Below are 230686 nucleotides of genomic sequence, written 5' to 3'. Positions count from 1 at the left end.
TATTGAGTCTTTCACTCAAATAGGTGTAGGTGACCCAAAAATGGGAGACCCGGCGGTGCGGGCCCTCTGCTTCGGCCAGGCGAGCACGACTCGCGGGCGCAGGTCCGACTTCACCTCCTTACCGGCGTTGGCCTCCCGCACCGACAGCAGCTCGCTGATTTCCTCCAGCAGGAGACGCAAGTGTTTGGCGGCGCCGATGAACGCCAGGCGCTTGACGGCATCGTCAGCCGTGCTGAGGCCCCGGCGCGCGACCAGCGATACCGTCCGGTCGGCCACCTCGGCGAGGACCGGGGTGCGGCATCGGCGGCGGCCGGTTCGGCCGAACGACACAGGACCCGTTCGGCCACCGCCAGTTCCTCGCGCTCGGCGTTGACCTGCTCCAACTGCTCGGCCGGCTTCGCGGCCAGTGTGTCCAGCTCGGCTCGGCGGGCGGTGATCCGCTCCCGCACCTCGCCGCCCCCTGCCCACGCCCGTGTCAGCACACGGTCATGGATCGTAGAGACGATGCCCGTCCTTCCGCTGCCACTCCCGACATCGTCCGCGACGACTGCCGGGTCCATCCGGTCCAGGACGGCGCGGTAGGCGTCGGCTGCAGGCTTGGTCTTGGCCAGCGGCAGGTGGCCGAGCCCTGGTGGCCGACATCGTCCTGATGGGCCCGGGCGTCCTTGCGCATGGCTTCGAGGCGACGCCGCTGGTCCGCCGTGAGGTTGCCGTTGCTGCCCAGGCAGTCCAGGACGTCGGCCTTGTCGGCGTGGAGTACGCGATGTTGTGGTTCGTGATCGCAATGAGGCCAATCCGCACTGACAACCGGGCCATCCCTTCAGGGCCGCTCGCGAGGCCCGCTCGGGCGAGCCTCGCGCCGATCCAGTGTTGTTGGAACTCGTGAACAATCCGATTCCCTCCAGCTTGCAGTTGCCTCCCGTACTGGGGTCGAAGTGCTGCCCGTTCTCATGGCCAGAGCCACATCGTCGGAGGGCGAGGTACCGGATGAAGGTCGACCGTCGTGTGAATCAGTGCACCCACCCGACGCCCGCCCGGTGGTGACGGCGGGGACACGATCACGCGCGGCCCGGGCGCGCCACCAGGCTCAGCAGACCGTCCGGATCCCGATCTGCGCAGGTGAGGAACATTTCGAACGGGATCGAAATCATATTCACGGCCAATCTGTTCGTGTCACGGTGCATCCGCTACCGCGCAGCGCCCCACACGTCGCGCGACACTTCACAACCCGCAGAGACCACCCATACCGGGGGAACGATGAAGCACCGCGCCAAGGCCCTTGCCGTCGCAGCACTTGCGGTCGGCTGCCTCACCATGGCAACGAGCCCGGCATCCGCCGCCTCCATGGTCACGACTTACGAGGTTGTCAATGTCCGCGACCTCCCTGACTCGCACAGCCACAAGGATGACGTCTATCCGGCGAACTACACGGTTCTCGGCCTGTGCTGGCAGTGGGGCGAGTCGATCACGGACAACGGATACACGAACGATGTCTGGGTCAGCACTGGCGTGAAGAGTGGCCGCTACTCGTACTGGATCAGTGCCGTCTACCTGAAGGGCGACACCCTCTCTGTCAAAGTAGATCGAGTCAGGTATACTGGATGATTCATTGAGTCGAGGGCGGAGAAGGAGTAGTGCCCGGGTGGCCAGCACGAATGACCACGGGACCCCTGATCCGCAGGTAGAAGCCCGTTCGGCCGGTCCGCGCCGGTATACCGCGGAGTACAAGGCGAGGATCCTCGCGGAGTACGAGACGTTGGACAAGAAGGGCAAGGGTGCTCTGCTGCGGCGGGAGGGCCTGTATTCGTCGCTGATCACGACGTGGCGGCAACAGCGGGACAAGGGTGCCCTGGACGCGCTCGCCGCGTCGGCCGGACGGCCGAAGGCGGACCCCAGGGACAAGGAGATCGAGAAGCTCAAGGCGGAGAAAGCCCGCCTGGAAGCCGACCTCGCGAAGGCCCGCACCGTCATCGAGGTCCAGGGAAAACTCTCCGCGCTGCTCGACCAGTTCGCCACGGACAGCGCCCCGACCCGGAACGGCGAGAAGAACCAGTGACCGAAGCCCAGCTCGCGGCCGTGGCGTTCAACACCGCCCGCAATCAGGCCCTTGAAGAGCTCAGCGGGCTGGTCGGACGCGTCCAGGCATGCGCCGCTCTCGGCGTGAGCCGTGCCACCTACTACCGCCAACACCGCCGAAGCCCCGCCCCGGCCAAGCCGCGGCCAGAACGGCGCCGACACGCCCGCGCTCTCACACCCGAGGAGGAGATACGGGTCCTCGACGTGCTCCATTCCCTGGAGTTCGCCGACATGGCGCCCGCCGAGATCTACGCGGTGCTCCTGGACCGGGGTGTCTACCTGTGCTCGGAGTCGACGATGTACCGGCTCCTGCGACGGCATGGCGAGGTCCGTGAACGCCGCCGCCAGGCCGTCCACCCGCCCCGGACCGTTCCCGAGCTGGTCGCCGAGGGCCCGAACCGGGTATGGAGCTGGGACATCACGAAGCTGAAGGGGCCGGTCAAGGGCGTCTACTACTGCCTCTACACGATCATCGACATCTTCAGCCGCTACACGGTCGGCTGGATGATCGCCGCCCACGAGAACAAGGACCTCGCCGAGCGGTTCCTGTCCGAGTCGATCGCCAAGTACGGTATCGAACCAGGGCAGTTGACGATCCACTCGGACCGCGGGTCCCCGATGGTCGCGCAGAACGTCGCCCAGATGATGGCCCATCTCGGCGTCACCAAGTCGCATTCGCGGCCGAAGACGTCGAACGACAACCCGTACAGCGAGAGCCAGTACAAGACCCTGAAATACCGGCACGACTTTCCCGAGCGTTTCGGATCCCTCGAGGACGCCCGGGCGTGGTGCACCCAGTTCTTCACCTGGTACAACGAAGAGCATCGGCACTCCGGGATCGGCCTGCACACGCCCTACGACGTGCACTTCGGTCTCGCCGAGCAGCTCCGCGAGATGCGTGCCGACGTCCTCCAGACGGTCTACGCGAAGCACCCCGAACGCTTCGTCCGCAAACCACCCGAGCCTCCCAAGCTCCCCGCAGCGGCCTGGATCAACCAGCCGGCACCAGACGGCCCACTGATCCCAGCACAGCGTTAGAACGATCTACCTGCCTTGATCGCTTTGACAGGTTCCGCTTCGTTCGGGCGGGCTCAGGCAGTGGCAGCGAAAGCGCCCTGCGCCCAGTCGGCGAAGCTGGTCCAGGGGATCTCCGGGTGCGCCGCGTGCAGGGCGGGGATGTCGACGCGGTAGCCCGGTCCGTTGAGGAACGTCCACATGGCGTGCATGTCCGGGTTGCCGATGGCCTCCAGCGGTACCTGCTCGTGCCGCACCTGCCGCCCCAGCGTCGCACCCAGCGCAGTGGCCATCTGCGCGGGGGTGGGCGCATCGCTCGCCAGCTCGATGCGCTGCCCGACGTAGCGGGCCGGATCGAGCATGACCCCGGCCGCGAAGGCGCCGTGGTCGTTGCGGTGCAGTTGCTGCAAGGGCCGGTCGGACGGCAGCGGCAGGTCGAGCACCCCGCCGGCGATCCGCCGCGCCCCGCCGAGGGCGTTGTCGAAGAAGTACGTCGGTCCCAGGATCGTGTACGGCACGTCACCGGACGCCAGCTCGGCCTCGATGCGGGCCTTGCTGTCGAAGTGCGGCACACCGCTGTGCTGGTCGGCCCCCGCCACCGAGCTGAACACCAGGTGCGGGACGCGCTTCTCACCGGCCGCGGCCAGGATCGCCCGGCCCTGCGCCACCTCGGCGTCCACACCGGTCTCGAAGGGAGTGGTGAAGGCGAACACCGCGGCTGCCCCGTCCATCGCCGCGGCCATGGACTCTCGATCACTGAGCGAACCGGCGACCAGCTCGACCCCCCGGTCGGCCAGCCGGCGTGCGGACGCGTTCTGCGGATCGCGGACCATCCCCCTCACCCGCGCCCCACGAGCCAGCAGCGCGCCGGTCACGGCCCCGCCCTGCCCACCAGTCGCGCCCAGCACCAGAATCGGCTGATCAACCATCGAGAAACTCCTTCACAACAGGCACACCGGGCACCGTCGCGACCCGGTCACCTAGTAGGGCTTTGTTAGGTCCTGTGGTGGGGTTCGGGTGTGGGGGCGGGGTGGCCGCATATCGAGCAGGCGCCGGTCCAGGTGGCCAGGATCTTCTGTAACGCGCGCAGAACCGCGTAGAGGGTCAGGCCGGCGCAGGGACTTTTGGGTCGAGGCGGAGCATGGTGCAGAAGGCCTGGGCGAGGGCGGCCAGGGTCACGTGCCGGTGCCAGCCGAGGTAGCTGCGGCCTTCGAAGTGGTCCAGGCCGAGGCCGTCCTTGAGCTCACGGTAGTCGTGCTCGACCCGCCAGCGGATCTTGGCGATACGGACGAGTTCGCGTAGCGGGGTGCCGGCGGGCAGGGTGGAGAGCCAGTAGTCGGTGGGCTCGGCGGCGCCGGGTGGCCATTCGGCCAGCAGCCAGCACTCGGGCAGACTGCCGTCCAGGTCACGGGGGATGTCGCGGTTGGCCGGGCGCACGCGCATGGCCACGAAGCGCGAGCGCATGTCGGCCCGTGGGTTGCGCGGACCGCTCTTGGTGCCCTGGCGCCAGGTGACGGTGCGGGCGGCGCCCCGCCCGGCGGCCAGGACGAGGTCACGCAGGGTGCTGTGCGGCATCGGGTAGGCGGGCCGGGGCGGGCGGCCGCGGCCGCTGTAGGGCGGACGCTCGGGCAACGCCTCACCGGGGTAGGCGGTGGTGGTTCCTTTGACGGCGACCGCGTAGGCGAGACCGCGTTCGGTCAGGCCCAGGCGGAAGCCGGTGGCATCGCCGTAACCGGCATCGGCGACCACCGGCAGACCGGGCAGTTCCCACTGGCCGCGGACCTCGTCGAGCATCTCCAGCGCCTGGCGCCACTTCTCCTTGTGGCGGACCTGGTCGGGGATGCCCGCCCGCTGGCGGCGTCGGCGGATCGCCTCGGCCAGCAGCGGGTCGTCCCCGGATGCGGCGTCGTCCCAGCTGTCGGGGATGAACAGCCGCCAGTTGACGGCCGCTGAGGCGTGGTCGCTGACCAAGTTGACACTGACCGCTATCTGGCAGTTTCCGCGCTTGCCCAAGGCGCCGCAGTACATCCGGGCCACCCCAGGGGAGTCGTACCCGTCCTTTGGGAAGCCCGTGTCGTCGATCGCATACGCCTCCGGGGTGATGTGCGCCGCTGCCCACCGCGAGACCCGGCGCCGCACCTCGACGTAGTCCCAGGTGGAGGAGGAGATGAACTGCTGCAGCTGCTGGTGGTCCACGCCCAGACGCTCGGCCATCGGCTGCATCGACTTGCGCTTGCCGTCCAGCATCAGCCCACGCACGTACAGCTCGCCCTTGGCCCGCTGGTCCCGGCGTTTCACCGTGCCGAGCATCTCGGCTGCGAACGCCTCCAAGCGGGGGCGGATCTCGTCCATCTCCTCAGGTGTCACACCTGACAGGACATCACGAGACTACCTCGGAACGATCAACCAGGGTACGTAACAAAGCCCTACTAGGACAATGACTTCAGTAAAGACATGATCCAGACCTCAGACGTGACACGAGGGCAGCACACGCGGACCGCAGACCCGACGCGCGTGTCCACGCCCGACGGCAGCGGCCGGAACCGATCCAACGCGTGGCTGTGCTTCGCGGATGAGTCGGGCCAAGTGCTGCGGCCGCCGAAAGCACAGACCTGGTCCCAGCGCGCCCACACGCCTCGCGTCACCGTCCGGGGCGGGGGCTCGCCCGACCCCTCCACGAGGCTGGTCACTGGCTTCGCTGGTCCCACTGGAGGCGTCGTCATCAAGCCCGTTCCCAGGCCAGCCACTACAAACGTCAGGCCGCGACCCAAACGAACCGGAAGCTGCTTCGACAACGCCGCCGCGGAGAGCTTGTCCTGAGTTCCACAGTTAGCGGTGTCGACTAGGGAACGAAAACGTGGGTTGACCTGCGGAAACGCCTGTGAGCACGCCGAGATGGCGTGTCACTAGGCGGGGGGATAGTGCCTGGTCAGCGGCCTGCGGTCAGATCGATGATCTTCTTGGGCGGGGTGACGTTCAGGGCGGTGAAGATGTCGCGCTGGGGCTTGGTGAGGTCGGTGGACTGGCGGAAGGTGCCGGCCGGGCCGGTGTAGGTGACCGCGTGCAGGCGCTGGAGTTCGGCGCGCAGGCGGTTCCAGGTCTGGCCGGTGGAGGTCTCGGCGACGCGGATCAGCAGCAGGGCGAGCCAGCAGAGCAGGACGTGGGCGCGGATGCGGTCCTCGCGGCGGTGGTAAACGGGGCGGAGATCGAGAATTTGCTTCATGTCGCGCCAGCCGCGCTCGACTTCCAGGAGCTGTTTGTAACCCAGGGCGATGTCCTCGGCCGACAGCTTCGGATCCGAGGAGCGCAGGAGGTACTTCCCGTCGAGGTTGGCCTCGGCGGCGATCTTCTTCTTGTCCACCCGCAGCAGCCCGCTCGGGGTGGTGCGCAAGAACCGTTTCAGACCGGGCTTGGTGGACAACACCCCAGCCAGCTTGTCGCGTTCGGGCCTGGGCAGCTTGTCCGTGGCCTCGATCGCCTCGGTGAGCTGGGTGACCATCCGCTGACGGATCGCGGCGTCGCGGGTGGCCTGGTCGGGGTTGAAGCAGATCACGAACCGGTCGTCGGTTCCGATGTTGACCTCCTTGACCTGGAGGTTGTCGCGCACGGACGCATAGCGGCCCTGCCGCGAGAGGGCGGCGCGTACTTCGGGTGATCCGGTGCGGAGTTTCTCGCCGATGATGTAGCCGCCGCCTCCGCGCATCAGCGCCCGGCGGTTGGCGGCGGAGGTGAAGCCGCGGTCGGCGACCCACACGATCTTCGACAGCGTCCACTCGCGCAGGTCGTCGCGGACCTGCCGGATCAGGGCCTGGTCACCGGTGTTGCCGGGCCAGGACCACACCCGCACCGGGATCCCGTCGCGGGTGACGGCCATGCCGATGACGACCTGGGGCAGATCGTCGCGGGAGTCCTTGGACTTGCCGTGGGTGCGGAACCCGTCGTGTCGCACCGCGTCTTCGGCCGGCGCGTCGGCGGCCAGGCGCTCGCCGTGTTCGTCGCGGGCGACAGGTTCGTCGGCGTCCTCGGTCTCGAAGTACGTGGAGCTGGTGTCGAAGAACAGCAGGTCCACCTCCAGGTTGAGCAGGTCGGTGACCTGGAAGTACGTCTCCTTGGCCAGGGCCGGCTCGATGGTCAGCAGGTAATCCATGGCTCGGTAGCAGGCTTCGTCACTGATCGCCTCCAGGCCGTCTATGTGGACGTCGTCGGCGATCCACTCGGTCGCGGCGAGCTTGCTGGAGGCGGCCAGGGCCCGGTTGGCGACCAGCGCGAACAGCACCCGTTCGACGCGCGGATCCAGCCGCCGCCCGGCCAGTTGGCGGTGCACGACACCGTCGAGGCCGAGCCGGTGCCAGAGTCCGTCCAGCGCGTGCACCCCGCCGCACGGCCTGGAACTGATCAGTGACAGGTCTCCCGAGCCGGTCGCGGCCAGCGCGGACGCGGGGTCCAGCAGCTTCGAGAGCGCGCCGACCAGTCGGCGCACCGCCTCGCGGTCGAGCTCGTCCTCCCGGCCGAAGGAGTGCAGCACCTTCGTACGCGAACGCCCCACGGCCGGGTCCCACTCGTTGTGGGCCAGCTGCAGATACCGGACCGTCTGCCCGTCCTTGTTCCGCCGGGACGTCGTCTTCACATACATGCCGCTAGACGATACGCACATCATTCCATGTCACAGGCATGGGGGTGACAACATCGTGCCACTAGGCGTTTTCGGCCTTTCGCGCTAGGTGCAACCGCCTGACCTGCACCGATGCCCTGCCACACCCCCGAGAACCCCGCTCAACTGTGGAACGCAGGCTTGTGGGCCGTCCTGAAAGAAGAGATCGGCACCCGCTTCTGGACCGACCGGGCCACCGCCCGAGCCGGCATCTTCGACTTCATCGAAACCTTCTACAACAGACGCCGTCTACGCAAGCACATCCACTTCGGCTACCTCACACCCCACGAAACACGCCTGCGCTACCGGCAAGACCAGGCCCTCGCGGCGTAACAACACCGTGTCCAAGATCTCGGGGAAACTTCACCACCAACCGGGCATCGATCCTGGACTGACACAAGCCCTACCTGCACAGGCGCTGGCGCGAGGGCTGCCACGACATCCCGCAACTGCACCGCGAACTGCGCGCACGTGGCTTCACCGGAGACATCCAGTGCGTCCGCCGCTACTTCCGCCCCTTCAAAAAGCCGCACAGCCCCAGGCCGAACAACCTGCCCGTGCCTGCCCCCGAGCTGCGGGCCGCCCCGAAACCCCGGCGCATCGTCCGCTGGATCATGACCAACCCCGGACACCTCGCCGAGACCGACGCGGCCGAGCTCAAAGAGATCCGGGCCGCCTGTCCGCACCTCGACGCCACCGCACGCCACGTTCGCGACTTCGCCGACATGATGCGCGATCTGCGGGGCGAGGAACTGTCCGCATGGATGGACCGCGTCCTCGCAGACGACCTGCCCACCCTGCATTCCCTGGTCAACGGCGTGAAGAGGGACATGGACGCGGTCACAGCCGCCCCGTCCACGCCCTGGAGCTCTGGCCAGGTCGAGGGACACGTGACCAGAGCCAAGCTCCTCAAGCGCATGGGCTTCGGCGGGGCCAACCTCGACCTCCTCCGCAGACGCATCCTTCACAGCCCGTGACACCCCACTGACGTCACAAGATCCTCGACAGAGCCGAATTACCTGACCGTCGACACCACCACAGTGCGCAGTGCGGTGACGAAGTACAGGACTCGGACTCGTTCGATCTCGTCTGCGTACTGGCGCAGTTCGGGGTGAGTGGTGTCGCCCGGGATCGGCTCGCCGATCTCCGGGTCGACGGAGATGGCGACCAGGGCGCGGTCCAGGGCGTGGATCTGGTGTTCGTCAGTGAGGTTCTCCTGCTGCTTCGCGGCGGAGTCGCTGAAGGCGATCTGTTGACGCGAAGGTATTCGTAGTCCTTGGACAGGCGTCGGCACCGTCCCAGCCAGGCGAACGTCCGCTCTGCCACCCGCCAACGTGGGACGACGCCCAAGCTGGTTGGGACGGGCCGGGCCGCTGGCGGGATGGTGCTCAGAAGAACCTGAGAGGTTCCTGTGTCAGGCTGGCGCGCCCGAACACGCGGACGCACGAGAGGGCTCCCCCGAACACCCGATCCGGGTTCGCGTCCCCTCACGGCTGCCCCTGGAGGAGCGCCTGATGAGTTTGATCAACGGCCTGCCCGCGCACGTGCTGCTGGTCCATGCCGTCGTTGTCCTGGTCCCGCTCAGCGCGCTGACGCTCGTGATATGCGCGCTGTGGCCGCAGGCCGCCCGGCGGCTCGGACTGGCACTGCCGCTGCTCGCCCTGGTCACGCTGGCGACCGTGCCGCTGGCCACCCAGGCCGGGGAGTGGCTGGAGCGACACGTGGACAGCGACCCGCTGGTGCGGCGCCACGCCGAGCTGGGCGACGGAATGCTGCCCTGGGCGCTGGGCCTGTTCGTGCTGGCGGCCGGCGTGTGGTGGATCTCCCGCCGTACGGGCGCGCCGCAGTCGCGGGAGCTTTCCGGGGCTCGGTCGGGAGCGCGGTCGGGGTCGGTGCTCCACGTCGCCGCGGCCGTCCTGTCCGTGGTGGTGGCCGCGGGCGCGGTCGTCGACGTGTACCGGATCGGCGACTCGGGCGCGAAGGCCGCCTGGCACGACGCGTACTCCAAGACCGCCACGAAGTCGAGCGACGGAGACTGACCGACGAAACCGGCCGGCCCGCACCGGCCAGCCGACCCACCGCGGCCCGCCCGGAAACTCTCCGGCCGGGCCGCACCCGCATGTGAGGCGGGTGGTGGACGAGGCGCTGTGACTGATGATGCAGCCCTGGCCAGCGTCGGCGCCGCCACGGCCAGTAGGGCAGCTGCGCGTGCCGGACGATCACCCGGCGGGCGCCCCATCGGGAAGGCGGGCACCGAGATCGCATGAGGCTGCGACCTGACCACCAGCCCACACCACTCGGCCCCCTCGCCACGTCCGGCAAGAGGGAGCCCGGCCCGCAACGCGCGGCACCCGTACGCTGCCGCGCTCGTCATCGGCCGCCTTGACTCTCACCGCAGCGGTGCCCGACAGCGGCGCGAGCTGGCGCAGCGTCAAGTTGGTGCGCCAGTAGGCCGCAACCAGCATGACGCGGTCCTCCAGAGGCGGGCTCCACGGCCGCGGACAGTGTCTGCTCCCTCGCGGCGCAGGGCGGGCTCAGCCCGGTGAACGGGCCTATCCAAGACGGCTGTGACGCCGTGAGCACACCAGCCACGAGAAGATCGTCCCACCGCCCTGCGAACTGCCCGAGACGGAGGCACACATGGAGACAGACTTGGTCAGTCGTCTGGAAGAGGCGGCGGATCGTTTCGTGATCCCCCTGCGCTTGAACGAGGGGTTCGATGAGCAGGCGCTCCTTCAGCTACAGGAGGAGATCGATCGCTGCGGGACGGCCTGGAGGAAAGAAACCCACGTACCGAAGCGTGCGGCGTTGATTCTCGCCGAACTCTTTCCAGCGATCGAGGCTTGCGCCTGGCTGTACGACCGGAACATGCGTCAGCGGATCCAGGAGGCGGGAGCGATGGTGTCTGAGGCGGTGACCGCCGCTCTGGACTGAGCGCCTCCCACGGCGCCGTGCAACGTACCTTCCCGGATGGCCCAGCCCGAAAAGGCGCGAGTCGGCAGCACAGCAGGCGCTGGGGAGGAACCCAGTGTTGCGGGACAACTCTTAGAACTCCTAACAAAGTGAGAGGTTCCTCAGTCGTCGCCAGCAGATGATGCTGCAGGCCAGGCTGAGGAAGGCTTCGTGGATGTCGTCGCGTATCTCCCAGCGGATGCGTAACCGGCGGAACCAGTGGAGGAGTGCGAAGCTCTGCTCGACGACCCACCGGTGGACACCCAACCCTGAGCCGTGTTCGGTGCCGCGGCGGGCGATGACGGGGGTGATCCCGACCGCCCGGACCTGCTTGCGGTACTTGTCGTGGTCGTAGCCCCGGTCGGCGTAGAGCTTCTTCGGACGTCGGCGGGGCCGTCCGCGTCGGCCGCGCACCGGCGGAACAGCCTCGATCAGCGGCATGAGCTGGGTGACGTCGTTGCGGTTGCCGCCGGTCAGCGATGCGGCCAGCGGGATGCCGTGCGCTTCGGTGATCAAATGGTGTTTAGAGCCTGTTCGGGCACGGTCGACCGGGCTCGGTCCGGTTTTGGGCCGCCCTTCATGGCCCGCACGTGGGAGCCGTCGATCACCGCCCTCGACCAGTCCAGGGCGCCGGCGGCGTTCAGCTCGGCCAGCAGCGATTCGTGCAGACGCTGCCAGACACCCGCGTCGTTCCAGTCACGCAGACGCCGCCAGCAGGTCATCCCCGAGCCGAAGCCCAGTTCCTGGGGCAGGAACTCCCACGGAATGCCCGTATAGAGCACGAACAGGATGCCCGACAGCACCTTCCGGTCGTCCAGACGCCTGCGCCCCGGGTGATCCACGCGGCGCGGCACCACCGGAAGCAACGGCTCGATCCGCGCCCACAGCTCATCCGACACGATCCACGGCAGCTGCTCAACCCTTCTCATGTGCAGGCTAACGCCCCATCAGACGGCAACATTCCAAGGCAAGTTGCAGTATTCTGTTAGGAGTTCTTAGTCGCGGTGATGCTGGTTCTTACCTGAATCAGCGATAGCACAACGCCTGTTGCATCCGATACGCTCAGCCGCGCTGGCGCTGAGCTGCACAAATCTCCCTATTGCGCCTCACGCCATCCTGCTTGCCCCAGAGAAGGCGCCGGGACGCCTGCGACATCACCGAACTCATTCAGTTGCGCGCGCTCGCCCTGTACGGGGTACGCAGTGGTGCGGGGGCCGCCCCCAACCGGCTGCTCGCCGCCATGGCTTGCGCGCTCACCCCGCCTGGTCGGCGCACCGTCATCGACGACTCCCCCGAGGCGATCACCGCGTTCCTGCGACCGCGTCCGGTCCGGGAGCTGCCCGGGGTGGGCGCGAAGGCGGCCGCGACGCTCGCGGAGTACGGCCTCCACACTGTCGGAGACGTCGCCGACGTCCCCCAGCTCACGCTGCAGCGGGCGACGGTGCAGGCGCGGCCTTCGATGGCCGTGGCCAGTGCGGACCACGGGTGCGGGCAGATGTAGTCTCCTCGGGCGTGTTCGTGGTCTTTGGTCATTGCCGGTCTCCGTGCGACCGGGACCGGTGACTGTCCGGCGTCCGGTCGATCTGGCGGGCCACGGCTTCGACTTCACCGCTGCTGTAGGCGGTGCGGATGCCGGAGGGGGTCATGCCGCTCGCCTCGGCGAGGGGGTCGAGCTTGTAGGGGCGGTTGCCGTGGAACTCCCGCCCGTAGGCGAGCAGGAGGCGGATCTCGCGGTCGGCGGCCTCCGTCCGGGCGCGGGCGTTGCCGAGCGCCAGGAGCAAGGGGTCCTCGTCCAGGCCGTCGCACTGGGCCTGGAGGTTGGTCGCGTCGTCCTTGCGGGCCTGCTCCGCCTGCTCGCGGGCGTCGGCGTAGAACTCCTCCGGTGTGACGTCACCGGGCTGGGGAACGGGGGTGCGGATGGCTGCGATGTCACCGATCAAATCCATAAATGCGACCTGGGGCCAATCGACTCGTTCGAAGCCAGTGCCGGCACGCGGCACCACCCGGCCAGCTGCTCCTGCGCCACCCCGTCGAGCAGCACCTCTCCGTCCGGACGCCCACCATGCCTGCGCTGCACCGGGTTCGCCCACCGCCACGATCCCGTGAGGTCGGTGACCTGCAGCCGGTAGGCGGCCGCCACCCGGTGCAGAAAGGACCACGTTGTCTCCCCCTCGAAGGTTCACCACCCGCAGCGCTCCGCACACGGCGTCTCCTCCCGCGCCGTGTCGTGCACCGCAGCCCGTCGTTGAGCTCCCGTCGTCAACGTAGACGGTTGACCAGAGCGAATGCGTCCTCGGTCTTGGGGTGGGTCTTGCCCAGTCGGGTGTGCAGGATCTGTGCACCCCGGCGCGCGAGGTCCGCTGCGGTCGGGTCGTTCAACGCGTGTAGGGTTCGGGCTTTGAGCAGCAGGGCGTACCCGATGTACAGGTGGTCCGGCGCGTAACTGGCCTCGCGGATCCGCAGCGACCGCGAGATCAGCGGCACGGCCATGGCGTAGTCGCCGAGGTCAAGGTGGACGTTCGCCAGTGCTATCAGGTCGAAGCTCACGTACGGATCGTCCGGCCCGTACGCCGCCTCGTCGATCTGTAGCGCCCGCTCGGCCAGTGGCCGCGCCGCCCTGTGTTCGCCGAGAAGGCACAGTATCCGCGCAAGCGTGGCCAGGTCCGTCGCGATGGCGGGACTGTCCGCCGGCAGGCTGGACTCGTGCAGGCGCAGCGCGCGTTCCGCCAGCGGGCGTGCCCTCTCCGTCGCGCCGAGGTCCTGGTGGATCTGCGCCAGGGTGATCAGATCGAAGCCGGCCTCCGCATCCCGGCCCTCGAGCGACTCGTCGATCGCGAGGGCACGTTCACACAGCGGCAGCGCCACCGAGCAATCCCCGAGCTGGATGAGGAACGTTGACGCCAGCCTCAGCAGCACCGCGGTCTCCGCAGCGCACTCGGCCGGTGGATCGTCCTTGGCCACCGCAATGACGTGCGGGAGCAGCTTCTGCCACCGCGGCCGCGCGTCCGGGTCTCCGTGGATATCGTGCGGCACGGCCGCGAGCAGCGCACGACACAGCTGGACCCGAGCGTCAGTGTGCACCTGGTCCGGCATCGCTGCCCGAATGGCGGCCTGCACCAGCCGGTGCAGCACCAGGGACGCGTTCTCGCGCCTCGCGAGACCCATACCAGCCAGGGCGCCGACCGTCGTGTCCCACGCCAGCGGGTCGGCTGCGACTCCGCCCAGCGTTTCGGGGCTGCCGGTGAACAGGTCCAGCGGGATCGGCTCCGGCGCCAGCAGGGCACACAGCTCCAGCAGACGCACCGCCTGGGGCTGGTCCGTCTCCAGCCTTCGCACACTGAGCTCCCACAGGCTCGCGACCACCACCGCCGGCCGGTCGGTCAGCTCGCCCCGCGCGATCATGTCCTCCAGCCGCGACGTCAGCAGAGCCAGGTACTCCTCGGGCGCCGTGTGGTTGTAGCCCATGTACCCGGCCGCCTGCTCCAACGCCAGCGGCAGGTCCCCCAGTTGCTGGGCGATGCGGTCCGCCACCGCCGCGGTCATGCCGGGCACCCGCCGGACCAGCAGCTCCACCGACTCTCGTCTGGTGAACACATCGAGGTCGATGACGCCGGCTCTGCCCGACCAGCCACTCAGTCTGGTCGTGACGATGACATGGCCGTTGCTCGCCGGGCCGCCCGACGGCATCGCGTGCGTGAGCGTGCCCGGTTTCTCCCCGTTGTCGAAGATGATCAGCCAGGGCCTGCGGTCCCTCAACTTGCCGTACACCCGCGGGATGGCCTGGTCGGAGCTCACCTCCGTCAGCCCCAGCTCCCCGGCCAGCGATACGAACTGGGACGCCACCAGATCGGGGTGCTCGGCGTCCACGAACGCGACGAACCGGTACTTCGACAGGTAGCGGTAGGCGTACTCGACGGCGAGCTGGGTCTTGCCGACGCCACCCAGCCCGTGCACGACCAGCATCGTGACGTCGTTCACCGAGGTGAGGTACTGCCGCACCTCCCGCAGCGTGGCGTCGCGGCCGGTGAAGTTGGTGTTGCGCGGCGGCAGTCGGTACGCCACGGGCGCGAGCGGGTCCTGCGCACGGTCGCGGCGCGGCGCCTGCCACAGCCCGATGAGCGCCAGTGGTATCAGCAGGAGAAGTACCACCCACGGGTGGACGCGCACAAAGTCGAGCGGCCCCGGCCAGCGGCTCTGGCCAGACGCCGCATTGAAGGCAAGACTGCCGACGAACAGCACGAACAAACCGGCCACCGCGCTGGCCAGCGTTCGCCACATGGCTCCCTCTTCGGTATAACGGCGATCGTGACGATCAACAGCCAGCGCGATCTTATCCCAGGCGCCGCACCACCCGAGGGAAATCGTCCAACGTCAGCGGACCGGCAGCAGCCCGGTGAGGTAGCGGACGCAGGCGTCGGCGCCTGTGAAGTCTCACTGCTGTTGCGGTGATTGTATGCCGTTGACCTGTGGCGCCGCAGATGGATTGCGACGGGTTCTGGACTCTCTGTGGGCTGTTTGACCTTGCACTTGCCGACCCAACTGGATGACGATCATCGGTCCGAACACCGGGCGCGGGAGGCACTCACACCAGTCGGCGTGTCACCAGGTCCCACATCTCCCAGGCCGAGGCCCTGCCGGCGTGCGACGACTTCTTCGAAACGGTCACGTTGTCCGGGGCACGGATATACGTGTTCACGGTGATCGAGCACGCCAACCGACGGATCCGGGGTCTTGGGTGCGACCGCACCACCCGGCCGCTTCCTGGGTGGCGCAGGCCGCAGGAATCTGGTCATGGACCTCGAGGACGCGGGTTGCAAGTCCCGGTTCCTCATCCGGGATCGCGACGGAAGGTCCCTCACCTGTTCCACCGTCCTCGCAGATGCGGGGATCGAGGTCGTGCTCAGCCTCGGTCCGCCCCGGTGTGCCGTCCCAGCGCGACGTCAGATGCCTGTCGGCAGGGGACGCGGCCGTACGAGGGAACCGGAAGCTTGCGAGGAAGGGCAGCAGGCCGGTGGCGAGGGGGAAGCGCAGTGTGCCCTCGCCCACGCAGTCACCGTCCTCGTACAGGGTGTACGGCAGTACGGTCAGCGAGGCGAGCGGGCGCTTGGGCGACACCGACTTCCAGCCGTCCAGGGTGAGGCGCCGGCCTTCCATGGCGAAGGTGATCCGGTAGCGGATCCTGCGGCGCGACAGGGGCGCTATCTCCAGCTCGCCCTCGGCTTCGGCGTCGTTGGCCCGTCCCGCCATGCGTACCCGTCCGCTGACGTGCGCCCGCGTCGTGCGGTGGGGCAGCAGCACGGCGTCGGCACGGGCCAGCAGGTCCAGCCGCACGGGGCGGTCGCCGTCCTCGTCGGCCAGGCGCACACGGCCCAGCATGGTCTCCTTGAACCGCGTCCGCCTCCCGGCCGGCCGGCCCCGCTCCCGGCCGGGCGCGGTCGCCGCGGACAAGGCGTACTCGTCTCGCGCCAACCGCGCCTACCTGCGTAAACGCCACATCAAGACGGTCATCCCTGAGAAGAGAGACCAAGCCGCCAACCGCAAGAAGAAGGGCAGCCGGGGCGGCCGTCCCGTCACTTACGATGCCGATCTCTACCGTGATCGCAACACCGTCGAGCGACTGATCAACCGGCTGAAGGACTGGCGCGGCATCGCCACACGCTCCGACAAGTCATCCGAGAGCTACCTCGTCGGCCTCGAACTCCGCGCCTCCATGATCTGGGTCGGAGATCTCTTGCAAGCGGCCGACCTGATCACGACATCACACAGGCCCTAGACGCCCACACCGGGCAGGTCCTGGTCGAGGACATCGCCCGCAACAACTCGGTCACCTTCATCCGCTTCCTACGTCTGCTGGACCGCGCCATCGACCCCGCCCTGAGCATCCACCTGGTCATGGACAACGGGTCCTCGCACACCTCCAAGGCCACCCGGGCTTGGCTGGCCGGGCACCCCCGCTTCGTGGTCCACCACACGCCCAAGCACGCCTCCTGGCTCAACCAGGTGGAGATTTCCTTCTCGATCCTGGCCCGCCGCCTCCTGCGACGCGGCGAGTTCACCTCCCGCCAGGACCTGATCGACCAGATCCGGGAATTCGCCCTCGCCTACGACGACGAAGCCCGCCCCTTCCGCTGGACCTACGACGGCACCGCACTCAAGGCTTCCCAATCCGGAAGTCAAGCGGCATGAGTGATGGGAGGTGTCACGTGGTAGCACCGTCGGTCATGAATGAGGGCCCATATGACGTTGACGCGTCGGCGTGCGAGGGCGAGGACGGCCTGCACATGCCGTTTCCCCTCGGCCCGTTTCCTGTCGTAGAACGTCCGCGAGTTCGGGTCGCGCTGGATGCTGATGAGCGCGGAGGTGTAGAAGACCCGTTGCAGGCGCCGGTGGTATCGCTGAGGCCGGTGCAGGTTGCCGCTGACCTTGCCGGAGTCCCGTGGCGCGGGAGCGACACCAGCGAACGCCGCGAGCCGGTCAGGGGTCGGGAAGGCATCAAGGCTGCCGCCGACGGCGGCGAGGAACTCGGCGCCGAGCACGGTGCCGATGCCGGGCACGGACTCGATCACTTCGGCGAGTTCGTGTTCGCGAAACCGGCCCTCGATGAGCTTGTCGGTCTCGGAGATCTTCTCGTTGAGGGCCATCACCTCCTTCGTCAGGGTGTGCACCATCTTCGCGATGGCCTTCTCACCCGTGACGGCGGTGTGCTGGCGTTCGGCGGCCTCGACCGCCGCGGCAGCAAGGGCATCGGCGCCTCGGACCTTGCGGTTGCGCAGCCAGGTGGTCAGCCGGCTGGTGCCCGCTCGGCGGATCGCGGCCGGTGTCTGGTAGCCGGTCAGCAGGATCAACGGCCCGGCGTTGTCGAGGTGCAGACTGCGTTCCAGGGCGGGGAACATGCTGGTCAGCAGGGCCTTGAGCCGGTTAGTGATCCGCGTGCGGTCGGCGATCAGGTCGACGCGGTGCTCGGTCAGCAGTCGCAGCTCGATGGTTGCCTCGTCGCCAGGCCGGATCGGCTGCAGATCGCGTCACATCCGGGCTTGATCGGCGATCACTCTGGCGTCGCGGGCGTCGGTCTTGCCCTGGCCGCGGTAGCTGTCGGTGGCGCGGTTGACCGCGATGCCGGGGATGTAGACAAGCTCCTGGCCGTGGTTGACCAGCAGGGCGATCAGCAGGCCGGGCTCACCGCCGGTCATGTCCAGGGCCCACGTCACCGGGGCACCGTCGGCGAGGTCCAGGACATCCCCGAGCAGCTGGAGGAGTTCCGCCTCGTCGTTGGCCACCCGCCGCGACAGCAGGGTGTTGCCCTCGGCGTCCAGGACCAGCGTGTGGTGGTGGGTCTTCCCGCAGTCGGTCCCCGCCCATATCCGGCTCATCGCGCTCCAGTCGGTCGTGCTTGCAGTGCGTACCACGGACGACCTCGCCGGCATTGCTCTACGCAGCGACAGATTCGCAGTTCCCAATCGGCGGCCGAGTCGTCGTGGGGAGCGGGGCGGCCAAGCCTGCCAAGCCACGAACGGCAGCCGCATGAAAGCCACACCCCGCTCCCCCGGGTGCCACAACCCTACGAATGGCTGGGGCAGACCCAGGAAGAAGGCAGAGCCGCATGACCCTCGCAGCATCAACGCGGAGCTGCACTAGTTCTGCGGTGCCAGGGTACGCAGGACGTCGAACTCGTTGCCCTCGGGGTCTGCCATGACCACCCAGTTTCGGTCTGAGCCCTGGCCCACATCCGTCTTGGTGGCGCCGAGGCCGAGCAATCTGGTTACCTCGTCCTCGGTGCTGCCGTCGATCGGGCTGACGTCGAGGTGAAGTCGGTTCTTGACGGTCTTTCCCTCGGGCACCTGGATGAACTGCAGGGTGGGCGGCATCTGGCGGGCCCGCACATCCTCGACGGTCGGCACCCAGGAACCGATCTCGACCTTGCCCTCGCTCCGGTCGATCACCTTGAAGTCCAAGACCTCGCACCAGAAGGTCGCGAGCCTCTCCGGATCGTGGCAGTCAACGGTCAACTCAGTGAACCTACTTGTCATGACTCTCCCAGATAGTGCGGACAGGGCTCAGAGTATGCCGCCCGTCCGACAGATCCGAGATCTTCCTGACTAGGGACATCAGACGGGCTTGACCCGGCATCAGATACGCGAGAAGCCCCTGGTAGGAACAGGTCTGCGAAGAACAGACTCCGGGTACCGAGAGGCTTCACGCGTTGACCAGTGTCACCTACACCGGCGTGCTCGATGTCAGCCGGGCCACTGCTGAGGCCCTCGCGAAGCTGCTGCTCGAACACCGCGAGCGTCTCGGGACCCGCAAGAGCACCCGCGCCCTGGGGCCGTTCAAACAGAGCGTCTTGATCCTGCGCTGGTTGGCCGACGTCGTTGCCCAGCTCTACACCGCCGACGACCCGCAGGACGGACTTGCCCGCGACAACCGGATCTCCGTCCCGACGGCGCGCACGTCGTGGCGGGCCCACAGCTCGCGGAAGGTGTCACTGCGGGTGGACAGCTCGCCGACGAGGTCGATGAGGGCGCGGTCCAAGGGGTTGGCGCCGGCAGCGGCGCGCAGCTGGGCGGTGAGGTCGTCGGCGACTTCGTCCCAGTCGCACCAGAACTGGCGGGCGTGGGGGTCGAGGAAAGTGAACCGGGCGAGGCTCGGCGCTTTGCGCGCGCCGGTGTGGAGCACGCTGTACAAGGCGCCGACCGTGGCGCCGTGTTCCAGGCGACCACCCGTAAGGGCCGCGCGTTCCGTGAGGCCGATCACGCCCTGGCGTGAGCCGGGGACTGGTGGCACCTCCGAGGGCGGCCGGGTTGGTGACGGCGAGGGTCAGACTGTCGCCGAGAGTGCCGGTGAGGCGGACCATCACCTCTGTGCCGGGAGCGTGTTTACGGGCGTTGGTCAGGGCCTCCTGGACGATGCGGTCGGCGGTGCGGCCGACGGAGGCGGGGACGGCGGCAAGGTCGGCGACCCGGTGTTCGAGGGTGACCTTCATGCCCGCCTCGCGGCACTCGGCGACCAGAACGTCCAGTGCGGCGAGCGTGGGCTGCGGCCGGTCGTCGGCAGCGTCGTCGGACTCACCGGCCCGGAGCGCGCCGATGATCTCCCGCAGGTCCTGCAGGGCCTCGTGGGCGCTGTCCCGGATGACGCCGGCGGCCCGGGCGATCTCCTCGCGCGGCGGCGTAGGACCGGAACTCCAGCGCGCCCGCGTGCACGCTGAGCAGGGTGAGCCGGTGAGCCGGTGAGCGAGGACGTCGTGCATGTCGCGCGCGATGGCCTCGCGGGCCAGACGCTGGGCCTGCTCAGCGAGCAGCCGTGCCTCGCTCTCCGCCTGATGCGCCTGGCCCCTGAGGCTCAGCATCCGTTGGGAACGGACGAACATGCCCCAGCCGATGATCGACACGTTGAACAGCCACGTGAGCGCGACGGCTCCGGCGTAAGGCAGGTCGGGGTAGGGGCGCAACCAGTAAAGGAGCGGGACCAGCGCGAGGCCAACGCCGCCGATCCAGGCCACATCGCGGAAAGGCCGGTGCACTGCGAGTGTGAACACGGCGACCATCACCACACCGCCCGAGGTGTTGGACAGCAGACCGACCGGGACCATCGCGACGGCGAGGCCTGCGCCGCGGCCGCCGGCCGGATGTGCGGGCGCCCGATTCCAGCTCGAGGACCAGCGCGGACGGGAACAGCCACCGGCACCCCGCCAGCCCCTGAGGCGCCCGCGTCGGCTCGTCAGTGATCATGATCGACGATTCTGGCCTCGCCTACCACGTGGCGGGCTGTCCAAGGTTCGATTCCGTAAGCGAAATGTGCGAATGGCGCCGCGTCGCATCCAATACGGGCAGGTGTGGCGTGCGTGGCTGGTTGCTTCATGCGGTGACCTTGGCGATGAACGCGACGAGGTTCGCGACGGTCCGCTGGATCTTCTCCTCCAGGGTGAGCGACTCGGGAAGCCGCGCACCGACGCCCGGGTCCTTCTTGCCCCGCACGTACAGCGGGCAGGCGAGGTCGCTGCACATGTAGGCGCCCACGGAGTTGCCCTGCTGCCCGGCCTTGCCCGCCTTCGCGGCGACCATCAGCGAGACGCCCCCGGTGTGGGTGGTCAGGCATATCGAGCACATGCTGCGCCGCGTCTGCCAAGAAGTGGCACCGGGGCAGCGCAACGCGAGTGCCACCGGGCGGCCGTCCAGCTCGGTGGCGAGGTAGGCCCGGTCGGGGGCCTGGGGGTCCCGCCAGCCGAGGAAGTCCAGGTCGCCCCAGGGCCGTTCAACCAGGTCGCGGGGGACGGACAGGCGCTTCGCCTCGCCCTTGCTGCAGTTCACGAACGCGGTACGGATCTCTTGCTCAGTCAGCGGTTTCATGAGTGGCAGGCTAGTTTGCCTAAAGTTATTAGGCAAATGCATAATGGTTACCGCTGTATGGGAGGAAGGTTATGGTTGGAGCAGGGCTGGCCCCGGAGCGCCTGACCCTGGCGGGCGCGGAACTGACCGACGACGTCGGCTTCGACCGGGTGACCGTCTCGGCGCTCACCCGGAGGTTCGACGGCAAGGCCGCGAGTCCGCACTCGCGCCCGAAGCTGATGCCTGCCGCGACCACGCCGGGAGCATCCTGGCCGCTGCGCCGCCGCCCGACTCAGGCTCGACCCCGGGACGGCGGGCGCCTGCGCCGGAGTACGGCACACACACATGACAGGCGATCCTGCGTGGCTACGACCTGACGGAACCCGACCAGACGCACGCGGTCCGGATGCTGGACAGCGTCTCCCACGGTTACGTCAGCCTGGAAATGGCCGGTGGCTTCGGCGACACCGCCGTCGACTCGCCGGAATCCTGGGCCTGGATCTTGGATTCCGTCGACGCTCCGCTGCTGAACCGAACCACGCCTCGACCAGCAGGGAACCGCGCCGCCGGAGACCGTCCACCGCGCCGCGCCCCGGCACACCTGAACAATCCGGAAATCCGATCAACAGGCTGGGACAATGAACACTGAGCACGACTGGATCACCACACCTGTCACCGCGGACATCCTGCGCGGTTTCCTCGACGTGGAACCGACCGCGCACGGCCTGCTGCCGCATCGGCTGCCCGCTCGGGCTCGTCGACAGATCCCTGACAACCAACTGGCCGTAGCCGAGGCGCAGCCCTCCGGCGTGCGCCTGGCATTTCGTACCCGGGCCACCACCATCGAACTGGACACGCTGCCTACCAAGCGGGTCTACCGAGGTTTCCCGGCCCCGGCGGACGGCGTGTACGACCTGCTGGTCGATGGCCGTCTCGCTGCCCAGGCCACGGTGGCCGGCGGTAACGTCGGCACGATCATCGATATGGTCACCCAGTCCGCCGAAGTGCGTGAGGGTCCTGCCGGCACCGCCCGGTTCACCGGTCTGCCGGCGCGTGACAAGGACGTCGAGATCTGGCTTCCGCATACGGAGATCACCGAGCTGATCGCCCTGCGCACCAATGCCCCGGTCGAGCCGGCGCCGGACATCGGGCGCAGAGTATGGCTGCACCACGGCAGTTCCATCAGCCACGGCTCGAACGCCGCCCACCCGACCGCCGTCTGGTCGGCCCTGGCCGCAGCCCAGGGCGGGGTGGAGTTGGTCAACCTGGGGTTCGGCGGCAGCGCGCTGCTCGACCCGTTCACCGCCCGCGCGATGCGGGACACCCCCGCGGACCTGATCAGCCTCAAGATCGGCATCAATATCGTCAACACCGACGCGATGCGCCTGCGCGCCTTCACCCCTGCGGTCCACGGCTTCTTGGACACCATCCGCGACGGGCATCCGACCACACCGCTGCTGGTCGTGTCCCCCATCCTGTGCCCGGTGCAGGAGGACACCCCCGGCCCCCTCGCGCCCGACTTCGACGGCGGAACCTTGCGGTTCAAGGCCACGGGCGAACGCGCCGCCGGGCGCCTGACGCTCAATGTCATCCGCGACGAACTCGCCCGAATCGTCGAACAGCGGGCGGCTGACGACACGAACCTCCATTACCTCGACGGCCGCGACCTTTACGGCGAGAAGGACTTCGCGGAACTGCCACTGCCCGACGAGGTCCATCCTGATCCCGCAGGACACCGCCGCATCGGCGAGAACTTCGCGTGGCTCGCCTTCGGCGACGGCGGCCCCTTCGCCGTCAAGACCGGCTGAATCACATCGCGGTCACGCAGACCGCGATCGCTACCTGGCCATACGGACGGAGTCGGCCTGACCCTCCCAGGCCGTCGGCGAAATGCAGGTACTCCTCGCGGTCCGGATCGGTGCCCTGATAGCCGCCGTCGGCGATCGTCATTGTCTTGCCGTCGGCGGCCTCGGCGCCGGACTCCTCCCAGCCAGAGGGCCGTCGACATAGAGCACCGTGTCCTTTCGGAACCTCTTCCGCGGCTGGAGCACGTATCGGACCGAGGTGGTCGATGATCCGGTCCGCGGCCGACTTGGAGATGCGGAACAACGGGGCGAGCTGTCGCATCGTCAAGTATGTGCGCCAGAGTCCCTGGTGCAAGGATCGTCAACCGACGCTTCTATATCTGTTGGGCCGGCCGGTCCAGAACGCTGCCGTGGCCGAAGAAGAGCAGAACGAGGTGGAAGCGCGCTCATTGCTGTCGCGCACGGCCGAGGTGGCTCGGCTGCCTGGCCGCAAGGTGGTAGCGCAAGCAGGCACACAAGGCGAGGATCGCCGTGATGCGCACGGCTACGTCCTGCCAGCTCTCCGTGGCATGCATCGTCCTCCCCCTGCTTGGCGTCGTTTTAACCGGACGCTACGGATGGGCCTTCTCGGTGTGATCGGTCAAGGCAGGATCTCGACGTACCCGTCGGTTCCGTGCACGCGGATCCGCTGCCCGTCCCGGATCAGCCGGGTGGCCTGCTCCACGCCCACGACGGCCGGCAAGCCGTACTCCCGGGCGATCACCGCGCCATGGGTCATCAGGCCGCCCACCTCCGTCACCAGGCCCGCGATTCCGACGAACAGCGGCGACCAGCTGGGGTCCGTGAAGGTCGTGACCAGGATGTCGCCCGCTTCGAGATCGGCCTCCGCCATGTCAAGGATGACGCGGGCCCTTCCCTCGATGGTCCCGGCGGAAACCGGGAGGCCGATCAGGGCGTCGGCCGGCACGTCGTCGCGCCGGTACGCCCCGGTGACGGCCTCACCATCCGATGTGAGCACCCGGGGCGGTGTGAGCGCGTGATACGACCGGAACGCGTCCTTGCGCTGCTGGACGAGCCGGCCATCCACCTGGTTCGAGCGCACGACGTCGTGGAGTTCCTGGAACGTGAGGTAGAAGATGTCCTCCTTCTCGAGAAGCACGTTGGCCTGCACGAGGCGCTCGGCCTCCTCCAGCAGGGCCTGCTTGTAGACGAAGTAGCGGCTGACGATGCCGTACTTCGGGTACTCCCGGTACCCGATGAAGGATCGGACCTGGTCGATCATCCGCTTGGCCACGTCGGCTTTCCGGTCCCCGTCCGGCAGGGCCCGCAAGCGTGACAGCACGTCCTGTTCCTTCTTCTGCGCCTTCTGCCGCCCTTGCTCGAAGCGCCGCTCGGCGGCGCCCGGCTCGAAGTTCCTGACGTTGTCGAGGATCACGGGCACGAGCGTGGTGGGGCGCTCACGCCAACGTGGCCTCGTGATGTCGATCTCGCCGACGCAGCGCATGCCGTACAGGTCGAGGTAGGCCTCTATGGCGTCGCGCGCTTCGGTCCCGCCCGCGAGTTTCGCCAGCTCATCCAGGAAACCCTCGTCCTCGACGCCTTGCAGGAACGCCACCACCTCCGGCTGCGGGCGGATCACGTCCGCGACGTCGAGCAGCGCCAGTCCCATCTCCGACGTGACGTTGTCGGGGGCGGACAGCGTCAGCGTGTCAGCCGCGTTCTTCTCGCCCAGCCAGTCCTGCAGCTTGTCGTTGAGCCACCACGTGGCCTCCATCCCCGCCATGATCGCCTGAAGGTTCAGCGGATCACTGAGGACTCGCTTGTGCTCCTCGAAGGCCTCCAGCAGGAAGTCGAACAGCGCCGGTCCGGTCTTCGTCCGGATGTCGCGCTCCAGGGCGGCGATGGACACCTGGCTGCGCTCGATCAGCTCGGTGACGATGGCCGGATCGGTCTCGATCGGGGCGGACGTACCGCCGGACGGCCCGCCGGGACCCGCGTCCGGGAGCGACGGGACGAAACCGTCGCGGTCGAGGACGGTCTCCAGAGCGTCCCTGACCAGCGGGTCCCCTCTCCCCAGGACGTCCAGGAGGCCGGCGCGGCTCGCGGGCGAGGCCAAGCGCCGGGTGACGTCGACGAACAGCCTCCCGCCGGCCTCGTGCATCGGCACCATGGCCGTCAGTCGCCACATGGAGAGCCCCAGGGGCTTCATGGGGTCGGTCATCATCTGCCCATGACCAACGGAGACGTAGACGTGATTCTCCTGGTCGCCGGTCTCGGGGATGGGGAACAGCGTCGTGATCGGCCGGCTCTGAACGATCTGGAAGCCCTCATCGACCAGGCACCATTCGATGTCCTGCGGGCGGCCGAAGTGCGCTTCGATACGCCGCCCGAGCTCCACGAGCCGCACCACCTGAGCATCCGTCAGCGCCGGCTGCTCCTGCCGCTGCGAGTCGATCGCCACTTCCCGCGTACCGCCGGCCGGCAGGGCCTGAACGGCGCGCTGTTTGGCGGCGATCGCCTTGGCGACGACTTCGCCGTGTCGCACCTTGAAGACGTCCGGGTTCACCAGGCCGGAGACCAGTGCCTCGCCGAGGCCGAAGCCGGCGTCCACGGTGGCGACCTTCCGGTTGCCCGTGACGGGGTCGGCCGTGAAGAGGATGCCTGCCGCATGCGGGAAGACCATCTGCTGCACGACCACGGCCATGCGGACCGTGCGGTGGTCGATGCCGTTCCGCTGGCGGTAGGTCACGGCTCGTTCGGTGAACAGCGAGGCCCAGCACCGGCTGACGTGCTGGAGGATCGCCGCCGGCCCCACGATGTTCAAATACGTGTCCTGCTGGCCGGCGAAGGAGGCCGTCGGCAAGTCCTCCGCCGTCGCGCTGGATCGGACGGCGTAGGCGGCCTGCTCGCCGAACTGCGCGAGCGCGCGGATGATCGCCGCCGCGAGATCGCCCGGGACGGCAATCCCTTCGATGGTCCGACGAATCTGCGCGCTGAGCGTGCGGATCGCCTCCTGGTCGTCCGGGTTCAGGCGCGACAGCTGATCGAGTCGATCGTCGATCGATGGCGCTTCCGCCATGATCCGCCGGAAGGCGTCCGTCGTCACGCAGAAGCCACCCGGCACGCGGATGCCTTCGATGCGCGACAGCCCGCCCAGGTGCGCGCCCTTGCCGCCGACGACCGCGACCTGCGTCTCGTCAACCTCTTGAAGATCCCACACGTACTGCTCGATCATCGCGATACCTCCGAGGCAGCCGCGCCCCGTTGCACTGCACCGGCCGATCGATTCGCCGGCGCCTCCAGCTCTGTCGAACCTCTTGTCGGGCACGTCCTCGTCTCTCGCTGCCCTACCTCTGACGAATCGGCCGACCGCTCCGCCCAGCCGGGCGGCGCGCACCCCCGCACCACCGCCCCGAGCACTCGCGACCTCGCTGCCAGTCCCACCACTGGTTCGACGTCACCGCGTCCCCCATACGTCGACAACACACGCACGTCGTGCCCTCATTTCCGCGGGTTGTGGCCTCGGCCGACGATTTTGCGCCGCCACAGGGGTCTTGCCGCAAGCCCCCCAGTGCGCTATACGTTAAGAGTGGCAAGGAGAGAGATCTCCTTGCCTTTGCCTTTTGCCGTCCGCTGGAACTGACAAGCTTCTCGCGAAGCGGTGGCGCGCCACGTACGGGTAAGCGTCGGCGGCCCAGGCGGATGTCCCATCGGCCTACGGATGCAGCCGCGGAACCAGAAGTTCTCTCCCTTGTCGGCAAGGCCCGAACGCCGTCGAGCGCGCCGTCATCTCCCGGAGGTCGTCGCGCCCCGCGAATGTTGAGCCAAGCTCGACAAACGGACGCTTGACGGTCGCCGTGGCTCAAATCGGCCGACACGCAAGCGAACGGCCCCACGCCACCTTGCCCAAATCGTGGCCCGGCTGTCCCGCCCCACAGACCAGATCATCCTCCTGCGCACCACTTACACCCGCCGGCACCGACGCCCTGTTCGGGCTGGTGACCTCCGATCCCACCGTCCGTCTCCAGGCTGGTCGAAGCAGGACCCGACAGCTACGTGGAAGCGGACCTTCGGGCATCACCCGCTGGCCGCGTCCGCCGACCACGGCCCGGACGAGGCCGGGAAGCCGGTGACAGGGCTGCTACGGCCGGACAAGGCGGGCAGCAACACCGCCACCGACCACATCACCACGACGAAGATGGCGCTGGCCCAACTACCGAAGCGCTACCAGCACGGTCGGCGCACGCTGATCCGCACCGACTCCGCAGGCGGCACCCACGACTTCCTGACCTGGGAGTGTCTTGTTCTTTGTGTAAGCCCTGGTACTGACGCTTCTTCTGTGTCGTGTGCTGTTGCTACTGATTCTCAAGGACGCGGTCGCCGTAGAAGCCGGCGAGGGTGTTGATGGCCTCCTTCCAGTTGCGGGTGCGGCCGGTGACGTTGGGGCGGTTGGGCTGTCGGTCGCGGATGACGAGGTAGAGCACCTTCAGAGCGGAGTCCTCGTCGGGGAAGTGCCCACGTCGGCGGGTGGCCTGGCGGAAGCGGGCGTTGAGGCTCTCGATCATGTTCGTCGTATAGACGATCTTGCGGATCTCGGGCGGGAAGCGGAGGAACATCACGAAGTGTTCCCAGTTGCGGCGCCACACTCCGATCAAGGCCGGGTAGCGGGTGCCCCATTCGGCCTCGAACTCCGAGAAACGGGCCTCTGCCGCGTCCGCGTTGGCGGCGGTATAGACGTGGCGGAGTTCCTTGGCGATCTGCGCCCAGTACTTGGTGGAGGCGTACTTCAGGCTGGCGCGGACCATGTGGACCACGCACAGCTGCACATCCGCCTGCGGCCAGGTGTTCTGGATCGACTCCGGCAGTCCCTTCAGCCCGTCACAGCAGGCGATCAACACGTCCTCCACCCCGCGGTTGCGGAGTTCGGTCAGCCAGGTCATCCAGGTCTTGGCGCCCTCGCCGCCCTTGCCGACCCACATCCCCAGCACGTCCCGCTCGCCCTCGAGATTGATGCCCACTGCGACGTAGACCGGACGATTGGCGACGGCTCCGTCCCTGACCTTCACGACGATGGCATCGATCATGACGACGGCGTAGACACGATCCAGCGGCCGGTTGCGCCAGGCTTCCAACTCCGAGCTGACCTGGTGCGTGGCCCGGGAGATCAGGTCGCGGGAGACCTCCACGTCGTAGATCTCCGACAGATGGGCCTGGATCTCCCCAGTCGTCAAGCCCTTGGCATACAGCGACAGGATCGCCGCGTCGAAGCCCTGCACCCGGCGGGAGTGCTTGGGCACGATGGCCGGTGCGAAGCTGCCGGCCCGGTCCCGCGGTACCTGAAGATCCACCGGCCCGACGTCGGTCAGGACCGTCTTCTTCGAGGTGCCGTTACGGGAGTTACCCGACCCGACGCCGGCCGAATCGCCCTTCTCATAGCCGAGATGCTCACTCATCTCACCCTCCAGAGCCCCCTCCAGGACCAGCTTCACCAGCCCCTTCAGCAGCCCGTTCTCCCCGACCAGATTCACGCCTTCGGCGCGGGCCCGGGCCACCAACTGCCCGGCCAACTCCCGGTCCAGCTCCGCCAGTCTCGCCAACTCAGCCCCCGTACGTACGATGTTCGAGTCCTCGCGGGGGTGCTCGCTCTTGGTCCCCATGGTGATCCTTCCCGGCAGAGGTCCCACCTCATGCCATCTAGGTCACACCGGGGCATACACAATCTTTAGGACAGTCCCGCGGGATTCGATGCCGGGCGTCAGCGATTGCCGCAGTTGTCCATCCAGTGCATGTTGGCGTACGTGTCGGAACCTGTCAAAGCGATCAAGGCAGGTAGATCGTTCTAACGCTGTGCTGGGATCAGTGGGCCGTCTGGTGCCGGCTGGTTGATCCAGGCCGCTGCGGGGAGCTTGGGAGGCTCGGGTGGTTTGCGGACGAAGCGTTCGGGGTGCTTCGCGTAGACCGTCTGGAGGACGTCGGCACGCATCTCGCGGAGCTGCTCGGCGAGACCGAAGTGCACGTCGTAGGGCGTGTGCAGGCCGATCCCGGAGTGCCGATGCTCTTCGTTGTACCAGGTGAAGAACTGGGTGCACCACGCCCGGGCGTCCTCGAGGGATCCGAAACGCTCGGGAAAGTCGTGCCGGTATTTCAGGGTCTTGTACTGGCTCTCGCTGTACGGGTTGTCGTTCGACGTCTTCGGCCGCGAATGCGACTTGGTGACGCCGAGATGGGCCATCATCTGGGCGACGTTCTGCGCGACCATCGGGGACCCGCGGTCCGAGTGGATCGTCAACTGCCCTGGTTCGATACCGTACTTGGCGATCGACTCGGACAGGAACCGCTCGGCGAGGTCCTTGTTCTCGTGGGCGGCGATCATCCAGCCGACCGTGTAGCGGCTGAAGATGTCGATGATCGTGTAGAGGCAGTAGTAGACGCCCTTGACCGGCCCCTTCAGCTTCGTGATGTCCCAGCTCCATACCCGGTTCGGGCCCTCGGCGACCAGCTCGGGAACGGTCCGGGGCGGGTGGACGGCCTGGCGGCGGCGTTCACGGACCTCGCCATGCCGTCGCAGGAGCCGGTACATCGTCGACTCCGAGCACAGGTAGACACCCCGGTCCAGGAGCACCGCGTAGATCTCGGCGGGCGCCATGTCGGCGAACTCCAGGGAATGGAGCACGTCGAGGACCCGTATCTCCTCCTCGGGTGTGAGAGCGCGGGCGTGTCGGCGCCGTTCTGGCCGCGGCTTGGCCGGGGCGGGGCTTCGGCGGTGTTGGCGGTAGTAGGTGGCACGGCTCACGCCGAGAGCGGCGCATGCCTGGACGCGTCCGACCAGCCCGCTGAGCTCTTCAAGGGCCTGATTGCGGGCGGTGTTGAACGCCACGGCCGCGAGCTGGGCTTCGGTCACTGGTTCTTCTCGCCGTTCCGGGTCGGGGCGCTGTCCGTGGCGAACTGGTCGAGCAGCGCGGAGAGTTTTCCCTGGACCTCGATGACGGTGCGGGCCTTCGCGAGGTCGGCTTCCAGGCGGGCTTTCTCCGCCTTGAGCTTCTCGATCTCCTTGTCCCTGGGGTCCGCCTTCGGCCGTCCGGCCGACGCGGCGAGCGCGTCCAGGGCACCCTTGTCCCGCTGTTGCCGCCACGTCGTGATCAGCGACGAATACAGGCCCTCCCGCCGCAGCAGAGCACCCTTGCCCTTCTTGTCCAACGTCTCGTACTCCGCGAGGATCCTCGCCTTGTACTCCGCGGTATACCGGCGCGGACCGGCCGAACGGGCTTCTACCTGCGGATCAGGGGTCCCGTGGTCATTCGTGCTGGCCACCCGGGCACTACTCCTTCTCCGCCCTCGACTCAATGAATCATCCAGTATACCTGACTCGATCTACTTTGACAGAGAGGGAAGCGGCCTCATCAGCCGTCAAAGAACTCGGGCCACCGGACGGCTGAGACCTACATCTGTGACGGGTGCAGATCTTCTGAGGGTGCGTACAAGACCGGCGTGACCTGCGCAGTCATACATCCGTCTGTCCTGTGGGGCGCCTCGCGCAGGCGGCTTCCGTGCTGGTCGGCGCGACTCGTCAGCACAGCTCGGATGTTCCGGTGCCGAAATGACACGGCGCGAGCCCTCCCCGATCAACCACCAACGAAGAACCTGCTGGTCACAGACCTATGACCAACCCTCAGAAGATCTGCAATCGTGTCGCATCACCCGCGCGGGTAAATGAAACTGCCTCGTGGTGTCGGCTACCCTCCAGAGCGGCAGGTCAGCGTCTGCCGGTGCCCTGCCGAACTGCCCACGCCAGTCGGCGCCGCGGCCAAGGTTCTTCGAATCACCCAATCAAGAAACGGCACTCTCAGCCGGTGGCAGGCGTGGGCGACGTGACCGGGACAGGGAGTCGTTGTGACGACCAACCGAGCGCGCAAGCAGGCCACCCGGCACCGTGCCGCACAGGAGAACATCCCCTACTCGGAAGCCCGGCGCCAAGAGGCGCAAGAGGCGGGGACAGATGCTGGCCGCGCCAAGCTGGCCGAGTGTGAGGCCGGGATCATCGCAGCGAAGGAGCAGCACGACCGCAGCATCATGGAAGCCGCCGCCCAGCTTGCCGAGGCCTGCGGCTTGACTGACGTGCAGACACTTCCGTCTGGCCATCAGGTTCCTCATGCACCCTTGTGCATAAGCGGTCAGTGACCGGTTTCGAGAAGGGCAGTACATCGAGGCTGGGTTGGCGTACGAGTCGCCCCACCAGCGACGTGGCAGATCCACTGAGGCTGCAGCGAATGTGCCTGCCATCCGGTCGGGCCGTGGTGTGCTCGGCGGGGTGGTCACCGGACGGGCAACCTGATGCGTCGCAGCCATGCCTCAACTTCGGTGTCGGCGTCTTTGACCTCTTCGCCGCGTACCGCGAGGCCTTCCGCGATGGTCGCGCCGGGGCAGGAGGCGGCGTAGTCGCGTTCGGTGGTCCCCAGCCCGCTCATGGCGTAGGTGGTGACCGGGTGGACGGTCTTGCCTCGGAAGTCGAGGGCTTCGGTGAACGTCGTCATGATCACGGGGGCTCGGACGTTCCAGATGGGGCTGGCCAGGAGGATGGTGTCGTAGTCGTCGAGGGAGGGCAGGCGGCCTTCGATGGCCGGGCGGGCGTCGGTGTCCTGCTCGCGGACGTTGCGCTGGACGGTGGCGTCGTAGTCGTGCGGGTAGAGGTCGGCGGCCTGGATGCGATAGGTGTCGCAGGTGATGCGGCTGCCGATCTTGTTGGCCAGCACCTCGGTGTTGCCGACCTTCAGGTCGGTACGGCCGCCGTTGTAGTAGTTCTCGCCCGGGCGGGAGAAGTAGGCCAGCAGGACTCGTTTCACGTTGCTTCCGGTCGTCGCGGCGGAGTGAGAGGCGGTAGGGATGCCGGACCGCGGTGAGGACGGTGAGCAGCCCGCCAGGTAGGTCGCGCTCAAAGCGGCGCTTGCGGTCAGCAGCGCGCCGCGCAGAACGGTGCGCCGGCCCGGCAGGGCGCCATGGGGCTGCGGCGTGATCATGGTGGGCGGCTCCCGGTGAACCGTGGACGCCGGGCGGGTGCCCCGGGCATTCGCTTGAGGGCACCCGCGGCCGGCGAGGGGCAGTGGGTGAGGCGTTCAGCTGTCCAGGCGGCGCCCTGCGAGCCAGGTGACCATCTCGGGGTCGTGGTGGTCGAAGAACAGGGAGCTGCCGGTGTCGAGGGTGGCGATCTGGGCCATCTGCTCGTCGGTGAGCTCGAAGTCGAAGACGTCGATGTTCTCGGCCATGCGTTCGGCGCGGACGGACTTGGGGATGGCGATGACGCCGCGCTGGGTGAGCCAGCGCAGGACGACCTGGGCGACGGACTTGTCGTATGCCTTCCCGACCTCGGCGAGGAGCGGGTTGGTGAACAGGTCGTTCTTGCCTTCGGCGAAGCCGCCCCAGGACTGGATCTGCACGCCGTGCTCGCGCATGAGGTCCTGGTAGTCAGCGCGCTGGAAGAAGGGGTGAGTCTCGATCTGGTTGACCTGCGGGGTGATCTCGTTGTTGATGATCAGGTCGATCAGTCGGTCGGGGTAGAAGTTGGCGACGCCGATCGCCTTCGTCAGGCCTTCGCGGTTGAGTGCCTCCATGGCGCGCCACTGGCCGTAGACGTCGCCGAAGGGCTGGTGCATCAGGTACAGGTCGAGGTGGTCCAGGCCCAGCTTGTTCAGGGACGTCTCGAACGCGCGGCGGGTGTTGTCCTCGGCGGGGGCGTCCTGGACCCACAGCTTGGTGGTGACGAACAGCTCCTCGCGCGGGATGTCACTGGACTTTATGGCGCGGCCGACGGCTTCCTCGTTGCCGTAGGCGGCGGCGGTGTCCAGCAGGCGGTAGCCGGCGGCCAGGGCCTCGGAGACGGCGCGCTCGGTGTCCTCGGCGGGGATCTGGTAGACGCCGAAGCCGAGGAGCGGCATCTCGACGCCGTTGTTGAGGGTGACGGTCTGCATGAGGGAGTTGTCCTTCGCTGTGCGGGTGAGGGCGGGTGGTCAGGGGCGGATGAGGGCCTTGAGGACCTGGCGGTCGGCCATGGCCCGGTAGGCGTCCGAGGTCTGGTCGAGGGGGAAGGTCTGGTCGAAGACGCGGCCGGGGGTGATGGTGCCGTCCAGGACGTCGGCGAGCAGTTCCGGGATGTAGGCGCGGGCGGGGCTGGCGCCGCCGGTCAGGGTGATGTTGCGCATGAACTCGGCCGGGCCGATCGGGCCCTGCTCGTACTGGGGGACGCCCAGTCGGCTGATGGTGCCGCCGTCCAGGACCGCGCCGAGCGCGGTGTCGAGGGCCTGGCGGGTACCGACGGCCTCGATCACCTTGTCCACGCCACCGGTCAGCTCGCGGATGCGGGCGATGCCCTCCTCGCCGCGCTCGGCGACCACGTCCGTGGCGCCGAACTCACGGCCCAGGCTGGTGCGGGCTTCGTGGCGGCCGGCGAGCACGATCCGCCCGGCACCCAGCCGCTTGGCGGCGATCACCGCGCACAGGCCGACCGCGCCGTCCCCGACGACCAGCACCGTATCGCCGGTGCCGGCGCCGGCGGTGACGGCGCCGTGGTGGCCGGTGGTCATCACGTCCGAGAGCGCCAGCAGCGACGGCAGCAGCGCGGAGTCAGCGGCCACCGGCAGCTTCACCAAGGTGCCGTCCGCGTACGGGACACGAACAGCTTCGCCCTGGCCACCGTCGACACCGTCGAAGCCGTACCGGCCGCCGTTGCGGCACGAGATGTGCAGGCCCTTGGCGCAGTAGTTGCAGGTGTTGTCGCTGTAGGTGAACGGGGCGACGACCAGATCACCGGCCTTCAAGCCGGTCACGTCCGCGCCGGTCTCCTCGACGACGCCGAGGAACTCGTGGCCCATGGGGCGGCCGGTGTCGGTGGCGGGCATCGACGCGTAAGGCCACAGGTCGCTGCCGCACACGCACGAGGCCACCGTGCGCACCACCGCGTCGGTGGGCTGGACGATCTTCGGGTCGGGCCGGTTTTCGACGCGGACGTCTCCGGCTCCGTACATCACTGCTGCACGCATGAAAGGTGTTTCTCCAAACGAGGGGCGGGGGCGCCACGCGAAGCGCGGCCTGCCGGGGCGGGGTCAGCGTTCGAGCATCTGCGCCTGGGCCGCAGTGTGGGTGTCGCCGGCGGCAGGCGGCAGGCTGGAGAGCTTGTCGAGCTGCTCGGCGGTCAGCGTGACGGCATCGGCGGCGGCGTTCTCCTCGACCCGGCTGACGCGCTTGGTGCCGGGGATGGGGGCGATGTCGTCGCCCTGGGCGAGCAGCCAGGCCAGTGCCACCTGACCGGGCGTGGCACCGGCCTCGTCGGCCAGGGCCTTGACCTCGTCGGCGAGCGCCAGGTTGTGCTGGAAGTTCTCGCCGGTGAAGCGCGGGTTGTCGCGGCGGAAGTCGTTCTCGTCGAACTGGTCGGTGGAGCGGACGGTGCCGGTCAGGAAGCCGCGGCCTAGCGGGGAGAAGGGCACGAGACCGATGTTCAGCTCCCGCAGGACGGGCAGGACACGGTCCTCGATGCCGCGGGTGAACAGGGAGTACTCGGACTGCACCGCGGTGACGGGCTGGACGGCGTGGGCGCGGCGGATCGTTTCCGGGCCGGCCTCGGAGAGGCCGAAGGCGCGGACCTTGCCCTCGTCGATCAGCTCCTTCACGGCTCCGGCGGTCTCCTCGATGGGCGTGTTCGGGTCCACCCGGTGCTGGTAGTACAGGTCGATGTGGTCTGTGCCCAGGCGCTTGAGGGAGCCCTCGACCGCGGTGCGGATGTTGGCCGGGCTGGAGTCCAGGTTCCACGCGCCGTCGCCGCCGTGCGAGACCAGGCCGAACTTGGTGGCCAGCACCACCTTGTCCCGGCGGCTCTTCAGCGCCCGGCCGAGCAGCTCCTCGTTGGTGTAGGGGCCGTAGATCTCGGCGGTGTCGATGAGCGTGACGCCCAGCTCCAGCGCCCGGTGCACGGTCCTGATCGACTCCGCGTCATCGGTGCCCGAGCCGGTATAGCCGTGGGACATGCCCATCGCGCCCAGACCGATGCGGGAAACCTCCAGGTCACGCAGCTTGATGTACCGCATCTCGCCCTCTTCCGATCATGGGTGTCGCCTGGTCTCTCGCTCTCGCCCGGCCCGGCAGGTCTGCCGGTTGAAGTCCGGGCGGCGCGAGGGGCCGGCGTCTTCCTCATTCACCTTCGCCCGGATTGCTTGGGTGTGGCAGGGCGGGCTCTTCGGGGGTAACGACAGGGCCCCCCTCCCGTCCGCGTAGCGGGTGCCCGGCGGGTGAGACTGGAGTCATGGCATCCGAGAGCGCGCACAGCGAGGGCGCTGAGCTGGGCCGCTTCCTGCGCGCCCGCCGCACCCAGACCAGTCCCGAGCACGTCGGTCTCACCGTCGGCGCCGGCGTCCGCCGGACCCCCGGCCTGCGCCGTGAGGAGCTGGCCACCCTCGCCGGGATCAGCATCGACTACTACGTACGCCTGGAACGCGGCAAGGAGACCCGCCCCAGCCCCGCCGTCCTCGACTCCCTCGCCCGCGCCCTGCACATGGATGACCAGGAGCATCAGCACCTGCGTGAGCTCGCCGCGCGTGCCGCCCGCTACGCGCCCGAGCCGCCGCCGGCCCCGAGCCGCACCGTGCGCCCCCACCTGAAGCTGCTGCTCGAGTCGCTGCGGCCGAACCCGGCCTACGTCATCAGCCGCAGCATGGACATGCTGGCCTGGAATCCCGGCGGCCTCGCCCTGTACGCGGGCCTGGACGACTGGCCGGCCAAGCACCGCAATCTCGCCCGCTACCTATTCCTCCACCCCGCGGCCCGCGACCTCTTCCCCGACTGGGACCGGCAGATCACCGCCTGCGTCGCCCGGCTGCGCGCCGTCGCCGGCACCGCCCCCGACGCCCCCGACCTGACCAACCTGGTCGGCGAGCTCCTCCTCAAAAGCCCCGACTTCTCACGTCTGTGGGAACGCTACGAAGTGACCGGACGCAAACCTGCTCACAAGACCTTCCGCCACCCCCAGGTCGGAACGCTCACGCTCACGTCGCAGTCCCTGCACGTGGAAGGCACCCCCGGCCAGCGCATCGGCGTCTACACCGCCGAACCGGGTAGCCCCGACCACGATGCGCTGCTTCTGCTCGACATGACTGCGCCGTCGGCCGCCAGTCCCACGCAGCGGGACGCAGCGCATCGACAGAGCTGAGCGTCTCGCCCGTACTGCGGCAGGAGCGAGTAGTCGACCCCTGACCGGTTAGGGTCCGCGGGTGTTGAGCAGACCCAGGTGGACGGTGCACATCGTGAGCCGCGACTTACCCGTGCCCACGACTACGCCTTCCTTCCTGGAGGTGGTGCCCGGTGACCTGGTGGCGTGGCTGGATGAGGAAGGGCTGCCGGACGGCCTGCCGTTCCTGTTCTCGCCGCGGTTCGAGTACGACGTCGCGCTCAACGCGTACTTCCTTCAGGCGAATCTGACGGCTCCGTGGAACAGCAACGCCAATCGGGCCAGAGCCCTGGCCCGGTTCTTCACGTTCCTGCATACCGCGCGCGGTGGGAAATCGTGGAGGGCTGCCACTGAGGCGGATCACCTCGCGTTCCATCAGTGGCGCCGCCGGGATGAGACGGGACCTTGTGTCGAGGGCAGCACCTGGAATCACGAAGTGGCGCTGGTCAACCAGTTCTACGCGTGGGCAGTGCGGCAGGGACACGTCGTGGCGGTCCCAATCCCACATCGCGACGCCCGCCCCGCGCCGATGGGGTCGGTCATCCGGCCCACCGGCCCTCCACGGTTCCGGCGACCTACGCGCATGACGAGAACGGGGAGCGCATCGAGTGGATGCCGCCGGCGACCTACCGGCTCTGGCGGGATGTGGGGCTTCGCGGCTACGGCCCGGACGGACTGCCCTCGAATCGGTTCCGCGGCCGGTGGGCGGCCCGCAACGCGACGTTCAGCGACCTCATGGTCCGCACGGGGCTGCGGCTGACTGAGCAGGCCAGCGTCACCGTCTTCGAAATCCCCACCAGCACTGCCCTGGGCGGATACCAGCGGTTCTGGCTGCCCGGGGTGATCGCAAAGAATTTCTCCGCCCGGTGGGTCTACGTCCCGCACAGCACCGTCCAGGAGGTGATCGCCTACGTGGAGTGGGACCGGGCCGAGGTGGTCGAACAGGCCCGGGCAGCGGGCCGCTACCAGCGCATCCGCCGGCCCCTGGTCATCGCCGACCCGTCCCGCCCGCACGTGGTGCATCGGCTCAGCGCTGGCGGTGTCCACCGGATGCGGCTGCAAGACCTTCGGCCGGTCGAGCGGCGGCGGCTTCTGCGGGAAACCGAGGACGGCCTGGAACCTGCGATGCTCTGGCTGAACGAGAACGGGCTGCCGATGTCGGTCTCCGGCTGGCAGGCGATGTTCTCCACGGCCAACGACCGCTGCCGCAAGGCCGACGTGCTGGTCGAAGCACACGCCCACCTCCTGCGGCACACGTTCGCGGTGGTCACCCTCGAACAGCTCCAGCGGGCCCACATCGCTCAGCTCGCCGAACTCAACCCCCAGCAGCGCGGGCACTACACCCGGATCTTCGGCGACCCGCTGGACTGAGTCCGCCGCAGGCTCGGACACCGGTCGATCCTGACGACCTTGATCTATTTGCACGGACTTCCCACCCCGCCCGCCGATCCCGGCCGGCTCACCGCCGCCCACGTCGAAGGGTTCGTACGGTTCCGCACGGCCCAGGCGGGCGAGGAGACAGCGTTCAAGGACGTGCAGGACATCAAGCTCCTGCTCGACATGGACGCAATCGTCTCGTTCCTGGCACCCGGAGCCCGGGACTCTCTGGTCCGGCGCCAGCCACGATCCCGCAGCTTCGGCCAGGTCGGCTACTCCGACGGCGAGTTCAAGCGGCTGCTGTCCGCGGCTCGGGCCGACGTTGCCCAGATCCGCGACCGGATCGCGGCCGGTGAAGAACTCGTACGTCGGCACGGCGACGGCGCCGGCGATGAAAAGGCCGCCCTGCTGGCCGACATGGCTGCCAGCGGAAGGGTGCCGCGCCTGAGCGACGACGGTCGTCACGACCACCTGACGCGACGGATCGAGCTGGCCCAGCACTTGTTTCTGCACCTGCGAGACCTCGCGCCGCTGATGGTCTTGCTGTGTGCTCTCACCGAACGCAACGGCGAGACAATCAAGGAACTGCCCGCACAGCACAAGATCCTGGACGGCCGGGCTGTCGAGCTCACCCTCATCAAACGGCGTCGCGGCCCGCGGCGATGGTTCGAGACAGTCACCTGGGAGATTGGTCCCCCGCACCGAGCCCTGCATACCCCCGGCGGTCTCTACCTGCTGATCCACAAGCTGACAGCCCGCAGCCGAGCGTTCTGCGGCTCGGACCGGCTCTTCTGTGCCTGGCGCAACATCCTCGAACTCGGGGGCGACGATGTTGCCGAGCACCACCCGCCCTTTGCGGTCAAGCTCTGGGGCGAGGTGAAGCTCTCGAAATGGGCCGGGGACCGCCGGCGGCCCCTGCTGGCCGATGCCTCCGAGGGCCGCGAGGCGAAGCCGCTGCAGGTGACCTTCAACCGCATCAAGACCAGCACCGAGGTCCGCCGCACACGCCGGCTGGGCGGACATCTGCCGTCGGCCGCGAAGTCGAACACCATGCAGGTCCTCTTCCGCAACTACCTGGGTGGCGACCCCGTCATCGTCGAGTGGGCCCACCAGGTTCTCGGCGAGGCGCTCGTCGACGCCGAGCAGGCCGCCCTGCGCGCGCACGAGCAGGTGCTGAACTCCGCGGGCGGCTCCTTGCGGGTGGTGACCGGCCCGGCCGACGCCGAAGTGGTGCAACGTGAGGCGGGCCTGGATGCTGAATCGGCCCGGCGCGCGGCCGACGGCGAACTCGACACCGCCTGGACCGCCTGCGGCGACCACGTCCACCCGGCGACCGGGAAGACCTGCGAGGCATCCTTCCTGGCCTGTTTCCACTGCGGGAACTGCCTGGTCACCCGTGATCACGTGCCGCGGCTGCTGGGGCTCATGAACGCCTTGGCCGAGCGTCGCCTGACGATGAGCGAGGACGAGTGGTGGCGCCGCTACGGGCCGGCCTGGGCCGCGGTCCGCCACGACATCCTCGCGAAGTTCAGTCCCGCGGAACGCGAGCACGCAGAGCGGGTCAAGTCGACCGACGTCCTACTGGATCTGGTCGAGGAACCCTGGGAGCAGATGTGATCGCCCTCGCCCGCAGCGTCGCGCTTCCCGGCGACGACGTCTTCGTCCTCCATGACCGGCCCCTGCGGGACGGCGTCGCCCTGGAGGACACATCGCTGTTCGGCGACGCCGTCTGGCGACTGCAGCCCGCGATCCACAAGAGCAGCGGCCGCAACCTGATCCTGAACTTCGACCGCTTCCCGGTCCGGTTCCGACCGGTCGCCAAGCAGCTGGCTTACGCCATGCTGTCCGGGCCCCTCCCGCAAGGAGAAAGGCGCTGCAAGGTTGAGGGAGTACGTTGCGCGTCGACCGAACTCTTCCGCTTCCTGACCTGGCTGGACACCCAGAGCGAACCCCGGTGTCAGCAGCTGGGCACACTGACCGGTGCCGACCTTCTTGCCTACCAGCGGCACCTTGTCGGGCTGTTCCCGGGTTCGGCGACACAGCGCGAAACGTGCCGGGCGAAGGTCCGGCTGTTCTGGCGCTGGCGGCACAACCTCAGCGATCGGCTGTCCTTCGACCCGGTTCACATCGACGGGTGGGGCGAACCCGATGCCCGCGGACAAAGGCGAGGCGAGAACCGCACCAGCCGCATCCCAGAAGGGGTCCTCGGCCCGCTGTTCGTCTGGGCCCTACGGTTCATCGACCTCTTCGGCCCCGACATCATTGCCGCCGACCAGCAGTGGAGGAAGACCCGGTTCGCCGGGGTCTACCAGCGGCTTCCGGAACGGAAGTTCCACAGGTCCACCGGTAACCTGCCCCAGGCGATCTCCGATCATCTGGAGGAGTACGTCAGCAGCGGCCGACCGCTGCCGGGCTGGCGGGGAGCCCCCAACCGCAAGGTCCTCGCCCAGCAGATCGGATGCAGCCGAAGATCCCTGGATGACCCCGCCTACCAGGTGCTCATCGACCAGGCCGAGGCCAAGGTCGGGGTCAGCGAGAGCGCAGCCTTCGACATTCCGATCCTCAGTTCGCTCGACGGCCGACCCTGGATCGACGACATCGTCACCCACCCCGAGCAGCCCAACAGCCTGGCCGTCCTCGCCCGGCATCTCCAGGCTGCTGCCTATGCCGTGATCGCGTACTTGAGCGGGATGCGAGACTCAGAGGTAAAAGAACTCCGGCGCGGCTGCCTGCGGACCGAGCGGGACCCCGACGGACGCCCCTACCGCTGGAAGATCGACGGGATCGCCTTCAAAGGCGAGGACGACCCAAGAGGAGTGCCAGCGACCTGGATCGTCGGCGAACCCGTCGCACGAGCCATCGCGGTCATGGAAGCACTCCAGCCGCCCGGCACCGACATCCTGTTCACCCGGCTCCCGCACGGCTACGGAACCCGCCACCGTGTCCGCGACGCGAGCGCCATGCTCAACAGCACCACCAACGAAAATCTCAACCTCTTCGTCACCTGGGTGAACGCCTACTGCGACAAGCAGGGACGCGCCGACGGCATCCCCGCAGTCAACGGCAGGATGTTCCGTCTGATGACGTCGCACTTCCGGCGGACCCTGGCCTGGGCAGTCGAAGTCGCACCACTGGTAGCCGCGCATCCAGAAGCAGTCGAAGTGGAAGACGCTCAGGGGGATGCCGCGCTCGGCCATGCCGTCGACGAAGCGGTTGACGGTGGCCTCGTCGTAGTCGGTGGTGAAGGAGGTGGTCAGTCACAGGCCGAGCGCCCAGGACGGCGCAAGGGCGGGACGGCCGGTGAGCGCGGTGTAGCGCTGAAGGATCTGCTTCGGGGTCGGGCCGTACACGACGAAGAACTCCAGCGACTGGTCCTCGACGCTGAACTGGACCTGCCCGACCGACTCGGAGCCGACCTCGTAGCTGACCTTGCCGGGGTGGTTGACGAAGACGCCGTAGCCGCGGTTGGTCAGGTGGAAGGGGATGTTCTTGTACGCCTGTTCGCTGCTGGTGCCGCCGTCGGCCTGCCAGATGTCCACCGTCTGCCCGTTCTTGACGAACGGAGTGAACCGCTCACCCAGCCCGTACACCGACTCTCCTACGCCCAGGGAGAGTTGCCCGAGCATGAAGTGCCGGCCGGCGGTGTCGGTGACGAAGCCGGTGCCGCGCTCGCCCACGGAGGTCAGCATCCGCCCGCCGGCGGTGAACTCCAGGTGCCACGGCTGGGAGGTGTCCACCCGCAGCGACAGCTCACCCGCACTGAGCTCGACCACCGCGCCGTCCCGGCACACCTTTCCCGCATCCGGTTGCGCGCCGGGCAGCGCGAACTCCGGCGCCCGCCGTACCGAACCTGCGTGGTGGGTGGTACGTACCCCGATCACGCCCTCGGCGGGCGACCAGCAATCGACCGTCAACAGCGGGCTGTTGAGTATCCCGCCGCGGCGGTGCACGTGCTTCACCGGCGCGTAGAGGGTCATCCGGTGCTCGTCGGCCCGGACGTCCGCGACCTCGGTGGCGTAGCGCGCGGTGACGCCCGGACGCATCAGCCAGTAGCCGTCGGTGAACTTCATGGGGCGGTTTCCTCCGTCCGCGCGCGGTGCGCGGTGATCAGGTCCCGGTACCAGTGGTAGCTGTCCTTGGGCGTTCGGGTCAGCGTGTCGTAGTCGACGTGGACGAGGCCGAAGCGCTGGTCATAGCCGCGCGCCCACTCGAAGTTGTCCAGCAGCGACCAGGCGTAGTAGCCGCGCACGTCCACCCCGGCCGCGACGGCGGCGGCAACGGCGGTGAGATGGTCCGTGAGGTAGTCGATCCGCTCGGTGTCACGGACCCGGCCGTCGGGGTCGACGGTGTCGGTCTCGGCGGAGCCGTTCTCGGTGATCCAGACCGGCGGAAGCCGCGGGTAGCGGGCGTGGAGTCCGCACAGCAGCTCGGTGAGCGACTCCGGGACGACGGGCCAGCCCATGGTGGTGTGCCGGGTCCCGTACGGGTCCAGCTCGGCGACGCCGATGTCCACGGCGGTGCGCATTTCGGGGTTGGCCGAGCGGTGGGGGGCGGCGGCGACCGTCACGGGACGGTAGAAGTTGACGCCGAGGAAGTCCAGCGGGGCGCCGATCAGTTCCAGGTCGCCGGGCAACCGCCAGGGACCGGCGGCGAGGCCGGCCCAGGTCTGGTCCTCGTGCGCGGGGTAGCGTCCGGCGAGGAGCGGCTCGGTCCAGACCTCGTTGTGGAGGACCTCGGCCCGGCGCAGGGCGGCCCGGTCCTCGGGGAGGTCGGAGGCGGCGTGGATGCGGTCGAGGTTGAGGGTGACTCCGATCTCGCGGGCGCCCGCGGCGCGCAGCGCACGTACCGCGAGGCCGTGGGCGACCAGCAGGTGGTGGGCGGCGGCCAGCGCGCCGCGGCCTTCTTCGGCGCCGGGTGCGTGCCGCCCCTCGGCGTAGCCGACGAAGGCGGAGCAGTACGGCTCGTTGAGGGTGATCCAGCGCTCGACCCGGTCCCCGTAGCGCTCGGCCGCGAGGGCCGCGTACTGCGCGAACGCCTCGGCGGTCTCCCTGACGCGCCAGCCACCGCGGTCCTCCAGGGCTTGGGGCAGGTCCCAGTGGTAGAGCGTGACGGCGGGTGCGACACCGGCGGCCAGCAGATCGTCGATCAGCCGGTCATAGAAGTCCAGGCCCTTGGCGTTGACCGGCCCGGTGCCCTGGGGCAGCAGGCGGGGCCAGGCGATCGAGAACCGGTAGCCGTCGACGCCGAGCCCGCGCAGCAGGCCGATGTCCTCACTGGAGCGGTGGTAGTGGTCGCAGGCGGTGTCACCAGTGGCGCAGCCGAGGGTGCGTCCAGGGGTGTGGCTGAAGGTGTCCCAGATGGACGGGCCGCGGCCGTCCTCATCGTGGGCGCCCTCGATCTGGTAGGCGGCGGTCGCGGCTCCGAAGCGGAACCCGGCGGGTAGTTCGGGGAACGGGCGCACGGTGGGCCCGGGTGTGTCGGACAGGGTGTTCAGAGCTCCAGCGCCGGGCCGCGCCGGTGCGGCCGGGCCAGTCGGGTGGGCGGACAGGTCGGGCGGGCGGGTTGGTGACGCCATAAAGAACCCACGGGTGGGACACCTCAACGAGCGGGAGAGACATCAGTTGGTGAAGCGCTTCGACGCTGTCACCGCTCAAGATGTTATGTCAATGCCCAAGGGAGGAAGAGGGTTCCATTGTCTGTGGCCTCTTGCTTCGCCAGAAATTCCTCATTAACTTGCGTGATCGAGTGAAGCGCTTCGACGATCCGTCTAGGGGGCGGCGCCGCCCTCACCCGCCACGTGACCAAGTCCGGTACGTCCGTGACCGGTTCGACCCCCGGACACCCACCACCTCCCCGTCCCGGCCGCCGGGATCCACGACCGGATTCCGGCGGCCGGGAACCATCCGTCTCCTTGAGGGCTTCACATGACTGATCTGCCCGCGCGCGTCCTGTTCGGCGCCGCCTACTACCACGAGTACCAGCCGTACGAACGGCTCAAGACCGACCTCGATCTCATGGCGGAGGCCAAGTTCACCGTCATCCGCGTCGGCGAGTCGGTCTGGTCCACCTGGGAATCGGAGAACGGCCGGTTCGAACTCGGCTGGCTGCAACCGGTCCTGGACGGAGCCCATGAGCGCGGCATCTCCGTCGTACTCGGCACTCCCACCTACGCGGTGCCGCCGTGGCTGGCCCGGCAGTACCCGGAGATCGCCGCCGGGCGCCGCGCCGCATGGGGTGCCCGGCAGGAGGTCGACTTCACGCACCCGGCCTTCCGTTTCCACGCGGAGCGGGTGATCCGCGCGATCGCGGCCCGTTACGCCGCCCACCCCGCGGTCATCGGCTTCCAGGTCGACAACGAGCCCGGCCCGCGACTGCCGCACAACCACGGCGTCTTCCAGCGGTTCGTGGACGACCTGCGGCAGCGATACGGCGATGTGGAGACCCTCAACCGCGAGTGGGGGCTGGTGTACTGGTCGCACCGGCTGTCCACCTGGGCTATGAGATCACCTCGTCGTCCGGCGGACTCAACTTCAACACCAACAACCTGACCGTCAGCGGTGGCTGACCCGACATCAGCGACACCGGGGCCGAGGTCGGTCCGCGTCCTTTCTCAGGCGCGGTCGACCTCGGCCCTCAGTGCGTTGCAGTCCGCGAAGTGGCTTCGACGTAGGCCTTGGGCGGACGGTGGGGTCAGTGCCGGGCGAACTGGACCTGGGTGGGTTGCACGACGTTCGGCCGCACCGCGATTCCGTTGATGGTCAACCGTTCGCCGTAGACGTCGGTGAGTCTGATCGCGCTGCCGCACCCGCTGCCGTCCGCGGCGATGAAGTAGTTGTAGGAGGTGCGGGGCAGTCGCCGCCAGCCGCCTGAGGTGCGGACCTCCAGCCTGGCGACTGGGTTGCGGTGGCCGATCGCCTGGATGCCGCACCAGTAGCGGCTGGAGCCGGTCTTGTACCGGATGGAGATCTTGTTGGAGATGCTGGGGCTCACCAGGCTCCAGGTGATGGGGATCCGGCCGACCTTGAGGTCGGCCAGTTTGGCGAATGCCTGTTGGCTGAGGTCGAGTTGCCCGGGTGCGCAGGGCAGGGGGCATTCGTTGGTGATGCGTACCGTGATGGATCTGCCGTTGGCCGCGCGCACGAGCACGTACGCGCCGCACGCCCTGGACGTCTCGTAGTCGGTGGTGTTCATGGCCGCGATCATGAGGTCGGGGCTGGGGCCGAACAGGCAGGCGCCGTTTCCGTCCGCGGCCTCGTAGGCGGTGGCGACGCCCCGGTAGGTGGTGTGCGGCTGAAGCCGTCCTGCCTGCGCAGTTGTGGTAGCGGGCTTTCGCTTGGGCTCCGGGGTGTCAGTGGGTGACGGTCGCGGCGACGTGGTGGTCGCGGCACCCTTCGGAGTGGGGGAGCCTGTCGGGCTGGGCGAGCCGGTAGGGCTCGCCGTCGCGGCCGGGGTGGCCCTCTCGCCGCCGGCGGCGGTGGCTTTCACCTGGGTGGTGGCGAGGGGCGTGGCTGCGGCAGGCCCTGCGTCGACGCTGCGGTCGGGGAGCAACGCCATGACCAGGTAGGCGACAACGCCTGCGGCGATCAGCGCCGATGTGCCGGCCAGCATGAGCCTGCGTCTTTGTCTGCGCTGCCGCGCAGCCTGCCTCGATGTGTTCATTTCCTGTCCGTTCGCAAGATCGAGCCGATGGTGCACTACTGAGTGACCACCGGAAGTGCAAAGGTTGCCAACGATTTCTCACAGGAAGTGGCCCACGCGCGAGCGGGGATATGCCGCGGCGCCGCAGAGACGTCAGAGCCCTGGTCGCCCGGGAGGTGGGCAACCAGGGCGAGGGCCGGTCGGTCAGGATTCCTTGACAGCCGTACCGATGACGGAGTCTCCGGACTTCGTGACCTTGTACTTCACCTTGGCGCCGCTGTGGAAGTGGAAGGTCAGCGTCGCCGGTTCACCGTCACGCAGTGCCTTCAGGAATTCGGGAGTCAGGATGATCGTGCCGTTCGGGTAGTCCGGCGAGAAGGCCTGGTTGAACTCCTGGTACCGAGTCCAGCTGGTCTGGCCGGCGTTGCTGCCGTCGGCGTACGTGGCCTCCATGGTCGCCAGCAGGTCGCCCTGGTACTTCGTGGGAAGGGTGAACGAATCGGGTGTGCCCGTGGCGTTCGACAGCACCGGGGTGTCGTAGGTGACCACGTCGATCTTCCAGGGCAGGCCGCGGGAGAACCGGGCCTGGAGCGTCGCGTTGACCCCGTAGTCCCGCTCGTCGGTCAGCCGGGTCAGCGCCTGCGCCGTGAGGGTGAGCCGATCCTTGAAGACGGTGTAGTCCTTGCCCGCGACAAGCTTGGTGTCGCCGTTCCACAGACTCTGGAACTTGGTGCCGTTCAGGTTCAATGTGAGCGACTGGGCCGTGATCCGGCTCGGCTTCGCCACGAAGACCTTGTCGAAGGAGGCGGTTCCCGAGCGGGTGGTCCAGCTCGACTTGATCCAGGTGAACAGGGCGGGGTCCTGCCACTTCAGGGTGTCCCGGTTCAGGTAGGCGAAGGTTCCGGGGTCCCACAGGGCGGTGGTGACGCCGGCCTGGCGCGCCGTGTATCCGAGGTGCTCGAAGTACTTCAGCGCCTCACCCCGCTCGACGCGGTCGGGATGGTTGTGGTCGGGCCAGGCCAACAGGCCGTACTCGCCGAGGTAGACGGGGATGCCCCTGTCGACGAAGGTGTCGTGCATGCGGGCGAAGGCGTCGGTCAGGTCGTTCTGGGCGGCGGCGTCGTACCGGGTGCCACCCGCGACGTTCACGCTGAACGGGTAATAGCTGTAGTAGTGCACGGTGGCGACCAGGTTGCTGTCGTGCAGCGCGCTGATCGTCGTGTACAGGTCGTCGATGAGGTCCTGTGAGGGGGTGCCGCCCTGTGTGGTCAGGACGAGCAGTCTGCCCTTGTTCGCGCCGCCCGAAGAGCGGACGATCTCGTGGGACGAGGTGTTCAGCTCGTTCATGAACTGGGTCTTCTGCGCCGCCGTGGCGTTGTCGAAGCCCGGTTCGTTGATGCTCTCGAAGAGCAGGGTGCGCGGCTCGTCGCGGAACGTCGCGGAGATCTGGGTCCACAGGGCGTCGTAGCGGGCGAGCACGTTGTCGTGGTCGGTGGAGATCTTCGAGACCCACTGCCATGAGTCGTGGTGGACGTTGAGCACGACGTAGAGGTTCTCGGCCTGTGCCCAGTCGACCACCTCCTTGACACGGCTCAGGTACGCGGCGTCGACGGTGTAGGGCGCGGTGGTGGACTGATGTGCGCTCCAGGTCACCGGGATGCGGACGCTGTGGAAGTCCTGCGCCCCGATGGTCTTGAACAGCTCCCTGGTGGCCTTGGGGTTGCCCCAGGACGTCTCGTCCGGAATCGCGTCCAGGGTGTTGCCCAGGTTCCAACTGGGCTGCATCGCGGCGACGGCGTCCTTGGCACCGGCCGGAACCTTGACCGTGGCGCTTGCCTGCTGTGCCGTGCCGCCGGTCGCGGCGAGCGCGGTGCTGCCGGACAGTCCCAGGACGACGAGCAGCGTCATCAGCAGGCCGGCCAGGCGTCCGGGGTCGCGGCTGCGGTGGTGTTCGGGTCTCCGTATGTCCTTCATGTGTCATGCCTTTCGGTCAGTGGTGCGGGTGATCCGGTCCGTGGCCGGGCAGCGATCAGGCGCCACCGTCGGCTCATGCTGAGTAGTGGGAGGCAGAGGGGTGCAGAGGCAGGGGCCTGGTTCAGCCGTCGAGGGGCTCGTAGTCGAACCAGTCGAAGTGGACGGTGCCTGCCGCGGCGTACATGCCGATGACCCGACCGGTGAAGCCGCCGGCGACCTCGGTCGACAAGTAGCGGCCGTCGAGGGTCGCGAGCTCGGTGAACGTGCCGTCGGGCTGCTCGACGCCGAGGGAGACGACGTCGGGTCCCGTGCACGGCCCGTCCGGAGAGGGCGGTTCCGTGATCGTGACGGCGAGGACCACCGGCCCGGCGGGCAGGGGTTGTTCGGCCACGACCGTGCGCAGGGAGCCGACGCGCGCGACGACCCGCACCTCCGTGCCGTCGACCTCGATCGCGTAGTGGTGCCGCTCGTCGAGCCGCACGGCGAGGCCACCGCCTCCCTCCGCGGCGTCGACCAGAGTGCGCGCCCGACACGACAGATGCTGCTGACGCCGGCCGGTGAACACCACGTCGGGCTCGTCCAGGGAGTCGCCCCGCGCGCGGAGCGTCAGCCATCCTGGGCGCTCCTTGGTGGTGCAGAGTTCGGCGGGCCGGTCGCGCAGGGAGATCCAGGACGGTCGCAGTTCGGCGAGCTCGAAGTCGTCCCGGTGCTCCTCGACAGGGCTGGGGGAGAGCGGCCACGGGAGCTCGGGCAGGTCCAAGGCGACCTCGCCGACGACCGGCCAGTTGTCCACCCAGGTCACGGGGGCCAGGAAGGTCTCCCGTCCGAGCACATGCCAGCCCGGTGTGCCGCCGCGCGGTCGGACGCCGAGGAACACCATCCACCAGGAGCCGTCGGGGCCTTGGACCAGGTCGGCGTGCCCGGTGTTCTGGACGGGGTGGTCGGTGCCGCGGTGAGTGAGGATCGGGTTGGCCTGGCACGGCTCGAACGGGCCGGCGGGCGTACGGCCGCGGGCGATCGACACGGCGTGGCCGTGCTCGGTGCCGCCCTCGGCGATGAGCAGGTACCAGTAGTCGCCGATCCGGTACAGGTGCGGCGCCTCCGGGGCCTTGGCGCCGGACCCGCCGGACCAGAGCCTGTGCGGTGTTCCGTACGTCTGCCCGGTGGACGGGTCGATGCGGACCTGCGAGACCCCGGCGACCGTGCACCAGCAGGTGCCGTCCTCGTCCCAGACCAGGTCGGGATCGATGCCGGGGACACCCGGCGCCCAGATGGGGTCCGACCACGGTCCGGCGGGGTCGGTGGCCGTGACGATCAGGTTGCCGCCGCCCTCGGTGCAGTTGGTGACGATCAACCAGAAGCGGCCGTCGTGGTGGCGCAGGGTGGGGGCGTAGATCCCGCCGGAGGACCACGCGTCCGACAGACGCAGCTGCTCCGGCCGGTCCAGGGCGTTGCCGATCTGCGTCCAGTGCACCAGGTCACGGCTGTGGAAGAGGGGTACCCCAGGGAAGTACTCGAAGCTGGAGCAGGCCAGGTAGTAGTCGTCGCCGACGCGGCAGACGCTGGGGTCGGGGTGGAAGCCGGGGATCACGGGGTTGGTCAATCGTCCGTCCGGCTGCTGCAGAGGGGGCACTCGATGGGTCCTCTCGTCGATTCGTGATGCGGGCGTGGGGTGGTTCAGGGAGCTCCGGGGTCCGTGGCGGTGATGCGGAGCAGGACGGCGGACGGCGCGGTGGGCAGGGTCAGGCTCAGCTCGGCCGTGTCGGGCGTCCAGGCGGAAACGGCCCGACTGACCGAGGGGTAGAGCAGATCGACACGGGCGGCGGTGTCCCGCAGGTGGGGCAGGTGCAGCGTCGCCGTGATGTCGGTTCCGGGTCGGCGCCAGACGGTGAGGTAGGTGGTGGCCGGGGTGCGCAGGCCCAGGGCGATCCAGGGGTCGTCCCAGGCGGGAAGGCCCAGGGGCCAGGACGGCACGGCCCCCGGCAGGTCGGCGCGGATGGCCTTGTACGCGGCTATCGCCTCGTGGACCAGGGCGCGGGCCTCCGGCTCGAGTTCGGGAATGCGGCCGGAGAGATGGATTCGGCCGAGGAGCGCGTTGGCCATGGTGAAGGCCACCTCGTCGAGGGAGTCCTGGGGCTGGGGGTACGCCCAGACGGCACCCTGTTCGGGGGTGACGGCGGTGGGCGCGGAAGCCGCGATGGGCGCGTAGAGATGGAGGTTCTCCTGATCGCTCGTGGACTGCAGTTGCATCCGGGACAGCAGGGCGTGGTCCCAGCGCATGCCGCCGGAGGAGCAGTTCTCCAGCACCAGGTGCGGGTAGCGGTCCAGGACGCAGTCGAGCCAGTCGAGGTGGGCGCGGTTGTGGCCGAGCAGTCCGGCGCCCGGGGTCTCGCCGGGGTGGGCGCTGGTGCCGGAGCCGGGGTCGATGTTGTGGTCGAGCTTGAGGTAGCCGACGCCCCACTCGCCGACCAGGCGGTCCACGACCTCGTCCAGGTGGGCACGGGCGGCCGGGTGGCGCAGGTCCAGGTGGTGCCGGCCGGCCTCCGTGACGCGGATGCCGTCGCGGCGGAAGAACGCCTCGTCGGGCAGGGACTTGGCCATGGGGCTGCGTACGCCGATCACCTCCGGCTCCAGCCACAGGCCGGGCACCATGCCGCGCTCCCGGATGCGGTCCAGCACCTCGTGGATTCCGCGCGTCCCGGGGAAGCGGGAGGCGGCGGGCTCCCAGGCGCCGACGCTGTCCCACCAGCCGCCGTCGTCGCCGTCGTACCAGCCGGCGTCGATCACGAAGTACTCCGCGCCCGCGTCGGCCGCCGCGTCGATGTGCGGCAGCAGCTTCTCGGTCGTGGGGTCGCCCATCAGGCAGTTCATGTAGTCGTTGAAGATGACGGGCAGGCGCTGGTGGTCGGCATGCGGGCGGCGCTGGGCGCGGCGGTAGCGGGTCAGCGCGGCGAACGCCTCGTCCCGGCCGCCGTCGTCGCTGAAGGACAGGGCGGCGGGTACGGTGCGGAAGACGGCGCCGGGTTCAAGGGGGTGCCGCCAGCTGTGGTGGGTGTCGGTGGGTCCGAACAGCGCCGCGTAGGCCGCCTTGTCCCGCTCGCCGCACTCCCAACGCCAGCCCCCGCCGTTGTGCTCGATCTGCCACACCCAGGTGCGGCCGGTACGCCGGTCAGTCAGGCCGCCCATGGGGAGGCGTCCGCAACTGGACCAGGTGCCCTGTCCGTTGAGGGCGAAGCCGGCTCTGCGGTTCGGGTAGCTCACGCGTCCGCTGTGGGCTGGTGTGGTCAGGCGCATCGGCTGTCGCTGCCAACGGCATTCGGCGAGCCAGTCGTTCTCCGCCCACAACAGGTCCGCGGCATCGATGGCCGCTGGGTCCTGCGGGGTGAGACAGCCCACCGCGAGCGAGCTGACCGACTCCAGGTGCAGCGTGGTCTGCCCAACGTTCCGTAGGGTCACCTCGCTGCGGAGCACGGGGATGCCGTTCGGTGACCGGTAGGTCACCTCCGCGACCAGCCCGGTTTCCGGATCGTGGAGGTGCACGGTCAGCGTGTGCCAGTCGCCGTCGCGGGTCGCGTGGTGGGTCCGGTGGCGCAGCCGTCCGCTGAGATCGGTGCCCACGAGGAGGTTGCCCGACCAGCCGCGGCCGTGACCCGCGGCCGTCACCTCCACCAGAGGCAGGGACGCACCGGGGATGCTCTGCGCCTCGCCGGGCAGTCCGAGGTGCGTGAGGCGCGGGCTGCCGTGGTCATCGAGGACGATCTCCAGGTGAAGGGCCTCGTGCCCCCAGTGGAAGGCCTGTTGTTCCTTGGTCATGTCGGCTGTTCCTTGGTCATGTCGGCCCTTTCGAGGTCAGTGCCCGCGCAGTACCGCGCAACCGCCGGGCGGCAGTTCGGACACCGTGCCGCCGGTGAGCAGGTCGTGGGCGGGCTCGGGCAGCGACACGGGTTCGGCGCTGTGATTGATCAGGAAGCGCCAGTGGCGGCCGTCCGGGGCGTGCCGGGTGACGGCCTCGACCTGCGGAGGCAGGCCCGGCAACTCGGGGCCCACTCCGGCCTCGTCGAGCAGCCGGGCGACCAGGGCGCCGTAGTCGGCGTCGTCGAGGTGGGTCGAGAGGTACCAGCCCTGCCCGGTGCCGAAACAGTGACGGGTCAGCGCCGGGCTGCCGGTGAGCATCCCGTGGGTGTAGGTGGCGAGCGTCTCGGCGCCCTCAGTGCGCAGGGACTCGCTCCAGGCGGTGCCCTGTGTGCCGTCCGACAGGGTGATCCGCTCGCTGCGCCGCAGTGGCCGGTACTCCTCGACGCGGATGCCCAGCGCCTCGCGCAGGGGAGCGGCCGGGTAGCCGCCGAGGTGGGCGTGGAGGCGCTCGTCGGCGTAGCCGCTCGCGTGCTGGACGAGGAGTGTCCCGCCGTCGGCGACGTATCGGCGCAGCTTCTCGGCCGCCCCGGCGGAGAGGAGGAACAGGGCCGGTGCGACGACGAGCGGGTAGCGGCTCAACTCGTGTTCGGGGTGGGCGAAGTCGACCGCGACGCCGGCGTCCCACAGTGCGCGGTGCGCCCGGCCGAGTGCCGCGTGGTAGTCGAGCTCTGTGGAGGGCAGGCCGTCCACGCCGAGTGCCCACCAGGCGTCCGGGTCGTGCAGGACGGCCATCTGCGCGGAGACCGTCGAGCCCGCCAGCTCGGCGAGCCGGGCGACGGCCTCCCCGGTCTGCGTGACCTCACGGAAGATCCGGCTGTCGGGCCCGGCGTGCGGCACCATCGCCGAGTGCCAGGTCTCGGCGCCGGCCCGGGACTGCCGCCACTGGAAGAAGAGGGCGCCTTCCGAGCCGCGCGCGATGTGACCCAAGGTGTGGCGCAGGATGTCACCGGGGTCCTTGGCGAGGACCCGGTCGCCGTCGTAGACGGTGTTGGTGCCCTGCTCCATCAGCAGCCAGGGACGGCCGTCGCCCAGCGATCGGGCGCGATCCGCGTGGAAGGCGAGGTCGGCGGCGGCGCCCAGACCGGGCGAGGAGGGGTACTGGTCGGAGGTGACCACGTCGAGTTCCCGGGCGAGGCCCCACAAATCGAGGTTCTGGTACGAGGGCAGCATCAGGTTGGTCGTCACCGGCCGGTCGCTGTGCGCGCGGATCGCGTCGCGCTGCTCGCGGTAGGCGGCGATGACCTCGTCGGCCCAGAAGCGGTGGAAGTCTAGATGCTGGCCGGGGTTCTTGTGCCAGTTCGTCGCACGCGGCGGCAGTACCTGTTCCCAGGAGGTGTGGCGCTGGCTCCAGAAGGCTGTTCCCCAGGCCTCGTTGAGGGCGTCGAGCGAGCCGTGGCGGGCGCGCAGCCACACCCGGAAGGCGGCAGCCGTGTGGTCGCAGTAGCAGAGGGTGGCGTACTCGTTGTGCACGTGCCACAGCGCGAGGGCGGGATGGTCTCCGTAGCGTTCGGCAAGCGCCCCGGCGATCCGACGGGCCGCGCTCCGGTAGGCGGGTGCGGTGAGGCAGTACGTGTCCCGGCTGCCGTGGACGAGTCGGGTGTCGTCGGGCCCGACCATCAGTGCGTCCGGGTGAGCCAGGGTGAACCAGGGCGGCGGGGAGGCGGTGGGGGTGGCCAGGTCGACGGCCACACCGTTCGCGTGCAGGCGTTCGATGTGGGCGTCGAGCCAGGCGAAGTCGTAGCGTCCCTCCTCCGGTTCGAGCAGGGCCCACGAGAAGACACCCACCGTGGCCAGGTTGACCCTGGCCGTACGCATCAGCTCGTCGTCCTCCTTCCAGACCGGCTCGTCCCACTGCTCGGGGTTGTAGTCCCCGCCGAAGGCCAGGCCGCCCAGGCGGTCGGTGATGCTGCGAGTCGTCATGACGGTTCCTCGGGTACGGAGAATCGAGTCGTGCTCTGTCGGGTCGTCAGGGCCGGTGACAGCAGTACTTGTTCGTTCTCGGGCCGCTCGCCTCGCGGGGAGGGGGCGGGGTGGGGGACGGCCGTGAGGGTGGGGCGGCGTTGTCGAAGCGCTTCACCTCCAGGTGAAAGTTAACGGACATGTTTCGTGCGAAACAAGAGCCTCCATCGCGAGACGCTGTCTTGTCCTGGTCCACTGACAGCCCACCAGGGAGAATGCCATCGTCGAAGCGCTTCGACAACCCCGCTTCAGAGTCGATTTCGCATTCGATTCCGAGGGGTGGGCGCGGAGCGTGGCCGGCCTGCTCGAACGGCTCATGCGCGACGAGCGGTTCGCGATGCCGCATCCGTACGGTCCGGCCGGCGCCGCGTCCGGCGGTGCCCGCCACCGATGTTCTCCCGGGACCGGAGCCCGGAGAGGGCTCAGGTCCCGGGTGTGGGGGTCATCGTGCGGCGGCGGGGGCGGGGCTCCTCAGCCACCCGGCGCTGTCCGCGGCCTGGATGCCATGGTGGAAGGCGTCCGCCATCTTCTGGTAGCCCGAGTCGTTGGGATGCAGGGTGTCGGCCAGGTCGGCGGTGGTCAGGCTGCTCATGTCCACGTACGCGACGTGCTTGCCCGTGGCCTGTGCCTCGCTCACGATGTGGGGGACGGCCTGGTTGTACGAGGCACGGTACTGCTCCACCGTGTCGCTGGTGGATACGACCAGGGAAGCCACGAGGACGGTTGCGTCGGGGACGGCGGCGGTGATCTGGTTGACCAGCGACTTCAGCCGGGCGGTGGCGGTGGCGGGCTGGTAGTTCCCATTGAGGTCGTTGGTGCCGATCTCCAGCGTCACGACGTTGGGCCGGTAGCGGGTCAGCGAGGCGTCGGCGAGCGTGGCGATCTGGTCGATGCGGTATCCGGAGTGGCCTTCGTTGTCGGGGTCGGACATCGAACCGCCCCGCAACGTGCCGACGAAGTCCAGCGGATGGCCGTCCGCCGCAAGCTTGTCCCACAACGGATCCCGATAGCCGTTGCCCGTACTGCTTCCCTCACCCCAGGTGATCGAGTCGCCCAACGGCATGACCCGCAAAGGCGTGTTGGAGGCGACAGAGGCAGGGGTCACACCTGCCGCCGTCACCCCGAGCGCGCCAGTGGCAAGAGTGAGGGGCGATGAAGTCCAGGACTTTCTCATTCAGGCGTCCTCTCATGACGAGTGAGTGCCGAATCAACGGGGTTGAAACGGGGCTGAATCGCCATACGAGTCAGCAACTCGGCCGTCGTACCGTCCCGTTGGCGTCGACGGCCGACTCGTACAGATATCACGCACATCCCTGGCTGGACATCCCATGGATGCCAGAATTTAGGGATCGGCGGCACAGGGGTGAACTCTGCGGCGTTTCGTCCCGTCGCCGCTGCTCCGACGGCCTGTTCGCCGCTCCCTCCCTCTCCGGCAGTGACCCAGTAACATCCCATGTCTGGTTGCTGGTACACGAGAAGTTCAATTCCCGCGCTCTGAGGCAGGCCGATACTCTCGCCGTGATCGATTCGACAGGGAGAGGGCAATGACCGTTCTGGATGGGATCCTCGCGGGGGTTCGCGAAGACCTGGAACAACGCAAGCTTGCGACGCCGTTGGCGGAGCTGCGCTCCCGGGCGTTGGACGCGGCACCCGCGCTTGACCCCCTGCCCGCTTTCCGTGTGCCCGGGGTGTCGATCATCGCCGAAGTGAAGCGAAAGAGCCCCAGCAAGGGGGCGCTGGCGCACATCCCCGATCCCGCGTCTCTCGCGGCCCAGTATGCGGCCGACGGTGCCGCTGCGATCAGCGTGCTGACCGAGCGCAGGCGTTTCGGCGGCGCTCTCGCCGATCTGGACGCCGTACGTGCCCGGGTCGATGTGCCCGTCCTGCGCAAGGATTTCATCGTCGACCCCTATCAGCTGTGGGAGGCCCGCGCGCACGGCGCCGATCTTGCGCTTCTCATGGTCGTGTCGCTGGACGACGGTCTGCTCGCGGACTTGATGGGGTTGTGCAAGGAGGTGGGTCTCACGCCGCTCGTGGAGGCGCACACGGCGGACGAAGTCCGGCGCGCTGTCGCTGCGGGAGCTGAGCTCCTCGGCATCAACGCGCGGAACCTGACAACGCTGGACGTGGATCGCACCGTGTTCGCGGACCTCGTGACGGGCATCCCCAAAGGCACGGTCAGGGTCGCGGAATCAGGAGTGACGGGCCCGAAGGACGTTGCGGTGTATCGCGGTTGGGGAGCCGACGTGGTTCTGGTCGGCGAGGCACTGGTCCGCTCGGGGGACCCGCGCAGCGCCGTGCGCGAATTCATCGGGGCCGCCGAGGCGTGATGGCGTACGGCTCGGTCAGCGGCGCGCCTGGAAGGTGGCGGAGCCTCTCACCGCCAATCCGGCCGGATGCGCACCGCGGCGTCGCGTAGAGAGTCGACCGGCCATGTGAACACCGTCCGCGAAACCGGCCCCGCCGGAGCCGAAGGGCTGTCCATCCGCACAGCCCGGCCATTCGATCGGCTTGGCCTGCGGCGTTTCATTCATAGTGCCCTGCGAATGTTTCGGCATTGCTCGCGAATCATGCGAGAGGTATTGACGCCGTTCATCGGTTCCCTATGATCCAGGTTGCTCGGCACTTCGACCTTCGTTCGGTATCACGAACGCACCAGAGCCGCTCCACTCGCACAGCAGGGCACCTCCGGGTCACGCCCACCGCAACGGCCGAGTTGAAAGGGGCAGGTCGCACGATGCATATGTCATGGCCTCATCAACGCATGTCTCCCATCGTGCGCAGGACTTCGCCGACATCGACGTCAACCGCCGAGGGGCCCGGAACGGGCTCGCGACGATCAGACCGGGAGGTCGTAGGGGTCAGCCCGGTGCCCACGGACCGCTACGAACCGCACCACACATCGACAGTCCGGACAGCCTCTGACGGGGCCAACCGGAACCGCTTACTACAGGATGACGAGGTCCCCATGCGCAGACGAAGTTTCAGCCGCAGGCATCTGTCTGTGGTGCTCGCCGCCGCGGTTACGGTCCTGGTCGCGTTGGCGGCGATGCTCGCCGCCAACCCGGTTCAGGCGGCCACCAGCGGCGCCGTGCGCGGTGTTGGTTCCGGCCGGTGTCTTGATGTGCCGAACGCCAGCCAGACCGACGGCACGTACCTGCAGATCTGGGACTGCTCGGGCGGGACCAACCAGCAGTGGACGTCGACGGACAGCAACCAGCTGACCGTGTACGGCAACAAGTGCCTGGATGTTCCGGGCCACGCCACCGCGGCCGGTACCCGGGTGCAGATCTGGACCTGTAGCGGCGGTGCCAACCAGCAGTGGCGCGTGAACTCCGACGGCACGATCGTCGGCGTGGAGTCCGGGCTGTGCCTGGACGCTACGGGCGCCGGTACGGCCAACGGCACGGCGGTGGAGATCTGGACGTGCAACGGCGGCAGCAACCAGAAGTGGACCGGTCTGTCTGGGACGCCGGGCGGCTCGTGTGCTCTTCCATCGACGTACCGGTGGTCGTCCACGGGTGTGCTGGCGCAGCCCGCAAACGGGTGGGTCTCACTGAAGGACTTCTCCAACGTGGTGTACAACGGCAAGCACCTGGTCTACGCGTCGAACGTGTCGGGATCGGGGTACGGCTCGATGGCGTTCAGTCCCTTCACGAACTGGTCGGACATGGGGTCGGCCGGCCAGACCGGGATGAACCAGGGCACGGTGGCGCCCACGCTGTTCTACTTCGCACCCAAGAACATCTGGGTGCTGGCGTCCCAGTGGGGTGCGTGGCCCTTCTTCTACCGCACGTCGAGCGACCCCACCAACCCCAACGGCTGGTCCTCACCGCAGGCGCTGTTCACCGGCAGCATCCCCAACTCCGCCCCGATCGACCAGACCCTGATTGCCGACGACCAGAACATGTACCTGTTCTTCGCCGGTGACAACGGCAAGATCTACCGTGCGAGCATGCCGATCGGGAACTTCCCGGGCAACTTCGGCTCGTCGTACACGACGATCATGAGCGACTCGACGAACAACCTGTTCGAGGCGCCGCAGGTCTACAAGGTCAAGGACCAGAACCAGTACCTCATGATCGTTGAGGCGATAGGTGCGAATGGGCGCTACTTCCGCTCGTTCACTGCCTCCAGCCTGAGCGGTTCGTGGACCCCGCAGGCCGCCAGCGAAAGCAACCCCTTCGCGGGCAAGGCCAACAGCGGTGCCAACTGGACCAACGACATCAGCCACGGTGACTTGGTCCGCAACAACCCCGACCAGACCATGACCATCGACCCCTGCAACCTGCAGTTCCTCTACCAGGGCAAGTCCCCCACCGCGGGCGGCCCCTACGATCAACTGCCCTGGCGGCCGGGTGTCCTCACCCTGCAGCGCTGACCTGCTCACCGTCTCAAGGAACCCCAGCCGCGCGTCGGCTGGGGTTCCTTGAGACGGTGAGGTCCGCCGGCGAAGGCCGCCGAGTCGCTTTGAACAGGATCGAATTCATGGACGAGGCGGCGTAGCCGTCGCAGGGTTGGCGCGACGACGGCAGGTCGCGACCCGTCATCGATCAGGTCGTCGACCTCGGCTCGCAGGGGTGGCGGCCGACGGGGGTCGGCCGCGGACTGAAGGAGACCATCATGCGCAGGATCACGCGGGGCGCCGCCGCGCTCGCCATCGCCGCGGCTGCTCTGACGGCGGTCGGTACCGGCTCGGCACACGCGAATGACAGGCCCGTGTACGGCTGTCCGGGCGGGGCGGTGTGTATCTACCCCGAGGGTGCGGACATCTATACGAGCACGCCGACGGACATCTTCTACAGCTACGGTGCCCACAATCTGAGCGACCAGTTCGGCGACCACTATGTGCTCAACAACCAGTACGGCAGCGGCAACGCCACCGCCCAATTGTGCAACGGCTACAACGGCGTTGACTGCGTGACCGCCATCGAGCTCAACGAGTTCGGCGTCTTCAACCTGACGCCGATCAACTCGGTCGTACCGAACCGGCCGTAGCCGCCCGCAGCCGCCCGTGGCGTCACCAGCCTGTCGGCAGACCGGCGATGAACGAGGTGAGCCGGTCGGCGATGAGTCGGTCGTCGTGGGCCGAGTAGTGCCAGTCGCAGCCGAGGAAGTCCAGGCCCGAGTCGTCGAGGAACCAGTAGCGGACCCGGCTGTCGCCGGCGTCGTTGCGCGCCTTGACGACCTGCTGGACATGGCCGGCGTACTGGCCTGCGCCCACCGCCACGATGGTCGTGTCGGCCCCGTAGCGCGTGCGCAGCTTCTGGACGAAGTCGCCGTAGGCGCTGCGGTAGGCGGCCGCGAGGCTGTCGGGCGTCCACGGTTCACCGGGGTTGATGGCGGTCGAGAAGTCGTTGGTGCCGAGGTTGACCACCACGACCCGGGGGCGCCAGGTGCCTGGGTTCTGCCAGACGTCGCCGGACACGTTCAGCAGGGCACGGTCGTAGAAGGTCCGGTACGTGAGGTCCGGCGAGCCTCCGTTGTAGTTGCGCACCATGCCAAGGCCCGAGTAGCCGTTGATCTGGTAGTCGGCGTTCAGTTGCCGGGCGGTGAGGGCGCCGTAGCTCACATCGGAGTTGGTGTTCCGTTTGACCTGGTCCCAGGTGCAGGTGCGGGAGGTCGAGAGGTTGCCGTAGCCCACCGTGAGGGAGTCGCCGACGAACTCGATCTGGCGATTGCGGGCGGCCGGTTTGCTCAGTACGGCACCGCCGGGCGCGGCGACGAAGCCTCCGAACGTGCTGGTGTCCCCCGGGGTGTCGTTGCGCTTGACGAGCCGGACGGTGTGTGTGCTGTTCGACAGGCCGTTGATCCAGTGCGTGGTGTTGCCGGGCGTGACGAGTGTGGCGACGGTGGTTCCGTCGACCTGGACGTCGTAGTCGGCGGCCGAGTCGTTGAGCACGATGCCCACGCCGGTGCCGCTGACGCGGCCCTCGAAGTACACACCAGGCCAGCTGTACTGCACGGTGTTCCCGGCGTCCTTGACCCGCCCCGCGGTGTGCACCTGTGTCAGCACTCCTGTCTCGCGGACCAGTTGCCACTGCTGGTTGGCGCCGCCCCAGTCGGTGTACTGCACGACCTTGGCGCCGTCCGCGGTGGAGGCGTTCTCGACCTCGACGGCCTTGCCGCTGTTGCGGTTGATCAGCCGGACGTAACCGTCCGGGGAATCGGCCAGCCGGAACTGCTGGTTGGTGCCGTTGAGGTCGCTCCACTGCACCATGTCCGCGTGGTCGGCGGTGGAGTAGTTGTAGACGTCCAGCACCTTGCCGGAGTGCTGCGCCTTGAGCCGGTAGTAGCCGCCGCCCGAGTCGACGAACTGGAACCGCTGGTTGGCACTGTCGGTGCGGGTCCACTGCGTGAGGCCCGCCCCGTCGGAGGTGCTCGCACCGGACACGTCGAGCACCTTGCCGCTGCCCCGGTTGACCAGCACGTATGACGCGCTCGTATCCACCGTGGCCGCCTGCGCCGTCCCGGCGGCACCCAGTCCGGTCAGCAGCGCCGCGAGTAAGGCGGTCACCGCGGCGAGCACTCCCGTACGCCTCCCACGTCCCCACCACGTCACACTGAATATCATATGCATGCCATCTCTCTGCATTCGTGTCCCTTTCACTGAGTGTGGCTGCCCGTCCCCCGGGGACACGCGCCCAGTCGCGTCGGGGCACGCTTTGGCATCCCAAACGCAACAGGACCGCTCCGCCCCCGTACACGGGAACAGCGCTGCGCCTGCTGACTCCCCCCAGCTTCGGAGCTGACGTCGGGGGCGTCGAGGCGGCAGCGACACGATCGTCCGGTTCGCACGGCACGGATTGCGCCGCCGCGTCAGCGGCGGCGCAATCCGTCGGCTACAGCGCGGTGAAGGTCCACTGCAGGTTGGTGCTGCTGTCGTAGGTCCACTGCTTGGTGATGGAACCGGAGTCGACGTTGCCGCCGCCGTCGAGGGCCAGGCCGGTGGTGCGGTTGACGATCGAATAGTGGTCACCACCGCGGTGGGTGATGCTCCACTGCTGGTTGGTGCCACCGTTCCAGGCGGCCTGTCTGGCGGCGGAGCCGTCGGCGGTGGCGCCCCAGCCGTCGGCGACCATACCGTTCGTGCGGTTGACCAGCTTGTAGTAGCCGCCGCCGACCGCCACCGCCTGCCACTGCAGGTTGGTGCTGCCGTCCGAGGTCCACTGTTTGAGGTTGGAGCCGGAGGCGACGTTGCCGCCGCTGTCCAGGGCGAGGCCGTTGGTGACGTTGGTGATCCGGAAGTACGTGGCCGGGTTGAACTGGATCCTCAGCGAGGCGATCCGGTCGTTGTTGCCGGTGAGGCGCAGGTCGGGGTTTTCGGCGGTGAACGTCCAGGAGGTGCCCCTCAAGTCGTCCCCGGAGTAACCGATCACCTGGTAGCCGGGGGCGGGCCGGAGGGAGGAGAGGGTGCGCGCGCCCAGCCCGGCCGCGGTCAGGTCGGCCGCCGTGTGGTCGCCGACGGTGAGGACAGCGGAGTCGCCGGTGTAGTTGACGTCCGCGAAGGCGATGGCGCCGGCGAGCGGCCGCAGGCCCGGGATCGTGCCGGAGAAGTTGAGCTTCAGGACGTAGGCGCCGGCGCTGTACGGCGCCGAGGACGGCAGGGTGACCGTGAGGCCGGAGGAGTTCTGGGCCGGCGTGGGCAGGTCGATGTAGGTGCCGGCGGTGTTCCCGAGGAGCTTCACCGAGGTCAGTGACGAGAGGTTGATCCGGTCCGAGCTGAGGGTTTTGATCGTCAGGGAGCTGCCGGGCCAGCCCAGGACGGCGGCGTACAGGACGTTGTCGGCCTTGTTGCGGGTGAAGCGGATGTCCTGCGCAGTGCCGGCATGCGGAGTGGTGAACGCACCGCCGCCCATCTTCGTCGGGCCCTCGCCGTACGTCGTCCAGGCGCGGGTGGAGTACACCGACTCGCCGAAGCGCTTCAGATGGTCCCCGATACCGAGCAGGATGTCCTTCTGCGCCTGGGGGATGGTGCCGTCGGCCATCGGAGCGATGTTGAGCAGCACGTTGCCGTTCTTGCTGACCCGGTCGAGGAACGAGTGCAGCATCTGCGGGATGCTGTAGTAGCCGATGCCCTGGGTGTAGCACCAGCTGGAGCTGGAGATGCTGTCGTCGGTCAGCCAGTGCGGGGCGGTGAGATCGGCCGGGCCGCCGCGCTCGTAGTCGAAGACCTCGCCCTCGCCGTTCATGCCGTCCTTGTAGGTGGCGACGACCTCACGGCCCCAGCTGTTTGCCTGGTTGTAGTAGTACGCCAGGAAGTTCAGCCGCTGCGTCTCGTCGACGGCGTCCAGCTTGAAGTCCTGCCACAGGATGTCGGGCTGGGCGCGGTCGATGACCTCCTTGAGCTTGTCGAACCAGAGCTGGTTCTCCGCGGACGAACCCAGCTGCCCATAGAGCTTCTTGAGGCTGCTGTCCGTCTGCGCGGGGACGTATTCGTAGAAGCCGTTGAAGTGGTACGCGTGGTGCATGGCCACCAGCAGCTTCAGGCCCTTTGCGCGGATGGCCGTGGAGAACAGCCGCAGCAGGTCAAGACCGGGGCCCTTGTTCACCGAGTTCCACTCGTTGACCTGGCTGTCCCACATGGAGAACCCGTCGTGGTGCTCGGCGACCGGGCCGGCGAACCTGGCGCCGGCGTCGACGAACAGCTGTACCCACTCGTCGGGGTCGAACTTCCCGCCGGCCGACTTCAGCTTCGGGGCGAACTGCACGGTGTTGCCCGCCAGGTCCCGCGCTCCGTTGATGAAGTTGTGGTACGGCCACACCGACGGCTGGCCGTAGGTCGCGATGTGGTGCTGGTTGGCGTTGCTGCCCGCCTGATACATGCTGCGCGGGTACCACTCGTTGTCGTAGGCGGGGACGCTGAAGGCGCCCCAGTGGAAGTAGATCCCGAACTTCGCGTCCTGGAACCACTCCGGAGCCGGCGGGTGCTGGTCGACCGAGTTCCAGTCGGGCGTGTACGTGCTGGGCGCCGCCTCGGCGACACCGGCACCGAACACACCTCCGGCAACTGCTGCCGAGGCCACGCAGGTTGCGGCGGCCAGGAACTGGCGTCTGTTGATCGAGCTCGACATGGACACATCCCTGATGCGGAAGGGGACAGGGGGAATGCAGGGCCCCGCATGAAGGTCGGCCATGTCGCCATGGGATGTCAACCAGCGTGCAGGGATGAAAGTGACCACGTCGTAGGGTGATTAGCCTTATTTGCCTTAACTTAGTGCGTATTGTGATCCCGTAAACATGGCATGTCTTGCAGTGCTTCACGGTCAACGCGAGCCATCAGATGTCGACGATTGATGGGATGGATCTCCCCTGGAGGGCTGTCACCTCTCCGCGTGGACACCGGTGAACCGGCCTCTTTCGCTGCGATTTTGTACAGAGGGCTGGACAGCTCGTCGGAAGCCGCTCTATAAACATCCCATCTCTACTGCGCGGCGACACGTGGATGCCGTCGAGGCGAAACATCTCCCGCTACGGGACCAGCGCGAGGAAGCATCGATGAGACTCAGAACCGCCCTCTGTTCCGCCGTCTCCGCCCTGTCCGCACTGGCGCTGCTCAGTGCGTGCGACAGCGGCTCCACCACGTCGGCGTCATCGGGTGACGCGCCGCTGGTAGGCGTCGACTACCCGCGCTCCGACACCGACTTCTGGAACTCCTACATCAAGTACACGCCGGAGTACGGCAAGAAGCTCGGCCTCTCGCTCAAGACCACCAACTCGCAGAACGACGTCGCCAAACTCACCGCCAACGCACAGACGTTCATCAGCCAGGGCGTCAAGGGCATCGCGATGGCGCCGCAGGACACCGCCGCCATCGCGCCCACCCTCGCGCAGTTGGAGGCGAAGAAGATCCCGGTCGTCACCGTCGACACCCGCCCCGACACCGGCAAGGTGTTCATGGTCGTGCGCGCCGACAACCGCGCCTACGGCGAGAAGGCCTGCCAGTACCTCGGCACCAAGCTCGGCGGCAAGGGCAAGGTCGTGATGCTGGAGGGTGGTCTCGACTCCATCAACGGCCGTGACCGCACAGAGGCGTTCAACGCCTGCATGAAGAAGGATTACCCCGGCATCAAGGTGTTCGGCGAGGCCGCCAACTGGGACGGTGCGGTTGCCGCACAGAAGCTGCAGACCGACCTGACTGCCAACCCGGACATCAAGGGCATTTACATGGAGTCCAGCTTCGCCCTGTCCGGCACACTCCAAGTCCTCAAGCAGAAGGGGCTGTTGGTCGATCCGAAGGACAAGAAGCACGTCTTCGTCGTTTCCAACGACGGCATCCCCGAAGAACTGAAGTCCATAGCCGCCGGGAAGATCGACGCCACGGTCTCCCAGCCGGCCGACCTCTATGCCAAGTACGCCCTGTCCTACCTCAAGGCCGCGATCGACGGGAAGACGTTCAAGCCCGGGAAGACCGACCACGACAGCACCATCATCCAGGTCCGCGACGGTGTCCTCGAGGACCAGCTCTCCGCCCCGCTCGTCACCGCCGACGGCGGCACCTTCGGCGGCGTCGCCAGCGTCAAGAGCGACGACAAGGCGCTGTGGGGCAACAACCTCGGCTGATCCCTCCTCCGGAACGCGACGGCTCACGAGAACAAGGCGGTTGAGATGAGCGACGGGGAGCGAGCAGTCACCCCCGAGCCCGTCCCGGCGGACGACGGACGGGTCCCCTCCGACCCGCCCGTCGTCGAGGCGACGGGCATGGTCAAACGATTCGGTCCGACGGTTGCCCTGAACGGCGCCCGGATCACCATCAGGCCCGGCGAGACCCACGCGCTCGTCGGCCGCAACGGAGCCGGCAAGTCGACTCTGGTGTCGGTCCTCACCGGCCTTCAGGCCCCCGACGAGGGAACGGTCACCTTCGGCGGCGAGCCCGCCCCCCGCCCCGCCGACCGGGACGCCTGGCGGCAACGCGTGGCCTGCGTCTACCAGAAGTCCACGATCATCCCCGCGCTGACCGTCGCCGAGAACCTCTTCCTGCACCGGCACGACCACGGACGCAGCCGGCTCATCAGCTGGCAGGCCACCCGTCGCCGCGCCCAGGAACTGCTGGCGACCTGGTCGGTGGACGTCGACCCCCACACCCCCGCAGGCGAACTGAGCGTCGAACAGCGGCAGTTCGTCGAGATCGCCCGCGCGCTGTCCTTCGGCGCCCGGTTCATCATCCTCGACGAGCCGACGGCCCAGCTCGACGGGGCCGCCATCAACCGCCTCTTCGACCGCATCCGTGACCTGCAACGCCAGGGCGTGACGTTTCTGTTCATCAGTCACCATCTCCAGGAGGTCTACGAGATCTGCGACATGGTGACGGTCTTCCGCGACGCCCGGCACATCATCACGGCGCCAGTGGCGGAACTTCCTCGCGCCGATCTGGTCGCCGCGATGACCGGTGAGGCGGCGGCCGACCGGCAAGGGGAGCGGGCGAGCACCCTCACTCCTGACGCCACGGCCGCACTGAGCGTCCATGCTCTGCGAGGCGACGCGTACGACGACGTCAGTTTCCAGGTCGGGGCCGGCGAGATCGTCGGCCTCGCGGGCGCCGCCGGCAGCGGGCGCACCGAGGTCGCCGAGACCGTCGTAGGGCTACGGGCGGCAGCGGCGGGCGAGGTGCAGATCGCCGGGAACCGGCCCCGGCCGGGCAGCGTGCCCGCGGCGCTCGCCTCCGGCGCCGGGTTCGTCCCGCAGGACCGGCACCACCAGGGCTTCGTTCCCGACATGTCCATCGCGGACAACGCCACACTGTCCGTACCGAAACGCCTTGGCTCGAACGGGTTCCTGAGCCGCAGCCGCCGGGACCGGCTCGCCGGGCGCATGATCGAGAACCTGGCGATCAAGACCCCCGGGCCCGACCTGCCCGTCTCCGCCCTGTCCGGAGGCAACCAGCAGAAGGTCGTCATGGCCCGCGCCCTGGCCGACGACCCCCGACTGCTGGTCCTGATCAACCCGACCGCGGGCGTGGACGTGCGCTCCAAGGAGTTCCTCCTCGGCAAGGTCGAGGAGACCGCGCGGACCGGCACCGGAGTGCTCATCGCCTCCGACGAACTCGACGATCTGCGCATGTGCGACCGGGTCCTGGTGATGTTCCAGGGCCGTGTGACCTCAGAGATCGCCCGCGGCTGGCACGACCACGACCTCGTGGCCGCGATGGAAGGAGTGGCCCTCAATGCCTGAAACCGTCCTCGCGGACACCGCCGCCCCCACGGAAACGGAACCGGCGGCGAAGCGGATCGCGCTGCTCGGCGGCCGGATACCCCTGGCCCGGCTGCGCGACCTCGCGCTCGTCCCGGCGATCGTGGTCATCGCGATCGTCGGCCAGATCGTCAACCCGGTCTTCCTGCAGGCCGACAATCTCATCAACGTCCTGCAGACCATGTCCGAGATGGCTCTGCTGGTCCTCGCCCAGGCGATGATTCTGATCGTCAAGAAGATGGACCTGTCCCTTGAGTCCACCATGGGCCTCGCGCCCGGTGTCGCGGCCTGGCTGGTGGTGCCGACCGGCGCGGGACACGGTCTAGGGCTGCTGCCAGGCGCCTGGTCGATTCCCGTCACGCTCGCCGTGGGCGCGCTGGTCGGCGTGGTCAACTCCCTGCTGATCATCCGCTTCGGCCTCAACGGCTTCATCGTCACCCTTGGCATGCTGATCGTGCTGCGCGGTGTCCTCACGGGCATCTCCGGTGGCCAGACCTTCTTCCAGCTGCCCGAGTCGATGCTCTACCTGGGCACCGCCGAATGGTTCGGGATGCCAGCGTCCATCTGGATCTGCCTGGTGCTCTTCGCCGTCGCGATCGTGGTGCTCGGTTGGACCAGCTTCGGCCGCTCGCTGTACGCCATCGGCGGCAACGTCGACGCCGCGAAGGCGGCCGGCATCCGCACCGACCGAGTGCTGTGGATCGTCATCGTCACCGGCAGCGTGCTCGCCGCCCTCGCCGGACTGCTGCTCTCCGGACGGCTGGCCTCCGTCGCCTCCGCGCAGGGTAACGGCTACATCTTCACCGTGTTCGCCGCCGCCGTCATCGGTGGGATCAGCCTCAACGGCGGCAAGGGCACCATGTTCGGGGCGTTCTGCGGCATCCTGTTGCTCTTCATGATCCAGAACGTGCTCACCCTGGGCGGTGTCCCCGCCCAGTGGATCGGCGCCCTCAACGGCCTGATCATCCTGGTCGCCCTCGCCATCTCGCGCATCACGGGCGGCAAGGTCCAGGAGTGACCCGCGAGGCCCTCGCCGCCGGACCTCCCACAGCCGCCTCACCTTTCCGTCGCAGCGGGGCCCTGTGCCCCGCCTGCTCCTCAGGAGTTGCCGCAATGTCCTCCGCCGTGCCCGCATCCGCCCGCATCGCCGCCCTGGACGTCCTCGACGTACGTTTCCCGACGTCCGAGCACCTGGACGGGTCGGACGCGATGAACCCCGAACCTGACTACTCCGCCGCCTATGTCGTCCTGCGCACCGACGCCGGCGACGGACTGGAGGGCCACGCCCTCGCCTTCACCACCGGACGCGGCAACGACGTCCAGGCCGCCGCCATCGCGGCCCTCGCCCCGCACGTGGTCGGCCTGTCCGTCGAGGAGGTCTGCTCCGACCTCGGCGCCTTCTCCCGCTCCTTGGTCCACGACCCCCAACTGCGCTGGCTGGGGCCGGAGAAGGGCGCCATCCACATGGCGACCGGCGCGGTCGTCAACGCCGCCTGGGACCTGGCCGCCAAGCGCGCGGGCAAGCCGGTGTGGCGGTTCCTCGGCGAGATGTCGCCGGAGGAGCTGGTCGCCCAGGTCGACTTCCGCTGGCTCAGCGATGCCCTCACCCCCGAGGCGGCGCTGGACATCCTGCGCCGCGCCGCACCCGGCCGCGAGCACCGCATCGGCCGGCTGCTCGACCAGGGCTACCCCGCCTACACGACCACCCCCGGCTGGCTCGGCTACTCCGACGAGAAGCTGTCCCGCCTGGCCCGCGAGGCGGTCGCCGACGGCTTCACGCAGATCAAGCTGAAGGTCGGCGCAGACCTGGAGGACGACGTACGCCGCATGCGCACCGCCCGCGAGACGGTCGGCGACGACATCCGCATCGCCGTCGACGCCAACCAGAGATGGGACGTGCAGCCCGCCATCGACTGGATGCGCGCCCTGGCCCCCTACCAGCCGTACTGGATCGAGGAGCCCACCTCACCCGACGACATCCTCGGCCACGCCACCGTGCGCAAGGCCGTCCACCCCATCAAGGTCGCCACCGGCGAGCACATCGCCAACCGGGTCGTCTTCAAGCAGCTCCTCCAGGCCGGCGCGGTGGACATCGTGCAGATCGACTCCGCACGGGTCGGCGGCGTCAATGAGAACATCGCGATCCTGCTGCTCGCCGCGAAGTTCGGCGTCCCCGTCTGCCCGCACGCCGGCGGCGTCGGCCTGTGCGAGATGGTCCAGCACCTGTCGATGTTCGACTACGTCGCCGTCTCCGGTACAACTGAGGACCGCGTCATCGAGTACGTCGACCACCTGCACGAGCACTTCGTCGACCCGGTGCGCATCGTCGACGGCCACTACCTGGCGCCGACGCTGCCGGGGCTGAGCGCGCAGATGCACCCCGAATCCCTCAAGGAGTACACATACCCCGACGGCCCCGTCTGGACCGCCCGTGTCTGACGTCCAGGCCCTCATCGACGCCCACCACCACGTCTGGGACCTGGACCTGCGGCCGCAGCCCTGGCTGGACGAACCCGGCCATGAGCCGATCCGCCGCAGCTTCAGCTCGCTCGCTCTGCGCTCGGCCGCGACCCGGCCGATCGCCGGACGGCGGCTGACGAGCACGGTGGTCGTTCAGTGCGTCACGTCCGTGCCCGAGACCCGCGACCTCCTCGCTCTGGCCGACAGCGACCCGCTGATCGGCGCGGTCGTCGGCTGGGCGGACCTGACATCCCCCGCGATCGGCGACGTCCTCGACGATCTGCGGACAGGGTCCGCCGGCCGGTACCTGAGGGCCGTACGCCACATCGTGCAGGGCGAGTCGGACCCGCACTGGCTCCAACGACCGGATGTCGAGCGCGGGTTGCGAGCGGTCGGAGAGCGCGGACTCGGATATGACGTGCTGATCCGCAGCCACCAGCTCTCGCAGGCGATTCGTCTCGCGGAGCGGCTCCCGGAGCTGCCGCTCGTCCTGGACCATGCGGGCAAGCCGCCCCTCGCACGGCGACAACTGACCGACTGGGCACGACAGGTGGGGGACCTGGCCAGCCATGCCCAGGTCCGCTGCAAGGTGTCGGGCCTGGTCACGGAGGCCGACCACGAGAGGTGGACCGTCGACGACATCCGCCCGGCCTGGGACGTCCTGCTCTCCGCTTTCGGCCCCGAGCGGCTGATGTTCGGCTCCGACTGGCCGGTCTGCGTCCTCGCCGGCGGATGGAACCGCTGGGCCGCCACCGTCGAGGAACTCCTGGACGGCTGCTCCGGCCCCGAGATCCACGCGGTCCTCGCCGGCACCGCGACCGCCTTCTACCACCTGACCCCTGCCCCGACGAAGGAGGGGACACTGTGCTCCTGACGGAACTGCTGCACCCCGGGATCCTCGAATCCCTGGCCGGAGCGGGCCACGGCGCCCGCGTCCTGCTCGCCGACGGCCACTACCCCGCGAGCACCGCCACCGGCGAGCGCGCCAGGACCGTGCACCTCAACCTGGCCCCCGGTCTGCTCGACGTCACCACCGTGCTCGACGTCCTGTTGCGCGCCCTGCCCGTCGAGGCAGCCCACGTGATGGTGCCGCCCGAGGGCGAACCGGAGCCGCCGGCCATCGCCGAGTACCGCTCGAAGCTGGCACCCGTCCCGGTCGACACGCTCGGCCGCTTCGAGTTCTACGACGCTGCCCGCTCGCCGGACCTGGCGCTGGCGATCGTCACGGCCGACACCCGTACCTACGCCAACCTGCTGCTGACCATTGGTGTCCGCGCTGAAGGGACCCTGACGACACGATGACTCTTGCCGTCCGTTACGTTTCCGCCCGCACTCTGGACACGGCTCCCGCGCTCAGCGTGCCGCCCGGTCCGGGTGAGGTGGAGCTGGCTCCCGCGTTTGTCGGTATCTGCGGTACCGATCTGCACATCTTCCACGGTGACATGGACGCCCGGGTCGCCGCGCCCGCTGTCCTGGGGCATGAGATGTCCGGCCGTGTGGTGCGGGTGGGTGAGGGTGTGGAGGGCTGGCAGGCCGGTGACGCGGTCACGGTGATGCCGCTGCGCTGGGACGACACCTGCCCAGCGTGCCTGATGGGCCATCAGCACATCTGCCAGCACCTGGACTTCATCGGCATCGACTCCCCGGGCGCGATGCAGCAGCGCTGGACGGTGCCTGCCGCCACTCTCATCCGGCTGCCCGACACCCTTCCCCTGGACCGAGCCGCGCTCGTCGAGCCGACGGCGGTCGCCGTGCACGACGTGGGCCGGGCCGCCGTGCGTGAGGGTGAGAAGGTCGTGGTGGTCGGCGGCGGCCCGGTCGGCATCCTCATCGCACTGGTCGCGCGGGCCACGGGGGCCGAGGTCAGGGTGGTGGAGCTGAGCGCCCACCGCCGGCTGCTCGCCGAGGAGCTGGGGCTGACGGCGTGGAACCCGGTTGACGACGACGTGCCGGAGCTGGTGCGGCAGTGGACCGGGGAGGCGGGCGCGGATGTTGCCTTCGAGGTGTCCGGCGCGGCGGGCGGCGTGGAGACCGCGGTCGACGTGCTGGGGGTGCGGGGCCGGTTTTGTCTGGTCGCCATCCACCCCCGGCCTCGCGAGGTGAACCTGCACCGCTTCTTCTGGCGCGAACTCACCCTGGTCGGGGCCCGGTTGTACGACCGCCCCGACTTCGAGAAGGCGGTGACACTCGTCGCGGACGGCACGATTCCGGTCGAGCGGCTGATCAGCAAGGTCGTGCCGCTCACACAGGCGCCCGCCGCGTTCGAGGCCCTGGAGGGCGGCGGTGACGTGATGAAGATCCTCGTGGACTGCACCACCGACACCGACACCGACACCGACAACACCGACGACGCTCAGGGAGTGGCCGTATGACCTCCTTCGATCTCACCGGGAAGCTCGCCGTCGTCACCGGTGCCCGGCGTGGCATCGGCCGGGCCATGGCCCTCGCGCTCGCCGAGGCCGGCGCGGACGTCATCGGCGTCAGCGCCGGCCTGGAGGCATCCGGCAGCGCGGTGGAGAAGGACGTCCTCGCCGCGGGGCGTTCCTTCGAGGCGATCCGCACCGACTTCGCCGACCCCGAAGCCGTACGGGCCCTGGGCGTCGACCTGGCCGGGCGCCAGCGGCCGGTGGACATCCTCATCAACAACGCGGGCACCATCCGCCGCGCTCCGGCCGCCGAACACACCGACGCGGACTGGGCGTTGGTGCTCCAGGTCAACCTCACCGCGCAGTTCGCGCTGAGCCGGGCGGTCGGCACGTCGATGGTGGCCCGCGGCCAGGGGAAGATCATCTTCACGGCGTCGCTGCTCAGCTTTCAAGGCGGCATCACCGTCCCCGGCTACACCGCCGCCAAGCACGGCATCGCCGGACTGACCAAGGCCCTGGCCAACGAATGGGCGCCACACGGCGTCAACGTCAACGCCCTCGCGCCCGGCTACATCGCCACCGACAACACCCAGGCCCTCCAGGACGACCCGGTCCGCAGCAAGGCGATCCTGGACCGCATCCCCGCCGGACGCTGGGGCAACGCCGACGACCTGGCGGGCGCCACCGTGTTCCTCGCCTCCGACGCCGCCGCATACGTCCACGGCGTCGTCCTGCCCGTCGACGGCGGATGGCTCGGCCGATGACCGCCGGCTTCGACTCCGTGCTGAACGGCTGCCGTCTCCTTCCGGTGCTGACCGTGCCGTCCACCGCGATGGCCGGCCCACTGGCCGACGCCCTCGCGGCGGGCGGTGCCCGGTGCGCCGAGGTCACCTTCCGTACCCCGGGCGCCGAGCGGGTGCTCAAGGAGATGGCCGCCCACGGTGGCTTGGCCGTCGGCGCCGGCACGGTACTCACGCCCGAGCAGACGGAGCGGGCCGTGGCGGTCGGGGCCCGCTTCGTGGTCTCGCCCGGTTTCGACGAGGAGGTCGTCGCGAAGTGCCGGGAGCTGGGGGTGCCTGTGGTGCCCGGCATCGCCACCGCGACAGAGCTGATGCGTGCCCTGCGGACCGGCATCGACACCGTCAAGCTCTTCCCCGCCGAGCCGCTCGGCGGGTTGCGGACGCTGCGAGCGCTCGCGGCCCCCTTCCCCCGGACGCGCTTCGTACCGACCGGCGGGATCGACGCTTCCCGCCTGGCCGCCTACCTCGCCGACCCGGCGGTCCTCGCCGTCGGCGGCAGCTGGATGGCCACCGCCGCCCACCTGGAGCGCGGCGACTACGAGGACATCCGCCGGCTGACCGCCGAGGCCGTCGAGAGGAGCATGACGTGATCGACGTGGTGGCCCTCGGCGAGGTGATGCTGCGCTTCGATCCGGGCGAGGGACGGATCCGAACCGCCCGCTCCTTCCAGGTCTGGGAGGGCGGCGGCGAGTACAACGTCGTCCGCGGACTGCGACGCTGCTTCGGCCGGCGGGTAGCCGTCGTGACCGCGTTGGCCGACAATGCGGTGGGCCGGCTCGTCGAGGACCTGATCCTCCAGGGCGGCGTCGGCACCTCGCTGATCCGCTGGGTGCCCGACGACGGGATCGGCCGTACCGCCCGCAACGGGCTGAACTTCGTCGAACGCGGCTACGGCATCCGCGGTGCCCTCGGTGTCAGCGACCGCGCCCACACCGCCGTCTCCCAGCTGCGCAAAGGGGACGTCGACTGGGACGCCGTGTTCTCCGCCGGGGTGCGCTGGTTCCACACCGGCGGCATCTTCGCCGGCCTGTCGGACACCACGCTGGATGTCGCGGACGAGGCCATGGCCGCGGCGCGCCGCCATCGGATCACGGTCTCCTACGACCCCAATTACCGTCCCAGCCTCTGGGCCGGCCGGGGCGGCGCCGACGCCGCCCGCGAGGCGGACCTGCGGCTCGCCCGGCAGGCCGACGTCGTGGTGGGTGCCCTCGGTCTGGCCGGGACGTATCCGGGTCAGGCGCGCATCGGGGCCGACGAGGTGGCGGACGCGCTCGCCGAGGTGGCCGGCCTGCTGCCCGAAGCGAAAGTACTGGCGACGACCCTGCGCGAGGTGCCCTCGGCCGGGGTCAACGACTGGTCCTCGGCCGGCTGGTCCGCCGAAACCGGCTTCGTCACCGGCCCGCGGATGCCCGGCCTGCCGGTTCTGGACCGCATCGGTTCCGGCGACGCCTTCGCCGCCGGCCTGATCCACGGTCTGCTCAGCGACACCGGCCTGGAGCGCGCCCTGGCCTACGGCACCGCCCACGGCGCGCTCACCATGACCACGCCCGGCGACGTCTCCATGGCTTCGCTCGCCGAGGTCGAGGCGCTCATCGCGGGCGGATCAGCCCACGTCAGTCGCTGACCGGAGCCCCCTTACCCGTATCCCAGGAGCACGGCTTGCACCAGCAGAAGATCCAGGACACATCCGTCGCGCTCACCGAGCTCGGCTTCGGCGCCTCCGTGATCGGCAACCTGTATCGCGTCACCCCGGTCGACGACGCGACCGCCGCCGTCGATACGGCCTGGGATGCGGGTATCCGCTACTTCGACACCGCACCGCACTACGGCCTCGGCCTCTCCGAGTGCCGTCTGGGTGCCGCCCTGCGGGGACGTCCGCGTGACGAGTACGTCATCTCCTCCAAGGTGGGCAGGCTGCTGGTGCCCAACGAGGAGCCACGCGGCGTCGACACCGAGGGCTTCGTCGTACGGGACGACCTGCGCCGGCAGTGGGACTTCAGCCGCGACGGCGTGCTCCGCTCCATCGAGGACACGCTGGAGCGCACCGGCCTGGACCGCCTCGACATCGTCTACCTGCATGATCCGGACGACCACTGGCGGCAGGCCACCGAGGAAGCCATGCCCACGCTCGCGGACCTGCGCGACCAGGGCGTGATCGGCGCGATCGGCGCCGGCATGAACCAGTCGGCCATGCTCACCCGCTTCCTGCGCGAGACCGCCGCCGACCTGGTGATGCTCGCCGGCCGCTACACACTCCTGGACCAGTCGGCACTGGACGACGTCCTGCCCGCCGCCCAGGACCTCGGCAAGAGCGTCGTCGCGGTCGGCGTGTTCAACTCGGGACTGCTCTCCCTCGACCGGCCCGCCCAGGGCATGAAGTACGACTACCAGGACGCCCCGCCGGAGCTCGTCGCGAGAGCCCTGACCATCGCCGAGGTCTGCGAGGCACACGGCACCACCCTGCCCGCCGCCGCCATCGCCTTCCCGCACACGCATCCCAGTATCATCAACGTCACCCTGGGCATGCGGACTCCGGAACAGGTCGGACGAAACGTGAAACTCCATGATCAGCACATCCCGGACGGCCTCTGGGAGGCTCTCCGCACTCAGGGGCTGATCAGGTCGGACGTGCTCACGGGGCACGGTGGGGGGAGGGATGAGCGGTGTCTCTGACGGACAAGGCCATCGAGCAGATCCGTGAGTTGATCCGGACCGGTGCCCTGCCTCCGGGCTCGAAGCTCCCGCCGGAGCCGGACCTGGCCGCACAGCTGGGGCTGTCCCGCAACCTCGCTCGGGAAGCGGTCAAGGCGTTGGCCGTCGCGCGGGTCCTGGAAGTCCGCCGGGGCGACGGCACGTATGTGACCAGCCTCCAGCCGAGCCTGCTGCTGGAGGGGCTCGGCGGGGCGGTGGAACTCCTGCAGGGCGACTCGGTCGCCCTGCAGGACCTCATGGAGGTACGGCGGCTCCTCGAACCGATCGCCACGGCCCTTGCCGCCACCCGGATCTCCGACGCCCAACTGGCCGAGGTGAAGCGGCACCTGGACGCAATGCGCGAGGCCCGCGACGACGTCGGGGAGCTCAACGCCCACGACGCCGCGTTCCACCGTGCCGTCATCTCGGCCACGGGCAACGAAACCCTCCTCACTCTCCTCGAAGGAATCTCCGGCCGCACCCTGCGCGCCCGTATCTGGCGCGGCCTGGTCGACACCCAGGCCGCGGGCCGCACCCTTGCCGAGCACGAGGCGATCTTCAACGCGCTGTCCACCCGTGACTCCGCCCTCAGCCAGGCTGCCGCACTGCTGCATGTGAGCAACACCGAGCAGTGGCTGAGGCAACACCTGCGCTCCGGCGAACCCCTTCCCTTCGGAACGACAGCGCCGAAGTGACGGAGGCCACCGGTCATCTGCACGAGCTGGGCGGCCGACACACGCTCGTCGACATCGTCGCCACCGCCGCCGCCCTGCACGCCCTGGGCGTCACCGAGGTCGTCGCGCACCGCTGCCGGCCGGAGCAGCCGTCACGGGCAGCGACCTGCCCGGGGAGACGATACGGACCGCTCCCGTCAGCGCAGCAGGCGTACTTCACGGAGCCGGATGGTAGTTGCGGAGCCAACCGCTTCGAACCGAATCTCGGCGGTCCCGGCACGACGGTTTGCGTCCAGCGGGAGTAGAGGACGTACGTGCCGAGTTCGTCCGCGTAACAGGCCTTCGGCGCCCAGGTGTTGCCGACGGTGTCGAGGGACCCGCGTCACCGGCCTGCCAGCCCTCCACACCCTCACCCACCCGCACCACACGGCCGGACATCTCATGCCCCAGGACAGCGGGCGCGGCGACCCGGGCGTCCATGTCACCGTGGAAGATGTGCAGATCGGTACCGCAGATACCGACAAACGCGGGAGCCAGCTCCACCTCACCCGGACCGGGCGGCACGCTGAGCGCGGGAGCCGTGTCCAGTGTGCGGGCGGAAACGTAACGGACGGCAAGAGTCATCGTGTCGTCAGGGTCCCTTCAGCGCGGACACCAATGGTCAGCAGACGTGTATGGGTGTCCAGCGCGGGTTCGTCGGCGCGTGCGACGGGTGCGTACGCCGGGGTGGGCGTGACGGTCAGAGGCTGCGCGCGGCGACGTCGGCTTCTTCTGACACGGAGGGGAGACGGTAGAAGGCGGTCGCGGTGCCGGCGAGCACCGCGTGGATCTCGGTGTCGGAACAGCCGTCGAGCAGTCCGTCCACGGTGGCGGCCCAGCGGTTCCAGCCGCCCGCAAGGTTTGCGACCGGCCAGTCGGAGCCGAACATCAGGCGGTCGGGGCCGAAGGCGGAGAGCAGGACGTCCCACACCGGGCGGATGTCGTCGACGGTCCACTTCTCGTGGTCCGCCTCGGTGATCAGCCCCGACACCTTGCAGACCACGTGCGGGTGTGCGGCCAGCATGCGCAACTGGCGTTTCCAGTCCGTCAGTTCACCGTCGGCGATCGATGGCTTGCCGGCGTGGTCGAGCACCTGGGGCAGGTCCGGAAACCGCTCGGCCAGCCGGATCGCCTGGTGGAGCTGGTGGCTGCGGACGAGCACGTCGTAGCAGAGCCAGCGGTCTCGGAGCGCCGCCAACCCGCGTTCGACATCGGGGCGTTGGAGCCAGTGCGGATCTGTCTCGCCCTGCACGAGATGACGCAGGGACCGCAAATACGTACCGCCCGGCCCGGCGAGCAACCCGTCGAGCAGGTCGCCGATCCCCGGTGACGTCAGGTCCGCCCAGCCGACCACGGCCCCGATCAGCGGCTCCCGCTCCGCGAGCGCGAGCAGGTCCTCTGTCTCGGGCACGTCCGGCACGCACTGCACGGCCACCGTGCTGTGCAGACGGCGGCCCGCGATGGGCCGGGTCGCGGTGGTACGCAGGTCGTCGGGGGTGAAGGTGCGGCGGATCGTTGCCAGAGCGGGGTCGTCGAGCCAGGGCTGCGGACGCTGGTCGAGGTCCCACAGGTGGTGGTGGGCGTCGATGAGTTCGGCGGTGGTGGGGGTCACTGGAGGTCCAAGTCAGGTCGGTCCACTTCGGGTTTGGCCAAGTGGTGTGGGGCGAGGTGCGTCAGGCGCTGGTGGTGTCACCTGGCGGGCTCAGATGCCAGATCTCGGGGAGCTCCGTCCACTGGCGGGAGTCGCCCCGGTCGGGCCAGGGCTCCTGGCAGGGGTCGGTGAGTTTCCACCACTCCTGGGTATCGGGGTCGGCTTCGAGGACGGCCATGTCGGCCTCGAAGTCGTCACCGTGGTACTCGAAGTAGGCGAACAGCACATCGCCGTGGAGGAAGATGCTGTAGTTGCGGATGTTCGACCGGTGCAGGGCGGCTTCGACGCCGGGCCAGACGGCCGAGTGGAGGTCGAGGTACTCCTCGCGGTGGTCGGGTCGGAGCCTGATGGTCTGGGCGATGCGCTTCATGCGGTCTCTCCCTCCGTGCCGGAGGCGGCCCGGCCGGCCGAGGTGTCGAACGGTGTGCGGTAGCTGGGTGCGTTGGTACGCAGTTGGAGGCGCAAGGCGAGCTTGACGCGGGTGGAGGCGGGCAGCCGGACCGTCAAGAAGGCGCTGTCGCAGGCCTGCTCCGACGTGGTGACGACGGGCTCGGTGTGGCCGTAGTCGTACATGTCCCCGATCCAGCCGTCGTCCGTGCAGGTCGTGTACCGGACGGCTGTGATGGTGTGCTCGGCGAAGGCGCCCGCCTGGACGATCACCGTGCGTGTGGACTCGGGGGAGAGGTTCACCAGCTCGACGGTGGTCGCCTCGGGGTCGATGGAGGTGACCAGTGCGGCCACGTCCGGCGGCAGGCCGGCACGGCGGGCCTCGGCGTCGTGGTAGCGCAGCCGAGCCTGCTGAAGGCCGCCGTTGTACAGCACCTGGGGGCCGCCCCAGGTGAGCTGGACGAGGGCCTCGGTGGTCACGGGGTTGCACTGCTGCCACACATGGATGTCGGCCTCGGGGACATCCAGGTCGCGGTAGCGCTCGATGCGGCGCAGGCGGTGGCGGACCTGGGCCTGGGCGGTGGCGAGGATCCGCTCGGGGTAGCCGGGGTCTTCGCCGGCGAGGAAGGCGAACCACGCCTTCTCGTGCCCGGACTCCTCTTTGGCGCGGAAGGGCCGGACGGTGCGCCAGTCGATGCCGTCGGCCTCGCGCAGCCTCTCCAGCCGGGCGCGGTCGGCGTCGGAGGCGGTGTGGTGCCACAGGGCCACCGGCACGGGCGGGGTGGCCGGGTTGTAGTCGAACCAGCCCGAGTCGTTGTGGCGGAACGGCAGGTGCGGAGTGGGTGTGTGGATGTCGGGGCCGAGTTCGACCGCCCACTTGGAGGGGAGACTGGAGTCCGCCTCGGTGTGGGGCATCACCTTGGCGTGGCCGATGAGGGTGTCGAGCGAGGTCGCGACCATGGAGAGGTAGTCGTCGTCCCCGGTGACCGTGGCCGCCGCCAGCGCCGCCACACAGGCCGCGTGGCCCACGCTGTGCCAGCCGTGCGGCCAGGACCAGCCGTAGTGGCCGCCGTACCAGCGGCCCTCCAGCAGGCTGCCGACGACGCCGTCAGGGCCGGCGTTGTCCGGGACGAGACCGCCGTTCGCCTCGGTGCGCTCCCGCCACGCGCCGACGTACTCGACGATCCAGTCGCGGTAGCGGTCCTCGCCGGACAGTATCCAGGCGTTGAGCACCAGCCCGGCCGCGGCGAGGTTGACCGCCGTGTCGCCGACGCCCATCCGGTCCCGCATCTGCGCGCCGATGCGCGGGTCCGCGGAGAGCGGGTAGGGGCCGCCGTCGGCCTCGGGGATCCAGTCGAGCGGGAAGCCGTAGGTCTCCGCTTCCTTCTGCAGCCAGGGATAGACGTCGCCGTCGAACAGGCCCGTGCGGTCGGGGTCGCTGCCGTTGTGCGGGCGGGTGATGACGCGGTGCTCGGGGTCGTAGTTGCCCTTGGTCGGGTCGACGTACAACTCGGCGAAGCGCAGGGCGCGTTCGGCCCAGCGGTCGGGGGCGGCCATGCTGAGGAAGTAGAGCAGGAGCAGGCTCTCGCCCTGGTGGAACCAGTCGTAGCCGCGCTCGAACTCGTCGTGCAGCATGCCCAGTTCGGTGAGCTGTCGGGTCACGCCCTCCCAGTGCTTCTCACTGGCGGGCAGCAGATCGTCGGCGCCGCCGAGGAGGTAGAGCTGGGGCCAGTTGAAGAACACCTCGTAGAAGTCGTCCACACCGTCACGGGTGGTCAGCGGGCCGGAGTAGTTCAGCCGTCCGTCCGGACCAGTGAAGTCGTGGGCGAAGCGCCGCCAGGCGTGGTCGAGGAGGTCGAACAGGGATCGCTGGGCCACGGCCCAGCCGGGTGGTTCGAGCAGCGGCGCCCCCGCCTCGATCTCAGGTGGCGCGACCGGGCGGTCGCCGGGGGTGTCCTCGGCCGCGGTGCGGTCGGCAGAGCTGAAGGGCATGGGAGATCTCCGTTCGGGGCGGGCGGCGGGACGGCGCACGCCGGGGACGACGGCCGGGCGGTCGGGACGGGCCGCTATTCCTTGGTGGCGCCGGCGAGCATCCCGCTGACCAGGAAGCGCTGGGCGAAGAGGAAGACGATCAGCACGGGCGTGATGGCCACGAGCGTCGCCAGAGCCAGCTGCGGCCGCTCGATCGCGAGGGTGCCGACGGCCGGGTTGAAGGACGGCACGTTGCTGAGCAGGGTTCCGACCCCCACCTGGATGGGCATCTGGCTGCTCTCGGGGAGCATGACGTACGGCAGGAAGTAGTTGGTCCAGTTGGCGACGAAGCTGAAGAAGCCCACGAGCGCGATGACCGGGGTCGCCAGCGGCAGCGCGATGTGCCAGAAGACGCGGAACTCCGAGCAGCCGTCCATCCGTGCAGCCGCCAGTAGGTCCTTCGGTACGGCTGTGGTGAAGTAGATGTAGGTCAGGTACACGCCGAACGGGTAGAACGAGTACGGCAGGATGATCGACCACATCGTGCCGATCAGGTGCACCGCGTTGATCTCCAGGAACAACGGCACCACCAGTGTGGCGTTCGGCATGAGCATCACAACCAGCGTCGCGACCAGCAGGCTGTGCCGGCCGCGGAACTCGGTCATGGCCAGGGCGTATCCCGCGGGAATGGCGACACCGAGGGTGATGACCAGCGAGATCACCGCGTAGAGCGCGGAGTTGCCGAGCCACTGCATGACGGCGTTGTCCTGGAACGCCGTGAGCGCGTTCCAGTTGGCCTTCAGCGCGTGGAGGGAGCCGAAGGACAGCGGGTTGTCGTGGACCAACTGCTGGTCGGTCTTGGTCGCCGCGAGGACGAGCCACAGCACCGGCAGCACGAAGAAGGCGAGGAACGCGGCCAGTACGGATCCGGTCAGCAGTCGTGAGGCCACATGCCGTACGGGCCGGCGGTGCGGCGGCTGGTGGTGAGATCGGCTCATGAGGGGCGCTTCCCGTTCCGAGCTCGCCGTGGCGGCGCCTCGACTGACAGGGGTTTCAGTCGGCATCGAAGAACCCCGACCGTGCGACGAAGACGGCGGCGGCCGACACACTGACCACCAGGAGCTCCACCGAGACCGCGGCGGCCCCGTTGATGTTGTTCATCTGGAAGGCGAAGTCGTACGTCAACTGGTTGAGCGAGTAGTCGCGTCCGGCCACGCCCACACTGGCGAGGGACAGCAACTGCGGTTCGACGAAGAGCTGGGCGCCGCCCGCGAACGCCAGGATCACCATGTACACGATCCACTTGCGGAGCATCGGGATCTGCACGTGCCAGGCGGTCTGCCAGCCGCCCGCGCCATCGATGCGCGCGGCTTCCATCACGTCCGTGGGGATGTTGTTGAGTGCGCCGTACATGACGACGATCCAGCCCCCCGCGCCGGTCCAGAACGCGATGACAGTGAACAGCAGGGGCAGGTTGCCGGGCGCGATCACCTCGCCGAAGGTGTCGAACCCCAGCGCGCCCAGCAGCGAACTGACCGGGCTCACCGTCGGGTCGAGCATGAACAGCCACACCAGCACACTCGCGGCGCCGGCGAGCGCTCCCGGGATGTAGTAGAGGAAACGCAGCGCCTTGCTGGCGGAACCCGAGGCCAGGCGGTGCAGCAGCAGCGCCAGGGCCACCACGAACACCACCAGGGACAGGAGCCAGAAGGCAAGATAGACGGCGACATGGCTCACGGCGTCCACGAAGCGGAAGTCCTGCGCCGTGGTGACGAAGTTGGAGAAGCCGGTGACCGTGCCCCCGGCGTCGGTGAAGGCGAAGTAGACCGCGTAAGCGGTCGGAAGGACGCCGAAGGCGACCAGCAGGACCACGTAGGCGGCGACGAAGGCCATACCGGCCCGGCTCTGCCGGCCGGCGCCGCGACGGCACCCGCCGGCAGAGCCGGCCGGGGAGTGGGTGAGGGTCACTGGGAGACCTTGTATCCGTTGGACTTGGCGTACTTGACGATGGAGTCCTGCCAGGCCGGCAGCATCGAGACGACGCTCTTGCCCTGGGTCAGACCGGGCTTGACGGTGGCGGCCCAGATCGCCTCCTGGCTGAACTGGCCCGAGCCCCAGCCGTTCCAGACCTGGGAGGAGGCGGCCTTGAGGGCGCTCAGATCGCTCGCGAAGTAGCCGGAGGCATCCTGTCCCGTCAGCCACGTCTCGGCCGCCGGAGTGTACGCGGGGAAGCCCGGCGCCTTCTTGCCCTGGTAGGCGTTGTCGGTGGTGACCCACTTCAGGAAGTCGGTGGCGGCCTTGATGTGCGCGGAATGCTTGGACAGCAGCCATGTGCCGCCGCCGACGTTGCCGGTGGACGGCGAGGTCTCCCCCTGCCACTGGGGGATGGGTGCGGCCGCGATCTGCTTGGCCGGCGTCTTGAAGGTGCCCTCGAACAGCGCTCCGCCATACCAGGCCGGACCCGGCATGAGCAGGACCTTGTCGGCCTTGTTCTTGCCGAAGTCGGTGCTGAAGACCCCGCTGATGGACATGGACTTGTTCTCGATCAGCACGTCCATGAGCTTGGCCATCTTGGTGCAGGCCTCGCTGGAGGTGTTCACCGACACAGCCTTCGGGCCGGTGATGTGGTTGGCGCCGCACTTGCTCGCCCACAGGTAGATCTCGGGCGTGAAGGAGTCGCCGGCGTCACCCACGAGGTAGCCCGGGTGCTCCTTGGCCACCTTCTCGCCGAGCGTCTGGTACTCCTCCCAGGTCGTCGGAACCTGGTAACCGAACTTCTTCAACAACGGCGCGTTGTACCACAGCACCGCCTGGGAGAGGTCGTTGCGCAGACAGTAGAGGGTGCCGCCCACCGTGCAGACGTCGTTGGCCCCGCTCGCGAACTTCCCCAGGGATGCCGAGGGGATCAGGCCCTTGTTGAGCGGAGCGGCGAAGCCCGCGTCGACCGCCCAGGTCGCCTCGTTGTTCTGGGAGCTGAACACGACGTCCGGCCAGCCCTTGCCGGTGCGGTTGAACAGCTGGACCTTGGTCTGAAGGTAGTTCGAGCCGTTGGCGTCGCCGTCGTAGGTGACGATGTCCAGCTTCACGTCCGGGTGCTGCTTCTGGTACAGCTTCGCGGCCTCCACACGGGTCGCGTCCACCCAGACGGTCAACGCGCCGTCCTTCTGCGGCGCCTGACCGAAGCCGTCCTTGGTCGTCGTCCCCGTGGCGCCGCCGCCGCAGGCAGTCAGGGTCAGCGCCGCCGTGGCCGCGCAGCCGGTCAGCAACGCCGCACGCCTCTTACTGGATGCCCTCTCCCGGCCGGACGAAGGCTTGTTGACGGTCATGTGCGACTCCACTGGTTTCACCGGGCGCCCCGAGCGGACGGGCAGGTGGCGCGAGGACAGGGCGACGCCGGGCCGAACCGGTCGGGCGTCGGGGACCGCAGACGGCCGTGTCGCTTGCCGTCGCGGAAGAAATTAGCCGCCCTATCGAAGGTTCCGTCAAGGGTTTGTGCAGCCTTCTTCCTCGGTGATTTGCGTGTGGTGGTGCAATGCGAGTCGGGAAGTGTCCAATAAATCGCCATCTGCACCAGTTAGGGCCCCCGCTCTATGGCATGGATCTACCTACTCGATGAATACGACTCATCCGATGCCTGAGTTACGATGAGCGCGGTTCCACAGCGATCAGCCGCCCCAGTTGCGTCAGCCAGGAGGCAGACCAGATGAACGACACGCCCGCGGCCCAGGAGGCCTTGCCGACGCAGGCACCTCCCGTTGCGGCGGCAGCGGTGAACAGCGCGGACGAGCGGCGTGACTACCGGCCCGGCTACGAGGTCGTGGCGGAGCGGATCATCGAGTTCATCGCCGAGGCCCGTCTGGTGGCAGGTGATCGGCTGCCCACGGAGAACGATCTGGCCCAGAGGCTGAACACCAGCAGGGCGGTGGTGCGGGAGGCCGTGAAGATCCTTTCGGCGCTCGGCCGGGTCCGGGCGCACAAGGGGCGCGGACTGTTCGTCGCGGACGATGAGGGCCTGCTCGTCACCAGCCGCTGGGGTGGCTTCTTCCGCCCCGTCGACCTCGATCACGTGTTTATGCTGTTCGAGTTCCGCAGGGTTCAGGAGATGGCCGCGAGCAGCCTGGCCGCCACCCGTGCCACGCCCGCCGAGCTGCGGACCATCGAGGTGGCCATGCAGCAGTGTCGGCACGGGTTCGCCCACGGTCAGGTCGGCGTGTTCAACAAGGCGGACGAGGACTTCCACATGGCCGTGGCCGCGGCCTCGCACAACACCTTCCTCGTCAGCGCCGTGCGTGACGCGCGCAGACTGCAGCGGCAGTCCAGCGCGATCGGGATCCACGACACGCTGGGTGAAGGAACCGAGTCCGCGGTGGTGGAGCACGAGGTGATCTACCGGGCCATTCGCGACGGCCGGCCCGACGAGGCGGCCCAGGCTACGGCGGCTCATCTCGACAGGACACTCGAGGACTACCGGCGGGAGATCCAGCGACGCCTGTTCGGATAGCGTTCAGGGGGCGCAGTTCCGTCAAGCGGGCCGTCCTGACCCGGTGCCGGAACTGCGCGCGAGCGATCCTGGATCAGTAGCCGTAGATCATCCTGTAGGCGACCTCGGGCAGGAACTGTCCGGCCGAAGAGCCGGTTCCGATGCCGCAGTTGCCGTCGGACTCGCCCGGAACCTTGATCCACAAGAGCATCTCGGCGCCTCCGCCCAGCCGGGTGGGGGTGCCGATACGGCGACCTGAGGGGTTGCACCACTGGCCGTTGGAGCCGTTGCCGTTGCGGCTGGTGTCCACGACGAACGGCTTGGTGTAGCCGTACCGGGCGCTGAGTTCACTGTTCACGGCGTTGCCGTACGCGGTGTGACTCCTGGTACGAAGTCCAGTTGGTCGGGCCGGCGTTGCTGCCGTCGGCGTACGTGGCCTGCATCGTCGCCAGCGCGTCACCCCGGAACTGTGTGGGGATGCCGAACGACGCCGTCGTACCGGTCGTGTCCGTCTGCACCGGGGCGTCGTAGGTGACCACCTGGATGCGCCAGGGCACTCCTCGGGAGAACCCGGCCTGGAGCGTCGCGTTGACGCCGGGGGAGCGGTCGCCGACGAGCCGGGTGAGTGCGGCCGCCTTCAGGGTGAGCCGGCTGCCGGAGAGGGTGTAGTCCCGGCCGCTGACCAGCTTGGTGGTGCCCTGCTTGAGCGCTGTGAAGGTGGCGCCGTTCAGGTCCAGGGTGAGCGTACGGTCCTTGACGCGGCCGGACCTCGGCACGAAGACGCGGTCGGTGGAGGCCGTCGCCGAGCGCGTCGTCCAACTCGACTTCATCTGGCGGAACAGCCCCGTGTCCTTCCACCGGCGCTCGGCGCGGTCGTAGAAGGCACCGTTGTCCCACAGCACGGTGGTGACCTTGTTGGTGCGGGCGGCGTGGCCGAGCGCCTCGAAGTACTTGAGCATCTCGCCGTGTTCGACCGCGCCGGGACCGTGGTCGTAGCCGAGCAGGCCGTACTCGCCGAGAACGACGGGGTTGCCCTGGGCGACGAAGGTGTCGTGCATCCGCTTGAACGTCTTGTCCAGGTCACCCCGGGCCTGCGTGTCGAAGCGGGTGGAGCCGGCGACGTTCACGCTGAACGGGAAGTAGCCGTAGTAGTGCACGGTCGCGATGAGCCGGGAGTCGCGCAGCGACTTGATCGTGGTGACCAGGCCGTCCATCAGCCGCTGGTCGGGGGTGCAGCCCTCGGTGGGCAGCATGAGCAGACGGTTCTTGTTGTTGCCGCCCGAAGCCCGCACGACCTTGTGGAAGGACGCGTTCAGCTCGTTGAGCAGCTGCGCCTTGCGGGTGTTGTCGGCGTTGTCGAACTGGGGCTCGTTGACGCTCTCGAAGACCAGGTCGGCGGTGCTGTGGGGCTTGCTGCTTTCTCATTGCTCATCCGTTCTGGAAGATCGAGTTGAGTCGCTTTCCAGTGGTCGCCGCCGGGCAGGAGGTTGCCGCGTTTCACAGAAATGGCACAGAAAGGAGGCCGCTACCCCTGCGACGACGTTCGTCCACGCCGGTCGGCCTCCTCCCGTGCTGCGGCGGAGCCAGCCCGTGTGGCTGAACAGGGCCGGGCTGTGGCGCGGTGAGCGAAGTGGACACCGTCGAAGTGGTCGAGTGCGGCGAAGGTCGTCTCGACGCGGTGCGGACCGTGCCGGCGCAGGTATCGGGTGAGTTCCAGGTACTGTCCCTCCCCACTGTCAAGTCCTGGCAGCTCGGCGACCGCGTCCACGGCGCGCACACAGTCCGTCATGAAGCCTTCTGCCCATTGGGCACAGAGGTTGTAGAGACCGTCCAGCGGCGTCCAGTCAATCCACGGCAGACGCTGGACTCGGCCTGTGGAACGGTGGGCGTCGGGGGCGTCTTGTGGACGCGATCGTCGTACCCGCCCGGCTCAGCGCGCCGCGGGGTCGACTCACACCTGCCGGCCAGGGCGTGCGGCCGCTGTGCTGGAGCGCAGCGAGATTGGGGGGGTCAACAGGATGTGCCGAGGCGGGGTGTCCGGCGCGGTGATGCGTTCCACCAGCAGGGAAACGGCTTTCTCGCCCATGTCCAGAGCCGGTACGTCCGCTGCCGTGAGCGGTGGGTGGAAGTCCTCGGCCCAGGCCTTGGCCGCCACTCCGGTGATGGAGAAGTCGTACGGCACTTGGAGGCCAGCGTCCGCCAGCGCGCGCTGGATGCCGGGCAGGGCGGCCTCGTTGATGGTGGTGACAGCGGTGAGGTCCGGATGGCTGCGCAGGAGCGCCTCGACGCATTCCTGACCCGAGCGGGCGTCGTCCCCGCAAGGCACTTCGATGCCGTCGAGGCCGCGTTCCGCTATGGCGGCCTCGAAACCGTCTCTGGCCCTGCGCGCCGGGCCGTAACCGGCCGAGACGAGTTCCGGGGAACGAGTGATCAGAGCCACTCGGCGGTGCCCCAGATCGGCGAGGTGTCGCACACAGTGCTGGACCAAGCCGGCGTAGTCGACGTCGATCCAGGACATCTGCTGGTCGCCGGCCGTGTGCCCGATACCGACGAAGGGCAGCCCGGCGTCCTGCAGGCGACCCACACGAGGGTCCTCCATGCGGATCTCCATCAGGATGACACCGTCCACGCGGCCCTCCGAGGCCAACCGCTCGAAGGAGCGGTCATGATCCCCGCCGGAAGGGGACAGCAGCACATCCAGGTCGACCCGGGCGGCGGCATCGACCACGCTGGCAACGAAGTCCAGTTGCATGTGTGTGAGCCTGTTGCCGGCCGGCGGGATGACGAGACCGATCGTCCGGGTCCGGCCCTCCTTGAGGGCCCGCGCGGTCGCGTTGGGGCGATAGCCCAATTCGTCGATCACGTCTTGGATACGTCTCCGGGTCTTGCTCGAGACGGGTCGTTTGCCGCTGAGCGTGTAGGACACGGTGCTGCGTGACACGCCGGCGCGCCGAGCGATCTCCCCGATGTTCATGCAGCTCCCCGACAACTTGACCGCGGGCCGAAGGATACCTTGCGCGCATCTGCTCGCCATCAGGCCCGGGGTGTCGGCGCGGGGTGGTACAGCCTTCGGCGTAAGGCTGACGACCGTAGCTCTTCGCCGGGGCGCGAGGGCGACGTCGTAGTCGGCGCGGTGGTTGTTCTCGACGCCGATCACGACGAAACGTGACCGTCGCGGGACTTGTCGCTGCGATGCTCGTGACCCTCCAACCGGCGTCGGCGGCTGGCGACCCCACCCGATCGCGGCCGCAACCGTCGTGACGGGCCGTGCCCCCAAGCCGGGCTGTGTCCGGCTGGAGGGGAAGTTCTCGGGCTCCCGCCGTGAATGTGCGCTTCTTGGCGTCGGTAACCCCCTTGGTGCACCCGGCAATCTCCTCGGTGCACCCGGTTTCGACAGCCCGGTGGGGCGCCAGGACGGTGCGCCCTCGTGCGCTCACGATCACCCGGTACGGGGCATGACGGAGCGGCCGGACCGCGTCCGGGATCGAGCGGGACCTCGTCGACATCCGTCCGGGGGAGTGGTCAGGGCCGGTGCTGGTCGAGCGCCCTGTTGCCCGGCGGTGCATGCGGCGGGCCTGCGCTGCGCCCTTTCGGGCTCGGGCCGACGAAGGATGCCCGAGTGCCATGAGTCGCGGGGAACGGCGTCGAGCTGCCGGGAATCGTCACACGTTCCGCGTCTCAGGTATGACCGGACGGCATGCAGCGAATCGATTCCGCACAAGTGCTTCGACGGGGTAGCACGACTGGTGGAGTTCGGGGTCAATGGCGTCCCGCCGTGAAGGCGGCGCGGACGCGCGGGCCGAGGCGCCGCCGCTTCGGCCGGCGCCCTCCGAACCGGCGCTCCGCGGTCTGGGGCGCTTCGGCTACGTCCCTGTTCACCGGCATGATGGTGAGTCATCCGGTGATCCGGGCCCGGCCGTCGGGCACACCCGCGCGGCCCGCAGCGCCCGCACGGCGGGCGGTCGCGTCGTCGTCCGCTGCCGTCACATCGCAACTTTTCGAGCGCGCTGAGACCTTGCGCACCACAGGAATCAGCGGTCGAATCGATTCCGCCACAAGGTTCGTGGCAGGCCCTCCGCATCCTTGACAGCCCTTCGAAACCGGGAGCACTGTTCCCCCGAAACCTCTCTGCAATCCCACTGCACAACGGCACGTTCAAGCGCTTCGGCATTTGTCAGTGCCACCACCACAACCTGACCGGGTTGCGTCGGCACGGTAGGGAGATCAGATGGGAACCACACGTACGAGACGCCACTTGCTGGCCGGGCGCGGTGGCGTCCAACGGCTGCTCGCGGCGGTACGGCGCCGTGGCAGGCCGGAGAATGTGCCGGATCAGACACTTGCCCGCCAATGGGAGCGCTCCCACCACTCCCGGCCGAAAACGTTCGCCCGGGCGGGGGCCGCGGCCGTGCTCGTCGTCGGCGCGCTGGCCGGTGCCACGGCCACGGCCGAGACGGCCCGGGCTGCCACGTCCGGACCATGTGATCTCTACGCGGCAGGCGGTACGCCCTGTGTGGCGGCGCACAGTACGACGCGAGGTTTGTACGCCTCCTACAACGGGCCGCTTTACCAGGTCCGGCGTGCCTCGGACAACACCACCCGGAACATCGGCGTCCTGAGCGCGGGCGGTTACGCCGACGCAGCCGCCCAGGACTCGTTTTGCTCGGGGACGACCTGCCTGATCACGATCATCTATGACCAGTCAGGCCGCGGCAACAACCTCACCCAGGCGCCGGGCGGCGGTGCCGCGGGCGGCCCCGACAACCTCGCCGACGCGACCGCCGCGCCCACCACGGTGGGGGGTCACAAGGCCTACGGCGTCTTCGTGGCGCCCGGTACGGGTTACCGCAACAACCACACCAACGGCGTCGCCACCGGGGACAACCCCGAGGGCATGTACGCGATCTTCGACGGCACGCACTACAACGGCGGCTGCTGCTTCGACTACGGCAACGCCGAGACGGACAGCAATGACGACGGCAACGGCACCATGGAGGCCATCTACTTCGGCAACATCAAGGTCTGGGGCTACGGTTCGGGCAACGGCCCCTGGATCATGGCCGACCTGGAGAACGGCCTGTTCTCCGGGGTCAACCAGCACTACAACGCGGGCGACCCGACCATCAACCACCGGTACACGACCGCCATCGTCAAGGGCGGCCCGAACCACTGGGCGATCCGTGGGGGCAATGCGCAGTCCGGCGGCCTGTCCACCTTCTACGACGGACCACGTCCCAACGTCGCGGGCTACAACCCGATGCGTAAGCAGGGTGCCATCATCCTGGGCATCGGCGGCGACAACAGCAAGGGCGCCCAAGGCACCTTCTACGAGGGCGTGATGACCTCCGGCTACCCGTCGGACGCCACCGAGAACGCGGTCCAGGCCAACATCACCGAGGCCGGATACAGCAACTCCTCCAGCGGGGCGAGCACCGGTGCGCTGCACGCGGTAGGCGCGAGCAAGTGCCTGGACGTGCCGAACTCGTCCACCACGGCCGGTACGCAGCTGCAGATCTGGGGCTGCAGTGGTGCTGCCAACCAGACCTGGACCCGCACGTCCTCGGGCCAGCTGACCGTCTACAGCGGCAGCAGCCAGATGTGCCTGGACGCGTACAACAACCAGACGTCCGCCGGCACCAAGGTGGTGACCTGGCCGTGCAACGGCGGTGCCAACCAGCAATGGCAGCTGAACTCGGACGGCACCGTCACCGGCACCCAGTCCGGACTCTGCCTTGACGTCATCGGCGCCTCCACGGCCAACGGCGCTCTGGCCGAACTCTGGCCGTGCAACGGTCAATCCAACCAGCAATGGAGTCTCAACTGACCTGAACGGCTCCAGCTCGTGGTCGGCTCACCCCGGCCACGGGCCACCGCCACCGGATACAGGCATCCCCGTGCCGACGCCCGGCGGGCAGCTTCACATGGATTCTCCGACCATCTGGCCGAATGGCCCGATCCCCTTCGCCCGACCCCGGAGTGGGTGCGTTGTACGGGCGGCCTCGACGGCGAACAACGCCACACCGTCCCGACAGCACCGGCCCATGTGCGCCACCACTGGAGGATGACGATGTCCAGAACCAGAGTGCTCCGCGGCCTCTGGGCCGCCCCCTTGGCTCTGCTCGCCTTACTGGTCCATAGCCTGGCCACGGCCGGGGCCGTGTACGCCGTACCTGCCGAGCCCCAGGCGTCGGCCGCCGCCCTGTACGTGGTGCCGGGTGCGGCTCCCGGCGGGAACGGCACCGCCGAGCAGCCGTTCGCCACGATCGACCAGGCGCAGCAGCCCGCGCACCGGCTCTCGGCCGATTCGGACGTCGTGGTCTACCTGGCCGGTGGCACCTACCGGCTGTCCAAGCCGCTGACCTTCGGCTCCGGCGACGGCGGCCAGAACAGCCACACCATCACCTACCAGGCCGTCTCCGGGCAGCAGCCGGTCGTGAGCGGCGCCCAGCAGATATCAGGTTGGCAGGTGCATGATCAGAGCAGCAATATCTGGTCGGTCCATGTCGGCACCGACGTGAACACGCGTCAGTTGTACGTCAACGGCAAGGAGGCACCGCGGGCGGCGATCCAGGTGCCCCGCTCCGCCTTCACCTTCACCCAGACCGGCCTCACTGTCACCGACTTCTCCCTCGACTACCTGGCCGGGCTCTCGGACAAGAACCACATGGAAGTCGAGAGCCTCAACTCCTTCACCGACCGCTACGCGCCGGTCCAGTCGATCAGCGGCAGGACCATCACCATGCAGCAGCCCGCGTGGAACAACAACTCCTGGGGATACGACACCATCAACGCGCCGTTCGCCGGCGGGACCATGTATCTCGAGAACAACTACGCGTTCCTCAAGCAGGCCGGACAGTGGTATCTCGACTCGTCCACCGGCGACCTCTACTACCGGGCCCAGCCGGGGCAGAACCCGAACAGCCTCGACGTCGAACTGCCCCGGCTGCAGAGCCTGCTCGGCATCAGCGGCAGCTACAGCTCACCGGCGACCGGCCTGAGCTTCACCGGCATCCGGTTCACGGGAACCTCCTGGCTCGGCCCGAGCGGATCCGACGGCTACGCGGACCAGCAGAGCGGCGCGCACATCACCGGTGCCTACGCGATGCCCGCCAACTGGCTGAGCACCTGCAAGTCGGGGTGCACGCAGTTCGAGGCCGCCCGTAACCGCTGGGCGCAGATGCCCGCGGCCGTACAGGTATCCGCCGCCACCGGCATCACGTTCTCCGGCGACACGTTCTCCGAACTCGGGCAGGCCGGACTGGGCGTGGGCAACGACGGTGTCGCCACGGCCTCCGGTACCGGACTCGGCGCCAACGGCGTCACCATCACTGGCAACACGTTCACCGACATCGCCGGCAGCGGCATCCAGGTCGGCGGGATCCAGCCGGACGCGCACCACCCCGGCAACCCGCAGATGACCAACCAGAACATCGTCATCAGCAACAACCGGGTCAGCGGGGTGGGCACCGACTACAAGGAGACCGCGGCCATCCTGTCCACCTACGTCACGAACGCGACGATCACCCACAACCAGTGCGACCACCTGCCCTACGACGGGATCGACATCGGCTGGGGCTGGGGGATCAACGACCCGGGTGGCAGCCAGGACTACGTCAACCGGGGCACGTACACCTACCAGCCCCTCTACAGCACTCCCACGACGCTGAAGAACAACACCGTCTCCCACAACCTGGTCTTCGACACCAAGAACGCGATGTTCGACGGCGGCAGCATCTACAACCTGTCGGCGAGCCCAGGCTCGGTGATCTCCGAGAACTACATGTACGACAACAACCGCACCACCGCCCTGTACCTCGACGAGGGCTCCCGGTACCTGAAGGTGTCCAACAACGTGGTGCAGGACGCCAGCAACTGGGCGCTCACCAACGTCAATGCGAACAACCACACCGACGACAGCGCCTTCTCCGGCAATTGGTACAACGGCGGCAACACGTACGTGGCCACCGGTCCTCCGCACAACAATGTCCTCACCGGCAACGTCCAGGTCAGCGGCACCAACTGGCCTCAGGGCGCGAACCAGGTCATCCAGCAGGCGGGCGTCCAATCGTCGGGCGACGGTGGCGGCTTCCCCACCGGCTCCCACCAGCTGGTGATCGGCAGCGACAGTCTGTGCCTGGACGTGTACGGCAACTCCACCAGCGCGGGTGCCGCGATCGGCCAGTGGACCTGCAACGGGCAGAGCAACCAGCAGTTCGAGTTCGTGCCGGCCACGGGCGGTTACGGACAGCTGCGGGCGCAGAACTCCGGACAGATCGTGGCGGTGTCGGGCGGCTCCACGACCGCCGGTACGCCCGACATCGTGCAGCAGGCCCCGGACGGAGCGGCCGCCAGTCTGTGGCTGCCGGTACCGCAGTCCGACGGCTCGTACTCCTTCCAGAACAAGAACAGCGGTCTGTGTCTTGACGTCTACGGCGGCGGTAGCAACCTCGGCCAGCAGCTCGACCAATGGCCCTGCAAGAACACGGCCGGCAGCAACCAGGACTTCACCCCCCGCTGACCCGCTCGCGTGCTCGTTCACCCCCCACCCACTGTCCCGCACCAGTGAGGAACGCTGATGAAGAAGTACGCGGCACCCCTGGCCGCCGCGCTGACGGCCGCGCTCGGCGTCGCCACCGCCCTGCCCGCGGCGGCCGCCACCGGCACCGAGCCGCCGTCCTCCGCCGCACGGGCCGCCGCAACGCCCACCGGCCTGCGGCTGATGCCGTTGGGCGACTCGATCACCTGGGGTGTCGGCAGCCCGTCGGGGAACAGTTACCGGGGCTTTCTGTGGAACCAGTTGTCGGCCGAGGGACACGCCCTGGACTTCGTCGGCTCGGGCCGGGGCGGCACCATGTCCGACCCGGACAACGAAGGCCACTCCGGCTGGCGCATCGACCAGATAACCGGCATCGCGGACTCCGTGCTGGCCCGTTACCGGCCGAACGTGGTCACCCTGGAGATCGGCACCAATGACCTGAACGGCAACTACCAGATCCCGACCGCCCCCGACCGGCTCCGTGCGCTCATCGACCGGATCACCAACGACGCACCCGACGCGACCGTCCTCGTCGGCACCGTGATCATCTCCACCAGCGGCACCGAGGAGGCCAACCGGCCCGCGTTCAACGCCAAGTTACCCGGCATCGTCCAGGCCGAGCAGGCCGCCGGCAAGCACGTACGCCTGGTGGACATGAGCGCCCTGACCAGCGCGGACCTGGCCGACTCCCTGCACCCCAACGACAACGGCTACCGCAAGATGGCGGACGCCTTCAACGCCGGGGTCCAGGCCGCGGACGCGGCAGGCTGGATCAAACCGCCGGCTTCCGCGGGCGGTCAGGTGCGCTCCGGAATCGCCGGAAAGTGCCTGGACGTGAACGGCGGCAACAGCGCCAACGGGACTGCCGCGGACATCGCGACCTGCAACGGCTCCGACGCGCAGCAGTGGTCCGCACACTCCGACGGCACCCTGCGGGCCCTCGGCAAGTGTCTCGACGCCACCGGCCGCGGTACCGCCAACGGCACCAAGATCGAGATCTGGGACTGCAACGGCGGAACCAACCAGCAATGGCAGGCGTACAACGGCGGCTACCGCAACCCGGTCTCCGGCCGCTGCCTCGACGACCCCGGTGCATCGACCACTGACGGTACGCAACTGGTCCTGTGGGACTGCAACGGCGGCGCCAACCAGCAGTGGACCGCTCTGCCGGCCTCCTGAGCCCGTGACCCGACTCCACTCGCAGCACCGTCTCGCGGTCGGTGTCTTCCCCCCACACACACAAGGAGAATGATCCTTTATGTCCTGGCTCAATGAGCGGCCCCGTCTTCGCAAGGCCCTCGTCTCGGTCACCGGTCTGACAGCCGGCACGGTACTGGCCCTGGCGGGCACATCGGCGCCCGCCGCCCATGCGGCTTCCAGCACGCTGGGCGCGGCCGCGGCCGACAGCGGCCGCTATTTCGGCACGGCTGTGGCCGCCGGGAGGCTGGGCGATTCGACGTATTCCACGATTCTCGACCGAGAATTCAACATGATCACCCCGGAGAACGAGATGAAGTGGGACACCATCGAACCGTCCCGCGGCAACTTCAACTTCGGCCCGGGCGACCAGATCGTCGGCCACGCCACCGCGCACGGTCAGCGGATGCGTGGCCATACCCTGGTGTGGCACTCGCAGTTGCCCGGCTGGGTCAGTGGCATCAGGGACGCGAACACCCTGCGCAGCGTGATGAACAACCACATCACCACGGCGATGAACCACTACAAGGGCAAGATCTACGCCTGGGACGTGGTCAACGAAGCCTTCGCCGACGGCTCCACCCAGCACCGCAGCTCAGTGTTCCAGGACGTGCTCGGCAACGGCTTCATCGAGGAGGCGTTCCGCACCGCCCGGGCCGCCGACCCTTCGGCCAAGCTCTGCTACAACGACTACAACATCGAGAACTGGTCGGACGCCAAGACCCAGGGCGTCTACAACATGGTGCGCGACTTCAAGTCCCGCGGCGTGCCCATCGACTGCGTCGGCCTCCAGAGCCACTTCGGCGCCGGCGGCCCGCCGTCGAGCTTCCAGACCACCCTGGCCAACTTCGCAGCCCTCGGCGTCGACGTCCAGAGCACCGAACTCGACATCGCCCAGGCATCGCCGACCGCCTACGCCAACACGGTGCAGGCGTGCATGAACGTCCCCCGCTGCACCGGCATCACCGTGTGGGGCATCAGGGACAGCGACTCGTGGCGGTCGGGCGAGAACCCGCTGCTGTTCAGCAACAACGGCAGCAAGAAGCCGGCCTACGACGCGGCCCTGTCCGCGCTGGGCGGCGGTACGGGGAACTCGGGGGGCATCGTCTCGGGCCAGGTGTACGCGCTGAGCGATGTCGCCGCGGGGCGAGTGCTGGACGTGCCGAGCGGGCAGACGGCGAACGGCACGCCGTTGCAGGCCTGGGACGCCAACGGTGGTGCCGCGAACCAGCAGTGGCGGGCGAATCAGAACGGTGATGGTTCGTACACGCTGACGAATATCGGCAGTGGGCGGGTTCTGGACGAGCCGGGTGGCCAGACCGGCAATGGCACGCGGATGGAGCTCTGGGATGCCAATGGCGGTACGAACCAGCACTGGCGGGCGAGCCGGAACGGCGACGGTTCGTACACCCTGATCAACGTCGATTCCGGCAGGGCGCTGGAGATTCCCGGCGGGCAGACTGCCAACGGGGCCCCCGTCCAGATCTGGGACTCCAGCGGCGGCGCCAACCAGCACTGGAACTTCAGGTGAGGTGATCGGCGCCAAGCGCGCGCTCCTGCCCGCGGTCCGTTTCGGAGTACCGCGAACCCACCCCCGCGTCCGGCACGGTGGCCGTCGCCGGACGCGGGTTCCGGCATGCCGTCACGGCGAGCTGACCAGGAAAAACATGGGATGGATCGAGTTCTGATTCGGTGAGACGCACGCATTGACACTGTGTCAGGTGTGTGGGATCACTATGGAACATGGGATGTCTGAGTGTTCTCCGTGAGTACATTCGGGCCCGCTGACGGGAGCGGTCGACGGACCGCCCCGGCTGGATTCCCTCGGACAGGCACGGCACTCGCTGTCCCCTTCCCCCACATATTCGAGGAACAGAATGCAGCCTTCATCCGTTTCGCCCCGGAGCCCCGCTCATGGACCACGCTTACCGGCAACCGCCGCCATATGCGTGATGGCACTGCTGACCGTCTTGCTGGCGACCGCGCCGACATGGTCGGCATCGGCACCTGTGGCTCCCCTGGTGAGCTCGGCGTCGGGGCGATGTCTGGACGTCAAGGGCAACGTCGACACGCCGGGAACGGCGTTGGAGATCTGGGACTGCAACGACCAGGTCAATCAGGAGTTCGAGTTCACATCGGGGGGCGAGCTGAGGGCGATGAACGGCACCCGGTGCGTGGACGCCTACGATAACCGGACGGCTCCCGGAGCCCCGGTGGTCATCCGGTCGTGCGACGGGCGGCCGACCCAGGTGTGGCGACAGAACTCCGACGGGTCTGTCACCGGTGTGGCGTCCGGATTCTGCCTGGACGTCAACGGAGCGGGCACGGCCAACGGCACCGCGGTCATCCTGTGGACCTGCAACGGCCAGAGCAGCCAGAAGTGGACCACGTCGACAACTCCGCCCACGTCTGGTGGATCGGGCCCGTGCGACATCTACTCCACGGGCGGTACGCCGTGCGTGGCCGCGCACAGCACCGTGCGGGCGCTCTCCGGTTCGTACAACGGCAACCTGTACCAGGTCAGGCGCTCCTCGGACAACGCGACCAGGAACATCGGTGTGCTGGCGTCCGGCGGCTTCGCCAATGCGGCGGCGCAGGACTCGTTCTGCGCGGGCACCTCGTGCGTGATCACGGTCGTCTACGACCAGTCCGGGCACGGCAACGACCTGTGGTACCAGGGATCGGCCCAGGTCCCGGGATCGAGCCAGAGCAGTCCCGCGAAGGCGACCTCCGAGTCGCTGACCGCCGGGGGTACCAAGGCGTACTCGCTGTACATCAATCCCGGGAACAGCTACTGGCGGGACGGTCACCTGACGGGCGTGCCGACCGGCAGCGCGCCCGAAGGGGCGTACATGGTGACCAGCGGCACCCACGTCAACAGCGGCTGCTGCTTCGACTATGGCAACAGCGAGACGACACGGAAGGCCGACGCTGCCGGGGCGATGGACGCGATCAACTTCGGCACCGAGTGCTGGTTCGGCGGCTGCTCGGGAAGCGGTCCCTGGGTCCAGGCCGATCTCGAATGGGGCCTGTACTCCGGCGGCAGTCAGTCCTGGAACACCAACCAGCGGGCCTTCCCCGGCAAGTTCGTCACCGCGATGCTGAAGAACAACGGGACGTCGAGGTTCGCCCTCAAGGGTGGCAACGCGCAATCCGGCAGCCTGACCACCCTGTGGGACGGCGGGCTCCCCGGCGGATACAGCCCCATGAAGAAGCAAGGGGCCATCGTCCTGGGTAGCGGCGGCGACTGCTGCAAGCCCGGCGGCGGCGCCAACCTGAGCGCCGGCACCTTCTACGAGGGAGCCATCGTCGCCGGCTACCCCTCCGACGCGACCGACAACGCGGTGCAGGCCAACGTCACCGCCGCCGGCTATCGCTGAACTCCTCTCAGCTCCCCAACTCGGTCCAGGAGTCGATGACTTATGCCCACGACCACTGCGAGAGCCAGGGGTCTTCGGCCGCTGTCCACGCTGCTGTCCCTGAGCAGAACCCTGGCGCTCACCTTCTCGGCCGTGCTGCTCACCGCGGCCGCCCCCTTCCTTTCCCTGAGCACGGCGCAGCCCGCCGCCGCGCTTGGCAACGGGCTGGCGCTGACCCCGCAGATGGGCTTCAACGACTGGAACGCGTACGGCTGCAACGTCTCCGAGTCGCTGATCAAGTCCACCGCGCAGGCGATGCACACCAACGGCATGCAGGCGGCGGGCTACTCGTACGTCAACATCGACGACTGCTGGATGACCCACAGCCGCGATTCGGGCGGCCACCTGGTGCCGGATCCGGCCAAGTTCCCCGACGGCATCAAGGGCACCGCGGACTACGTGCACTCGCTGGGGCTGAAGCTGGGGATCTACGAGGACGCGGGCACCGCGACCTGTGCCGGGTATCCGGGCAGCCTGGGGCACGAGACCACGGACGCACAGTCGTTCGCGTCGTGGGGTGTGGACTATCTGAAGTACGACAACTGCAACAACAACGGGGTTCCGGCGCAGACCCGCTACACCGCGATGCGGGACGCCCTGGCGGCCACCAGCCGACCGATCCTTTACAGCCTGTGCAACTGGGGCCAGGACAACGTGTGGACCTGGGGCGCGGGCGTGGGCAACAGCTGGCGCACCACCGGGGACATCAGCGCGAACTTCTCCAGCATGCTGTCGATCTTCCACAGCAACGTGGGACTCGCCTCCTACGCCGGCTCCGGCCACTGGAACGACCCCGACATGCTGGAGGTCGGCAACGGCTCGATGACGGCCACCGAGAGCCGCAGCGAGTTCAGCCTGTGGGCGGAGATGGCCGCGCCACTGATCGCGGGCACCAACATCCCCTCGGCCAGTGCGGACACCTTGTCCACGCTGACCAATTCCCGGGTGATCGCGGTCGACCAGGACCCCCTGGGCAAACAGGGCACCATGGTGTCGTCCTCGGGAGGCCGGGACGTGCTGGCCAAGCCGCTGGCCAACGGGGATGTGTCGGTGGCGCTGTTCAACGAGACGGGCTCGACGGCGACCATCAGCACCACCGCGGCCGCGATCGGGAAGACCGGGGCGTCCAGCTATGCCCTGACCGACCTGTGGTCCGGGGCGGCCTCGACCACCTTGGGCACGATCAGCGCCTCGGTGCCGGCGCACGCCACGGTGATGTACCGGGTCGCGGGCGGCACCAGCGGCGGCGGCACCGGTGTGACCGGTGAGCTGCACTCGGTGGGTGCGGGCAAGTGCCTGGACGTACCCAACTCGTCCAAGACCGCCGGCACCCAGGTGCAGATCTGGAGCTGCAACAGCGGGACCAACCAGATATGGACGCACTCCACGTCCAACCAGCTCACCGTCTACTCCGGCAGCGGCCAGATGTGCCTGGACGCCTACAACAACCAGACCACCCCCGGGACGAAGGTGGAGATCTGGTCGTGCAACGGTCAGACCAACCAACAGTGGACGCTGAACTCTAACGGCACGATCACCGGCGTCCAGTCCGGCCTGTGCCTGGACGTCACCGGAGCGGCCGGCGCCGACGGAACCCTCGCCCAGCTGTGGACCTGCAACGGCGGCAGCAGCCAGCGGTGGAGGCTGGGATGAGCCCCCCGTCCGCGCCTCCACCGAGTACCGGCCGGGCCGTCAGGGCCTGCCTGCCGCGGGCGGCCGGACGCCTTCGTATCGACTCCAGGCTGCTTCGGCGCCACCACGTGTGCACAGCCACAGAGGAGGTCTCCATGCTCGAACCAGCCAGCGATCGCCGACGAAGGCGATGGGAGGCCGTGCTCTTTTTTGCCCTGGCGATGGCCGTGGCCGCGTTCGGCGCACCGGCGTTCGCCACATCCTCGCGGGCCGGTACGGCCGCCGTCGTCCATCCGGCGGCCCACCGCGTGGCGGACACGTCGTTTCCGTGTGACCTCTATGCCGCGGGCGGTACGCCGTGTGTGACGGCGCACGCCACCACCAGGGCGCTTTTCGCGTCGTACAACGGGCCGCTGTACCAGATTCAGCGGTCCTCCGATCACAGCTACCGCGACATCGAGGTGCTCAGCGCCGGCGGATACGCGGACGCCGCGTCCCAGGTGTCGTTCTGCTCGGGCACGTCGTGCACGATCACGAAGATCTACGACCAGACCGCCAAGCACAACGACCTGCCGATGTCCTGGGGCGGCTACTGGAAGGGACCTGGACCAGGTGGATCCGACATCGGAGCGGACGCCATGGCCCTGCCGGTGACCGCGGCCGGCCACCAGGTCTTCGGGGTCAAGGTCACCCCCGGCGTCGGCTACCGGCTCGACCACGCGAGCGGCGTGCCCACCGGATCCCAGCCCGAAGGCATTTACATGGTGACGTCGTCGAACTACACGAACCAGTGGTGCTGCTTCGACTACGGCAGCGGTGAGAACTCCCACACCGACACCGGCAACGCCACCATGAACGCCATCTACTGGGGCACCGCCTGCTGGTTCGGCGGATGCACCGGCAGCGGCCCGTGGGTCGAGGCCGATCTGGAGAACGGCATGTTCCACACCAACACCGGCTCCAACAAGGACCCTGGCAACGTCGGCGTGCACTACCCCTTCGTCAGCGCGTGGTTGAAGAACAACGGCACCAGCAACTTCACTCTCAAATACGGCAACGGCGCGAGCGGCGGCCTGACCACCACCTTCTCCGGCCCTTTGCCGAACGGCTACTCACCGATGAAGGTCGACGGCTCGGTCCTGCTCGGCACCGGGGGCGACAACAGTCCCAATGGCGTGGGCGAGTTCTTCGAAGGCGCGATGACGGCGGGCTACCCCTCCGACGCCACCGAGAACGCCGTGCAGGCCGGCATCACCGCGGCCGGCTACGGGGTGGGAGGCGGTGGTGGCACGGCGACCGCGCTGCATGCGGTGGGTGCGGGCAGGTGTCTGGAGGTGCCGGGCGGGTCCACAGCGCCGGGTACGCAGACGCAGATCCGGGACTGCAGCGGCGCGGCGAACCAGACCTGGTCCCGGACCGCCTCGAACCAGCTCACCGTGTACTCCGGCAGCAGCCAGCTGTGCCTGGACGCCTCCAACAAGGGCACCAGCCCCGGCACCAAAGTCATCACCTGGACCTGCAACGGCCAGACCAACCAGCAGTGGAACGTCAACGCCAACGGCACCATCACCAGCGCCCAGTCCGGCCTGTGCCTGGACGTGACCGGCGCCGCCACCGCGAACGGCACCCCAGTGGAGCTGTGGACCTGCAACGGCGGATCCAACCAGCAGTGGTCGCTGAACTGACTCCGTAAGGAACCCGCATCACTCAGCGCCGGGGCGGCACCCGACCACCGCCCCGGCGGCACGGCAGTCCGACGGCTCCTACGTGTTCCAGAACAAGAACAGCAGTCTGTGCCTGGACGTCTACGGCGGCGGCAGCAACCTGGGCCAGCGACTGGACCAGTGGCAGTGCAAGAACGCGCCAGGCACCAACCAGGACTTCGTCCTCCGCTGAACACAGCTCCGCCACGGGACACCTTCGACCTGCGAAAGGAACCACCGTGTCAGCATTCAGTCGGCTGTTCCGGTGCTTGCGCGCCTCAACGGCCGTGCTCACAGGCCTCGTCGTGGCCGCCGGCGGCATCGTGGGCACGGCCGCCGCTCCGGCCCGGGCCGCCACCTCGATCACGATCAACGGTGCGTCGGGTGGCCGGACCTTCGACGGCGTCGGCGCGATCAGCGGCGGGGGCGGCAACAGCCGACTCCTGATCGACTATCCCGAGCCCCAACGCGGCCAGGTCCTGGACTACCTGTTCCGGCCCGGCTACGGCGCCTCCCTGCAGATCCTCAAGGCAGAGATCGGCGGCGACACCAACTCCACCTCGGGGGCCGAGCCCAGCCACCAGCACACCCGGTCCGACCTGAACTGCAACCGGGGCTACGAGTGGTGGCTGATGGAGCAGGCCAAGGCGCGCAACCCGGACATCAAACTGTACGGACTCGCCTGGGGCGCGCCCGGCTGGATCGGCGGCGGCAACTTCTGGTCCACCGACATGGTCAACTACCTGGTCTCGTGGCTCGGCTGCGCCAAACAGCACGGGTTGAGCATCGACTACCTCGGTGGGTGGAACGAGCGAGGCTACAACATCTCCTGGTACGAACAACTGCGCAGCGCGCTCAACACCAACGGCTACCGCAACGTCAAGATCGTCGCAGCCGACTCGGACTGGGCGGTGGCCGATGACGTCAACTCCAACGCGGCGTTCGCCGCGTCGGTGGACGTCATCGGCACCCACTACCCCTGCGGCTACCGGTCCGCCCAGTCCAACTGCGCGGTGCCGTCGGCCGCCACATCGTCCGGCAAGCCGCTGTGGGCGAGCGAGAACGGCTCGGACGACTACAACGCGGGAGCGCCGGCCGTGGCCCGCGGCATCAACCGTGGATACATCGACGGCCGGATGACCGCGTATCTCAACTGGCCTGTGGTCGCCTCGCTCACGCCGAACCTGCCCTACCCCACCATGGGTCTCGCCCTGGCCCCGCAGCCGTGGTCCGGCTACTACGCCATCGGCAAGAACGCCTGGGTGATGGCGCAGACGAGCCAGTTCACCGCCCCGGGATGGCACTACCTCGACGCCTCCAGCGGCTACATCGGCGGCAACCGGAACAACGGCAGCTACGTGTCACTGAAGTCCGCGAACAACTCCGACTACTCCACGGTCATCGAGACGATGGACGCCGGCAGCGCGCAGACGCTGAACTTCAACGTCACCGGAGGGCTGTCCGACAAAACCGTCCACGTCTGGTCGACCAACGTCAATTCCAACAACACGGCCGACTACTTCGTGCACGCGACGGACGTCACCCCGTCCGGCAGCGGTTTCAGCCTGACCGTGCAGCCCGGCCGCGTGTACACCCTGACCACCACGACCGGACAGGGCAAGGGCACCGCCGCCGGTCCCGGCCGGGGCACACTGAGCCTGCCGTACAGCGACTCCTTCGACAGCTACGCCACCGGCACCGAGGCCAAGTACCTCATGGACTGGCAGGGCGCCTTCGAGGCGGTCGGCTGTGGCGGCGGCCGCAGCGGCAGGTGCGTGCGCCAGATGAGCCCGCAGAAACCGATCACCTGGGACGCGCTGTCCGATCCGCACGCCCTGCTCGGTGACGTGAGCTGGAGCAACTACACCGTCTCGTCCGACGTGCTGCTCGAACAGTCCGGATACGCCGAGCTGATCGGACGCGCCAACGCACAGGACTACAGCAGCACCGGAGGACTGAACGCCTACCACCTGCGGGTGAGCGACACCGGAGCCTGGTCGATCCTGAACTCGAACACCAACGGCAACATCTCCACCCTGGCCCGCGGCACGACCACGGCGCTGGGCACCAACCGATGGCACACCGTGGCCCTCACCTTCTCCGGCACCACCATCACCGCCGTCATCGACGGTGCCACGGTCGGTTCCGTGAACGACCGCACCTGGGCAGGCGGGCAGATCGGCTACGCGACCAGCCAGACCGAGACGGCGCAGTTCGACAACCTGTCCATCACCCCCGACAGCGGCGGAAACAACGGCGGCACGACCGGCACGATCGTCGGGGTCGGTTCCGGCCGGTGCGTGGACGTGCCGAACCAGTCGCAGACGGCCGGTACCCAGGTGGAGCTGTGGGACTGCAACGGCGGCAGCAACCAGCGGTGGACGGACACCTCGACCGGCGAGCTGCGGGTCTACGGAAGCGACTGCCTGGACGCCTCGGGCCAGGGCACCAGCCCCGGTACCAAGGTGGACATCTGGGACTGCACCGGCGGCAGCAACCAGAAGTGGACCATCCACGCCGACGGCACGATCACCGGTGCCCAGTCCGGCCTGTGCCTGGACGCCACCGGCGCGGGAACGGCCAACGGTACCTTGCTGCAGCTGTGGACCTGCACCGGCGGCAGCAACCAGAAGTGGACGCACGACTGATCCGGTGACCGGCTGACGATCACCGACGCCCGCATCACTTCCGTCAATTCCCCCGAGAGGCCCACACATGTCCTCCTCTTCCCTGCCGCTCAGCCGGCGCCGACTGCTGGCGGCGGCCGGCGCTGCCACGGCCTTCGGCTTGCTTCGGTTCGCCCCCGAGGCCGCCGCCACCGACGGCCCCGGAAGCTACACCGCGAGCTGGTCCTCCGTGGACCAGCATCCCCCGGCCCCGGACTGGTTCCAGGACGCCAAGTTCGGCATCTACTACCACTGGGGCGTCTTCAGCGTTCCCGCGTTCGGGAACGAGTGGTATCCGCGCAACATGTACATCGGCGGCTCGGTCGAGAACCGGCACCACATCGCCACCTACGGCGACCCTTCGGTATGGCCGTACAACAACTTCATCGACGGTGCCCGCGACAAGGCCGGCAACTACGTGCAGTTCGCCCCGAAACTCGCCTCCCAGGGCGGCAAGTGGGATCCGGACGCCTGGGCGCAGCTGTTCAAGGCCGCGGGCGCCAAGTTCGCCGGCCCGGTCGCCGAGCACCACGACGGCTTCTCCATGTGGAACAGCCACTCCAACCCGTGGAACTCGGTCCAGCACGGCCCCAGACTCGACCTCGTTGGGCTTCACGCGCAGGCCATCCGCGGGCAGGGGCTGAAGTTCATGGCCTCGCTGCACCACGCCTATCACTTCAACGGCTTCTACGACCACGTGCCGAACCAGTCGGACCCGACGCTGCGCCTCCTCTTCGGCCAGCAGGGCTCGGCCGCGGAGAACAAGCTCTGGTACGACAAGCTGATCGAGGTCATCGACGGCTACCAGCCGGACCTGGTCTGGCAGGACTTCGACCTGGGCCTGGTGCAGGAGTCCTACCGCCTGCAGTTCCTCGCGCACTACTACAACCAGGCGGTCTCGTGGAACAAGGACGTGGTCGCGACCTACAAGGACGGCCTCGACAACAAGGGTGAGGTCTACGACTTCGAGCGCGGCGGTCCGGCAGGGCTGCTCAGCCCCTACTGGCTGACCGACGACAGCATCTCCTCCTCCAGCTGGTGCTACACGGTGGGCATCGGCTACTACTCGACGCAGGCCCTGCTCCACTCGCTGATCGACCGGGTCAGCAAGGGCGGCAGCATGCTGCTGAACATCGCCCCGATGGCCGACGGCACCATCCCCGCCGGGCAGCAGTCCATCCTGCTCGCCATGGGCGACTGGCTCGGCCGCTTCGGAGAGGCGGTCTACGCCACCCGCTCCTGGGCCAGTTACGGCGAAGGCCCCACCAAAATGGGCGGAGGCTCGTTCAGCGGACCGGTGGCCGGCAAACCGCAGGACGTCCGGTTCACCCGCAGCCGGGACAACAAGGTCCTCTACGCCACCGCGCTGGGCTGGCAGGGCGGCACCATGACCATCACGACGCTGAACTCGAGTCAGATCAACCTCAGCAGCCTGACGGGCGCCAAACTGCTGAACAACACCGCCGGCACCTACATCGACCTGCCCGCACCGACCCAGGATGCTTCCGGCCTGCACCTCACCATGCCCTCGTCCAACCCGCCGTTCAACGCCCTGGCGTACACGGTCAAGCTCACTTTCTCGGGTGAGATCCCCGTCCTGAGCGCGCCGGGCGGCTCCACCACCTGGGTCAAGATCGCCAACGTGACCAGCGGACTGGTGCTGGACAGCGGGGGCAACGTCGCCTCCGGCTCCAACCTCAAGCAGTGGAACTCCGACGGGAGCAGCAACCTGCAGTGGCAGCTGATCGACCTCGGCAACGGCTACTCCCGCATCATGAACCGCACCAACGGCATGGCCGCCGACAGCTGGGGCAATGCCGACAACGGCGCTCCTGCCCGGCAGGCGGCATGGAACGGCGGCAACAACCAGCAGTGGTCGCTCAACAGCCTCGGTGGCAACCGCTACCAGATCGTCAATCGCGGTACCGGCACCGCCCTCGACGGCAGCGGCAGCACCACGTCCGGCTCGACCACGGTGATGTGGACACCGAACTCAAGCACCAACAACGAATGGACCATCACCGCCGTCTGAGCCGCCCGAGCCTTATTCGTCGCGGTGTCACCGCCGCACACAGCACCCGTCCCCAACCGACCGGCGCTCCCTGCTCATACCTCGATACGGAAGAAGGAATGTATGCAATGCAAACCGCTCTTATTGTCCATCGTGGCCGCGCTACTTCTCGTTCTGACGGCTGCGGGCACCTCGTTCAGCAGCGGCCTCGGCGCGCCCACCGCGGCCACGACCACTGGCGCCCTCAGTCCGACCGCCGGCTGCGGCAAGGCCCCCACGCTGACGAGTGGCACACACACGATTCAGAGCGGCGGCCAGACCCGCAGCTACATACTGCGGGTCCCCGCCGGCTACGACAACAACCATCCCTATCGGCTGATCTTCGGTTTCCACTGGCGGGGCGGCACGGCCAACGACGTCGACTCGGGCGGTACGGACGGGTACAACTGGTCCTACTACGGCCTGCGGCGCCTGGCGGACAACGCGAACAACAGCACGATCTTCGTCGCCCCTCAGGGCAACGGCAACGGCTGGGCCAACCCCGGCGGCCAGGACGTGGCCTTCGTCGACGCCATGGTCAGCCAGCTCGAAGCGGGTCTGTGCGTCGACACCACCCAGTTGTTCTCCGTCGGCTTCAGCTACGGCGGCGCGATGTCGTACGCCCTCGCCTGCTCACGAGCGACCGTCTTCCGTGCGGTCGCGGTCTACTCCGGCGCGAACCTCAGCGGGTGCAACGGCGGGACTCAGCCCATCGCCTACATGGGTCTGCACGGCCTGAGGGACAACGTGCTGCCCATCTCATCGGGACGGGAACTGCGCGACACGTTCGTCCGGGCGAACGGCTGCACCCCGCAGAACCCGCCCGAGCCGGCCAACGGAAGCCTGACGCACATCATCACCACCTACTCCGGATGCAGATCCGGATACCCCGTCGTCTGGGCCGCGTTCGACGGAGCGGGCCACGATCCCGGTCCCATCGACGGCTCCACCGGTGACGGCTGGCGCACCTGGACTTCGGCAGCGGTGTGGCAGTTCTTCACACAGTTCGGCTCGAATTCGCCACCGACGTCCGGCAACCAGGAGATCGTCGGCCAGCAGTCGGGGCGCTGCCTCGACATCAACAACTTCACCGCGACCAACGGCACGCAGGCACAACTGTGGGACTGCAACGGCGGCTCCAACCAACGGTTGACCTACACCGCCGGAAAGCAGCTCGTTGTCTACGGCAACAAGTGCCTGGGCGTCGGCCAGACAGCGGGCAACGGCACCCCGGCGGCGATCTGGGACTGCAGCGGGCAGGCAGATCAGCAATGGAACGTCAATCCCGACGGCACGATCAAAGCAGCACAGTCGGGGCTCTGCCTGGACGCCAGCGGCCAGGGGACCGCCAACGGGACGAAAGTCCAGCTATGGAGTTGCACGGGCGGTGCGAACCAGCACTGGAGCCTGCAGAACTGACACACCGGGGCCAGGCCCGCACGGCACCGTGCGGGCCTGGCCCCGCAGACCTCGACGCACGCCAACCCGGAACCGCGCAGGCGCCCTGTCGCGCTTTCCGCTACCGCGAACGCCCATGCCCGCAGGCGACAGCGGAAACAGTCTCAACCGAAGCGGGGAGCGGCTTGTCGGCCCGGGAATGGTCCGGATCTTGATCGGGGGCCGATGTCGACGGATCCACTCCGCTCGTCCGAGGCGCGCATGGCCGGCCTGGCCCGGAACCTCGGCGTGCTGGCGGTCCAGCCCTGCGTACGCACCCCGGCGGGGACACACGCTTCAGGTGCGCTTCAGCGCCCTCCGCATCCGCCTGCACGATCGAGGCGCGCATGAGCCGGACCGTGCCGGCGCCGATCCGTCACTGACCCCTGGCACTCTCGCCTGCGCCGAGACGGGTGAGCGCCACCGGCTGGAGGACGTCTCCTGCTGTCGAGGTGGGGCGCCGGGCCCGTGAAGTGACGGCTGAAACGGCCCTGCGCCACTTCGCGGGAAACACCGTGACCACGCGGCCTGATGATAAGCCGAACCGCCTCGTCGACGGCGACGTCGATGAGCAGTTCCGAGGTGTTCGCCCAGGATCGGCCAATGATCTGACTCTCCGTCAGTTTTCGGTATTCTCCCCCGGCTCCCACAGGCGAGAGGGCGACAGTGAGGCCCGCGGCCCTGGACCAGGACCTGTCAGCCGCAGTCTGCCGTCCCCTCATGCCTGAGGAAGCCATGACTCCCACCCCCCACCTCACCGAACTCGACGCCCGCGTGGAGCGTCCCGCCCCCTTCCAGCCCGTCGAACGTTCGCTTCTCCCGCACGCCGGTACCGCGACGGTGGACATCGTCGTTCCGGTCTACAACGAGGAGCGAGCACTGCCCGGCTGCCTGCGCACGCTCCACGCCCGCCTGTCCCAGGACTTCCCCTTCCCCTGGCGGATCACCGTCGCCGACAACGCCAGCACCGACGAAACCCTCGCCACCGCCCGCCGCCTCGCGGACGAGCTGCCCGGTGTCGGCGTCGTCCACCTGGACCGCAAGGGCCGCGGACTCGCGCTGCGCACCGTCTGGGGCGCCAGCGACGCGGACATCGTGGCGTACATGGACGTGGACCTCTCCACCGGCCTCGACGGACTGCTCCCGCTGATCGCGCCCCTGGCCAGCGGCCACTCGGACCTCGCGATCGGCTCCCGGCTGGCTCCCGGCGCACGCACGGTGCGCGGGCCGCGCCGCGAGTTCATCTCCCGCTGCTACAACGGCATCATCCGGCTCACCCACGGAGTCCGCTTCACCGACGCCCAGTGCGGATTCAAGGCGGCCCGTACGGAGGTACTCCGGCCGCTGCTGAAGGTGACCCGGGACGACGCATGGTTTTTCGACACCGAACTGCTCCTGGTCGCCGAGCACAACGGACTGCGTATTCATGAGGTCCCGGTCGACTGGGTCGAGGACGTCGACACCCGGGTGGATGTGGCGCGCACCGCCAAGGAAGACCTGCGGGGCCTGTGGCGCATGGCGCGGCTCAAGGCGTCCGGCGACGCCCGGGCCGAGGTGCGGCCGCGCCCCGAGCCGGCCGCCGAACACCCCGACGCCGTCCTTGCCCCCTCCACCGGACGCGGTGTGCTGTCGTGGGAGGTCGGCTGTTTCCTCGCGATCGGTGTCGTCTCCACGGCCGGACAGGCCTTGCTGTACTGGTTGCTGCGCGGCTGGTGGTCTCCGGCCGTCGCCAACCTGATCTCGCTGTTCGGCCTCACCGTCCTCAACACCGAGGCGAACCGCCGCCTCACCTTCCGGCACTCCACCACTGCGCCCGCACGTGCGCACCTCGGTGCCGGGGGTCTGTTCGTCCTCGGCTATCTGGTCACCTCCGCGGCGGTGCTGTGGTTCAAGTGGCTCGATCCCGGTGCCTCACCGGCCGCGGAGACCGCGGTCCTCGCCACGGCCTCCGCCGCGGTCACCTGCGTGCGCTTCGCCGTGCTGCGACTGGCCGTCTTCGCCGCCCCCCGTAGCCGTACCCGTTGATGAGAGCGAATCCCGACATGAGCAACTACGCGCACATCAGGCCCGCACCGGCGGCATCGGCACACGACGGGAGGCACACGAGTACGTCCGTCCGCTCGCTGCCCGCCTGGGCGGCACCCGTGGCGCTCGGAGCCGTCCTCGTGCTCGCGGCCGTCCTGTACGGCTGGGCACTGGGCTCCCTGGGGTGGGGCAACAGCTACTACTCGGCGGCCGTGAAGTCGATGGGGAAGAGCTGGACCAACTTCCTCTTCGGCTCTTTCGACCCGGCGGGCGTGATCACGGTCGACAAGCCCCCGGCCGCGCTGTGGCCGCAGGTGATCGGCAGCAAGATCTTCGGGATGCACGGCTGGGCGCTGATCCTGCCGCAGGTACTCGAAGGTGTGGCCGGGGTGCTGGTGCTGCACCGCACCGTGCGCCGCTGGGCGGGGGAGGGGGCGGCGCTGATCGCGGCTCTGGTGCTCACTCTGACGCCCATCACCGTGGCCATCAACCGGGACAACAACCCGGACACACTGCTGGTCCTGCTACTGGTGTCGGCGGCGTACGCGCTCACCCGCGCGTTGCAGGCCGAGGACCGGACCGCGACCTGGTGGCTGTGCGCGAGCGGCTTCCTGATCGGGTGCGGATTCCTCACCAAGATGCTCGCCGCCTGGATGGTCATTCCCGCGTTCGCTGTCGCCTGGCTCGTGGGAGGAAGCGGCCCCTGGATACCGCGAGTGCGGCGTCTGCTGGGCGCGGGAGCCATCCTGGCGGCGTCCTCCCTGTGGTGGGTCGCCATGGTGGCCCTGTGGCCGGGTGACCGCCCCTACATCGGCGGCAGCACGGACGGCTCGGCCTGGGACCTAGTGATCGGCTACAACGGGCTGGGGAGGGTCTTCGGCTCCAGCGACGGAGCGCCCCAGGGGACGGGCGGATCAGGCGGCGGATTCGCCGGCGGATTCGGCGGTCAGGCCGGCGTGGGCCGCCTGTTCGGCGCACAGGTGGGCGGTCAGATCAGCTGGCTGCTGCCGGTCTGCGCGCTGGCCCTGGCCGTCGCCGTCGCCGGCGTGGTGCTGCGCCGACGGGGCGCACTGCCCGACTCCGCCGTGCTGCCGGCCCCCGGCTGGCTGCTGTGGGGAATCTGGCTGGTGGTCTGCGGGGCGGTGTTCTCGACCCAGAAGGGCATCTTCCATCCCTACTACACCACTCAGCTCGCACCGGCGATCGCCGCCCTGTGCGGTGGACTGATGGCCGCCCTCGTCCGTGTCCACCGCGCCGGCCTGCGCTGGGCGCCTCTGGTCGGTGTGGCCGCGGTCGTGGTGAGCGTGGCCTGGGCCGTGAAGCTGGTCCGCCGTGCGCCCGACTGGAACGGCTGGCTGGTGTGGCCCGTGCTGCTGGTCGGTTGCGTCGCGGTCGTCCTGCTGGTGCTGTCACGACGCCGTGGCCGGCTGTTGACGGTTGCCGGTTGCGCCGCGGTCGCATCGGTTCTGCTGGCGCCGGGAGCGTGGGCGGTGGCCGTACCCGGCTCCATCAGCACGGGGGGCTCCAACCCGATGGCCGGTCCGCAGACGCTCGGATTCGGCGGAGGGGGTGGCATGCCCCGGCAGGGCTCGAACGGTGGAGACCCTCCCTCGGGCATGCCGTCCGGGATGCCGTCGAACATGCCGGGCTTCCCCGGCGGTGGCACCTCTTCGGGACAGACCGCTGAACCTCCGTCCGGCGGAGTGCCTTCCGGCATGCCCACAGGAGGAGCGAACGGTATGCCCGGTGCACCCGGGGAAGCGGGCTCGAACAGCCGCGGCGCACCCTCGTTCCCAGGTGCCGGCTCAGGAAGGGCCCCTGGTGGGGGCGGCGGCTTCGGTAGTGGGAAACTCACCGCCGAACAGCGCAAGATCATCCAGTACGCCGTCGAGCACGCACCCCACGCACGCATCAAGCTCGCCGTCGAGGGCGGCGCCCTCAACGCCAGCGCCTACATCCTGGGCACCGACGAGACCGTCATCGCCATGGGCGGCTTCACCAACAGCGACAACTCGCCGTCGGTGGCCCAGTTGGAGAAGTGGACCAAGGACGGCGAGCTACGCTACATCCTGGGCTCCGACACGAACGGCGGCGGCATGCCGGGCCTGGCCGGCGGATACACCAAGCAGCGCTCCGACTGGATCGCCGACCATTGCACCAAGGTTCCGACGTCGGCATACGGTGGCACCTCCGGCAAGTCGTCACAGAACAACGCCGGCGGTGCGATGGGACTCGGAGGAGGCAACGTGCTCTACGACTGCGCCGCCAAGTGACCGAACCCCGCACGACGGTCGGGACACGGCAGAACGGACCAGCAGACGCATGACCGAGCAGCCCACAGCCGCGCGGCCGGGACATCGGCTCCTCGTGGTCGAGGACGAGCCCAGCATTCGCACCCTGCTGGAGGCGACGCTTCGCCTGACCGGATACGAGGTGAGCAGCACCGGCACCGGTCAGGCGGCCCTCCTGGAGGTCGAACGCCTTCAACCGCATCTGGTGCTGCTGGACGTGATGCTGCCCGACCTGGACGGCTTCGAGGTGACCCGCAGGCTGCGGGAGGCAGGCAACGACTGCCCGATCCTGTTCCTGACCGCCCGCACCGGCACCGACGATCGCATCGCCGGCCTCAGCGCCGGTGGGGACGACTACGTTGCCAAACCCTTCAGCATCGAGGAGGTGCTGCTGCGCATCGAGGCCATTCTGCGTCGCACCGCGCCGCCCGCCGAACGGCAGGCGCTGCAGAGTGTTCTGCGGTACGCCGACCTCGAACTCGACGAGAGCGCCCACGAGGTGCACCGCGCAGGCCAGTACATCGCCCTGTCGCCAACAGAGTTCAAGCTCCTGGCCTACCTTCTGTCGAACGCGTGCCAGGTGGTGAGCAAGGTCCAGATCCTCGACCACGTCTGGAGCTACGACTTCGCCGGCGACGCCCGGATCATCGAAACGTACGTCAGGTACCTGCGCAGGAAGATCGACTGCTTCGAGCCGCCACTGATCCACACCGTGCGCGGCGTCGGCTACTGCCTCAGGCTTCCCCGCGACCACGCAGGGACCTCGGACCAGTGACCCGGTTCCTGCCCCGGCCGCCCAAGTCGGTGCGACGGCGCCTCATCCTCGGCGCCACTCTGCTCGCCACCGCGGCAGTCCTGACCTCCCAGGCGATCGGCTATGTGGTGCTTCGCTCCTGGCTGCTGGACCGCGTCGACGAGCAGCTCGTCGAGTTCCATCCACCGACTCCCGCCTATGACGACGCGCTCCAAGGCAGGCTCCCGGACCCGGGAGAACGCCCGGACATACTTCCCTCGGACTTCCACGTCTACTTCTACGACTCCTCCGGGCGCCGTCTGAAAAACTCCCTGGGCTCCGAGACCAAGCCAGGACCCCGGTTGGCCGATCACGCGGAGGACCTCGGACTGCGGGACGGCCACCCCGAAACCGTGACCGCCGTCAGTGGTGACGGCCACTGGCGGGTGCTGCTGAACCCCGGTCCGGACGGCATGAGCGCGGTGGTCACCCTTCCGCTCGACACCGTCGACGGCGCCACATCGAAGCTCCTGTGGCTGAACGCCGTGCTGCTCGCCGTCACGATCGTCGCCCTGATCGCCCTGGGCCGGTGGGTGGTTCGTCTGGGGCTGCTGCCCCTGACCAGAATGGAACGGACGGCTCAGGACATCACCGCAGGCCGGCTCGATCTACGGTTGCCCGACACCGATGCGCATACCGAGATCGGACGACTCGGCCGGGTCCTGAACTCCATGCTCGACCGCCTGCAGAAGGCGCTGCTGGCCCGAGAGGCCTCGGAGGCCCGCCTTCGCCGGTTCGTCGCCGACGCCGGGCACGAGCTGCGCACTCCGCTCACCGCCATCCAGGGCTACGCCCAACTCGCCCTCCGCCCGGAACCGCGCTCGGCCCTCGAACGAAACGAGGCCAACCGGTTCATCGCACAGAACGCGGAACGCATGAGTCTGCTCGTCGACGACCTCCAGTTGCTCGCGACCCTGGACAAGGAACCTTCCTACCGCAGGGAGCGGGTCGACCTGCTGTCCCTCGCGGCGGACGCCGTCAGCGCCGCCGCCGTCCACAGCGAGTCCCACCCCGTCGACCTCGGCCCGCTGCACACCCCGGCCGATCCCACCGGGGCCGAGGAACTCGACGTCGCGGAGACCGTCGGCGACCCGCACCGATTGCGCCAGATCCTCGAGAACCTGCTCTCCAACGCCCGCACCCACACCCCGCCGGGCACCCGCGTCCATGTTCACGTCGGCACGACCGAGGCGGGTCCCGGAACCGGCGGCACGGACCGACCCGGGCGCTTCTCCGCTTCACAGCCCCTGCCGGAGGGCCTGCCGATCAGCGTGATCGAGGTGGCGGACGAAGGACCGGGTCTCGCACCCGTCGACGCCGAGCTCGTCTTCGAGCGCTTCTACCGAGCCGACCCCGCCCGTTCCCGCATGCACGGCGGCAGCGGCCTCGGCCTGGCCATCGCCGCGACCATCGCCGAGGGCCACGGCGGCCGCCTCGAACTCGACACGGCCGCCGGCCGCGGCTGCACCTTCCGCCTGGTCCTGCCCGCGGCCGACTTCGGCCAGGAATCCCGCTGATCCCGCGCGGAGGGGTGTGCGGCCCTCAGGGGCCGAGATCGACAGTGGCTCCCCGACGTATGGACGGGACCGGGAGGATGACCCACAGTCGATGCGGCCGGGGAGCGTCAGTGGTCGGTGCGTTCAGCGGATGCGTGCGGAGGGAGCCGCGACGGTGACAGGGCGGGACGCGAGCGGCCGACGGGCCACCAGGAGTGCGTCGACGGCGAGCGGATCCTCCTCCGGAGCCAGGGCCCGTCCGGTACGGCGGTCCCGCCAGACTGCCCGCCCAACCCGGCAGGAAGGCCGCGGGCACGGAGATCACGACGCGTTTGCCCGGGCCGAGCCACGTGAAGTCACTGTCGGGACCAGTGCCATCGGGCTGCCCGATGCGGCAGAGGGGAACACATACAGGCCGATTGTCAGCGTTGTCGCGCCGGACACCGTCCACTGCGGCCCCGTGCGGTTGAACCGGCTCCAGTGGAACGGTGTACAGCGGGGCCGGTGTCGCGGTCTACGACCTGCGCCACGCCGGCATCTCGTTCTGGTCGGCCTCCGGAGCCGACCCCGCCGAGTGCGCGCGCCGTGCAGGACAAGGCATCCAGGTCCTCTTGGCTAGGCCAAGTTCTTGGCCGAAGTACGCAACCCGGAAGTTACGTGTTCCGGCCAGCACGGTCAGGACCGTGATCGTCAGCACCGATGCCAGCTCGTGCCGGTTCCGCCTTGGCCTACGCGGGTCGATCAGGCCGCCGGAGACCTGGAGCAGAGCGGAGATCACGTCCAGCTCGGCGTCACGATCGGTATCGGTTCCCCCGGTGTGCGACACCGACAATCGTGGCCTCCTGGCTCGTCCGCGACGACGTGTTGGGTGAGAACTCGCATCGGTGAGGACGGGGGAGGCCACAGTCCTCCCCGGATTTGTCCAGGCCCACCGTCTGGGCACTCAAAGAGCAACCCGACTTTGCGATCGGCGTAGGACAAACCCGACATTCGTCAGGCCCGGCGAGCCGGGTCGCCTTCCATAACGTCATCATGCAGGCGTCGGGAAACCACAACGCCCGTGGGGTGGTCCGCGCGCCGGAGAGCCAGGTCGTCGACACCGCCCGGTGCATGGGCCGACCCGAGCGCGCCGTGTGCGTCGCCTCCAACCGCGGCCATCGCCGCGTGTGCGAGCGCATCGCCGCCCACGACCCGAGCGGTGCGACCGAGGCGATGTTCACCCACATCACCGAAGCCTGGATCGTCCGCCGCAGCGCACCAGGCGACCCGGTGCGCCTCGGGCTGGTGAGCGTTGCCCGACCCCGCGCTCCGTCACCGTACGAGCGCTGACTGGTCGCGTGACCCGGGGGGCTCGCCTTCCGCCGAGCCCGCCACGCCGGCTCCGAACCGGAGCCGGACTCGTGTCACGCCGTCACCGCCGCAGCGTCAGCAGACCCGGACGGTAGGGCAGGAGGCCGTAGTCGCCGCCGGAGATGGGGCCGCGCCCCTGGTGGAGCAACTGCAGATTGCGGGGATCGACGGTCATGGTCTGATCGGCGCTGGTGTGGATCAGTTCGCCATGGCTGATGTCGTTGGTCCAAGTGGCGCCACTGCCGGCCTTGCCGGCGAAGGGATTGCTCTCGGTCGCGGCCTGGGGCGTCCATGACCCCGTTCAGACTGGTGGCCGTGAACGAGCGGAAGTAGCGGCCCTGCGAGCCGATCGCCTCGACGATCATGGGGTAGCGGTTCTGGCCCTGCAGCTTGCAGACCTGCGGGGCTTCGAACAGGTTGTTTGTGTATCGCTCATGATCACTGTCGAGGTCGTGCCGAAGCTGCCCGGGAAGTTCCCCGGCATGGCGGCCCGGTACATCTTGCCGTTGTCACCGGCGAAGAACAGCCTGGAGCGCAAGGACGGCTCCAGGCGACCGACTTCAGGCTCTAGAAGAACCCAAGTTTCTTCGGGCTGTACGAAACAAGAACGTTCTTCGTCTGCTGGTGGTGCAGGCGTCACGCGTCGCTGACCTGCGTAAAACGTGGCCACGTATGGCTCGTTGGAGCCGTCGCCCCGGGAATGGTCCGGCTTGTCCTCAGCGAGATGGGCCTGGTCATCTGTCGACGCCGCATCCCTCGGCTCGTGGACTGCTCCAAGCGGATGTGTCGGCCCGTCGAGTGCTACGGCGAGGGGGGCCGCTGCGGGGAGCGGAGTACGAGCAGGGTGATCTCGCTGGGGGCGAAGACGCGGAACGGTGGGCCCCAGAAGCCGGTGCCGCGGCTGGTGTAGAGGAGGGTGCGGGGTGCCGTGGTGGCTGAGGCCGGCGAGGGCGGGCTGGTCGATGCGGACGAGGTGGTGGAAGGGCCAGATCTGGCCGCCGTGGGTGTGGCCGGAGAGTTGGAGGTCGATGCCGTCGGCTGCCGCCCGGTCGACGAACTTGGGCTGGTGGGCCAGGAGCAGGACGGGGTGGTCGGGGTCGGCGCCGTGCAGGGCTCCGGCGAGGTGGGCGCGGTGGCCGGCGAGGCCGGAGGATTCGGCGGTGACGTCGTCCACGCCGGCGACCACGAGGGTGTCGCCGCCGCGTTCGAGCAGCAGATGGCGGTTGCGCAGGGGCTCCCAGCCCAGCTCGTCCATGAGGTCGACCCAGCCCTGGGCCCCGCTGTAGTACTCGTGGTTGCCGGTGACGTACACACGGGCCCGGGTGGCCTGCACGGTGCCGAGTGGGGCGGCCTGGGCGCGGCGGCGTTCGGCCGTGCCGTCCGCGATGTCTCCGGTGTGGCAGACCAGGTCGGCTTCCAGGGTGTTCACCGTCTCGCATACCTGTGCCGACCAGCGAGTGCGATCGAGGGGACCGTAGTGGGTGTCGGTGATGAGGACGACGCGGATGCCGTCCAACCCGGCACCCAGCCGCGGGAGTTGCACGTCGAGTCCGCGCACGCGTGGCACGCGGCGGGCCTCGGCGTACCCCCAGGCGAGCAGCACGGCGGATACGCCGAGGACCGCCCAAGTGACAATTCGAGCCCGGTCCTGACTCTCGCCGACGCCGGCCACGGTCAGGACGAGCCGCAATGGGACGCCGAGCAGAATGGACCAGGTGAACAGTACCCAGCTGGCTCCAAGGAGGGTGTCACCGAAGATCGCCGCCCGGTCCTGCTGGCGCCGGCCGTGGCCGCGCACCATCGCGAGCGGCATACCAATGACGAAGGGGTAGCCGAGGCTCTCGAAGACCTCGTCTACGTATTCGACTCCGAGCCCGCCGGCATATCAGCGGGCATGTATGAGACCTTGTCCGAGGCGGTTGGCGTATGGATGGTGAACTCACCGACATCGCGGCTGGTCGCCCTGCCGGCGTCGGAGAACTCCCTCGTTGTGGTCGACGACCGGCACGGTTGGCCCTCACGCGAACTGGTGCTCGCACCTGGTCTGGAGACTGAGGCCTACCGTGCGCTCGCCAAAGGACGGACCCTCCCCGCACTCGCTCGCCAATTGGACGATCTCGGGATATCAGTGATCGACGGCCGGCTTGAAGCGCTCGTTGAGGAGCGGACCACGCTCGGGCTCACGTTCCGCGAGGGTTCGATGTACTTGGCACTCGCGACGGGACTGCGTTGGTGACCCCGCCGGCAGCACGCCCGCGGACGAGCCGTCGGCAGCTGTTCGCGACGATGGAGTTCCGTTCCGTCGACAACCGGGCAGGCCTCGTCTCCCTGACGCGAACCGGTTACGCCGGAGTGCGGTTGTCCGGACATCACGTCATGCCGTCCATGCCCGATCGCGATCTCGTCGCCTTGATCGCACTGCTGCACGACGCGCGCGGCGTCGGCCTGCGGGTCTTGTGGAGTGGAGAATGCGGTGACCTCGACGTCCGATGCCTCCAGCACCTCGATCCGCCGCATCAGCCTGACGGTACTTTCGCATGGTCGCCATGAGCTGATGCGCACCTCCTCGCACGGCGCGGTCCGACGTTCATCTCCGTCGACGACACGCGTCATGGTCCACGCCGACGCATCGTCATCGACCGCTCCACACCTGAGGCGAACGTTCTCGAGGCCGTCGACTGGGGACGCGAGATCACGGCCATGGAGCGGGCCGGCATTTACAGCCTCACACTGGACGGCTTGGCTTTCTCTTCTGGTGACTACTGTGTGGGCCTTCCCGTACGCCAGGGGATCTGGTGTGTCTGAGCGCTTCGTTCGCTTCAGGACGGCGGAAATCTTGATTCCAGGCGGTCATAAAGGTCGCGTGCCAGCCGACCAGGCTCCGGTGCCATTTCAGGCCGTAGTCGCCGTCCGCGACCGTCCTCCCAGGAACCAGGTGACGAGGTCTGGGATTTCCCTGACTTCACGCCCACGCTGGCTCCAAGATGTACGCAACCGCTTCCAGAAGATGCACGCTACTGTTCCCAGCATTTGACACCTCCACCGAAGATGGCCGCGGCGCTGGCAACGGTTCCCGGATGGCCGGCCCATATCCTGCGCGAAGTATGGACTGGAGGTTCCGGTCGGCGGCGGAGGCCCAACACTAATGATCACCGGAGTCACCAGGGAGCCCGCAGCATGACCGGCACCACGGAGGCCCTTAGCGGGTCGGCTGCAGTTGACAATGCAGCACGAAGTGTCACGCGCCCGTTCTACGTATACGCCGTGCTCTCCAACACGCTGTTCCAGCGCGGCGTATTCGTCCTCTTCCTTCAGCAGCGAGGCTTCTCCGCCGAGCAAGTGGCCCTACTGCAGACACTGCTCTACCTGGTCAGCGGACTTGCGGAGTTGCCGACGGGAGTCATCGCCGACCGAATCGGCAGGCGTGCCAGCATCGTGATCGGCCAGATGCTGATAGCTGGATGTCTTCTCGGCCAGGGGACGTTCTCCAACTACTGGGTGTTCCTGGCGCTGTTCATCGGGCAGGGCGTGGGCATGGCATGTGTGTCCGGCTCGGACACCGCCCTGCTGTACGACCTGCTCGTGCGTCGTGGTGCAACGGCCAACTACGTCAAGATCAAGTCCCGGCTCACCATGCTCGGGACGGTCACCTCGGGAGCCGCCATCGTCCTCGGCGGCCAACTGCAGCAGATCTCCTGGGGAGTCGTCTACGTCGGTTCGGCGGCGTGCGTCGCCCTAGCCGTGGTGGTGCTGATGTCACGGGTGCCCGAGATCCGCGGCGCGGACGCGGTGGACGAGCAGGACGGAGCCGAGGAGCACGGCGACGCCACAGCATGGCGGGCGATGCTTCGGGTCGCCACGCCGGCGCTCGTGACGCTTGTCGTGGTGTCCGGATTGATGCATGCGACTTTGACGCCGTACATCATCTTTGGGCAGAAGACCCTCTCCGATCAGGGAGCGGGCACCGCATTGGTCAGCGTGGTCATATCGGCGGGATTCTTCGCTGGCGGGCTCACTCCGCTGCTGTCGGACCGCGCGGACCGGCGCATCGGGTATCGGGTCATAGTCCCGGTGTCCCTCCTGACGCTCGCCGCGGCACTCGGCCTGAGCGGCCTCGGCCTTGTCTGGGTCACCATCGCCGCGTTCCTGGCCCTGGTCGGGATTCCCGAGATCACCGCCGTGATCGTGGACAACGTGTTCAACGAGGCCGTGCCGTCGCGCCACCGGGCGAGCCTGCTGTCGATGATCGCATTCGTGGAGTCGGCGCTCATCGGCATCGGCTATCTCGTCCTCGGCGCGCTCATGGACGGGCTGGGCTCCAGTGTGGGCATGGCCACCTACGCCGCGGTCCCCCTGCTGGCATGTCTCCTGTGGCTCCCGGTGCTCTTCCGAGGGGCACGGGTGACCACCGAGATCGAGAAGCCCGCCGACCAAAAGGCATCCTGAAACAGACCATCTCGAGCAACGCCCTGCCCGATGGCACGGGCGTTGCTCGTTGACATGTCGCTCCCAGTCGGCGAGGGAGCTGTCATCGCGACGATCAGCGCCAAACGGGATGGGAAGAATCGCGCCACTGCGGCAGCTGTTCAGCCTGGATCCACCGCGTAACGGTCGGCCTGTGGACGGCGAAATGAGAAGAGGTGCCCGCTGACCTGCGAGAATGGGAGTTCCTACGCTTCCATCCGCCGCTCACAGCAAGGCACCTCGTAAGTGAAAGTCTCCCACAGGCCCGCGGAGCTGTTCGCCGTGTTCGATGACCCCGACCTGATCGCGCATGCCGGGCTTATCCCCACGATCCGGCTGGCCGTGCGGTGCGGCCTGCCTGCCCTGGTGGCCGAGAAGGTGAAACTCACCGGCGCGAAGAACGGTGCCGGGACGGCCGCCGACGCGAAGGCCCTGTCGATCGTGGGCGGGATGGTGGCCGGCGCGGACAGCATCGACGATCTGGACGTGCTGCGCCACGGCGGGCTGCCCCGCCTGTTCGGCGGCGTGCGTGCCCCGTCCACACTCGGCACCTTCCTGCGTGCGTTCACCTGGGGGCATGTGCGTCAACTGGAGTCCGCTATGCGGGCGTTCACCTGTCGACTGGCCGCGCACACCGGCCTGGTCCCCACCGGTGACGAGGTGGTGTTCGTCGACATCGACTCCAAGGTCAAGCCCGTGTACGGGCCGGCCAAGCAGGGCGCCTCCTTCGGCTACACCAAACGGCGCGGCCTGCACTTCCAGATCGTCACCGTCAAGACGTCCACCTGCGCGCCGGTGATCGTGGCGACGAGGCTGCGCAAGGACTCGGCCAACTCCGGCAAGGGCGCCGCGTCGCTGCTGCGCGAGGCCCTGGCCACGGTCCGCGCGATGGGCATTACCGCCCAGATCATCGTCCGCGCCGACTCCGCGCACTTCTCCCACAAGGTCGTCGCCGCCTGCCGCGCACACGGGGCGCGGTTCTCCCTCGCGGTCGCGGTCAAGAAGAAGATCCGCCAGGCCATCGCCGCGATCGCCGACGACGCCTGGACGCCCATCCAGTACACGACCTCGGTGTGGGACGCCGAGGAAAAACGCTGGATCTCCGATGCCGAGATCGCCGAGGCTCCCTTCACCGCGTTCACCAGCGAGAAGAAGGTGCTTCACACCACGGCCCGGCTCATCGTGCGCCGCGTCAAGCGCCTGAACCCCGCGTCCGTGCCCGAGGGGCAGAGCGAGCTGTTCAGTGTCTGGCGCCACCACGTCATCTTCACCGACAGCAGCTTCGTCCTGGCCGACGCCGAGCCGATGCACCGTGGTCACGCCTGTTTGGAGCAGGTGTTCGCCGATCTCGAGGACTCCGCCCTAGCTCACCTGCCGTCGGGGAAGTTCACCGCGAACGCGGCCTGGCTGACCCTGGCCGCCACCTCCTAACCTCACCCGCCCAGCCGGGCATCTCGCCGTTGCCACCTCCTGCGCAGCCGCGCGGCGCGGTGGCTGGGCGTCACCGGGATCGTGCTCGGTGCTTGCGGGCTGCTGTGCGCACTGCTGCTGCAGACGGTCATGAACGGGAACGACGTGGCGGCAGCCTTCGAGCGTGGCGCGGTGTATCCGATCATGGCCGTCCATGGTGAACGTGGCGAAGCCTCCACCAGTTCCTGCCAGGCGGCTTCGAGCAGGGCGGCTTCCAGGACCGCTCCGCGATGATCTTCATGAAAGCGGGTTGATTCGCACATCCATGGTCGGATCGGTCGCGACGAGCCCGGTGGTGGATGCATGTGAAGCCCCTGGTAGGACGGTTCTCACCACAAGATCGTCCGCTGAACCAGAGGCTTCACGTTGGTCACCTATGCTGCCACGCTCGATGTCCCGCGCCACATCGTGGTGCACCTCTCCCGGTTGCTCGCCGCGCATCGTCGGCGCCTCAACACGCCCCGTGGGTCGCGGGTCCTGGGCACATTCCGGCAGGCGGTCATGGTGCTGCGCTGGTTCCGTGAGCGCGGCTGCGTGCACTGCCTGGCCAGGGACGCCGGAGTCTCACAGGCCACCGGCTACCGCTACCTGCACGAGGCCATCGACGTCCTCGCCGCTCAAGCCCCCGACCTGCACGAGGTGTTGAACCGCTGCCGCGAAGAGGGGATGAGTCACGTGATCCTCGACGGCATGCTCATCGAGAGCGACCGCCTCACCGGAACCCGGGACAACGGCAACGACCTGTGGTTCAGCCAGAAACATAAGAGCTTCGGCGGTAACGTCCAGTTCCTCACGGCCTCTGACGGAACCCCGTTGTGGGTCTCCGATGCCGAGCCAGGCTCCACCCCGGACATCACCGCCGCCCGGCTGTACGTCCTGCCCGCGTTGTACAAGGCGGCCGCCGACGGCCTGCCGACCCTGGCCGACAAGGGCTACATCGGCGCCGGTATCGGCGTCCACGTCCCGGTCCGCCGCCCGAAGGGGAAGTCAGAACAAGCTCTCGACGCCGACACCCGCACCACGAACACCCTGATCAGAGACCTTCGTGCCCTCGGCGAGCGCACCGCCGCCGAGCTCAAGGAACACTGGCGCACACTGAAGCGCGTCACCCTGAGCCCCAGTCGAATCGGCGACATAGCCCGAGCCGCCCCCGCTCTCAACAGCCAGCTGCGTACGAGTTCTTCATGCGCCACCGCGTACGGACGTATGTGATCAGCCGTCTGTTCGAACCGGCGGCGCGTCAGCGTCCTGGGCCGAGACGACGGCCTCGAACTCCTGCAACCTTCGAGGGTCGCCATTCTCCCCGGCGGCTTCTGCTGCGGCCTTCAACAGGCGGGCGGGGCGGCCAGTTCCGTAAAAGCCTACAATGCCAGGTGCCGGGCGGCTGGTATCGCGTGCCAGCCGGTGCAGCCGCGTGACCGGTAGCGCGTCCAGCCCGGCCGCGATGTGCCACGTTAACTCGACACTTCCTCCCGTCGTCGGTCATCGCTGGCTGTGGCGGGGATGGCGTTGTCGATGAGGACGGCGGCGATGGCGGCGGCGGTGGGGAAGGCGTCGGCGTTGAGGACCCGGGTGCGGGCCGCGGCGCCGTCGATGAGCAGCGCGAGCTGCTCGCCGAGCTGTTCAGGGTCGGCGGCGCCGGCTTCGCGGGCGGTGTCGGCGAGCCGCGCGGCGACGGCCTCCTTGTAGTCGCGCGCGTACTGGGATGCGGGGTGCTGGGGGTCGTGAAGTTCGACGGCGGCGGCGATGTAGGGGCACAGGGGGGTGGTGGGGGGGATGTCGAAGGCGGCGAGGAGCCGTTCGCGGGGCGTGAGGTCGGTGCGGTCGAACACGCCGGACAGAACGGAGGGGTCGAACCGGCGCAGGTACTCGGCGACGAGTTCGTCCTTGCCGGTGAAGTGCTGGTAGGCCGTGCGCTTGGACACCTGGGCCGCCGCGCACAGCTGGTCCATGCCGGTGCGGTTGATGCCCTGCTCGCGGAACAGCTGCTGGGACGCGCTGATGATGCGCTCGCGGGCGCCCCGGCCGCGGCGGCGGCCCGTGGGGCCCTTCTCCAACTCCGTCATGGCTCCATCGTACCGCGGCTAGGTAACGACCGGTGTACATAGTTTGCGACCCGGCCGCCCGCCCAGTACCGTAAGCACACAGGGCGGTGTACATAACACCGTCGCCCCAGGTACACACGGCACCACCGACTCAAGGGAACGACCATGGGAAAGCTTGACGGCAAGGTCGCGGTCATCACCGGCGGCACCACCGGCATGGCGCTGGCCGGCGCGAAGCTGTTCGTCGACGAGGGAGCGCACGTCTTCATCACCGGCCGCCGCCAGGACGCCCTGGACGAGGCCGTGAAGCAGATCGGCCGCAACGTCACCGGCGTGCAAGGCGACGCCGCCGACCTGGATGACCTGGACCGCCTGTACGACACCGTCAAGCGGGAGAAGGGAAGCCTCGACGTGCTGTGGGCCAGCGCCGGAGGGGGCGAGCCCGCCCCGCTCGGCGAGATCACCGAGGCCCACTTCGACGCCGCGTTCTACCTCAACGCCCGCGGCACCCTGTTCACCGTCCAGAAGGCCCTCCCGCTCTTCAACGACGGCGGTTCCATCCTCATGACCGGCTCCAACGCCTCCCTCGGCGCCTTCCCCGGCTGGAGCGTCTACGCCGGCAGCAAGGCCGTCCAGCAGGCCTGGGCCCGCGTCTGGCTCAACGAGCTCAAGGACCGCCGCATCCGCGTCAACGTCCTGACCCCCGGCCAGGTCGCCACCGCCAAGCAGGAAGAACTCTTCGACGAGGCCACCAAGCGTCAGTTCGAGTCCCTCATCCCCCGCGGCCAGATGGGCCGCCCCGATGAAATCGCCACCGCCGCCCTCTTCCTCGCCTCCGACGACTCCAGCTACGTCAACGGCATGGAACTCGTCGCCGACGGCGGCACCACCGCCATCTGAACCGAACAACCACAACCAGGGCAGGACATCTCATGAGCAACATCAGCATCATCGGCACCGGGAACATGGCCCGTACCATCGGCGCGCGGGCGGTGGCGGGCGGCAACACCGTCGAGGTCATGGGCCGCGATCAGTCCAAGGCCGCTGACCTGGCCAAGGCTCTCGGCGGCGGCACCACGACGGGAGAATGGGGCACCGCCCCGGCCGGGGACATCGTCATCGTGGCCCTGCTGTACGACGGCGTCGTGCCGGCCATCGCCCAGTACGGAGACTCTCTCGCGGGCAAGGTCATCGTCGACATCAGCAATCCCTTCAACTCCACGTTCGACGGGCTAGCCCACCGCGAGGAGACCTCGATCGCGCAGGAAGTCGCCAAGGCCGCCCCGGCAAGCGCCAGCGTGGTGAAGGCGTTCAACACCGTCTTCCGCCATGTCCTGGAGAAGGGTCGGCCCGACGTCTTCATCGCTGGCGATGATGCGCAGGCCAAGGCAAGTGTGGAGGCGTTCGTCGAGAGCCTCGGGCTGCGCCCGCTGGACGTCGGCGGCCTGAAAATGGCGCACTGGCTGGAAGGAGCGGGCGTGGTCACGGTGGGCCTCGCCAACCATGGGGTCGGTAACTTGGACTTCGCCCTCAGCATCACCGAACTTCCCGTCTGAGTTAAGGGTTGACGGATCACCGAAAGGAGGCAGCACAGGGCCGACCGGACGTCTGCGTCCGCTGTTACCGGGATCCGCGCAACCGGCGCCGTCGGCATTCCGCGCTCGGCTACCTCACACCAGCCGAGCTCGAACAGCAACTGGCCACATCACGTACGCTGTCACTCGTCGCATGAAACCCGGTGTCCACTCCCGGGGATCAACCTCAGTGATTCCGCAGAATCCGTAGGGCGCAGGTGTGTCGCAGATCGTGCATGGTCCAGTTGGTGCCGAGGACCTCATTGACGCGCCGGAGGACGGCTCATAGTGCGTCGTAGTTCAGCGGTTGCCGAATCAGCGGCCCCGTCGCCCCGGCGCCGTCGTCGCAGGGCCCACCAGATTGGGTCGCTTGGTGCCAAGGGGTCGACGCCATCGAGGTAGAGCCGTAGCCAGACGAAGGCGTCGGCGCTGGCCGGGAGCCACTGCGCGGCCCCCGATCCCTTACGGGTGACCCGGACAAGCTGGTCACCCCAGTCGATGTCGCCGTAACGAATGCCGAGGACCTCGCCGGCTCGGCTGGCATTGCTGATAACCGACGAGGCGAGCGCGCGATCACGGTCCGAGCGCAGAGCCCCGAACAAGGTGTCCCACTGCTGGTCTGGCATCGCGCGTGGACGACGCTTCGGGAGCGGCGGGTTGTAACGCAGCCGACCCTCCGGTCGGAACGGCTCCAGCGGGTTGTGATGTGCGTTCGGCCGTCGGCCCCCACGGCGTTCCTGGGGAACCGGGTTGACCAGCGGACCGGCACCCTGCTCGATCCAGAACTCGTAGAAGCTGCGGAGCACCGCGTTGCTGTGGCGGATCGTGCGGACCCGATACCGGTCCCCTTGGTATTGCTTGCGGGTGATCGGATTGATCGTGCCCGCGGTGGCCGCTGACTTCTTCCGGGCGGTCCGACGCGTTTTCGGAGTCCGCTGCAGCCACAGAACGAACTCGCGCACCTCCGCCGAGGTCACCTTGTCCCATTCAACGTTGAGAACTGCAGCCACCGCCACCAACGCAACAGGTCATAGGCATAACTCAGCGGTTCACCACGGGCACACCGTCCTCCATGTGGACAACGACTTCTTGGCGGTGGCCGGAGTGCTCACGGAAGTCCAGCAGCGGGACGTGCGCGCCTGACCCGGATGGGCGGCGAACAGGCTGGTTTGGCACTCGCCGGCGGCCCGGCCCCCGTTGCCGCGCCCTCACCAGTCCCGATGGAAGCAGTCGGGTAAGTCCGCGATTTCCGCGTGCATCGCGGTGGTGAAATACCACACCAGGTAGGCTGCCATGGCGAGCATGACCGGCACGCCGACGAGGAGGCGGATCAGCAGGATCAGGGTCCTGGCCGACGGTTGTCCCGGCCCCCTGGCGAAGTCCGGTCTGGCCGGGTCGTACGAGATCCACTTGTCGGACGCCGACGGGCCGCCCGCGCGTTCGAAGGTGTGAGACGTACCGCTGGTGTCGGTGAACGCGTACACGACGGTTCCGGACAGGGCAGGATCGCCCGGGGGGCTGTAGCCCGCACATCTGGCGACGGTCGTCACGCCGTACCGGTGCAGCAGCCACCAGGTCACCGTGGCGCGCCACGTGCCGCGGGCGAGGAAGCAGCCGTACACGAGCATCGGGAAGGTGCCGGTCCAGAACTGGGCGAGGCGCCCGTCGCCCGCCGACACGGGGAGCAGCAGGCCGAGGGTGAAAAGGCAGGTGAGCGTGGACAAGGCCCACCACTGGGCCGAGGACAGGAACGCTCTGGGCCGTGTCCTGGGCGTCCAGGGGCTCTCCTTGGCCGTCACGAGGGCCGCGCCGTCGATGCGTCTCTCGGCCTTGTCCCGTTGCGGGAGCGCCGCGTTGACGGCGCGCGCGAAGGCCTCCACCTCCTCGGCGCTGCGGGAGCTGATCGCGCAGACCGTTGCCGGCTCGGCTCGGGCGACCGCCGAGTTCAGCCGGATCTCGGCGCTCGTGCGCCTGCCCCTGGCGACAAGGACGGTCCGGATCGCGTCGAGGGGGATGACCAGCCGGATCCCTGCCCGGTCCAGCTGGACGGTCTCGCGCTCCAGGTGCGCGGTTCCGCCTCTGCCGCGCAACATCGTTCCGGCTGCGGGCTCTGCGTCTCTGACAGCCATGACTGGGTCCCCCCAATTGTCAACTGACGTGGTCTACAAGGGAGTCGGGGTCACCGTCTCGGCCACAGCCGCACCGTGGAGTCGAGGCCGGCCGAGGCCAGGGTCTTGCCGTCCGGACTGAACGCCACCGATGTCACCTGGTCGGTGTGGCCGGTGAGGGTGTCGATGGGGAAGACGTCGAGCGTGCTCGTGTCCCACAACCGCACGGTCTTGTCGTCGCTCCCGGTGGCCAGGGTGTTTCCGTCCGGGCTGAACGCCACCGTCGTCACGGGGGCGGTGTGGCCGGTGAGCGTGGCGTCGACGCTGCCGGTCGCCACGTCCCACACGCGCACGATGTTGTCGGCGCTGCCGGTGGCCAGGCTTCGCCCGTCGGCGCTGAACGCGACGGGCTTGAAGCCGTGCCAGAGCGGGGCGTCGAGGGTGGCCTGCACGGTGCGGGTGAGCAAGTCCCACAGCCGGACCGGGCTCACGGTGAGGTCCGCGCTGCCCGTGGCCAGGGTCCTGCCATCCGGGCTGAACGCCACGGCGTTGACCACGGCCATGCCCTGGGTCTTCAGCATTGCGGTGACGGTGCGGGTCGACAGGTCCCACAGCCAGGCCGCCCCGTAACGGCCACCGGTGGCCAGGGTCCTGCCGTCCGGGGCGAACGCCAGGTCCAGGGGGAGCTGGGGATGGGTCAGGGCGATGCCGGTGCGATCCCCCAGGGTCCAGAGGGACACTTGTAGGGCGCCGGTCGTGGCCAGGGTCTTGCCGTCCGGGCTGAAGGCCATCTTCGTCACGTCTTCGATCTGGTCGGGCCAGGGAGCGGTCGCAGTGCCCTCGGCCACGTCCCACAACCGCAGCGTGCTGCCCGTGCCCCGGAGCGAGGACAGGCCGGCGGCCAGCGTCTTTCCATTCGGGCTGAACGCCACGCAGGAGGCGTAGCCGTCGGGGAGGGTGAACACGACCTTGCGGGGTGCGTCGTCGTCGGCTCTCGACTCGATCACCGCGAACGGGACGGCGACGGCTGTCATGCCGAGCGCGGCGAGCAGCAGCGTGCGGCGGCGCACCTTGGCGGGGGGGTTCACCGGAGGCCCGCCGGGTTTCGGTCGCGTCCCACCGGCCGCTGTGGCGGGAGTGTTGATCTCTGCGGGTTCGACGGAATCCATCGGCGCACACCCAGTCCTTGAGGAGGGAACAGTACTGACGAAGGGGAGTTGCGAGCGGCAGGTCGTCAGGTCGGCAGAGGGTCATCCCGGCCGAACGGCCCCGGCGACAAGGGCGGTCGCGGCGTTCGCGCACCCCCAGGCCAGGGTGATTCCGGCGCCTCCGTGGCCGTAGTTGTGCACCAGCCGGCGTACGCGGCCGTGCGGGCGAGGGTCGGCCTCCAGGCGGACGCCGCCGTCTCGGTGGGGCCGCAGGCCCACCTGGTGGCCGAGGACTTGGGTGTCTGCCAGTTCCGGGAGCAGTTCGGTGCAGCGGCGCAGGATCGCGGCGGCGGTGACCGGTGATGGGGTGGTGTCCCACTTGCCGATCTCGAAGGTGCCACCGAGGACGATGTCGGCGCTGCGGGGGTGGACGTAGGTGGAACCCTCGGCGTTGTCCTCGTCACGGACGGACGTGTGCAGCCCAGGGTTGGCGACGAGGACCAACTGCCCCCGCACCGGCCGCACTTCGGTGTCGCCGCACAGGGCGCGGGCGCCCAGGCCGGAAGCGTTCACCACCGCGGGAGCCCATATGCCCGCCTGTTCCAGGGCGTCGATGCGGCGATGGATCAGCGTGCCGCCAGCCGCGGAGAAGGTCTGCTGGAGCCAGGGCAGGTAGCGGGACATCTCCACGGTCGGGGCGGTGAACGCCCAGCCGCCGCTGAACGGGGCCCGCACCTCGTCCCCGCGCAGGGTGCGGAGGTCGGGAAGGGCCATGGCCCACCAGGGGGCGTCGTGGTTCTGGCTGCGCAGCAGCATCCGGGTGGGGCGCATGGCCACGCCGGGTACCCCGTTCGCCGCCTGGCGGGCGAACTCGTCGTAGGTGCGGGTGGCCCAGTCCAGTACACGAGGTTCGAACCGGGTGCGGGTCGGGTACCAGACGGCTGCGGCGACGGAGGACGTCGTTTCGGCGGACGGCTCGGCCGTGACGACGGCGACGCGGGCACCGGCCTGCTGCAGGCGCAGTGCGGTGGTGAGCCCGATGACCCCGGCGCCGACGACGACCGCGTCGAACCTGTCGCCCATGCCTCCCCCTTGATTGCCGAACCGTGTGCTTCCCACTGTCGGCGGGGAGTTGACGACCTGTCCAAGACCAGTCATGGTCAATGCCATAAGCCGTGCTTATAGTTGGCGGATGGACTTGCGGCGGCTGCGGTACTTCCTCATCCTGACCGAGGAGTTGAACTTCACGCGGGCCGCGCACCGGCTGCACATCGCCCAGCCCGCCCTGAGCCAGCAGATCAGGGCGCTGGAACGGGACATAGGCGCTCCACTGCTCGAACGAGGCAGCCGGGGCTGCCGGTTGACCGTCGTCGGCGAGGTCGTGGCCCGCGAAGCCGGCGAACTGCTGGCCCACGTGGCCGCGTCGCAGGAACGGATCCGTGCGGCCGTTGGCGGACGGCAGGGGCAACTGCGCCTGGCCCTGACCCGCTCCGCCCGCGGCGGTCCTGTCGACGCCCTCCTCGCCAAGTTCCGTACCCTTCATCCGGACGTGGATCTCGTCGTACGGACGGGGTGGACCGCGCACAACATCGCCGAGCTGCTGGCCGGGAGGCTGGACGCCGCCTTCGTACGGCCGCCGCTGAGCGGCGAGGGTTTGGAGTGCCGGCACATCGCCCGCGAGGAACTACTCGTGGCCGTCCCCGCGGAGCATCCTCTCGCCCGCCAACGAAGGGTTACCCGCGGACACATCGCCGCCGAACCCGTGATCCTCTGGCCGCGCGAGAACGCCCCCGGAATGTACGACCTGATCACCCGGCAGCTGTGGCCCGACGGTGGGCCACGCATCGTGCGGGAAGAACCTGACGACGAGCAACTCCTCCTCAGCGTCGCCTCGGGCACCGGCATCGCCCCGGTGCCCGAGGGACGTGCTCGTGCGCTGCGCGTACCAGGGGTGCGACTCAAGCGCGTGACCGCGCCCACGCCCACCGTGGGCCTCGCCCTGGCCCACCAGCCGGCGGGCACCGCGCCGGCACTGCGAGGGCTCCTCAGCCTCGTCGACGCCTTGTCCGGGCCGTCGGCCGACTGACGTCGGCTACCGCCCGATCAGCATGTTCAGGACCCGGCATGGACAATTCGACACCGTGGCCCCTCACACCACCGAGCAGTTCACGCTGGGCTGGTGCACCGAGCAGGCCCTGCGCAAAGTCGCGCACGAGGGCGAGGGCATCCTCGGGCTCCTAGTCCAGGTAACGTCCGAGCCTCACCCTCATGCCCACCCGCCGCCGCCGGCCCACCCGCACGGCCGCCGCCGCACTCCTCCTCGCCCCCACTGCTGTCGTCCGTACCGCCCTCGCCTACGCCGGCGTCGCCTTCCTGACGCCCCTGGCCCTCACCGCCGCCCTCGCTCTCGGCGTCGCCTACGCCCCACACCCCACACCCCGCTCACCGAACCGCCGCCCGCCGCACCCTCCACCTCCTCCTGCGCCTCGCCCCCTGGTACCCCGACCATCCATAAACGAAAAAAGCGCCCAACGGGCGCCGCGAGGTTCAGGAAGAGCCTTCGAGCAGGCTCGCCGTCCGCACTCAGGGGCGGACGGCGAGACCCGAGAGGAGGCTCAAGACACCAACGGGGTCAGGAGACGCTCCACGCACGCAACTGACGGCCGACCAGGCCAACACCCATCGCCCCGGAAGCCACGTCCCGCACCAGGGCGACCGCCTCCTTCGGCGGATAGTCGAGACGACACCCGTTCAGCACCAGATACGCCTCCGCGCAGTGCCAGGCGAAAGCGTCATTGGAGTGCTCCAGATACGGGAGCCTCACCAGCGTCTGCAGCAGCGCGGCCGCCCTGAGATACAGGGACCCGTAGATGTCGCGTTCCAGGGCCCGGGCATTGACCCGGGCGACGGCCGCGTAGAGGGGACCGTAGTCGTCCACCTGCGGATCGCCGGGCAGCAACTCGGCTGCGTGCAGCAGGAAGGTCACATCAAGAGGGTGGAGCGGTTCGTGCTGCGTCACGCGGAGTGACCCCGCTCCTGCTGCTCCTCAAGCCCGCGCCGCGCAGCCAGCTCCGCGGCGCGCAGCTCCCCGCTGGGATCGGCAGTGCCGGCCCCCTCGGCAAACGTCTCGCTGCTCCGGGACATCGACTCCCTGAAGGCGTCGAGGAATCGCGCCTCTACGGCAGTGGCACGGGTGTAGGCAGCAGACAGGATGTACTCCTGCAAGCTGACGCCCTCCTGCCGTGCAGCGGCCTCGATTGCGGCGCGCTGGGCCGGATCGGGAAAACGTAGGTTCATGGCTTTGGGCTGCGACATGGTACCGATGGTATCGCCGGTACCACGGGTTGGGCCAGACCCTCACCAGCCCCCCAGTCCTTCACTGACGATCCGGGGGGTGCTGGACGGTCGTCGTTGCACGGCATCGGCGATAACCGCTGTCACCAGCTTGTTGACGGCTGCCGTGGCCGGCGGGCCGGGGTCGCGGTCTGCGAACAGGAGATGCCCGCCACCGACCAAGGAGAGCGTGAGTGAGTCGATGTCGGCGTCGGCCGCTATGCGGCCCAGTTCACGCTCGTCGGCCAGATAAGACGCTGGCGCCGCGCATGTCCAGCAGGCAGCCGAACTCCCGCAACCTCTCCCCGTCGTCACCAGGACACGCTGGTACCAATCGATGGCGCCGAGTTCGCCGGCCAGGCGGATCGCCGGCAAGGACGTCGATGCCCTCGTGCAGGGCGCTCTTGGTTTCGGCGACGGCGTTGATCGGGGCGTCGGCCTGTTCGGCCATCGCGCAGCAGGCGTTGACGCCGCAGTAGGAATCGCTGGTCGCGCTTGCCTCAGCCTTGTGACTGGTGGTGGGCTTGGTGGCGCGGACGATGGTACGGAGTGCATGCCGTCCGCGACCGAATGGGTGGGGCTGAGTTCGATGTTCGTGAAGCCGGCGGCTTCGAGGCTCTGGCGGTATTCGGCGAGAGCTGAGTGTCACGCCGACGGCCTGGTGAGTTTGGCGGCCACGGCGTCGAGGACCCAGTCCAGGCCGATCGCGAAGGATGTAGCGGCGTCCACGTCCGTGCCGTCGTACACGGCCTTGGCCAGCGCCGGGAAGCGGCCCGTGGCCAACATGCTCGTCACGTGCGGGCCGGAGGCGCGCTGCCAGTCGCGCTTGGACAGGCCCGTGGCGCGCTCGGCCCGCAGGTTCGCGATCTCGCGCCTGATCGCGCCAGTGAAGTAGGCGCTGACAGTCTCCACGGCGCGCATGACGGTGTCGACGTCGGCGAGACCGTCGAGGGCGGCCAGCTTGGCCTCTGTCACGGCGAGGCCGTTCGGGCCCAGGGCCGGGCGGCCGCCGAGCAGATCGGCCAGCCATTCGTGACGGAGAGCGGCCTGCCTGGTGCGATGGGCGAGGGCGCGCAGCGCCTCCCGCCAGTCACCGGGCTGCTCCTCGGGGAGAATCTCGGCCTGGACCTCGTCCACCATGAGGTCGAACAGCTCCTGCTTGGTGGAGATGTATCCGTACAGCCGCATCGGGCCGGCGTTCAGCCGGGCGGCGACCTTGCGCAACGACACCGCCTCCAGCCCGCCCTCGTCGGCCAGCGCGATGGCGGCTGCGACGATCCGCTCCCGGTCGAGCGGCACGGGGCGAGTTGGCGGCTCCGGCCGGTCCCACACAGTCATGGTCACACCGTTCTGTTGCGTTGCGTCGCAATGGGGAAATACAGTGTATCGGTATGAGACATCGTATCGCCGTGGTCGGGAGCGGCCCTGCCGGCCTTACCTTCGCCCGTGTCCTGCACCGCCATGGCTTCCCCGTCGCCGTCCTCGAACGCGATCCCGCCCCCGACGCCCGCCCCCCGGGCGGCACGCTGGACCTGCACGAAGGGCTGGGCCAGCTCGCGCTGGACAAGGCGGGACTGCTGGCGGATCTCCAGACGCTGTCTCGCCCCGAGGGGCAGGCCATGCGCATCCTGGACGTGGACGGGACCGTCCTGCGCGACTGGCGACCCCGTCCAGATGACCGGGCCAATCCAGAGATCGACCGTGGGCAACTCCGTGACCTGCTGCTCGGCCCTCTCGACGTCCAGTGGGGTCGGGGCGTGACGCAGGTGGTGCCGGGGACCCGGGATGGCGTACTGGTCGATTTCGCGGACGGGCGACAGGAGACGTTCGACCTCGTGGTCGGCGCGGACGGCGCCTGGTCCCGGATCCGCCCGGCAGTCTCGTCGGTGACGCCGCACTACACCGGCGTCACCTCGGTCGAGACCTCCCTCGACGACGTCGACACCCGCCACCCTGACCTCGCCCGGTTGATCGGCGACGGTTCCGTGGCTGTGTACGGCGTGAACCGAAGCCTCGTCGCTCAGCGCAACAGCGGCGGCCACGTCAAGGTGTACACCAAATTCCGCGCGCCGCTGGACTGGCACACACACTTGGACCCGGCCGACGTCGAGGCCGTGCGATCGAGCCTGCTGGCTCTGTTCGACGGCTGGGCCGCTCCCGTCCTCGACCTCCTCCGCCACGGCACCGCTTTCGTCCACCGCCCCTTCTACGTCCTGCCCGTGTCGCACACCTGGACCCACGTCGTCGGGGTGACGCTACTGGGCGACGCCGCCCATCTGATGCCCCCATTGGGGGTGGGCGCGAACCTCGCGATGCTGGAAGGCGCCGAACTCGCCGAGTCCATCGCCACCGGCCCTGGAGATCTGGACGAGGCCGTCCGCGCCTTCGAGGAACAGATGTGGGCACGGGCCGGCAGGTGGGCGAAGATCACGACGGCCGGTCTGGAACGCCTCGTGAGCCCGAACCCCGCCGAAGCCCTCGCCCTCTTCGACCAAGTCCAGCCATCCTGACTGCCAAGCGCGAGAGCACCAGCACTACTGGACGAACGCACGGACGCCTACATCGAACGCAGCCCTCAGCCCGGTACCGCCAAAATCCGGTCCGATCCTTCTCGCGGGCCGAGCCGCGACGCGATCGAAACCCGCATCCGCGGCCAGCTCGCCGAGCTCCTCCCCACGCAGTGAGCCTTCCCCCCCATGCCTCAGCTGCAGGAACCGATGGTCTGACTGCCGCCGGAAACGGCCATGAGGCGGGCCGCGTGTGGCGTACCGGTGGCGGGCTGAGGGCTGCGCAGCCGGGTGATCTCCTCGTGCTGGGCGGCGATGCGGGACAGCGCAAGGATCTTGAACTCGGTCAGGTTCTCGAGCGTTGCGTTCTGGCGGGCGATGCGGTCTCGGAGGGTGTCGTTCTCGGCCTTCAGGCGAGCGATCTGGGCGTCCCGGGGGCCGGGATCTGCTGCACGATCGGGTGACATCTGAACTGGCTTGCCCTGTGGGGCGGGTGGGAGGGATGTCGCTGTGCCCAGGCCTTGTCCCGAGGAGTTCCGCGGGGACGTCGTGCGGGTCGCGAGGAGCCGCGGCCCGGGCGTGACGCTGGAGCGGGTGGCCGCCGACTTCGGCGTCCACGGGGTGACGCTGTCGCAGTGGATGCGCCGCGCGGACATTGATGACGGGGTGAAGCCCGGGACGACCATGCAGGAGAATGCGGAACTACGGGCCGCGCGTCCCGGTGGTCGTCCACGGACCTCGAAGCCGTCGCCATGGCGATCAACAACCGGCCCCGCAAGATCCTCGGTTGGCGGACGCCGACCGAGGTCTTCGAAGAGCAGCTACGCTCGCTGCAACAGCCCGGTGTTGCAACGACCAATTGAACTCGCCCAGTTCCGGTCACGGGAATTCGTTCGGGCGCTCGACGGCCACGGGATGGCCGGTTCGACAGGAAGGGTCGGGGCGGCAGGCGACAACGCGGCCATGGAGTCCTTCATCAGTCTGCTGCAGAAGGACGTCCTCGACCGCCGTTCGTGGGCCACCCGTCAGGAACTGCGGATCACGATCGTGACCTGGATCGAGAGGACCTACCACCAACGCCGCCGACAAGCCTCGCTCGGCCGGCTGACCCCCGTCGAATTCGAGACCGTCATGACCGCATCGGCCCTCCGGGCCGCGTGATCGAACCTGTCACCCAAGCCTGCAGCAGACCCCTGGGAACGGCAGCTCCGGAGGTCACAGTGAGTCACTTTCCGTCTCGCGCGGTGATTTGGCCGCAAGACTACCGTCTGTCGCTTCTGCCCCAGTGCCGGCCAAAGACGACGCTGGAGCCGCTGGCCATCGAGGCCACCAGGGCGGCGGGTACGAGCGCGGCATCGACGCGCAGAAGCGCATCCGCTTGGTGTCCGTCCGGCCGGAGACCGAGTGGGAATGCGCCACGGAGTCCTGGTCGATGACGTGGACTTCCGCACCGTCCGGCGGTACTACGACCCCGTCCTCAGTGCCCGGCTTCTGGCCGACGGACCGGTCCCGGACGCCGCCCGCACGACACTGGACGGGTCTGTCCAGCCAACGGTGTAACTCGGGTGGTGTGAGTTAGCGGCGGCCGACGGAGAGTCGGCCGTCGAAGGCGATGTCGAAGGCCTGGAGTGCGGGCTTCCAGCGCATGGTCCAGCGTTTGCGTCCCTGCCCGGTGGGGTCCAGGCTCATGACGGCGAGATAGACGCACTTGAGAGCCGCGGCCTCGTTCGGGAAGTGCCCGCGGGCCCGGACCGCTTTGCGTATGCGCGCGTTCACGCTCTCGATCGCATTCGTGGTGCAGACAACGCGTCGGATTTCCGTGTCGAGCTGGAGGAACGGCACGAACTCGGCCCAGGCGTTCTCCCAAAGCCGCACGATCGCTGGATACTTGGCGCCCCACTCCTCCTGGAAGTCCAGGAAGCGGTCCTCGGCGGCCTTTGCCGTCACGCGGTGTAGACCGGCTTGAGCGCGCGGGAGATCTTGTCTCAGTCCGGGCGGCCCGCGTAGCGGAACGAGGCCCGGATCAAATGGACGACACAGGTCTGCGTGACTGCCTGCGGCCAGACCGCTGAGATGGAGTCGGACACGCCCTTCAGGCCGTCGCAGACCACCATGCACACGTCCTCGACGCCGCGGTTCTTGATCTCGGTCAGAACCTGGAGCCCGTACTTGGCGACTTCGCCGACTGGTATCCGGCTGACGGACGGCGCGGGCTGTCGCCGGCTCGGCTGGCTCTCGTGTCGGTGCTGCAGTATGCGGAGAACCTCACCGACCGGCAGGCAGCGGAAGCAGTCCGCTGCCGCCTGGACTGGAAGTACTGTCTGGGCCTGGAGCTGGATGATCCGGGCTTCGACTTCACGGTCCTGAGCGAATTCCGTGGCCGGGTGGCCGAAGGCGACCGCGCGGACCGGCTCTTGGCACTGGTCGTGGACCGCCTTGCAGAAGCCGGGCTGGTCAGGCGGCGGGGACGGATTCGGACGGATTCCATCCATGTGCTGGTGGCAGTGCGCCGTCTGAACCGGGGAGAGCTTGTCACTGAGACGCTGCGCTGTGCTCTGGAGGACCTCGCGTTGCAGGGTGAGGAATGGCCGGCCCCTCTCGTGACTCCTGACTGGGCAGACCGGTACGGCCGACCGGTGCGCTACGACCGGCTTCCCCGCGGCCAAGACGCACTGATCGCCTGGGTGCTGCGGGTGGGTGAGGACGGGCTGCGCAGCCTGTGCGCCGTCTAGCACGGTGATGCCCCGCCTGCCTTGCGGGAGTTGAGGTCCGTGCAGGTCCTGCGGCAGGTCTGGGTCCAGCAGTACTGGCACGACGAAGCGGGCCGACTTTGCTGGCGGGCAGCGAAGTCGACCCGTGACCGGGCCAGCCGGAGGGCGACCGGGCAGAGAAACACGGGCAAAACCTCAGCGGACGGCCGGCCGGATCCCGCTTCGGCACGGGTGCCGTGGTCCACGAAGGAGATCGTCACCCTTGATGGGGGTGTGCGGCTGGTCGGCCGGGGCCCAGGTGCCGCGGTGCGGCTTGAGCGCCACCACGTAAGGCAGGCCGGCCTCGCGCAGTGCGAGGTACCAGTCGGCACTGACGGAGTAGGCACAGTCGGCGACCACTGCCCGGCAGCCGAAGCCCGCCTCCTTCCCGCGGGCCGCGAGGGCTGCGGCCAGCTGCGGTTTCGTACGGAAGGCCAGGTCGGACCGGCCGCGGGCGAAGTGGCGGGCGGGGGTGTAAGGCCTCGCGTGCAGCGGGTAGTACACGCGGCCGTCGGTCCACACCGTGGTCACCGTGACGATGCCGTTGTCCGTCTTGCCCAGCCGGCCCAGCCACTGCCGGCCCACGTGCGCGGTCGCCGTGCCGTCCTTGCGGTCCCCGGAATCGTCGATCACGATGACCCCACCCTCGTGCGGAGCCGTCGCCGACTCCTCCCGCAGCAGCTCAAGCCACCGGTCGTTGACCTGCTCGGCCTCCCCGGGGGGACTCGGACAGGAAGAACTGCAGCCGCTGCACCCCCGGCATCCCCGCACCCGCCACCGGCTCCGCCCCTGCCAGGCAGGTGATGGTCTTGTTCCGCTCCTGGGGCGCCAGCAGCCCGGTCAGATACTCGCGAAACCCCCGCCGCTGCGCCAGGCTGAAGAAGAGGTCGTCGAACCGGGCCGCGTACTCCTCCAACGGCCCCGGCGCAGGCGGACACGGACGGCGAGCCGTCATCTGCAGCCCCCAGCATGGCAGTTGACTCCTGCCACCGACCTGCGACCAACCGGACCAGCCGTCAACCCACGCCATCGCCGAAATTGACGAACTACCGGTATCCGCGCCACGGCGTCTCAAAGTCTTGGTGAATCGGCCGCACTCAGGTGAGGTGTCACCTGGGTGCGGCCGAGCCGAATCAGCAGGTGGCGTTCAGACCGGCCCAGTTGGCGCGGTCGTTGTAGCCGCCGTCGCCGGCGTCGTCGACCACCAGGTCGAGCACCCGGACGCCGGTCAGGTCGATGTCGACCTGGCGGATGTCGTCGCGGGTCAGCACACCGCTGTCGAACAGCACCCGGCCGTCACCGATCACCTGGAAGGACGACGTGCCGCCCTCCGGGCCGACGTTGCGCACCGCATCGTCGATGCCGACGGTCGCGGTCAGCCGGCTGCACTGGTCGCCGAGGTAGTAGCGGATCGTGGAGGGCGAGGCGACCCCGATACCGGTCGGGTAGACCTTGTCGAGCATGCTGATCGGCGACCAGCCACCGACGCTCTGGTCGACTGTCGGGCTCATCCACCCGCTTGTGGCGCTGATCCACTTGTGGTGCGACAGTACGACGTCGCCGTCCGGCGCCGCCGGTGCAACCACTACCGCCGTGGTCGTCTCCTGCCGCAGCCGTCTCTTGCCGATCACCTCGTACGACATGGTGGCGGTCAGTGCGGCGTTGCCCGGCGCGGCGGTGCCCGGCAGGGTCACGATGAAGGCGAAGGTCGCGGAGTGGTTGGAGCTCAGCAGCTTCGGCGCCTTGCCGAGCGGACGGGCCGTCCAGCCGTCGGGCACCGTCAACTCGACCCGCGGCGCGAAGACCGGCTGCGCACCGTCGTTGCGGACGGTGACCTCGACCCGGGCCTGGTCGCCGCCGGCGACGAGCGGGGCGGTGCCGGCCGGCACCGCGTCGCCACCGACCTGCGTCACCTGCGGCAGGCCGGCGACGACGTGCGGAACACCGGGCTTGCCCGTTGCCGGTCCGACCCGGAACAGGGCCGCGCCGTGGGCGGGGACGGCGGCACTGATGGTGCCGGCGCTCTCGGTGACCTGGTCGGTCCAGGCGTTCTTCAGGGTGAACCGGTGGCCGGAGAGCCCGACCGACGACGCCTTCGTGGTGAGGGTCGCCGGGCTGTCGCCCCGGTTCAGCAGCACCACGGCACGGTCACCGTTGGCAAGACGCTTCACCCAGGTCTCCGTCGTACCGGCGGGCCCGACGCGGACGGCCTGGACACCGGCGGAGTCCTGGTTGATCGCGACGACGTCGCGGTCCTCGAGAATGTCGAGCGAGGTCTTGCTGAGCTTGCGGACGTCGCTGCCGATCATCAGCGGCGCGGCCGCCACCGACCACAGCGTCATCTGGGTACGGAACTCCTCGTCGGTCATCCCCAGCTCAGGTCCGAGGTAGTCCGGGTCGTTGAAGTGCCCCGGCCCGGCGGCCTCGGGGTGCCGCGCGTTCGCGTCGTAGTTCCGCAGCACGTCCTTGTACTTGATCTCGCCGACGAAACCCACATCCGTGTACGTCCGCCAGGACTGCGCGATCGCCGGTGCATAGGTCCAGGAGTTCGTCGACTGCTGCTCCTCGGGGTAGTTGCCCCAGTCCGGGGAGGTCACCGGGTTGCACAGGTTGAAGATCATGGGGCGCTTGCTGGCGTTGTTCCGCAACGCCTGCGCGAACTCGGTGTAGACGGTCTTGGGGTCGAGGTTCGCGGCGATTCCGCAGAGGTAGTCCGCCTTGACCGCGTCGAACTTCCAGGCGGCGAACTGGTCCGCGTCGCGCTGGTAGTAGCCGTGGCTGCCGAGGCCGCACTTGCCCGGGATGTACGGGCCGGCATCGGTGTAGATGCCGGCCTTCAGGCCCTTGGAGTGGATGTAGTCGACCAGCGGCTTCAGTCCGTTCGGAAACTGGTCGGGGTTGGGCACCAGGTCGTCGGCCGAGCTGCGCGGGGTCGGCGCCGCCCAGTTGCCGTCGATCCAGACGTACTGGTAGCCGGCGTCGCGCAGGCCGCTGCTGACCAGGTAGTCGGCTACTGACTTGACCTCGGCCTCGGTCGGATCGCCACCCAGCGCGTAGTAGGTGTTCCAGCCCATGTACGGCGTCGGGCTCAGCGCCTGCTGAGGTGCTGGCGCCGTGACGGCGCCAGTGCCGGCCGCCGGGCCGGCGTGGGCTTGTGCCGGCACGACCAGCAAGCCGGTCAGGAGGGCGAGGAGGACGGTGAGATGTCGTTTCACATCGGGACCTTCGCTGTCCGATCGATCAGGCGTGCCGACCCGTCCTGGTCGTGAGTCCGAGGTACCGCTCCCTCGCGGAGGGTGCGGCGGTCGGTCTTCGGACCAGGCAATGCCTGTGCGCCTGCTGTTTGTTTCCAGGATCTTGCAGCGGTTACCGACGGGCGTCAATAATATTTCCTAAATTAGGAGTTACTGGTGGACCTTCGTCAGGTCGCCCTTGCCGATAGCTTCATCCGCCCTGTTCAGAGTCCGTGTGCCGTGATCTTCGTTCCGTGGATGCTGAGGCCGACGCAGTGCTCTGGCGGAGATGACGATCACCTCGGCGTGATGGTCGCTCGTGCTGTTGAAACTCGCCTGCCTGAGCGTGACCAGCATGGTCGCGATGCCGCGACTGCTGCCGGTGAGCATCCGGGACATGGATGTGGAGATCCTGGCTCTGCACCATCAGATCACCGTGCTGCAACGGGATCTGAACGGGCAGCGAGTCCAGTACGCACCGGGGGACCGGGCGTTGCTGGCGGTGCTGCTGTCTGACCTTCCGAGGGAAGCGCTGCTTCGTATGCGGTTGCTGGTGCGGCCGGACACGATCCCGCGCTGGCACCGTGACCTGGTCGCCCGCCGGCACGCCGCCCGTTCCCGGCCCCGCCGCGGAGGCCAAGCCCGCACCGTCCGCTCCATCCGGGCCCTCGTACTGCGCCTGGTCCGTGAGAACCCGAGCTGGGGGTACCGGCGCGTGCACGGCGAACTGCTGGTCCCGGAGTGAAGGTTTCTACGCTCCCCAGCGGACGTCCTTGTCGCGTGTGACTTCTTGGAGACCGTCACCTTGTCCGGGGCGCGGTGGTACGTCTTCGTGGTGATCGAGCGCGCCAGCCGGCGAATCCGGGTCCTGGGCGCCACTGCGTATCCCACCGCGGCCTGGGTGACCCAGGCCGCGAAGAACCTCGTCATGGACCTCGAAGACGCCGGCTGCCGGGCAAGGTTCATGTTCCGGGACCGGGACGGGAAGTTCCCCGTACTGTTCGACACCGTCCTCACCAACGCGGGCATCGGGGTAGTCCTCAGCGGCGTGCGACTACCGCGCATGAACTCGACCACGGAACGGTGGGTGCAGACCGGCCACGAACTCTTGGACCGCACCCTCATCTGGAACCGTCACCACCTGCTCCGCGCGCTGAGGGAGTTCGAGCAGTTCTACAACGGGCATCGACCGCATCAATGCATCGCCAACGCCCGCCCACTGCACTCGTTGCCCCCACCGATCACCGATCCGGGGCAGACCGCCCGCCTCGACACACGAAAACGCGACCGACTCGGTGGCATCCTCCACGAGTACCAACAAGCCGCGTGACCTGCACGGACGACGTTTTCGGCAAGGACAGCGTCAACCGCCGCCGCAAAGGCACGGCCAACACCCTCGCGGTCCTGAAGTCGATCCGGGCCGCCCGCCCCGACGGCGCCTCGATCTACATCATCCTGGATGACCTCTCCGCGCACACGGGCGACAAGATCCGCCGCTGGGCGAAGAGGAACAAGGTCGAGTTGTGCTTCACCCCGACCAACGCCTCATGGGCCGACCCGATCGAAGCGCACTTCGGACCGCTGCGACAGTTCACCCCTCGCCAACTTCCACCACCCCAACCACACCGTCCAGACCCGCGAGCTGCACCGTTACCTGCGCTGGCGCCGCCCGCCACCCCGACTTGCTGGCCGCCCAACGCCGCGAACGCGCCCGGATCCGCAGCGAGAAGGGCATCCGCTGGGGACGACGACCCCTGGCAACAGCGGCCTGATCGTCACGGCGCTGCGGTCATAGCGGCAGACAGCCGGGCCGTCGACCACCTGACATGCGCGGCGATGCCTCCAGCGCACCGGGCACCTTCAGCTCAACGACCTGGCATGCAGGGCTTCGGGCTTGGTGAAGAGCGCGTCGCAGCCCTCGCTCACCTTGCGGGCCTCGTCGACGCCTTCGGTGATTTCCTCCGGCATCGAGAGAGCCCGCCGCCGCGATCACTGGCCTGTTCAGCCTCGAGGTCACCGGGGAGTCCCTGCTCGCCACCGCGGCCGCCATGGGGGGCTGTTGTTCCTGCCGACGGGCCGGGCCGCGGGCCAACCAGAAGGCCTGGATGGTGAGGGATGTGTCATTTCCGCGTGAGTCCTCGAGTCGGCAATCAGGTGTCGATGACGGCTGCCAGCTCGTCGCGATCGGTGAAGACGTGTCCGGTTCATACCCATGGCCTGCGCGGCGCGTACGTTCTCCCCGCGGTCGTCGACGACGAGGAAGTCGGTCGGGGCGGCCCGCATGGCGACGACGCAGTGATGGAAGGCAGCTGAGGCCGGCTTCGCCGCTTTGATCTTCCCGGAGAAGGCCACGTGGTCCAGATTGTGCAGCCAGGGCTGCGCGGCAAGGAAGGCGTCCGCGTGGTCGGAGGGAATGTTCGACAGCAAGGCGACCTCGGTGTGTGACAGCGGGCGGCCATCTTTCCCAGAGCGCCTGGGCGTTGGTGGCGGGCGATGACCCCAAAGGGGTCGAACAGCACGATGCTGCGGTCGGTGGACATCGTCGTGGGTTCCTCCGGATCCCGAGGGGCGTTCAGCTGCAACTTGCCGCCATCTCGCTCGTGCGGTCGGATCCGGTGCGCAGGATCCCGGCGGCTACGGCGGTGATCCCACACAGCATGATCAGCAGTACGAAGGCGTGATTCAGGGCGACGAGGTGGGTCAACCAGCCGATGGCGGCGGGGCCGGCGAGCATGCCGACGTAGCCGGCCCCGCAAGACCCTTGGCTGGAGGACGCCCGCCGAGACTCTCGACAAACTATCAACGCAAAGCGGAAGTGTTGCGACGACCACTAGAACCCAGACCATGACCCCTTGTCCGATCGTGGTCGGCCCGACCACGGACCCCTTGTCCGATTCGGCGCGGGCCGCCGGAAGCGGGCGTTTCTCCTAGGCCAACTGTGACTGTTCGCGCTAGTTGGCGGATGTTCACGAAGTTGGCGAGTCCGGCCCGAGTGATCGCACGACCCGCCGTAACTGGGCACTTGAGTCGGCGAGCTGATCGGCAGAGTTGGCGGGCAACCGTTCGGCGCGGTTGCGCCAGCGCCTTTGCGGTCCCTAGAGGCTGTCGTCATGAGGGCACGTGGCAGATGCGAGGGCAGGCGGTGCGCCGAGGGTGCCGAGGGCGCCGACGAACGGTAGAACATAAGGGTGAGGGACGAGAACAGCCCTGATGAGGATGCACGGCCGCGCCGTGTGGCGAGGCCGGGGATCGACTACCAGGCGCTGTTCGCGGTCACCCCCACCCCGTATATGGTGCTGGGCCCGGATCTGGTGCTCGCCGACGTCAATGAGGCGGCCTGCCGGGTGACCGGCCGTACTCGTGAGGATCTGCTCGGGCGGTACCTCTTCGATGCCTTCCCTGGCAATCCGGCGGACCCGGATGCTGAGGGGTTTCGGAATCTGCACGCCTCCCTGCACCGGGTCTTGCGCTCGAAGGAGCCGGACACGATGGCGCCGATGAAGTACGGCATTCCCGTGGACGACCGGCCCGGCGTGTTCGAGGAGCGGTGGTGGTCCGCGATCAACACCCCGGTGCTCGGGCCGGATGGGCAGGTGGAGTGGATCATCCACCGGGGGGAGGACGTGACCTCGTTCATCCTCTCCCACCCCCGCCCGCGAGAAGGCGGGGCGCTCAGCGACACGGAGGCGATGGAGGTCGAACTGTACGCGCGGGCGCGCGAGCTCAAGCGACTGAACGAGGAACTACGCCAAGCCCACGCCCGGGAACGCCAGGTCGCCCTGACCTTGCAGGAGGCCATGCTCCGCTCGCCCCACCTGGCCCGGCACCGGGACACCGCGGTGCGCTACTTGCCCGCCGCCGGGTCACTGAACGTGTGCGGCGACTGGTACGAGGTAGTCGACCTGCCCGAGAACAGATTCGCCGTCGCGGTCGGCGACGGCTCCGCACGAGGGTGGGGTCATCGTGATCGACGATTCCGGGGACCGCAAGGACGGCACGGCGACCGCGCACGTGGGCCGGCAGTGGCTGGGCCGGCTGGGCAAGACGGACAACGGCATCGTCACGGTGACCACGGTGTGGACCGACGGCCGCGTGTACTACCCGCTGCACGCGAGGCCTTACACCCCCGCCCGCCACTTCGCCCGCGGCCGGTCCGACCTGGCCTTCCGTACGAAACCGCAGCTGATGCGCGACCACCGCAGCGACCTGCTGCCCACCTGGATGGACCGGGTCCTCGCCGACGATCTGCACGCCCTGCACTCCCTCGTCAGCGGCTTGCGGCGCGACATCGACGCCGTCACCGCGGCCTTTTCCACCTCCTGGAGCTCAGGCCAGGTCGAGGGTCACGTGACGCGCGTCAAGCTCCTCAAACGCACGGGATTTGGCCGGGCCAACCTCGATCTCCTCCGCAGACGCGTGCTTCACAGCCCGTGACCTTGCCGATGTCTCAAGATCGTCGACAGAGCCCGAACCTCCCCACCCGGCATAAGGTCTGCGGTGACCGCCCTGTCATGCTGATCGGCCGCCAGGGCGGAACGGTCTCTGGAAGAGTATGCGGAAGAAGAGAAGACACGATGCGAATTCCATGGCGCCGACGGCCCGCCGGGCGGTCTCGGCGACTGCTTGACGCTGCAGGGATCGGGCCCGGATCGACAGATGCCGGCAACGACCAGGTCGTCGGTCGAGAGGTTGCCTATCGAGTCGCCCAGCGCAACTCCGGCGCGATCACTGAGGTTCTGGCGATCGTGGAGGAACTGCTCGGGGACGAGCCGAACTACGAGTTCGTCGTCTCACTGCTGGAGAACATCCAGAACCTCGTGTCGCACGGTCTCGACACGTTCTGGTCGCCCGACGAGGTGTACGCGCTGCTAGGCCCCCGCGGTGCAGCCTGCTGGGGCACCCTGGCCGGCTTCTGGACCGCAGTGGCCGATTGGTGCGCCCGGACCGGCCTGCCGTTGGAGCCTGTCGAACCGCTTCTCACCATCCAAAACGAGCAACTGAAGGTGCTGTTGTGGACAGGGAACCGGACCCTGTCCACTGGGGAGAAGCTCGGGCTCGCACAGGCAGTCCGTTACGAGAAGGCCAACGGAGCGTCCATACCCAGCTACAGCCACATCGCGGTGGCACTGCGCAGTACCGGACAACAATGACTCTGCTCAGCGTGCTCGATCGGCAGAGGGTGCGTTTCTTCTGGAGGGACCTCGTCGGTGACCAGTACGGACGTGGTCGTTCCGGGAAGAACGACACGATCTACCGTGACGCGGTTTCCGGAGGACCAACGCGTTGACCAGGTGTTTCTCGTCCCTCAAGAAGAAACGCACCCATCGGCAGACTTCACAAAATCCTCGCCAGAGCCGAAATACGCGATCGTCCACAGCTCTGCCTCCATGCCGGTCTGCGCACCTCGCGGGCCGAAGGCAGAGAGTCGCACGGCCGCGCCCGCCGGTTCCCGCGACCTTCATCGCCCTCGTGTGACAGGTCGCGTTCAGCGGTTGACTGTCCCGACAAGGACGAAGAGCGCGGTGAGGACGGCCGCGAGAGTCATCGCCATCGCAGCCGGGACCCCGAGAACTCGCCGGTCCGCGGGCCCCTGCTGATGGGCGAGTGTGAGCGCCACCCACGCCGCCTGCGTGAGTACGCCGCCAACGAAGGCGAGCAGCAGCGGCATGATGCCGTCCGGAATGGGCAAAGCGCTCGCCACGAAGGCACCCGCGACCGGGCTCAAGCAGGCCAGCCCGATCCACGGAGCCACGCGCCGCCTCGGTTGCACCCCCAGCAGAGCGGACAGCGCCAGGCCCTCGCTGGCCGCGTGCACGAGGAGCGCCGCCACCACGGCGACCGAGGCGGTCAGCGCCAGGGTCGACCCCTCCAGGAAGCGGTGCAGAGCGAGCCCTGATGCCGCGCCGACGCCGCCCGCACGACCTGGCTTGCACGGGCAGCCGATACGGACCACGGCACCCATCACGGCGTACGAGGCGAGCGCGGTGACCGGCACCGCCCACAGCGGCACGCCGGCCTCATGGGCCTCGTCCCACGCGTCGGGCAGAAGGTCGAGAACCGCAATGATCAGCAATATCCCTGACACGGCGGCCAGCAGAAGCGCCGACCGGCCGGATCCGCGCCGTGCCAGCCAGGCGCCCACCGCAGTGGCCACAGCCACCAGCACCACGGCCACCAGCGTTCCGGTGGCGGGCAGCTGCCACCCGGTTGCGTCGTCAGTGTGAGCGCCTGCTGCGTAGAGCACGGAGGACATGTCCCCTCCCTCCGAGGGTGGCGGGCTTACGTGCGCGGTGCCCGGGCGAACCGGCTCCGTCGGATGTGCGGGGATGCGACCCGCCGCTGTGCCGATATGTGCCGCCAAATCCTCGGCGCACTCCGCACATGGCGGCCCCCGAGCCGAGTCGGAACAACACGACCTTCAGCAGGCCCTCGCGGAGCACAAGTGGTCAGCTGCGGTAGCAGTACGAATCCGAGGAGGCGTCGCCGCCTTGCAGGCGCGTCTGGTGCACGCGCAAGCCCCGGAAGTCCGGGCCGTGCGGGTAGAAGCGGCTGTCGACGGAGAGCCCGCCGTGTGAGGTGTCGGCGTCGAGTTTGACCATCCACGGGTCGATGCCCGCGGGATAGAACTGTGCGTCCCAGGTGCTGTACAAGGAGTTCGTGAGGTACACGCGCCGCCCATCGCGGCTGAGCTCGACCATCTGCGCTCCGCCGGTCAGTGGAGTGTCCGGCTCGGCGGGATGCGGCTGTCGGCTGACGATGCCTCCAAGACGCACGGACGCGGTCTGCCTCGGATGGAACCGGTCGCTCACGTCGTATTGGTGCAGATCGCCGGTTCCCCATGTGGATACGTACAGCCATTGGTCGTCCACCGACAGGTCGATGTCGGTGATAAATGGGGGAACGGCGCCGAACGGCTGCAGCGCCGGAGGCAGGTCCTCCGTTTGTGCGGGCTCGGCAGGGATGGTGATCACCTTGCGGACCACGAAGTCCTCGCCCTCCTGGTTCCACAGCCACACCGACGCCGACAGGTCCTCGACGTTGACCACGGCGTGTGCGAACCCCCACGTTGCCTCCGGGTCGTGCGCGGGACGCAGCTCCAGCACCATCTGGTTCTCGTCCCCCAGATCGACGCGCTGCAGGTGCCGACCGGAGTCCAGCTCCCAGAAGTGCAGCGAGTGGCCGTACTGGCGATGCAGCAGCAGTTCGGGGACGAGGCCGTCCTCGTACATCGAGGGGGTGCCCCACTCGCTGGTCACGGCGATGTTCTGGCGCAGATGCCACCAGAGGTCGTAGGCGAACCGCTGCGGTCCGCGGTCACTCTCCCAGGCGCGCAGCACTTCGAAGCTTTCGTGGTCCAGCAGCGCGACGCCGCCAGGCCCGTCCGCGCCGTCCGCGCCGCCCAGGCAGGACAGGAACACCCCGTCGGGGCCGCAGTGGAGTGTGTGCGGACGTGAATATTCGGCCTTGGCGGCCAACTCCTCGGACTCGACTACCTTGACCAGGCGCGGGCGGGCGGGATCGGGGCCGGTGTCGAAGATGTGCAGCCGGGAGGAGCGCAGTCCCGGGATGATGAGGTAGCGCCGCGCAGGGTGATGATGACCGGCATGGGCCAGCGCGCTCGAGCAGGCGTTCCAGCCGAAATGGTGCAGTTCGTTGCCCAGGCCGGGCAGCTCGGCGTCGGAGATCACGCGGCCGTATTCGGGGGATTCGGGGTCGGTACCGACGGTGAACAACGCGTCCGCGCGCCGTGCGGTCGGGTCGAAACCGACGACATAGGCGAGCTTCTCCGGGGGCGCGGCGACGGCATCCGCCGGAGTGCGGTACAAGGTGGGGTCACTGTGGTCGTCGCGGTCGTGAGCGTGCTCAGTCGCCCTCATGGCTGTTCCTTACTCCCGAACGGGAGCCTGGATCCGGGGGACTTCCGACAGACAGCCGGACTCAACCGTTCGAGATCGATGTGCCGACGCGGGACAGATATGCCATAAAACGAGCGTTTCACAGTCCCGGAGCCCTGCCAAGCCGACAGCGCGGGGAGTGCGGACCCGTGCCGCGATGCGGGCCGTAGCAGCAGCGAGGACACCGGCAACAACCCCCTGCCACTCCAGCGCGTCGGCGTCCGCGTCACGCGGGCGCTGCGGCGTCCGGCAGAGCTGGTCCAGAAAGACTGGCGGGTCACAAAGGTCATGGCGGCCGATCACACGCACACCGCGCTCGCTTTGTGCACGACGGCCGAGGACGTGAGCGGGCTGAAGAACGAGCTGGTGCGGGAGCGGGGGCTGTCGCTCCCGGAACTGGTGGAGCGGAGCAAGAGCCACTACCTGATCTCTGGCGCGACGTTCACCCAGGTACTGGGCGGCAACCAGCTGCCCACGACGGAGTGGCTGTACATCTTCCTGGCCGCATGCGGGCTGGAGGAGGACCGAACGATCATCTGGCACTTCAACATGCGGCACCAGCGGCATGGGAACGTCCTCCCGCCGGAGCCGCCGGAGCCGCCGGAGCCGCCGGAGCCGCCGGAGCCGCCGGAGCCGCCGGAGCCGCCGGAGCCGCCGGAGCCGCCGGAGCCGCTTGACGACGTCGATCGACGTCGTCAAGCGCAGCATCGTGCAGGCTGCTGCCGTCATTGGGTAGCCGGGGCGCTGTCAACACCCGCTTCTGAGCCGTACGCCCGCACCCCGGCCCCGCATCCGAACTCCGCATTCCCGGCCGCACGCCTCGGCGTCATGGCGGGCGGTCGGGCCGCCCCCGGCCTGCGGCCGTCCGTCCGCCGCAGGCCCTACAGCCGGTGGACGACGGCTGTCAGGATGAGTCCCCGCCCGACCCGCCAGCGGCCGTGCAGTTCGCGTAGTTGTCTGCCCTCGCGGTCGCGGCCCTCGAGCAGCAGCCGCGCCCGCAGGACGCCGCCGTCCGGGTCGATTTCGATCGCGGCGTCGTCGAAGCCGAGCCAACTGCCGACGAGCGGGAACCAGGTCTTGTAGACCGACTCCTTGGCGCTGAACAGCAGCCGGTCCCAGTGGACCGTCGAATCGTGGCGGGCCAGGTCGGCGAGCATACGTTGCTGCACCGAGCACCTCGTCGTCCTCTCGGCGCGCACGTCCGAGCAACTGAACTCCTCCGCAGCGGAGTTGGCCGAGTTCGTCGCCCGCGCTGACGTCGACCTCGCCGACCTCGCCTTCACCCTGCAGACCGGCCGTGAGGCCATGCGTGAGCGGCTCGCGCTCGTCGTCACCTCGACGGCCGGCCTGCGCGAGGCGCTGAGCGGCTTCCTGGCCGACGGCGCCGCCGCGGCCACCGGTGTGTACCGGGGCAGCCCGGCGGCCGCCGGCGCGGGCCTGATCGCCGAGCTGGCCGACGAGGACGTACGCGAGCTGCTGGTCGAGCGCTGGGCGCGGGACGGGAAGCTCTCCAAACTCGCCGCCGTATGGGTCGAGGGCCTGGAGATCGACTGGGAGCCGCTGCACGCCGGTGCCGGGCGCCGCCGTGTCGCCCTGCCCACCTACCCGTTCGCCCGCGAGCGGTACTGGATCGCCGACCTCGCACCGGTCGCTCCGGCCGGTCGCGCGGGGGAGTCGGCGGGCATCGCGCGAGAGTCCGCCCGGCCCGGCCCGTCGGTCACGGTCACCCAGGCCCCGGCTGCCTCCTTCACCCCGGCCGTCGCGTCCACCCCGGCCCCGGCTGCCTCGTCCACCCCCGCCCCGGCCGCGTCCGTCGAGGACGTGTCGGCGCGGTCGGGCGAGTCGCTCGACGTGGAGGTGCCGCGCATCGTCCGTGCCGTGCTTGCGCGGGCGTTGGCCATGCCGGAGGAGGACATCGTCGCCACCGCCGCCTTCGCCGACTACGGGCTGGACTCCATCCTCGCCGTCCGCGTGGCCCACGAACTCGGCGAGGAGCTGTCGCTCGACCTCGACACGGGCGTCCTGTTCGACCACAGCACCGTGCGCCGCCTCGCCGCGCACCTGCTGGCGGCGCACCGCGACGACATCGGAATCGCCCGGCCCGCCGTACGACCCGAACCCCCGACCGCCGCGTCCCCGGCGTCGGAGCCGGAGTCGTTCGCGACGGCACGGCCCGCGGCCGGACGGGAGACGGGCAGCGGCGCCGAGGCGCGTCCGCCCATTGCCGTCATCGGGATGAGCGGCCGGTTCGCCGGCTCGCGCAACCTCGACGAACTGTGGGCGCACCTCGCCGCGGGCGACGACCTGATAACCACCACGACCCGCTGGGACACCGCAGGCGACGCGGATGCCACGGGCGCGCTGCGCGGTGGATTCCTCGACCACGTCGACGAGTTCGACTCGCTGTTCTTCAACGTCTCCGGCGTCGAGGCGCGCGGCATGGACCCGCAGCAGCGGCTGTTCATGGAGGAGACCTGGAAGGCCCTGGAGGACGCGGGATACCCGGCCCGCGCCATGAACGAACGGCGCTGCGGCGTCTACGTCGGCTGCTGGGCCGGTGACTACCCGGGCGGCGAGGGCGAGTCCGCCCCCGTGCAGGGACTGTGGGGCACTATGGGCTCCGTCATCCCGGGCCGTGTCTCCTACTTCCTCAACCTCAGGGGACCCGCCCTGGCGGTCGACACCTCCTGCTCCAGCTCCCTCGTCGCCATCGACCTGGCCTGCAAGGACCTGTGGTCGGGCGAGACGACGATGGCCCTGGCCGGCGGGGTGTTCGTCCAGTCGACACCGCGCCTGTACAGGCTGGCCGGACGCGCCGGAATGCTCTCGCCCTCCGGCCGCTGCCACACCTTCGACCACCGCGCGGACGGTTTCGTGCCGGGTGAGGGGGTCGGCGTCGTGGTCCTCAAGCGCCTCGACGACGCCCTCGCCGACGGCGACCACATCCACGGCGTCATCCGCGGCTCGGGCGTGAACCACGACGGCGCCACGAACGGACTCACCGCGCCCAGCTCCCTGTCGCAGGAACGCCTGCTGCGCGACGTGTACGACACCTTCGGCGTGGACGTGCGGCGCATCGGCCTGGCCGAGGCGCACGGCACCGGCACGAAGCTCGGCGACCCCATCGAGTTCGGCGCCCTGACCCGGGCTTTCCGCGAGGGCACCGACGACTCGGGCTACTGCGCCCTCGGCTCGGTAAAGACCAACCTGGGCCACACTCAGTTCGCGGCCGGTGTCGCCGGAGTCCTCAAGGTGCTCCTGGCGCTGCGGCACCGCCGGATCCCCGCGTCGCTCCACTTCGAGGAGGCCAACGGGGCGATCGCCCTGGAGGACAGCCCCTTCTACGTCAATACCCGCACCCAGCCCTGGCACAGCCCCGCCGGGGTGCCGCGCCTCGGCACGGTCAGCGCGTTCGGCGCCAGCGGGACCAACGCCCACGTGGTCCTCGAAGAGGCGCCGGAGCGGGTCCGCGCCGCGCTGCCGCACCGCGCGGCGCACCTCGTCGTGCTGTCCGCCCACTCCCGCGAACAACTCGGCGAGCAGGTGGAGCGGCTGGCCGCGCACTGCCGCAGCCACCCGGAACAGGGCCTCGGTGACCTCTCCTACACCCTGACCGCCGGACGGGAACACTTCCGGTACCGGTTCGCATGCGTCGTACGCGACCACGACGACCTGGTCCGCGTGCTGGCGGCCGGGACCGCCGGACCCCGCGCCGTCACCGGTGACGCCGGAGCGGACCGCGAGCGGGACACAGCCGACCTCGGCCGCGAGACCCTGCGCCGGTGCGCCGACCCCGCCACCGACCCCCACACCCTGCGCGCCGAACTGGAGTCGCTGGCCGACCTGTTCGCAAACGGCGCGGACCTCGCATACGAGGAGGCGTTCACGGCCGGCGCGTACCGCCGCGTGCCCCTGCCCACCTACCCCTTCGCCCGGGTCGGCCACTGGGCCGGCGCGGCCCTCCCCGCCGAGACGCCGGCCCCCGCGACCCCAGCGGCGGCCCCCTCTGCCGAGCCCCCGCACGCCCAGGCCGCGGCCCCGACACCTCCGGCCGTTCCGGTAGAGGCCGCGCCAGCCGCCGGGACCGTCCCGGCCCCCGCCGTGAGCGGCCCCTCACACACCCGCGTCACGTTCGCCGAGACCCGGAGCTTCCTCGACGACCACGTCGTCCAGGGACGGCATGTCCTGCCCGGCGTGGTCTACCTGGAGATGGCCCGCTCTGCGGCCGCCGACCTCCTCGGCGTCTCCCCGGCCGACACGGTGCGTCTGCGCAACGTCACCTGGGTGCGGCCCGTTGTGGCCGACGGCACCGCGCCGGACGGCGTTCCGGCCGACGTCGAACTTCTGCTGCGCCCCGCGTCCGGCGGCGTCGCCTTCGAGTTCCGTTCGACGAACGAGGAGGCCGCGGTCTACTGCGAGGGACGCCTCTCCCGGTCCGACGCGCCGCGCCCGCCCCGCATCTCGCTGTCGGAGCTACGCGTGGGCTGCCGGACCATGGTGAGCGGCGAGCGGATCCACGCCGCGCTCGTGGCCCGCGGCATCGACCACGGCCCGGCGCTCCGCGCCATCCGCGAGGCGCACACTGGTCCGGGCCTGGTGGTGGCCGAACTCCGCGTCCCGGACGCCGCGCCGACGCCCGAGCGGCCCTTCGTACTGCACCCCTCGCTCCTGGACTCGGCCATCCAGTCCTCGGTGGCCCTCCTCCTGGCGGGCGACGGCATGCCCGAGGGCACGTCCGTGCCCTTCGCGCTCGAACAGCTCGACGCCTTCGCGCCGTGCCCCTCGTCCATGTGGGCCGTCGTCCGCACGGCGGACGCGCCGGGCGCGGAGAACGCGCTCAGCCGTCTGCACATCGACCTGGTGGACGACTCGGGGGAGGTGTGCGTCCGCATGACCGGCTACACCGCCCGCCGAATCGCGGCGCCGCCGCCGTCGCTGTTCGCGCCGATCTGGGACGTCCTGCCCCCGCACGCCCTCACCGGCGTCCTTCCCGGCGACGACGACCACGTGCTCGTCGTGGGCGGCGACACCAGGCAGCGGGACCGTCTCGCACGGCGGTTCCCGCGCGGCACGACCTGGCACCTGCCCGCCACCGCGTCCGCCGACGACGTGGCCGACGCCCTGCGCGCGTCGGCGCCGGTCGACCATCTGGTGTGGATCGCGCCGGACACGGAGATGGAACCGACTGACGCGGACCGTCTCGTCGCCGCCCAGACGGACGGCGCCGTCGCGGCCTTCCGCATGATCAAGGGCCTGCTGCGCACCGACCACGACACGAGGCCGCTCGGCCTCACCCTGGTCACCCGGCACGCCCTGGCCACCCACCCGAACGAGCGCCCGCGGCCGGCATACGCAGGACTGCACGGCCTGTTCGGCTCGCTCGCGCTGGAGTACACCAACTGGTCCGTGCGGCGGGTCGACCTCGGCGACGAGCCGTGGCCGGCCGACCTCATGGCGCTGCCGACGCACGCCCGGACGGACTCCTGGGTCCACCGCTCCGGCCAGTGGCTGACCCGCCGCTGGGCCCCCTGCGAAGTCGCGGCAACGGTCGGCGCCCCCTACCGCGAGGGCGGCGTCTACGTCGTCGTCGGCGGCGCCGGAGGCCTCGGCACCGCGTGGACACGGCACGTCGTGGAGCGCTTCGGCGCCCACGTGGTCTGGATCGGCCGCAGCCCCGAGGACGCGGCGGTCAGGGCCCGGATGGACTCCGTGCGCGGCCGGGGCTCCGTCCGCTACGTGCGAGCCGACGCCACGGACGAGGCCTCCCTGCGGGACGCCTTCGACCGGATCAGGTCCGCGTTCCCCCGGATCCACGGCGTCGTGCACGCGGCCCTCGTGCTGCGCGACCAGAGCTTCGCCGGGATGGACGAGGAGACCCTGCTCGCGAGCCTGTCCGCCAAGGTGGACGCCGCCGTCACGACGGCACGCGTCCTCGACGGCGAGGAATTGGACTTCGCGCTGTTCTTCTCCTCCGTCCAGTCCTTCGCGACGACGGCTGGACAGGGCAACTACGCGGCCGGCAGCGTCTTCCTCGACGCCTGGGCCCGCCTCCTCGACCACCACTGGAACTGCCCCGTCAAGGTCATGAACTGGGGCTGGTGGGGCAGCCAGGGCAGCGTCTCCTCCGACTTCTACCGCCGGCGCATGGAGCGTACGGGACTGGTCTCCATCGAGGCGCCCGAGGCGATGGAGGCCCTCGACGTGCTGCTCGGCGGCCCCTACGACCAGCTCGGGTTCGTCAAGCTGACCACGGTCGACGCGCTGACCGGCGTCGAGCCGTCGGTGCGGACGGCCATGCGCGCCGGGACCGCCACGCGGGTGCCCGCGCACGCGCTCACCACGCGCGAGACCCCGGGCGAGGAGCGGGATGTGCTGCGTGCCGTCGCCGCCTGGCGAGCGGAGGAACGCGACCCCTTGCTCGGACGGCTCCTGCGGGCCCACCTCGTGGAACTGGGCGCGCTCACCGAGGTGGAGGATGCTCCCGCCCCGACCGAGTCCGAGTCCGACGCCGACGCCGAGGCGCGCCTGCGGCGGGCGGGCGTCCAGGAGCGGTACCTGCCCTGGCTGCGCCAGGCCCTGCGGGTGATTCCGGACTCCACATCGCCCCTGCACGCTCTCCTCACCGAGTGGGACGAGCGCCGGCAGGCGTGGTCCGCGGACCCGGGCCTCAAGGCGGAGCTGGAGCTCGTCGACGCCACGCTCCGCGCGCTGCCCGACATCCTGACCGGCGTCAGGCGGCCGACCGACGTCATGTTCCCGCGCGGCTCCTTCGAACTCGTCGAGGGCTGCTATCGCGACACCCCGGTGGCGGACGCGTTCAACCACGCCGTCCAGGACACCGTCGTCGCCCTGGTGACCGAGCGGCTGCACGAGGATCCCGGTGCGCGGATCCGAGTCCTGGAGATCGGTGCCGGCACCGGCGGCACCAGCACCGGCCTGTTCCAGGCGCTGCGGCCCCACCAGGACAGCATCGACACCTACCTGTACACCGACCTGTCCAAAGCGTTCCTGAACAACGCGCGCCGGGTTCACGGACCCCATGTGCCCTATCTCGACTGCGCGCTGTTCGACGTCGAGCGGCCGCTGGCCGGCCAGGGCATCGAGGAGGGCGGCTACGACATCGTCGTCGCCGCGAACGTCCTGCACGCCACCGCCGACATCCGCAACACGCTGCGCAACGCCAAGGCGGCGCTGCGCGGGGGCGGTTGGCTGGTGCTGAACGAGCTGTCGCGCTTCGACGTCTTCAGCCACCTCACCTTCGGCCTGCTGGAAGGCTGGTGGCTGTCGACGGACACCGGGCTGCGCCTCCCCGGATCGCCGGCGCTGTCCCCCGAGGGCTGGCGCGACGTCCTGCACGGCGAGGGCTTCCGGACCGTCCTGTCCGTGCTGCCGCAGGCGGACGCCCTCGGCCAGCAGATCATCGCGGCCGAGAGCGACGGAACCACGCGCCAGCTCGCCCCGGGCCGACAGGCGACCCCCGTCGTCCCGGACGCTCCTTCGTCCGTGACCCTCCCGTCGTCCGTGACCGTCCCGGAGCCGGGGTCCCCGCCGGAACGAGTTCATGAGCCGGAGCCGCGCTCGACCGGAGCCGACGTGGGCGAGGTGCTGACGGACCATCTGCGGGAGTCGGCGGCGACGGTGTTGGGCGTGCCCGCAGAGCGGATCGACTCCGCCGTGCCCCTGACGTCGTATGGGCTGGACTCGCTGCTCGTCCTCCAGTTGACCCAGGCGATCCGTGCCGATCTCGGCGACGACGTCTCCTCGACGCTGCTGTTCGAGGTCGAGTCCGTCGACGGGCTGGTGGAGCACTTCCTGGCCGAGCGGCCCGACGCGGTGGACGCGCTCGTGGCAGCCACCCGGCCGGCGGCGCGGGAAACGGCCGGCCCCCAGGCCGAGGATGCGCCCGGCAGCGAGGCGGAGACCACCGAGCGCTGGGAACTCTCGCGCAGCCAGAGCAGGCTGTGGCGGGGGCACCGGCGCCACCCGGACGCCGCCACCTACAACATCCCGCTGCTGTTCGAGATCCACGGCGCCTTCGATGCGGACGCGCTGGAGGAGGCGTGCCGTGCGCAGTCGCGGCGCCACCCGGTCCTCGGCGCGGTCTTCCGCGAGACGGACGGCGTGCCGCACATGGACATCGACCGCGACCGCGCCATGACGTTCACCAGGACCCGCGTCACCGCGACCGCGCGTGACGAACAGCTGGCCCGCATCAAGGAGTTGGCCGACCAGCCGTTCGACCTGGCGGGCGGACCCCTCGCCCGGGCCCACCTCGTCACCCTGGACACTGGCACCGGGGTCCCGCGGCATCTGCTGCTCGTCACGGTGCACCACATCGTCATGGACGGCACGTCCGCGGCGGTCCTGGTGCGCTCCCTGAAGAACGCCTACAGCGAGGCCGTCGGAACGGGCGCGAGCATGACGACGCATCAGGAGAGCGTCACCTACGCCGACTTCGTCGCCTGGGAGACCGCGCTGCTGAAGAGCCCGAAGGCCCGCCGACACCGCGACTACTGGCTCGCGGAACTGCGCGGACCGCGCGACGAACTCGCCCTGCCCCGCGACCGGAAGGACACCGCCGCGCTTGCGCCCCGCACCGACGTCGTCCTGGCCCGGCTTACCCCGGAGGTCACGGAGGCCTTCGCCGCCCGGGCCCGCGCCCACCAGACCAGCGTGGCCACGCTGTTCCTTGCCACGTACACCGTCTTCCTGCACTCCCTCACCGGTCAGTCGGACCTGGTTGTCGGCTTCCCGACCGCCGGCCGCTACGAGGAGCGGTTCAAGGACGTGGTCGGCCAGTTCGTCAACTGCCTTCCGATCCGCTCCACCTTGTCCGACGGGGAGCAGTTCAGCACGCTCCTGGGCCGGGTCGGCCGGGCGGTCGTCCGGGGGATCGACCACGGGTCCTATCCCGCTTTGGAGATCGAGCGGGCACTCGCCCAGGAGGAAGGCAGTGGGACACCACCTCTGGTGGAAACCAACCTGATCTTCCAGAACTTCGACGGGGCGTCACTGTTCACCGGGGCGGACGGGGCGCTGCCGGGTCCGCTCGACCTGCGGCCCTTCGACGACCTGCCGGACTCCGGCGAGATGCCGGTGACCGTCGAGATCTACCGGGGGCCCGACGGCTACAAGGTGTTCCTGAAGTACGACGCGAACGCCTTCGAGGAGTCCACGGCCCGGGCCATGGCGGACGAACTGGGCCGCGTCGTCGAACACGTGGCCCGCGAGGCGGATTTCCGGATCGGCAGCCGCCCGTGGCGCGGCGCCACCGGCCCGGATCCGGCCGCCCCGGGCATGTCCGCGGACATGCCCGCCGACGAAGCGGAACCGCGCGAAGGGGACAAGCACGCATGACAGGCATAACGGCCACCTCGGCAGCACTGTGGCTGAGGCGATTCCACCCCGCACCCGCCGAGGGGCCGAGGCTCGTCTGCTTCCCCCACGCCGGAGGGGCGGCGTCCTACTACTTCAAGCTGTCGCGCACGCTGCACCCGTCCATGGAGGTGCTCGCCGTCCAGTACCCGGGACGGCAGGACCGGCGCGCTGAACCGCCCGTCGAAGACATCACCCGCCTCGCCGGCTTCGTCGCCGACGAGCTGCGTGCCGCCGGACCGCGCCCGACAATCCTGTTCGGGCACAGCATGGGCGCCCTGGTCGCCTACGAGGTGGCCCGCCGGCTCGAACGCCAAGGAGACGTTCCCCTGGCTCTGTTCGTCTCCGGTCGCCGGGCCCCTTCGACCAGGCGTCCCACGAGCCGCCCGATGCATCTCCTCGACGACGCCCGCATCGTCGAGGAACTCCGGGCACTGGACGGCACGCACAGACAGGTGCTCGAGGACGAACAAGTGCTGGCCATGATCCTGCCGACGCTGCGAAGCGACTACCGGGCCGTGGAGACATACGCGTACGCTCCGGGGCCGCCCCTGCACGTCCCCGTCATCTGCCTGGTCGGCAGGAACGACCCCCAGGCCACGGTCGGAGAGGCCGCGGTCTGGTCCGAGCACACCGCCCTGGGCTTCACCCTGCGGGTCTTCGAAGGCGGGCACTTCTACCTGGACAGCCGCGTCGACGAGATCGCGGACGTGATCCGCGCCAGTGCCACCGGAGGCACGTCGTGAGCCGCCCGGAGCACGCTGTGCAGGCCAGGCCCTCCGATGCGCCTGCCGCGGACCGCGGGAACCACGATGCCCCCGCGACCTGTACGACACCTTGGGCCGGGGCAGGCGCGCGGGGCGCGGTCTCCGCGCAGACGCTGCGCTCGGTGTTCAGGCAGCACGCTGCCGGCGTCGCCGTGATCACGGCACACGGCGGACACCCGGTGGGCTTCACCGCCACCTCGCTCAGCTCCGTCTGCCTGGAACCCCCGATGCTCTCCTTCGGCATCGCCACATCGAATTCGTGCTGGCCAGTCATCGCGGAGGCGCAGTACGTAGGCGTACACGTGCTGGCAGACCATCAGCGGGAACTGGGCGCCACCTTCGCCCGCAGCGGCGCGGACCGCTTCGCTCCTCCCACGATCTGGCATGTGGGCCCGGGCGGTGTCCCCCTTCTGGACGGTGTCCTGGCACGACTCGTCTGCAGGGTCTCCGCTTGTATATCCGTGGCGAGCCACCGCATCGTCATCGCCGAGGCGCTCGACGCCGATTCCCTCAACAGCGGGCGGCCGCTGATTTATCACGACGGCGACTTCCACCGTCTTCCGGACAAGCCGGCAGCGGATTGACAGTCCCCCGAAAAGACCGGGCCGGCGACGCCGAAGCGCCTCCTTCACCCTCTAAGGAATCAATATGACGGACCACCGGCATGTCGTTCATGTCGCCTTCGACGATCACTTCCTGGACGTGGACACACTCGACGTCGACAACTACGACATCACGTTGCTGGTGGACAGCTACGCCGCTGGACGCATATCGAAGTCCCTGCTCGACCGGTTCGCCCGGGTCGGCGTTCTGAACCTGCCGGACGGGCTGGGTGTGGAGGGCTACGACCAGGTGGTGGATCAGATGATCGACCTGGTGAAGGACTTTTCGGAGGACTTCGGCCCCCCCGTTGCCGTGGTGGGCCTGTTCGAGTACACGACACTGCCCGCCGCACGCCTGCGGGAGCACTTCGCGGTCCCCGGCGTCGATGTCGGGACCGCGCTTCGCTTCCGCGACAAAATCCTCATGAAGCAGACGCTGCGCGAGGTCGTGCCAGTACCCCGGTTCTGGCCGGTCGGAGCGGCCACCACCGCGGCGGAGCTGACCGCCATCGTGTCCGGGCTTCCCGGCAAGGTCGTCCTCAAACCCACGCGGCAGGCCGCCAGCATCGGCGTCAGGCTCTTCGACCGAGGCGCGGACCTGCTGCAGTACGCCGACGCCGAGGGAATCCAGGACGGCTACGAGGTGGAGGAGTTCATCGAGGGAACGGTGTGCCATGTCGACGGCATCGTCCGGGACGGACGCGTCCTCTTCCTCAGCGCCGCCGAATATTTCCTCGGATCCTGTTTCACCTTCCAGAACAGCGGCGTGGGACCGCTGGCGTCCGTCACCATCGACGACTCAGCCCTGGTCCGGCGCATCGCGGACTTCACCGACCGTGTCCTGGCGGCGCTGGGGCTGCGGGACGGCTCCTTCCACCTGGAGCTGTTCCTCACCCCGAGCGGCGACCTGGTGTTCCTGGAGATCGCCAACCGCTTCGGAGGGGAGTACATCAGCCGGCACCTGAAGACCGTCTACGGTGTCGACCTGGTGCAGGAGTCGATCGCGTCGTGCATGGACCTGCCCTCCGCGATCGAGACACCCGCGACCCACCTCGAACTGGGCACCGACCGCCCTGGCGCCTCCGGCTGGATCTACTGCGCCTTGTCCGAGAAGGACCGCTGCCGGGTCAGGCGCGTTCACGGTCTCGACCGGATACCGAGCTCTGTCGTCTTCTCCGAGACCCCCGACATCGACCAGTTGCTCAACCACGAACTGGGACTGGCGGTGGCATCCGGCAGGTTCATCCTGACCGGTGCCAGCACCGCATCCATCAAGCGGGACCTGCGCGTCATCAGCGACGTGTACTCGATCGATGTCGAGACGGACACCCCGTGACGGGTTTCCCGGCCGGCCGTGAGTGGCCGTTGTGCGGGCCGCCGGCCGGGGTGGCCGACCGGCGTCGCGCGGCGGACACGGATCGGGCGGACCCTCGCCGTCAGCGTCGTCGCAGCCGTGGGCCCCCGGGCGTCCTTCGCGGAAGTGCCAGAACGGTCGTTGGAGAACTCCGGATCTCCGCTCGCGCATCGGGTGAGCGCTTCCGGTGTCCCTCGGCGAGACGAACCGGGCAGAGGGTCTCCTCGTCGGCCGTCGCGCCATGACAAACCATCCGTACTGCTTGACGAAGGGGGCACCACGCATGTGGGTTCTCGGTATCAACTGGAAGTTGCACGACAGCTCGGCCGCACTGATCGACGGAGACGGCCGGATCGTGGCGCTGGCCGAGGAAGAGCGGTTCATCCGGCTCAAGCACGCGCCGGGACGATTCCCCGTCAACGCCGCCCGGTACTGCCTGGCGACCGCCGGCCTCACCTGGCGTGACCTCGACACAGTGGCCATGGGCTGGGACATGCGGCGCTTCCGCACCTGGGAGGACGCCGAGCGAGCCGACATGTACGCCGAACTGTTCGGCCCCGAAGCCGCGGGGGAGGCCGGTCCGGAATTCGTCTTCGTTGAGCACCACCTGGCTCACGCCCTGTCGTCCTTCTACGCCTCGGGCTTCGAGCGGGCCGGCGTCCTGGTCGTCGACGGAAGCGGCGAGCTCGAGTCCGCCTCCATCTACGCGGGCGACCGGAGTTCGGGTCTCACCCTCAAACGGCAGTGGGCACGCGGCTATTCGATCGGCCTGATGTACGAGGCCGCTTCCGACCTGCTGGGCTTCGGAAGATTCGGCGCGGGCAAGACCATGGGCCTGGCCCCGTACGGCGTCGGCGGCGACAGCACGCTCATCCCCATGGGCGACCTGATCGGCGACGGCACCTGGCAGAGCAAGCCGCCCCTGGACGTTCCCGCCGATGTGGACTCCGATGTCCTGGTCAAGGAGTGGAAGAATTACTTCTCCGACCGTTTTGGCGCGGTGACCGCCACGACGGAGCACCTGGACAAGGACCCGGTGGCCGTGCGCATCGCCGCCAGCGCGCAGCGCACCGTGGAGGAGGCTTATCGGGCCTTCCACGCCGAGACGGTCTATCAAGCCGGCACCCAGGAGATCTGCCTGGCCGGCGGCGTGGCACTCAACTGCGTGGCCAACGGCAAGCTCCCCGAACCGGTATACGTGCCTCCCTTCCCTCACGACGCGGGTGTCTCGGTCGGCGCCGCATGGTCGATCTGCCCGCCCAAGCACAAGGGGGTGCTGGAGTCGCCGTATCTCGGCACCGATCTGTCCGTCGCCGGTCAGCAGTTGGACGATCTTCGCCGTGCGGGCTTCGTCGTCACCGAGTTCTCCCCGGATGCCGTCATCGAGTTGCTCCTCGAGGGCGCCATCGGTTCGGTGGCCCAGGGCCGGGCGGAGATCGGGCCGCGGGCTCTGGGACACCGGTCGATCGTGGCCATCCCCCATCCGGCCGACGTCCGCAACCGCATCAACACGCTCAAGAACCGTGAGCAGTGGCGCCCGCTGGCCCCCGTTACGCTGGCGGACTACGCCCCGGCGTTGTGGCCCGGCCAGGGACTGCGCGAGCGCTACATGGTGGGCAGCGCGGTCGTCTCCAGCCACGCCCGCGAGGTCATGCCGGCGGCGACACACCCGGTCGACGGAACCACACGCCCGCAGGTGATCGTGCCGGGGCAGGCACCGGTCGTCGAAAGCCTGCTGCACGGGCTGCGAACGGCCGGAGTGCCACCGGTGCTGGTCAACACCTCGTTCAACGGCCGCGACGAGCCCGTCGTCGACTCTTCCGCGGACGCGGTACGCACCTTCCTCGGCATCGGGCTGGACTTCATGGTCCTCGGCGACCACCTCGTCCGGCCCGGGGCGTAGGGACCGATGTTCATACGTGCCAAGGCCGGTGCGCCGCAGTGGAAGACACGTGCGGGCGAATTTCAGTAGTCGTCGCAACACATGATCACTGCTGTGTGGTGGCGAGCAGCTCAGGCAGGCGCTCGGCTGGGGCTTCCCAGCTGAGCGCCTTGCGCGGGCGGCTGTTCAGGTCGGTGGGCACTGTCACGTTGGCTGTGCGGGTGGGATGATCTTCTGGTTGATCACGCTGGGAGGGGTCGTCCGTGGGGAGCACGTCGCCGTCGTACAGGGGGCACCGGTACCCGGTCGAGGTGATCTCCCACTGCGTGTGACTGAACTTCCGCTTCCCGCTGTCCCACCGCGAGGTCGAGGAGCTGATGCTCCAGCACGGCGTCATCGTCTCCTACGAGGCCATCCGCCGCTGGTACGCCACGTTCGGCCAGGCCTACGCGAACGGACCGCGCGGCCGCCGGCCCCGGCCTGGCGACAAGTGGCGCCTGGACGAGGTGTTCGTCAGGATCAACGGGGGGCTGAAGTACCAGTGGCGGGCTGGCGACCAGGACGGCAACGTACTCGCCGTCCTCGTCCAGATCCGGCGGGACAAGGCCCCTCCCGACGCTTCTTCCGCAGGCTGATGAAGAAGACCCGCGCGGTGGCGTGGGTGGTCGTCACGGACAAGCTCCGTTCCTACGGTGCGGCCCCGGGCGACCGCGGTGTCCTGCCGGGCATCGTCCACGTCGACCTGGGCGCCCGCCCGGAGAGTGGATGCGCATCCGGCTGAGGTGGGATGTGAGCCGCTGCGTCGGCCCGGGCGGAATCCGTCTCCGCTGGGACGAGGAGACGGGCTGGGCGTACACCTACGTCGGCCCCGGATACTCCATCCCCCGAGGGCCCGCCACCTCACTCCAGCGCGTCTACGCGACAGCGGAGTCGGTTGCCGTCGCGGCCGACTCCGAGTTCGAGTCGCGTGGAGGTCACCACCCCGTGCGGGCGTGGTCGGGGGTGTGTCACATTCCGTCGGCTGCCAGTCTCGACGGCCACCGGGTAGGCGGTTGTCTCCTGAACGGCCCGGCCTGCGCCGCTGGGTAGGGTCGGGGCATGGAGCGCAGCAGCAGAGAGCCGGACGACGTGTTCGTCGGGGAAGCGCGGGGCGAGCTGTCGTCCCGGGCGACTCGGGCGCTGTGGTGGGGGTCGGCCGGTCTGGTGCTCGCCGTCCTGGGCACCTCGGTGCTCGTCGCCGGCGCGGGGCACGGCCGGCGACTGCCCGTGGCCCTGGTCCTGGTCCTCGTGCAGGTCTGCGCCCTGAGGTGGCAGGCGCGCGCCCCGGTCGCGGTACTGGCCGCGACCGCGGCGACGGGGCTCGTGGTGTGGGCGCTGCTGCCCGCGGTGACCTTGACGGGGGCACTTCTCGCGGCACAGGTCGCGTTGTGCGTACTGTCGGCCACCAGGCCGCGGCAGGTGTCGGTGCGGGCGCTCGCGGCGATGTGCCTGCCGGCGCCGCTGGCGTTCGGTGCGGGCGGCCTGGCGGGTCTGGCGGTCTATCTGCTGACGGTGGTCCTGGCGTGGACCGCGGGGCAGTGGCGCAGGGCGCAGCAGGCACGGACGCGGGCGGAGATGCGCCGGGCCATGGTGGAGGAGCGGGCGCGGATCGCGCGCGAGGTGCACGACGTCGTGGCGCACACCTTGTCGGTGATGGTCATTCAGGCGGGCGCCGCCGACGATGTGTTCACCCAGCGGCCCGAACAGGCGCGTCAGGCGTTGCGGGCCATCGAGACGGGCGCCCGCTCGGCGCTGGGCGAACTACGGCTGCTGCTGCATGCGTTCGGGCGCGGTGAGGGGGAGGAAGGGGCCGGGGAGCAGCGGGAGCCGGGGCCGTCGCTCGCGCGCCTGGACGAGCTGGCCGACACCGTGCGTGCGACCGGGATGACCGTGCGTGTGCACCGCGAGGGCGCCACCGACGGGCTGTCGGCTGCGGTGGATCTGGCGGCGTTCCGGATCGTCCAGGAGGCCCTCACGAACACGCTGCGCCACGCGGTGGGCGCCGACGAGGTGAGCGTGCGTGTGACGGCCGAAGGGGAGTGTGTGAAGGTCACGGTGGTCGACAACGGGCGTACGCCGCAGGGCGGTTCGGTCGCGGCGGGGGCGGGGCGCGGTCTGGTGGGGATGAAGGAGCGCGTCCGGCTTGTGGGTGGCAGTCTGCGCGCCGGTCCGCTGCCCGGGGGCGGGTTCGAGGTGGCGGCGCGGCTGCCGGTGGAGCGTGCGTCATGACGCTGCGCGTGGTGGTGGCCGACGACCAGATCCTGGTACGTACAGGATTCCGCATGATCATCGACGCCCGGGACGATCTTGAGGTGGTCGGTGAGGCGTCCGACGGCCGGGAGGCGGTGCGGCTGGTGCGGGAACTGGCGCCCGACGTGGTGCTGATGGACGTACGCATGCCCGTGGTGGACGGCATCGAGGCGACACGGCTGATTGTGGAGTCGGGTAGTCGGGCCCGGGTGCTCGTGCTGACTACGTGGGACGTGGACGCGCACGTGGTCGCAGCGCTGCGGGCCGGGGCGAGCGGCTTCCTGCTCAAGGACATGCGCCCTGCCGAACTCGTCGACGCGATCCGCCTCACGGCGCGCGGTGACGCACTGCTGGCGCCGGCCGTGCTGAGCCGTGTCCTCGACCGGTTCCTGCGCACCACGCCTGACCCGGCGCCGCCGTCCTCCCTGCAGGACCTCTCCGGCCGGGAGCGGGAGGTGCTCACCCTGATCGGGCAGGCGCTGTCGAACGCGGAGATCGCCGAGCGGCTGCGCCTGTCGGAGGCCACCGTCAAGAACCATGTCACCGCGGTGCTGCGCAAACTGGGCCTGCGCGACCGCGTCCAGGCCGTCGTCGCCGCCTACGACCACGGCCTCGTGCGGCCGCGCCGTCCTTGACAACGCCGCCTCCTCCTCAAGGAGGAGGCCGAGCCGCGGTCCTCCTGCGCTCCCAGTGCAGGTCCGTTCCCGTGGCCGATCCGTGGCCGGGGTAGCCGGCCCTAGCGTCGAGGTGTGATCGACGACCTGGCCTGCCTCATGTATCTGCTCGCCTACGACGACGTGGCCGAAGGCCTCTACGACCGTTCCCGGGCCCAGCTGCTGGTCCGTGCCGCCGCCCTGACCGACCTCGCGTTGCGCGGCCGGCTGGGTGAGGTGGGCGGCACGGTTACCGTGTCCGGCACGGAGCCGACCGGCGACCTGGTCCTGGATGGCGTGCTGCGCGACGCCGCCGGCGCCGGGCACGGCTGGAAGCACCTCATGCGCCGCCACCGCAAGCGGACCCTGACGGAGGTGGAGGACCGGCTTGGCGCGGCGGGACTCCTCACCCTGAAGGCGCCCCGCACCCGCTTCGGCACATGGCGGCTGACCGTGACGGACCGCGCCGTGCCCGCCGCGCTCCGCGGCCGCGTGTCCGCGGCGCTGCACGGAGACGGCCCCGTGGGGGAGATCCCCGCCGCCGACGCCGCGCTGCTGGCGCTGGCCGTGGCGGGCGGCGTCCGCTCGGTCGTGTCACGGCAGGACCAGAAGACCTTCCGGGCACGTATCGACGCCTGCACGGGGTGCCTCGGCGCCCTGGCGCCCGGACTGGAGAAAGCCGTACGCGCGCTACCGACGACCATGATCGCCGCGCAGGGCGGCATGGGCGGCAGCTGACCTGACCGGATGGGGAGACGATGACCATGCACCGCGTCCTGACCACCCTGGGCTGCGCCCTGACCGTCGTACTCGCGACGGCCTGGTCCGCAATACCCTCGCCCGAGCCTGCCCGGCCCACCACCACGGTACGCACTCACGACGGCCCGGTGCGGGGCGCCGCCCACGACGGCTACCGCACCTTCGAAGGCATCCCTTACGCGGCGCCCCCGGTCGGCAGGCTGCGCTGGGCGCCGCCCCGCCGCGCGGCACCCTGGTCCGGGGTACGGGACGCGACCCGGCCCGCGAGCGCTTGCCCGCAGCCGGCCGGCGAGGTGCCCGGCGGCAGCACCGACGAGGACTGTCTCCACCTCAACGTCACGACGCCCGACAGCGCAGGACCGGCACGCCCCCGGCCGGTGATCGTGTGGCTGCACGGCGGCGGCTTCACCACCGGAGCGGGCAACTCCTACGACGCCCACCGCATGGCCACCCGCGGCGACGCCGTGGTCGTCACCGTCAACTACCGCCTCGGCGCCCTCGGTTTCCTCGCGCACAGGGGGCTGCCCGGCTCTGGCACCTTCGGCCTGGCCGACCAGCAGGCGGCGCTGCACTGGGTCCGCACCGAGATCGGCGCCTTCGGCGGCGACACGCACAACGTAACGCTGGCCGGTGAGTCGGCGGGGGGCTACAGCGTCTGCGCCCAGCTCGCCTCACCCGCCGCCGTAGGACTCTTCGACCGGGCGATCATCGAGAGCGGCCCCTGCACAGGCCGCCCCGACCGGCCGTTCGCCCCGTCCTCTGTCCCCCTGAACGCGGCGCGCGCCGCGGGCGCGGACCTCGCGGCAAAGGTCGGCTGCGGCTCCGCCCGGGACGTTCTGGCCTGCCTGCGACGGGTGGGCGTTTCCCGTCTGCTCGCGGCCCAGGACACCGAGCAACAGCCCGCTCACACCACCCCGTTGCTGCCCAGCGACCCCGCGGCGGCGATCGCCGCCGGCCGCTTCCACCACGTTCCCGTGCTCATCGGCAACAACCACGACGAGGGCAACGGCTGGGCCGCCGGGATTGTCCAGGCCGGCCATCCCGTCAGCCCGGACACCTGGCCCGACGTCGTGGCCGCCTTCTTCCCCTCGCCGGGGCAGGCGAAGACGATCGTCCGGGAGTATCCGGTGCACCGCACCGACGGGGGACCGGTGTTCGGCGCGGTCATCGGCGACGCCGACTTCGCCTGCCCGACGGCGCGCGCCGAGGGCCTGCTCGCCGCCCATGTGCCCGTCTGGCGCTACGAGTTCGCCGACGAGCACGCCCCGCCCGTCACCTCGGGCACACCGCCGTTCCCGCTCGGCGCACCGCACGCGAGCGAACTCCCTTACCTGTTCGACCTGGGCCGCCGCCCCCGTGACCTGACCGCGGCACAGCACCGGCTGGCCGACACCATGATCGACTACTGGACCCGCTTCGCCCGCACCGCCGACCCCAACGGCCCGTCGTCGCCCCACTGGGCGCGCCAGACGGCGCTGTCCCTGGCGCCGGACCACATCGTCCCCACCCGCACGGCACAGCCCCGCCACCACTGCGCGTTCTGGAACGCCCTCGGATGACCACGGCCATGTAAGGGCCCGGTGTGGCGCAGCCACTACCCGCCGAGCAGACGGGATGTCGGCAGCACGTCTGCTCGCACCGTTTCGTTACGGGGGCGATCCGGGCTGAGGTCTGTCGCTTGAGCCGGGCGGGGACGGGGTGTGCTGCGTGATGCGTACTGTCGCTCCTGAGCTCCCGTCACGGCCCGGAACTCCTATCTCTGTCCCAGGGTGCGAACTGCGCGGCGTGTCGCGGGCGACGGCTCCGATGGCGCCTCGCCTGACCTGGCAGAACGAACTCCCCGGCCTTGCGCTCCCCGGTACGGGGTACAGGCCAGGCCCACGTCCTCATGGACCACTTCTGATCTGCTCCTACCGTGCCCTCGCACACACTCCCCAGCGATGGGTACGTGCAAGAGGTCCGAACGGATAACAGGGCGTCGCTACGGGCTCGCGACCTGGATCACCGGCTTCTACAACACACACCGACTACACAGCGTATGTGGGTATCAGAGTCCGATCGACTACGAGCACGACCACCGCGCCAACTCCGCCTTGGAGCTGGCCGCTTAGAAGATCTCCACAGTCCGAGGGGATTGACACCCCGCTCCTGGCGCGTACCGCCTGTGCCCTGTACGAATCCCTCGGCCTGCAGCGCGCCCGGGTACGGGACATCGCACTGCGCGCCGACGCCCTTCGGCCCGCTGCCATGGCCACTCGCCAGCTCACCCTCGACACCGCCGACGACAAGCCCCTCGCGATCGAAGCCGTCGCTGACCGCGCCCGCGCCCGATACGGGCACAGCATGCTCTACCCCGCACCCCTCGCGATCGGCGCGCGACTGTCAGCCGCAAGCCGCCGACGTGGACGCTTCCGGGCAGTGGCAGTCAGGAGGGGACCGATGACGTACCACGTCAGGATGCAGTTCACGCCCGACGGCCCGGCCGTCGAAGGAACGTGGGCCAACCCCGACACGGCTCTCGACCGGTACCGAGAGTGGGTGGGCAGCCACGGAAGCCTGTCCGAGGTGAAGATCGTTCTTGCCGAGGAGACCGACGACGGCCGTCTGTACACGCTCCGGACCTGGACGAAGGAGCACGGAGAAGAAGCCACTGCTCCAAGGCTCTTGCGAATTCCCGACAGCCCCGGCTCTGACCGGACCTCCTCGGCTGTCGAGTGAGGAGGCATGTGCTCCAACGACGCTCGTGTGCCCTGCGGCCCGTGCCGGACCCGTTCACGCACGATTACCCGGCTCGAACAGCACAACGTCGACCTGACCGCGTCCTTGGAGGAGCGCGAGGCCGAACTGGAGGCCGCCCGGGAAGCCAACCGGCAGTTGACCAGGGCTTTGAACCAGCGCGAATAGCCAGATGGTTGCCCCGCAACAGCGCGCAGGCCACGCTGGGCGGTGATGTCGGTGACAAGCCCATGGAGGCGGCCGTGGCCATCACGTTGCCGCTGCCCCAGGTCTCGTTGCCGGACCTGCCAGTGGTCGACAACGCCATGCGATTTCAATGCCACCCCCGAAGTCGTCCGCGACCTGGCGGTCCGTCGGCTCCACGTGCGCGTGGTCGTCATTCCGGTCCCATCCGCCAGCGCCGTCGTCGACAGGGCAGGCGCGATCGGGTGAACGGACCGCGCCCCCGGCGGTGCGTGTACGCAGGAAAGCGACGAGTGCATGACCATCGAAATCGTCGCCACTCCGCCGGAACCGTACGAGGCGGACTGGCGAGGCTATGTGCCGGAGCCGTGTCTGCTGGCACCAGAAGCAGTCACCGAGTATCCCAACAGCCTTGATCTGAGCCCGGAGATGCGGCTGGCGGTGGGGGACTGGAGCAGGTGGCAGGCAGCTGGCGTCGGCGTGGACAGCTCGTACGCGGACTATCCGGCGGAGTTCTATGACGGCAATCTGGCTGACGCTCCCGGCTGGAAGGTCGGCGGCTGGCCTCGGTGGGGCCGCACCGACCCGTATCGCCGATTCTGCGCTGTCTGCGACGCTCAGATGGTCCCGCTGCTGACCATCGCCTCCTTCGAATGGGACGGTGGTGAGCTACGCGGCTGGGCGCCATACGAAGACCAAGCCGCCGCCTACGCGACTCATGACGCCGGCCAGGACCCGGTGCAGCCGACGAAGGTCGAAGTCGGCAGCACGGACCATATGCAGCTCTACGTTTGTCCGATCTCTCCCGAACATCCACACACCGACCTGATCCAATGAACTGTCGGGCCTGTCACACACCCTCCCGGGACCTCCCCCTGGCGCCGTACTTCCAAGCAGCAGGCCAGGACGGCAACGCGCTGATCACCTGGCTGGACTGACACTTGCCCAAGCTCGATCCCAGGGTGGACTGCCCGGTCCTCCGTCACGGACGTTGAGCTCGTGATGTCCCGTCGGTGATCACGGGCTGATCGTCAGTCCTGTCTCGGTAAGGCAGCCGTCTATGAGGTGGTTGCGGTACTGGATGTGGCGGAGGCCGCTTCGCACGCGCTGCATGAGGTGCTCTGGGGTGGTGAAGGCGACGCTGGAGAGCCATCCGCGCCGTAGCAGGGACCAGATGCCCTCGACGGGATTGACGTCGAGGGCATAGGGCGGCAGGTAGTAGATGGTCAGCCAGTCCCGGGTCTCGGGAACTCCCGCAGGCCTGCAGCCTTGTGGACGTTGAGGTTGTCCCACACGAGCACGATCGGTCCGCCGAGTTGCTGGTGGGCCGCGATGAGCAGGTCCCGGTAGTCACGCCAGGAGAAGCTCTTGCGGCCGTCGTGGTTGCCGTCGTCACGGCGGGGCCGGTAGATCAGACGCGACCTGTGGCCGGGTTTGTAGCAGGTCAGCGCGGCGATGGAGACGCGTCTGCGGGAGCGGCCGCGGACCCGCACCACGTTGGTGCGTCCTCGCTGCGACCACGTCCTCGCGTGCGGCGGCGTCATGGAGAGGCTCAGTCAAGATTTCCGTGACGGGGTGACGGAGTGTGGTTTGGGTCAGGCCAGGAGGACTCGTTTGCGGAGTAGTGCGAAGCCGGCTCTCCCATACATCTGTCGCTTCAGCATCTTGATCCGGTTGACGTGGCCTTCGACAGGGCCGGAACTCCAGGGCAGCGTAAGGCCCGCGGTGACAGCCTGGTAATCACGCCGAAGGCCGTCGGCGAAGGCGTGCAGGGCGGGTAGGGGCCCGACTGTGCGTCGGTTGTCCACAGTGGCGACCATGCGGACTTCGGCGCCGCATCGGTCCGGCCGTGAACCACTCAAATGCAGCTACTTCAGGATGGGACTGCGAGCTCTGACACGCATCGGACAGCGAGGCGCTGTCACGTTGACTGACCGGCGCATGGGCTTCGGTCGCGCGCACCTCTCGCTTCTCCGCAAACGCATCCTTCACAGCCCATGACCGCTAATCGGTTACAAGATCTCCGACAGCGCCCGTTTCCCCATGGGGACGACGGCCGCCGACGGTGACCACAGATCCGGTTTCCACGCTCCTGCTCGGCGTCGGCCTCACAGATACCGCGGCGTGCTGGAACCGGTGAGATCATCCGTCCGCCCACCGCGCCGCCACAGCAACACGCTGAGCGCGACGAACCAGACGAAGCCAAGGAAACGACCGACCGGGATGAAGACCGAGCCGCCTTCGGCGACGAGCGAGCTCATCGACAATACGCCGGCCACCCCGATCACGATGCCGCTCCACGTGACCCAGGCGGGCAAGGCGTGGCTGGCGCGTCCCGTCGCGGCGACCAGGAAGATCGCCACGCCAAGGGTGGCGATGGCCGGTCCGGCACCGGTGATGAAGGACAGGTCCGAGACGGCCCGATACGTGGACAGCTCCGCCTTGGAGCTGATCTGGGCCAGAACCCAGCTGGTGCTGGCGGAGAGCAGGAGGAGGGCTCCGGCGACGGTGGCCAGCGCGCGGACCATGCCCGCCGCGGCGTCGCTGCCGTACCTGCGGACGAACGCGGTCAGACAGGGGACGAACGCCAGCAGCGCGAGGGCGGACAGCCCCTGGAGCAGGCCGAGAATGCGGAAGAGATCGTCCAGCCTGGCTGGATCCTTCAGCCGATACGCCTGTACTTCGGCGTCGCTGGAGTACGGCGTTACCGTGCCGGACGGGCCCAGCGCCCCGGCGATGACGAGACTGGCCACGAAGAACAGGACGTACAGCGCGCCGGTCAGAGCGCCAAGGTCCCGGCGCTGGGCGCTCGTGCGGGTGAGCGTGGCGGTGGTCACGGAGGCGACCCTCCTGAGGTAAGTGGTGACGGCGGAGCGGAAGTCCCGGCCCCGCTGTCTTCACCATCACAGAGCGGCTCCTGTGGGACGTCCCGCGCAGGAAGGCCGTGGGCGTACTCCCGGTGGCGTAGATCCATCCGCTGAACTGCTCGGAGTGCCGACCGTACTCGCGTCGGAGCAGCGGGAGTTACTTCCGCCGACGGACGCCCTGGACGGTCAGAAGGGAGAGCCTGGCCGCGTGCATGTGACCCTGACCTGATTGAGGTATCTATGCCCCCCTCCGCCGGATCATCGACGGTGACGACGCCCGCTGGCGATGGCCCACAACGGCGTTCAGGCCACCGGTTGCCTCAGACGGCCCGTAAGAGCATGGTCGTCGTGCATGTGGTCGTCTCTGTCAGTTGGTTGGCCCTGATGCTCTGCCTGTTCACCCTGGGGACGACGGCGCTCGCGACGAACAATGCCGACACCCTACGGACCGCCTACCGGGCGATGGGGATGCTGGGGAACGTTCTGATCATCCCACTGAGCCTGCTCACGTTGGTCAGCGGTGTGATGCTGGCGCTCGCCACGCCGTGGGGCCTGTTTCGGTACTACTGGGTCAGTGCCAAGTTCTGGCTGACCCTGGCGGCGACGGTGGCCTCGATTTGCCCTCACTGCCAGACTCCACGACGCGGCGGATGCGGTGACCCGGCATCCGGTGGGCCCCATCTCAGCCATGGATCTGGGATTCATCCGCTACAACATGGTGATCGTCCCGGCCGTCGCGCTCCTGCTGTATCTCGCCAACGTCATCTTGTCCGTCTTCAAGCCATGGGGTCGACGGCCGGCCGTGCCGAGTGCAGGCCGGCAGTAGCGTCGCCGTGATCAGCTGTGAGTCGTCGTTGTTCTACGGGGACATGCCGACCGACCTGTCGGGCGCCTGGCGAATTACCAGCCCTGTCACAAGATCTCCGACAGAGCCGAATTGGGTGACCGTCGACACTCACCAACCTTCGCGGACGCGCGCCCGGACTGGGGGCCTGATCGCGGACACCATGATTCATGACAAGCTGTGCTTCCCACTGCCCGAACCCGGAGGTCACCATGACTGCAGAGCCCTCACCGCAAGAAGGTTCGGAGCCGGCCGACATGGAGGAGCCCGCGCCGGCACCCGACGACGACGGGCAGGATGACTTGAAACGCAAGTTCCGGGACGCCCTGGCGCGCAAGCGGGGCATGCAGGCGGACGCGGCCGCCCTCGCTGCGAACACCGACGCGTCGAAGATCCGCGGGGCGCACGGCCCGGCTGCGAGTCAGCGGTCGTTTCGGCGCAAGAGCGGCGGCTGAGTCCAAACGGCCGCCGGAGGGGACTGGCAGGGCACGGTCCGGCCGTCGTGCCGGCCCGCCAAGCTCCACCCTGGGTCGCCCGCTCACGACCCATCGGGTGAGGCCTTGCCGCGCAGGTTTGGCAAAGGCCGTAGCCAGGAAACAACCTCAGCGACGTCGGCATCCTGCAGCTGGCCGGCGTCCTCGCGCCCGTCGTGCTGTTCGCCGAAGACCCCGACCTGATCCGCCAGGGCATCGCCGTACCGGGATGGAGGGACGTATGGGTTGTTCTGACGGATCGGCAAGGCGGAAGCCGGCATGCAGGCCAGCGGCAACGCGGTCATGGGGACCGGCTACGGCCTATACGGTGCCGCGCGCCTGGTCCGCGCCCACCCCGTGGCCGCCGGGATTGTGGCGGCCGCCGTCGGCGTCTACGCCTACCGCAACCGTGGCGATTCACCGCCGACACCCGCGCGAAGCTCGCCCGGTTTGGCACGGAGTCCTTGAGAACCTGGCCGAACCGTACGGCCAGTGTGAGCTGTACAAGCCCGGCTGGGGACAGGCGGCCCGGGCTCCTGTTCCCGAGCTCTTGAATCCGAGGTCGTCGCGGCACCGTATGAGGCGATCAATGCCCTTTCAGAACAGGACTTTACGCGTTTCCCGTGCGGTCGGACCCGCGGCGGCCTCCTCCGGCTCGGGCATGGCGATCAGGAGCAGTGTCACGTCGTCGTCATGGGCGACCGGGTCCGGAATGAGGGCCCCGATCAGCCGGGCCGTGGCCTCATCGAGGATCTCCGGGCCGGCGGGAGCGTCCTTCAGCGCGATGTCGAGGGTGCGCGCGAGGACGTCGATCTGGGAGTCGATGTCCGTGCCGGGCCTCTCGACCAGTCCGTCGGTGAAGAGCGCGAGAGTGCTGCCCGGCGGCAGCCGATGAGTCGTCTCCTGGAATGACAGCCCGACGCCGCACGAATCGTTGACGCCCAGCGGCACACTGATCGGTGTCTGCAGCCGGTGGGCAGCTCCTCTGGGGGTCACTGCGATAACCGGGAGGTGTCCGGCCGAGCACAGGGTGACCTCCCGGGCGTCGTGGTCGATCACCAGGTAGCAGCAGGTGACCAGCTGGTCCGCCAGGTCGCTGACGAACGCGTCAAGACCGGTCATGACCTGGCAGGGGGGTATGCCCGTACGGGCCAGGGCGTGGGCGGCGGCGCGCAGCTGGCCCATGACGGCCGCCGCGTCCAGGCCCCGGCCCATCACGTCGCCGATGACGATGCCAGTGCGGTTCCTGTCCAGGGGAATGATGTCGAACCAGTCACCGCCGAGCCCAGGGTCTTGGACGGACGCCAGGTACCGGTGGGCGCTGGGCAGGTGCGGCAGGCAGGGCGGCTCGCCCATGAGGCTGTGCTGCAGGGTGTAGGCGATGTGTCGTTGCTGCTCGTAGCGCTCGGTGTGTGCGGCCTCGGCCTGTCTGCGTTCGGTGATGTCCCGCACGGTCAGGAACACCAGCGTGTCCTGTTCGGCCTGGAAGGTGCTGACGCTCACCTCAACGGGGAACACACCGCCGTCGCTGTGCAGCCCGTACAGTCCCCGGTCCAGGACTGCCGGCTTCGGGTCGGCCAGCCGCAGGTACCGGCGCAGCAGCGTGCTGTGCAAGGGACGCCGTGGGCCGGGCGCCAGGTCCTCGACCTTGGCGCCGACGATGTCAGCCGGCGCATGGCCGAACAGTGACTCCACCTGTGCGTTGGCCATGACGATGATGCCGTCGCCGTCGGTGATCAGGGTGGCGTCGGGTGCGGATTCCAGCAGCGCGAGGAAGCGCCGGTTGGCCCGCTGAACCTCGCGCTGGGCCGCGACTCGCTCGGTGATGTCGGCGAGCACGCCGGCCACGGCGTAGGGCGAGCCGCACGGATCGTTGAGTGGGAACAAGGTGGTGAGGAAGTCCCGTGGACCTCCTGGCAGGTCGAAACTCTCCTGCCGCTGTACGGGGGTGCCCCGTGCCAGCATGTCGAGGTCGGCCAGCCGCGCCTGATGCGCGATGTCCGGCGTCATGACGTCCCGTTCCCGGCAGCCCAGTACCCGTGAGCGGGACAGGCCCGTGCTCTCCTCGAACCTCGTGTTGACCGCCAGGAAGCGACCGTCCAGGTCCTTGATGAACATCACCGCGGGCGTGTGGTCCATGAACGCCTGCAGCAGTTCGTTCTGTCGCACCTGCCCTTCGGCACGCGCGTGCGCCATCTCGATGCGGCGGCCCACGACCAAGGCGGCGAAGATGACCACGATGAACACGGCCACGTGACCGCACACCAGCAGCGCGATGCCCAGACGCGTCCCGTACAGCCCCGCGTCTTCACCGGCCAGGACGCCCCGGCCCAGCAGCAGCGGCGCCACCAGGGTGGTGGCGAACAGTCGGCGGCCCAGCGCGCCTGTGGTGCCCGCGTTCAGCAGCAGGCCCGCAGGGCCTTCCTCCGGTCGGGCCACGAAGGCCGCGAGGCCCAGCAGTACCAAGGCGAGCGCGGTGTACAGAGCCATGCCCGTGTGGTCACCGAACCGTTCCAGCTCAGGCACGGTGTAGGCGAACCCGTAGAGCCGCAGCATGCCCAGACTGAGGACGGCCAAGCCTGGGATCTGACTCGTCCAGGCGGGCAGTCGGGATGTGCTCGCGCACAGGGACGCCGCACCCCCCAGCGCCAGTGCCACAGCCGTGTCCGGTGCCATCCGTCCCGGCACCCCTGTTGCCATTCGGGCGGTGTCGTCCTTGAAGAGAAACTCATCGATGCCCAGGCTCGCCCCGGTCATGTACTCCACAAGGACAAGCCCACCGATCAAGGCGGCCAGGAGCGCGGCCGCACGGGACACGGCGATCGCCCGCGGGGCTACGGGTCTGCGAGCCACCATGAACACGGAGAGGCCCAGCACCAGCAGAGCCAAGGCGGTGTCCGGCTTCATGGACGCGGCAACGCCGGGCACCACGCTCTTCAGCACGCCGTTGCCGAGGATCCAGCCAGACAGACCCGCCGCGCCGAACACGGCCGCCATCAGGGCCGCGCCCTGAGCCACGGCGCGAGCCGCGGCCACGGCGAGCTCATGGAACGGCAGTCTCCGCAGTTCCTCGGCCGACTCTCTGCGTTTCACTAAAACATCACCTTTATGAATGACTCACTCTGGTGGCGTAATTTGCTAAGTAATAGCAATCTTGTTCGCTAATGTCCAGAAAGTTTCATATGTGATTCGCTGTGGGAGGTGATCCCAAGCCCCGTGGGGTCTTCCGCTGCGAGCTGGACGATCTGTAGTTCCTGAGGTGTGAACAGGGCCCCACTCGGTACGGCTTTGACGGTTGGTGCCTTTCGCCCGCCGAGCGGAGTTCTGCCCGTTCGTACCACCGCTCCACCCCGAGCGCGGCGAAGTGACTCTCGGCGTGGCAAGACGTCCGTGAGCGGTGCCGAGCCGAGGACGGCGGAGCGCACTGGGCGGCGTCGCGGTGGGAGACCGGCACGTCACCGAGATCACGTCGATCCCACGGCCCCCGGACGAGGTGGAGGATGTGCCGCCCGGACCGCTGAATGGGGTGACGACGGCACCAATGACCTGCTGATCTCCTGGGTGATCCGGAGCGGGCGAACGGCAGGCGTGGTCCCTGGCCGAATACCCGGTCGCCACACCCATGGCCCGCGCCTGAGTAGCGGTCGCGGCCTCCGTCCGTCCGCCCGACGCAGGTGACCGGGTATCCGGACGGACGTGCCCGGCGACCGTACGCCGCTCCGCTCTCCGCATGCGATGCACCGAAGACCGAATCCCGTCCGTCGCCCTCGTGCCGTTTTCCTTGGAGAGTGTGGATTATCCGTCACCGTATGTGATCGCCTAGGGGCATCGTGACGCGAGGTCTCGGCCTCGACGTGGTCGGTCCGCTGGCGGGTGAGGGCCTGCTCGGTGGGCTCAAGGCCCTCGCGGCAGCGGGCGCGTCAGCCAGCGGCGCGCAATGGATGGCCGCCTGCGAAGCATCGGTGTCGGCGGCCGTCGCGAAACCACCAACAACCCCTTGAAAGCCAACGGCTGATTGGGGTAGCTCCGCGAATGCGCTCTGTTGTGAGGCCTGTTGAGATCTGCTCTTATCAGGCGACCGAGAGGTAAGCCGTGTAGGGCCTGTGCCGCTCGAAAATGCGAATTGGTTCTGTGAGCTGCGGTGATGGGGTTCGGTTAGATGGCGCGGAGGTACTCGTTGACCAGGCCGCCGAGGACGGGGCGTCGCCGGATCCGGTGCGCCTGGAGGTCGGTGACGGTGGCCGCGGTGGGCGGTGCGTCGCTGGCCGGGGGTAGCTGCGCCCGGGACTGGTGGGGGCGGTGCCCGTTGTAGTGCCGGATGTGGTCGGCGAGCACCGCTTGGGCGTGGGTCTTTTTGTAGATCAGCACCCGGTCGAGCACCTCGCGGCGCAGGGTGCCCACGACTCTCTCGCAGATTGCGTTCGCCGGTGTACTTGCTGTCCCGGTCCCGGAGGAGGAAGCGCAGCGAGTCCATCCGGCACCCCTGCGTCATGGCGAGGTTCCTGGCCTGCTGAACGGTCGACGCGGCGCTGGGGTGGGCGGTGACGCCGGCGAGGTGGACGCGGCGGGTGCGGTGCTCGATGAAGACCAGCGCGTACAGGCGCCCCAGCGACACGGTGTCGAGGTGCAGGAAGTCGGCGGCGGTGATGCCGTGGGCCTGGGCGGTCAAGAACTGCCGCCAGGTTGGGCCGGAGCGCTGCGGGGCGGGTTCGATGTTGGCGGCGTGGAGGATCTCCCAGACCGTGGATGGGGCGATCGGGTAGCCGAGGCGGGCGAGTTCGCCCTGTATCCGGCGGTGGCCCCAGCTGCTGTTCTCCCGGGCCAGGCGCAGGATGAGCTGCTTGACGGCGGACGCTGTGGAGGGTCTGCCGGGGCGGCGGTGCCGGGTGAACGTCCACTTCCGGGCGACGAGTCGCCGGTGCCAGGCCAGCAGTGTGGTGGGGGAGACCGCGAAGGCCTGGCGCCGGCGCTCGCGCGGGACCAACCGCGAGAGCGCGGCGAGCCAGATCCGGTCGGCGGGCTCGTAGCGGACCCGGGCGATCTGACGCCGCAGCACTGCGTTCTCGTGCCGCGACGCGAGAAACTCTACGTCCTGGCCACGCGGCTGCGCAGGATGGCTGCGGGCACCGTGATCAGAGTCCGAACGAGCGCGGTGACGGTGGACAGCGGCATCGAAGGATCGTCGCAGATGCTGTGCGGGCCGGTCTTCTGGGCTGGGAACTGCCAGTCAGGCCCAGAATCGTGTTTTCGAGCGGCACAGGCAGAACGTTGTGCGGGTTCGTGAGATCGATAACGATGAAGGCCGAGGTTGCTGCAAAGCCCGGCACCTGGATCGGTGTTCCGGACTCCGCACTCTTGTCGATCTCGCGGGTCAGCCCTCGGAGGGACGCGGGGCGCGCAGGTGCGCCCGTTCCTTCAGCTCCTCCTCGTCGACCAGCGTGAGCATCGGCTGACCCGGGGCGCACACCATGGTCACCACGAACTTGGTCGGTGCGTCCGACAGGGCGTTGCCGTCCTGGTAGTGGATCACGTCACCGCCTGGCTCCCAGAACGTCCCACCGGCCTCGACCACACGCTCTGGCTCACCCTCGAGCTCGAACCGGAGCGCGCCCTCCATCACGTAGCCGAACGACGGGCCCGAGTGGCGATGCGGAGGGAGCCCGGGGTGACCGGGAGGCCACTCGACGAGGATGGTCATTCCCGAACCACCTTCGGGAAAGAAGGGCGGAGTGACTTCCTGCAGCAACTTGACTTCGGGTGGCAAGGAGACCTCGTGGGCGCTCCCGTGCTCTGGGTTCTTCGCTGACATCTACCACACCTCCGTAAGCCTGCCCGGAATGGACGATCTTGCGTCGGCCACCGCATTCCGGACCGGTGTACCGACCCACTCGTTCGGCGGTGACCAAGTTCGCCAGTTCCCGGCTCACACAACTCGCTTCGCGATGAGGACAAGCCACAGCCCGCATACGTGACAGGCTGTGTGCCTTCTGCCTCGCCCAAACAGTCTCGACACCACCCTGCCTCTCGTCGGCGGCCGCCACAATCCGGGAGCCAGCGGCATCGAGACCGCATCGCGCCATGTCATCGGCGAGCATCTAGCGCCCCATCAAGCAGCGTCTGCCCTGTTGTGATCTGACGCGCCGCTCGGGTGCTGGCGCAGGCGGTGCGTCACCATGAGTCTGTCCGGGTGGCAGAACGTGCACGGGTTCGTGAGATCGATGACGATGAAGGCCGGAGGTTGCTGCGGATCATCCGCACAGGCACCGGCTCGGTCGTGACGTGGCGGCGGGCCCAGATGGTGCTGCTGTCAGCACAGGGCATGGTGGTGGCGGAGATCGTTGAGGCGACGTTCACCAGCGCGGACCGGGTCCGCGATGTGATTCACGACTTCAACACGGACGGCTCCGAGGCGCTCTACCCCAGTACAAGGGCGGCCGACCGAGAACCTTCAGCCTTCCGGAACGTCGGGAGATCAAGAAGATCTTCAAGTCCAGGCCGGCCGAGCACGGCCTGCCGTTTTCGACCTGGAGTCTGGCCAAGCTGGCCGACTTCCTGCCCTCTCTGTCAAAGTAGATCGAGTCAGGTATACTGGATGATTCATTGAGTCGAGGGCGGAGAAGGAGTAGTGCCCGGGTGGCCAGCACGAATGACCACGGGACCCCTGATCCGCAGGTAGAAGCCCGTTCGGCCGGTCCGCGCCGGTATACCGCGGAGTACAAGGCGAGGATCCTCGCGGAGTACGAGACGTTGGACAAGAAGGGCAAGGGTGCTCTGCTGCGGCGGGAGGGCCTGTATTCGTCGCTGATCACGACGTGGCGGCAACAGCGGGACAAGGGTGCCCTGGACGCGCTCGCCGCGTCGGCCGGACGGCCGAAGGCGGACCCCAGGGACAAGGAGATCGAGAAGCTCAAGGCGGAGAAAGCCCGCCTGGAAGCCGACCTCGCGAAGGCCCGCACCGTCATCGAGGTCCAGGGAAAACTCTCCGCGCTGCTCGACCAGTTCGCCACGGACAGCGCCCCGACCCGGAACGGCGAGAAGAACCAGTGACCGAAGCCCAGCTCGCGGCCGTGGCGTTCAACACCGCCCGCAATCAGGCCCTTGAAGAGCTCAGCGGGCTGGTCGGACGCGTCCAGGCATGCGCCGCTCTCGGCGTGAGCCGTGCCACCTACTACCGCCAACACCGCCGAAGCCCCGCCCCGGCCAAGCCGCGGCCAGAACGGCGCCGACACGCCCGCGCTCTCACACCCGAGGAGGAGATACGGGTCCTCGACGTGCTCCATTCCCTGGAGTTCGCCGACATGGCGCCCGCCGAGATCTACGCGGTGCTCCTGGACCGGGGTGTCTACCTGTGCTCGGAGTCGACGATGTACCGGCTCCTGCGACGGCATGGCGAGGTCCGTGAACGCCGCCGCCAGGCCGTCCACCCGCCCCGGACCGTTCCCGAGCTGGTCGCCGAGGGCCCGAACCGGGTATGGAGCTGGGACATCACGAAGCTGAAGGGGCCGGTCAAGGGCGTCTACTACTGCCTCTACACGATCATCGACATCTTCAGCCGCTACACGGTCGGCTGGATGATCGCCGCCCACGAGAACAAGGACCTCGCCGAGCGGTTCCTGTCCGAGTCGATCGCCAAGTACGGTATCGAACCAGGGCAGTTGACGATCCACTCGGACCGCGGGTCCCCGATGGTCGCGCAGAACGTCGCCCAGATGATGGCCCATCTCGGCGTCACCAAGTCGCATTCGCGGCCGAAGACGTCGAACGACAACCCGTACAGCGAGAGCCAGTACAAGACCCTGAAATACCGGCACGACTTTCCCGAGCGTTTCGGATCCCTCGAGGACGCCCGGGCGTGGTGCACCCAGTTCTTCACCTGGTACAACGAAGAGCATCGGCACTCCGGGATCGGCCTGCACACGCCCTACGACGTGCACTTCGGTCTCGCCGAGCAGCTCCGCGAGATGCGTGCCGACGTCCTCCAGACGGTCTACGCGAAGCACCCCGAACGCTTCGTCCGCAAACCACCCGAGCCTCCCAAGCTCCCCGCAGCGGCCTGGATCAACCAGCCGGCACCAGACGGCCCACTGATCCCAGCACAGCGTTAGAACGATCTACCTGCCTTGATCGCTTTGACAGGTTCCGCTGGTCGCTGAGGGGGTGGCCGATGACATCAGCCATGAAGGCCTTCGAGTCCTGCTCCGCGAGGAGGGCATCTCCCCACACCTTCGGTCTTGACCGTATGGAAGACGCCTACGAGGTGTTCGCACACGGCACCACCACAGGAGCCCTGAAAGTGGTGCTGTACCGCGAGTGAATCCATCTGCTCGACACAGTGACCGTGGCTGCTGCTCGGCTCGGTCGGCCAGGCCCAATCGCGGCTGGCTTCCGAGTGGGCTGTCTTTACTGAGGGTTCGCCATCTTCGAACGTGCTGGTCGGAGGGGCTGGCGTGACGGCTCTCCGGGCTGCTCGTGCTGGTCACGGGCGGGAGTCTGCGGTCCTGATCCTCTGCCGGGGCAGGTCGGGGCGGTTTCACCAACTCCTGCGCGTCGCGGCTCCTGTGCCGCCTACCATCCGGTTTTGAAGCCATCTCATTTGCTGAGTCCGTAGCCGCAGATGATGACGGGTAGGCGCGGTGGCGAAGGCGAGGAACGTGTCTCGGGGTGCCACAAGATTGGGTAGCGTGCGCGGCTATGGGTGAGCTGATAGTGATCAGGCACGGCCAGACCGAGTGGAGTCGGTCCGGCCAGCACGCTGGCCGGACCGACGTTCCGCTGACTGACGCGGGCGAGGCTGCGGCCAGGGCTCTTGCTCCGAGGCTGGCCCGCCGCCGTCTGGTTGCCGTGTTCAGCAGCCCGCTGAGCCGCGCTATGCGGACGGCCGAGTTGGCCGGTTTGACCGGTGCCAAGCCCGATCCCGACCTGTTGGAGTGGGACTACGGCGGCTACGAGGGTCTGACCGCCGAGGAGATTCGCGAGTCGAGGCCGGGTTGGGACCTGTGGCGGGACGGTGTCATTCCTGGCGATGCCGACCATCCTGGCGAGCTGCTCCAGCAAATGGCCGCGCGCATTGACGCGGCGCTGGACCGCATACGTCCCCTGCTGAGCAACGGCGACGTCGCCGTCGTCGCGCACGGCCATCTGGCCCGCGTGCTCACCGTGCGCTGGCTCGGCCTCGACGCGTCCGCGAGCCGACTGCTTGGCCACCCGCATCCAGGCACTCTCAGCTTCCTGGCCGCGGAGGACGGGCAGCCGTTCATCTCCGCCTGGAACGTCCCATAGCGGAAGCCCACTGCGTCACAGCTGACGCGAGAGGCGTCGGGAGCAGATGAGTGCCGCAGCATCGCCAGCACGAGCACCGCTATCCGGCCCGCGGACAGGTACCACCACGGGGAGCGGATCGCCTTGAGGTGGGAGCGCAGCAAGTCAGCGAGGTAGACGACGGTGCGCGTGGACAGGTTCAGCTTGCACTGGTAGACAGGGGAGACGCCCTCGGCGGGCGCGTTGGTTTTGGTCACACAATCTCAACGGCCGCCGGGTGCACCACAGTTACGTCACACGGCCTGCGGTGGGCCCGGTCACAGGCGTGCGGTGAAGCGTCCGTCGGGCAGCTTGCGCAGCCACCCCCGGTCGGCGAGCTTGGACAGCTTCCCGCGCAGCGGCTCCAGCTTGCCCCGCACCGCCACCTCCAGCACTTCGCCGACCTGCTTGGCCGCCACCGGCGCCCCGGCCTGGCGCACGATCGCGAGGATGCGCTGATACTCCGGCGGCAGCGCGTTTTCGCCGACGCCGGGCCCCGGTGCGGGACCAGCAGCACCGCCCGGCCCGCGAACCTGCGTGGTCACCGGCTCGGCCGCCGCCGTCTTCACGGCGATCTGTTCGGCCATCTGCTGCCAGACCCGTTCGGCGATGGCGAGTTCGTCGCGCTCGGCCCGCACCTCGTCAAGCTGCTTGGCCAGCTGTTCTTCGAGCTCGTCCAGCTCCGCGCGTCGCGCCGCGATCCGTTCCGCGATCTCGGACTCCACCATGAACCGGATCGTAGGCGTCACCAGACCCGCTACGCGGAGGAACCAGCGAAACCGCCCCAGCCCGCCCCGTCGGTCGATCAAGACAGCGGACTCCCGCCCACGACCAGCACGAGCACAGCCCTGGAGCGTCACGCCAGCCCCTCCGACCAGCACGTTCGAAGATGGCGAAGCCTCAGTGAATTTGTGAAGCGTTGATCGCCGCAAGGCGATTCAGGTGGACGACGTTTGTGCGGCTGGGGTTTTCCGTCCTCGAGGCATGGGGCCACACACAGACCACACGTCAACCATCGACTGCGGCACGCCGCATGAGGCGGGGGCGCAGGGCGACAAGGAGTGCAGCGATGACGGCCCAGAGCGCGAGCGTGACGATGGGTCCCGTCGCGTGCGCGCCCCCGAAGTAGCTCAGGCTGCGGATTGCGCGGACGGCTGCGCCCGGCGGTAGCAGTGCCGAGACGGCTCGGGCGGCGCTGGGCAGCAGATCAGCCCCTATGACTGCGCCGCTGGTGGCGTTGCCGACGGTGAGCAGCACGAGGGTGGCGATGGGGAGGCCGACTGGGCCGAGGTAGGCGCCAAGCAGCTTGGTGGTGAAGGCGGCTGCGGCTGCCAGCAAGGTGAGGGTGAGGGCCAAGAATATGACGGGGGCCGGGACAGCACCCAGAAGGGGGCCGGCGATGATCGCTGCGAGGGTGCCGATGGCCGCCGAAGCGCCGCCGAGCAGCCAAAACCGGTGACGCAGGTGCAAGAGCTTTGCCAGGCCAAGTACGTTCGAGGCGAGGACGAAACCGGCCAGGGTCACACCGAAGGCCACGTAGAAGCCGGCCAAGCCGCGGGCCGCTGCCGGCACGGCGATGGCTCGGCTTCGAAGATCTCGCTGCTGCGCCGGTATCGACACCTGCTCAATGCCTCATCTCCACGATGGGGCACCGCAGGTCACACAACAAGGCATGCTTCCAACAGTGGCGCCAGGCGCGACCTTTGCCACGCGCACGCAGTGCGCACACCATCCCCGAGGAGATCGACCAACGACGACGCCGGATGAGACGCAGCTGCCGCGCAGGCAGACCACCAGGATTCGACCGGAGACATACCGTCGACGCAACATGATCGAGCGCTGCTTCAACCAACTCACGGGCTTCCGTGGGATCGCCTGACGACCTGGGCGTCAGCCTGCAGCACGGCGGCTACCAGTACATGTGCGTTCATGTCGATGAGGTCGGCGCAGCGCGCACCGAACTCGCCGAGCGCGGCGTCGACCTCATCGGCAAGCCTTTCGAGATCGAGGACACCAGCCGCCGCCTGGCGTTCTCCGGGACCCGTGGGGCAACATGATCGAACTGTCCCAGAAGCTCCCCGCGCCGCCTCCCGGCCAGCCCCCGCTACGCCCCGGACGGCGTGTCCACTCGTGCCCTGGAGCAAATCCCAGGCCCACGCCGAGGCTGTCGGCGACATCGACTCGCTGGCGCAGATCGGCTCCACCATTGTCCGCGCTCACCAACACTCCTCCGCCACGGGCGAAAAGGGGGATCCGCCGGCCGGACGAACCGGACGATCACGTCTTCGACCCATCCCGAGGCGGCGAGTCCGGCCGGGGCGTTGCCGACGGTGATGGGGGACCCGATCACCTGGTTGGTTCTGGTGTCGATCACCGACACCATGCCGGCGAGTTCGTTAGATCCGGCGGTAGAGGTCAATGCCGTGTCCGGTGGTGACCGCGTCGATCAGGGCCTGAAGGTCGGGGGGCGGGTCCTTGTCCGTCCAGGCTCGCCACCATCGGTTCAGGGTGATGGCGGGGGTGAGCCAGGAACGGATGGCTCGTAAGGCTTTGGGCGAGCAAGGCTGTTGGGGCTGGTGGGACGGGTCTGGTCCCCCTCTCTGGCCCGTCGGTCGCCCTTAGCCTTGATCCACCGGCCGGCGTCTTGTGGATAGCGGCTAGAAAAACGAGGAAGTGCCTTGTGACCTGCGATGATGGGAGTTCTTCAGGCTTCCAGCACGCACGATCGGCAAGGCACTTCCGAGATGAAAGTTTCCCATACATCGGCGGCGGTCTCCGCTGCGTTCGATGACCCGAATCTGATCGCGTATGCCGGGCTGGTCCCGGTGATGCGCCTGGCCGAGCGGGGCGGTCTTTCGCGTCTGGTGGCCGAGAACGTGAAGCTGACCGGCGCGAGCAACAGCGCGGGGGCGGCGGCGGACGCCAAGGTCACCAGCATCGTCGCGGGCATGGCCGCAGGTGCGGACAGCATCGACGACCTGAACGTTCTGCGCCATGGTGCGATGACGGCCGTGTTCGCGGGCATTCGTGCCCCGTCCACGCTGGGCACGTTCCTGCGCTCGTTCACCCACGGTCACGCTCTCCAACTGCACGCCGTTCACCGCCGGTTCCTTGGCGCGCTGGCCGCGCATACCCCGCTGCTGCCCGGCGCCGACGCGATGGCATTCATTGATGTCGACTCCACCCATAAACGGGTCTACGGCCGGGCCAAACAGGGTGCCGAGTACGGCCGGTTCAAGGGCATCCGCACCCTCCACCCCCTGCTCGCCACCATCTGCACGCCCGGCTCCCGCCCGGTGATCGCCGGAGTCCGCATGCGCCGCGGCAAGGCAGCCGACTCCCGCGGCGCCCCGAAGTTCGTCAGCGAAGCCCTGGCCACCGCCCGGGAGGCCGGCTGCACCGGCACCCGCATCCTGCGCGCCGATTCGCAGTTCTACAACGCCGGTGTGATCGCCGCCTGCCGCCGGGCCGGAGCCCACTTCTCGATCACCACCGGCATGAACCCCTCCATCAAACGGGCCGTCCTCGCCATTCCCACCGAAGCATGGCAGCAGATCACCTACCCGACCGCGGTGCCAGACCCCGAGACCGGCGAACTCATTTCGGACGCCGAAGTCGCCGAGATGCCCGCCTACACCGCCTTCGCGAGCCGCAAGAAGAGCGAGCAAGTCACCGCCCGGCTGATCGTCCGCCGGGTCCGTGACCTCGCCAAACCCGCCGTCGTAGGTGAGCAGGGCGAACTGTTCCCCGTCTGGCGTTACCACCCGTTCTTCACCGACAACCCCGCCCCCACCCTCCAGGCCGAGCGGGAACACCGCCACCACGCGGTGGTCGAACAGGTCATCGCCGACAGCAAAGCCTCCGCACTGACCCACCTGCCTTCCGGACACTTCCACGCCAACGCCGCCTGGCTCACCCTGTGGGCCATGACCTACAACCTGCTGCGGGCCACCGGCGCGCTCACCTCCGCCTTCCACGCCAAGGCCACCACCGCCACTCTCCGTGCCCACCTGGTCCAGATTCCGGCCCGGATCGCCCGCTCCGCACGGCGTATCACCCTGCACCTGCCACACAACTGGCCCTGGCAGCACGCCTGGACACATCTTTTCGACACCGCCCACGACCCACCCGGACCCGCCTGACGACCCTGCCCACCCCGCCCGCCAAGGCCCAACCGGAACCGAACAACGTGGAAATGCTGGGCAGACCAGCGGGTGCCACCTGCCCGCCCACAATCACCGCCCCGAAACCGGCTCAGGATCAGTCAGAAGATCATTTTCAGACCACGTCGGTGGATCAAGGCTTAGCCGCTTTCCTATGGCGCTCGTCTGTACGTGCCCGCACACCGCGCCGTCCCCAGTTTCTCTGCGGCCAGGCGCCTCACGTACGCCCACGTGTGATGGATTCCGACCGAGTTCGCCTTGCGTCAGACCAGCTGGGGCGACGGGGACAGCAGGCAAGCCCGGAAGCAGGCGACCGCCGGCTGGCTGAGCAGCGGATCGTACGGGAAGTGCCGGAGCTGCGCCGCTTTGTCGTCGGCTCCCTTCGCCAGCTTGTGCGCGCGGGCGCGGATCCGGCCGAGGTCGCCCAGCGGGCAGGGAACAGCGTGGACGTTCTCCTGCCCCCCGTGCGCGAGGTGTCTCTATGACCGGCGCAGCGCAGCGTTCAGTACTGCTCCGTCTCCACGAAACCCGCGTCCCCGTCGTCGTCCGCACCGAGTGCGGCGGCGGTCGGGTCGAACCCGGGTGGGCTGTCCTTGAGGCCCAAGCCCATGCCGGCCAGCTTCGCCTTGACCTCGTCGATGGACTTCGTACCGAAGTTGCGGATGTCCAGGAGGTCGGCCTCGGAGCGGGCGACGAGCTCACCCACGGAGTGGACGCCCTCACGCTTGAGGCAGTTGTACGACCGGACGGTGAGGTCGAGGTCTTCGATCGGCAGTACCAGGTCGGCGGCGAGGGCGGCGTCCACCGGGGACGGGCCCATGTCGATGCCCTCGGCGTCGATGTTGAGCTCGCGGGCGAGCCCGAAGAGCTCGACCAGCGTCTTACCGGCGGAAGCCATGGCGTCACGCGGACGCATGGCCTGCTTGGTCTCGACGTCGACGATCAGCTTGTCGAAGTCGGTGCGCTGCTCGACACGGGTCGCCTCGACCTTGTACGTGACCTTCAGCACCGGCGAGTAGATCGAGTCGACCGGGATGCGCCCGATCTCCTGACCGACCTGCTTGTTCTGAACGGCGGAGACGTAGCCGCGACCGCGCTCGACGGTCAGCTCCATCTCCAGCTTGCCCTTGCCGTTGAGCGTGGCGAGGACGAGGTCGGGGTTGTGCACCTCGACACCGGCCGGGGGCGCGATGTCGGCGGCGGTGACCAGACCCGGGCCCTGCTTGCGCAGGTACATCACGACCGGCTCGTCCTGCTCGCTGCTCACGACGAGCTGCTTGATGTTGAGGATCAGGTCGGTGACGTCCTCCTTGACGCCCGGCACGGTAGTGAACTCGTGCAGAACGCCGTCGACGCGGATGGACGTGACCGCCGCACCCGGGATCGAGGACAGGAGGGTCCGACGCAGGGAGTTGCCGAGGGTGTAGCCGAAGCCCGGCTCCAGCGGCTCGATCACGAACCGGGAGCGGAATTCGTCGACGACCTCTTCGGTCAAGGATGGACGCTGAGCAATCAGCACGGGGTGTTGCCTCCAGTGGTTTGGCGCCCGCTGTGTGACGCCGTAGACACCCCGAAGGGTACGGGCGATACGGGCGATACGGTCTCCGCAGAGGCCGAACCGCCTGTCTCTCCAACCCAGCGAGGAGGCTTCGGCCTCTCTTCCGCCCCGCTGCCCCCACGGCGGTTTCTGCCGCGTCCAGCTCGCGGGCGCGCAGGACGGCCAGGCAGGCATGCGCGGCCGTGGCCAGGGGATGTCGTGATCGTGGCGTTGGCCGGACAGGTGGCAGGGGTGGTGTGCACCGCTCACGGCGCTGTGCTTAGCCGGTACGCCCGGAACGGAACCCCGTCGCCTCAGTCGCTGGAATTATTTTCGACCCACGTCGGCGAAGACGAGTCGTAGGCCGGCTGCCGTACCAATGTCCGCAGTCAGTGCTGTGCCGGGACGCCGAGGTCGTCGAGAAGGTCGCGGACGCGGCGCTCGCTGTCGTCGCGGATGGGCCGGACGTCGGCGACTGTCTTGCCTGCGGGGTAGTCCGCCGCGGCCAGGACAGCGGCGTGGCCGCACCCTGGTGACGTGTTTTCGATGACTCATCCCGGAACCTATCTGCGGGTCTACCCGCCTGCCTCGTACAAGGCGGTCCTCGTTCCCGCCCCGCTGCGCGCCTGCTCGAACGTCTTCAGCACCAGCTCCCGCCTTCTGACGCTGCTCACCGTTCGCCGCCCGGAGCACCGACAGCGATCTCCCTCCTGGAGTGGGGCATCGCCGTCGATTCTGTAGCAAGAATGCCAGGGGGTGGACCCGACTGCCACTCTTGGCTCGCTCGCTGCTGGCCGGGGTCGCCCACTGTGACTTGGATTGGTGGGCTGATGCACATCACCTGACGGGCAGAATCTGCGCCGGTCGCTCCTGCCGGTCGGTTATGGGCGCCCGCCCGGCCAGATCAATGGACTTCACGTAGACAGCTCGGCGTCGTCACTTCCACAGGCGCGGCATAGGACCTCAACACCCGTACGGCGACGGCGCCGTATCTACGACCGTGATGTTCGACCGCAGTTGGACCACCGCAAACCGCCCGCCCCTCTGCCAGTACGCGCCACTGGTGAGTCGACGGTCCCGTAGTGACCGGCGCGGCAGGGCTTGGCGTCCCCGTTCCCGGTGCCCGAACGACCTCCTCGACGCAGCCGACGTCCGGCCTGCACGAGGTGGGACGGTCAGCCGTCGCCCTTCACGTATCCCTCGTATCCCTCCTCCTCCAGTTTGTCCGCGAGCTCCGGGCCGCCGGATTCGATGATCCGGCCCTCGGCGAAGACGTGGACGTGGTCGGGGTGGACGTAGCGCAGGATGCGCGTGTAGTGGGTGATCAGCAGTGTGGCGGTCTGCCCGGTGGCGCGGACCCGGTTGACGCCTTCAGACACGATGCGCAGCGCGTCGATGTCCAACCCGGAGTCGGTCTCATCAAGGATCGCGATGCGCGGATTGAGCAACTCCAGCTGGAGGATCTCGTGGCGCTTTTTCTCTCCGCCGGAGAAGCCCTCGTTGACGTTGCGCTCGGCGAAGGACGGGTCGATCTGGAGCCTCTCCATCGCCTCGCGGACCTCTTTCAACCAGATGCGCAAGCGAGGGGCCTCGCCGCGGACAGCGGTGGCGGCGGAGCGCAGGAAATTGGACACGGAGACGCCGGGAACCTCGACGGGGTACTGCATGGCGAGGAACATCCCGGCGCGGGCTCTCTCGTCGACCTTCATCGCCAGCACGTCCTCCCCGCCCAGGGTGACCGTGCCGGAAGTGACCTTGTACTTGGGGTGGCCGGCGAGAGCGTATGCAAGGGTCGTCTTGCCGGATCCGTTCGGTCCCATGATCGCGTGAGTGTCACCTTGCTGCACGGTCAGGTCGACCCCGCGCAGGATCTCGCGCGGACCGGTGTCGGTCTGGACCGAACAGTGCAGGCCGTGGATCTCCAACGTTGCCATGGCGTACCTCACCGCCTTGAAATGCACGGAATGCGGCTGACGCATCAGCCCGGCTCCCGACCGGGGCGGGGCTAAGCCACGCGTTGGCCGTTGGCCTCCTCACCAGGGCGGTTCCACGGGCCGGCGACGCGGGCGCCTTGTCCGCACCGGCCGGTGCAGCATGGTCCTGCTTGCCGGATCCCGGACCCCGCACACCCGCATCGCGATCACCGCGCGCTGCTCAGCGGGCCACCGCGCCCGGGATACCTGTTCATCGCCTCGCCTTCCCTCCGCGCACAGAACACCTGGCGCTGGCCGGCGTCACTTCCAGCATGCCGCGCCGCCCGGCCAGGTGCGCGTTGCGCGACGGCGGCCGACCCGTTGGTGATCGTGTCCTGGGCCGCGGTTTTCGCGGGCGCTTCCGCGACGGGCGTGACGGGCAGTGCTGGGCAATGCGGCGGGGCTCTTCCGGAGGATCGGGGCGGATGCCTGGACCTGGGCGACGGCCGTTGCCACCCGGCCCTACTCGGCAGAAACGTCTATGCCCTCGATTACCACGTCCTCGGTTACGCGGCTCCACGGAGCAAGACTGTAAGTGAGGAGACACACCGCGCAGGCCCGGTCGCGCGGAAGCCGCCGTGGCCCACCGGCACGCGTGGACGGACGGACGCACGCTCAGTCGTGCAGGAGACAGCGATGAACAACGCGCCGCGGATCGGGCGAGTCCTTGGGGTGCCCCTGCGCCTCCACTGGAGCGTGCCCGTGCTGGTGTTCCTCTTCGGCTACGGCCTGGGCGGCCAGACCCTTCCCGCCTGGGCCCCGGGACATTCCCAGGCCGCCTACACACTCGGCGGACTCATCGGCGCCCTGCTGCTCCTGCTGAGCCTGCTGGCTCACGAGTCCGCGCACGCCGTCACAGCCCGGCGCAAAGGCATTCCCGTCCACGACGTCACCCTCTGGGCCCTCGGGGGCATGACCAAAATGGGCAGGCCCCCCGCACCCGGCGCGGCCTTCGTCGTGGCCGTGATCGGACCGCTCACCAGCCTGATCATCGGCGGAGCGGCGCTCGCCGCAGGGATCGGACTCGACACGGGACTCGGCTGGAAGGTGCCTGCGGCCGTCTTGGTGTGGCTCGGCTGGACGAACCTCCTGCTGGGAGTGTTCAACCTCCTGCCCGCCGCACCTCTCGACGGCGGCCGGGTGGTGCAGGCCGCGGTGTGGTGGCGCACCGGAGACCGGGAGCGGGCCGAACGAGCAGCCGGCCGCAGCGGCCAGGTGCTCGGCACGCTGCTGATCGCCCTCGGTTTGATCTCTCTCCTGCGCGGCGCAGCGGGCGGTTTGTGGCTGGCGTTCGTCGGCTTCTTCATCCTGATCGCCGCCAACCTCGAGCGGCAGCAGGCCGCCCTGGCCGAGGCCGTGGCCGGGCTGCGGGCCGCCGACGCCATGTCCACCCCCGTGGAGACCGCCCCCGACTGGGTAACGGTGCAGAGCTTCATCGACGGGCCGTCGTTGAACACACGCCACTCGACGCTGCCGCTGCTCGACTTCGAGGGCCGCCCCAGCGGCCTGCTTCATCTGCCGCAGCTCGCGAAGATCCCCACGGCGCAGCGGGGGACGCTGCGGCTGCGCGACGCGGCGACTCCCCTGTCGCAGTGCAGCACCTGCGCCCCGGTCGACCTCCTGGAAAACACTCTCAGGAATCTCCGACCGGGCGGCGGCGTACGCATTCTCGTTCTCGACGGCCAACGCCTCACCGGCATCATCACCGCACGCGACGTCATCCGCCTCGCCCAGCGCCACCGACTGCGCAGCGGCGGGTCCGGCTGAGGCTTCCATCCCGTCTGCCATCGACCCAGGCAGAGCCGAGCGGACGCGGCCCAGGGCGTCAAGGTCGTTCGCACAGTGCCGCGCTCCACCTTGACGCCCTGAACCACGCCCGCTCCACGGTGTGTGGGCCGACGGCAGACGGGAGTGCTCTGACCGGGAAGGTTCGCCGGGGTGGCGGGTGGGTGGATGGCAAGTGGCGACTTCCGACGATGGAGATCCGGCCCATATGATCTTGAGTCCAGACCATGGATGTCGGAGGGCGACGATGGAAGAGCCGCGGATACGCCTCGGCAACGATGCTGTGTGGCTGGAACTGGCTCGGACCCGTGCGGACAGCTGGCAGATCACCGCAGATTGGTCCTCCTGGCTGACAGCTGACTTCACCGCGGATCTCAGCGCTGCGGAGGTTGTGGACTTCGTGGCCCGCATGCTCTCTCACCTGCGCGCGCCGTCGGGTGGACGCTTTTCGGCGGCGGTGACTCCCGGTCGGAACAATCCGCTGACGTTGAAGGCGGAGCCAGTCGGGGACGGTTTCGCCTTTTTCGTGCGCCTGATTCCCAACGGCGACGACGACGTGTGCCATTTGCAGATGGAGATCGATCCGATCGCCACGTTGGAGCTTCGTGAGACCTTCAGTGCGCTGCACGCGGCGCTGGTGGTTTGACCCCCCGGAGCGTTTTGGTCAGGCTGCCGTCGTGAGCGGGCGTCCGCCCCAGCAGATGCCCTTCTCGCTGCGGATGCGGGCGCGTTCCTTGCGTTCGGCGGCCAGGGCGTCGCGGTGGCGGGCGTTGGCGTTGCGCCAGCGCAGGTAGGCGTGCAGGGCCCGGGTCTGCACGGGGTGGTTGGGGTGGTGGGAGTTGGCGATGGTGAACTGCCTCAGCGGTCCGAAGTGCGCCTCGATCGGGTTCGCCCACGAGGCGTAGGCCGGGGTGAAGCACAATTCGACCTTGTGTTTCTTCGCCCAGCGGCGGATGTCGGCGCCTTTGTGGGCGGACAGGTTGTCCAGGATGACGTAGATCGGTGCGCCGTCGGGCCGGGCGGCCCGGATCGACTTCAGCGCGGCCAGCGTGTTCGCGGCACCTTTCTTTCGGCGGTTGAGGCCCCACAAGCGGTCGTCGCCGACCGAGTAGCAGCCGTGGAAGTAGCGCACCCCGTGGGTGCGGTGGTACGTGGCCGGCACCCGGTCGGGATGTTTCCGCGCGGCCCAGCCCGAGCCCGCGGTGGGCCGGATCCCGAGCGGTCCGAACTCATCGAAGGCGAAGGCCCGGTCGGGGAAGCGGTCCAGGACCTCCTCGATCCGGTCCAGCTTCACCTCACGGTCCGGGTCGGGGGATTCCTTCCATGTCTTCGTGCGCTGGAAGGTGACACCACGGCGGGCGAGCAGGCCGCGTAACGCCTCGCGGCCAATGCGGATCACCCGGCCGTGGACTTTCCGCAGGTAGGCGACGAGTTTGCGCAGAGACCAGCGGGTGAAGGGCTGGCCGAGCTTGGCGGGGCGGGTAGTGGCCGTCTGGATGACGAAGTCCTCGTCGTCAGTGCTGAGCAGGCGGGGACGGCCTCCCGCCCACCGAGGGTCCAAGCAGGCCAGGCCCACGTCGTCGAAGCGGTGGATGACATCACGGACGGTGTCCTCGTCGGCCTGCACCAGCTGGGCGATCACCGGCACGCGGTTCCCGCCGGCCGAGGCCAGCAGCATCATCGCCCGCCGGTAACGCACCGAACTCGTGCTGCCCCGGCGCACGATCTGCTGCAGCCGCTGCCCCTCCTGGTCAGTCAGTCTGCGCACACGGACAAGCTCAGCCACCGCGCCTCCAGCGGTCGGAACGGACGTCAACGCACATCCAACCGCCACGACGGCCAACCCGGCGGCCCAATGCGGTCAGAGCAGTAGATGCTCCAGGACGTACTCGCGCACGTCATCGCGCACGGCGTCGGCATCCCATCGGGCCCGGCAGAGCAGGTGCTGCATGCCGTCCGGGGTGGCCTCTCCGGCCCACTCGGCGATGCTCCAACAGTTTTTGCATGGCAGGTCCGACAGCAGCCCCAGCATCAGATCCCGTACCCGACGCCGGGGTTCAACCCGGGCGAACCGGCCGGCTATCCGGCTCATCAGGCCCTCGAACGCTTCCTGCCAGCGAGCAGGGTCCACGCTGTGACCTGCGGCCGTCGCAAGATCGTTAGTCTTCACGCACCGATGATCAGCGGTGGCCGCAGCCTTCCCGTAGCCGACCCATGAGCAAGATCAAGGTCTATGGCTGGAGGTCGCGCTGGTACCAAGTGCCTGACTTGCCGCCGAGATCGGCCGGGGTGGCAGGGCCAACCGAGACGAACCCGGCCTTGGCCAAGACTTTCTGGGACGCGGCGTTGTCGTGGGAGGTGGCCGCCCGCAGTGTGAGCAGGCCGTGCATCGCTGTCGCCATCCGGCACAGCTCCCGGACGGTCGCGGTCGCCACGCCGCGGCCGGCGACCCGCTCCGCGACCCGGTAGCCGAGTCTGGCAGTGCCGTCCTCCAAGTCGTACAGGTTGAACCTGCCGAGTACCGAGCCGTCCTCGGCGACGAGCACGTAGAAGGCGCAGATGCCGGCCTCCTGCTCGACCAGCGAGGCGTTGTACCGGTCGGTGAACTGGTCGAAGAAGTCGTCGCCGCGGTCGGAGATCGAGGCAGCGAAGTAGGTGCGGTTCGCCAGCTCGAAGGCCAGGACCGCCGGGGCGTGGTCGGCATGCAGCCGCTTCAGCTCGGGCATTGCCCGACTCTACCCAGATCGTGCGCTGAGGCCACCTGAGTTTCCGCCAGTGGCAGACAGCCCCAAGACCAGGGCACATAACGATCTACGGCTGGAGGTGTGCCACGAACACTGAGAGTGAGGTTGATGTAGGCAGAGACCCTGCTTGATGTGGTGCTGTGCGGAAGATGAAGGTCTTGTGGCCCTTCGGCGTCGCCCTGCGGTGGGAGGCGTCAAACCGCCCCGAGCTGCGTTGGCTGAAGACCGTCGTGGTGAGCGTCCGGGGAAAAGGCGCTGGTCAGGCGTCAGGTGGGGACCGGGAAGGCGAACGCGAGTGAACCGCTGATGACGTGTCGTAAGTAGTAGGTGACATCGAAACCGGGGTGACTTCAGGATCCCGGGACAAGCCTGGCGGGTGACCGCTTATTGGCCAGGCGGTGTCCGGCATGAAGGCGGCGCGAGCCCGGTCTGCGGCTTCCGTGCGGAACGTGGGAAGGCGTGTCGCGATACTGCCCTGGCTCAGCGGCCGGGGCGACAGGAAGAGCCCGGTCCGGAAGTCCTCCGACCGGGTGCTGAGTACCGTCGCGCGGCGCGCCGGCGGACCGGCTCGTAGTAGTGGGCAAGCCCCGGTAATCGGGGTGGAGCGAAGGGGCCGGGTTGTTCGTGACTGGTTTGTTCGGTCAACCGGAAGTTTTCCGGGAGGAGCGGGATGGACGAGTTGAAAGCGTCGGCCAAGCCGTTCGACATCTCCAAGCAGGAGGTGTGGGACGCCTGGGTGAAGGTGAGAGGGAACAAGGGCTCGTCCGGGGTGGACGGAGTGTCGGTCGAGGCGTTCGAGAAGGACCTGAAGAACAACTTGTACAAGGTCTGGAACCGGATGTCCTCGGGCACGTACTTCCCACCGGACGTCAAAGCGGTGCCGATCCCCAAGAGCGGGGGTGGCATCAGGGTGTTAGGGGTGCCGACCGTCGCCGACAGGGTCGCGCAGACGGTGGTGGCCGGACATCTGTCGGAGCGGGTGGAGCAGATCTTCCACGCGGACTCCTTCGGGTATCGGCCGGGCAAGTCGGCACTGGACGCCGTTGCGTCCTGCCGGGAGCGGTGCTGGCGGTTCGACTGGGTGGTCGAGCTCGACATCCGGAAGTTCTTCGACACCGTCCCGTGGGACAAAGTGGTGGCCGCGGTCGAGGCGCACACCGACGCCGGTTGGGTGGTGCTGTATGTCAAGCGGTGGCTGGCCGCGGGGCTGCGCCTGCCTGACGGGTCCACGACTGAGCGGGTAGAGGGCACGCCGCAGGGTTCTGCGGTGTCGCCCGTCTTGGCGAACCTGTTTCTGCACTATGCGTTCGATGCGTGGATGGTCCGAGAGTACCCGGGCTGCCCGTTCGAGCGTTACGCCGATGATGCGGTGGTGCACTGCCGCACCCTGGCGGAAGCGGAACGTGTCCTGGCCGCGCTGCGGTCCAGGATGGCCGAGGTCGGTCTGGAGCTGCATCCGGACAAGACCAGGATCGTGTACTGCAAGGACGACAACCGTCGGGGCCGGTTTCCGGTCACCGAGTTCACGTTCCTGGGGTTCACGTTCCGGCCGCGAGGAGCCAAGGACAGACACGGGGTGATGTTCACCGCGTTCCTGCCCGCGATCAGTAACCAAGCCCTGAAGAGGCTGAGCAGGACGGTGCGGTCCTGGAGGCTGCACCGGCGCACGGCGCAGGAGTCATCCGATCTGACCCGGACGGTCAATCCGGTGGTTCGGGGATGGATGAACTACTACGGGCGCTTCTACCGCTCAGCGCTGTATCCGCTGTTCGACCGCATCAACACCTACTTGCTGCGGTGGATTCAGAAGAAGTACCGGGTCGGGATGAAACAAGCCCTGCAACGGCTGGCCCAAGGCCACACGTTGCGCCCGAAGTACTTCGCTCACTGGACCTGGGCGGCCCCGGCAGGGGCGAGGCCCAGAACGACAAGAGCCGTATGACGGGAGACTGTCACGTACGGTTCCGTGGGAGCCCGGGGGTGAGATTCCCCCGGGCGACCCGACTACTAGGGCCTGTATCGAGTCGCGATCAATCTGCGGGTTTCGTCCTCGCGGCAGGGCTTGGAGCGGTAGATCTTCTTGTGTGACGCGAGTGCAACTGACGGATGAGGAGTGGGAGTTCATCGAGCCGTACTTGCCGATCGACGAGTACGGCCCGTACCCCACGCGGCTGCGGCAGCAGTTCGAAGGCGTGATTTGGCGGTTCAAGACCGGCGGCCAGTGGCGGGAGATGCCCCAGGAGTTCGGCGCCTGGTCCACTGTGCACAACCGCTTTCGGCAGTGGCGTGACGCGGGCGTCTTCGAGGCTCTGCTGGAGGGCCTGATCACGGAAGCCGCGAAGCGCGGCGAGGTGGATCTGTCCCTGGTCAGCATCGACTCCACCACCGCGCGCGCCCATCACGACGCCGCCGGGATGCACCTGGACCAGGACCTCCTCACCGTCCTGGAGAAGGCCGCCGCCGAAGAGGAGAAGGCCAGGTCAAAGGGGGCGACTGCGAAGAACGAAACGGGCAGGATCCCGAACGGGAAGAGCGGCGACGCATCCGGCGCCGACGCAGAGTCCGTCTGAAGGCCGCTCTCCTGGGACGTTCCAGGGGCGGGCAGACCAGCAAGGTCCACCTCGCCGCCGACCGAAAGTGCCGCCCGCTGGCAATCGTCCTGACCGCGGGCCAGGCCGCGGACAGCCCGCAATTCATCCCTGTGCTCAACAAGGTACGGGTCCGCAGGCCCGTCGGCCGCCCCCGCACCCGCCCGGACGCGGTCGCCGGGGACAAGGCCTACTCCTCCCGCGGCAACCGAGCCCACCTGCGCAAACGCCACATCAAAGCAGTCATCCCGGAGAAGAGGGACCAAGCCGCCAACCGGAAGAAGAAGGGCTCCAGCGGCGGCCGGCCCGTCAGCCACGACGCCGACCTCTACAAGGAGAGGAACACCGTCGAGCGCCTGATCAACAAGCTCAAGGCCTGGCGGGGCATCGCCACCCGATACGACAAGACCCCGGCCAGCTACCTCGCCGGCCTCCACCTGCGTGCCTCGATGATCTGGCTCAAAGAACTCACGAGAACCGCCCATTGATCACAACTCAATACGCACCCTAAGGGCGTGCAGATCATCAACATGCTTTCTTGATCTTGCTTTAGGTGGGCTTGGAAGCGAGGAACCTCGCGACATCGGATGGGGTGCGGAAGCGGGCGGTGGAGGTGTTGATGTGGTGGCCGTGCGATTCCAGGAGCGGGCGGACTTCCTGGCTCGCGCGGCTGATGGTCATGGCGGTGACGCCGAAGAGTTGGCCGAGGAGGTCCATGGTGGCGAGCTTGCGCAGGTGGAGCACGGTGACCAGGATCCGGTCGGCTGGGGCGAGTTTGGCCTTGGCGCCCGTGCCGGGGGCCACCAGGCGCTCGTGACCGCGACGCGTGCGGAGTACTTGCTCACGTTGAACCGCCAGCGCGGGAGTCAGCGTGTCCATGAGTGCGCTGAGCTGTTGGCGGGTCATGCCGGTCAGTTCCGGGTCCTGCAGCGAACTTGGCGCGAGCCGATGTGGTGTGTTCGCCGACGGCCGGTCCGGTGTGCTGCTGATCGGCGTCGCCTCTATGGGCTGCTGGGGGTCGAGGGTGTAGTTCCAGTCGCAGTGGAAGCGGTGCCGTGAGATCGGCAGGGCGGCGATCTTGTCGTCGCTGACCTGAATGCCGGTGGGGTACTGAGAGTGCGGGATGTGGCGTTCCGTCGGTCTTGTCATCGCTCGATGGTGTGATGTTGGGGCATCGCTGGTGGTCAGGAGTTCGGGGTTCGCTTGAGTTGTGGCATGAGCATGCGCAAGCCGTACCCGAGTGATCTCACCGACGAGCAGTGGGAGCTCCTCGAACCCGTGATCACGGCATGGAAGGCCCGGCATCCGTCAGTCAGCGGGCATCAGGGGAAGTACGCGATGCGGGAGATCGTGAACGCCATCCTCTACCAGAACCGCACGGGTTGTCAGTGGGAGTTCCTGCCCCATGACATGCCCCCGCCCGGAGCGGTGAAGTACTACTTCTACCTCTGGCGCGACGAGGGCACCGACCAGGACATTCACGACCTGCTGCGCTGGCAGCTGCGGGAGAAGCGGAAACGATTAGCCGACCCGAGCCTGGTGGTCCTGGACACACAGAGCATCCACGCCGCCGTCGGCGTCCCGGCCACGACGACGGGCCGGGACGCCGCGAAAAGGGTGCCGGGCAGGAAGAGATGCCTGGCCGTGGACGTGCTGGGCCTCGTCATTGACTGCGTCGTCCTGCCCGCCTCCGCGCACGAGAACACCGCCGGCATCGCCCTGCTGGACGCTGTCACCGAGCAGTGCGACACGGTGAAAAAGGCCCTGGTCGACCAGGGCTTCAAGAAGAAGGTCGTCGAGCACGGCAAGAACGTGGGTATCGACGTCGAGATCGTCGAGCGCAACCCGGACGACAAGGGCTTCGTTCCACAGGCCAAACGGTGGATCGTGGAGCAGACGAACGGGATCCTGATGTTCTACCGCCGTCTCGTACGCGACTACGAACACCGCCCCGCCTCCTCCCGCTCCCGCGTTCTGTGGGCGATGGCCTCCGTCATGAGCCGTCGCCTCACCGGAGCCACCAGCGCCTCCTGGAGGACCGCATGAGCGAGAACCCGCAGGTCAAAGTCATCCTGGAACACATCGAGACCCGCGAACGCGAACTGGACGACCAGGCCGGGCAGTTCCGGGCCCGCATCGAAGAGCTCACCCGGCAGCTCGGCGAACTCGACGCGGAGAGCGAGAACCTGCGCATCACCCGCAAGACCCTCCTCACTCTCCCGCTGCCCTCACCCTCCACCGGGCCGGACCGCCCCGACATCCCGGACCACCCCGCCTACCAGCAGATCCTTACCGCCCTGACCGACGCGGGCCGGCCGATACGCGCCCGCGACCTCTGCCAGGCCCTCGACCTGCCGATCCTCCCGAAGAACACCGAAGGCATCCGCTGCAAACTGAAACGCCTGGTCAGCCGGGGCATCCTCATCGAACCCGAACCCGGCCTGTTCGCCTGCCCCGGCGCCTGAGGACCACCCCCCACCCGCGACCAGCGGTCCTTCCACAACCTCAACCACGAAACGGACAAGAGCCCACGTTCCGCACTCTGAGAAGTGTCGAGTTCGGCGTGCACCGTCAGGCCGGTTGTGGTGGTGGTCGCGGCGATGCTCTGGACGATGACTTCGTGGCTGGTCAGGGGCCTGCCGTGCCAGTTCATGGTGATGTGGGAGAACAGCCGGTGCTCGATCCGGTTCCACTTCGAAGTTCCGGGCCAATGCCGTTGCTTGAACTCGTCAAGCAGTTCGCAGTGACGCCGGAGGAGCGCGGTCGTTGGGCCCGACATGCATCCTTGGGTGGGGTTGTCCGACCATGTGCGACTGGGGGTGGTGACCCGGTGGGTGACTCCGGAACTGGTCGCCGAGGTGCTGGAGAAGTGCCGGGTCCGGGACAAGAAGCCCGGCGCGCTGCCGGCCGGGTTCATGGTCTACTTCACGCTTGCCCTGGCGCTGTTCCAACAGGACTCCTATGACGATGCGGCGGAGCAACTGGTGGGCAGTATCAGGGAGTTGAGCGGGAGCATCCCGAACAAGTCCTCGTTCACGCGGGCGCGCAGGCGTCTGGGACCGCTGGTCCTGGAGACCGTCTTCCGCGAGCTGGCCGACCCGTTGGCCCCCGTCGGCCTGGAGGGCTCCTTCTACCGCGGGATGCGGCTGGCCGCGGTGGACGGGTTCGTGCTGGACGCGCCGGACACACCGGCCAACCGGGCCGCGTTCGGTGGGCCGGTCAAGAACGGCCAGCCGGCGGGGTTCCCTCAAGTGCGGGTGGTGACACTGACCGAGTGTGGCACGCACGCGCAGATCGACGCGGCGGTGGGCGGATTCAACGGCGGCGAGCGGGAGTTGGCGATCACTCTGGCGACCTCGGCGAGCAAGATGCTCGTCATCATGGACCGGGGCTTCCCCGGGGTCGAGTTATGGAAGGCCTATCTCGGATTCGGGGCCCATCTGCTGATCCGGGCTCGCTCGCCGGTGGCGCACCGGCCGGTTGAGTATCTGCCCGACGGGACCTACCTGGGGAGGATGAACCTGGGCGGGCAGAAGGGCGCTCATCCTGGCGGGGTGCTGGTCCGGGTGATCGAGTACCGCGTCGACGGCGGCGAGGTGGTCAGGCTGTTGACCGATCTGTTGGACCCGGTTGCGTATCCGGCGGCGGAGTTGGCAGAGCTCTACCATGCCAGGTGGGAGGCGGAGTCGGCGTTCCGGCAGATCAAGACGTTCCAGCGCGGGCCGGTCGAGGTCCTGCGCTCGGGAGACCCAGATCTGGTGCGGCAGGAGGTCTGGGCGCACCTGGTCGTGCACCACTGCCTCACGCGGGTCATCATGTGTCTGGCCGACGACAACGGCATCAACCCGGACCGGGTCTCGTTCGTCAAGGTCCTCAAGCACACGCGGCGCAGCGTGGTCCGCCAGTGCGCGGATACGCCCAAGAAGATCAAGAAGTTCCTGGCAGTGCTGGCGGCGAAGGTGCGCCGGAAGCTCGACAACGGCGCCAGGCGCCTGCGTGAGGCGGACCGGCACCTCAAACGGCCGGACTCGAAGTACTCCTCGAAGCTCTCCTACCGGATCAACACCCGGGACCGGCAACCGACACGGCGGATCACAGCCAAGGCCATCACGGTGGCAGACGGTGATTGCCAGGCCGGACTCGGCTGCGAACTGGGCGAGCTCGGTCTTCCAGGTGCGGGTGCGGTAGCCGTTGGAGCCGCCCGCGTCGGCGGTGATCAGCAGTCGGCCGGCCGTCGGATAGGCGGCCCACCCGGCTCCGTTCCACCAGCGGCGGATCGATTCGACGGCGAACGCGGCGGTGTCGTGGTCGGTGCCCACGTTGACCCAGCCGGTGTTCGCGGCGACGTCGTAAATGCCGTAGGGCACCGCCCTGCCCAGCTCGCGGTCGGGGAAGTCGTGGGTGTCGACCCGCATGCCTCGACGCTCTGGCGGCGGATACTCTCCCCGCTGCTTAACACGCCGCCGAACAACGAGCCACGTCCGGTCGTGAAGGGACCGCTGGTGTCGTACCGTCGGCGATCTCGATGGGAGTTCCCCGCGGTACATCTCCGAGGAGCAGTCCTATGTCGTCCAGGCCGGGACGGGGCACCAACGGCCGGACGGCTGCCACTGGTCCCGGCTCCGCCGGATCACGAACTTCACTGGTCACGTCGTCGACCGTATGACTCCGATGCCGCCTGGGGGAAAGACGGCTATCGATGGTGAGTCATCCGGAATATGAATGACCAGTGAGGTTTTGGGGCTGTGCCGCGTGTTCCAAGCCGACGAACACCGCGTGGTTTCCTGTCCGATGGCATGTCGCTTCGTGATCTCGCGAGTTCGATCGGCGGAAAGATACGTGCCGACGTGCTCGATGAGACATCCGGGAGTTGTCGAGGAGATGGAGACACTCGCCGCGGCCTGTGCGGAGGAGGCCATCGCATGTCAACAAGGACGTCTTCCAGCCTCGGCCAAGTGAGCCGACACCTTGATGGCCAGGACGTGGGCGCTAGCAGGCGACCGCCTACAAGGTCTGCGCCAAGGACTTCGAGAAGGCCAACCCGGGCGTCACGGTGAAGATCACCCAGTACAACGTCACGGACTACTTCACCAAGCTCACCGCCGGCTTCGTGGCCGGCACGGCTCCCGACGCGTTCCAGAACAGCGTCCAGTTCTTCCCGCAGTACGCCGACCAGAACCAACTGCTCCCGCTGGACGACTACATCAAGAAGGACAACTTCGACCTGTCGCGCTTCTCCGTCGGAGTCGACTCGTGGAAGTACGCCGAAGGCAAGCAGTACGGCCTGCCCCTGGACTGGGCCGCCACCGGTCTGTACTACAACACCGACATGCTCACCAAGGCCGGATACAGCGCCAAGGACGTCCAGAACCTGAACTGGAACCCCGACAACGGCGGCACGATCGGCAAGATGATCGCCCATCTGACCCTCGATACCAAGGGCCGACGCGGTGACGAGCCGGGATTTGACAAGGCACACATCAAGACCTACGGCTTCGGCCAGCTGGCCGCCAAGGACTTCCTGGGCCAGTCCACCTGGAGCTCCTTCGTCTCCACGACGGGCTGGTGGCTGGGCAACAAGGCCAACTGGCCGACCGAGTTGAACTACAACGATCCGCGACTGGTGAAGACCATGGACTGGATCCGCACCCTGGTGGCGAAGGGATACGCACCCAAGATCGGTACGTTCACCAACACTGTGTCCGATGTCGACCTGCTCTCCTCGGGCAAGGTCGCGATGGAGACGGGCGGATCGTGGTCGGCGTCCACCTACGCCAAGATTCCCAACATCAAGGTCGGAATCGGTCCCACGGTCCTCGGCTCCGACGGCAAGACCCGCGCCGTCTTCAGCAACTCCAACGGCAACACCATCTGGGCCGGCACGAAGAACCGGGACCTGGCCTGGAAGTGGGTCTCCTACATGGGCTCCGAGACCTGCCAAACGAAGGCGTCGGCGACCGGCACCTTCTTCCCGTCCATCCCCGCCTCGATGGACGCCTCCGCCAAGGCACTCAAGGCGCAGGGCGTCGACCTCACGGATCGAGCCTCTGATCGAGGCCTACTTCGCCGGGCAGAAGGACGACAGTGTCTTCGCCGACATGCAGGCCAAGACCAAGAGCATCCTGAACGAGAAGTGACCGCCGCCTCTTCGGCGCACCGCGGCCAGGACGCGGCCCGTGCGGTGCGTCCTGCCGTCCTCCCTGACAAGAGACCGTATGCCCATCACCCCCACGCGAATCGTCAGCCTGCGCGCGGCCGGCACCTGCTTCGCCGTGGAACTCACCGAACCGGCACCCCGGCCCACCACTAGCCTGGCCGCCACCGCTCCCGTCCGACCCTGACAGGGGCCACCCACCGTGCGGTCCCCGACGGCGGCGGTGTACTTGAGCCGCAGTTGACCGAGACGGCGTCCGTACTGGACATCACGCTCACCTACGCCCTGGATACCCACGGGATACTCACCACCGACGCCGTCCTCTCCCGCGGGAGCAGCGCCGACACGACGCCCTACGACCTGGGCAGCGCCCTGACTCTGCTGCCCCTGCCGCGTCGGGCCACCGAGATCTTGGACCTCACCGGAAAGTGGAGCCGGGAGCGGTCTCCCCAGCGCCGCCCGCTGCACCACGGTGCCCATGTTCGCGACGTGCGCCGCGGGAAATCCGGCGTCGGCTCTCCCTACCTCGTGACGGTGGGAGCACCCGGCTTCGGACTCCGCACCGGCGAAGTGTGGGCCGTACACGTGGCATGGAGCGGCGACCAGCGCTACCTCGTCGAGCAACTCCCGGAGGGAGCAGGCGTGCACGCCTCCGTCCTCGGCGGTGGCGTGCTGCTCCGGCCGGGCGGCCGGAGCAGCCCAGCGCCAGCGTGGGAGTGCGACGGTGACGGGCTAGTTGGGGCAGCGGTTGAGGTCGTCCTCAGACAGCGCCGCTTCCTCGGTGGGTTCGATGGCGAGCCCGTGCGGGGTGTTGTCGGCGACCAGCCGATGACGTACTGGCAGCGGTACGCCGCAGAGGGCGTCACCCAGGTGCTCGGATCCTGATCGACCTTGGACCGGCTGCCGGCCACCGGCAGTGGGATCAGGTCACGAGTGCCGTCAAGATCGTTGGCGTAGCTCTCGCGCGTCTTCGCGGTCCGCTGGGATGCCTCGACATCCCACGCCTCGGCAAGTGGGAGGAGGCGGCGCGCTGGCGTCCTCATGTCGGTATCTGTGGGTTACACGTCTTGATCGCCATGGCGAGGCAGAGGACGCCGGTGCCACGCTGGAGAGGGCATCGCCGACTGGACGGCGACACACACCTGGAAGAGGCGGACAACATGGGAATCGATCGTGCTGGGGCAGCGAACGTAGACGTGCCTGCGACGAAGCTGGCTCGAGAGGCGACGGAGTTGATCCGTGACACCACGAGCGAGCTCATCTACCACCACTCGCGTCGGGTGTACTTCTTCGGCAGCCTGCAGGGACGCAACCGCGACCTGAGTTTCGACCCGGAACTTCTCTACATCGCCGCCATGTTCCACGACGTGGGCCTGGGTGACACCTTCCATGGCAGCGGCCGCCGCTTCGAAGTGGACGGCGCCGACGAAGCGAAGCGGTTCCTGCAGGCGCGTGGGATTCCGGAAGACAGTGTTCGCCGTGTGTGGACGGCGATCGCCCTGCACACCACTCCCGGGATACCGGAGTTCATGGAGCCGGAGGTGGCCCTGGTCACCGCCGGGGTGGAGTACGACGTACTGGGCATCGGATACGGCACGATCCCGGAGGCGGACCGGGCCGAGGTCGTGGCCCTGCACCCCCGCCCCGACTTCAAGCACCGGATCCTGCAGGCGTTCTAAGACGGTATCCGCCTCAAGCCGGAGACGACGTTCGGCAATGTGAAGGCCGACGTTCTGGAGCACTTCGCCCCGGACGTCCAGCGCGGTGATTTCGTCCGTACGATCCTCGAGTCCCCGTGGAAGGAGTAGTCCCGCGGGTGTCCCACCACAGTCACACGGTCGCCGTTGTCGCCTTCGGCGCGGTTCAGCTCATGGATGTCACCGGCCCGGTCGAGGTCTTCACGACCGCCAATCGCTATGGTGCGGACTACGATGTCCGAGTCGTCTCGCCCACCGGTGCCGGCGTCGTCACCTCATCGGGACTGGCGCTCGGCGTCAACGGCTCGGTTTCCTCACTTCCCCGCCGGATCGGCACCCTGCTGATACCGGGGAGGAGGGACTGGCGGGAGGCTGTCAACGACACGGACTTGGTGGAGTCGGTCACGGACCTGACCGATCGGGCCGAGCGGGTGACCTCCGTGTGCGCGGGGGCGTTCGTTCTCGCCGCGACCGGTGTGCTGGACGGCCGGCGCGCTGCGACGCACTGGGAGCTCGCCCCGGACCTCGCGGTGGCCTTGCCAGGGATACGGGTGGAAAGCGATCCTCTCTTCGTCCGGGACGGCCACGTCGTCACGTCAGCCGGTGTCACGGCAGGCATCGACCTCGCGCTGTCCCTGGTCGAAGAGGACTGGGGGGCCGAGGTGGCGCGCAGCGTGGCCAGGCAGCTGGTCGTCTTCATGGCCAGGCCCGGCGGACAGGCGCAGTTCAGCGCCCGACTGGTCTCATCTCAGCCTCAGCACTCGGCGGTGAGACGCGTACTGGATCACGTCAGTGCGGACCCTTCGGCCGAGCACACCCTGGATTCCCTGGCCGCTGTGAGCTGGGTGAGCGCCCGGCACCTGGGGCGGCTCTTCCGTACCGAGATCGGCATGACTCCTGGGCAATACGTCGAATCCATCAGGGTCGAAGCCGCTCAGGCTCTTCTCGAAAGGGGCAGCGGCACAGTGGAGGAAGTGGCGCAGCAGGCCGGATTCGGTTCCTCGGAGTCCCTGCGCCGGGTCTTTCAGCACACTCTCGGAGTCTCTCCGACCGTGTACCACGCCCGCTTCCGAAGCACCACGGGCAGTCGCCGCATCACGGCGGCCTGAGGACTTGATCCTGCCTCAGTGACGCTCCGCGACTGCCCCGCCCTCAAGATCTGTGCTAGAGCGCAGAGCCGGGTTCTGACAACGCCAGGGCTTGCAGTGCGTGCACCGGGCTTGCTCGTGCGCGGGGTGGGGCGCTCGGGTCGCGCCCATCGGATGCGGCCGGCCCGCGTCAGCGGTGTGTCGGTCGTGTCCTGGAGTTCGGGAGAGTCTCGCATCCCAGCACGCTCGTTCAATACGCCGCGCACGACAATACGTCCCGAGGGTCGGCGGTGCCGCGTTCTCAGAGCGCATCGCCCCGTGGCCACGCGGTCGGCTCCTGCCGTTCGTGGTGTCCCGTTCACGGTTTCGGATGTCTGCGGTGTGACATCGAGTGCGTGCCTTCCCAAGGCGAACATCGCGCGGCGAACGGCTGCCGGGTCGGCGGTATGCCGCCGCGGATGTTGCGTTCAGAGCTCTTCCGTATGACTCCCGCTGCCCGTGCGTCCCTGCCCTCTGTTCATCTCTGGCTCGGCATTCGGTCCACGTGATCCCCAGCCGCCGCCTTCGGCGTGCTCATTCGACGGCGGACACGAGTGCCCACACCACGCAGCCGGGACCGCCGTTCCTTTCGCGGACCCCCCACTCCTGCGAGAGTGCCGCCACCAGGTGCAGACCTCGCCCGTGCATGTCATCGGCGGCAGCCTGGACCAGCACGACAGGGGCGCCGCCCTCGCCGTGGTCCTCCACCTCGATACGGACCGTGTCCGCCTCCAGCCCGACGGAGCACTTCACCCGGGGACTTCGTGTGTGCCGCACCGCGTTCGTCACCAGTTCGCTGACCAGCAAGACCGCGGTCTCGCAGGTGTCGTCACAACAACTCTGACGGCTGAGGTGGGCACGGACGCGGCGGCGAGCCTCACCGACGGAGGCTGCGTGCGTCGGAAGTTCGAAGGTCAAGTTCGTTGGGGAGGGAGCGCGCTGGAAGGTCATATCAGTGATGGCCACGGGAATCCTCGTCATGGGGGGTGAGTGCCGCACGTGACCTGTCCAGGGGCCGAACCCCACAAGCGTGGACGCGTCCCGGGCCGAGGCCGTGCGGCAGCGGCACACCTCTGCGCCGCACATGGGACGTCCGATGCGGGACTTTGCGAAGAGACCTGGTGCCCAGGCCTGCGCGGCTGCCGACTGCCACGCTTGAGTGAACACGGTCACCGCGCCACTATGCTCGCCGACATGGTCACGAAGCAAGATGCTCCGTGATAATTTCACGGAGACATCGCCAGGGAGTCGATATCACCAGGGAGTGACAGACTGCTCCTATGGATGCTGTGCAAGGAGGCGGGACGTGACCCCAGCTCAGTCCGCGGCCGGCGCCTCGACCGTCAGGCTGATGGTCCTGGGCAGACGGTTGCGCGACCTGCGGAAAAATGCCGGAATGTCATTCGATGACGCCGCGGTCGTACTCGACGTCACTCCCCTGACGATCCGGCGGATGGAACTCGCCAAGGGCAAGTGGAAGCTCCCGTACATCCAGACCCTGCTGGGGGCGTACGGAGTCCCCGCAGACGAGGCCAGGACCTTCCTCGCCCTGGCGAAGGAGGCCAATCAGCCCGGATGGTGGCACCGCCACCGGGACGCGATGCCCGCCTGGTTCAGCGCATACGTGAGCCTTGAGGAAGAGGCGAGCCTCATCCGGGTCTACGAACCGCACTACGTCCCCGGGCTGCTCCAGACCGAGGGCTACGCGCGGACCATCCTGCGCGCCGGCCTCCATGGTGCGGACGAGGAAGCCGAGCGAAGAGTCGTCGTCCGTATGGAGCGCCAGAAACTGCTCAGCGGGCCCCAACCGCCCGAACTGTGGGTGGTGATGGACGAAACGGTGCTGCGCCGCCCCATGGTTCCGCCCGATGTGATGCGGACGCAGATCGACCGCCTCATCGAGGTGACCGATCTGCCGCACATCAAACTCCAGATCATGCCGTTCGGGCTTTGCGCGCACGAGGGCATGTATGGGCCGTTCCATATCTTCCGATTCCCGCATGAGGAAATATCGGATATCGCGTACATCGAGAATCTCGTCGGCGCGGTATATCTCGACGAGTACGACGATGTGACGAATTACCAGGCGGCCCTGGACCGGATGTGCGCGCAAGCCCTACCAGTACAACGTACCGGGGAATTCCTCGGTGATATTCGCAAGGAGCTGTAGTCCCGTGAATCGCATACACAATGCTGTTCAGGAACTGGGGACGGAAGGCTGGCACATGCCGTGGAGCGGAAGCAACGGCGGCGCCTGCGTTGAAGTCAGGAAACTGCCCGACGGCCGTTTCGCAGTCCGTCAGTCCACCGATCCGGAAGGGCCGGCGCTGATCTTCACACAGGTCGAACTCGATGTCTTCGCCCAGGGCTGGGAGACGGGTCAGGCCAGCCTGTTGGCCTCCTGACGGCGCTCGGGTCTCGGCATAATCGGCATAAGAATCGTTGGCGAAGCGCCCCGGAGCGATTTCGTCCGCACCGTACGCAGAATTCTGGCGCAGGCAATCAAGAGGAGTACGCGAGTGCCCGACGAGACGACCTGGACAAAACGACCTCTGGGATATGAACCCCCTCGGATCGATACGAGCGCTCCGCACTCGGCGCGGGTCTACGACTACATACTCGGAGGAAAGGACAACTATCCCCCGGACCGTGCGGCAGCGGAGCAGATGCTCACCGCGTGGCCCGGCCTGCAGATATCGATGCGTGAAAACCGTAAGTTCATGCACCGGGCCGTGCGTTACCTGGCCGAGCAGGGAATCGACCAGTTCCTGGATATCGGTACCGGAATTCCCACCTCCCCGAACCTTCATGAGGTCGCTCAGGGGATCATCCCGGATGCCCGCATCGTCTACGTCGACAACGATCCCATCGTCCTCGCGCACGCCGGAGCCCGGCTTACCGGTACCCCTGAGGGCCGCATCGCCTACATCCACGCCGACATGCACGACCCCGAGGCGATCCTGCGTGCACCGGAGCTGACCGGCACCCTCGACCTCGACCGACCGGTCGCACTGTCGATCATCGCGGTACTGCAGTTCGTCCTCGACGACCAGAAGGCATACGACCTGGTCAAGCAGTACCTGCAGCTGCTGGCGCCCGGTAGCTTCCTGGCGATGTCCACGGTCACCACCGATTCCAGCCCGAAACCGATTGGCAGCGTAGTCGCCGAGTACACCAAACGCGGCATGCCCGCCCGAAACCGCACCAGGGCCGAAGTTCAGCCGTTCTTCGACGGCCTGCAACTGGTCGAGCCTGGAGTGACACTCGTGCACCAGTGGCGGCCCCTCCCCGGCGCCGAAGGAGACGTCAAGGACTCGGACGTTGCCATGTACGGGGGCGTGGCACTGAAGGCATGACGCCGGTGCCCGACGTCATCAACCCCTTCGACGGGTAGGAACGCCGATGAGTTCGAGCGGCGGGTGAAGGCACCCCGGGAGGCCGGGGTGTCGATCCACGGGATGCCCAGATCGCACGGCCATTGCTCTCTCTCAGCGTGGCCACTGTGAAAGTCGAAGATTGACTACAACATCACGCATTCCTAGCGCGCGGCGGGCGAGGGCGCCGGTGTCCGCAACTCGCGAGCGGGCCGGTGGCTGCTGCTGTTCGTGGTGGGCAGTGCACCGCAGTGTCTTGTGTGGAATCAGCCGGGTCTCAGCTGCTTTGGTGGATTTCACTCGTGGTCGTTGGGCGGGGCGCAGGGTTGTACCGGTGCGGTGCGGTGCGCTGTCGGCCAGTGGTGATCCTGCTTGCCATGGCGTTGTCCGGTGAGCGGTGTTCTGTCTGGCGGTGTGGGGCTGGGGGTTTGTGTGAGGGAAGCGACTCGCGGACGTCCTGGGGGTGTTGGTGCCGTGCTGGAATCGGGTGTGGAGCGGGCGTTGCTGTCTGCCGGTGCTGAGGTGTTGTCCGGTCTGCTGCGGGATGATCCGGCGGTGGCGACCGTGCCGGCCGGGGGGAAGGTGCCGCTGCTTGGCCGGGGCGCTGAGACTGGCCAGGACGCGTTCGGGCTCGCCGTTATGGGCGCCGGGGGGTGTGAGAAAGGGGCGAGGACCGTAGAGATCTTCAATGTGTGCTGGGTGGGGCCAGGACCCGAGCAGTTTGGGTAAAGGTCACTGCTGGTCACCGGGTGCGGGTCTGCCGGCGGGTCGGCGCCCGGTTGACGGTGGTGGTGGCTTCGGTGTCGGTGTGGGCGCGGTGGGGGGGTCTTGGGCCGGGTGTCAGAGGTGTTGGGTGCTGGTGAGCCCGAGGGTGCGGAGCGACCGGTGGAACAGCTCGGCCCCGGCCTTCGCGGACGGCTGGCTTCTGTGCGGCCGGGGCAGCGGTGTGCGTTGTGAACGCTGGCGCACGGGGCGGGACTTGTGGCCGGTGCGGTCCTCGGGCGTGTCCTGGCATGTTCGGCTCGCACGGCTGCCTGTGTGTGGCCGCGGGCGGGGACGGCGCGGGCGGGGATTCAGCGCGGTGACGGTGGGCTGGTGCGCGGCCGTCCGGCCGTCTGGCCGTCCGGTGTGAGCCCGCCGGTGGTGCGAGGGGGTGCGGGGCGGGCGGGTGGGACGGACAACGGTCTGCGGTCCGGGGGTGTGATGTCCCTGTGTGCAGGTAGGCGCGGGACTGTGCGGCAGGACGGGGCGGTCTCCCCGGCGGTACGTTCCCGGCCGGCGCGGGTGTGGAGGCGGGGGCGGTGGGAGCGGACTGCGGGCTCGCGCGGTCGGCCGGGTACGGCGGAGGGCGGGGCGACGCCCGGGCCGCCGGGCCGTTCATGCCGTGGAGTTCCACGGGGCGGGGCGGCCGCCGCCGCGTGCCCCGGGTCTTCTCCCGGCATCCCGCAGCGCGCACCCGGGTGCATATCAGGGTGTGTGCCTGGGTGTGTATCTGCTGGGCCTGCGGGTGGTGAGGTGGCCTGGGGTGGCTGGCGGTTGTGCGTTTTCGGCGTGTTGTGCCTCGGCTACGGTGCAGTGGGTGCGGATGCGGGGTCTGTGGTGTGCATGCCGGTCGTGCGGAAACTGGTCCGGAATGCGCCAGGTGTCACACCCAGGTGCCGCACGAACGCTCTGCGGAGTGACTCGGCCGAGCCGAACCCGGTGCGGCGTGCCACGGCCGGCATGGGGTCGTCGCCGGTTTCCAGCAGTACCTGGGCGGCTTCCAGTCTGACCTGTTCGACGTAGCGGGCCGGGGTGGTTCCCACCTCGTCGTCGAAGAGCCGGGTCATGTGACGGACGCTGATGCCTGCCCTGCGGGCCATGGCGGTGAGGGTGTGGTTGGCCCCGGGGTCCTCGGCGACGGCGTCCAGGACCCGGCGGAGCATCTCCTGGCGGGTGTGCGGTGTGCGGGAGCGGACGCTGAACTGGGACTGGCCGCCCGGCCGTTGCATGAAGACGACCATGTCCTTGGCGACCGACCGGGCGACCTGCGCACCGTAGTGGTCTTCGACGAGGGCCAGGGACAGGTCGATACCGGCGCTGACACCTGCCGAGGTCATCATTTGTCCGTCCCGCACGAAGATGGCGTCCGGTTGGACCTGCACGGAGGGGAAACGGGAGGCCAGTTGCCGTGAATGGCGCCAGTGCGTCGCCGCGCGGCGGCCGTTGAGGAGTCCGGCCGCGGCCAACAGGAACGCTCCCGTGCACACCGATGCCGTGCAGCGACTCTTGGCGTGCAGGTGGCGGACGGTGTCCACAAGAGCGTCGTCCTTGATCATCGTTTCCCATTCGGGGCCGCCGGGGATGACCAGGATGTCGCACGGTTCCTGCACGTCGTGGGCGCTCAGGTCGGCGCTGAGGCGGGTCCCGGCGGAGGTGATGACCTCCGTGCCGTCCTCGGACGCGATCTGCAACTGATAGCGCCCGCCGAACTCGTTCGCCGTCGTGAACACCTCGATGGGGCCGGTCACATCGAGCAGCCGCACTCCCGGAAAGACGAGCACGGTCACGGTGAGCGGGCCCGTTGCGGGGTGCTTGCGGTTCATCGGATGCCTCCGGGCCGTGCGCGGTGCGGACACTGGGTCGACAGGACGCCGCCCCCCGCCATGCCTGCCGGCGTTTGGTTTCGGGGCCGGGGATATGCCCCGGCGAGCGGTCCGGGCGCCAGCGCGTGCGGCCCCCAGCTGCCTGGTGCGTACCGCCGGGTGCGGTCCTGCACAGCGCGGCACGCAGTGTCCTGGTGGGTGTCGCGCTGCGGGAGCTGGCTCCAGGGGCCGCAGCCGCCGAACTGGGGGGGCAGGCGGGGAGTGCTTCCCGGACCTCCGGAACGGGGTCGTGGCCGGCTGCGGTCCGTCCTTCGTCGGATTTCGGTGTGCTCATCATGCGCCCGTGACCGCTGCCGGTGCCACGACCGGTTTGCTCCCTGCTGGGAGGTGCAGCCTTCCAGTGCGCTCGCCGGGAGCCGCGCGAAGCGGGCCCCGCACCGTGAGCGTGGACGGCGCGGGGCGGGATCTTGAGCGCTGGCGGGTTTGCCGGGCTGTCCGCTTTCGTGTAGCGCCGCCGGACCCGGGGCGGGCCGCGATGGCTGCGGCAGCGGGTGACCGGGCGCGGAGCGGGCCGTGGGGGTGGGTGTGCTGCCTGGTGATGTCCGGCGGGGGAGTTCGCGCACGTGCCGTGCTCCCGGGGCGGGTTGTGCGGGTGTCCGGCGGCCCGGCGCGGTGAACTGTCCGGCCGGTGTGCCGCCGTGGCGGGGTCCGGGCGCGCTGCTCGCGGGCGGCAGTGCCGCAGACGGGAGTACCGCAGACGGGAGTGCCGCAAACGGGGGTGAAGCCCTGTGCCGGGCGCTTTTGGCCTGCGGAGGACGGCCGCGGGACGCTCACTTCGCAGGCCCGTTTCTTCGGCCGGGCCGTTGCCGGCTGCGCCGCGAACCGCCTTTCCTGTCCGCCCGCCCTCACCACGGGGCACAGGCCGTCGGTGTTCCCCGGCCCGGATCGCAGGCCGGTGTCTCGTACGGGTTGCGGACGGCCGTCCCCCGGCACAAGCGTGGATACAGACAAAAGCCCCAGCGGCATCCAGTCGCGTGGGCAGGGGCCCCTGACGCCGGCCGGGGCCAGGTGACCCCCGTTAACACCACGTGACAACACCAGGACAGGAGCAGGGTGGTGGACGTGAAACCCGAGGTTGTGGTGGCGGCCGCCGGGGAGGGGCGAGCCGAGGACTTCTGCGAGCCGCCGGGGCGGCGGCCCGACGTCGGCCTCGCCGGCGGCGGGGGCTTGCGGGCGGTGCAGTTCACCCCGCCGGCCTGGTCCTGCTCCGTCTTTGGCGCGAGGCCGCCCTCAGCGCGCCGGGCTGCGCGGAGAGCCTGCACCTGGGCCGTCTTTGGCATCGAGACGGCCCATGCTGAGCGCGCCGACCGCGGCGTCGGGGTGTTCCGCGACGCGGGCGGGTGGTGCATCGCGCCGGGACCGAGAGATACGTGGCAGGCCCGGAACCCGGCGGCTGTGCTTTGCTCCTCGTTCCTCTCGTTCGGAGATCCGGACGGCAACGGCCGGCTGCTGCAGGAGATCACGGCGCGGCTTTCGGGCCGCTGGCCGGGAACAATGCCCGGGCGAATCAGGGCCGTTGACAAGGTGCCCGGCTCCTGCGTGCGGGGCCGGCGTCGGCAGCGGCTGCGTCGTCCCGCGAGACCGGCGGGCCGGCTTGGTGATGTCCGTGTCCCGTTCCATGATCCCGGCCTGTCGAAGCCGGCATACGCAAACGCCCCACACGTCCGAGCGAACGACATGGAGAAAGGAACAACACCGTGCGCGCCGACATCACACCCGGTGGAACCTTCCCCGACTACGAGCTGACCGACCACACCAGGACCCGGCGGCGACTGAGCGGGCTGCAAGGGATCGACCCGATGATCCTCCTGCTCTCACGCGGCCACTACTGCCCGAAGGATCATCAGCAGCACCTTCAACTGGCGGCCCATTACTCCGAGATCGCCGTCTCCTACACCCAGGTCGTCACCATCGCGACCGACAACATCCTTGAACTCAACGAGTTCCGCGCGGCGGTCGGCGGCCAGTGGACCTTCCTTTCCGACGCCGGCCGCAAGGTGCAGAAGGACCTTCAGATCCAGGAATACACCGACCCCCGTCACGACCCGATGATCCCGCACACGCTCGTCCTGGGGCCGGGCCTGGTCATCCACAGCGTCTACAACGGCTACTGGTACTGGGGCAGGCCGTCGATCGAGGACCTCCGCCGCGATCTCCGCGATGTGACCCGGGAAATCCGCCCGGACTGGGACTTGAGCGCGCCGGGCCTCAGCGCGGCCTGGGAGGCCGGCGATCACTCGATGCACTACCCCTACCAGGGGGCCCGAGAGGGCCGCGGGCCCACGTGAGCCCGCGGCGGCAGATCCGGCGTTCCCGGAGCGGGAATCCCGCGGGGCGTGAGCGTCGGCGGACCCGCGCCGGCCGGCCGGCCCGCCGGCTTCGCTGCGTGCGTTCCGCCCCCGGGAGCTGCATTCCGCCGCTTCCCCCACGGGCGCCCACGTCGCACTGGACCGGCCCACCCACGTTCGTCCCCGAAGCCGTCCGGGCGCTGCGCCCCGGCGGCACACCCGCCAGATCGCCGCCGAACTCGGGGGCGAGGGTCCGCTTGCCTCCCTCGCCCCCGACGGTGAAGCTCCCCGCGGGTGCCTGAGGTGGTGCTGGTGTTCGGGTGCGTGCTGGGCATGTTCTGTCAGTCGTGGTGCGCCGTGTCGGGCGATGTGTGCTGGGTTCCGGATAGCGGGTTTGTCTGGTGGTGGCCGTGGCTCTGTCTGGAGGGGGGCGGGGGTTCACTGAGCGGGTCGGGGTGGATGTCGGCTTGTCCGTCTTTTGGGGGAAGGCGGGTGTCTGGGGTGAGAACGAGGGCTATGGCTGCGGGTGTTCGGGCTTTCGCGTGAGTGGTCACCCGGTCGCCGTGCGGCCTGCGGAGTGAGGGTTCCCGCTGGCACGGGGGCCCGGCGAAGGGGGCTCGTGGCAGTGTCATGCTCCTGTCCTGTGTCTGTGTGGGCCCGGATCAGGGTAGCGGCGCATCCTCGCTGGTGTGCTGCTGGATCGGGTGGGTCGGCTCGGTCTGTGTCCGGCTGTGGATCCACCTCTACGGCAGCCGTGTGCTCAACAGGGCTCCAGGGCCCGCTGACCCGGCAGTTGCCGGCGCTCGTTCTCCCGGCGCCTTCACGCGGCGCAGGGCGTACTGCGGCCGGCGGCGACGGGGCACTGTTCGCGGAGGTCCTGTGGAGTGGCTGGCACGGCCTGGCCGCCCTCACCGGGGCGGGCCGCCGTGCCCCGGATCCGGCGTACTGCGGGCGGCCGCCCTGACCGGCGTGCTGCCGGGTCCGGCGGCCCAGTCCGTCTGAGACGGCCGGCCCGCCCCGTCCTGCCGGGGATGAACGGCCGGCCCTGTCCGGGAGGCGGCCGGTTCGAAGGCCGGGCTTCTCGGGCCGGGCTTCTCTGGCCGGGCTTCTCGGGGCTCTCGGGGCGGGCTTTCAGGCGGGGCTTTCAGGTGGGGCTTTTGGCTGTTTCCCTGTTCTGTTCCGGTTCGGCGGGGCCGGCTCCGGCGGATTCGTTGAGCCGCTTGCCGAGCAGTACGAACAGCAGGATGAGCCCCGCTGTGAGCAGGATGTGTCCCAGGCCCGCGGTCAGCGGTACGGCCTTGGGGACGTGGTCGCCGAGTACGGTCTGGGTGCCGTGGACGAACATCATGGCGACGGTGATCGCGATGCCCGCGTTGTAGAACCAGAAGAAGTACGTGAACAGTTTCGTCCCGGACAGGGTGAACTGCTTGTCCAGGGCGAGGATGATGAGGAAGCCCAGCATGCCCAGCGCGAGCAGGTGGGTGTGCATGAGCGCCAGCTGGGTGTCGCCGGTGAAATCGTTGGCTTTGGTGAACTCCCGGTAGTACAGCCCGGAGACCACTCCCAGGATCATGTAGACGTGTGCCGCGTAGTACGACTTCCGCATCCCCGTGCTCGCTCCCTGCCGGCCGGTGCTGGTCGATTCAGGTTCTGCCGGGGGCTATTGAAGCACTCGGCAGCGAACGCTTCGCCCGGTTCGGGAGATCGTTCGAGGCGCTCTCGAAGACCTCTGCGACCTCTGCGACCTCTGCGACCTCTGCGACCTCTGCGACGTTCGGGGCCGGGCTGGGGCGCCGGGGTTCGTCCGCGCGAAGTCCACGCGGACGGGAGGCGCCCGCAGGAGGCGCTCCTATGCGGTCGCGGCCGTGGCCGCGGTGACCGGACTGGTCCTGGCCGCCGGGGGCGCGGCGAGCACAGGTCGGGCCCGGGCCCGTCACCCGCTGTCCCCCGGCGGGCTGGAGGAGACCGTATGACGCATTCCCGCAGTACCCCCGGCGGGCCGCGGCCGGGGCGAGCGGAGGCCGGGGCGAGCGGCGGCCTGGCTGCGCCGCCCGGCCGGCCCGGGGGCGTGGCGGGGGCGTCCGGGGCGGCCTTTGGCAGGGCGGTCGGCTGCCCGGCCGGATGGGTGGCGGGCGTCTTGCCGGCGGTGTCGTACGGGTAGGCGGCGGTGACGGCGATGCCCGCGGGCGCGCCGGCCGGGGTGTGCCGTTCGGTCGGGATCGGACCGGGGGCCGGGGCCCGCGGCGGGAGGAGCGCGGGGGCCGCCCGCCCGCGTCCTGCGGGAGCACCCCTGAGGCGGTGAAGGTGTTCACCGGGGCGAGCGAGACCTGCTGCGGCATCCGCTGCGCATCCTGGCGGGAGGCTCACGCCGGCCTCATGGACGTCGGCACCTGGCTGGACCGGTCGGGCAGGGCCCGGCTGACGGCACGCCTGGACTGCCTGCCGGTGTAACCGGCCGCGGGCGGCGGGCCGCCCCGCGGTCTTGGCCGGCTCTGCGGCGTGAGGTGACAGGGCCGTAGCGGACATACCCGCATTTAGTTTCAAATGAGACCGTATCGAAAGAATAGATGGTTGTAATGTGGTCTCATGACCGCCGACGTTGCGCACACAGCCACCGCCTCGCGTGTGACCGACCGCCCCGGGGACGCCTCGCCTTTCGCTCTCGGCCTGCTGCTGCGCCGGGCGCACTGGCGCGCGGCCGCGGTGATGGAGGAGGCGCTTCGGCCGCTCGGCGTCGAGTTGCGGCATTTCGCGGTGCTGATCGTGCTGGTCGACCGCGGGCCCACGGTGCAGCGGGACCTGGCGGCGGCGACGGGGTCGGACAAGGCGGGAATCATGCGGGTCGTGGACGACCTGGAGCGCAAGGGGCTGGCCGTGCGCAGGAGTGTTCCGGGGGACCGGCGGGTGCGGGCGGTGGAGATCACGCCCGAGGGCGTGGAGCTTTTCGATGCGGCTCATGTGGCGGCGGAGCCGCTGGCCGGGCGTCTGGTTGCCGAACTGGGGCCCGGCGAGCCTGAGCGGCTGACGGATCTGCTGACCCGGTTCGCCTATCCCGCAGGCGGCCAGGTGTAAGCGCGCCCGCGCACCGGCCGCCTGCCGCGCGGGCGCGTTTGGCCGCTGCGCATCTCACGGGTCTGTCCGGCGGAAACCGTTTCCGTTCGGTGGAGCGGTTGCGCGAGCATGCCGGAGTGGCCTTGCGGCAGTGGTGCGGTGGAGGCGTCTGATGGCGGCGTGCCCTGGTCGTGATCTTGCTGTGCGGGCTTCCTGGCTCGGGGAAGACGACGCTGGCAGGGCGCCTGGCCGGCAGGATCCCGGTGGTGCGTCTGTGCCCGGACGAATGGATGGCGGCTCTCGGCATCGACCTGTTCGATGAGCGGGCGCGCGACCGGCTCGAGGGGCGGTTGTGGGAGCATGCCCGGGAGCTGCTGAGGCTGGGACGGACGGTGATCCTGGAGTTCGGCTTCTGGGCGCGTTGTGAGCGGGACGAGAAGCGTGCGGGAGCGCGCGCACTCGGCGTTTGGGTTGAACTGCACTGCCTGGCCGCCCCGGCTGATGAGCTGTGCCGCCGTCTCGAAGCCGCAGCCGGGAGGGCGGGCCGGGGACCGTCCCGGTCGGCCGCGAGTTGCTCGAGGAGTACGTGAAGTTCTTCCGGGCTCCCGGCGATGACGAGCTTGCTCTCCTCGGCGAACCGCCTTTGGGCCGGCGTGGATGACGGGGCTCTTTCGGCGCCCGCCCGCCGGCCCGCCGTCCGTGCGGGTGTGCCTCTGATCGCGCGCGGCGGCGGCAGGACAACACGGCCCGCACGTGGGCCGGGGGTCCGCGGCCGCGGCGCGCCGGCCGGCGAGGGCTTCAGGCCGGAGTCCCCCGCCCTCGCCGGGGCCGCCATAGCCCGCAGGGCTGCCGGTGTGGCGGTCGGTGCCGCGAAGGCGGCCCTGGCGAGGGCGGGCCGTAGGCACGGCCGGGACGGACGCCTGGTGCGCCCGGCCCGCACCGCCATGGACTGCGCGCAGCGCACCGCCGCAGCCGCGCACGCACCGCCGCAGCCGGAACGCACCCGCACCCGCACCTGCCTGCACCTGTACCTGCCTGCGCCTGCCTGCGCCTGCGCCGCGTGCGGAGCGGCCGGGCGCCGCCCGGCCGGGGTCACGCGGCGAGGCGCTTCGCGAGTTGCTTGGCCTTGGCGCTCGCGTCCTGGAAGGCGCGCTCGCGGGAGGCCTCGTAGAGGGGGACCAGTTCGGACATGGCCGGGTTGCGGGGGGCCATGGTGAGTTCCGGGACGATGAAGTCCAGGTCCAGGCCGAGGGTGCCCTGGAGGACGGCCTCCAGGTAGTTCTGTACGAACTCGAAACCCTCGCGCGGGGTGCCGGGCGCGTAGGAGCCGCCGCGGCTGGCGACGACGACGGCCGGGGTGCCCTGGGCGGAGGGGGCCGGGCCCGCGGTGCGGCCGAGCAGCAGCACGTTGTCCAGCCATGCCTTGAGGGTCGAGGGGATCGAGTAGTTGTACATGGGGGCGCCGATCAGGACGGCGTCGGCCTGCTCCAGTTCCTCGATGAGCTCCACGCGCGCGGCGAACGCGGCGGACTGCCCGGGGGTGTGCTCGCACGGGGCGGCGTAACCGGCGGACCAGGCGTCGGCGGTGATGTGCGGGACAGGGCTGGCGGCGAGGTCGCGGTAGATGACCGTGCCCTGCGGGTGCTGCTCCTGCCAGGCCTTGCGGAAGGCGTCCGCGACGGAACGGGACGAGGACGCCTCGCCGGGGAACACGGACGAGTCGATGTGCAGCAGCGTGGCCATGGACGTTCTCCAAAGGGCGGTGCCCGGGCCGGGGAACCCGGGGCGGAGGATTCGTACGCAGAGATAGTTATACACGAGATAGTATTGAGTGATACTTTATCGAGTGTGACAGAGATGGATGTGCTGAGCGAACGGGAGGCGGGCGATCTTGGACGTCTATGAGGCGGTCACGAGCCGGCGGGCGGTGCGCGGATTCACTGGCCGGCAGGTCCCGGAAGAGGTGCTGGAGCGCGTGCTGTCCGCCGCGGCCTGGGCGCCGTCCGCATCGAACCTCCAGCCGTGGCACGCCTACGTACTGACCGGCGGGCCGCTGGCCGAACTCAAGAAGCGCGCCGGCGAGCGCCTGGCCGCGGGCGACCCCTGGGACGAGCCGGAGTACGAGCAGTACCCGCCCGCGCTGAAGTCCCCCTACCGCGAACGCCGGTCCGCCTTCGGTGAGCAGCGCTACGGCGCACTCGGCATTTCGCGCGAGGACCTGGAGGCGCGCCAGAGGGCCGCTTCCGCGAACTGGGAGTGTTTCGGCGCGCCCGCCGCCCTGTTCTGCTACATCGACCGTGACCTGGGCCGGCCGCAATGGTCCGACGCCGGCATGTATCTGCAGACCGTCATGCTGCTGCTGCGCGCCGAAGGGCTGCACAGCTGCACGCAGATGGCATGGGCGAAGTACCACAGGACCGTCGCGGAGGTCCTCTCGCCCCCGGATGGGCTGATCCTCTTCTGCGGCATGTCGATCGGATTCGAGGACGCCGGGGCGGCTTGCGCCCGTACGGGCCGCGCGCCGCTGGGCGAGACGGTCACGTTCGTCGGCGGTCACTGACGCCGCCCGCCCCCCGGCGGGCCGGGGCGCCGTTCCTCGCCGCGCCCGCATGCGGGTTCATGTGGAATATTCCGGACATAGTTCCGACGAAAGGTATGTCATGAAGATCGCAGTCATCGGCGGTACCGGGCTGATCGGGTCGCAGGTCGTCAAGGATCTGAACGCCGCCGGGCACGAGGCGGTACCGCACTCGCAGTCCACCGGAGTCGACATCATCAGCGGCCAGGGACTGGACAAGGCGGTGGCGGGAGCCGACGTCGTCGTCAACCTGACGAACTCCCCGACCTTCGACGAAGCCTCCCCGGCCTTCTTCCAGACCTCGATGGACAACCTTCTGGCCGCGGCCCACAAGGGCGGCGCCGGCCACTTCGTCATCCTCTCGATCGTCGGCACGGACCAGGTGCCGGAGCTGGACTACTACCGGGCCAAGGCGCTCCAGGAGAACATCCTCGCGGCCGGGCCGATCCCCTACTCGATCGTCCGGGCGACGCAGTTCATGGACTTCATGGACGCCGTCCTGTCCTGGACCGCCGACGGCGACACCGTCCGGCTGCCCGCCACGCCGATCCAGCCGATCGCCTCCAAGGACGTGGCCAGCGCGGTGGCGGAGGTCGCCGTGGGCGCCCCGCTGAACGGCATCCGCAACATCGCCGGCCCCGAGATCTTCCCCCTGGACGAGCTGGGCCGGATCACCCTGTCCCACAAGGGCGACAGCCGCACCGTCGTCACCGACCCCACCGCCGGCATGTTCGCCGCCGTCAAGGGTGACGTCCTCACCGACAAGAACGCCCGCCTCGCCCCCACCCGCTACACCGACTGGCTCTCCCGGCCCTGACCCGCTCGCGCCCTCTCCGCGTGCAGGCCGCAGAGGGCAGGCCGTGGAGGGCAGGGCGCGGCGAGCAGGGCGAGCAGGGCGCGGAGGGCAGGGGGCGGCAGCCTGCGGCACGCCCTGGCCGATGAGGCCTGGGCACGCCCTGGCGGATGAGGCCTGCGCACCTCACGCCGCCCGGCCGTGAACCGCTGGGCCGGCGCCACGTCCGGGATGCCCGCCTGCGCACCGGCCGTGATCAAGCGGCCCGGGGGAGCGCTGGATAGAATTCGGGCATGGGTGAGCGGCCCGTCCACACGGCTGCGCCGGGATTCGCTCCGGGAGCCGGTTCCGGTGGCGCGGGGGTTTGTCCCGGGGCGCTCGCACGGTGGGCCGGCGGTGTGTGATGGGTGCGGCGTCGGGGGGGATGGAGCTGTACTCCGGCCGGGCCTCGGGCCTGATCGGGGCGCAGATCGCGGGCTACCGGGTGGAGCGCGAGATCGGCCGCGGGGGCATGGCCGTCGTGTACTGCGCCAAGGACCTGCGTCTGGACCGTACGGTCGCGCTGAAGCTGCTCGCCCCGGAACTGGCCCGCAACGACACCTTCCGGCGCCGCTTCACGCACGAGTCGCGGGTGGCCGCCGCGATCGACCACCCGCACATCGTGCCGGTCTTCGAGGCCGGTGAGACGGACGGTGTCCTGTACATCGCCATGCGGTACGTCTCGGGGCTGGATCTGCGGGCCCTGCTCGACCGGGACGGCCCGCTGCCGGTGCCGGCCGCGCTGCGGATCGCCGGGCAGGTGGCGTCGGCGCTGGACGCGGCCCATGAACACGACCTGGTGCACCGGGACGTCAAGCCCGGCAACATCCTGGTGGCCCGGGGCACGGACAGCGATCACCCCGAGTACGTCTACCTCACGGACTTCGGGCTGACGAAGAAGTCGCTGTCGCTGACCGGGTTCACGACCGTCGGCGAGTTCGTCGGCACGCTCGACTACGTGGCCCCGGAGCAGATCTCCGGCCGCCCGGTGGACGGCCGGTGCGACCTGTACGGCTTCGCCTGCGTCGTCTACGAGACCCTCGCGGGCGGCCCGCCCTTCCAGCGGGACGACGACATGGCGCTGCTGTGGGCACACCAGTACGACCAGCCCCCGCCCCTGAGCGAGCAACGGCAGGGCATCCCGCCGGCGCTGGACGGCGTACTGGCCAAGGCCCTGGCGAAGGTCCCCGAGGACCGTTACGACTCCTGCCTGGAGTTCGTGGCGGCACTGCGGGCCGCCGCGAGCGGCGCCGGCGCCGGCGCCGCTCGCGGCAAGGACGTGCACGCGCCGACCCAGGTGGTGCCCATGGTCGCCGAAGCCGCCCCGGCACCCGCTCCGGCACCCGGCCCGGTGCCGGATCCGCCCCGGTGGGCCCGGCCGGTCTTCGGCCGTACCCCCGGTTAACCGCACGCCGTACCCCCGGTTGGCCGCGCGGCGTACACCCGTCCGGCCGTACGCCGCCCGCCTGGGCGGGCCGTGTCCGCTCCTGCCGGTGCGCGGGGCCGTCGGCTTGCGAGGTGTGCGGGAGGGCCGCACACAATGGGGTGAAGAGGAACCGGTGAGGCGGAGAGGCGAGGGGGAGGGCGCGGGGCCGACGGCAGGAGGTTGTGTTGCGGGTTTCCTGAGGCTGTGCCGCCGGCCTGTGTGCCGCAGACCCCGATGCCGGGAGTGGAGCTCGTGAGCGTCCTACCGTCGCCGTCCGGACCGTCGTCCGACCGTCCCAAAGGTCCTCCGTCGGGGCCGCTGGCGGGTCCCTCCCAGCCGAACCGGCCCACACCCCCGGACGCCGAAACCCGCCCCGGCGGCGGCGGGCGGTCGGGACCGCCGCCCCCGCCGCCCGGCGGCGAAGGCCCGGGCGGCGACGGGGGCCCGCACCACCCGTGGTGGAAGTCCGCGCCCCGGGTGGCCGTGGTCGCCACCGCCATCGTGGCGGCGGTGGCCCTGATCCTCGTGTTCACCCGTTCCGACGGCATCTCGAACCAGCAGCGGGGCGAGGTCTTCCTGCAGTCCGCCGGGAGCACGGGCGCGGATCCGTTCACGGAGTCGACCGCGAAGGAGAGCGCCGCACCGACGGCGACACCCTCGCTGCCCTCCACAGCCGCGGGCAACGCGGCACAGAGCGTGAACGGTGACGCCCCCGGCCTCTACGGCGGGACACGCAACGTCGCCAGCTGCGACGTGGAGAAGCAGATCACCGCCCTCAAGGCGGCCCCGTCGAAGAACGCGGCCTTCGCCTCGGTGCTGGGCATCCAGCCCTCCGCCGTCCCCGGCTATCTGCGCACCCTCACCCCCGTACAGCTCCGGGCGGACACCCGGGTCACCAACCACGGCTACCGCAACGGCTCCGCCACCAGCTACCAGGCCGTGCTGCAGGCGGGTACCGCCGTCCTGGTCGACGACCGCGGAGTACCGCGGGTGCGCTGCGCCTGCGGGAACCCGATGACACCGCCGGCCGCGCAGCAGACCGACCCCAAGCCGGTGGGCGAGTCGTGGTCGGGCTACCGGCCCTCGCACGTCGTCGTCGTCGCGCCCGCGCCCCGCCCGGTGAAGAAGTTCGTCGTGGCAGGCCCGGAGAAGGGCGACTGGTTCACCCGCGACCAGGGCGACCACCGCGGCGAGCACGACAGGAAGACGACACCACCCCCGCCCCCGCCTCCGACAGGGCCGTCCACGCCAGGCAAGGAACAGACACCCTCGAACGGCAAAACCTCGCCGGGACCGGGTACGCCGTCCAAGCCGTCCGAGTCGTCCGAGTCGGGCAAGTCTTCTGAGTCGGGTAAGCCGTCCAAGCCGTCTGAGTCGGGTAAGCCGTCGAAGTCGTCTGAGCCGGGTAAGCCGTCGAAGTCGTCCGAGTCGGGTAAGCCGTCGAAGTCGTCCGAGTCGGGCAAGTCTTCTGAGTCGGGTAAGCCGTCCAAGCCGTCCGAGTCGGGCAAGTCGTCGAAGTCGTCGAAGTCGTCCGAGCCGTCGAAGCCGTCGTCACCGTCGGCGTCCGACAAGGAGTCGTCGCCGTCGAAGGACAAGTCCTCGTCGGAGTCGGGCAAGCCGTCCTCTCCGTCGTCCGGGCCGTCCTCGCCAGGCTCCTCCGAGCCGTCGTCACCGCCGTCGTCGCAGCAGTCGGCGCCGTCGTCCGGGGAGTCCTCGAAGCCGCAGGAGCCGTCCTCCGCCCCGTCCTCCTTAGAGCCCGGGCCGAAGACGTCCGCGCCCCAGAACACGGCGCCTGAGAATTCCGGACCCGCGCCCGCCGATACAGGGCAGGAACAGCAGCAACCGCAGGAGGACCAGCAACAGCAGCAGGAACCGCAGGAGGAGCAGCAACAGCAACCGCCCGGCCCGGAGGGGTCCTAGCAGCGCCGGTCGCCGCCCGGTGTCCGGCAGCGCCGCCCGGGCCCGAGGGGCCCGTGAAGTGCGGTGAGGCGGGGGGCTGTCGAGGGGCGGCGCGCATACGCCGCATGGTGTCCCAGGACCACCGTGCGGCGTCTTTTTGCGCGCTTTACCCGATTGATTCCGCTTGGTCAAGTCACGAGTCCTCGGAACGTGACCGTGCGATGCCCGTGGGGCCTACTTGAAGTGCGGGCCTCACCGGAACGGAAATCCGGAAAAGAAATGAGGCAGGACGGTAGGACGGAAATCCTCGCGGAGGGTTGTCTCTTTCACCGAAACCGCAAGTTGTCCCGGTGTGGCGGTCCCGGCAAAACGGTCCGCCGATCGCCGTCCCGAATTCCCGGGGCAGGCAGAAGAGCCCCCTGTATCGGTAGGAGAAAACCCATGACCCGTATTTTTCACACCCAGAGCGACGTCCGTCCCAAGCGCCGGGGCTTCCGCCTTGCGACACTCGCCGCCTCGGCCGCGGTGATCACCGGGGGCATCGTCCTTCCGGCGTCCGCCGCGATGGCCGCCCCGATGCCCGCCGCGCATGTCGTGAGCTTCGTCCACGGCGGCGGCGCCGGCGGTGACGGCGGTGACGGAGGCGGCGGCTTCATCGGCGGGGGCGGGGGCTCCGGGGGCTCCGGCGGCGGCAGCGTCCTGGGCGTCGGCGGTGACGGAGGCAAGGGCGGCGACGGCGGCGACGGCATTCTGTCCGGCGGCGGTGGCGGCGGCGGTGGTGGCGGTGGCGACGGTGTCATCGGCGGTGACGGAGGCAGGGGCGGCGACGGCGGCACCGGCCTGTTCGGCGGCAGCGCCGGCTCCGGCGGCTCCGGCGGCGACGGCTTCATCGGCGGCAACGGAGGCAAGGGCGGCAACGGCGGCTTCGGTGTCTTCGAGGGCGGCAACGGCGGCAAGGGCGGCGCGGGCGGGCTCGGTGTCCTCCTCGGCGGCCTGGGCGGCGCCGGTGGCGCCGGCGGCGGCAGCATCTTCTGACCGTCCCGCCCCGGTGGGGGCGGAGGTCCGTACGGCCTCCGCCCCCACCTCCCCCTCCAGGAACCCCCACCCCCACCCCCCACCCCCCACTCCCACTCCCCACCCCCGTACCCCCATTGGCCAGTGCGCGGAGCCGGACGGCCGGCGCGGCGCCCGCAGAACCACAGCCTTGCTTCAAGGAAAACGGAGAACCCCCATGTCCAGAACTCGCTGGCAGCGTCCGCTCGTCCTGGCGGTGGCCTCGGTGGCCCTGGCCACCGGCACCGCGTGCGCCGCCCAGGCGGCGCCGGGTGCCGTCACAGGCACCAGCCAGACGGCCCCGGCCGACTTGTCCCACTGCGGGAAGGGCGGGGAAGGCGGGAAGGGCGGGGAAGGCGGCAAGGGCGGTGAGCCCGGCCGGCCGGGAGAGCCCGGCAAGCCCGGCGGACTCGGCGGGCTCGGCTGCTTCACGTTCGGCGACCTGCCCGACAAGCCCAAGTCGGAACTCACGGGCGTGGACAAGATACGGATCGTGCTGACCGTGGAGTCGGGCCAGGCGGAGAAGGACGACGTCGTCAAGAAGTACAAGATCTCGGCGAAGGAGTTCGACACCTGGGACAAGCAGGTCCGCGACGGGGACTGGGCCGCGCTGATGGGCCTGAATTCCCTCTTCGGATCCTGAGGAAATTTTTGAACGCCCCGGCCCGGTGCGGGCCGGGGCGTTCCTGTCAAGCCCCGAATTCACGGGCCGTGACGGCGGGGACCTCGGCCGGGTTTATTCGATACAGCGGAAACCGCGGTACGGAAAATAATTCTCTGGAAAGAGGAATGCCATGCGTATGCGTTCTTGGAAGGTCCGTCTCGGTCTCACGGTCTCGACCGCCCTGACCGCCGGTGTGGCGGTCGGCGCGCTGGCGCCGGCCGCGATGGCGGCGCCGGTACCGCAGAGCCATACGACGGCGGTGGCCGCCGCCCGGCAGCTTCCCGCCGGCAGCGCCCAGCCGGGCGGCGGCACTCAGCCGGGCGGCGGCGGCCAGTTCGGCAGCGGGTTGTTCGGCAGTGGGTCGTTGGGCAGCGGGTCGTTGGGCACCGTCAAGGTGGGCGACGGGAGCGTGCGGATCGGCGACCGGGTGTGTGCGGGCAACTGCAACGGGACCGTCAACGGGAGCAACGGCGGGCAGGGCGGGATCTGCGCCGGGCTGTGCAGCGGCAGCGCCAACGGCGGCACCGGTACGACCGGCGCGCCGGGCCGTGAGGGCGGTATCGGCGGGCAGGGCGGGATCTGCGCCGGGATCTGCGGCGGCAGCGCCAACGGCGGCACCGGCGGGACGGGCGGGGCCGCGGTGGGCACCGGCGACGGCGGCCGCGGCGGCAAGGGCGGCACCGGCGGGATCTGTCTCGGGCCCGGCTGTGAGAGCGGCGGCATGGGCGGCCGCGGCGGCACCGGCGGCAGCGGCTGACGTTTCTCCTGCCTCTGAAGCGGTGGGAGGGGCGGCGTTCCGCGGTCTCACGGCGCGGACAGGCCGAGCAGGTCCGCCGCGTTGGTGTCGAGGGTCATCGTGGCTTCCTCCGGGGTGAGCCCCGAGTCGGTGATGTGGTCCACGGCCCGCAGGAACACCTCCCCGTCCTCGTAGGGGGAATCCGTGCCGAGGACGAGGCGGTCCGCCCCCGGCGCCCTCGCCGGCCGGGTGGATGTACAGGACGGCGCCGCGCCGGTCGAGTTCCTCGTAGACGGGGTGGAAGAGGGGATCGGCGAGTGTGCGGCCGAGCACGGTCGTGGTCACGCCGACACCGACCGCCCCGAGGTCGTCGAAGGCGCGGGTGAGCTCTTGCAGGGCCGCGTCGGCATGGGGCAGGGGCAGCGCGGCGAAGGCCCGGAAGCGTTCGGGGAAGCGGGCCACGAGCTGCGCGTACGACTCGTTCGCCGCGCCGGCCAGCGCCACCGCGTCGGACTCCCCGGCCAGGTGCGGGAGTGCGGTGCCACGCAGAGCACCTGGAGGTCGATGCCCGCCCGGTCCGTCAGCGCGAAACGGCGCTCCAGATCGGTCTCGGTCGCGTCGGCGCCGATCCCGCGCTGGGTGGCGGTGCCGGTCTTGCCCAGATGCTCGAGACGGTCGAGATACCCAGCGCTCCACAGGTGGGCGTGCACGTCGATACGCAAAGGAGCCACCCTTCGATGGAACGCCCGCCGGGCGACGCGGTCCAGCCGGCGGGCGGACCCGGGCCGGGCGGATCGGCCGGCCCAAGAAGACCGCGCGGCCGCCGGCCCCCCGCGGCCGCGCACCGGCCTGCGGCTGGTGGAGCTGATCGCGTCGCGGGCGGCGGCGCCGCGGGTGTCCGCCGGTCTCACCGGGCTCCCGCAGCGCGGCCGGCCCCGTGTCGTGATCGAGTGGAACCGAGTGAACCGGGCGGATCCGGGTGGGATCGAGTGGATCCGGGTGAGACCGGGTGGGATCGAGTGGATCCGGGTGAGACCGGGTGGGTTCGTGGGCGGGGTGCGGATCGCGGTGTCGGGGCGGTAGGGAGAGCGTGTGGTGAGGGAGCGGATCGACTACCGGGGGCTGTTCGCCGCCACGCCCAGCCCGTATCTGGTGCTGGGCCGCGACCTGGTGATCGTGGATGTCAACCGGGCCTACCTCGTGGCGACCAACCGCACGCGGGCGGAATTGGTCGGGCGGTATCTGTTCGACGCCTTCCCCGACAATCCCGCGGACCCGGGTGCCGACGGGGTGCGCAACCTCAATGCCTCCCTGCACTGGGTGCTGCGTTCGAAGGAACCGGACACCATGGCGGTGCAGAAGTACGACATCCCCGTCACCGGCCGTCCGGGCGTGTTCGAGGAGCGGTGGTGGTCGCCGATCAACACCCCGGTGCTGGGGGCGGACGGGCAGGTGGAGTGGATCATCCACCGGGTGGAGGACGTGACCGAGTTCGTCCTCTCCCGCTCCCTGCGCGCGCAGAGGATCAGCGTGCTGGGCGAGCGGGAGGCGATGGAGGCCGAGCTGTATGCGCGGGCGCGTGAACTGCAGCAGCTGAACGAGGAGCTGCGCAAGGCGCACGCCCGGGAACGCCAGGTCGCCGTCACCCTGCAGGAGGCCATGCTGCGCTCGCCCGACCTGGCGGGGCACCAGGACATCGCGGTGCGTTACATGCCCGCCGCCGGGTCCCTGAACGTGTGCGGCGACTGGTACGACGTGGTCGATCTGCCCGACGGCTTCGCCGTGGCCGTCGGTGACGTCGTCGGGCACGGCCTGGAGGCCGCCGCGGCGATGGGCATGCTCCGCAGCGCCCTGTCCGCGGCGGTCCGCGCCCTGCGCGAGCCGGCCAGAGCGCTGGAGGTACTGGGCCTGTATGCCCGCTCGGTGGAGGGGGCGCTGGCCACCACCGCGGCCCTGGCCGTCATCGACAACCGGGGCCACCGCATCCGCTACAGCAGTGCCGGCCATCTCCCGCCCGTTCTGGTGCACCCCGACGGCTCCTTCGGCTTGCTCGACCAGGCCACCGACCCCCCGCTGGGAGCCCGTCCCCGCCACATGTCCCGCCCCCAGGCCGAGCTGCCCTACAGCCCGGCAGACACCCTCGTGCTCTACACCGACGGGCTTGTCGAGCGCCGGGGGGAGGACATCGACACCGGCCTGCGCCGGCTCACCGACGCCCTCGCCCGCCACACCCGTCTTGCTCCCGAACGCCTGGCTGACATGCTGCTCGCCCGCCTCGGTGTCAGCAGCGGCGGACGGGACGACGTCGCCCTGGTCGTCGTACGGCTTTGACGTGTTCTCCCCGCCGAACTCACCGCCCCCGGCACCGGCACCGCCCCCGGCACCGCCCCCGCCCCCGGCACCGCCCCCGCCCCCGGCACCGCCCCCGCCCCCGGCACCGCCCCCGCCCCCGGCACCGCCCCCGCCCCCGGCACCGCCCCCGCCCCCGGCACCGCCCCCGGCACCGGCACCGGCACCGGCACCGGCACCGGGGGCGGGGGCGGGGGCGGTCGTTTTCCGGGTCGGGCGGGCGGTCAGCCGGGGGAGAGGGACTGTTCGGCCCAGACGGTCTTGCCGGTGAGGGCGTGGCGGGTGCCCCAGCGCCGGGCGAGCTGGCCGACCAGCAGCAGGCCTCGGCCGCCTTCGTCGAAGGTCCGGGCGCGCCGCATGTGCGGGGCGGTGCTGCTGGAGTCGAAGACCTCGCAGGTCAGGGTGGATTCCTCATGGATCAGCCGCAGCTGGATGGGCGGCCGGCCGTAGCGGATGGCGTTGGTGACCAGTTCGCTGACCGTCAGTTCGGTGATGAAGGCGGCGTCGTCCAGTCCCCAGGCGGTCAGCTGGTCGGTGGCGTGCCGGCGCGCGCGGGCGACGACGGCCGGGTCGAAGGCCAGGTCCCAGGCGGCGACCCGGTCGGCGTGCAGGGCTCGGGTGCGGGCGACGAGCAGGGCGATGTCGTCGTCGGGGCGGTGGGTGAGCATGGCGGTGAGGACTCTGTCGCAGACCGTGTCGAGGGTCCGCGCGGGGCGGGCGAGAGCGGCGAACATCTTGTCCAGCGCCTCGTCGATGTCGTGGTCGCGGGCGGCGAGCAGACCGTCGGTGTAGAGGGCCAGGAGGCTGCCCTCGGGCAGGTCGGTCTCGAAGGTCTCGAACGGCAGGCCGCCCAGGCCCAGCGGCGGGCCGGCCGGGACGTCGAGGAAGCGGACGGCGCCGTCCGGGGTGACCGCGGCGGGCGGCGGGTGGCCGGCCCGGGCGAAGGCGCAGCGGCGGGAGACCGGGTCGTAGACCGCGTACAGACAGGTGGTGCCGATGCCTCCGGCGCTCTCGGCGGCGCCGTCCGTGCCGGCCTCGTCGGCGGACAGGTGCAGGACGAGGTCGTCGAGGTGGGTGAGCAGCTCGTCGGGCGGCAGGTCGACGTCGGCCAGGGTGCGCACCGCGGTGCGCAGCCGGCCCATGGTGGCGGAGGCACGGATGCCGTGGCCGACCACGTCGCCCACGACGAGGGCCACCCGCGCGCCGGACAGTGGGATGACGTCGAACCAGTCGCCGCCCACGCCGGCCTGGGTGCCGGCGGGCAGGTAGCGGGTGGCGATGTCCAGGGCTCCCTGGTCGGGCAGCGTCTGCGGGAGCAGACTGCGCTGCAGGGTCATGGTGCTGGTGTGCTCCCGGCTGTCGCGGCGGGCGGTGTGGATGCCGACGGCCGCCTTGGCGGTGAGTTCCTCGGCCAGCCACAGGTCGTCCGCCTCGAAGGGCTCCGGGCGCCGGCTGCGGCCGAAGAGGGCCACGCCGAGCGTGGCGCCGTGGGCCCGCATCGGCACCACCATCACCGAGTGCGTTCCGTTCCCCATGAGCCGGGCGGCCCCCGGGTCCTGCCGCGCCCACCGGACGAGGTCGGGGTCGGTGGCGTCGTACAGGGCGCCGTGGCCCTGGGCCAGGCAGCGGGCCACCGGTGACAGGGCCGGGTAGAGGGTTTTCCCGCCGGCCGCGGGAGCGGGGCGGTCCTCGAGGACCGAGCGCACCGCGGCGCGGGTCATGGACAGGAGCCCGGCCGGGGCGGCGGGGGAGGGCCCGCCGCCGTGCCGGGGGGCGTCCAGCAGGTCGACGGCGGCGAAGTCCGCGAGCCGGGGGACGGCGATGTCGGCGAGTTCCTGCGCGGTGCGCCCGCTGTCCGCGGTAGTGCCGATGCGGGCCGAGGCCTCGCTCAGCAGGAGCATCCGCTGCCGGGCGAGGTGCTCCTGGCGCCGCGGGTGCGCCGCCAGGCACACCGCGCGCACCTGGCCGGCGGGGTCCTTCAGCGGGACGAGGGAGGTCGACCAGCCGTGTTCCGCCCCGGTGCCCGCGGGGCCGGCGCCGGGGCGCAGGTGCTGCGGGCCGGCGCCCTCCAGCACCCGGCGCATCTTCGCCTCGGCCTCGTCGCTCACGGGATGCGGCGCGATCTCCGGCAGCCGCAGCCCGCGCATCTGGTCCTCGGTGAGGGACAGCGCCTGCTCCATACCGGCATTGGCCCGCACCAGCCGCAGGTCCGCGTCGAAGACGGCCAGGACGCAGGGCGCCTGGCGAAACACCCATTCCCCCAGCTGACCGCTCCCGGGCGGCCCGCCCCCGTACGCCTCGCTCCCGGAGGCCTCGCTCCCGGACGTCGCGCCTCCGGCTGCTTGTGCGCCAGGCGTTGTTCCTTCGGGTGTCTTTCCTCCGGGCGTACCGGCAGGCGCCTGCCCCTGGGGTGCGGCGCTCACGGCGGACACCACGAGCCACTCGGTGCCGGGGCCGTCCGCCGTACGGCGGTGCGCCAGCAGTTCTTGCCGGAGCCGGCGTCCGTCGCGGTGCCGCAGTGCCACGGTGCCGCTCCACCGCTCCTGTCCGGCCGCGTCCCGCAGCGCCGCCACGCCGGCGCCGACGCCGACGCCGACGCCGGCGCTGGCACCGGCGGCGGCGCTGGCACCGGCGGCGAGCAGGCGGGCGGCGGGCTGTCCCAGGATCTCCGAGGGCAGGTAGCCCAGCAGCTGCCGGGCGCCTTCGCTCCACCCCGTCACGATGCCCCGCGCGTCGACGGTCGCCGTGGCCGTGGCCGTGGCCGTGGCGGTGGCCGTGCGGGCCGGACCGGGGGAGGCGTCCGACTCGTGTGGCCGCTCACCAGGATGGGTGGGAAGTCGCTCCATCGCCGCTCATCTCGTCCTTCGGGAACCTGCACGGCCGGGGCTCTTCTGACAAGCATGATCCCGGGGGCCGTGGAGCACCAACCCGGCGCTGCCGCCGGGGCGCGGCCCGCCGGTCCGTCCGTGACCGCGCCGCGGCAAACCCGCGAGGTCCCGCTGTGACAGGCCTGTGACAGGCGGCGGACACCGTCATGAAATCCCCCGGCCAGCCTTTATATAAAGCGGACAAAACGCCTTATTCGGTCACATGTCCCCTGCTTTCAAGGGTGTGAGCGGTGACGACCGAGCCGACACGTCGGAGGAAAACCCATGAGCCTCACACTCGCCACGCCGCACGCCGAAGCCCCCGTCCCCGCCCTGGCCCCGCGGGAGCAGGAGACACTGCGACATATCGCCGCAGGGCGCACCTACCTGCAGACGGCCCGCCACATGGGGCTCTCCAAGCACACCGTCGACGCCTATCTCCGCCGTATCCGGGCCAAGCTCAACATCAACAGCACGGCCGAACTCACCCGGCTGGCCATCTCCCTGGGCCTGTGACCACCACGCCCCCACGCCGCCGGGACTGCGATGTGACCGCCGCGCCGCTGCTCACCGGGCCCGGGCCGAACCAAGCTGATCCGGATCGACGTACTGGACATCGAAAGAACCGTCTTTCCGCCATCCATCACCTGCACGTACTCGGAACGGGTCCGGCCGCGAACAAGAAGAAACTGACCAGCGGCACGCCAGCATGCTCACGGCCTCCGCGCGCGCTCGTCCGCCCATCGGGCGGATGCGGCCAGCGCCACCGCGGTGACCACGAGGCCGGCCAGCGCCGGGTTCACATATCCCGGCACCGCCCGGTCGTAGGTGGTCCCGTCGCTTCGATGGCACACGAACCGCACCGGCACCCACCCGATCTGGTAGTCGTCGATCCGGTAGTCGCGTTCCTCCACGCCCGTGCGGCACGACCGGATGGGAGACGAGTCCGCCCCGCCGTCCTCCGCCACCAGTGCCGCGCCCGCGACGTACAGGATTCCCCACGCGTACATCGCGGCCGCGCCCGCCGCGATGACATACGCGAGACCGCGGAGTGAGTGCGCGAGCCCGCCTCTCCCGGCGGCTGCCAGTGCCCGGCCCAGGAACACCAGGCCGGAGACGACCGCGGCCAGGACGGCCGGCGGACAGAGCAGGAGACTCACTTCCTCTCCCCCCGGCCCTCGTCCTCAAGACGTATGTGACCTCGCACCGCACGATCCCCTCCCGCCGCGCTTCCCCGGGGGCGGGGACGATCAAGGGAGGGCGGGCGGTTGCACGGGGCGAGTCCGGCCGCCGGCAAGCGGCACCGGGCCGCCCCGGCCGGCCCGCGGCAACATGGCTGACATACGGTCAGA

174 protein-coding genes and 44 pseudogenes are annotated in these 230686 nt (G+C 69.0%); 126 read left to right on the top strand and 92 right to left on the bottom strand.

Features of this window, described 5'->3' with window-relative positions; genetic code table 11:
* Positions 1-15: 15 nt before the first annotated feature.
* Entirely contained in the window at positions 16-276 is a 261-nt protein-coding gene (locus OG819_RS35560) for a hypothetical protein (protein WP_266653240.1), read from the bottom strand.
* Between the two features lie 355 nt (positions 277-631).
* Between OG819_RS35560 and OG819_RS35555 the strand changes: the two genes are divergently transcribed.
* The 4 genes from OG819_RS35555 to OG819_RS35540 all read left to right on the top strand — a co-directional run bounded on the left by OG819_RS35555 (position 632) and on the right by OG819_RS35540 (position 3114).
* Positions 632-886: a hypothetical protein gene (locus OG819_RS35555; protein ID WP_266633840.1), complete on the top strand. Its 255-nt coding sequence runs from the start codon at positions 632-634 to the stop codon at positions 884-886.
* Positions 887-1257: 371 nt separating this feature from the next.
* Positions 1258-1605, top strand: a complete 348-nt coding sequence (locus tag OG819_RS35550; RefSeq protein ID WP_266653238.1) for an SH3 domain-containing protein — start codon at positions 1258-1260, stop codon at positions 1603-1605.
* Positions 1606-1642: 37 nt separating this feature from the next.
* Positions 1643-2056: a transposase gene (locus OG819_RS35545; protein ID WP_266623313.1), complete on the top strand. Its 414-nt coding sequence runs from the start codon at positions 1643-1645 to the stop codon at positions 2054-2056.
* The gene (locus OG819_RS35540; protein WP_266623315.1) at positions 2053-3114 is read left to right on the top strand and encodes an IS3 family transposase; all 1062 of its coding nucleotides are present in this window, start codon (positions 2053-2055) and stop codon (positions 3112-3114) included. The genes OG819_RS35545 and OG819_RS35540 overlap by 4 nt, the downstream gene beginning before the upstream one ends.
* Positions 3115-3167: 53 nt before the next feature.
* Here the strand turns inward: OG819_RS35540 and OG819_RS35535 are convergent, their stop codons facing one another.
* From OG819_RS35535 to OG819_RS35525, 3 genes are all read right to left on the bottom strand, one after another.
* The gene (locus tag OG819_RS35535) at positions 3168-4019 is read right to left on the bottom strand and encodes an NmrA/HSCARG family protein (protein ID WP_266633859.1); all 852 of its coding nucleotides are present in this window, start codon (positions 4017-4019) and stop codon (positions 3168-3170) included.
* A gap of 175 nt (positions 4020-4194) precedes the next feature.
* Positions 4195-5442, bottom strand: coding sequence for an IS701 family transposase (locus OG819_RS35530; RefSeq protein WP_266652542.1), 1248 nt, complete (start codon positions 5440-5442; stop codon positions 4195-4197).
* Positions 5443-6019: 577 nt separating this feature from the next.
* On the bottom strand, positions 6020-7723 hold the full coding sequence (locus tag OG819_RS35525) for an IS1634 family transposase (protein WP_266647505.1): 1704 nt from the start codon (positions 7721-7723) through the stop codon (positions 6020-6022).
* Between the two features lie 111 nt (positions 7724-7834).
* Between OG819_RS35525 and OG819_RS35520 the strand changes: the two genes are divergently transcribed.
* Complete coding sequence (locus tag OG819_RS35520; protein ID WP_266653236.1) at positions 7835-8074, top strand: IS3 family transposase; 240 nt, start codon at positions 7835-7837, stop codon at positions 8072-8074.
* A gap of 224 nt (positions 8075-8298) precedes the next feature.
* Positions 8299-8718: a transposase gene (locus OG819_RS35515; RefSeq protein ID WP_266633857.1), complete on the top strand. Its 420-nt coding sequence runs from the start codon at positions 8299-8301 to the stop codon at positions 8716-8718.
* Positions 8719-8756: 38 nt separating this feature from the next.
* On the opposite strand, the gene OG819_RS35510 is transcribed toward OG819_RS35515, so the two are convergent.
* Positions 8757-9035 carry a hypothetical protein gene (locus OG819_RS35510; protein ID WP_266633856.1) on the bottom strand — a complete coding sequence of 93 codons (279 nt, stop codon included), beginning with the start codon at positions 9033-9035 and terminating at the stop codon, positions 8757-8759.
* A 220-nt stretch (positions 9036-9255) separates the two neighbouring features.
* Between OG819_RS35510 and OG819_RS35505 the strand changes: the two genes are divergently transcribed.
* The gene (locus OG819_RS35505; RefSeq protein ID WP_266633855.1) at positions 9256-9780 is read left to right on the top strand and encodes a DUF2231 domain-containing protein; all 525 of its coding nucleotides are present in this window, start codon (positions 9256-9258) and stop codon (positions 9778-9780) included.
* A gap of 357 nt (positions 9781-10137) precedes the next feature.
* Here OG819_RS35505 and OG819_RS35500 read toward each other — a convergent pair.
* Positions 10138-10333: pseudogene (locus OG819_RS35500) on the bottom strand (IS5/IS1182 family transposase); the annotation flags it as partial.
* Positions 10334-10381: 48 nt separating this feature from the next.
* Between OG819_RS35500 and OG819_RS35495 the strand changes: the two are divergent.
* Complete coding sequence (locus OG819_RS35495) at positions 10382-10675, top strand: hypothetical protein (RefSeq protein WP_266633854.1); 294 nt, start codon at positions 10382-10384, stop codon at positions 10673-10675.
* A gap of 120 nt (positions 10676-10795) precedes the next feature.
* On the opposite strand, the gene OG819_RS35490 is transcribed toward OG819_RS35495, so the two are convergent.
* Positions 10796-11622 (bottom strand): IS5 family transposase gene (locus OG819_RS35490; protein ID WP_266633851.1). Its coding sequence is split into 2 segments (ribosomal slippage): positions 10796-11262 and positions 11262-11622, totalling 828 coding nucleotides; the frame shifts between segments, so codons are not numbered across the junction.
* Between the two features lie 191 nt (positions 11623-11813).
* Between OG819_RS35490 and OG819_RS35485 the strand changes: the two genes are divergently transcribed.
* Entirely contained in the window at positions 11814-12194 is a 381-nt protein-coding gene (locus OG819_RS35485; protein WP_266633850.1) for a hypothetical protein, read from the top strand.
* Between the two features lie 28 nt (positions 12195-12222).
* On the opposite strand, the gene OG819_RS35480 is transcribed toward OG819_RS35485, so the two are convergent.
* The 3 genes from OG819_RS35480 to OG819_RS35470 form a co-directional block, all read right to left on the bottom strand.
* The gene (locus OG819_RS35480; RefSeq protein ID WP_266633849.1) at positions 12223-12639 is read right to left on the bottom strand and encodes a hypothetical protein; all 417 of its coding nucleotides are present in this window, start codon (positions 12637-12639) and stop codon (positions 12223-12225) included.
* A gap of 313 nt (positions 12640-12952) precedes the next feature.
* Positions 12953-14971 (bottom strand): FxSxx-COOH system tetratricopeptide repeat protein, encoded by a 2019-nt coding sequence (gene fxsT, locus OG819_RS35475; protein ID WP_266653234.1) that lies wholly within the window; start codon positions 14969-14971, stop codon positions 12953-12955.
* A 414-nt stretch (positions 14972-15385) separates the two neighbouring features.
* A complete protein-coding gene (locus OG819_RS35470) occupies positions 15386-16069 on the bottom strand; it encodes a hypothetical protein (RefSeq protein ID WP_266653232.1) in 684 nt (227 codons plus the stop codon).
* Positions 16070-16082: 13 nt separating this feature from the next.
* On the opposite strand from OG819_RS35470, the pseudogene OG819_RS35465 reads away from it, so the two are divergent.
* Positions 16083-16466, top strand: a pseudogene (locus OG819_RS35465) (transposase); the annotation flags it as partial.
* Positions 16364-16879: a transposase gene (locus tag OG819_RS35460; protein ID WP_323139433.1), complete on the top strand. Its 516-nt coding sequence runs from the start codon at positions 16364-16366 to the stop codon at positions 16877-16879. The pseudogene OG819_RS35465 and the gene OG819_RS35460, both read left to right, overlap by 103 nt.
* Here the strand turns inward: OG819_RS35460 and OG819_RS35455 are convergent.
* Both OG819_RS35455 and OG819_RS35450 read right to left on the bottom strand, forming a co-directional pair.
* Positions 16867-18063, bottom strand: a pseudogene (locus tag OG819_RS35455) (IS110 family transposase). The gene OG819_RS35460 and the pseudogene OG819_RS35455 sit on opposite strands and share 13 nt — an antisense overlap.
* A 261-nt stretch (positions 18064-18324) precedes the next feature.
* A complete protein-coding gene (locus tag OG819_RS35450) occupies positions 18325-18720 on the bottom strand; it encodes a VOC family protein (protein ID WP_266633846.1) in 396 nt (131 codons plus the stop codon).
* 173 nt (positions 18721-18893) lie between these two features.
* On the opposite strand from OG819_RS35450, the pseudogene OG819_RS35445 reads away from it, so the two are divergent.
* A pseudogene (locus OG819_RS35445) lies at positions 18894-19151 on the top strand (hypothetical protein); the annotation flags it as partial.
* Here OG819_RS35445 and OG819_RS35440 read toward each other — a convergent pair.
* From OG819_RS35440 to OG819_RS35430, 3 genes and pseudogenes are all read right to left on the bottom strand, one after another.
* Positions 19073-19366, bottom strand: a complete 294-nt coding sequence (locus tag OG819_RS35440) for a hypothetical protein (RefSeq protein ID WP_266655426.1) — start codon at positions 19364-19366, stop codon at positions 19073-19075. The pseudogene OG819_RS35445 and the gene OG819_RS35440 sit on opposite strands and share 79 nt — an antisense overlap.
* A gap of 451 nt (positions 19367-19817) precedes the next feature.
* Positions 19818-19940, bottom strand: a pseudogene (locus tag OG819_RS59185) (hypothetical protein); the annotation flags it as partial.
* Between the two features lie 607 nt (positions 19941-20547).
* Positions 20548-21039: an FBP domain-containing protein gene (locus OG819_RS35430; RefSeq protein WP_266633845.1), complete on the bottom strand. Its 492-nt coding sequence runs from the start codon at positions 21037-21039 to the stop codon at positions 20548-20550.
* Positions 21040-21110: 71 nt separating this feature from the next.
* On the opposite strand from OG819_RS35430, the pseudogene OG819_RS35425 reads away from it, so the two are divergent.
* Together OG819_RS35425 and OG819_RS35420 are read left to right on the top strand one after the other, a co-directional pair.
* Positions 21111-21550 (top strand): annotated as a pseudogene (locus OG819_RS35425) (TetR-like C-terminal domain-containing protein); the annotation flags it as partial.
* A 106-nt stretch (positions 21551-21656) separates the two neighbouring features.
* On the top strand, positions 21657-22826 hold the full coding sequence (locus OG819_RS35420; protein WP_266653230.1) for a GDSL-type esterase/lipase family protein: 1170 nt from the start codon (positions 21657-21659) through the stop codon (positions 22824-22826).
* Between the two features lie 109 nt (positions 22827-22935).
* On the opposite strand, the pseudogene OG819_RS35415 reads toward OG819_RS35420, so the two are convergent.
* Positions 22936-23163 (bottom strand): annotated as a pseudogene (locus OG819_RS35415) (transposase family protein); the annotation flags it as partial.
* Between the two features lie 300 nt (positions 23164-23463).
* Positions 23464-26058 carry a rifamycin-inactivating phosphotransferase gene (gene rph / locus OG819_RS35410; RefSeq protein WP_266653228.1) on the bottom strand — a complete coding sequence of 865 codons (2595 nt, stop codon included), beginning with the start codon at positions 26056-26058 and terminating at the stop codon, positions 23464-23466.
* 801 nt (positions 26059-26859) lie between these two features.
* Between rph and OG819_RS35405 the strand changes: the two are divergent.
* Positions 26860-27117: pseudogene (locus tag OG819_RS35405) on the top strand (IS1380 family transposase); the annotation flags it as partial.
* Positions 27118-27178: 61 nt separating this feature from the next.
* Here OG819_RS35405 and OG819_RS35400 read toward each other — a convergent pair.
* The 3 genes from OG819_RS35400 to OG819_RS35390 form a co-directional block, all read right to left on the bottom strand.
* A complete protein-coding gene (locus OG819_RS35400) occupies positions 27179-28480 on the bottom strand; it encodes an IS256 family transposase (protein WP_266653226.1) in 1302 nt (433 codons plus the stop codon).
* A 182-nt stretch (positions 28481-28662) separates the two neighbouring features.
* Complete coding sequence (locus OG819_RS35395; RefSeq protein ID WP_266623315.1) at positions 28663-29724, bottom strand: IS3 family transposase; 1062 nt, start codon at positions 29722-29724, stop codon at positions 28663-28665.
* Positions 29721-30134, bottom strand: a complete 414-nt coding sequence (locus OG819_RS35390) for a transposase (RefSeq protein WP_266623313.1) — start codon at positions 30132-30134, stop codon at positions 29721-29723. The genes OG819_RS35395 and OG819_RS35390 overlap by 4 nt, the downstream gene beginning before the upstream one ends.
* A 579-nt stretch (positions 30135-30713) precedes the next feature.
* Between OG819_RS35390 and OG819_RS35385 the strand changes: the two genes are divergently transcribed.
* Entirely contained in the window at positions 30714-31001 is a 288-nt protein-coding gene (locus OG819_RS35385) for a hypothetical protein (protein WP_266633860.1), read from the top strand.
* 134 nt (positions 31002-31135) lie between these two features.
* Here OG819_RS35385 and OG819_RS35380 read toward each other — a convergent pair whose 3' ends face one another.
* From OG819_RS35380 to OG819_RS35365, 4 genes are all read right to left on the bottom strand, one after another.
* Positions 31136-31837 (bottom strand): flavodoxin, encoded by a 702-nt coding sequence (locus OG819_RS35380; RefSeq protein ID WP_266653224.1) that lies wholly within the window; start codon positions 31835-31837, stop codon positions 31136-31138.
* A gap of 96 nt (positions 31838-31933) precedes the next feature.
* Positions 31934-32785, bottom strand: a complete 852-nt coding sequence (locus OG819_RS35375) for an aldo/keto reductase (protein ID WP_266653222.1) — start codon at positions 32783-32785, stop codon at positions 31934-31936.
* Between the two features lie 39 nt (positions 32786-32824).
* The gene (locus tag OG819_RS35370; protein WP_266633863.1) at positions 32825-33853 is read right to left on the bottom strand and encodes an alcohol dehydrogenase catalytic domain-containing protein; all 1029 of its coding nucleotides are present in this window, start codon (positions 33851-33853) and stop codon (positions 32825-32827) included.
* A gap of 63 nt (positions 33854-33916) precedes the next feature.
* On the bottom strand, positions 33917-34894 hold the full coding sequence (locus tag OG819_RS35365) for an aldo/keto reductase (RefSeq protein WP_266633864.1): 978 nt from the start codon (positions 34892-34894) through the stop codon (positions 33917-33919).
* A gap of 215 nt (positions 34895-35109) precedes the next feature.
* Between OG819_RS35365 and OG819_RS35360 the strand changes: the two genes are divergently transcribed.
* The 4 genes and pseudogenes from OG819_RS35360 (at position 35110) to OG819_RS35350 (ending at position 39024) form a co-directional block, all read left to right on the top strand.
* A complete protein-coding gene (locus tag OG819_RS35360) occupies positions 35110-36012 on the top strand; it encodes a helix-turn-helix transcriptional regulator (protein WP_266653216.1) in 903 nt (300 codons plus the stop codon).
* 61 nt (positions 36013-36073) lie between these two features.
* Positions 36074-36499: pseudogene (locus OG819_RS59180) on the top strand (site-specific integrase); the annotation flags it as partial.
* A gap of 143 nt (positions 36500-36642) precedes the next feature.
* Positions 36643-37401, top strand: a complete 759-nt coding sequence (locus OG819_RS35355) for a hypothetical protein (protein WP_266653214.1) — start codon at positions 36643-36645, stop codon at positions 37399-37401.
* 39 nt (positions 37402-37440) lie between these two features.
* Positions 37441-39024, top strand: a complete 1584-nt coding sequence (locus OG819_RS35350) for a hypothetical protein (RefSeq protein ID WP_266653212.1) — start codon at positions 37441-37443, stop codon at positions 39022-39024.
* A 611-nt stretch (positions 39025-39635) separates the two neighbouring features.
* Here the strand turns inward: OG819_RS35350 and OG819_RS35345 are convergent.
* From OG819_RS35345 to OG819_RS35335, 3 genes and pseudogenes are all read right to left on the bottom strand, one after another.
* Positions 39636-40055 carry a hypothetical protein gene (locus OG819_RS35345; protein ID WP_266633868.1) on the bottom strand — a complete coding sequence of 140 codons (420 nt, stop codon included), beginning with the start codon at positions 40053-40055 and terminating at the stop codon, positions 39636-39638.
* 468 nt (positions 40056-40523) lie between these two features.
* A pseudogene (locus OG819_RS35340) lies at positions 40524-41477 on the bottom strand (TIM-barrel domain-containing protein); the annotation flags it as partial.
* Positions 41474-42868, bottom strand: coding sequence for a GH1 family beta-glucosidase (locus OG819_RS35335; protein WP_266655424.1), 1395 nt, complete (start codon positions 42866-42868; stop codon positions 41474-41476). The gene OG819_RS35335 and the pseudogene OG819_RS35340, both read right to left, overlap by 4 nt.
* Before the next feature lie 463 nt (positions 42869-43331).
* Here OG819_RS35335 and OG819_RS35330 point away from each other — a divergent pair.
* Positions 43332-43904, top strand: a pseudogene (locus OG819_RS35330) (beta-galactosidase); the annotation flags it as partial.
* A gap of 193 nt (positions 43905-44097) precedes the next feature.
* Here the strand turns inward: OG819_RS35330 and OG819_RS35325 are convergent.
* The 6 genes and pseudogenes from OG819_RS35325 to OG819_RS35300 all read right to left on the bottom strand — a co-directional run.
* The gene (locus tag OG819_RS35325; protein WP_266633869.1) at positions 44098-45015 is read right to left on the bottom strand and encodes an expansin EXLX1 family cellulose-binding protein; all 918 of its coding nucleotides are present in this window, start codon (positions 45013-45015) and stop codon (positions 44098-44100) included.
* A gap of 234 nt (positions 45016-45249) precedes the next feature.
* Positions 45250-47019 carry a cellulase family glycosylhydrolase gene (locus tag OG819_RS35320; protein WP_266653210.1) on the bottom strand — a complete coding sequence of 590 codons (1770 nt, stop codon included), beginning with the start codon at positions 47017-47019 and terminating at the stop codon, positions 45250-45252.
* 121 nt (positions 47020-47140) lie between these two features.
* Positions 47141-48652: a glycoside hydrolase family 43 protein gene (locus tag OG819_RS35315; RefSeq protein WP_266653208.1), complete on the bottom strand. Its 1512-nt coding sequence runs from the start codon at positions 48650-48652 to the stop codon at positions 47141-47143.
* A 44-nt stretch (positions 48653-48696) separates the two neighbouring features.
* Positions 48697-50832, bottom strand: coding sequence for an alpha-galactosidase (locus OG819_RS35310; protein WP_266653206.1), 2136 nt, complete (start codon positions 50830-50832; stop codon positions 48697-48699).
* A gap of 36 nt (positions 50833-50868) precedes the next feature.
* Positions 50869-52854 carry a beta-galactosidase gene (locus OG819_RS35305; protein ID WP_266653204.1) on the bottom strand — a complete coding sequence of 662 codons (1986 nt, stop codon included), beginning with the start codon at positions 52852-52854 and terminating at the stop codon, positions 50869-50871.
* Between the two features lie 484 nt (positions 52855-53338).
* Positions 53339-54067, bottom strand: a pseudogene (locus tag OG819_RS35300) (SGNH/GDSL hydrolase family protein); the annotation flags it as partial.
* A 370-nt stretch (positions 54068-54437) separates the two neighbouring features.
* Between OG819_RS35300 and trpC the strand changes: the two are divergent.
* The 3 genes from trpC to OG819_RS35285 all read left to right on the top strand — a co-directional run bounded on the left by trpC (position 54438) and on the right by OG819_RS35285 (position 57891).
* Positions 54438-55223 carry an indole-3-glycerol phosphate synthase TrpC gene (trpC, locus tag OG819_RS35295; RefSeq protein ID WP_266653202.1) on the top strand — a complete coding sequence of 262 codons (786 nt, stop codon included), beginning with the start codon at positions 54438-54440 and terminating at the stop codon, positions 55221-55223.
* A gap of 638 nt (positions 55224-55861) precedes the next feature.
* Complete coding sequence (locus OG819_RS35290) at positions 55862-57274, top strand: non-reducing end alpha-L-arabinofuranosidase family hydrolase (RefSeq protein ID WP_266653200.1); 1413 nt, start codon at positions 55862-55864, stop codon at positions 57272-57274.
* Positions 57275-57516: 242 nt separating this feature from the next.
* Positions 57517-57891: a hypothetical protein gene (locus OG819_RS35285; RefSeq protein WP_266653198.1), complete on the top strand. Its 375-nt coding sequence runs from the start codon at positions 57517-57519 to the stop codon at positions 57889-57891.
* A gap of 22 nt (positions 57892-57913) precedes the next feature.
* Here the strand turns inward: OG819_RS35285 and OG819_RS35280 are convergent, their stop codons facing one another.
* Both OG819_RS35280 and OG819_RS35275 read right to left on the bottom strand, forming a co-directional pair.
* The gene (locus OG819_RS35280) at positions 57914-59410 is read right to left on the bottom strand and encodes an RICIN domain-containing protein (RefSeq protein ID WP_266655422.1); all 1497 of its coding nucleotides are present in this window, start codon (positions 59408-59410) and stop codon (positions 57914-57916) included.
* Positions 59411-59735: 325 nt separating this feature from the next.
* A complete protein-coding gene (locus OG819_RS35275) occupies positions 59736-61967 on the bottom strand; it encodes an alpha-L-fucosidase (RefSeq protein ID WP_266653196.1) in 2232 nt (743 codons plus the stop codon).
* Positions 61968-62391: 424 nt separating this feature from the next.
* On the opposite strand from OG819_RS35275, the gene OG819_RS35270 reads away from it, so the two are divergent.
* From OG819_RS35270 to larC, 13 genes are all read left to right on the top strand, one after another.
* On the top strand, positions 62392-63456 hold the full coding sequence (locus OG819_RS35270; RefSeq protein ID WP_266633878.1) for a sugar ABC transporter substrate-binding protein: 1065 nt from the start codon (positions 62392-62394) through the stop codon (positions 63454-63456).
* A 45-nt stretch (positions 63457-63501) separates the two neighbouring features.
* Entirely contained in the window at positions 63502-65064 is a 1563-nt protein-coding gene (locus OG819_RS35265) for a sugar ABC transporter ATP-binding protein (RefSeq protein WP_266653194.1), read from the top strand.
* Complete coding sequence (locus OG819_RS35260; protein WP_266653192.1) at positions 65057-66100, top strand: ABC transporter permease; 1044 nt, start codon at positions 65057-65059, stop codon at positions 66098-66100. The genes OG819_RS35265 and OG819_RS35260 overlap by 8 nt, the downstream gene beginning before the upstream one ends.
* A 95-nt stretch (positions 66101-66195) precedes the next feature.
* Positions 66196-67521, top strand: a complete 1326-nt coding sequence (locus tag OG819_RS35255) for an L-fuconate dehydratase (RefSeq protein ID WP_266653190.1) — start codon at positions 66196-66198, stop codon at positions 67519-67521.
* Positions 67514-68416, top strand: a complete 903-nt coding sequence (locus tag OG819_RS35250) for an amidohydrolase family protein (protein ID WP_266653188.1) — start codon at positions 67514-67516, stop codon at positions 68414-68416. The genes OG819_RS35255 and OG819_RS35250 overlap by 8 nt, the downstream gene beginning before the upstream one ends.
* A complete protein-coding gene (locus OG819_RS35245; RefSeq protein WP_266527155.1) occupies positions 68407-68844 on the top strand; it encodes an RbsD/FucU domain-containing protein in 438 nt (145 codons plus the stop codon). The genes OG819_RS35250 and OG819_RS35245 overlap by 10 nt, the downstream gene beginning before the upstream one ends.
* Positions 68841-69914, top strand: coding sequence for an alcohol dehydrogenase catalytic domain-containing protein (locus tag OG819_RS35240; RefSeq protein ID WP_266653186.1), 1074 nt, complete (start codon positions 68841-68843; stop codon positions 69912-69914). Before OG819_RS35245 ends, OG819_RS35240 begins: the two co-directional genes overlap by 4 nt.
* The gene (locus OG819_RS35235) at positions 69911-70672 is read left to right on the top strand and encodes an SDR family oxidoreductase (protein ID WP_266653184.1); all 762 of its coding nucleotides are present in this window, start codon (positions 69911-69913) and stop codon (positions 70670-70672) included. Before OG819_RS35240 ends, OG819_RS35235 begins: the two co-directional genes overlap by 4 nt.
* On the top strand, positions 70669-71298 hold the full coding sequence (locus tag OG819_RS35230) for a bifunctional 4-hydroxy-2-oxoglutarate aldolase/2-dehydro-3-deoxy-phosphogluconate aldolase (protein ID WP_266653182.1): 630 nt from the start codon (positions 70669-70671) through the stop codon (positions 71296-71298). Before OG819_RS35235 ends, OG819_RS35230 begins: the two co-directional genes overlap by 4 nt.
* A complete protein-coding gene (locus tag OG819_RS35225) occupies positions 71295-72332 on the top strand; it encodes a sugar kinase (RefSeq protein WP_266653180.1) in 1038 nt (345 codons plus the stop codon). The genes OG819_RS35230 and OG819_RS35225 overlap by 4 nt, the downstream gene beginning before the upstream one ends.
* Positions 72333-72367: 35 nt before the next feature.
* Positions 72368-73381 carry an aldo/keto reductase gene (locus tag OG819_RS35220; protein ID WP_266653178.1) on the top strand — a complete coding sequence of 338 codons (1014 nt, stop codon included), beginning with the start codon at positions 72368-72370 and terminating at the stop codon, positions 73379-73381.
* Positions 73372-74094 carry a FadR/GntR family transcriptional regulator gene (locus tag OG819_RS35215; protein WP_266653176.1) on the top strand — a complete coding sequence of 241 codons (723 nt, stop codon included), beginning with the start codon at positions 73372-73374 and terminating at the stop codon, positions 74092-74094. The genes OG819_RS35220 and OG819_RS35215 overlap by 10 nt, the downstream gene beginning before the upstream one ends.
* Positions 74091-74378 (top strand): nickel insertion protein, encoded by a 288-nt coding sequence (gene larC / locus OG819_RS35210; protein ID WP_266653174.1) that lies wholly within the window; start codon positions 74091-74093, stop codon positions 74376-74378. The genes OG819_RS35215 and larC overlap by 4 nt, the downstream gene beginning before the upstream one ends.
* A gap of 73 nt (positions 74379-74451) precedes the next feature.
* Here the strand turns inward: larC and OG819_RS35205 are convergent.
* From OG819_RS35205 to OG819_RS35175, 7 genes and pseudogenes are all read right to left on the bottom strand, one after another.
* Positions 74452-74697: pseudogene (locus OG819_RS35205) on the bottom strand (alcohol dehydrogenase catalytic domain-containing protein); the annotation flags it as partial.
* A 115-nt stretch (positions 74698-74812) separates the two neighbouring features.
* Positions 74813-75724 (bottom strand): amidohydrolase family protein, encoded by a 912-nt coding sequence (locus tag OG819_RS35200; RefSeq protein WP_266653172.1) that lies wholly within the window; start codon positions 75722-75724, stop codon positions 74813-74815.
* A gap of 61 nt (positions 75725-75785) precedes the next feature.
* Complete coding sequence (locus tag OG819_RS35195) at positions 75786-76133, bottom strand: L-rhamnose mutarotase (protein ID WP_266653170.1); 348 nt, start codon at positions 76131-76133, stop codon at positions 75786-75788.
* Positions 76130-78142: a hypothetical protein gene (locus OG819_RS35190; protein ID WP_266653168.1), complete on the bottom strand. Its 2013-nt coding sequence runs from the start codon at positions 78140-78142 to the stop codon at positions 76130-76132. The genes OG819_RS35195 and OG819_RS35190 overlap by 4 nt, the downstream gene beginning before the upstream one ends.
* A 74-nt stretch (positions 78143-78216) precedes the next feature.
* Positions 78217-79119, bottom strand: coding sequence for a carbohydrate ABC transporter permease (locus OG819_RS35185; RefSeq protein ID WP_266653166.1), 903 nt, complete (start codon positions 79117-79119; stop codon positions 78217-78219).
* Between the two features lie 55 nt (positions 79120-79174).
* A complete protein-coding gene (locus OG819_RS35180; protein WP_266653164.1) occupies positions 79175-80089 on the bottom strand; it encodes a carbohydrate ABC transporter permease in 915 nt (304 codons plus the stop codon).
* The gene (locus tag OG819_RS35175) at positions 80086-81447 is read right to left on the bottom strand and encodes an extracellular solute-binding protein (protein WP_266653162.1); all 1362 of its coding nucleotides are present in this window, start codon (positions 81445-81447) and stop codon (positions 80086-80088) included. The genes OG819_RS35180 and OG819_RS35175 overlap by 4 nt, the downstream gene beginning before the upstream one ends.
* Positions 81448-81824: 377 nt before the next feature.
* Here OG819_RS35175 and OG819_RS35170 point away from each other — a divergent pair, with 377 nt between their 5' ends.
* Positions 81825-82622: a FadR/GntR family transcriptional regulator gene (locus OG819_RS35170; protein WP_266633897.1), complete on the top strand. Its 798-nt coding sequence runs from the start codon at positions 81825-81827 to the stop codon at positions 82620-82622.
* 73 nt (positions 82623-82695) lie between these two features.
* Here the strand turns inward: OG819_RS35170 and OG819_RS35165 are convergent.
* The 4 genes and pseudogenes from OG819_RS35165 to OG819_RS35150 all read right to left on the bottom strand — a co-directional run.
* Positions 82696-82980, bottom strand: a pseudogene (locus OG819_RS35165) (glycoside hydrolase family 6 protein); the annotation flags it as partial.
* Positions 82949-83992, bottom strand: a complete 1044-nt coding sequence (locus OG819_RS35160) for a X2-like carbohydrate binding domain-containing protein (protein ID WP_266655420.1) — start codon at positions 83990-83992, stop codon at positions 82949-82951. The gene OG819_RS35160 and the pseudogene OG819_RS35165, both read right to left, overlap by 32 nt.
* A 134-nt stretch (positions 83993-84126) precedes the next feature.
* Positions 84127-84390 (bottom strand): acetylxylan esterase, encoded by a 264-nt coding sequence (locus OG819_RS35155; RefSeq protein ID WP_266633898.1) that lies wholly within the window; start codon positions 84388-84390, stop codon positions 84127-84129.
* A 162-nt stretch (positions 84391-84552) separates the two neighbouring features.
* Entirely contained in the window at positions 84553-85575 is a 1023-nt protein-coding gene (locus tag OG819_RS35150; protein ID WP_266653160.1) for a LacI family DNA-binding transcriptional regulator, read from the bottom strand.
* Between the two features lie 1254 nt (positions 85576-86829).
* On the opposite strand from OG819_RS35150, the gene OG819_RS35145 reads away from it, so the two are divergent.
* From OG819_RS35145 to OG819_RS35065, 16 genes and pseudogenes are all read left to right on the top strand, one after another.
* Positions 86830-88425 (top strand): arabinofuranosidase catalytic domain-containing protein, encoded by a 1596-nt coding sequence (locus OG819_RS35145; RefSeq protein WP_266653158.1) that lies wholly within the window; start codon positions 86830-86832, stop codon positions 88423-88425.
* Between the two features lie 243 nt (positions 88426-88668).
* Positions 88669-91119 (top strand): RICIN domain-containing protein, encoded by a 2451-nt coding sequence (locus OG819_RS35140; protein WP_266653156.1) that lies wholly within the window; start codon positions 88669-88671, stop codon positions 91117-91119.
* Positions 91120-91176: 57 nt separating this feature from the next.
* Complete coding sequence (locus OG819_RS35135) at positions 91177-92316, top strand: ricin-type beta-trefoil lectin domain protein (protein ID WP_266633902.1); 1140 nt, start codon at positions 91177-91179, stop codon at positions 92314-92316.
* Between the two features lie 79 nt (positions 92317-92395).
* Positions 92396-93862, top strand: a pseudogene (locus OG819_RS35130) (endo-1,4-beta-xylanase); the annotation flags it as partial.
* 424 nt (positions 93863-94286) lie between these two features.
* A complete protein-coding gene (locus OG819_RS35125) occupies positions 94287-95714 on the top strand; it encodes an arabinofuranosidase catalytic domain-containing protein (RefSeq protein ID WP_266653154.1) in 1428 nt (475 codons plus the stop codon).
* Between the two features lie 42 nt (positions 95715-95756).
* The gene (locus OG819_RS35120) at positions 95757-97406 is read left to right on the top strand and encodes a ricin-type beta-trefoil lectin domain protein (RefSeq protein ID WP_266653152.1); all 1650 of its coding nucleotides are present in this window, start codon (positions 95757-95759) and stop codon (positions 97404-97406) included.
* Positions 97407-97540: 134 nt separating this feature from the next.
* Positions 97541-99070, top strand: a complete 1530-nt coding sequence (locus OG819_RS35115) for an arabinofuranosidase catalytic domain-containing protein (protein ID WP_266653150.1) — start codon at positions 97541-97543, stop codon at positions 99068-99070.
* 76 nt (positions 99071-99146) lie between these two features.
* Positions 99147-99281, top strand: a pseudogene (locus OG819_RS35110) (RICIN domain-containing protein); the annotation flags it as partial.
* Positions 99282-99327: 46 nt separating this feature from the next.
* Positions 99328-101736 carry a ricin-type beta-trefoil lectin domain protein gene (locus OG819_RS35105; RefSeq protein WP_266653148.1) on the top strand — a complete coding sequence of 803 codons (2409 nt, stop codon included), beginning with the start codon at positions 99328-99330 and terminating at the stop codon, positions 101734-101736.
* A 67-nt stretch (positions 101737-101803) separates the two neighbouring features.
* Positions 101804-103786 carry an alpha-L-fucosidase gene (locus OG819_RS35100; protein ID WP_266653146.1) on the top strand — a complete coding sequence of 661 codons (1983 nt, stop codon included), beginning with the start codon at positions 101804-101806 and terminating at the stop codon, positions 103784-103786.
* Between the two features lie 123 nt (positions 103787-103909).
* Positions 103910-105223, top strand: a complete 1314-nt coding sequence (locus OG819_RS35095) for a ricin-type beta-trefoil lectin domain protein (RefSeq protein WP_266655418.1) — start codon at positions 103910-103912, stop codon at positions 105221-105223.
* Positions 105224-105976: 753 nt separating this feature from the next.
* The gene (locus OG819_RS35090) at positions 105977-107266 is read left to right on the top strand and encodes a bifunctional glycosyltransferase family 2/GtrA family protein (RefSeq protein ID WP_266633908.1); all 1290 of its coding nucleotides are present in this window, start codon (positions 105977-105979) and stop codon (positions 107264-107266) included.
* A gap of 17 nt (positions 107267-107283) precedes the next feature.
* Positions 107284-109539, top strand: coding sequence for a glycosyltransferase family 39 protein (locus OG819_RS35085; protein ID WP_266653144.1), 2256 nt, complete (start codon positions 107284-107286; stop codon positions 109537-109539).
* Between the two features lie 49 nt (positions 109540-109588).
* Positions 109589-110332 carry a response regulator transcription factor gene (locus tag OG819_RS35080; protein WP_266633910.1) on the top strand — a complete coding sequence of 248 codons (744 nt, stop codon included), beginning with the start codon at positions 109589-109591 and terminating at the stop codon, positions 110330-110332.
* Entirely contained in the window at positions 110329-111867 is a 1539-nt protein-coding gene (locus tag OG819_RS35075) for a cell wall metabolism sensor histidine kinase WalK (protein WP_266633911.1), read from the top strand. The genes OG819_RS35080 and OG819_RS35075 overlap by 4 nt, the downstream gene beginning before the upstream one ends.
* 897 nt (positions 111868-112764) lie before the next feature.
* Positions 112765-113175 (top strand): FCD domain-containing protein, encoded by a 411-nt coding sequence (locus tag OG819_RS35065; protein WP_266653142.1) that lies wholly within the window; start codon positions 112765-112767, stop codon positions 113173-113175.
* Between the two features lie 82 nt (positions 113176-113257).
* On the opposite strand, the pseudogene OG819_RS59175 reads toward OG819_RS35065, so the two are convergent.
* The 3 pseudogenes from OG819_RS59175 to OG819_RS35055 form a co-directional block, all read right to left on the bottom strand.
* Positions 113258-113482, bottom strand: a pseudogene (locus tag OG819_RS59175) (non-reducing end alpha-L-arabinofuranosidase family hydrolase); the annotation flags it as partial.
* A gap of 73 nt (positions 113483-113555) precedes the next feature.
* Positions 113556-113662 (bottom strand): annotated as a pseudogene (locus OG819_RS59170) (hypothetical protein); the annotation flags it as partial.
* Positions 113663-113997: 335 nt separating this feature from the next.
* Positions 113998-115036 (bottom strand): annotated as a pseudogene (locus OG819_RS35055) (metallophosphoesterase); the annotation flags it as partial.
* Between OG819_RS35055 and OG819_RS35050 the strand changes: the two are divergent.
* The 5 genes and pseudogenes from OG819_RS35050 to OG819_RS35035 all read left to right on the top strand — a co-directional run bounded on the left by OG819_RS35050 (position 114983) and on the right by OG819_RS35035 (position 120342).
* Complete coding sequence (locus OG819_RS35050; protein WP_266653140.1) at positions 114983-115432, top strand: hypothetical protein; 450 nt, start codon at positions 114983-114985, stop codon at positions 115430-115432. The pseudogene OG819_RS35055 and the gene OG819_RS35050 overlap by 54 nt on opposite strands.
* A 338-nt stretch (positions 115433-115770) precedes the next feature.
* Positions 115771-116001 (top strand): annotated as a pseudogene (locus tag OG819_RS59165) (DUF5825 family protein); the annotation flags it as partial.
* Positions 116002-116373: 372 nt separating this feature from the next.
* Entirely contained in the window at positions 116374-117642 is a 1269-nt protein-coding gene (locus OG819_RS35045; RefSeq protein ID WP_266653138.1) for an MFS transporter, read from the top strand.
* A gap of 264 nt (positions 117643-117906) precedes the next feature.
* Complete coding sequence (locus OG819_RS35040) at positions 117907-119091, top strand: IS1380 family transposase (RefSeq protein ID WP_266653136.1); 1185 nt, start codon at positions 117907-117909, stop codon at positions 119089-119091.
* A 405-nt stretch (positions 119092-119496) separates the two neighbouring features.
* Entirely contained in the window at positions 119497-120342 is an 846-nt protein-coding gene (locus OG819_RS35035; protein WP_266653134.1) for a transposase family protein, read from the top strand.
* Positions 120343-120584: 242 nt separating this feature from the next.
* On the opposite strand, the gene OG819_RS35030 is transcribed toward OG819_RS35035, so the two are convergent.
* On the bottom strand, positions 120585-121196 hold the full coding sequence (locus OG819_RS35030; RefSeq protein ID WP_030354522.1) for a TetR/AcrR family transcriptional regulator: 612 nt from the start codon (positions 121194-121196) through the stop codon (positions 120585-120587).
* Positions 121197-121340: 144 nt separating this feature from the next.
* Here OG819_RS35030 and OG819_RS35025 point away from each other — a divergent pair, with 144 nt between their 5' ends.
* Both OG819_RS35025 and OG819_RS35020 read left to right on the top strand, forming a co-directional pair.
* Positions 121341-122075, top strand: a complete 735-nt coding sequence (locus tag OG819_RS35025; RefSeq protein WP_030354521.1) for an SDR family NAD(P)-dependent oxidoreductase — start codon at positions 121341-121343, stop codon at positions 122073-122075.
* A gap of 32 nt (positions 122076-122107) precedes the next feature.
* Positions 122108-122731 (top strand): NADPH-dependent F420 reductase, encoded by a 624-nt coding sequence (locus OG819_RS35020; RefSeq protein ID WP_266633919.1) that lies wholly within the window; start codon positions 122108-122110, stop codon positions 122729-122731.
* Positions 122732-123009: 278 nt separating this feature from the next.
* Here OG819_RS35020 and OG819_RS35015 read toward each other — a convergent pair whose 3' ends face one another.
* Positions 123010-123759 (bottom strand): hypothetical protein, encoded by a 750-nt coding sequence (locus OG819_RS35015; protein WP_266633921.1) that lies wholly within the window; start codon positions 123757-123759, stop codon positions 123010-123012.
* Positions 123760-123790: 31 nt separating this feature from the next.
* On the opposite strand from OG819_RS35015, the pseudogene OG819_RS58715 reads away from it, so the two are divergent.
* A pseudogene (locus tag OG819_RS58715) lies at positions 123791-123892 on the top strand (VapC toxin family PIN domain ribonuclease); the annotation flags it as partial.
* A 65-nt stretch (positions 123893-123957) separates the two neighbouring features.
* On the opposite strand, the gene OG819_RS35010 reads toward OG819_RS58715, so the two are convergent.
* The 3 genes from OG819_RS35010 to OG819_RS35000 all read right to left on the bottom strand — a co-directional run bounded on the left by OG819_RS35010 (position 123958) and on the right by OG819_RS35000 (position 127088).
* Positions 123958-124878, bottom strand: coding sequence for a hypothetical protein (locus OG819_RS35010; protein WP_266653132.1), 921 nt, complete (start codon positions 124876-124878; stop codon positions 123958-123960).
* A gap of 50 nt (positions 124879-124928) precedes the next feature.
* Positions 124929-125945 carry a WD40 repeat domain-containing protein gene (locus OG819_RS35005; protein WP_266653130.1) on the bottom strand — a complete coding sequence of 339 codons (1017 nt, stop codon included), beginning with the start codon at positions 125943-125945 and terminating at the stop codon, positions 124929-124931.
* A gap of 162 nt (positions 125946-126107) precedes the next feature.
* Positions 126108-127088 carry an FAD-dependent oxidoreductase gene (locus OG819_RS35000; protein ID WP_266653128.1) on the bottom strand — a complete coding sequence of 327 codons (981 nt, stop codon included), beginning with the start codon at positions 127086-127088 and terminating at the stop codon, positions 126108-126110.
* 109 nt (positions 127089-127197) lie between these two features.
* Here OG819_RS35000 and OG819_RS34995 point away from each other — a divergent pair, with 109 nt between their 5' ends.
* Positions 127198-128091, top strand: coding sequence for a LysR substrate-binding domain-containing protein (locus tag OG819_RS34995; RefSeq protein WP_266653126.1), 894 nt, complete (start codon positions 127198-127200; stop codon positions 128089-128091).
* 546 nt (positions 128092-128637) lie between these two features.
* Here the strand turns inward: OG819_RS34995 and OG819_RS34990 are convergent.
* The 4 genes and pseudogenes from OG819_RS34990 to OG819_RS34970 form a co-directional block, all read right to left on the bottom strand.
* Entirely contained in the window at positions 128638-129024 is a 387-nt protein-coding gene (locus tag OG819_RS34990; protein ID WP_266653124.1) for a fic family toxin-antitoxin system, toxin component, read from the bottom strand.
* Positions 129021-129320: a DUF1778 domain-containing protein gene (locus tag OG819_RS34985; RefSeq protein ID WP_266633933.1), complete on the bottom strand. Its 300-nt coding sequence runs from the start codon at positions 129318-129320 to the stop codon at positions 129021-129023. Before OG819_RS34985 ends, OG819_RS34990 begins: the two co-directional genes overlap by 4 nt.
* 42 nt (positions 129321-129362) lie before the next feature.
* A pseudogene (locus OG819_RS34980) lies at positions 129363-129605 on the bottom strand (hypothetical protein); the annotation flags it as partial.
* Between the two features lie 378 nt (positions 129606-129983).
* Positions 129984-130676, bottom strand: coding sequence for a TetR/AcrR family transcriptional regulator (locus OG819_RS34970; protein WP_266633935.1), 693 nt, complete (start codon positions 130674-130676; stop codon positions 129984-129986).
* Between the two features lie 53 nt (positions 130677-130729).
* Here OG819_RS34970 and OG819_RS34965 point away from each other — a divergent pair, with 53 nt between their 5' ends.
* A complete protein-coding gene (locus OG819_RS34965; RefSeq protein WP_266633937.1) occupies positions 130730-131848 on the top strand; it encodes an NAD(P)/FAD-dependent oxidoreductase in 1119 nt (372 codons plus the stop codon).
* A gap of 191 nt (positions 131849-132039) precedes the next feature.
* On the opposite strand, the gene OG819_RS34960 is transcribed toward OG819_RS34965, so the two are convergent.
* Entirely contained in the window at positions 132040-132312 is a 273-nt protein-coding gene (locus OG819_RS34960; protein WP_266633939.1) for a hypothetical protein, read from the bottom strand.
* A gap of 249 nt (positions 132313-132561) precedes the next feature.
* On the opposite strand from OG819_RS34960, the pseudogene OG819_RS34955 reads away from it, so the two are divergent.
* The 3 genes and pseudogenes from OG819_RS34955 to OG819_RS34945 all read left to right on the top strand — a co-directional run.
* Positions 132562-132708 (top strand): annotated as a pseudogene (locus OG819_RS34955) (IS30 family transposase); the annotation flags it as partial.
* 4 nt (positions 132709-132712) lie between these two features.
* Positions 132713-133006 (top strand): annotated as a pseudogene (locus tag OG819_RS34950) (integrase core domain-containing protein); the annotation flags it as partial.
* Positions 133007-133255: 249 nt separating this feature from the next.
* A complete protein-coding gene (locus OG819_RS34945; RefSeq protein WP_266633941.1) occupies positions 133256-133405 on the top strand; it encodes a hypothetical protein in 150 nt (49 codons plus the stop codon).
* A 15-nt stretch (positions 133406-133420) separates the two neighbouring features.
* On the opposite strand, the pseudogene OG819_RS34940 reads toward OG819_RS34945, so the two are convergent.
* A pseudogene (locus tag OG819_RS34940) lies at positions 133421-134025 on the bottom strand (transposase); the annotation flags it as partial.
* Here OG819_RS34940 and OG819_RS34935 point away from each other — a divergent pair.
* Complete coding sequence (locus tag OG819_RS34935; RefSeq protein ID WP_323139432.1) at positions 134002-134577, top strand: transposase; 576 nt, start codon at positions 134002-134004, stop codon at positions 134575-134577. The pseudogene OG819_RS34940 and the gene OG819_RS34935 overlap by 24 nt on opposite strands.
* A gap of 174 nt (positions 134578-134751) precedes the next feature.
* On the opposite strand, the gene OG819_RS34930 is transcribed toward OG819_RS34935, so the two are convergent.
* The 3 genes from OG819_RS34930 to OG819_RS34920 form a co-directional block, all read right to left on the bottom strand.
* Entirely contained in the window at positions 134752-135228 is a 477-nt protein-coding gene (locus OG819_RS34930) for a transposase (RefSeq protein ID WP_266653122.1), read from the bottom strand.
* 49 nt (positions 135229-135277) lie between these two features.
* Positions 135278-135511, bottom strand: coding sequence for a transposase (locus tag OG819_RS34925; RefSeq protein WP_266653120.1), 234 nt, complete (start codon positions 135509-135511; stop codon positions 135278-135280).
* 217 nt (positions 135512-135728) lie between these two features.
* Positions 135729-137810 carry an NPCBM/NEW2 domain-containing protein gene (locus OG819_RS34920; protein WP_266653118.1) on the bottom strand — a complete coding sequence of 694 codons (2082 nt, stop codon included), beginning with the start codon at positions 137808-137810 and terminating at the stop codon, positions 135729-135731.
* Between the two features lie 337 nt (positions 137811-138147).
* On the opposite strand from OG819_RS34920, the pseudogene OG819_RS34915 reads away from it, so the two are divergent.
* Positions 138148-139158 (top strand): annotated as a pseudogene (locus OG819_RS34915) (integrase).
* Positions 139159-139190: 32 nt separating this feature from the next.
* A pseudogene (locus OG819_RS34910) lies at positions 139191-139600 on the top strand (transposase); the annotation flags it as partial.
* 241 nt (positions 139601-139841) lie between these two features.
* On the opposite strand, the gene OG819_RS34905 reads toward OG819_RS34910, so the two are convergent.
* Entirely contained in the window at positions 139842-140180 is a 339-nt protein-coding gene (locus OG819_RS34905) for an HAD-IA family hydrolase (RefSeq protein ID WP_266655416.1), read from the bottom strand.
* 220 nt (positions 140181-140400) lie between these two features.
* Positions 140401-140580: pseudogene (locus OG819_RS34900) on the bottom strand (MFS transporter); the annotation flags it as partial.
* Positions 140581-141061: 481 nt separating this feature from the next.
* Between OG819_RS34900 and OG819_RS34895 the strand changes: the two are divergent.
* From OG819_RS34895 to OG819_RS34880, 4 genes and pseudogenes are all read left to right on the top strand, one after another.
* A pseudogene (locus OG819_RS34895) lies at positions 141062-141766 on the top strand (PAS domain-containing protein); the annotation flags it as partial.
* Positions 141767-141788: 22 nt separating this feature from the next.
* Positions 141789-142013: pseudogene (locus OG819_RS34890) on the top strand (transposase); the annotation flags it as partial.
* On the top strand, positions 142014-142262 hold the full coding sequence (locus OG819_RS34885; protein WP_266655414.1) for a transposase: 249 nt from the start codon (positions 142014-142016) through the stop codon (positions 142260-142262). It begins immediately after the preceding pseudogene.
* A 311-nt stretch (positions 142263-142573) separates the two neighbouring features.
* Positions 142574-142978, top strand: a complete 405-nt coding sequence (locus tag OG819_RS34880; protein WP_266655607.1) for a hypothetical protein — start codon at positions 142574-142576, stop codon at positions 142976-142978.
* A 335-nt stretch (positions 142979-143313) separates the two neighbouring features.
* Here the strand turns inward: OG819_RS34880 and OG819_RS34875 are convergent, their stop codons facing one another.
* The 3 genes from OG819_RS34875 to OG819_RS34865 form a co-directional block, all read right to left on the bottom strand.
* Complete coding sequence (locus tag OG819_RS34875) at positions 143314-144081, bottom strand: hypothetical protein (protein ID WP_266653116.1); 768 nt, start codon at positions 144079-144081, stop codon at positions 143314-143316.
* A gap of 193 nt (positions 144082-144274) precedes the next feature.
* On the bottom strand, positions 144275-145705 hold the full coding sequence (locus OG819_RS34870) for a selenium-binding protein SBP56-related protein (RefSeq protein WP_266633963.1): 1431 nt from the start codon (positions 145703-145705) through the stop codon (positions 144275-144277).
* Between the two features lie 899 nt (positions 145706-146604).
* The gene (locus OG819_RS34865; RefSeq protein ID WP_266653114.1) at positions 146605-146892 is read right to left on the bottom strand and encodes a 4'-phosphopantetheinyl transferase superfamily protein; all 288 of its coding nucleotides are present in this window, start codon (positions 146890-146892) and stop codon (positions 146605-146607) included.
* A gap of 61 nt (positions 146893-146953) precedes the next feature.
* On the opposite strand from OG819_RS34865, the gene OG819_RS34860 reads away from it, so the two are divergent.
* The 13 genes and pseudogenes from OG819_RS34860 (at position 146954) to OG819_RS34800 (ending at position 167160) form a co-directional block, all read left to right on the top strand.
* Positions 146954-155080, top strand: coding sequence for an SDR family NAD(P)-dependent oxidoreductase (locus tag OG819_RS34860; RefSeq protein ID WP_266653112.1), 8127 nt, complete (start codon positions 146954-146956; stop codon positions 155078-155080).
* The gene (locus tag OG819_RS34855; protein ID WP_266633972.1) at positions 155077-155844 is read left to right on the top strand and encodes a thioesterase II family protein; all 768 of its coding nucleotides are present in this window, start codon (positions 155077-155079) and stop codon (positions 155842-155844) included. Before OG819_RS34860 ends, OG819_RS34855 begins: the two co-directional genes overlap by 4 nt.
* 134 nt (positions 155845-155978) lie before the next feature.
* On the top strand, positions 155979-156449 hold the full coding sequence (locus OG819_RS34850; RefSeq protein ID WP_266635170.1) for a flavin reductase family protein: 471 nt from the start codon (positions 155979-155981) through the stop codon (positions 156447-156449).
* A gap of 64 nt (positions 156450-156513) precedes the next feature.
* Positions 156514-157803 (top strand): acetyl-CoA carboxylase biotin carboxylase subunit family protein, encoded by a 1290-nt coding sequence (locus OG819_RS34845; protein ID WP_266633974.1) that lies wholly within the window; start codon positions 156514-156516, stop codon positions 157801-157803.
* 301 nt (positions 157804-158104) lie between these two features.
* Complete coding sequence (locus OG819_RS34840) at positions 158105-159724, top strand: carbamoyltransferase C-terminal domain-containing protein (protein WP_266633975.1); 1620 nt, start codon at positions 158105-158107, stop codon at positions 159722-159724.
* 311 nt (positions 159725-160035) lie between these two features.
* Positions 160036-160439: pseudogene (locus OG819_RS34835) on the top strand (transposase); the annotation flags it as partial.
* A 362-nt stretch (positions 160440-160801) separates the two neighbouring features.
* Entirely contained in the window at positions 160802-161971 is a 1170-nt protein-coding gene (locus OG819_RS34830; RefSeq protein WP_266653110.1) for a sensor histidine kinase, read from the top strand.
* On the top strand, positions 161968-162627 hold the full coding sequence (locus OG819_RS34825; RefSeq protein ID WP_266653108.1) for a response regulator transcription factor: 660 nt from the start codon (positions 161968-161970) through the stop codon (positions 162625-162627). Before OG819_RS34830 ends, OG819_RS34825 begins: the two co-directional genes overlap by 4 nt.
* A 114-nt stretch (positions 162628-162741) precedes the next feature.
* Positions 162742-163383 (top strand): GPP34 family phosphoprotein, encoded by a 642-nt coding sequence (locus OG819_RS34820; protein ID WP_266653106.1) that lies wholly within the window; start codon positions 162742-162744, stop codon positions 163381-163383.
* Positions 163384-163403: 20 nt separating this feature from the next.
* Complete coding sequence (locus OG819_RS34815; protein ID WP_266653104.1) at positions 163404-164963, top strand: carboxylesterase family protein; 1560 nt, start codon at positions 163404-163406, stop codon at positions 164961-164963.
* Positions 164964-165561: 598 nt separating this feature from the next.
* Positions 165562-165741 (top strand): annotated as a pseudogene (locus OG819_RS34810) (hypothetical protein); the annotation flags it as partial.
* A 387-nt stretch (positions 165742-166128) separates the two neighbouring features.
* Positions 166129-166308, top strand: coding sequence for a hypothetical protein (locus OG819_RS34805; RefSeq protein ID WP_266653102.1), 180 nt, complete (start codon positions 166129-166131; stop codon positions 166306-166308).
* A 312-nt stretch (positions 166309-166620) separates the two neighbouring features.
* A complete protein-coding gene (locus OG819_RS34800; protein ID WP_266653100.1) occupies positions 166621-167160 on the top strand; it encodes a hypothetical protein in 540 nt (179 codons plus the stop codon).
* 180 nt (positions 167161-167340) lie between these two features.
* Here OG819_RS34800 and OG819_RS34795 read toward each other — a convergent pair.
* From OG819_RS34795 to OG819_RS34785, 3 genes and pseudogenes are all read right to left on the bottom strand, one after another.
* A pseudogene (locus OG819_RS34795) lies at positions 167341-167867 on the bottom strand (transposase).
* Positions 167868-167918: 51 nt separating this feature from the next.
* Positions 167919-168104: pseudogene (locus tag OG819_RS34790) on the bottom strand (transposase); the annotation flags it as partial.
* 327 nt (positions 168105-168431) lie between these two features.
* A complete protein-coding gene (locus OG819_RS34785) occupies positions 168432-169160 on the bottom strand; it encodes a hypothetical protein (RefSeq protein ID WP_266653098.1) in 729 nt (242 codons plus the stop codon).
* A gap of 718 nt (positions 169161-169878) precedes the next feature.
* On the opposite strand from OG819_RS34785, the gene OG819_RS34780 reads away from it, so the two are divergent.
* Together OG819_RS34780 and OG819_RS34775 are read left to right on the top strand one after the other, a co-directional pair.
* A complete protein-coding gene (locus OG819_RS34780) occupies positions 169879-170016 on the top strand; it encodes a hypothetical protein (RefSeq protein ID WP_266653093.1) in 138 nt (45 codons plus the stop codon).
* A 230-nt stretch (positions 170017-170246) separates the two neighbouring features.
* Positions 170247-170489 (top strand): DUF5302 domain-containing protein, encoded by a 243-nt coding sequence (locus OG819_RS34775; protein ID WP_266634002.1) that lies wholly within the window; start codon positions 170247-170249, stop codon positions 170487-170489.
* Positions 170490-170572: 83 nt separating this feature from the next.
* Here OG819_RS34775 and OG819_RS34770 read toward each other — a convergent pair whose 3' ends face one another.
* Positions 170573-170812 (bottom strand): hypothetical protein, encoded by a 240-nt coding sequence (locus OG819_RS34770; RefSeq protein ID WP_266653091.1) that lies wholly within the window; start codon positions 170810-170812, stop codon positions 170573-170575.
* Positions 170813-171104: 292 nt separating this feature from the next.
* Positions 171105-173600 (bottom strand): SpoIIE family protein phosphatase, encoded by a 2496-nt coding sequence (locus OG819_RS34765; RefSeq protein ID WP_266653089.1) that lies wholly within the window; start codon positions 173598-173600, stop codon positions 171105-171107.
* Between the two features lie 331 nt (positions 173601-173931).
* Here OG819_RS34765 and OG819_RS34760 point away from each other — a divergent pair.
* Positions 173932-174144, top strand: a pseudogene (locus tag OG819_RS34760) (DNA starvation/stationary phase protection protein); the annotation flags it as partial.
* Between the two features lie 518 nt (positions 174145-174662).
* On the opposite strand, the pseudogene OG819_RS34755 reads toward OG819_RS34760, so the two are convergent.
* Positions 174663-175679: pseudogene (locus tag OG819_RS34755) on the bottom strand (integrase core domain-containing protein).
* 199 nt (positions 175680-175878) lie between these two features.
* Entirely contained in the window at positions 175879-176316 is a 438-nt protein-coding gene (locus OG819_RS34750; protein WP_266634008.1) for a cupin domain-containing protein, read from the bottom strand.
* Between the two features lie 378 nt (positions 176317-176694).
* On the opposite strand from OG819_RS34750, the pseudogene OG819_RS58710 reads away from it, so the two are divergent.
* From OG819_RS58710 to OG819_RS34725, 5 genes and pseudogenes are all read left to right on the top strand, one after another.
* Positions 176695-177062: pseudogene (locus OG819_RS58710) on the top strand (transposase); the annotation flags it as partial.
* Positions 177063-177140: 78 nt separating this feature from the next.
* Entirely contained in the window at positions 177141-177554 is a 414-nt protein-coding gene (locus OG819_RS34740) for a transposase (protein ID WP_266623313.1), read from the top strand.
* Positions 177551-178612: an IS3 family transposase gene (locus OG819_RS34735; protein ID WP_266623315.1), complete on the top strand. Its 1062-nt coding sequence runs from the start codon at positions 177551-177553 to the stop codon at positions 178610-178612. The genes OG819_RS34740 and OG819_RS34735 overlap by 4 nt, the downstream gene beginning before the upstream one ends.
* Positions 178613-178671: 59 nt before the next feature.
* Entirely contained in the window at positions 178672-178821 is a 150-nt protein-coding gene (locus tag OG819_RS34730; RefSeq protein ID WP_266635226.1) for a hypothetical protein, read from the top strand.
* 377 nt (positions 178822-179198) lie between these two features.
* Positions 179199-179786, top strand: a complete 588-nt coding sequence (locus tag OG819_RS34725; RefSeq protein WP_266634010.1) for a histidine phosphatase family protein — start codon at positions 179199-179201, stop codon at positions 179784-179786.
* Between the two features lie 296 nt (positions 179787-180082).
* Here OG819_RS34725 and OG819_RS34720 read toward each other — a convergent pair whose 3' ends face one another.
* Both OG819_RS34720 and OG819_RS34715 read right to left on the bottom strand, forming a co-directional pair.
* Positions 180083-180532, bottom strand: a complete 450-nt coding sequence (locus OG819_RS34720) for a hypothetical protein (RefSeq protein WP_266634012.1) — start codon at positions 180530-180532, stop codon at positions 180083-180085.
* Positions 180533-180812: 280 nt separating this feature from the next.
* Positions 180813-181424 (bottom strand): hypothetical protein, encoded by a 612-nt coding sequence (locus OG819_RS34715; RefSeq protein WP_266653087.1) that lies wholly within the window; start codon positions 181422-181424, stop codon positions 180813-180815.
* Between the two features lie 245 nt (positions 181425-181669).
* Here OG819_RS34715 and OG819_RS34710 point away from each other — a divergent pair, with 245 nt between their 5' ends.
* Both OG819_RS34710 and OG819_RS34705 read left to right on the top strand, forming a co-directional pair.
* Positions 181670-181861 carry a hypothetical protein gene (locus tag OG819_RS34710; RefSeq protein WP_266634016.1) on the top strand — a complete coding sequence of 64 codons (192 nt, stop codon included), beginning with the start codon at positions 181670-181672 and terminating at the stop codon, positions 181859-181861.
* Between the two features lie 687 nt (positions 181862-182548).
* Positions 182549-183946, top strand: a complete 1398-nt coding sequence (locus OG819_RS34705) for an IS1380 family transposase (protein WP_266624488.1) — start codon at positions 182549-182551, stop codon at positions 183944-183946.
* Between the two features lie 523 nt (positions 183947-184469).
* Here the strand turns inward: OG819_RS34705 and OG819_RS34700 are convergent.
* The gene (locus tag OG819_RS34700) at positions 184470-185486 is read right to left on the bottom strand and encodes a DNA-directed RNA polymerase subunit alpha (protein ID WP_266634018.1); all 1017 of its coding nucleotides are present in this window, start codon (positions 185484-185486) and stop codon (positions 184470-184472) included.
* Positions 185487-185896: 410 nt separating this feature from the next.
* Here OG819_RS34700 and OG819_RS58705 point away from each other — a divergent pair, with 410 nt between their 5' ends.
* On the top strand, positions 185897-186040 hold the full coding sequence (locus OG819_RS58705; protein WP_323138221.1) for a hypothetical protein: 144 nt from the start codon (positions 185897-185899) through the stop codon (positions 186038-186040).
* 10 nt (positions 186041-186050) lie between these two features.
* Positions 186051-186245 carry a hypothetical protein gene (locus OG819_RS34690; protein WP_266634020.1) on the top strand — a complete coding sequence of 65 codons (195 nt, stop codon included), beginning with the start codon at positions 186051-186053 and terminating at the stop codon, positions 186243-186245.
* Positions 186246-186679: 434 nt separating this feature from the next.
* Here OG819_RS34690 and sufC read toward each other — a convergent pair whose 3' ends face one another.
* Positions 186680-187438 carry a Fe-S cluster assembly ATPase SufC gene (gene sufC / locus OG819_RS34685; protein WP_266634022.1) on the bottom strand — a complete coding sequence of 253 codons (759 nt, stop codon included), beginning with the start codon at positions 187436-187438 and terminating at the stop codon, positions 186680-186682.
* A 675-nt stretch (positions 187439-188113) separates the two neighbouring features.
* Here sufC and OG819_RS34680 point away from each other — a divergent pair.
* Complete coding sequence (locus OG819_RS34680; protein WP_266634024.1) at positions 188114-189244, top strand: site-2 protease family protein; 1131 nt, start codon at positions 188114-188116, stop codon at positions 189242-189244.
* Between the two features lie 265 nt (positions 189245-189509).
* Positions 189510-189908, top strand: coding sequence for a hypothetical protein (locus OG819_RS34675; protein WP_266653085.1), 399 nt, complete (start codon positions 189510-189512; stop codon positions 189906-189908).
* Between the two features lie 18 nt (positions 189909-189926).
* Here OG819_RS34675 and OG819_RS34670 read toward each other — a convergent pair whose 3' ends face one another.
* The 3 genes and pseudogenes from OG819_RS34670 to OG819_RS34660 form a co-directional block, all read right to left on the bottom strand.
* Positions 189927-191048, bottom strand: a complete 1122-nt coding sequence (locus OG819_RS34670; protein ID WP_323139393.1) for an IS630 family transposase — start codon at positions 191046-191048, stop codon at positions 189927-189929.
* 84 nt (positions 191049-191132) lie between these two features.
* Positions 191133-191354, bottom strand: a pseudogene (locus OG819_RS34665) (IS701 family transposase); the annotation flags it as partial.
* A gap of 139 nt (positions 191355-191493) precedes the next feature.
* Entirely contained in the window at positions 191494-191988 is a 495-nt protein-coding gene (locus tag OG819_RS34660; protein WP_266653081.1) for a GNAT family N-acetyltransferase, read from the bottom strand.
* A gap of 688 nt (positions 191989-192676) precedes the next feature.
* Between OG819_RS34660 and ltrA the strand changes: the two genes are divergently transcribed.
* Together ltrA and OG819_RS34650 are read left to right on the top strand one after the other, a co-directional pair.
* On the top strand, positions 192677-193948 hold the full coding sequence (gene ltrA, locus OG819_RS34655) for a group II intron reverse transcriptase/maturase (protein WP_266647954.1): 1272 nt from the start codon (positions 192677-192679) through the stop codon (positions 193946-193948).
* A 142-nt stretch (positions 193949-194090) separates the two neighbouring features.
* Positions 194091-195082: pseudogene (locus OG819_RS34650) on the top strand (IS5 family transposase).
* A 61-nt stretch (positions 195083-195143) separates the two neighbouring features.
* Here OG819_RS34650 and OG819_RS34645 read toward each other — a convergent pair.
* A complete protein-coding gene (locus OG819_RS34645) occupies positions 195144-195743 on the bottom strand; it encodes a transposase family protein (protein WP_266653079.1) in 600 nt (199 codons plus the stop codon).
* A gap of 66 nt (positions 195744-195809) precedes the next feature.
* Between OG819_RS34645 and OG819_RS34640 the strand changes: the two genes are divergently transcribed.
* Both OG819_RS34640 and OG819_RS34635 read left to right on the top strand, forming a co-directional pair.
* Positions 195810-196640 (top strand): IS5 family transposase, encoded by an 831-nt coding sequence (locus tag OG819_RS34640; protein WP_266653077.1) that lies wholly within the window; start codon positions 195810-195812, stop codon positions 196638-196640.
* Positions 196637-197059: a hypothetical protein gene (locus OG819_RS34635; RefSeq protein WP_212726660.1), complete on the top strand. Its 423-nt coding sequence runs from the start codon at positions 196637-196639 to the stop codon at positions 197057-197059. Before OG819_RS34640 ends, OG819_RS34635 begins: the two co-directional genes overlap by 4 nt.
* Before the next feature lie 80 nt (positions 197060-197139).
* Here OG819_RS34635 and OG819_RS34630 read toward each other — a convergent pair.
* Positions 197140-197301, bottom strand: a pseudogene (locus OG819_RS34630) (ISAzo13 family transposase); the annotation flags it as partial.
* Positions 197302-197371: 70 nt separating this feature from the next.
* On the opposite strand from OG819_RS34630, the pseudogene OG819_RS34625 reads away from it, so the two are divergent.
* A pseudogene (locus tag OG819_RS34625) lies at positions 197372-198394 on the top strand (IS4 family transposase); the annotation flags it as partial.
* 312 nt (positions 198395-198706) lie between these two features.
* On the opposite strand, the pseudogene OG819_RS34620 reads toward OG819_RS34625, so the two are convergent.
* A pseudogene (locus OG819_RS34620) lies at positions 198707-199006 on the bottom strand (ISAzo13 family transposase); the annotation flags it as partial.
* A gap of 641 nt (positions 199007-199647) precedes the next feature.
* Between OG819_RS34620 and OG819_RS34615 the strand changes: the two are divergent.
* The 4 genes and pseudogenes from OG819_RS34615 (at position 199648) to OG819_RS34600 (ending at position 203554) form a co-directional block, all read left to right on the top strand.
* Entirely contained in the window at positions 199648-200904 is a 1257-nt protein-coding gene (locus OG819_RS34615; RefSeq protein WP_266653074.1) for a sugar ABC transporter substrate-binding protein, read from the top strand.
* Positions 200905-200988: 84 nt separating this feature from the next.
* Positions 200989-201633, top strand: a complete 645-nt coding sequence (locus OG819_RS34610) for a glycoside hydrolase family 36 N-terminal domain-containing protein (protein WP_266653072.1) — start codon at positions 200989-200991, stop codon at positions 201631-201633.
* Positions 201634-201908: 275 nt separating this feature from the next.
* A pseudogene (locus OG819_RS34605) lies at positions 201909-202556 on the top strand (HD domain-containing protein).
* 8 nt (positions 202557-202564) lie between these two features.
* Positions 202565-203554 carry a DJ-1/PfpI family protein gene (locus OG819_RS34600; RefSeq protein ID WP_266653070.1) on the top strand — a complete coding sequence of 330 codons (990 nt, stop codon included), beginning with the start codon at positions 202565-202567 and terminating at the stop codon, positions 203552-203554.
* A gap of 552 nt (positions 203555-204106) precedes the next feature.
* Here OG819_RS34600 and OG819_RS34595 read toward each other — a convergent pair.
* Positions 204107-204538 carry an ATP-binding protein gene (locus tag OG819_RS34595; protein ID WP_266653068.1) on the bottom strand — a complete coding sequence of 144 codons (432 nt, stop codon included), beginning with the start codon at positions 204536-204538 and terminating at the stop codon, positions 204107-204109.
* Between the two features lie 340 nt (positions 204539-204878).
* Between OG819_RS34595 and OG819_RS34590 the strand changes: the two genes are divergently transcribed.
* From OG819_RS34590 to OG819_RS34580, 3 genes are all read left to right on the top strand, one after another.
* Positions 204879-205742, top strand: coding sequence for a helix-turn-helix transcriptional regulator (locus OG819_RS34590; RefSeq protein WP_266634043.1), 864 nt, complete (start codon positions 204879-204881; stop codon positions 205740-205742).
* A gap of 4 nt (positions 205743-205746) precedes the next feature.
* The gene (locus tag OG819_RS34585) at positions 205747-205977 is read left to right on the top strand and encodes a DUF397 domain-containing protein (RefSeq protein WP_266423508.1); all 231 of its coding nucleotides are present in this window, start codon (positions 205747-205749) and stop codon (positions 205975-205977) included.
* Between the two features lie 114 nt (positions 205978-206091).
* Positions 206092-206928, top strand: a complete 837-nt coding sequence (locus tag OG819_RS34580; RefSeq protein WP_266634045.1) for an SAM-dependent methyltransferase — start codon at positions 206092-206094, stop codon at positions 206926-206928.
* 1583 nt (positions 206929-208511) lie between these two features.
* Here OG819_RS34580 and OG819_RS34575 read toward each other — a convergent pair.
* Positions 208512-209531, bottom strand: a complete 1020-nt coding sequence (locus OG819_RS34575) for a GlxA family transcriptional regulator (protein WP_266634048.1) — start codon at positions 209529-209531, stop codon at positions 208512-208514.
* A 1757-nt stretch (positions 209532-211288) separates the two neighbouring features.
* Between OG819_RS34575 and OG819_RS34570 the strand changes: the two genes are divergently transcribed.
* On the top strand, positions 211289-211879 hold the full coding sequence (locus tag OG819_RS34570; RefSeq protein WP_266634050.1) for a redoxin domain-containing protein: 591 nt from the start codon (positions 211289-211291) through the stop codon (positions 211877-211879).
* 1144 nt (positions 211880-213023) lie between these two features.
* Here OG819_RS34570 and OG819_RS34565 read toward each other — a convergent pair.
* Positions 213024-213485, bottom strand: coding sequence for a DUF2871 domain-containing protein (locus OG819_RS34565; RefSeq protein WP_266638926.1), 462 nt, complete (start codon positions 213483-213485; stop codon positions 213024-213026).
* A gap of 692 nt (positions 213486-214177) precedes the next feature.
* On the opposite strand from OG819_RS34565, the gene OG819_RS34560 reads away from it, so the two are divergent.
* From OG819_RS34560 to OG819_RS34550, 3 genes are all read left to right on the top strand, one after another.
* Entirely contained in the window at positions 214178-214330 is a 153-nt protein-coding gene (locus OG819_RS34560; protein WP_266638925.1) for a hypothetical protein, read from the top strand.
* 135 nt (positions 214331-214465) lie between these two features.
* Entirely contained in the window at positions 214466-214951 is a 486-nt protein-coding gene (locus OG819_RS34555) for a MarR family winged helix-turn-helix transcriptional regulator (protein ID WP_266638924.1), read from the top strand.
* Between the two features lie 170 nt (positions 214952-215121).
* A complete protein-coding gene (locus tag OG819_RS34550) occupies positions 215122-215520 on the top strand; it encodes an ATP-binding protein (RefSeq protein WP_266638923.1) in 399 nt (132 codons plus the stop codon).
* Between the two features lie 502 nt (positions 215521-216022).
* Here OG819_RS34550 and OG819_RS34545 read toward each other — a convergent pair.
* Positions 216023-216673: an FMN-dependent NADH-azoreductase gene (locus OG819_RS34545; RefSeq protein WP_266638922.1), complete on the bottom strand. Its 651-nt coding sequence runs from the start codon at positions 216671-216673 to the stop codon at positions 216023-216025.
* A 148-nt stretch (positions 216674-216821) separates the two neighbouring features.
* Between OG819_RS34545 and OG819_RS34540 the strand changes: the two genes are divergently transcribed.
* The 7 genes and pseudogenes from OG819_RS34540 (at position 216822) to OG819_RS34510 (ending at position 224139) form a co-directional block, all read left to right on the top strand.
* Positions 216822-217490, top strand: coding sequence for a nitroreductase (locus OG819_RS34540; protein ID WP_266638921.1), 669 nt, complete (start codon positions 216822-216824; stop codon positions 217488-217490).
* A gap of 100 nt (positions 217491-217590) precedes the next feature.
* Positions 217591-218325, top strand: coding sequence for an SDR family oxidoreductase (locus tag OG819_RS34535; protein ID WP_266638920.1), 735 nt, complete (start codon positions 217591-217593; stop codon positions 218323-218325).
* Between the two features lie 400 nt (positions 218326-218725).
* Complete coding sequence (locus tag OG819_RS34530) at positions 218726-219745, top strand: serine/threonine-protein kinase (protein ID WP_266638919.1); 1020 nt, start codon at positions 218726-218728, stop codon at positions 219743-219745.
* A 255-nt stretch (positions 219746-220000) separates the two neighbouring features.
* Positions 220001-220984, top strand: a pseudogene (locus tag OG819_RS34525) (DUF6777 domain-containing protein); the annotation flags it as partial.
* Positions 220985-222106: 1122 nt separating this feature from the next.
* The gene (locus OG819_RS34520; RefSeq protein WP_266638918.1) at positions 222107-222700 is read left to right on the top strand and encodes a hypothetical protein; all 594 of its coding nucleotides are present in this window, start codon (positions 222107-222109) and stop codon (positions 222698-222700) included.
* Positions 222701-222896: 196 nt separating this feature from the next.
* A complete protein-coding gene (locus tag OG819_RS34515) occupies positions 222897-223361 on the top strand; it encodes a DUF1153 domain-containing protein (protein WP_266653066.1) in 465 nt (154 codons plus the stop codon).
* Positions 223362-223512: 151 nt separating this feature from the next.
* A complete protein-coding gene (locus OG819_RS34510) occupies positions 223513-224139 on the top strand; it encodes a hypothetical protein (RefSeq protein WP_266655605.1) in 627 nt (208 codons plus the stop codon).
* Positions 224140-224459: 320 nt separating this feature from the next.
* Here the strand turns inward: OG819_RS34510 and OG819_RS58700 are convergent, their stop codons facing one another.
* Entirely contained in the window at positions 224460-224849 is a 390-nt protein-coding gene (locus OG819_RS58700; protein WP_323139392.1) for a hypothetical protein, read from the bottom strand.
* Between the two features lie 364 nt (positions 224850-225213).
* Between OG819_RS58700 and OG819_RS34500 the strand changes: the two genes are divergently transcribed.
* The gene (locus tag OG819_RS34500; RefSeq protein WP_266653064.1) at positions 225214-226449 is read left to right on the top strand and encodes a SpoIIE family protein phosphatase; all 1236 of its coding nucleotides are present in this window, start codon (positions 225214-225216) and stop codon (positions 226447-226449) included.
* A gap of 242 nt (positions 226450-226691) precedes the next feature.
* Here the strand turns inward: OG819_RS34500 and OG819_RS34495 are convergent, their stop codons facing one another.
* Positions 226692-229313, bottom strand: coding sequence for a SpoIIE family protein phosphatase (locus tag OG819_RS34495; protein ID WP_266653062.1), 2622 nt, complete (start codon positions 229311-229313; stop codon positions 226692-226694).
* 306 nt (positions 229314-229619) lie between these two features.
* On the opposite strand from OG819_RS34495, the gene OG819_RS34490 reads away from it, so the two are divergent.
* On the top strand, positions 229620-229850 hold the full coding sequence (locus OG819_RS34490) for a response regulator transcription factor (RefSeq protein ID WP_060900198.1): 231 nt from the start codon (positions 229620-229622) through the stop codon (positions 229848-229850).
* 197 nt (positions 229851-230047) lie between these two features.
* On the opposite strand, the gene OG819_RS34485 is transcribed toward OG819_RS34490, so the two are convergent.
* Positions 230048-230494, bottom strand: coding sequence for a hypothetical protein (locus OG819_RS34485; protein WP_266638912.1), 447 nt, complete (start codon positions 230492-230494; stop codon positions 230048-230050).
* Positions 230495-230686 lie beyond the last annotated feature (192 nt).

The organism is Streptomyces sp. NBC_01549, assembly GCF_026339955.1.
Taxonomy (GTDB): Bacteria; Actinomycetota; Actinomycetes; order Streptomycetales; family Streptomycetaceae; genus Streptomyces.
This window is presented reverse-complemented; position numbering and strand designations above follow the sequence as displayed.

Coding starts and splice junctions, on each gene's coding strand:
- OG819_RS35520 (WP_266653236.1), top strand. CDS start 7,835: ATGCCCTGCCACACCCCCGAGAACCCCGCTCAACTGTGGAACGCAGGC.
- OG819_RS34770 (WP_266653091.1), bottom strand. CDS start 170,812: ATGACCGCGTTGCCGCTGGCCTGCATGCCGGCTTCCGCCTTGCCGATC.
- OG819_RS34815 (WP_266653104.1), top strand. CDS start 163,404: ATGACCATGCACCGCGTCCTGACCACCCTGGGCTGCGCCCTGACCGTC.
- OG819_RS34555 (WP_266638924.1), top strand. CDS start 214,466: ATGACCGCCGACGTTGCGCACACAGCCACCGCCTCGCGTGTGACCGAC.
- OG819_RS34985 (WP_266633933.1), bottom strand. CDS start 129,320: ATGTCGCAGCCCAAAGCCATGAACCTACGTTTTCCCGATCCGGCCCAG.
- OG819_RS34805 (WP_266653102.1), top strand. CDS start 166,129: ATGTGCTCCAACGACGCTCGTGTGCCCTGCGGCCCGTGCCGGACCCGT.
- OG819_RS35125 (WP_266653154.1), top strand. CDS start 94,287: ATGGCACTGCTGACCGTCTTGCTGGCGACCGCGCCGACATGGTCGGCA.
- OG819_RS35170 (WP_266633897.1), top strand. CDS start 81,825: ATGAACGACACGCCCGCGGCCCAGGAGGCCTTGCCGACGCAGGCACCT.
- OG819_RS35085 (WP_266653144.1), top strand. CDS start 107,284: ATGAGCAACTACGCGCACATCAGGCCCGCACCGGCGGCATCGGCACAC.
- rph (WP_266653228.1), bottom strand. CDS start 26,058: ATGATCGAGCAGTACGTGTGGGATCTTCAAGAGGTTGACGAGACGCAG.
- OG819_RS34515 (WP_266653066.1), top strand. CDS start 222,897: ATGTCCAGAACTCGCTGGCAGCGTCCGCTCGTCCTGGCGGTGGCCTCG.
- OG819_RS35275 (WP_266653196.1), bottom strand. CDS start 61,967: ATGTCGAGCTCGATCAACAGACGCCAGTTCCTGGCCGCCGCAACCTGC.
- OG819_RS35535 (WP_266633859.1), bottom strand. CDS start 4,019: ATGGTTGATCAGCCGATTCTGGTGCTGGGCGCGACTGGTGGGCAGGGC.
- OG819_RS35270 (WP_266633878.1), top strand. CDS start 62,392: ATGAGACTCAGAACCGCCCTCTGTTCCGCCGTCTCCGCCCTGTCCGCA.
- OG819_RS34775 (WP_266634002.1), top strand. CDS start 170,247: ATGACTGCAGAGCCCTCACCGCAAGAAGGTTCGGAGCCGGCCGACATG.
- OG819_RS34875 (WP_266653116.1), bottom strand. CDS start 144,081: ATGTCCTCCGTGCTCTACGCAGCAGGCGCTCACACTGACGACGCAACC.
- OG819_RS34825 (WP_266653108.1), top strand. CDS start 161,968: ATGACGCTGCGCGTGGTGGTGGCCGACGACCAGATCCTGGTACGTACA.
- OG819_RS35010 (WP_266653132.1), bottom strand. CDS start 124,878: ATGGCTGTCAGAGACGCAGAGCCCGCAGCCGGAACGATGTTGCGCGGC.
- OG819_RS34870 (WP_266633963.1), bottom strand. CDS start 145,705: ATGAGGGCGACTGAGCACGCTCACGACCGCGACGACCACAGTGACCCC.
- OG819_RS34970 (WP_266633935.1), bottom strand. CDS start 130,676: ATGACTGTGTGGGACCGGCCGGAGCCGCCAACTCGCCCCGTGCCGCTC.
- OG819_RS35290 (WP_266653200.1), top strand. CDS start 55,862: ATGCGCAGACGAAGTTTCAGCCGCAGGCATCTGTCTGTGGTGCTCGCC.
- OG819_RS34490 (WP_060900198.1), top strand. CDS start 229,620: ATGAGCCTCACACTCGCCACGCCGCACGCCGAAGCCCCCGTCCCCGCC.
- OG819_RS35380 (WP_266653224.1), bottom strand. CDS start 31,837: ATGATCACGCCGCAGCCCCATGGCGCCCTGCCGGGCCGGCGCACCGTT.
- OG819_RS35450 (WP_266633846.1), bottom strand. CDS start 18,720: ATGACAAGTAGGTTCACTGAGTTGACCGTTGACTGCCACGATCCGGAG.
- OG819_RS34725 (WP_266634010.1), top strand. CDS start 179,199: ATGGGTGAGCTGATAGTGATCAGGCACGGCCAGACCGAGTGGAGTCGG.
- OG819_RS35020 (WP_266633919.1), top strand. CDS start 122,108: ATGAGCAACATCAGCATCATCGGCACCGGGAACATGGCCCGTACCATC.
- OG819_RS34750 (WP_266634008.1), bottom strand. CDS start 176,316: ATGTCAGCGAAGAACCCAGAGCACGGGAGCGCCCACGAGGTCTCCTTG.
- OG819_RS34830 (WP_266653110.1), top strand. CDS start 160,802: ATGGAGCGCAGCAGCAGAGAGCCGGACGACGTGTTCGTCGGGGAAGCG.
- OG819_RS35185 (WP_266653166.1), bottom strand. CDS start 79,119: ATGAGCCGATCTCACCACCAGCCGCCGCACCGCCGGCCCGTACGGCAT.
- OG819_RS34495 (WP_266653062.1), bottom strand. CDS start 229,313: ATGGAGCGACTTCCCACCCATCCTGGTGAGCGGCCACACGAGTCGGAC.
- OG819_RS34885 (WP_266655414.1), top strand. CDS start 142,014: ATGCGCGACCACCGCAGCGACCTGCTGCCCACCTGGATGGACCGGGTC.
- OG819_RS35195 (WP_266653170.1), bottom strand. CDS start 76,133: ATGAAGCGCATCGCCCAGACCATCAGGCTCCGACCCGACCACCGCGAG.
- OG819_RS35265 (WP_266653194.1), top strand. CDS start 63,502: ATGAGCGACGGGGAGCGAGCAGTCACCCCCGAGCCCGTCCCGGCGGAC.
- OG819_RS34995 (WP_266653126.1), top strand. CDS start 127,198: ATGGACTTGCGGCGGCTGCGGTACTTCCTCATCCTGACCGAGGAGTTG.
- OG819_RS35000 (WP_266653128.1), bottom strand. CDS start 127,088: ATGGGCGACAGGTTCGACGCGGTCGTCGTCGGCGCCGGGGTCATCGGG.
- OG819_RS35230 (WP_266653182.1), top strand. CDS start 70,669: ATGACCGCCGGCTTCGACTCCGTGCTGAACGGCTGCCGTCTCCTTCCG.
- OG819_RS35145 (WP_266653158.1), top strand. CDS start 86,830: ATGGGAACCACACGTACGAGACGCCACTTGCTGGCCGGGCGCGGTGGC.
- OG819_RS34840 (WP_266633975.1), top strand. CDS start 158,105: ATGTGGGTTCTCGGTATCAACTGGAAGTTGCACGACAGCTCGGCCGCA.
- OG819_RS35355 (WP_266653214.1), top strand. CDS start 36,643: ATGCCGCCGGCGACCTACCGGCTCTGGCGGGATGTGGGGCTTCGCGGC.
- OG819_RS35175 (WP_266653162.1), bottom strand. CDS start 81,447: ATGACCGTCAACAAGCCTTCGTCCGGCCGGGAGAGGGCATCCAGTAAG.
- OG819_RS35150 (WP_266653160.1), bottom strand. CDS start 85,575: ATGAACATCGGGGAGATCGCTCGGCGCGCCGGCGTGTCACGCAGCACC.
- OG819_RS34545 (WP_266638922.1), bottom strand. CDS start 216,673: ATGGCCACGCTGCTGCACATCGACTCGTCCGTGTTCCCCGGCGAGGCG.
- OG819_RS35285 (WP_266653198.1), top strand. CDS start 57,517: ATGCGCAGGATCACGCGGGGCGCCGCCGCGCTCGCCATCGCCGCGGCT.
- OG819_RS34800 (WP_266653100.1), top strand. CDS start 166,621: ATGACCATCGAAATCGTCGCCACTCCGCCGGAACCGTACGAGGCGGAC.
- OG819_RS35100 (WP_266653146.1), top strand. CDS start 101,804: ATGTCCTCCTCTTCCCTGCCGCTCAGCCGGCGCCGACTGCTGGCGGCG.
- OG819_RS34730 (WP_266635226.1), top strand. CDS start 178,672: ATGACATCAGCCATGAAGGCCTTCGAGTCCTGCTCCGCGAGGAGGGCA.
- OG819_RS34635 (WP_212726660.1), top strand. CDS start 196,637: ATGAGCGAGAACCCGCAGGTCAAAGTCATCCTGGAACACATCGAGACC.
- OG819_RS35120 (WP_266653152.1), top strand. CDS start 95,757: ATGCCCACGACCACTGCGAGAGCCAGGGGTCTTCGGCCGCTGTCCACG.
- OG819_RS34640 (WP_266653077.1), top strand. CDS start 195,810: ATGAGCATGCGCAAGCCGTACCCGAGTGATCTCACCGACGAGCAGTGG.
- OG819_RS35360 (WP_266653216.1), top strand. CDS start 35,110: ATGGCATCCGAGAGCGCGCACAGCGAGGGCGCTGAGCTGGGCCGCTTC.
- OG819_RS34965 (WP_266633937.1), top strand. CDS start 130,730: ATGAGACATCGTATCGCCGTGGTCGGGAGCGGCCCTGCCGGCCTTACC.
- OG819_RS35240 (WP_266653186.1), top strand. CDS start 68,841: ATGACTCTTGCCGTCCGTTACGTTTCCGCCCGCACTCTGGACACGGCT.
- OG819_RS34855 (WP_266633972.1), top strand. CDS start 155,077: ATGACAGGCATAACGGCCACCTCGGCAGCACTGTGGCTGAGGCGATTC.
- OG819_RS35310 (WP_266653206.1), bottom strand. CDS start 50,832: ATGACCAAGGAACAACAGGCCTTCCACTGGGGGCACGAGGCCCTTCAC.
- OG819_RS34680 (WP_266634024.1), top strand. CDS start 188,114: ATGAACAACGCGCCGCGGATCGGGCGAGTCCTTGGGGTGCCCCTGCGC.
- OG819_RS35235 (WP_266653184.1), top strand. CDS start 69,911: ATGACCTCCTTCGATCTCACCGGGAAGCTCGCCGTCGTCACCGGTGCC.
- OG819_RS34510 (WP_266655605.1), top strand. CDS start 223,513: ATGCGTATGCGTTCTTGGAAGGTCCGTCTCGGTCTCACGGTCTCGACC.
- fxsT (WP_266653234.1), bottom strand. CDS start 14,971: ATGTGGCGAACGCTGGCCAGCGCGGTGGCCGGTTTGTTCGTGCTGTTC.
- OG819_RS35325 (WP_266633869.1), bottom strand. CDS start 45,015: ATGCTGGCCGGCACATCGGCGCTGATCGCCGCAGGCGTTGTCGCCTAC.
- OG819_RS35080 (WP_266633910.1), top strand. CDS start 109,589: ATGACCGAGCAGCCCACAGCCGCGCGGCCGGGACATCGGCTCCTCGTG.
- OG819_RS34535 (WP_266638920.1), top strand. CDS start 217,591: ATGAAGATCGCAGTCATCGGCGGTACCGGGCTGATCGGGTCGCAGGTC.
- OG819_RS34720 (WP_266634012.1), bottom strand. CDS start 180,532: ATGGTGGAGTCCGAGATCGCGGAACGGATCGCGGCGCGACGCGCGGAG.
- OG819_RS34520 (WP_266638918.1), top strand. CDS start 222,107: ATGACCCGTATTTTTCACACCCAGAGCGACGTCCGTCCCAAGCGCCGG.
- OG819_RS35135 (WP_266633902.1), top strand. CDS start 91,177: ATGAAGAAGTACGCGGCACCCCTGGCCGCCGCGCTGACGGCCGCGCTC.
- OG819_RS35155 (WP_266633898.1), bottom strand. CDS start 84,390: ATGACGGACTGTGTGCGCGCCGTGGACGCGGTCGCCGAGCTGCCAGGA.
- OG819_RS35430 (WP_266633845.1), bottom strand. CDS start 21,039: ATGAAACCGCTGACTGAGCAAGAGATCCGTACCGCGTTCGTGAACTGC.
- OG819_RS35365 (WP_266633864.1), bottom strand. CDS start 34,894: ATGCGGTACATCAAGCTGCGTGACCTGGAGGTTTCCCGCATCGGTCTG.
- OG819_RS35305 (WP_266653204.1), bottom strand. CDS start 52,854: ATGACGACTCGCAGCATCACCGACCGCCTGGGCGGCCTGGCCTTCGGC.
- OG819_RS35345 (WP_266633868.1), bottom strand. CDS start 40,055: ATGCCGGGCGAGGACGGCCAGGCTGTTGGGCTGCTCGGGGTGGGTGAC.
- trpC (WP_266653202.1), top strand. CDS start 54,438: ATGACCGTTCTGGATGGGATCCTCGCGGGGGTTCGCGAAGACCTGGAA.
- OG819_RS35495 (WP_266633854.1), top strand. CDS start 10,382: ATGGAGACAGACTTGGTCAGTCGTCTGGAAGAGGCGGCGGATCGTTTC.
- OG819_RS35045 (WP_266653138.1), top strand. CDS start 116,374: ATGACCGGCACCACGGAGGCCCTTAGCGGGTCGGCTGCAGTTGACAAT.
- OG819_RS35375 (WP_266653222.1), bottom strand. CDS start 32,785: ATGCAGACCGTCACCCTCAACAACGGCGTCGAGATGCCGCTCCTCGGC.
- OG819_RS34690 (WP_266634020.1), top strand. CDS start 186,051: ATGACTCATCCCGGAACCTATCTGCGGGTCTACCCGCCTGCCTCGTAC.
- OG819_RS35480 (WP_266633849.1), bottom strand. CDS start 12,639: ATGGATTTGATCGGTGACATCGCAGCCATCCGCACCCCCGTTCCCCAG.
- OG819_RS35400 (WP_266653226.1), bottom strand. CDS start 28,480: ATGGGGACCAAGAGCGAGCACCCCCGCGAGGACTCGAACATCGTACGT.
- OG819_RS35320 (WP_266653210.1), bottom strand. CDS start 47,019: ATGAAGGACATACGGAGACCCGAACACCACCGCAGCCGCGACCCCGGA.
- OG819_RS35190 (WP_266653168.1), bottom strand. CDS start 78,142: ATGCCCTTCAGCTCTGCCGACCGCACCGCGGCCGAGGACACCCCCGGC.
- OG819_RS34675 (WP_266653085.1), top strand. CDS start 189,510: ATGGAAGAGCCGCGGATACGCCTCGGCAACGATGCTGTGTGGCTGGAA.
- OG819_RS35260 (WP_266653192.1), top strand. CDS start 65,057: ATGCCTGAAACCGTCCTCGCGGACACCGCCGCCCCCACGGAAACGGAA.
- OG819_RS34565 (WP_266638926.1), bottom strand. CDS start 213,485: ATGCGGAAGTCGTACTACGCGGCACACGTCTACATGATCCTGGGAGTG.
- OG819_RS35470 (WP_266653232.1), bottom strand. CDS start 16,069: ATGCTGGGCCGTGTGCGCCTGGCCGACGAGGACGGCGACCGCCCCGTG.
- OG819_RS35140 (WP_266653156.1), top strand. CDS start 88,669: ATGTCCAGAACCAGAGTGCTCCGCGGCCTCTGGGCCGCCCCCTTGGCT.
- OG819_RS34645 (WP_266653079.1), bottom strand. CDS start 195,743: ATGACAAGACCGACGGAACGCCACATCCCGCACTCTCAGTACCCCACC.
- OG819_RS35550 (WP_266653238.1), top strand. CDS start 1,258: ATGAAGCACCGCGCCAAGGCCCTTGCCGTCGCAGCACTTGCGGTCGGC.
- OG819_RS35525 (WP_266647505.1), bottom strand. CDS start 7,723: ATGTATGTGAAGACGACGTCCCGGCGGAACAAGGACGGGCAGACGGTC.
- OG819_RS35255 (WP_266653190.1), top strand. CDS start 66,196: ATGTCCTCCGCCGTGCCCGCATCCGCCCGCATCGCCGCCCTGGACGTC.
- OG819_RS34705 (WP_266624488.1), top strand. CDS start 182,549: ATGAAAGTTTCCCATACATCGGCGGCGGTCTCCGCTGCGTTCGATGAC.
- OG819_RS35420 (WP_266653230.1), top strand. CDS start 21,657: ATGAACACTGAGCACGACTGGATCACCACACCTGTCACCGCGGACATC.
- OG819_RS34530 (WP_266638919.1), top strand. CDS start 218,726: ATGGAGCTGTACTCCGGCCGGGCCTCGGGCCTGATCGGGGCGCAGATC.
- OG819_RS34575 (WP_266634048.1), bottom strand. CDS start 209,531: ATGAACCGCAAGCACCCCGCAACGGGCCCGCTCACCGTGACCGTGCTC.
- OG819_RS35115 (WP_266653150.1), top strand. CDS start 97,541: ATGCTCGAACCAGCCAGCGATCGCCGACGAAGGCGATGGGAGGCCGTG.
- OG819_RS35505 (WP_266633855.1), top strand. CDS start 9,256: ATGAGTTTGATCAACGGCCTGCCCGCGCACGTGCTGCTGGTCCATGCC.
- OG819_RS35090 (WP_266633908.1), top strand. CDS start 105,977: ATGACTCCCACCCCCCACCTCACCGAACTCGACGCCCGCGTGGAGCGT.
- OG819_RS34960 (WP_266633939.1), bottom strand. CDS start 132,312: ATGTCACCCGATCGTGCAGCAGATCCCGGCCCCCGGGACGCCCAGATC.
- OG819_RS35370 (WP_266633863.1), bottom strand. CDS start 33,853: ATGCGTGCAGCAGTGATGTACGGAGCCGGAGACGTCCGCGTCGAAAAC.
- OG819_RS35530 (WP_266652542.1), bottom strand. CDS start 5,442: ATGGACGAGATCCGCCCCCGCTTGGAGGCGTTCGCAGCCGAGATGCTC.
- OG819_RS34845 (WP_266633974.1), top strand. CDS start 156,514: ATGACGGACCACCGGCATGTCGTTCATGTCGCCTTCGACGATCACTTC.
- sufC (WP_266634022.1), bottom strand. CDS start 187,438: ATGGCAACGTTGGAGATCCACGGCCTGCACTGTTCGGTCCAGACCGAC.
- OG819_RS34780 (WP_266653093.1), top strand. CDS start 169,879: ATGGATCTGGGATTCATCCGCTACAACATGGTGATCGTCCCGGCCGTC.
- OG819_RS34660 (WP_266653081.1), bottom strand. CDS start 191,988: ATGCCCGAGCTGAAGCGGCTGCATGCCGACCACGCCCCGGCGGTCCTG.
- OG819_RS35030 (WP_030354522.1), bottom strand. CDS start 121,196: ATGACGGAGTTGGAGAAGGGCCCCACGGGCCGCCGCCGCGGCCGGGGC.
- ltrA (WP_266647954.1), top strand. CDS start 192,677: ATGGACGAGTTGAAAGCGTCGGCCAAGCCGTTCGACATCTCCAAGCAG.
- OG819_RS34945 (WP_266633941.1), top strand. CDS start 133,256: ATGCGCCACGGAGTCCTGGTCGATGACGTGGACTTCCGCACCGTCCGG.
- OG819_RS35025 (WP_030354521.1), top strand. CDS start 121,341: ATGGGAAAGCTTGACGGCAAGGTCGCGGTCATCACCGGCGGCACCACC.